At 42.6% G+C, this 230,686-nt stretch carries 207 protein-coding genes (2 of these 207 cut by a window edge); 74 read left to right on the top strand and 133 right to left on the bottom strand.

Going from position 1 to position 230,686, the window contains the following annotated elements; translation table 11 throughout:
- Positions 1-640, bottom strand: the 5' portion of a protein-coding gene (locus ACOOEY_RS03805) for a DUF3078 domain-containing protein (protein WP_420387348.1). The gene continues 272 nt to the left of window position 1, outside the view; the window shows 640 of its 912 coding nt (coding positions 1-640); the start codon lies at positions 638-640; its stop codon lies off the left edge, out of view.
- A gap of 125 nt (positions 641-765) precedes the next feature.
- On the opposite strand from ACOOEY_RS03805, the gene ACOOEY_RS03800 reads away from it, so the two are divergent.
- A complete protein-coding gene (locus ACOOEY_RS03800; protein ID WP_420387347.1) occupies positions 766-1,371 on the top strand; it encodes a tRNA-(ms[2]io[6]A)-hydroxylase in 606 nt (201 codons plus the stop codon).
- Here the strand turns inward: ACOOEY_RS03800 and ACOOEY_RS03795 are convergent.
- The 3 genes from ACOOEY_RS03795 to ACOOEY_RS03785 all read right to left on the bottom strand — a co-directional run bounded on the left by ACOOEY_RS03795 (position 1,368) and on the right by ACOOEY_RS03785 (position 6,067).
- The gene (locus tag ACOOEY_RS03795; RefSeq protein ID WP_420387346.1) at positions 1,368-2,276 is read right to left on the bottom strand and encodes an alpha/beta fold hydrolase; all 909 of its coding nucleotides are present in this window, start codon (positions 2,274-2,276) and stop codon (positions 1,368-1,370) included. The genes ACOOEY_RS03800 and ACOOEY_RS03795 overlap by 4 nt on opposite strands.
- Positions 2,277-2,328: 52 nt before the next feature.
- Positions 2,329-2,910, bottom strand: a complete 582-nt coding sequence (locus ACOOEY_RS03790) for a YdeI/OmpD-associated family protein (protein WP_420387345.1) — start codon at positions 2,908-2,910, stop codon at positions 2,329-2,331.
- 199 nt (positions 2,911-3,109) lie between these two features.
- A complete protein-coding gene (locus ACOOEY_RS03785) occupies positions 3,110-6,067 on the bottom strand; it encodes a leucine--tRNA ligase (RefSeq protein WP_420387344.1) in 2,958 nt (985 codons plus the stop codon).
- Positions 6,068-6,291: 224 nt separating this feature from the next.
- On the opposite strand from ACOOEY_RS03785, the gene ACOOEY_RS03780 reads away from it, so the two are divergent.
- Positions 6,292-6,555 (top strand): hypothetical protein, encoded by a 264-nt coding sequence (locus ACOOEY_RS03780; protein WP_420387343.1) that lies wholly within the window; start codon positions 6,292-6,294, stop codon positions 6,553-6,555.
- On the opposite strand, the gene ACOOEY_RS03775 is transcribed toward ACOOEY_RS03780, so the two are convergent.
- Genes ACOOEY_RS03775 through ACOOEY_RS03760 form a run of 4 tightly spaced genes read right to left on the bottom strand, consistent with a single transcriptional unit; the run spans position 6,556 to position 9,306 of the window.
- Positions 6,556-6,987 (bottom strand): hypothetical protein, encoded by a 432-nt coding sequence (locus ACOOEY_RS03775; protein ID WP_420387342.1) that lies wholly within the window; start codon positions 6,985-6,987, stop codon positions 6,556-6,558.
- A 43-nt stretch (positions 6,988-7,030) separates the two neighbouring features.
- Complete coding sequence (locus ACOOEY_RS03770) at positions 7,031-7,678, bottom strand: outer membrane beta-barrel protein (RefSeq protein ID WP_420387341.1); 648 nt, start codon at positions 7,676-7,678, stop codon at positions 7,031-7,033.
- Between the two features lie 54 nt (positions 7,679-7,732).
- Entirely contained in the window at positions 7,733-8,959 is a 1,227-nt protein-coding gene (locus ACOOEY_RS03765; RefSeq protein ID WP_420387340.1) for an RNA polymerase sigma factor, read from the bottom strand.
- 5 nt (positions 8,960-8,964) lie between these two features.
- Complete coding sequence (locus ACOOEY_RS03760; RefSeq protein ID WP_420387339.1) at positions 8,965-9,306, bottom strand: YciI family protein; 342 nt, start codon at positions 9,304-9,306, stop codon at positions 8,965-8,967.
- Positions 9,307-9,478: 172 nt separating this feature from the next.
- Between ACOOEY_RS03760 and ACOOEY_RS03755 the strand changes: the two genes are divergently transcribed.
- Complete coding sequence (locus ACOOEY_RS03755; RefSeq protein WP_420387338.1) at positions 9,479-10,183, top strand: DUF4197 domain-containing protein; 705 nt, start codon at positions 9,479-9,481, stop codon at positions 10,181-10,183.
- 3 nt (positions 10,184-10,186) lie between these two features.
- Here the strand turns inward: ACOOEY_RS03755 and ACOOEY_RS03750 are convergent, their stop codons facing one another.
- The 7 genes from ACOOEY_RS03750 to ACOOEY_RS03720 all read right to left on the bottom strand — a co-directional run bounded on the left by ACOOEY_RS03750 (position 10,187) and on the right by ACOOEY_RS03720 (position 15,606).
- A complete protein-coding gene (locus ACOOEY_RS03750) occupies positions 10,187-10,750 on the bottom strand; it encodes a hypothetical protein (protein ID WP_420387337.1) in 564 nt (187 codons plus the stop codon).
- The gene (locus ACOOEY_RS03745; protein ID WP_420387336.1) at positions 10,701-11,669 is read right to left on the bottom strand and encodes a hypothetical protein; all 969 of its coding nucleotides are present in this window, start codon (positions 11,667-11,669) and stop codon (positions 10,701-10,703) included. Before ACOOEY_RS03745 ends, ACOOEY_RS03750 begins: the two co-directional genes overlap by 50 nt.
- A 22-nt stretch (positions 11,670-11,691) precedes the next feature.
- Positions 11,692-12,207 carry a hypothetical protein gene (locus ACOOEY_RS03740; RefSeq protein ID WP_420387335.1) on the bottom strand — a complete coding sequence of 172 codons (516 nt, stop codon included), beginning with the start codon at positions 12,205-12,207 and terminating at the stop codon, positions 11,692-11,694.
- Between the two features lie 10 nt (positions 12,208-12,217).
- A complete protein-coding gene (locus tag ACOOEY_RS03735; RefSeq protein WP_420387334.1) occupies positions 12,218-13,867 on the bottom strand; it encodes a hypothetical protein in 1,650 nt (549 codons plus the stop codon).
- Positions 13,867-14,247 (bottom strand): hypothetical protein, encoded by a 381-nt coding sequence (locus ACOOEY_RS03730; RefSeq protein WP_420387333.1) that lies wholly within the window; start codon positions 14,245-14,247, stop codon positions 13,867-13,869. Before ACOOEY_RS03730 ends, ACOOEY_RS03735 begins: the two co-directional genes overlap by 1 nt.
- A 231-nt stretch (positions 14,248-14,478) precedes the next feature.
- On the bottom strand, positions 14,479-15,114 hold the full coding sequence (locus ACOOEY_RS03725) for a peroxiredoxin (protein ID WP_420387332.1): 636 nt from the start codon (positions 15,112-15,114) through the stop codon (positions 14,479-14,481).
- 96 nt (positions 15,115-15,210) lie between these two features.
- Positions 15,211-15,606 (bottom strand): GtrA family protein, encoded by a 396-nt coding sequence (locus ACOOEY_RS03720; RefSeq protein ID WP_420387331.1) that lies wholly within the window; start codon positions 15,604-15,606, stop codon positions 15,211-15,213.
- Between the two features lie 69 nt (positions 15,607-15,675).
- On the opposite strand from ACOOEY_RS03720, the gene ACOOEY_RS03715 reads away from it, so the two are divergent.
- The gene (locus ACOOEY_RS03715) at positions 15,676-17,385 is read left to right on the top strand and encodes an ArnT family glycosyltransferase (protein WP_420387330.1); all 1,710 of its coding nucleotides are present in this window, start codon (positions 15,676-15,678) and stop codon (positions 17,383-17,385) included.
- Here ACOOEY_RS03715 and ACOOEY_RS03710 read toward each other — a convergent pair.
- The 5 genes from ACOOEY_RS03710 to ACOOEY_RS03690 are packed head-to-tail and all read right to left on the bottom strand — an operon-like array spanning position 17,377 to position 19,124.
- The gene (locus ACOOEY_RS03710) at positions 17,377-17,751 is read right to left on the bottom strand and encodes an SdpI family protein (RefSeq protein WP_420387329.1); all 375 of its coding nucleotides are present in this window, start codon (positions 17,749-17,751) and stop codon (positions 17,377-17,379) included. The genes ACOOEY_RS03715 and ACOOEY_RS03710 overlap by 9 nt on opposite strands.
- A 3-nt stretch (positions 17,752-17,754) precedes the next feature.
- Positions 17,755-17,967 (bottom strand): zinc ribbon domain-containing protein, encoded by a 213-nt coding sequence (locus tag ACOOEY_RS03705; RefSeq protein WP_420387328.1) that lies wholly within the window; start codon positions 17,965-17,967, stop codon positions 17,755-17,757.
- Positions 17,967-18,128 carry an Arc family DNA-binding protein gene (locus ACOOEY_RS03700; RefSeq protein WP_420387327.1) on the bottom strand — a complete coding sequence of 54 codons (162 nt, stop codon included), beginning with the start codon at positions 18,126-18,128 and terminating at the stop codon, positions 17,967-17,969. The genes ACOOEY_RS03705 and ACOOEY_RS03700 overlap by 1 nt, the downstream gene beginning before the upstream one ends.
- Positions 18,129-18,130: 2 nt before the next feature.
- Positions 18,131-18,274 (bottom strand): hypothetical protein, encoded by a 144-nt coding sequence (locus ACOOEY_RS03695; RefSeq protein WP_420387326.1) that lies wholly within the window; start codon positions 18,272-18,274, stop codon positions 18,131-18,133.
- Positions 18,275-18,278: 4 nt separating this feature from the next.
- Positions 18,279-19,124 (bottom strand): SPFH domain-containing protein, encoded by an 846-nt coding sequence (locus ACOOEY_RS03690; protein ID WP_420388632.1) that lies wholly within the window; start codon positions 19,122-19,124, stop codon positions 18,279-18,281.
- Positions 19,125-19,191: 67 nt separating this feature from the next.
- Between ACOOEY_RS03690 and ACOOEY_RS03685 the strand changes: the two genes are divergently transcribed.
- The 7 genes from ACOOEY_RS03685 (at position 19,192) to ACOOEY_RS03655 (ending at position 29,772) form a co-directional block, all read left to right on the top strand.
- The gene (locus ACOOEY_RS03685) at positions 19,192-20,364 is read left to right on the top strand and encodes an alanine racemase (protein ID WP_420387325.1); all 1,173 of its coding nucleotides are present in this window, start codon (positions 19,192-19,194) and stop codon (positions 20,362-20,364) included.
- Between the two features lie 80 nt (positions 20,365-20,444).
- Positions 20,445-22,859 (top strand): ABC transporter permease, encoded by a 2,415-nt coding sequence (locus tag ACOOEY_RS03680; protein ID WP_420387324.1) that lies wholly within the window; start codon positions 20,445-20,447, stop codon positions 22,857-22,859.
- 139 nt (positions 22,860-22,998) lie between these two features.
- Positions 22,999-25,416 (top strand): ABC transporter permease, encoded by a 2,418-nt coding sequence (locus ACOOEY_RS03675; RefSeq protein ID WP_420387323.1) that lies wholly within the window; start codon positions 22,999-23,001, stop codon positions 25,414-25,416.
- Positions 25,417-25,545: 129 nt separating this feature from the next.
- On the top strand, positions 25,546-26,553 hold the full coding sequence (locus ACOOEY_RS03670; protein ID WP_420387322.1) for an endonuclease/exonuclease/phosphatase family protein: 1,008 nt from the start codon (positions 25,546-25,548) through the stop codon (positions 26,551-26,553).
- A gap of 22 nt (positions 26,554-26,575) precedes the next feature.
- Positions 26,576-26,770, top strand: coding sequence for a PspC domain-containing protein (locus ACOOEY_RS03665; protein ID WP_420387321.1), 195 nt, complete (start codon positions 26,576-26,578; stop codon positions 26,768-26,770).
- A 19-nt stretch (positions 26,771-26,789) separates the two neighbouring features.
- Positions 26,790-28,406 (top strand): hypothetical protein, encoded by a 1,617-nt coding sequence (locus ACOOEY_RS03660; protein ID WP_420387320.1) that lies wholly within the window; start codon positions 26,790-26,792, stop codon positions 28,404-28,406.
- A gap of 1 nt (position 28,407) precedes the next feature.
- The gene (locus ACOOEY_RS03655) at positions 28,408-29,772 is read left to right on the top strand and encodes a DUF5723 family protein (protein WP_420387319.1); all 1,365 of its coding nucleotides are present in this window, start codon (positions 28,408-28,410) and stop codon (positions 29,770-29,772) included.
- Here ACOOEY_RS03655 and ACOOEY_RS03650 read toward each other — a convergent pair.
- Complete coding sequence (locus ACOOEY_RS03650; RefSeq protein WP_420387318.1) at positions 29,769-32,072, bottom strand: efflux RND transporter permease subunit; 2,304 nt, start codon at positions 32,070-32,072, stop codon at positions 29,769-29,771. The genes ACOOEY_RS03655 and ACOOEY_RS03650 overlap by 4 nt on opposite strands.
- Positions 32,073-32,102: 30 nt before the next feature.
- Here ACOOEY_RS03650 and ACOOEY_RS03645 point away from each other — a divergent pair, with 30 nt between their 5' ends.
- Positions 32,103-32,897, top strand: coding sequence for a thymidylate synthase (locus tag ACOOEY_RS03645; protein WP_420387317.1), 795 nt, complete (start codon positions 32,103-32,105; stop codon positions 32,895-32,897).
- Here ACOOEY_RS03645 and ACOOEY_RS03640 read toward each other — a convergent pair.
- Complete coding sequence (locus ACOOEY_RS03640; protein WP_420387316.1) at positions 32,875-33,705, bottom strand: aminotransferase class IV; 831 nt, start codon at positions 33,703-33,705, stop codon at positions 32,875-32,877. The two genes, ACOOEY_RS03645 and ACOOEY_RS03640, sit on opposite strands and share 23 nt — an antisense overlap.
- Before the next feature lie 82 nt (positions 33,706-33,787).
- On the opposite strand from ACOOEY_RS03640, the gene sdaAB reads away from it, so the two are divergent.
- From sdaAB to ACOOEY_RS03625, 3 genes are read left to right on the top strand one after another with little or no spacing between them, the layout of a single operon-like run.
- A complete protein-coding gene (gene sdaAB, locus ACOOEY_RS03635) occupies positions 33,788-34,465 on the top strand; it encodes an L-serine ammonia-lyase, iron-sulfur-dependent subunit beta (protein WP_420387315.1) in 678 nt (225 codons plus the stop codon).
- 9 nt (positions 34,466-34,474) lie between these two features.
- Complete coding sequence (locus tag ACOOEY_RS03630; protein WP_420387314.1) at positions 34,475-35,929, top strand: TolC family protein; 1,455 nt, start codon at positions 34,475-34,477, stop codon at positions 35,927-35,929.
- Between the two features lie 8 nt (positions 35,930-35,937).
- Complete coding sequence (locus ACOOEY_RS03625; RefSeq protein ID WP_420387313.1) at positions 35,938-37,326, top strand: efflux RND transporter periplasmic adaptor subunit; 1,389 nt, start codon at positions 35,938-35,940, stop codon at positions 37,324-37,326.
- Between the two features lie 51 nt (positions 37,327-37,377).
- Here ACOOEY_RS03625 and ACOOEY_RS03620 read toward each other — a convergent pair whose 3' ends face one another.
- Genes ACOOEY_RS03620 through ACOOEY_RS03610 form a run of 3 tightly spaced genes read right to left on the bottom strand, consistent with a single transcriptional unit; the run spans position 37,378 to position 40,714 of the window.
- Positions 37,378-37,950 (bottom strand): Maf family nucleotide pyrophosphatase, encoded by a 573-nt coding sequence (locus tag ACOOEY_RS03620; RefSeq protein WP_420387312.1) that lies wholly within the window; start codon positions 37,948-37,950, stop codon positions 37,378-37,380.
- On the bottom strand, positions 37,916-39,220 hold the full coding sequence (locus ACOOEY_RS03615; RefSeq protein ID WP_420387311.1) for a DUF1015 domain-containing protein: 1,305 nt from the start codon (positions 39,218-39,220) through the stop codon (positions 37,916-37,918). Before ACOOEY_RS03615 ends, ACOOEY_RS03620 begins: the two co-directional genes overlap by 35 nt.
- A 6-nt stretch (positions 39,221-39,226) precedes the next feature.
- On the bottom strand, positions 39,227-40,714 hold the full coding sequence (locus ACOOEY_RS03610) for an acetyl-CoA carboxylase biotin carboxylase subunit (RefSeq protein ID WP_420387310.1): 1,488 nt from the start codon (positions 40,712-40,714) through the stop codon (positions 39,227-39,229).
- A gap of 158 nt (positions 40,715-40,872) precedes the next feature.
- Here ACOOEY_RS03610 and ACOOEY_RS03605 point away from each other — a divergent pair, with 158 nt between their 5' ends.
- Positions 40,873-42,123, top strand: coding sequence for an aminotransferase class I/II-fold pyridoxal phosphate-dependent enzyme (locus tag ACOOEY_RS03605; RefSeq protein ID WP_420387309.1), 1,251 nt, complete (start codon positions 40,873-40,875; stop codon positions 42,121-42,123).
- A gap of 99 nt (positions 42,124-42,222) precedes the next feature.
- A complete protein-coding gene (locus ACOOEY_RS03600) occupies positions 42,223-42,396 on the top strand; it encodes a histone H1 (RefSeq protein ID WP_420387308.1) in 174 nt (57 codons plus the stop codon).
- Positions 42,397-42,462: 66 nt separating this feature from the next.
- Here the strand turns inward: ACOOEY_RS03600 and dapA are convergent, their stop codons facing one another.
- From dapA to ACOOEY_RS03560, 8 genes are all read right to left on the bottom strand, one after another.
- A complete protein-coding gene (dapA, locus tag ACOOEY_RS03595) occupies positions 42,463-43,326 on the bottom strand; it encodes a 4-hydroxy-tetrahydrodipicolinate synthase (protein WP_420387307.1) in 864 nt (287 codons plus the stop codon).
- A complete protein-coding gene (locus tag ACOOEY_RS03590; protein ID WP_420387306.1) occupies positions 43,326-43,835 on the bottom strand; it encodes a DUF6913 domain-containing protein in 510 nt (169 codons plus the stop codon). The genes dapA and ACOOEY_RS03590 overlap by 1 nt, the downstream gene beginning before the upstream one ends.
- Complete coding sequence (gene ligA, locus ACOOEY_RS03585; protein WP_420387305.1) at positions 43,835-45,886, bottom strand: NAD-dependent DNA ligase LigA; 2,052 nt, start codon at positions 45,884-45,886, stop codon at positions 43,835-43,837. Before ligA ends, ACOOEY_RS03590 begins: the two co-directional genes overlap by 1 nt.
- A 1-nt stretch (position 45,887) precedes the next feature.
- Positions 45,888-46,082, bottom strand: a complete 195-nt coding sequence (xseB, locus tag ACOOEY_RS03580; protein ID WP_420387304.1) for an exodeoxyribonuclease VII small subunit — start codon at positions 46,080-46,082, stop codon at positions 45,888-45,890.
- Complete coding sequence (xseA, locus tag ACOOEY_RS03575) at positions 46,075-47,310, bottom strand: exodeoxyribonuclease VII large subunit (RefSeq protein ID WP_420387303.1); 1,236 nt, start codon at positions 47,308-47,310, stop codon at positions 46,075-46,077. Before xseA ends, xseB begins: the two co-directional genes overlap by 8 nt.
- A gap of 78 nt (positions 47,311-47,388) precedes the next feature.
- The gene (locus tag ACOOEY_RS03570) at positions 47,389-47,901 is read right to left on the bottom strand and encodes a hypothetical protein (RefSeq protein WP_420387302.1); all 513 of its coding nucleotides are present in this window, start codon (positions 47,899-47,901) and stop codon (positions 47,389-47,391) included.
- 1 nt (position 47,902) lies between these two features.
- Positions 47,903-48,457: a hypothetical protein gene (locus ACOOEY_RS03565; protein ID WP_420387301.1), complete on the bottom strand. Its 555-nt coding sequence runs from the start codon at positions 48,455-48,457 to the stop codon at positions 47,903-47,905.
- Positions 48,458-48,488: 31 nt separating this feature from the next.
- Positions 48,489-49,028, bottom strand: coding sequence for an RNA polymerase sigma factor (locus tag ACOOEY_RS03560; RefSeq protein ID WP_420388631.1), 540 nt, complete (start codon positions 49,026-49,028; stop codon positions 48,489-48,491).
- A 152-nt stretch (positions 49,029-49,180) separates the two neighbouring features.
- On the opposite strand from ACOOEY_RS03560, the gene ACOOEY_RS03555 reads away from it, so the two are divergent.
- Positions 49,181-49,642 (top strand): MarR family winged helix-turn-helix transcriptional regulator, encoded by a 462-nt coding sequence (locus ACOOEY_RS03555; protein ID WP_420387300.1) that lies wholly within the window; start codon positions 49,181-49,183, stop codon positions 49,640-49,642.
- Here the strand turns inward: ACOOEY_RS03555 and ACOOEY_RS03550 are convergent.
- Positions 49,632-50,747 carry a P1 family peptidase gene (locus tag ACOOEY_RS03550; protein WP_420387299.1) on the bottom strand — a complete coding sequence of 372 codons (1,116 nt, stop codon included), beginning with the start codon at positions 50,745-50,747 and terminating at the stop codon, positions 49,632-49,634. The genes ACOOEY_RS03555 and ACOOEY_RS03550 overlap by 11 nt on opposite strands.
- A 142-nt stretch (positions 50,748-50,889) precedes the next feature.
- Between ACOOEY_RS03550 and ACOOEY_RS03545 the strand changes: the two genes are divergently transcribed.
- From ACOOEY_RS03545 to ACOOEY_RS03535, 3 genes are all read left to right on the top strand, one after another.
- Positions 50,890-51,597, top strand: coding sequence for a hypothetical protein (locus ACOOEY_RS03545; RefSeq protein WP_420387298.1), 708 nt, complete (start codon positions 50,890-50,892; stop codon positions 51,595-51,597).
- A 195-nt stretch (positions 51,598-51,792) separates the two neighbouring features.
- Positions 51,793-53,025 carry an MFS transporter gene (locus ACOOEY_RS03540; RefSeq protein ID WP_420387297.1) on the top strand — a complete coding sequence of 411 codons (1,233 nt, stop codon included), beginning with the start codon at positions 51,793-51,795 and terminating at the stop codon, positions 53,023-53,025.
- Positions 53,026-53,086: 61 nt separating this feature from the next.
- Positions 53,087-53,491 (top strand): heme-binding domain-containing protein, encoded by a 405-nt coding sequence (locus ACOOEY_RS03535; protein WP_420387296.1) that lies wholly within the window; start codon positions 53,087-53,089, stop codon positions 53,489-53,491.
- A gap of 66 nt (positions 53,492-53,557) precedes the next feature.
- On the opposite strand, the gene ACOOEY_RS03530 is transcribed toward ACOOEY_RS03535, so the two are convergent.
- From ACOOEY_RS03530 to ACOOEY_RS03515, 4 genes are all read right to left on the bottom strand, one after another.
- Positions 53,558-54,472: a universal stress protein gene (locus tag ACOOEY_RS03530; RefSeq protein WP_420387295.1), complete on the bottom strand. Its 915-nt coding sequence runs from the start codon at positions 54,470-54,472 to the stop codon at positions 53,558-53,560.
- 101 nt (positions 54,473-54,573) lie between these two features.
- A complete protein-coding gene (locus ACOOEY_RS03525) occupies positions 54,574-55,653 on the bottom strand; it encodes an aminotransferase class V-fold PLP-dependent enzyme (protein ID WP_420387294.1) in 1,080 nt (359 codons plus the stop codon).
- Positions 55,646-56,839, bottom strand: coding sequence for an MFS transporter (locus ACOOEY_RS03520; protein ID WP_420387293.1), 1,194 nt, complete (start codon positions 56,837-56,839; stop codon positions 55,646-55,648). The genes ACOOEY_RS03525 and ACOOEY_RS03520 overlap by 8 nt, the downstream gene beginning before the upstream one ends.
- A gap of 425 nt (positions 56,840-57,264) precedes the next feature.
- Positions 57,265-58,986: an amidohydrolase gene (locus ACOOEY_RS03515; RefSeq protein ID WP_420387292.1), complete on the bottom strand. Its 1,722-nt coding sequence runs from the start codon at positions 58,984-58,986 to the stop codon at positions 57,265-57,267.
- A gap of 179 nt (positions 58,987-59,165) precedes the next feature.
- Here ACOOEY_RS03515 and ACOOEY_RS03510 point away from each other — a divergent pair, with 179 nt between their 5' ends.
- Positions 59,166-61,718, top strand: coding sequence for a M14 family zinc carboxypeptidase (locus tag ACOOEY_RS03510; protein WP_420387291.1), 2,553 nt, complete (start codon positions 59,166-59,168; stop codon positions 61,716-61,718).
- A 73-nt stretch (positions 61,719-61,791) separates the two neighbouring features.
- Here the strand turns inward: ACOOEY_RS03510 and ACOOEY_RS03505 are convergent, their stop codons facing one another.
- The 3 genes from ACOOEY_RS03505 to dnaE form a co-directional block, all read right to left on the bottom strand.
- The gene (locus ACOOEY_RS03505) at positions 61,792-63,105 is read right to left on the bottom strand and encodes a hypothetical protein (RefSeq protein ID WP_420387290.1); all 1,314 of its coding nucleotides are present in this window, start codon (positions 63,103-63,105) and stop codon (positions 61,792-61,794) included.
- A gap of 158 nt (positions 63,106-63,263) precedes the next feature.
- Positions 63,264-63,599: a thioredoxin gene (gene trxA, locus ACOOEY_RS03500; protein WP_420387289.1), complete on the bottom strand. Its 336-nt coding sequence runs from the start codon at positions 63,597-63,599 to the stop codon at positions 63,264-63,266.
- 94 nt (positions 63,600-63,693) lie between these two features.
- Entirely contained in the window at positions 63,694-67,986 is a 4,293-nt protein-coding gene (gene dnaE / locus ACOOEY_RS03495) for a DNA polymerase III subunit alpha (RefSeq protein ID WP_420387288.1), read from the bottom strand.
- 131 nt (positions 67,987-68,117) lie between these two features.
- Between dnaE and ACOOEY_RS03490 the strand changes: the two genes are divergently transcribed.
- The 3 genes from ACOOEY_RS03490 to ACOOEY_RS03480 all read left to right on the top strand — a co-directional run bounded on the left by ACOOEY_RS03490 (position 68,118) and on the right by ACOOEY_RS03480 (position 71,428).
- A complete protein-coding gene (locus ACOOEY_RS03490; protein ID WP_420387287.1) occupies positions 68,118-68,423 on the top strand; it encodes a DUF4160 domain-containing protein in 306 nt (101 codons plus the stop codon).
- Positions 68,420-68,701, top strand: a complete 282-nt coding sequence (locus ACOOEY_RS03485; protein WP_420387286.1) for a DUF2442 domain-containing protein — start codon at positions 68,420-68,422, stop codon at positions 68,699-68,701. Before ACOOEY_RS03490 ends, ACOOEY_RS03485 begins: the two co-directional genes overlap by 4 nt.
- A gap of 279 nt (positions 68,702-68,980) precedes the next feature.
- Positions 68,981-71,428 carry a P-loop NTPase fold protein gene (locus ACOOEY_RS03480; RefSeq protein WP_420387285.1) on the top strand — a complete coding sequence of 816 codons (2,448 nt, stop codon included), beginning with the start codon at positions 68,981-68,983 and terminating at the stop codon, positions 71,426-71,428.
- Here the strand turns inward: ACOOEY_RS03480 and ACOOEY_RS03475 are convergent.
- The 3 genes from ACOOEY_RS03475 to mtaB form a co-directional block, all read right to left on the bottom strand.
- A complete protein-coding gene (locus tag ACOOEY_RS03475) occupies positions 71,425-72,384 on the bottom strand; it encodes a hypothetical protein (protein ID WP_420387284.1) in 960 nt (319 codons plus the stop codon). The two genes, ACOOEY_RS03480 and ACOOEY_RS03475, sit on opposite strands and share 4 nt — an antisense overlap.
- Before the next feature lie 106 nt (positions 72,385-72,490).
- Complete coding sequence (locus tag ACOOEY_RS03470) at positions 72,491-72,724, bottom strand: hypothetical protein (RefSeq protein ID WP_420387283.1); 234 nt, start codon at positions 72,722-72,724, stop codon at positions 72,491-72,493.
- 114 nt (positions 72,725-72,838) lie between these two features.
- The gene (mtaB, locus tag ACOOEY_RS03465) at positions 72,839-74,158 is read right to left on the bottom strand and encodes a tRNA (N(6)-L-threonylcarbamoyladenosine(37)-C(2))-methylthiotransferase MtaB (RefSeq protein ID WP_420387282.1); all 1,320 of its coding nucleotides are present in this window, start codon (positions 74,156-74,158) and stop codon (positions 72,839-72,841) included.
- Positions 74,159-74,391: 233 nt separating this feature from the next.
- On the opposite strand from mtaB, the gene ACOOEY_RS03460 reads away from it, so the two are divergent.
- Positions 74,392-76,554: a glutamine synthetase III gene (locus ACOOEY_RS03460; RefSeq protein WP_420387281.1), complete on the top strand. Its 2,163-nt coding sequence runs from the start codon at positions 74,392-74,394 to the stop codon at positions 76,552-76,554.
- Between the two features lie 76 nt (positions 76,555-76,630).
- A complete protein-coding gene (locus ACOOEY_RS03455; protein ID WP_420387280.1) occupies positions 76,631-77,509 on the top strand; it encodes an alpha/beta fold hydrolase in 879 nt (292 codons plus the stop codon).
- Here ACOOEY_RS03455 and ACOOEY_RS03450 read toward each other — a convergent pair.
- From ACOOEY_RS03450 to ACOOEY_RS03435, 4 genes are read right to left on the bottom strand one after another with little or no spacing between them, the layout of a single operon-like run.
- Positions 77,506-77,667, bottom strand: coding sequence for a Lacal_2735 family protein (locus tag ACOOEY_RS03450; RefSeq protein WP_420387279.1), 162 nt, complete (start codon positions 77,665-77,667; stop codon positions 77,506-77,508). The genes ACOOEY_RS03455 and ACOOEY_RS03450 overlap by 4 nt on opposite strands.
- A gap of 41 nt (positions 77,668-77,708) precedes the next feature.
- Positions 77,709-79,235: a toxin-antitoxin system YwqK family antitoxin gene (locus tag ACOOEY_RS03445; RefSeq protein WP_420387278.1), complete on the bottom strand. Its 1,527-nt coding sequence runs from the start codon at positions 79,233-79,235 to the stop codon at positions 77,709-77,711.
- A gap of 49 nt (positions 79,236-79,284) precedes the next feature.
- Positions 79,285-79,860, bottom strand: coding sequence for a hypothetical protein (locus ACOOEY_RS03440; protein WP_420387277.1), 576 nt, complete (start codon positions 79,858-79,860; stop codon positions 79,285-79,287).
- Positions 79,860-80,855, bottom strand: coding sequence for a 3-oxoacyl-ACP synthase III family protein (locus ACOOEY_RS03435; protein WP_420387276.1), 996 nt, complete (start codon positions 80,853-80,855; stop codon positions 79,860-79,862). The genes ACOOEY_RS03440 and ACOOEY_RS03435 overlap by 1 nt, the downstream gene beginning before the upstream one ends.
- A 279-nt stretch (positions 80,856-81,134) precedes the next feature.
- Here ACOOEY_RS03435 and ACOOEY_RS03430 point away from each other — a divergent pair, with 279 nt between their 5' ends.
- Positions 81,135-81,899, top strand: coding sequence for a DUF6503 family protein (locus ACOOEY_RS03430; protein ID WP_420387275.1), 765 nt, complete (start codon positions 81,135-81,137; stop codon positions 81,897-81,899).
- Here the strand turns inward: ACOOEY_RS03430 and ACOOEY_RS03425 are convergent.
- Positions 81,896-82,594, bottom strand: a complete 699-nt coding sequence (locus ACOOEY_RS03425; protein WP_420387274.1) for an SOS response-associated peptidase — start codon at positions 82,592-82,594, stop codon at positions 81,896-81,898. The two genes, ACOOEY_RS03430 and ACOOEY_RS03425, sit on opposite strands and share 4 nt — an antisense overlap.
- A 188-nt stretch (positions 82,595-82,782) precedes the next feature.
- Here ACOOEY_RS03425 and ACOOEY_RS03420 point away from each other — a divergent pair, with 188 nt between their 5' ends.
- From ACOOEY_RS03420 to ACOOEY_RS03410, 3 genes are all read left to right on the top strand, one after another.
- The gene (locus ACOOEY_RS03420) at positions 82,783-84,426 is read left to right on the top strand and encodes a pyruvate dehydrogenase complex dihydrolipoamide acetyltransferase (RefSeq protein ID WP_420387273.1); all 1,644 of its coding nucleotides are present in this window, start codon (positions 82,783-82,785) and stop codon (positions 84,424-84,426) included.
- A gap of 54 nt (positions 84,427-84,480) precedes the next feature.
- Positions 84,481-85,020: an ATP-dependent protease subunit HslV gene (gene hslV / locus ACOOEY_RS03415; protein ID WP_420387272.1), complete on the top strand. Its 540-nt coding sequence runs from the start codon at positions 84,481-84,483 to the stop codon at positions 85,018-85,020.
- 116 nt (positions 85,021-85,136) lie between these two features.
- Entirely contained in the window at positions 85,137-85,655 is a 519-nt protein-coding gene (locus tag ACOOEY_RS03410; protein WP_420387271.1) for a hypothetical protein, read from the top strand.
- A gap of 61 nt (positions 85,656-85,716) precedes the next feature.
- On the opposite strand, the gene ACOOEY_RS03405 is transcribed toward ACOOEY_RS03410, so the two are convergent.
- Positions 85,717-86,901 (bottom strand): aspartate aminotransferase family protein, encoded by a 1,185-nt coding sequence (locus ACOOEY_RS03405; protein ID WP_420387270.1) that lies wholly within the window; start codon positions 86,899-86,901, stop codon positions 85,717-85,719.
- Between the two features lie 57 nt (positions 86,902-86,958).
- On the opposite strand from ACOOEY_RS03405, the gene ACOOEY_RS03400 reads away from it, so the two are divergent.
- Positions 86,959-88,530 (top strand): ArnT family glycosyltransferase, encoded by a 1,572-nt coding sequence (locus ACOOEY_RS03400; protein ID WP_420387269.1) that lies wholly within the window; start codon positions 86,959-86,961, stop codon positions 88,528-88,530.
- A gap of 3 nt (positions 88,531-88,533) precedes the next feature.
- Here the strand turns inward: ACOOEY_RS03400 and ACOOEY_RS03395 are convergent, their stop codons facing one another.
- The 6 genes from ACOOEY_RS03395 to ACOOEY_RS03370 all read right to left on the bottom strand — a co-directional run bounded on the left by ACOOEY_RS03395 (position 88,534) and on the right by ACOOEY_RS03370 (position 93,837).
- Positions 88,534-88,905 carry a response regulator gene (locus ACOOEY_RS03395; RefSeq protein WP_420387268.1) on the bottom strand — a complete coding sequence of 124 codons (372 nt, stop codon included), beginning with the start codon at positions 88,903-88,905 and terminating at the stop codon, positions 88,534-88,536.
- 139 nt (positions 88,906-89,044) lie between these two features.
- Positions 89,045-89,998: a transketolase family protein gene (locus tag ACOOEY_RS03390; protein WP_420387267.1), complete on the bottom strand. Its 954-nt coding sequence runs from the start codon at positions 89,996-89,998 to the stop codon at positions 89,045-89,047.
- A gap of 9 nt (positions 89,999-90,007) precedes the next feature.
- Positions 90,008-90,847 (bottom strand): transketolase, encoded by an 840-nt coding sequence (locus tag ACOOEY_RS03385; RefSeq protein WP_420388630.1) that lies wholly within the window; start codon positions 90,845-90,847, stop codon positions 90,008-90,010.
- Positions 90,848-90,882: 35 nt separating this feature from the next.
- Entirely contained in the window at positions 90,883-91,332 is a 450-nt protein-coding gene (bcp, locus tag ACOOEY_RS03380) for a thioredoxin-dependent thiol peroxidase (protein ID WP_420387266.1), read from the bottom strand.
- Between the two features lie 2 nt (positions 91,333-91,334).
- Complete coding sequence (locus ACOOEY_RS03375; RefSeq protein ID WP_420387265.1) at positions 91,335-93,242, bottom strand: M23 family metallopeptidase; 1,908 nt, start codon at positions 93,240-93,242, stop codon at positions 91,335-91,337.
- Positions 93,229-93,837 (bottom strand): fumarylacetoacetate hydrolase family protein, encoded by a 609-nt coding sequence (locus ACOOEY_RS03370; RefSeq protein WP_420387264.1) that lies wholly within the window; start codon positions 93,835-93,837, stop codon positions 93,229-93,231. Before ACOOEY_RS03370 ends, ACOOEY_RS03375 begins: the two co-directional genes overlap by 14 nt.
- Before the next feature lie 118 nt (positions 93,838-93,955).
- Between ACOOEY_RS03370 and ACOOEY_RS03365 the strand changes: the two genes are divergently transcribed.
- Complete coding sequence (locus tag ACOOEY_RS03365; protein WP_420387263.1) at positions 93,956-94,780, top strand: M48 family metallopeptidase; 825 nt, start codon at positions 93,956-93,958, stop codon at positions 94,778-94,780.
- Between the two features lie 45 nt (positions 94,781-94,825).
- On the opposite strand, the gene ACOOEY_RS03360 is transcribed toward ACOOEY_RS03365, so the two are convergent.
- From ACOOEY_RS03360 to ACOOEY_RS03340, 5 genes are all read right to left on the bottom strand, one after another.
- On the bottom strand, positions 94,826-95,767 hold the full coding sequence (locus ACOOEY_RS03360) for a hypothetical protein (RefSeq protein WP_420387262.1): 942 nt from the start codon (positions 95,765-95,767) through the stop codon (positions 94,826-94,828).
- A 228-nt stretch (positions 95,768-95,995) separates the two neighbouring features.
- Positions 95,996-96,940, bottom strand: a complete 945-nt coding sequence (locus ACOOEY_RS03355; protein WP_420387261.1) for a calcium/sodium antiporter — start codon at positions 96,938-96,940, stop codon at positions 95,996-95,998.
- A gap of 62 nt (positions 96,941-97,002) precedes the next feature.
- Positions 97,003-97,638 (bottom strand): hypothetical protein, encoded by a 636-nt coding sequence (locus ACOOEY_RS03350; RefSeq protein WP_420387260.1) that lies wholly within the window; start codon positions 97,636-97,638, stop codon positions 97,003-97,005.
- A gap of 36 nt (positions 97,639-97,674) precedes the next feature.
- Positions 97,675-98,478: an exonuclease domain-containing protein gene (locus ACOOEY_RS03345; RefSeq protein WP_420387259.1), complete on the bottom strand. Its 804-nt coding sequence runs from the start codon at positions 98,476-98,478 to the stop codon at positions 97,675-97,677.
- Positions 98,478-99,848 (bottom strand): UDP-N-acetylmuramate--L-alanine ligase, encoded by a 1,371-nt coding sequence (locus ACOOEY_RS03340; RefSeq protein ID WP_420387258.1) that lies wholly within the window; start codon positions 99,846-99,848, stop codon positions 98,478-98,480. Before ACOOEY_RS03340 ends, ACOOEY_RS03345 begins: the two co-directional genes overlap by 1 nt.
- A 208-nt stretch (positions 99,849-100,056) precedes the next feature.
- Between ACOOEY_RS03340 and dnaB the strand changes: the two genes are divergently transcribed.
- A complete protein-coding gene (gene dnaB, locus ACOOEY_RS03335) occupies positions 100,057-101,625 on the top strand; it encodes a replicative DNA helicase (RefSeq protein WP_420387257.1) in 1,569 nt (522 codons plus the stop codon).
- Here the strand turns inward: dnaB and ACOOEY_RS03330 are convergent.
- Positions 101,622-102,302 (bottom strand): FRG domain-containing protein, encoded by a 681-nt coding sequence (locus tag ACOOEY_RS03330; RefSeq protein ID WP_420387256.1) that lies wholly within the window; start codon positions 102,300-102,302, stop codon positions 101,622-101,624. The two genes, dnaB and ACOOEY_RS03330, sit on opposite strands and share 4 nt — an antisense overlap.
- Before the next feature lie 37 nt (positions 102,303-102,339).
- Here ACOOEY_RS03330 and ACOOEY_RS03325 point away from each other — a divergent pair, with 37 nt between their 5' ends.
- Positions 102,340-103,338 (top strand): zinc-binding dehydrogenase, encoded by a 999-nt coding sequence (locus ACOOEY_RS03325; RefSeq protein WP_420387255.1) that lies wholly within the window; start codon positions 102,340-102,342, stop codon positions 103,336-103,338.
- On the opposite strand, the gene ACOOEY_RS03320 is transcribed toward ACOOEY_RS03325, so the two are convergent.
- The gene (locus ACOOEY_RS03320) at positions 103,335-105,221 is read right to left on the bottom strand and encodes a sensor histidine kinase (protein ID WP_420387254.1); all 1,887 of its coding nucleotides are present in this window, start codon (positions 105,219-105,221) and stop codon (positions 103,335-103,337) included. The genes ACOOEY_RS03325 and ACOOEY_RS03320 overlap by 4 nt on opposite strands.
- Before the next feature lie 141 nt (positions 105,222-105,362).
- On the opposite strand from ACOOEY_RS03320, the gene ACOOEY_RS03315 reads away from it, so the two are divergent.
- From ACOOEY_RS03315 to ACOOEY_RS03305, 3 genes are all read left to right on the top strand, one after another.
- On the top strand, positions 105,363-105,941 hold the full coding sequence (locus ACOOEY_RS03315) for a DNA-binding response regulator (protein ID WP_420387253.1): 579 nt from the start codon (positions 105,363-105,365) through the stop codon (positions 105,939-105,941).
- Between the two features lie 145 nt (positions 105,942-106,086).
- On the top strand, positions 106,087-115,938 hold the full coding sequence (locus ACOOEY_RS03310) for a Calx-beta domain-containing protein (protein WP_420387252.1): 9,852 nt from the start codon (positions 106,087-106,089) through the stop codon (positions 115,936-115,938).
- Between the two features lie 60 nt (positions 115,939-115,998).
- Complete coding sequence (locus ACOOEY_RS03305) at positions 115,999-116,391, top strand: hypothetical protein (protein WP_420387251.1); 393 nt, start codon at positions 115,999-116,001, stop codon at positions 116,389-116,391.
- A 546-nt stretch (positions 116,392-116,937) separates the two neighbouring features.
- Here ACOOEY_RS03305 and ACOOEY_RS03300 read toward each other — a convergent pair.
- The 9 genes from ACOOEY_RS03300 to ACOOEY_RS03260 form a co-directional block, all read right to left on the bottom strand.
- The gene (locus ACOOEY_RS03300) at positions 116,938-117,921 is read right to left on the bottom strand and encodes a PorP/SprF family type IX secretion system membrane protein (protein ID WP_420387250.1); all 984 of its coding nucleotides are present in this window, start codon (positions 117,919-117,921) and stop codon (positions 116,938-116,940) included.
- Positions 117,918-119,009 (bottom strand): gliding motility-associated C-terminal domain-containing protein, encoded by a 1,092-nt coding sequence (locus ACOOEY_RS03295; protein WP_420387249.1) that lies wholly within the window; start codon positions 119,007-119,009, stop codon positions 117,918-117,920. Before ACOOEY_RS03295 ends, ACOOEY_RS03300 begins: the two co-directional genes overlap by 4 nt.
- Entirely contained in the window at positions 119,002-124,626 is a 5,625-nt protein-coding gene (locus ACOOEY_RS03290; RefSeq protein ID WP_420387248.1) for a tail fiber domain-containing protein, read from the bottom strand. The genes ACOOEY_RS03295 and ACOOEY_RS03290 overlap by 8 nt, the downstream gene beginning before the upstream one ends.
- A 7-nt stretch (positions 124,627-124,633) precedes the next feature.
- Positions 124,634-124,933 (bottom strand): hypothetical protein, encoded by a 300-nt coding sequence (locus ACOOEY_RS03285; protein WP_420387247.1) that lies wholly within the window; start codon positions 124,931-124,933, stop codon positions 124,634-124,636.
- 245 nt (positions 124,934-125,178) lie between these two features.
- Positions 125,179-126,519 (bottom strand): OmpA family protein, encoded by a 1,341-nt coding sequence (locus ACOOEY_RS03280; RefSeq protein ID WP_420387246.1) that lies wholly within the window; start codon positions 126,517-126,519, stop codon positions 125,179-125,181.
- Positions 126,516-127,505, bottom strand: a complete 990-nt coding sequence (locus ACOOEY_RS03275; protein WP_420387245.1) for a type IX secretion system membrane protein PorP/SprF — start codon at positions 127,503-127,505, stop codon at positions 126,516-126,518. The genes ACOOEY_RS03280 and ACOOEY_RS03275 overlap by 4 nt, the downstream gene beginning before the upstream one ends.
- Entirely contained in the window at positions 127,505-128,596 is a 1,092-nt protein-coding gene (locus tag ACOOEY_RS03270) for a gliding motility-associated C-terminal domain-containing protein (RefSeq protein ID WP_420387244.1), read from the bottom strand. The genes ACOOEY_RS03275 and ACOOEY_RS03270 overlap by 1 nt, the downstream gene beginning before the upstream one ends.
- A 6-nt stretch (positions 128,597-128,602) precedes the next feature.
- Positions 128,603-131,785, bottom strand: coding sequence for a tail fiber domain-containing protein (locus tag ACOOEY_RS03265; protein WP_420387243.1), 3,183 nt, complete (start codon positions 131,783-131,785; stop codon positions 128,603-128,605).
- Between the two features lie 24 nt (positions 131,786-131,809).
- Complete coding sequence (locus ACOOEY_RS03260; RefSeq protein WP_420387242.1) at positions 131,810-132,208, bottom strand: bactofilin family protein; 399 nt, start codon at positions 132,206-132,208, stop codon at positions 131,810-131,812.
- A 538-nt stretch (positions 132,209-132,746) separates the two neighbouring features.
- On the opposite strand from ACOOEY_RS03260, the gene ACOOEY_RS03255 reads away from it, so the two are divergent.
- Together ACOOEY_RS03255 and ACOOEY_RS03250 are read left to right on the top strand one after the other, a co-directional pair.
- Positions 132,747-134,369, top strand: coding sequence for a M14 family metallopeptidase (locus ACOOEY_RS03255; protein ID WP_420387241.1), 1,623 nt, complete (start codon positions 132,747-132,749; stop codon positions 134,367-134,369).
- Between the two features lie 6 nt (positions 134,370-134,375).
- Positions 134,376-136,115 (top strand): M14 family metallopeptidase, encoded by a 1,740-nt coding sequence (locus tag ACOOEY_RS03250; protein WP_420387240.1) that lies wholly within the window; start codon positions 134,376-134,378, stop codon positions 136,113-136,115.
- Between the two features lie 87 nt (positions 136,116-136,202).
- On the opposite strand, the gene ACOOEY_RS03245 is transcribed toward ACOOEY_RS03250, so the two are convergent.
- From ACOOEY_RS03245 to ACOOEY_RS03230, 4 genes are all read right to left on the bottom strand, one after another.
- Entirely contained in the window at positions 136,203-137,141 is a 939-nt protein-coding gene (locus ACOOEY_RS03245; RefSeq protein WP_420387239.1) for a TonB family protein, read from the bottom strand.
- A 59-nt stretch (positions 137,142-137,200) separates the two neighbouring features.
- Positions 137,201-138,028 carry a hypothetical protein gene (locus tag ACOOEY_RS03240; protein ID WP_420387238.1) on the bottom strand — a complete coding sequence of 276 codons (828 nt, stop codon included), beginning with the start codon at positions 138,026-138,028 and terminating at the stop codon, positions 137,201-137,203.
- A 121-nt stretch (positions 138,029-138,149) separates the two neighbouring features.
- Positions 138,150-139,010 carry a uracil-DNA glycosylase gene (locus tag ACOOEY_RS03235; protein WP_420387237.1) on the bottom strand — a complete coding sequence of 287 codons (861 nt, stop codon included), beginning with the start codon at positions 139,008-139,010 and terminating at the stop codon, positions 138,150-138,152.
- Positions 139,011-139,052: 42 nt separating this feature from the next.
- Positions 139,053-139,373, bottom strand: coding sequence for a tetratricopeptide repeat protein (locus ACOOEY_RS03230; protein WP_420387236.1), 321 nt, complete (start codon positions 139,371-139,373; stop codon positions 139,053-139,055).
- A gap of 155 nt (positions 139,374-139,528) precedes the next feature.
- On the opposite strand from ACOOEY_RS03230, the gene ACOOEY_RS03225 reads away from it, so the two are divergent.
- The 4 genes from ACOOEY_RS03225 to ACOOEY_RS03210 all read left to right on the top strand — a co-directional run bounded on the left by ACOOEY_RS03225 (position 139,529) and on the right by ACOOEY_RS03210 (position 143,204).
- Positions 139,529-140,266 carry an electron transfer flavoprotein subunit beta/FixA family protein gene (locus ACOOEY_RS03225; protein WP_420387235.1) on the top strand — a complete coding sequence of 246 codons (738 nt, stop codon included), beginning with the start codon at positions 139,529-139,531 and terminating at the stop codon, positions 140,264-140,266.
- 16 nt (positions 140,267-140,282) lie between these two features.
- The gene (locus ACOOEY_RS03220; RefSeq protein WP_420387234.1) at positions 140,283-141,236 is read left to right on the top strand and encodes an electron transfer flavoprotein subunit alpha/FixB family protein; all 954 of its coding nucleotides are present in this window, start codon (positions 140,283-140,285) and stop codon (positions 141,234-141,236) included.
- Between the two features lie 11 nt (positions 141,237-141,247).
- Entirely contained in the window at positions 141,248-141,832 is a 585-nt protein-coding gene (locus ACOOEY_RS03215) for a bifunctional nuclease domain-containing protein (protein WP_420387233.1), read from the top strand.
- 64 nt (positions 141,833-141,896) lie between these two features.
- The gene (locus ACOOEY_RS03210) at positions 141,897-143,204 is read left to right on the top strand and encodes a NupC/NupG family nucleoside CNT transporter (RefSeq protein ID WP_420387232.1); all 1,308 of its coding nucleotides are present in this window, start codon (positions 141,897-141,899) and stop codon (positions 143,202-143,204) included.
- 194 nt (positions 143,205-143,398) lie between these two features.
- Here the strand turns inward: ACOOEY_RS03210 and ACOOEY_RS03205 are convergent, their stop codons facing one another.
- Both ACOOEY_RS03205 and ACOOEY_RS03200 read right to left on the bottom strand, forming a co-directional pair.
- Positions 143,399-144,373, bottom strand: coding sequence for an AbiH family protein (locus ACOOEY_RS03205; RefSeq protein ID WP_420387231.1), 975 nt, complete (start codon positions 144,371-144,373; stop codon positions 143,399-143,401).
- A gap of 276 nt (positions 144,374-144,649) precedes the next feature.
- Positions 144,650-146,191 carry a beta-N-acetylhexosaminidase gene (locus ACOOEY_RS03200; protein WP_420387230.1) on the bottom strand — a complete coding sequence of 514 codons (1,542 nt, stop codon included), beginning with the start codon at positions 146,189-146,191 and terminating at the stop codon, positions 144,650-144,652.
- A gap of 309 nt (positions 146,192-146,500) precedes the next feature.
- On the opposite strand from ACOOEY_RS03200, the gene ACOOEY_RS03195 reads away from it, so the two are divergent.
- The gene (locus ACOOEY_RS03195; protein ID WP_420387229.1) at positions 146,501-147,109 is read left to right on the top strand and encodes a hypothetical protein; all 609 of its coding nucleotides are present in this window, start codon (positions 146,501-146,503) and stop codon (positions 147,107-147,109) included.
- A 99-nt stretch (positions 147,110-147,208) separates the two neighbouring features.
- Here ACOOEY_RS03195 and pckA read toward each other — a convergent pair whose 3' ends face one another.
- The gene (gene pckA / locus ACOOEY_RS03190; RefSeq protein ID WP_420387228.1) at positions 147,209-148,828 is read right to left on the bottom strand and encodes a phosphoenolpyruvate carboxykinase (ATP); all 1,620 of its coding nucleotides are present in this window, start codon (positions 148,826-148,828) and stop codon (positions 147,209-147,211) included.
- Positions 148,829-149,044: 216 nt separating this feature from the next.
- On the opposite strand from pckA, the gene ACOOEY_RS03185 reads away from it, so the two are divergent.
- The gene (locus tag ACOOEY_RS03185; RefSeq protein WP_420387227.1) at positions 149,045-150,580 is read left to right on the top strand and encodes a peptide MFS transporter; all 1,536 of its coding nucleotides are present in this window, start codon (positions 149,045-149,047) and stop codon (positions 150,578-150,580) included.
- 88 nt (positions 150,581-150,668) lie between these two features.
- A complete protein-coding gene (locus tag ACOOEY_RS03180) occupies positions 150,669-153,524 on the top strand; it encodes a M16 family metallopeptidase (RefSeq protein ID WP_420387226.1) in 2,856 nt (951 codons plus the stop codon).
- 69 nt (positions 153,525-153,593) lie between these two features.
- Here ACOOEY_RS03180 and ACOOEY_RS03175 read toward each other — a convergent pair whose 3' ends face one another.
- A complete protein-coding gene (locus ACOOEY_RS03175) occupies positions 153,594-154,166 on the bottom strand; it encodes a uracil-DNA glycosylase family protein (protein WP_420387225.1) in 573 nt (190 codons plus the stop codon).
- Between the two features lie 49 nt (positions 154,167-154,215).
- Positions 154,216-154,788 (bottom strand): GNAT family N-acetyltransferase, encoded by a 573-nt coding sequence (locus ACOOEY_RS03170; protein ID WP_420387224.1) that lies wholly within the window; start codon positions 154,786-154,788, stop codon positions 154,216-154,218.
- A 281-nt stretch (positions 154,789-155,069) separates the two neighbouring features.
- On the opposite strand from ACOOEY_RS03170, the gene ACOOEY_RS03165 reads away from it, so the two are divergent.
- Positions 155,070-155,681: a trimeric intracellular cation channel family protein gene (locus tag ACOOEY_RS03165; protein ID WP_420387223.1), complete on the top strand. Its 612-nt coding sequence runs from the start codon at positions 155,070-155,072 to the stop codon at positions 155,679-155,681.
- Here the strand turns inward: ACOOEY_RS03165 and ACOOEY_RS03160 are convergent, their stop codons facing one another.
- Positions 155,682-156,377 (bottom strand): GDSL-type esterase/lipase family protein, encoded by a 696-nt coding sequence (locus ACOOEY_RS03160; RefSeq protein WP_420387222.1) that lies wholly within the window; start codon positions 156,375-156,377, stop codon positions 155,682-155,684.
- Entirely contained in the window at positions 156,367-158,013 is a 1,647-nt protein-coding gene (locus ACOOEY_RS03155) for an AMP-binding protein (RefSeq protein WP_420387221.1), read from the bottom strand. Before ACOOEY_RS03155 ends, ACOOEY_RS03160 begins: the two co-directional genes overlap by 11 nt.
- Positions 158,014-158,222: 209 nt before the next feature.
- Between ACOOEY_RS03155 and ACOOEY_RS03150 the strand changes: the two genes are divergently transcribed.
- Both ACOOEY_RS03150 and ACOOEY_RS03145 read left to right on the top strand, forming a co-directional pair.
- Entirely contained in the window at positions 158,223-159,638 is a 1,416-nt protein-coding gene (locus tag ACOOEY_RS03150; protein WP_420387220.1) for a capsule assembly Wzi family protein, read from the top strand.
- A 94-nt stretch (positions 159,639-159,732) separates the two neighbouring features.
- The gene (locus ACOOEY_RS03145) at positions 159,733-161,031 is read left to right on the top strand and encodes a M28 family metallopeptidase (RefSeq protein WP_420387219.1); all 1,299 of its coding nucleotides are present in this window, start codon (positions 159,733-159,735) and stop codon (positions 161,029-161,031) included.
- Between the two features lie 57 nt (positions 161,032-161,088).
- Here ACOOEY_RS03145 and ACOOEY_RS03140 read toward each other — a convergent pair whose 3' ends face one another.
- The 4 genes from ACOOEY_RS03140 to ACOOEY_RS03125 all read right to left on the bottom strand — a co-directional run bounded on the left by ACOOEY_RS03140 (position 161,089) and on the right by ACOOEY_RS03125 (position 164,203).
- Entirely contained in the window at positions 161,089-161,466 is a 378-nt protein-coding gene (locus tag ACOOEY_RS03140) for an ester cyclase (RefSeq protein ID WP_420387218.1), read from the bottom strand.
- A 79-nt stretch (positions 161,467-161,545) separates the two neighbouring features.
- Positions 161,546-161,773: a putative signal transducing protein gene (locus ACOOEY_RS03135; RefSeq protein ID WP_420387217.1), complete on the bottom strand. Its 228-nt coding sequence runs from the start codon at positions 161,771-161,773 to the stop codon at positions 161,546-161,548.
- Between the two features lie 407 nt (positions 161,774-162,180).
- Complete coding sequence (locus ACOOEY_RS03130; protein ID WP_420387216.1) at positions 162,181-163,614, bottom strand: flotillin family protein; 1,434 nt, start codon at positions 163,612-163,614, stop codon at positions 162,181-162,183.
- Between the two features lie 10 nt (positions 163,615-163,624).
- Positions 163,625-164,203 carry a hypothetical protein gene (locus ACOOEY_RS03125; RefSeq protein WP_420387215.1) on the bottom strand — a complete coding sequence of 193 codons (579 nt, stop codon included), beginning with the start codon at positions 164,201-164,203 and terminating at the stop codon, positions 163,625-163,627.
- A gap of 259 nt (positions 164,204-164,462) precedes the next feature.
- On the opposite strand from ACOOEY_RS03125, the gene ACOOEY_RS03120 reads away from it, so the two are divergent.
- Entirely contained in the window at positions 164,463-164,918 is a 456-nt protein-coding gene (locus tag ACOOEY_RS03120; protein WP_420387214.1) for a (2Fe-2S)-binding protein, read from the top strand.
- A gap of 11 nt (positions 164,919-164,929) precedes the next feature.
- The gene (locus ACOOEY_RS03115; protein WP_420387213.1) at positions 164,930-167,134 is read left to right on the top strand and encodes a molybdopterin cofactor-binding domain-containing protein; all 2,205 of its coding nucleotides are present in this window, start codon (positions 164,930-164,932) and stop codon (positions 167,132-167,134) included.
- A gap of 119 nt (positions 167,135-167,253) precedes the next feature.
- On the opposite strand, the gene ACOOEY_RS03110 is transcribed toward ACOOEY_RS03115, so the two are convergent.
- From ACOOEY_RS03110 to ACOOEY_RS03030, 17 genes are all read right to left on the bottom strand, one after another.
- Positions 167,254-167,850, bottom strand: coding sequence for a YceI family protein (locus tag ACOOEY_RS03110; RefSeq protein WP_420387212.1), 597 nt, complete (start codon positions 167,848-167,850; stop codon positions 167,254-167,256).
- Between the two features lie 11 nt (positions 167,851-167,861).
- Positions 167,862-168,215, bottom strand: a complete 354-nt coding sequence (locus ACOOEY_RS03105; protein ID WP_420387211.1) for a SnoaL-like domain-containing protein — start codon at positions 168,213-168,215, stop codon at positions 167,862-167,864.
- Positions 168,216-168,310: 95 nt separating this feature from the next.
- Positions 168,311-168,895 carry a Crp/Fnr family transcriptional regulator gene (locus ACOOEY_RS03100; protein ID WP_420387210.1) on the bottom strand — a complete coding sequence of 195 codons (585 nt, stop codon included), beginning with the start codon at positions 168,893-168,895 and terminating at the stop codon, positions 168,311-168,313.
- Positions 168,896-168,983: 88 nt separating this feature from the next.
- The gene (locus ACOOEY_RS03095) at positions 168,984-169,370 is read right to left on the bottom strand and encodes a nuclear transport factor 2 family protein (RefSeq protein WP_420387209.1); all 387 of its coding nucleotides are present in this window, start codon (positions 169,368-169,370) and stop codon (positions 168,984-168,986) included.
- A 220-nt stretch (positions 169,371-169,590) separates the two neighbouring features.
- Complete coding sequence (locus tag ACOOEY_RS03090) at positions 169,591-170,223, bottom strand: NAD(P)H-dependent oxidoreductase (RefSeq protein WP_420387208.1); 633 nt, start codon at positions 170,221-170,223, stop codon at positions 169,591-169,593.
- Complete coding sequence (locus ACOOEY_RS03085; protein WP_420387207.1) at positions 170,224-170,952, bottom strand: GNAT family N-acetyltransferase; 729 nt, start codon at positions 170,950-170,952, stop codon at positions 170,224-170,226.
- A 1-nt stretch (position 170,953) separates the two neighbouring features.
- Positions 170,954-171,406 carry a DMT family transporter gene (locus ACOOEY_RS03080; protein WP_420387206.1) on the bottom strand — a complete coding sequence of 151 codons (453 nt, stop codon included), beginning with the start codon at positions 171,404-171,406 and terminating at the stop codon, positions 170,954-170,956.
- Positions 171,403-172,092, bottom strand: coding sequence for a DUF4386 domain-containing protein (locus tag ACOOEY_RS03075; protein WP_420387205.1), 690 nt, complete (start codon positions 172,090-172,092; stop codon positions 171,403-171,405). Before ACOOEY_RS03075 ends, ACOOEY_RS03080 begins: the two co-directional genes overlap by 4 nt.
- Positions 172,093-172,097: 5 nt before the next feature.
- Entirely contained in the window at positions 172,098-173,075 is a 978-nt protein-coding gene (locus ACOOEY_RS03070) for a cyclase family protein (RefSeq protein ID WP_420387204.1), read from the bottom strand.
- A gap of 61 nt (positions 173,076-173,136) precedes the next feature.
- On the bottom strand, positions 173,137-173,724 hold the full coding sequence (locus ACOOEY_RS03065; RefSeq protein WP_420387203.1) for a Crp/Fnr family transcriptional regulator: 588 nt from the start codon (positions 173,722-173,724) through the stop codon (positions 173,137-173,139).
- A 166-nt stretch (positions 173,725-173,890) separates the two neighbouring features.
- The gene (locus tag ACOOEY_RS03060) at positions 173,891-174,997 is read right to left on the bottom strand and encodes a DUF2911 domain-containing protein (RefSeq protein WP_420387202.1); all 1,107 of its coding nucleotides are present in this window, start codon (positions 174,995-174,997) and stop codon (positions 173,891-173,893) included.
- A gap of 45 nt (positions 174,998-175,042) precedes the next feature.
- On the bottom strand, positions 175,043-176,017 hold the full coding sequence (locus ACOOEY_RS03055; protein ID WP_420387201.1) for a hypothetical protein: 975 nt from the start codon (positions 176,015-176,017) through the stop codon (positions 175,043-175,045).
- Between the two features lie 87 nt (positions 176,018-176,104).
- A complete protein-coding gene (locus tag ACOOEY_RS03050) occupies positions 176,105-176,917 on the bottom strand; it encodes a helix-turn-helix domain-containing protein (RefSeq protein WP_420387200.1) in 813 nt (270 codons plus the stop codon).
- A gap of 86 nt (positions 176,918-177,003) precedes the next feature.
- Entirely contained in the window at positions 177,004-177,585 is a 582-nt protein-coding gene (locus ACOOEY_RS03045) for a hypothetical protein (protein WP_420387199.1), read from the bottom strand.
- 77 nt (positions 177,586-177,662) lie between these two features.
- Positions 177,663-178,277 carry a class I SAM-dependent methyltransferase gene (locus tag ACOOEY_RS03040; RefSeq protein ID WP_420387198.1) on the bottom strand — a complete coding sequence of 205 codons (615 nt, stop codon included), beginning with the start codon at positions 178,275-178,277 and terminating at the stop codon, positions 177,663-177,665.
- Positions 178,278-178,687: 410 nt separating this feature from the next.
- Entirely contained in the window at positions 178,688-180,319 is a 1,632-nt protein-coding gene (gene groL / locus ACOOEY_RS03035) for a chaperonin GroEL (RefSeq protein ID WP_420387197.1), read from the bottom strand.
- 33 nt (positions 180,320-180,352) lie between these two features.
- Positions 180,353-180,637, bottom strand: coding sequence for a co-chaperone GroES (locus ACOOEY_RS03030; protein ID WP_420387196.1), 285 nt, complete (start codon positions 180,635-180,637; stop codon positions 180,353-180,355).
- 416 nt (positions 180,638-181,053) lie between these two features.
- On the opposite strand from ACOOEY_RS03030, the gene ACOOEY_RS03025 reads away from it, so the two are divergent.
- The 4 genes from ACOOEY_RS03025 (at position 181,054) to ACOOEY_RS03010 (ending at position 184,807) form a co-directional block, all read left to right on the top strand.
- The gene (locus ACOOEY_RS03025) at positions 181,054-181,767 is read left to right on the top strand and encodes a hypothetical protein (protein ID WP_420387195.1); all 714 of its coding nucleotides are present in this window, start codon (positions 181,054-181,056) and stop codon (positions 181,765-181,767) included.
- Between the two features lie 139 nt (positions 181,768-181,906).
- Complete coding sequence (locus tag ACOOEY_RS03020) at positions 181,907-182,470, top strand: 3-keto-disaccharide hydrolase (protein WP_420388629.1); 564 nt, start codon at positions 181,907-181,909, stop codon at positions 182,468-182,470.
- Between the two features lie 145 nt (positions 182,471-182,615).
- Positions 182,616-183,362, top strand: coding sequence for a 3-keto-disaccharide hydrolase (locus ACOOEY_RS03015; RefSeq protein WP_420387194.1), 747 nt, complete (start codon positions 182,616-182,618; stop codon positions 183,360-183,362).
- Between the two features lie 116 nt (positions 183,363-183,478).
- Positions 183,479-184,807, top strand: coding sequence for a Gfo/Idh/MocA family protein (locus ACOOEY_RS03010; protein WP_420387193.1), 1,329 nt, complete (start codon positions 183,479-183,481; stop codon positions 184,805-184,807).
- Between the two features lie 72 nt (positions 184,808-184,879).
- On the opposite strand, the gene secG is transcribed toward ACOOEY_RS03010, so the two are convergent.
- The 7 genes from secG to ACOOEY_RS02975 form a co-directional block, all read right to left on the bottom strand.
- Positions 184,880-185,254 carry a preprotein translocase subunit SecG gene (gene secG, locus ACOOEY_RS03005; RefSeq protein WP_420387192.1) on the bottom strand — a complete coding sequence of 125 codons (375 nt, stop codon included), beginning with the start codon at positions 185,252-185,254 and terminating at the stop codon, positions 184,880-184,882.
- 7 nt (positions 185,255-185,261) lie between these two features.
- Positions 185,262-186,284: a hypothetical protein gene (locus ACOOEY_RS03000; protein WP_420387191.1), complete on the bottom strand. Its 1,023-nt coding sequence runs from the start codon at positions 186,282-186,284 to the stop codon at positions 185,262-185,264.
- A gap of 36 nt (positions 186,285-186,320) precedes the next feature.
- Complete coding sequence (gene lptE / locus ACOOEY_RS02995; RefSeq protein ID WP_420387190.1) at positions 186,321-186,848, bottom strand: LPS assembly lipoprotein LptE; 528 nt, start codon at positions 186,846-186,848, stop codon at positions 186,321-186,323.
- Positions 186,835-188,106 carry a sigma-54 interaction domain-containing protein gene (locus ACOOEY_RS02990; RefSeq protein WP_420387189.1) on the bottom strand — a complete coding sequence of 424 codons (1,272 nt, stop codon included), beginning with the start codon at positions 188,104-188,106 and terminating at the stop codon, positions 186,835-186,837. Before ACOOEY_RS02990 ends, lptE begins: the two co-directional genes overlap by 14 nt.
- Positions 188,107-188,118: 12 nt before the next feature.
- A complete protein-coding gene (gene miaB, locus ACOOEY_RS02985) occupies positions 188,119-189,588 on the bottom strand; it encodes a tRNA (N6-isopentenyl adenosine(37)-C2)-methylthiotransferase MiaB (RefSeq protein WP_420387188.1) in 1,470 nt (489 codons plus the stop codon).
- 100 nt (positions 189,589-189,688) lie between these two features.
- Positions 189,689-191,692, bottom strand: coding sequence for a transglutaminase domain-containing protein (locus ACOOEY_RS02980; protein ID WP_420387187.1), 2,004 nt, complete (start codon positions 191,690-191,692; stop codon positions 189,689-189,691).
- Position 191,693: 1 nt separating this feature from the next.
- Positions 191,694-193,529: a DUF3857 domain-containing protein gene (locus tag ACOOEY_RS02975; RefSeq protein WP_420387186.1), complete on the bottom strand. Its 1,836-nt coding sequence runs from the start codon at positions 193,527-193,529 to the stop codon at positions 191,694-191,696.
- 212 nt (positions 193,530-193,741) lie between these two features.
- Here ACOOEY_RS02975 and ACOOEY_RS02970 point away from each other — a divergent pair, with 212 nt between their 5' ends.
- A complete protein-coding gene (locus tag ACOOEY_RS02970; RefSeq protein WP_420387185.1) occupies positions 193,742-195,322 on the top strand; it encodes a hypothetical protein in 1,581 nt (526 codons plus the stop codon).
- A gap of 63 nt (positions 195,323-195,385) precedes the next feature.
- Here the strand turns inward: ACOOEY_RS02970 and ACOOEY_RS02965 are convergent, their stop codons facing one another.
- Both ACOOEY_RS02965 and ACOOEY_RS02960 read right to left on the bottom strand, forming a co-directional pair.
- Complete coding sequence (locus ACOOEY_RS02965; protein WP_420387184.1) at positions 195,386-196,651, bottom strand: anthranilate synthase component I family protein; 1,266 nt, start codon at positions 196,649-196,651, stop codon at positions 195,386-195,388.
- Positions 196,652-196,827: 176 nt separating this feature from the next.
- Complete coding sequence (locus tag ACOOEY_RS02960; RefSeq protein WP_420387183.1) at positions 196,828-197,571, bottom strand: YceI family protein; 744 nt, start codon at positions 197,569-197,571, stop codon at positions 196,828-196,830.
- A gap of 137 nt (positions 197,572-197,708) precedes the next feature.
- Here ACOOEY_RS02960 and ACOOEY_RS02955 point away from each other — a divergent pair, with 137 nt between their 5' ends.
- From ACOOEY_RS02955 to ACOOEY_RS02915, 9 genes are all read left to right on the top strand, one after another.
- Positions 197,709-198,221: a gamma carbonic anhydrase family protein gene (locus tag ACOOEY_RS02955; protein ID WP_420387182.1), complete on the top strand. Its 513-nt coding sequence runs from the start codon at positions 197,709-197,711 to the stop codon at positions 198,219-198,221.
- Between the two features lie 33 nt (positions 198,222-198,254).
- A complete protein-coding gene (locus ACOOEY_RS02950) occupies positions 198,255-198,767 on the top strand; it encodes a DinB family protein (RefSeq protein WP_420387181.1) in 513 nt (170 codons plus the stop codon).
- On the top strand, positions 198,767-199,288 hold the full coding sequence (locus tag ACOOEY_RS02945; RefSeq protein WP_420387180.1) for an acyl-CoA thioesterase: 522 nt from the start codon (positions 198,767-198,769) through the stop codon (positions 199,286-199,288). Before ACOOEY_RS02950 ends, ACOOEY_RS02945 begins: the two co-directional genes overlap by 1 nt.
- A 60-nt stretch (positions 199,289-199,348) precedes the next feature.
- Complete coding sequence (locus tag ACOOEY_RS02940; RefSeq protein ID WP_420387179.1) at positions 199,349-199,900, top strand: hypothetical protein; 552 nt, start codon at positions 199,349-199,351, stop codon at positions 199,898-199,900.
- A gap of 60 nt (positions 199,901-199,960) precedes the next feature.
- Positions 199,961-201,094, top strand: a complete 1,134-nt coding sequence (locus ACOOEY_RS02935) for a serine hydrolase domain-containing protein (protein WP_420387178.1) — start codon at positions 199,961-199,963, stop codon at positions 201,092-201,094.
- 37 nt (positions 201,095-201,131) lie between these two features.
- The gene (locus ACOOEY_RS02930; RefSeq protein ID WP_420387177.1) at positions 201,132-202,034 is read left to right on the top strand and encodes a histone deacetylase; all 903 of its coding nucleotides are present in this window, start codon (positions 201,132-201,134) and stop codon (positions 202,032-202,034) included.
- 1 nt (position 202,035) lies between these two features.
- Entirely contained in the window at positions 202,036-202,272 is a 237-nt protein-coding gene (locus ACOOEY_RS02925) for a hypothetical protein (RefSeq protein ID WP_420387176.1), read from the top strand.
- Positions 202,273-202,379: 107 nt separating this feature from the next.
- Positions 202,380-203,996: an OmpA family protein gene (locus ACOOEY_RS02920; RefSeq protein ID WP_420387175.1), complete on the top strand. Its 1,617-nt coding sequence runs from the start codon at positions 202,380-202,382 to the stop codon at positions 203,994-203,996.
- 2 nt (positions 203,997-203,998) lie between these two features.
- On the top strand, positions 203,999-204,499 hold the full coding sequence (locus tag ACOOEY_RS02915) for a hypothetical protein (RefSeq protein ID WP_420387174.1): 501 nt from the start codon (positions 203,999-204,001) through the stop codon (positions 204,497-204,499).
- Here ACOOEY_RS02915 and ACOOEY_RS02910 read toward each other — a convergent pair.
- The 4 genes from ACOOEY_RS02910 to ACOOEY_RS02895 are packed head-to-tail and all read right to left on the bottom strand — an operon-like array spanning position 204,483 to position 210,057.
- Positions 204,483-204,893 (bottom strand): acyl-CoA thioesterase, encoded by a 411-nt coding sequence (locus ACOOEY_RS02910; RefSeq protein WP_420387173.1) that lies wholly within the window; start codon positions 204,891-204,893, stop codon positions 204,483-204,485. The two genes, ACOOEY_RS02915 and ACOOEY_RS02910, sit on opposite strands and share 17 nt — an antisense overlap.
- A 10-nt stretch (positions 204,894-204,903) precedes the next feature.
- Positions 204,904-205,902, bottom strand: a complete 999-nt coding sequence (locus tag ACOOEY_RS02905) for a hypothetical protein (RefSeq protein WP_420387172.1) — start codon at positions 205,900-205,902, stop codon at positions 204,904-204,906.
- A 45-nt stretch (positions 205,903-205,947) separates the two neighbouring features.
- On the bottom strand, positions 205,948-207,651 hold the full coding sequence (gene ggt / locus ACOOEY_RS02900; protein ID WP_420387171.1) for a gamma-glutamyltransferase: 1,704 nt from the start codon (positions 207,649-207,651) through the stop codon (positions 205,948-205,950).
- Positions 207,652-207,654: 3 nt separating this feature from the next.
- Positions 207,655-210,057: a prolyl oligopeptidase family serine peptidase gene (locus ACOOEY_RS02895; RefSeq protein ID WP_420387170.1), complete on the bottom strand. Its 2,403-nt coding sequence runs from the start codon at positions 210,055-210,057 to the stop codon at positions 207,655-207,657.
- A 238-nt stretch (positions 210,058-210,295) separates the two neighbouring features.
- Here ACOOEY_RS02895 and ACOOEY_RS02890 point away from each other — a divergent pair, with 238 nt between their 5' ends.
- Entirely contained in the window at positions 210,296-210,676 is a 381-nt protein-coding gene (locus ACOOEY_RS02890; RefSeq protein ID WP_420387169.1) for a response regulator, read from the top strand.
- 2 nt (positions 210,677-210,678) lie between these two features.
- Here ACOOEY_RS02890 and ACOOEY_RS02885 read toward each other — a convergent pair whose 3' ends face one another.
- On the bottom strand, positions 210,679-212,034 hold the full coding sequence (locus tag ACOOEY_RS02885) for a sigma-54-dependent transcriptional regulator (RefSeq protein ID WP_420387168.1): 1,356 nt from the start codon (positions 212,032-212,034) through the stop codon (positions 210,679-210,681).
- A gap of 116 nt (positions 212,035-212,150) precedes the next feature.
- Here ACOOEY_RS02885 and ACOOEY_RS02880 point away from each other — a divergent pair, with 116 nt between their 5' ends.
- Both ACOOEY_RS02880 and ACOOEY_RS02875 read left to right on the top strand, forming a co-directional pair.
- A complete protein-coding gene (locus tag ACOOEY_RS02880; protein ID WP_420387167.1) occupies positions 212,151-213,158 on the top strand; it encodes an arginase family protein in 1,008 nt (335 codons plus the stop codon).
- A 97-nt stretch (positions 213,159-213,255) separates the two neighbouring features.
- A complete protein-coding gene (locus tag ACOOEY_RS02875) occupies positions 213,256-213,660 on the top strand; it encodes a hypothetical protein (protein ID WP_420387166.1) in 405 nt (134 codons plus the stop codon).
- 41 nt (positions 213,661-213,701) lie between these two features.
- On the opposite strand, the gene ACOOEY_RS02870 is transcribed toward ACOOEY_RS02875, so the two are convergent.
- Positions 213,702-214,136 (bottom strand): peptidylprolyl isomerase, encoded by a 435-nt coding sequence (locus ACOOEY_RS02870; protein WP_420387165.1) that lies wholly within the window; start codon positions 214,134-214,136, stop codon positions 213,702-213,704.
- Positions 214,137-214,213: 77 nt separating this feature from the next.
- Between ACOOEY_RS02870 and ACOOEY_RS02865 the strand changes: the two genes are divergently transcribed.
- Complete coding sequence (locus ACOOEY_RS02865) at positions 214,214-214,636, top strand: DUF4442 domain-containing protein (protein ID WP_420387164.1); 423 nt, start codon at positions 214,214-214,216, stop codon at positions 214,634-214,636.
- A gap of 147 nt (positions 214,637-214,783) precedes the next feature.
- Here the strand turns inward: ACOOEY_RS02865 and ACOOEY_RS02860 are convergent, their stop codons facing one another.
- From ACOOEY_RS02860 to dinB, 5 genes are all read right to left on the bottom strand, one after another.
- On the bottom strand, positions 214,784-215,320 hold the full coding sequence (locus ACOOEY_RS02860; protein ID WP_420387163.1) for an STM3941 family protein: 537 nt from the start codon (positions 215,318-215,320) through the stop codon (positions 214,784-214,786).
- Positions 215,321-215,487: 167 nt separating this feature from the next.
- Positions 215,488-215,979 carry an SRPBCC family protein gene (locus tag ACOOEY_RS02855; RefSeq protein ID WP_420387162.1) on the bottom strand — a complete coding sequence of 164 codons (492 nt, stop codon included), beginning with the start codon at positions 215,977-215,979 and terminating at the stop codon, positions 215,488-215,490.
- Between the two features lies 1 nt (position 215,980).
- The gene (locus tag ACOOEY_RS02850) at positions 215,981-216,301 is read right to left on the bottom strand and encodes an ArsR/SmtB family transcription factor (RefSeq protein ID WP_420387161.1); all 321 of its coding nucleotides are present in this window, start codon (positions 216,299-216,301) and stop codon (positions 215,981-215,983) included.
- A gap of 166 nt (positions 216,302-216,467) precedes the next feature.
- Complete coding sequence (locus ACOOEY_RS02845) at positions 216,468-216,935, bottom strand: MaoC family dehydratase (RefSeq protein WP_420387160.1); 468 nt, start codon at positions 216,933-216,935, stop codon at positions 216,468-216,470.
- Positions 216,936-216,993: 58 nt separating this feature from the next.
- Positions 216,994-218,049: a DNA polymerase IV gene (dinB, locus tag ACOOEY_RS02840; RefSeq protein WP_420388628.1), complete on the bottom strand. Its 1,056-nt coding sequence runs from the start codon at positions 218,047-218,049 to the stop codon at positions 216,994-216,996.
- A 111-nt stretch (positions 218,050-218,160) separates the two neighbouring features.
- On the opposite strand from dinB, the gene ACOOEY_RS02835 reads away from it, so the two are divergent.
- Both ACOOEY_RS02835 and ACOOEY_RS02830 read left to right on the top strand, forming a co-directional pair.
- Positions 218,161-218,358 (top strand): hypothetical protein, encoded by a 198-nt coding sequence (locus ACOOEY_RS02835; RefSeq protein ID WP_420387159.1) that lies wholly within the window; start codon positions 218,161-218,163, stop codon positions 218,356-218,358.
- Complete coding sequence (locus ACOOEY_RS02830) at positions 218,355-218,831, top strand: DUF2452 domain-containing protein (RefSeq protein WP_420387158.1); 477 nt, start codon at positions 218,355-218,357, stop codon at positions 218,829-218,831. The genes ACOOEY_RS02835 and ACOOEY_RS02830 overlap by 4 nt, the downstream gene beginning before the upstream one ends.
- Before the next feature lie 8 nt (positions 218,832-218,839).
- Here the strand turns inward: ACOOEY_RS02830 and ACOOEY_RS02825 are convergent, their stop codons facing one another.
- From ACOOEY_RS02825 to ACOOEY_RS02810, 4 genes are all read right to left on the bottom strand, one after another.
- Complete coding sequence (locus tag ACOOEY_RS02825; RefSeq protein WP_420387157.1) at positions 218,840-219,457, bottom strand: deoxynucleoside kinase; 618 nt, start codon at positions 219,455-219,457, stop codon at positions 218,840-218,842.
- A gap of 1,160 nt (positions 219,458-220,617) precedes the next feature.
- A complete protein-coding gene (locus tag ACOOEY_RS02820) occupies positions 220,618-221,541 on the bottom strand; it encodes an IS3 family transposase (RefSeq protein ID WP_420388627.1) in 924 nt (307 codons plus the stop codon).
- Positions 221,541-221,945: a hypothetical protein gene (locus tag ACOOEY_RS02815; RefSeq protein ID WP_420385706.1), complete on the bottom strand. Its 405-nt coding sequence runs from the start codon at positions 221,943-221,945 to the stop codon at positions 221,541-221,543. The genes ACOOEY_RS02820 and ACOOEY_RS02815 overlap by 1 nt, the downstream gene beginning before the upstream one ends.
- A gap of 175 nt (positions 221,946-222,120) precedes the next feature.
- On the bottom strand, positions 222,121-224,526 hold the full coding sequence (locus tag ACOOEY_RS02810; protein WP_420387156.1) for a TonB-dependent receptor: 2,406 nt from the start codon (positions 224,524-224,526) through the stop codon (positions 222,121-222,123).
- A gap of 82 nt (positions 224,527-224,608) precedes the next feature.
- On the opposite strand from ACOOEY_RS02810, the gene ACOOEY_RS02805 reads away from it, so the two are divergent.
- Positions 224,609-225,592, top strand: coding sequence for a YheT family hydrolase (locus tag ACOOEY_RS02805; protein WP_420387155.1), 984 nt, complete (start codon positions 224,609-224,611; stop codon positions 225,590-225,592).
- Here the strand turns inward: ACOOEY_RS02805 and ACOOEY_RS02800 are convergent.
- A complete protein-coding gene (locus ACOOEY_RS02800; RefSeq protein ID WP_420387154.1) occupies positions 225,569-225,931 on the bottom strand; it encodes a DUF779 domain-containing protein in 363 nt (120 codons plus the stop codon). The two genes, ACOOEY_RS02805 and ACOOEY_RS02800, sit on opposite strands and share 24 nt — an antisense overlap.
- Complete coding sequence (locus ACOOEY_RS02795; protein ID WP_420387153.1) at positions 225,931-227,454, bottom strand: aldehyde dehydrogenase family protein; 1,524 nt, start codon at positions 227,452-227,454, stop codon at positions 225,931-225,933. The genes ACOOEY_RS02800 and ACOOEY_RS02795 overlap by 1 nt, the downstream gene beginning before the upstream one ends.
- A gap of 200 nt (positions 227,455-227,654) precedes the next feature.
- Between ACOOEY_RS02795 and ACOOEY_RS02790 the strand changes: the two genes are divergently transcribed.
- Positions 227,655-228,572, top strand: a complete 918-nt coding sequence (locus tag ACOOEY_RS02790) for a helix-turn-helix domain-containing protein (RefSeq protein ID WP_420387152.1) — start codon at positions 227,655-227,657, stop codon at positions 228,570-228,572.
- On the opposite strand, the gene ACOOEY_RS02785 is transcribed toward ACOOEY_RS02790, so the two are convergent.
- The 3 genes in view from ACOOEY_RS02785 to ACOOEY_RS02775 are tightly spaced (at most 60 nt apart) and all read right to left on the bottom strand, a layout consistent with a single transcriptional unit that may run on beyond the window.
- Complete coding sequence (locus ACOOEY_RS02785) at positions 228,569-229,402, bottom strand: endonuclease/exonuclease/phosphatase family protein (protein ID WP_420387151.1); 834 nt, start codon at positions 229,400-229,402, stop codon at positions 228,569-228,571. The genes ACOOEY_RS02790 and ACOOEY_RS02785 overlap by 4 nt on opposite strands.
- 60 nt (positions 229,403-229,462) lie before the next feature.
- The gene (lhgO, locus tag ACOOEY_RS02780) at positions 229,463-230,656 is read right to left on the bottom strand and encodes an L-2-hydroxyglutarate oxidase (protein ID WP_420387150.1); all 1,194 of its coding nucleotides are present in this window, start codon (positions 230,654-230,656) and stop codon (positions 229,463-229,465) included.
- 2 nt (positions 230,657-230,658) lie between these two features.
- Positions 230,659-230,686, bottom strand: partial view of a DUF3127 domain-containing protein gene (locus tag ACOOEY_RS02775; protein WP_420387149.1) — the 3' end only. Its footprint extends 353 nt past the window's final position; the window shows 28 of its 381 coding nt (coding positions 354-381); its start codon lies off the right edge, out of view — the gene reads right to left on this strand; the stop codon is at positions 230,659-230,661.

Genomic DNA, 230,686 nt, shown 5'->3' with positions numbered 1-230,686 from the left:
GTACAGCGAGTACGTTAGAACCGAATTCAGCTCTGGCTTTTTCACCCGGCTCTACACCAAATGCCCCTGCTGCAGATAGCTCATCGTCAGAAACGAAGGTGAATTTACCCGCTGCGGGTGAGATAGAAAGGGTGAAGACTTCACTTGGATCATATTCTATACCCAGGTTGATGGTCAGGTATCCCGGAGCCATGAAGTTTGAAATCTTTTGAGAGGTTTCAGCTCCCGGATCAGTAGGGGTTGGGGCAGGAGTGAACTTCAAACCTTCCAGCAACTGTGTTCTGAATATTCCTGAAATGGCATAAGACCAGTTGTCATCAATTGTATGAGAATACTTGGAGAGGAGGATGATGTTATCGTCTGTCTTACGGAATCCCTGGTCGCCCACTTTGGCACCACCCAGTGCAAAGTCGAACTGGTTTACCCAGCGATTTTGTCCATGAGTTCTTTCAATTTTGGTGTTGAAGACTGTACCCAGGGCAATAGAGTTTTCACCCCCGGCAGCCCAATTGGAAAGTCCAACATTGGCAAAGTTTAATCCCCATGAACCGGTCTTTTTCACCACTACTGAATCGCCCTGAGCGAAGGTGGCTGCTGTAAAACCGGTAATCATAAATAAAGCAAGTATCAGTTTTCTCATTGTGTTTGGCTTTTGATGTTGGCAAAAATGCCTCAATCATTGAAATAAACCAAGGTGTAATAGAAATATAGACCAATTCACAAGTCTCACTTTCCTAAATGAGCTGGCCATTTTACCTTTGTCGCATGGCCGAAAACTATACCAACCACGTCCTTGGTTTGCAATTGCCAACAGACCCTCGCTGGGTCAATATTGCTCAGATGAATATTGAAGACATTTTGGTAGACCATGCCTACTGCGAGCAGAAGGCTGCCTCTTCATGTATTTCGCTCATTGTGCAGTATCCGGATAAGCGAGATCTGGTAGATATGATGACCCCTGTGGTAGCCGAGGAGTGGAGCCACTTCGAAAGAGTGATTGAACAGCTCAATAAACGTGGTATGAAGCTGGGTAAGCAGCGAAAGGATGAGTATGTGATTCGGCTGCAAGCTATTCTTAAAAAGGGTGGGGGAAGAGAGGAACAGCTGGCCGAAAAACTGCTGATGAACGCTTTGATTGAGGCCAGAAGCTGTGAGCGATTCAAAATGCTTCACCTGAATATTGAGGATGAAGAACTGAAGAAGTTCTACTATGAGCTGATGGTCTCAGAAGCCGGGCATTACAAGAACTTCCTTGGATTGGCTAAACAATACATGGGTGAAGAATATGTGATGAAACGGTGGAAAGAGTTTCTGGCCGAAGAAGCTAAAATCATTGAATCTCTTGAGGTAAGGGGAGATCGAATGCATTAACCTACCTGATCCAAAAACATACTTATCTCCGAAAAGTAAGTCTCCCGCTTTTCCAGCCATCCATAGTGGGCACATTCTTCCAGCCAGACCAATTTGGAATTGGGAAGAATTGCATGGGTATTTCTGGCAATTTCCAGGGGAAGAATATCTTCAGTGCCCTGCAGAATAAGAACAGGCTTTTGAAAGTTCCGAAGTGCTGGTTTACAATCGAATGGCATTGATCTCATGTTGTTATGAACCAGGCCGTTAACTTCCATATTGGCTTGGGTAAGTCTCAGACCAATGGCTTCTACGTGCTCTTTTTTATCGTGATAAAGGTAAGCTGTAGCTAAGCTCTTTGCCATTTCATGCAGGGCGTGAAAACTGGTGTCACCGTTATCAATTTGCCCTGTCCAATAGTCGTATTCCCGCCTTTGTTTAGTGGTTAGTTTGCCCAGGACGTTGACCTGGCTGAAATTTTCCAGGTCTATGCCACCTGAGGCCGAAAGAATCATTCCTTCAACCCTTTCCGGGTGCTTTGAGGTATAATAAGAACCCAGCATACCTCCAAAGGATTGCCCAAAGACAACCCAGTCTTTAATGCCCAATTCTTTCCTCAGGGTTTCGATGTCCTCAACCATCAGGTCCATGGTTATGGTTTCTGCATTGATATGCTTTGCGGTGGATTTACCGGTACCCCTTTGATCATAGATGATGCTGAAGGCATATTGGCCAAGGTTACCGGCCAATTCGGCAAATCCCTCGCTGTCCACTCCCGGTCCACCATTAATAATCAGTAGTGTATCAGGGCCACCACCAAAGGTTTGGTAATACAGATTACCATAATCCGTAGCAACATGGTGAGAAGTCTGGGCTGTGGCCGTCAGGCTAATAAAAAGCAGGCTGAGTAGAAAGGAAATTCGCATAGGGGCAATTAACGGGACATTTGGAATAGGGATGCTTGTGGAAATTGCTTTTTTAGCGATCATTCAGACCTTTTCCCTCCAGAATGTGTGGCGTGTACTTTTCGATTCTGGCTGTACGTGTTTTCGACTGTTTGGCCTGAGCAAAGTGAAGCAGATAGCCCCTTTGCCTGCCCGGAGTCAGTGCTTCGAAAGCTGATTCTAATGCTGGATTGTCATCAAGTGCTGATTGGAATTCCTCAGGCATTTCGAATTCATCCGTTTTCTTCATTTCCACCTGAAGTCCTGCCTTTTCTACTTCTATGGCTTCGTAGATATAGCTTTTGATAATGGCTTCCTGTTCAGTGATTTCATCGGTAGAGGTAAACCTGATCTGCCGGGCAGCTTGTACATTCTCTGTTTGTTGGATTAATATACCTTCACTGTCTTTGAGCAGAACTCCTTTGTGGAAGAGTAAGGCGCAATAGTCTTTAAAACCATGAATGAGGACTACATTCGCTCCTTTGTGGGTATAGCAGGGATGTCCCCATTTTAATTCTTCCGTCAGGCCTGTACTCAAAACGATAGTTCTGAGTTGATTAAAGGCCGTTTTCCACTGACTGTCTTTTTCGAAAAACCAATCGACTTTAGGATTCATATTTCTTTCGGTTGAGTTCGCTGACTCACTAATATCTGGTTTTCTGATTGAAAGGAAGAAAGAAACGGGATTAATCAAAAAGAAGAGGCTGCCCGGGAGAGTCGCTGTACCTTCAGAGATCCTGAATCAAGTTCAGGATGACGATACAATTGAATTCCCAGATAGCCTCTTGATAGAATTTAAAACTCAGTCCGTAGACCTAAACCACCAGGTTGACAATCTTATTGGGTACAACAATCACCTTTTTAGGGGCCTTGCCTTCCAGCCATTTTTGTACCGTCTCATCGGCTAATGCAGCAGCTTCGATATCTGCTTTACTCAGGTCTGAAGAAACCAGCAGCTTACTGCGCATCTTTCCATTGATCATGACCGGATACTCAATGTCATCTTCTTTCAGGTGCTCCTCATTGAATTGAGGGTAAGCGGCATGGATGATGCTGGTCTCGTGACCGATTTTCGCCCAAAGCTCTTCAGTAATATGTGGAGCGTAAGGAGAAATTACCACTAGCAGGTCTTCCAAAATCGCTCGCTTATTACAGTGGAGTGCTGAAAGCTCATTCACACAAATCATGAAAGTGGAAACGGAGGTATTGAAAGAATAACGCTCAATATCCTCTTCTGCCTTCTTGATGGTTTTGTGCAGTGACTTTAATTCCTCCTTGTTCGGAGCTTCATCGGATACGGCCAGGTTACCTTCCTTATCATGGAAAAGTCTCCAGAGTTTATTGAGGAATTTCTTAACTCCATCAATACCATTGGTGTTCCAGGGTTTGAACTGCTCCAAAGGCCCAAGGAACATTTCATAGAGACGAAGGGTATCGGCACCGTATTTCTCCACTATATCATCAGGGTTTACAACATTGCCATATCTCTTCGACATTTTTTCTACTTCCCAACCACAGATATATTTATCTTCTTCTTTTAAGAATATGGCATTCTTTAAATCAGGTCCAGAGTTCCGAAATGCTTCTTCATCTAAAATGTCATTCTTAACTATATTAACATTTACATGAAGTATCGAAAAGGTTAAATCTTGTTCTTCCTCATTGAAGTGAAGAGAATCTACATACTCTTTTCCATGTTGCTCAAGAATTAGTCGTTTAAACTCTTCAATTTTTTTCTTTCCTTGTCTTTTCAGTGTGTCATAAATCCCCTTTGATACGAAGAGATTGGATGGTTTAAATTCTCCCTTTAAACCTAGAGTGCCATCGGGCATATCAGTAGGGACTATGTTTCTAGATTGCTGATATCTATAAACTAGATTCGACCTCCCCTGAATCATTCCCTGGTTAATGAGCTTTTTGAAAGGCTCTTCCTGGTTAACATGACCAAGGTCGAAGAGTACCTTGTTCCAGAAGCGTGAGTAGAGTAAGTGACCTGTGGCATGCTCAGAACCTCCAATGTAGAGGTCTACATTTTCCCAGTAGGCCTGCACGTCTTTGTCAATGAATGCTTCTTCATTGTGAGCATCCATATAACGATACCAATACCAGCTGGAACCAGCCCATCCCGGCATAGTACTCAACTCTAGTGGGTACGCTTCGCTTTCACCAGCAGGAGTGTAGGTAAAGTTCTCAGCTCTGCCCAATGGTGGGTCTCCATCTTCTGTCGGCAAGTATTTGTCAATTTCCGGCAGAATAACCGGTAAGTCTTTTTCATCTACCAGATAAGGAATGTCATTCTTGAAATAAACAGGTACAGGTTCACCCCAATATCTCTGGCGGGCAAAGATTGCATCTCTGATACGGTAGTTAATTTTGCCTTTACCTACGCCTTTTTCTTCTGCAAAGGCAATGGCTTTGTCGATAGCTTCTTTGCAGGATAGCCCATCGAGGAAGCCCGAGTTAATCATGGTGCCTTCTTTGGTAGGATCTGCTTTCTCGCTGATGTCTGCATCTTTAATGACCGGTACAATCGGCAGGTCAAAATGCTTAGCGAAGTCATAATCCCTCTGGTCGCCACAAGGCACGGCCATTACGGCACCTGTTCCATAACCAGCCAATACATAATCGGCTACCCATACAGGTATTTTCTCCCCATTGAATGGGTTAATAGCGTAGCTGCCGGTAAAGACCCCTGAGATGGTTTTTACATCACTCATTCTGTCTCTTTCGGAACGGGTGGCGGCTTGTGCCACATAGGCTTCTACAGCTTCCTTCTGATCGGCAGTAGTCAGTTGGGCAGTGAGTTCGCTTTCCGGAGCAAGTGACAAGAAAGTCACTCCGAAAATAGTATCGATACGGGTGGTAAATACCTCAATTTCCAGTGATGAGTTTTCTACCTGGAAGCGTACTTCAGCACCTTTAGATTTACCAATCCAGTTGCGCTGCATTTCCTTCAATGGTTCCGGCCAGTCAATGCCTTCCAGTCCCTGAAGTAATCTTTCGGCATAGGCAGTGATGCGCATGCTCCACTGCTTCATTTTCTTCCTGATTACAGGATAACCTCCTCTTTCTGAGAAGCCGTCTTTCACTTCATCATTAGAAAGTACTGTTCCCAGCTCTGGGCACCAGTTAACGGCAGTTTCAGACAGATAAGTCAATCGGTATTTCAGGAGCATTTGCTGCTGTTGCTCTTCAGACATGCTGTTCCATGAATCAGCTGTGAACTCGGGGGTGTCATCATCGCAGGCTGCATTGATGTTGGCATTACCTTCCTGACTGAAAAGCCTGGTGAGTTCGTCAATGCTTCTGGCTTTAGCTGCATCGTAATCGTACCAGCTGTTGAAGATCTGCATGAAGATCCACTGCGTCCAGCGATAGTATTTAGGATCACAAGTTTGTACTTCCTTGTCCCAATCGAAGGCAAAGCCGATATTTTCTAACTGCTCTTTGTAGCGCTCAATGTTTTGTTTGGTGGTAATGGCCGGATGCTGACCTGTTTGGATCGCATACTGCTCGGCAGGCAAACCAAAAGCATCGAAGCCCATCGGGTGCATTACGTTAAAGCCTTTGTTTCTCTTGTGTCGAGTCACAATATCTGTAGCGATGTAACCCAGGGGGTGACCCACATGAAGCCCTGCGCCTGATGGATAAGGGAACATGTCGAGGGTGTAGAATTTGGGTTTACTCTTGTCTACAGAAGCTTTGAAGGTTTCATTTTGCTTCCAGTACTGTTGCCATTTAGGCTCTATTTCCTTGTGATTATATTCAGCCATTGCCGTTTAACCGATTGTCTTTCAATAAGCCTGCAAAATTAGTGTTTTTCAAGGCTTAGAAAACGGTTTTAGGGAATATTACATTTCCTTTTTACGGTCATTCGGGCTGAAGCTGAGAATCTCTGCCGGGAACAGGTAGATTCTCCATTAGGCAAGAGACCTTACGACTAAGGACGTGGTAGATTTCCAAAACACCTTCTATATTTGGCAATTAATTTTAAGATATGTTCGGACTATTCAAGAAGAAGCCTAAAGAACCCACAGCTCCAAAACTCCTCGATTTGAATAATAACCCTATTGTTGAGGGTTCGGTCGTTCGCTCATTGCGCTATGATTTGGGAGAATGCACAGTAGAATTGGATGGTCTTGAGTATTTCTATGTTTCCAAAAGCACAGGTCAGCGCATCAGCTATGTGAAAATGGTAGATGCCATCACCGAAAACCAAAAGGTGCTCCTGGTGGGAGGCGATGAGCCTAAAGAGGACTAATCAGGGAAAGGGCAATAGGTCCGGTTCCATAAATTTTACTTTAGCCTCTTCAGCCTGGAATATATGCTCACTGTAGTGCGATGCCATCAACTGCCTGAATTCTGTTTTCAGTCGTGGAGCATCCTGCATGAACTCCTCAAATGATTCAGCTTCGCTTTCTAACATAAAGGCATAAACTGCTTTCGTAGCAGCAATCGTCAGGGTTGTATTGTATTTTTCTTCAGCCCCCAGTGCCTTCACATAATGCTTAAGTATTTGTTGTACCTCTTCAATGGCTTGATGAATCCCTTTCTGTTTGATCAATAGCCAGGCTAATCTCAAATGAGCTTCATGGCTGAAGTAAGAAGGGGAGAGCTGTGCTGAGTTCAGCTGATCAATCAATGCCTGATCGGAGAGTTGACGATGTAGTTCCATGGCTAAGACTTGAACCATGGTTGTACGGAACTCTCTTTATCGGGTTCTGATTTTTCAGCTTCTAATTAAAACTGTACAGGACATTGACACTAAAGCCTTCAGTTTTCAATCGGTTGGGTTTGTATTCAGGGTCACTGGGGTCTTTGCCTACTCTACTATCGTAAATGGCCGATATGGCGGATCGGTTAAAATAGGATAGCTGTATGTCGAAGCTTTCACTGATAGCATAAGCCATTCCCAGGCTAAAACTCGCTTCGAGGAAATTGTCACGACTAAACTCAACACCTTCTGATAGTCCGAAGTTGCTGATGAACCCTGCGTCAAAAACAGGGCTTATTTTGTATTCTTTGGCTCTAAAACTAAGTTGAACTGGTACTGAAATAAACCTCTGTCTGATAAAATCCGGAATAGGAATTCCTATACTTAGGCAGTTTGGGCATGTTTCCAGGGCCTTATAATCCTTGTTGCTGTAGAGCAGTCCACTTTTAAAACTGAAGTTGGAATTGGTGAGCAGTGTGGTTGTGAAACCAATACTATAATTGTATTCGTCTCTGAATATTCTTTCGCCTACCAGATTGTCGTTGTCATAGACGATGTTTTCGCCACTGATATTGTCCTGAGTATACTGGAAGCCTACTTTAATCCTTTGGTTTTGAGCGATAGACTGAAGGCTGATAAGGCAGAGTAATAGAATAAATGCTTGTCTCATTGTTATTGGTGTTGCTTGTTCTTATGACACAGCAAGGTTGGTACAAGGTTGGAATCAGAGGCTGTACTTGAGAAGCTGTTTTTGCAGCCATTGTTTCTGGCGATTTGACTGGCTTAGCTCAATGGCACGGTTCAGATGGTGTAATGATGTTTTCGGATCGCAAACCTGAGTTAGATTTGACATTAGGATATGGTAGAATGGATTGTTGGTCAGAGCTAATTGTGAGCCTGAATTAATAGCGGCATCAATCCCTTCAACTTTTGACAGGGCATATATGCGATTCAGTTCGATAACAGGAGATGGTTCAAGTAACAGGAGGGCATCATAGAGACTTAGAATACTTCGCCATTTTTCGACCGAGTCTTCCTGAATGGTATGCCAATAGGCAATGCTTGCTTCCAGATAATATTTACCGGGTATTTCCTCAATAGATGCCTTGCGGAGGTAGTAGAATCCTTTTTCAATCAACTCATTACTCCATAGGCCGGTGTTTTGATCCTCGTATAGGATCAATTCTCCCTGCTCATTCTGACGGGCATCGAGCCTGGAGGCCTGGAAACACATCAGGGCCATTAAAGCATAGGTGTTGTGATCTTGAGTTATAGAGTTGCTGAGCAGCAGATAGTTGAGCCTCATAGCCTCGAGGCATAGGTCTTTCCTGATCAGATGCTCTGTGGATTCCGAGTAATACCCTTCATTAAAAAGTAGATAAAGGGTGAGTAAAACCGTATTTGTTCTTTGTTGTATTTCATGTTTTTCGGGAAGAACGAGCCTGATATCCGCATCCCTCAGTTTCTTCTTGGCGCGATATAGTCTTTTGTTGATGGTTTCTTTGGTACATAGAAAGGCTGAGGCAATTTCATCGACTCCAAATCCACAGAGTATTCTTAGAGCCATGGCAATTTGAGATTCCTGTGATATAGACGGATGTGCAATAGCATATAGCATCCTCAGTTGACTATCCTCAATAGTGTGCTCATTAAGATCAATGCTGATCGACATATCCTCTTCAGTTTCCAGGCTTTTACTCACTTTTTCAGTGAATGTCTGCTGCCTCTTAATCCAGGTAAAGGCCTGGTTTTTGGCTACGGTATATAGCCAGGCTTGCGGGTTATCAGGTACTCCATGATAAGGCCACGTTTCCAGTGCCTTCTGAAAAGTATTGCTGACTATATCTTCGGCAATTTCAATATGGCTGAGTCCAAAATATTTACAGAGTACGGAAACCAATTTCCCATACTCTGTTCTAAATAAATGAGGGATGAGTTCAGTCTTGCTCACGGGTACTAGCCCTTAAAAATCTGTCTGACCTCTACTGTATTTCCTTCTCCCTGAAGAATAGGAGTGCCTTTGGCCATCTCAGCAGCTTCTTCTGCTGATTCAGCTCTTACAATTACATAGCCACCGAGCGTTTCCTTTATGTCTCCGAATGGACCATTGGTCACTATCTTGTTATGATCTACTACCTTGGCATCATCGAATAAGAGACCAGTTCCACCAACAAATTTGTTTTGAGCTTCAATGCCTGCTACCCAATCCATTTGCTGTTTCATCCAGCTTTGCATTTGCTCTGGTGACACCTTGCCTGTGGCGTTCTCATGTCTGAAAATCAGAATAAACTCTTTCATGATTTGATTTTAGATTTTTAAAATACTTTTTCTTCATGACAATTGGAGAAAATAGAATTGGACATCATCTGCCTTTTTTCTTCCCTATTGAAATCACCCTTTAACATAAATTTTACAGACACATTCCAACTTTTCTATTCTCGTTCGTTACCTATACACAAAGCACATTGTTATGAGAAACCTAGCATTCATTATCATCAGTCTTTTCATGTTTAATTGTTCATCTCAGGCGCAGATCTTTAAGAAAGCCAAAGAGTTGATTGGGGGAGATGCTGCATTTACCAAAGAAGAGGCGGCTAATGCCCTGAAGCAAGCACTCGAACAAGGTACAGTTAAAGGAGTGGGTGTGGTTTCGCAGGTAGACGGCTACTTCAAAAACCCGGAAATCAAAATTCCTTTTCCTCCCGAAGCACAAAATGTAGAGGAAAAGCTGAGGGCTTTTGGCTTGGGTAATCAGGTAGATGAAGCCATTTTATCACTGAACCGCGCTGCCGAAGATGCTGCCTCAGAAGCTAAGGATATTTTTGTAGCGGCCATTAAAGCCTTAACTATTCAGGATGCCATTAACATTGTCAAGGGCGAGCAGGATGCTGCCACCCGCTTCCTGGAAAGAGAGACCACATCGCAACTCACTGCTAAGTTTAGCCCAATCATTGATGCCAGTTTGAAGAAGGTAAATGCTACCAAATATTGGTCAGATGTGATGGAGCGATACAATAAGATTCCATTAGTGAAGAAGGTAGAAACCGACCTGACAGCTTACGTCACAGAGAAAGCCATTGACGGCCTGTTTGTGATGATTGCTCAGGAAGAACTTAACATTAGAGAGAATCCGGGAGCCAGAACAACTGAACTGTTGAAGAAGGTTTTTAAGTAAGGTCTAAAGGTTGCTAAACCAGCGGTATATCTTCAGGAGAATAGCTCCCAGTTTAAAGATGAGTTTGGGTAGAAGGTATCGATTAAGGGTTGTTAAGGGGAGGAAAAGACAGTGGCCCAAGACTCCCAGAGCGTTCATGCTCAGGTCCTCCAGTGTCAGATTAATGAGGCAATAATAATCCTCTTTGAGGTAAGGGAAGGTAATAAGCAATAGTACCGTATTGATTATAAGACTAAAGGCCATGGGCAGAGTACGAATGCCCTTTAGTTTCTGTCGCAGGTTTCTCGATACATTCTTAAAATCTGTCAGAAGGGTTTCGTCTTCGCTCAACAGCTCCATTTGCTCATGGTAGTTGAGTTGACTGGTGCCTTTATAAACGATCATATTATTGAGGTCACCCAGCAAGGTGAGTTCTGATACCAAATTGAAATACTGGCCTTTTGAGGTCTCGCGGATGTAGCCTCTGTAAAACAACTGAAAGTAAACCCTGCAGGCATTTAAGCTGCCCCACAGGATGTTACTTCGTAAGTTTACCAACAATGTATTCACCAAACTTAGTAAGCGCATCGATTAGTTTTTCCCAGTAGTTAACAGAAAGCCTGATACCATCGTGGTGCAATTCATTCACCAGCGGAATCTGATTATCGGCAAATGATTTGGCAATTCGGGTAGTTACATCACCATCCAGTCCAATAATGGTTTGCAGGGCAACTCTGGAGGTACCTATGTCATAAGCTTTTTTCAGAATAGAGAATTGTCTGATATCCAGGTCGAGTTCAGAAATATCATGCCGTTGAGTAGTCTGACCTTCTCTCGAAATGAAAATGGCATCCGGAGTATCTCCAAAGGTAGCCCGGTTTTTCGGCTCACCTTTATCATTTTTGACTGAGAGCAGTTCGATTAGCTGATCCTTCTTTTCCTGATCATCGATAGTGACCGAAACAGTCACCTCTTTAATTTTAGCTTCTTTCTTAAACCAGTTGGTTTTGCTGCGCTGCTCAACGGTAACTGTCCTTTTACCAGTAAGTGCCCCGTTATTTAGCTGTATTCTGGTATCTGCCTGAAAGAGCACATCTTTAATACTTTCAGCATTTCGATCTATCCGATTGAGCATGCCCAGGTCTGCGTCAATATCATCGGCAGGCTTATCTATGCTGCCTTGAATCTCGCTGATCAGGCTGGAAGTAAGTCTGGCTCTGGTCTGGAACTCCTCAAAAGAAAGGAAACCACTCTGGCGCACAAGGCCATTCAACTGATTCGCTACCTGTTGATTATACCTTTTGTTTTCTTTCAGGTATTCTATCAGCTTATATTCAATGAGCAGATCAGTGAGCTTTTTATCATACTTAATGGCAATGCCATGCAGCAACTCCCTGGATCTGGAAGGTGTTTTGGCTGCGGTCATATCTGAAGCAATGATGGTATTGATTTCCAGGTGCGTCAGATCGTTCGCAGCCGATTGTATTTGAATCTGCCACTTCTTCATAGAGGAGCTAAAAAGCTATTGACTAGTTCTGTGTATCAGCGTTTTCTTCAGTACCAGGTGTAGCAGGAGTAGGATCCTGACCCTTGTTCTTAAAGATACCTTCATCTTTCACGAATTTGATCAACAGGTCACCAACCTTCTCCAATACTTTCACATTTCTGATTACAATTTCATGGGCCTGATTTTCTCTGATCGAATGATACTCTCTCAAGGTTTGATTTTGTTCGAAAGCCTGAGACATTACGGTAGTAATGTCACCTGAAACCATGTCAATCTTAGTCATCATGGCATCGTTCAGGTTCATTTGAGAAATGATCTCATCCTGACCTTGTCCATTTTGAAGATCTTCAACAGTTACAGAGCTGTTGTTCGGTAGTGTTCCGATAAGAGTACTGACACGTAAGAGTGCCAACTCCTTAAAGTCATTAATTACTCCATCAAAGAAGTTCTTTCTGCCCTGAACTGGAGTGGCCTCTGTTGAGTTAGCAGGGGCTTCGGTATTGTTGCCCTGTGGGTTTTCGTTGTCTTGATTTGGCATATGGGTAAGTTTATGTGTTTTGAATAAGTTTATACTGATCTGTTAGTTGCTTAAATGATTTCGCCAGTTTGAGCAGAAAAATGGGCCAGGCTACAATGGCTCCAACCAATAAGACTTTAATGGTCTTGAAGAGCAGAGCAATAAGCATCAGGCTAAATTTCAAGGACTGTACCTTCTCGTTTACTTTGGCTTTGTGTATGCTGAGAATGGCCTCATCCAATTGCTGAACAAGGTTAATAACATCCTTGTCGACATTGAATTGAGTAATAATATTTTGCTGTGGGGTACCACTCAATATGGTGGTTCGCCCCAGAAGGAATTTTACACCTTCAATAAAGTGGTGGGCTGCCTGTTTAATGACTTCATAAATCTTTTTCAGAAAGGAAGTAATAAAAGAGAGCGCCTTTCCCACCTTCCTGGCGATCCACCCGAAGATCTTACTGGCAAAGCGGAATATCTTCTTGAAAAAGCTTCTGATACCTCCGAAGATTCTTCCCAGAAAACCTTTGCCGCCATGGCTTGATGAAGGGTCTTTGCCATCACGAACGTCTTTTATACCTGTTGTGAAGTTATCTCTGAAGGCTTTTTGATCATCTGCCTTGGCATTTTGATAGCTATTGTTGATGGTCTCGAGCGTCTGTATTGTTTTATCAGACTGGCTGTGCTCTACTTTGTATTTGTTGAGAAAGAAGATGGTGTTAAAGGCAATGATTCCGTCTTTTTCAACGAGGACCACCAATGCTTTCTTTTCATCGATGTCTTCTCCCGAGTCATTGTATGAGCTGATGATTTCTCTCAGGCTATTAATAGTGACAGGTCCCAACTCACCATCGAGACGACCATGGTAGAATCCGGCCATCCACTGATGAATCTGAATGAGGCGGATAATGAATGCATTATCGTCATTCCGACTCATGGTCAGCGCGACTTGTTCATTCACAGCATCGTCATCTTTCTTAAAAAGACTGTCTCTCAGTTTTTTGAAAACATCAGGGTGGTTTTTTAATTCTCTTTTAACAGCCCGTTTGAATGCTCCGGTATAGTCAGGGAGTTTGCTTTTCTTGCCCTGATCATCTCTGAGGTTTTCCAGTACTGAAGGAGATACCTGAAAGATGGAAATGGGTTGTTCAAAACCCCGCTCTTTCAGATAGACCACTGTGAATTCCTGAAGGTCAGAAAGCAGGTTGAGTGTGGAAAGAAGAGTCTTGCCCGTATAGCGGGTCAATTGCTGCAAACCCGAATAACTGGACGAGCTGTAGTAAGCATCAATGGGCTGATGATAAACGCCCAAAATATGGAGACGATAATGAATGATTCTGACTTGTAGTCCCCGATCTCCAAATGTTGGCAGTGCTTTGAACTTCAGACCTTCATCCATATCCAGGCATAGCTCGAGTATTTTTTCATCGCTTTGCTCGCCATAGATTTGGTTGATCTGATTGATTTCGGCTTGAGGCAGAAGCCCGGATTCTTTCAACTCGGTCTTGAAGCGATTCATCGCTTGATCAAGATCACTGTTACTGTTCAGTGAACTTTGGCCATTGAATACCGGCAGATAGCCCAGGTCACTAAGCATCTGTTCCAGCGCTTCCGGATTTTGAGAATCAGTTGGAAGATATTCCTGGTCTAGTGTGTCTACTATGTCCAGAATGTCGGACATTAATCCAGTTTAAGACCAATCATATTGGTGATCATCTCGAAAGTAGCCTTTCTTGCCGCCATGGCAGATTCTACCATCGCCTGATGAGCCTGAATGAGGGTTTGATCCTGCTCAGTAAGGTTTGACTTGACAATATTGGATGCATCCGAGTCAATCTCGAACCTTGAATAGGCTACAAGATCAAGTTTAGAATCAAGGGTAGCAGCTGTACTTTCGAGCAAAGACTTCACCTTAAAGGGAGAATCGCCTTCTTCTTTTAAGTCACTGAAAGTAAGTGTGAAATTGCCTGAATATGTGGTTACTTCAAGCGAAGCGAGGTCATCTATTGCTCCACCGATTTTGTCTGCAAGGTTCTTGAGTCCTTCTCCTAATTTTGACATTGTGCTGTTGGGTTTTGGTTGATAAGCTTCAAAAGTTAAGGAAACGATTTCACATTAGAAAGACCTGAAACCTTAGATTGGCTTAAATAAAACGTGGCTGCCTGATACGACACCTGATTGACATGGCTTACTCTATTCCCGACTTGCTTACCTGAACTAATGCTGGTCGGTCTTTCAATAAGATTATCAATCAATTACGTGTCTTCAGACAGCCACAGTTGGGTGCTCTTGCTATTTATTCGGTTGAGGCGTAGTTCTCAGGTAAGGTTTAATCACCTGATGACCTTTTGGGAAACGCTCCGGAATATCTTCGGTAGGAATGGCAGGTGAAACCACTACATCTTCACCCTCTTTCCAGTCAGCCGGAGTGGCTACGCTGTAATTGGCAGTCAACTGAAGTGAATCTATCACCCTAAGTATTTCCAGGAAATTCCTTCCTGTAGAGGCAGGGTAGGTGAGCGTAAGTTTCACTTTCTTATCGGGCCCGATTACAAACACCGATCTCACAGTGAGCGTATCGTTGGCATTCGGGTGAATCATGTCATAGAGGTTGGCTACAGTTTTGTCTTCATCGGCAATGATGGGGAAGTTCACCTCAGTATTCTGGGTTTCGTTGATGTCATTGATCCAACCTCTATGTGACTCCAGTCCATCTACCGAAACGGCAATGGCTTTTACATTTCTTTTTTCGAATTCCGACTTAAGCTGTGCCGTTCTGCCCAGTTCAGTGGTACATACGGGGGTGTAGTCTGCCGGGTGTGAAAATAGCAGTCCCCAACTGTCTCCTAACCATTCATGAAATTGGATGGTGCCTTCAGTTGTTTCTGCTTTAAAATCAGGTGCAATATCTCCTAGTCTAATCGCCATAATTGTGTTTTTTTAGTTTGTAATCATCAAGAGAACGTTCTCAGGAATACAAAGTTCTAAAAGTCTATAGAAATAGTAGGAAATGTTTAAAAAAAATTATCTCACGAAGGTGAAATTATAGTTAGTGATGAAGTTCCAGAGCACTACCACACCTATAGCAATAAGCTTGGCCCAATAGAAATTCATGTTTCTTTTATTGATCAACAGATAAATGATGAGGGTATTGATACCCAAACCAACCACTGCAAAGCCGAGGTATTTTGAGTATTGGACTAATTCCTCAGGGTTGGAATCGTGGAATGTCCAGACTTTATTGAGAAAAAAGTTACAGGTAGCAGCTAACAGAAACCCGAAGCCATTGGCCAGGTACTTATTCGCTTTTAATTTTTCTTTGCCCAGATAAGTTATGCCATAGTCAATAGCCATTCCGGTGAGTCCAACAACACAGAAGCGGATAAATTTGAGGGCAAGGTCGGTCAATTCGGTTTCCACGAATTGCAAATATGCATAACATTTGAGTTTCTTGAAAAAGCTTATTTTTGTGATTCGCAATTCAACCAAATGACTACTAAACTAGACAGCGCCCATTCGGGCAATAAGGATGGTTTCTTCACCATTTTTCTCATCATCTGGGTCGTAGCTGGCCTGATTCAAAATACTTTCACCGAAGTGAGTGGAGAAGAGGCCTATTACTGGATATTCTCTCAATTTCTGGATTGGGGTTATCTGGATCACCCGCCTATGATTGGAGTGGTGACAGCACCTGGCTATTGGTTGTTGCCTAATGCACTGGGCCTTCGTCTGGGTATGCTCGTCTGTAATATACTGACCATCATTGTGATCAGGAAAACGCTGGATGTGCGGGACGATAAATTGTTGGTCTGGATTCTTGTGGGCTGTGCTCCTGTTCATGTGGGAGCGGCATTGGTTAAAACAGATGTGCCATTATTGCTCTCAGAAGCCCTGTTTTTCTATTTCTATAAGAACTACCTGAAGAAGGATGATCTCAAAACAGTGGCTTTGCTGGCCCTGTCAATTGCATTGATTATGCTCAGTAAGCACCATGGTTTTCTCGTGGTGATGTTTACAGTACTGTCTAACCCTAAACTGTTTTTAAAGCGCTCATTCTGGTTGACAGTAGGCTTTACTGTACTGTTTATGATTCCTCATACGATCTGGCAGTATCAGCATGATTTTGCCACAATCAAATTCCATCTCTACAATCGAATCGATATGGGATTCGGTCTTGATACATTAGCTTACTATGTGGGTATTCAACCAGTGGTTTTTGGTCCGTTCATAGGCCTGATGTTGTTTATTGCATCTTTCAGAAACCGTAAGTCTGATGACCTGAACAGAGCACTGAGATTTACTATCTACGGAGTATTGATTTTCTTCTTCATTTCCACCTTTAAAGTGGAATTCCATAAGCACTGGACTTCCATTTTGACAGTACCATTGATCTTATTGGGTTATGATTTTATGCTCAACAGACCTAAGTGGCAACTCTGGTTAAAAAGACTCTCAATAGCTACCATCGTTTTGATGGTTCCGGCCAGGATTTATCTAATGTATGATTTCTTCCCCAAGTCATGGACAGAGGGTTGGGACGTGTTGCATGGTTGGGATAGTTGGGCCGAAGAGGTAGAAGAGCTGAGTGGTGGTTTACCTATTATGTTCAATAATCATTATGAAAGGGCCTCAAGATATGCTTATCTGACTGGAGATATTGTGCATTGTTACAATACTTTCGATTACAGGGAAACACAACACGACCTGATGACCCTGGAAGAGAATCTACAAGGGAAGAGGGTTTTTCAAATCAACCGTTTTCAGGATACCACCCGCTACGATGATTACTATACCGAAATAGGGAAGGGGATACATTACCGAATAGTCGAAGACTTCAGAAGCTTCAGGAAAGTGGAGATTGAAGTAGTAGAAGAGGAACAGATAGAAGCCCTAGAGGCTAATAGTGTGAGGATGAAGCTCAGGTTGACTAATCACTATGATTATGCGGTAGACTTTAACGATGTTGGAGGAAGGTCTGTTTATCTAAATGCACACTTCCTGAAAGGATTAACTCCCGTGGGTAAAGAGCAGTTGCTTTTGCTGAATCGGTCAATGAATCCTGGTGAAGAAATGGAATTGGATGTGGTTGTTGCTCAACCCATGTTGGAGGAGGGAAAGTATCACCTGCGATTCTCCATACAGGTGGAGGGCATAGAGCCCCCCATTAATTCCAGAAAATACGAGTTGGAGCTAGAATAAATCCTCTTCAGGGTTTTTCAATTTCCCCTCATTATCAAAGCGATTGTTGAGCTTGATTTCAGTAATCGCCAGCACACCCATCACGCTAAGGGTCATTATTCCTGAAGTGATGAGTATTTGAGCCTCCAGATTATCCAGCGTGAAAATGAGTGTGAGTTGAGTCAGTATAGTGATTGCTCCTGCCCAAAGGCAGGCTTTTGCACTGTATTTATTGGCAAACTCCCAGGTTTCCTGACTCTTCAAAGACATGGGAGTTCTGTAACCCATCCATCGGCTCTGACTTTTAGGATTGACAAACTGCATCAGAATTCCAGGTAATAAAGCAGAAACTCCGATGATGATGTGAATCAACAAACCTTCTTCCATGGCTTAAGTAGTGAACAGGTCGAATATGTTGGTGAGTGTTCTGGATCGACCGATTTTATACATTTCGGTATAACCGCACTGACTACAACTCACTGTTGCGAATTTTCTGTTTTGCAAGTCGAAGATTTTGGTCCAGCCGCTACCCGTAGTAGCGATGGTATCCGTTTCGAATTGTCTGTTATTACATTTTGTGCATTTCCAGTTTCTGTGTTCCATTATTCTTTCTTTTTAGGTAATCTGCCGGCCTCTTTCAAAGCCTTGTTAACAATCCATTCCATTTGTCCATTGGTACTACGGAACTCATCGGCTGCCCATTTTTCGACAGCCGATAATATTTCGGGATCTAACCTCAGTACGAATGGTTTTTTCTTAGACATAACTAGTACTTCTCTTTTCCAAGTATCAGGTAGATATCACTCATTACGGTAACCACTCGCCAGCCTTCCATAGCCAGTTGATTGAGTCTGACCTGAAACTTCTCTACCTTTTCAAATGGTCCTTTTTGTATAATCTTATACTGCATAATCTTAATGGTTTAAAGTGCCTGCATTAACTACCGGTGATGCTGATTTGTCAGAACAAAGCACAACCATGAGGTTACTGACCATGGCGGCTTTCTTCTCCTCATCCAGATCAACGATCTGTTTCTTGTTCAGCTCTTCGAGAGCTGATTCAACCATGCCTACCGCACCTTCTACAATTTTATAGCGGGCAGCTACAATGGCAGTGGCTTGCTGTCTTTGTAACATGGCACTGGCTATTTCTTCGGCATAGGCCAGGTAGCCAATTCTTGCTTCAATTACCTTAATACCGGCAATGGCTAATCTTTCTGCCAGTTCTTCTTCCAGGTCATGATTCACTTCTTCCATTCCTGAACGAAGGGTGATTTCACTATCATCTTCGAAGTTATCATAGGCATAGGTATTGGCTAACTTTCTTACTGCAGCATCTGTCTGTACCCTTACAAAGTGAGTATAATCATTGACTTCAAAAGCCGCTTTATAGGTTTCTTCGACCTGCCACACGAGAATAACACTGATGAGAATGGGGTTACCCAGTTTGTCATTTACCTTGACCCTTTCACTGTCGAAGTTGTGGGCTCTAAGCGATATTTTCTTTTTTGAGTAGAAAGGGTTAACCCAGAAGAAACCATTCTTCTTCACTGTTCCGCGATATTCACCAAAGAATATTAAGACTCTCGATTGGTTGGGCTGCACCACAAAGAAACCGGGAAGCATAAATAAGAAGATAAGAAACAGGATCGCAAAGTATGGCATCCTGGTCATTATCAGACCGGCAATGCCAGCTATGAGTATCAGGAAGGCAAGTGCTAGCATGCCAAATCCAGAGCCGGGCTTAAAGGGTTTTTCGATTTTCATGGTGTTGAATTTAAAGTGATATTAAAATGATATCAAATAGTAATCAAAAAATACGAGGCTTTTGAAAAAAAGGTTGGCTTTTGTCAGAAAAACTTTTCAGCTCCGGTTCAATGCGCTTAATTCAGGCATGGAACTCAAAATTACCCGACCGACTCTTTTGCTGGATTTGCAAAAGATGGAAGCTAATCTGGATAGAATGTTGGATAAGGCCAGCAGAACCGGTACCGAGCTAATCCCGCACTTCAAAACGCATCAATCTAAAGAGGTTGCTGAACTGGTCAGGCAGAAAGGGGTAAGCAGAATCACTGTGTCTTCAGTGAAAATGGCTGAATATTTTGCCAGTGCAGGATGGAAGGATATTACCATCGCTTTTCCCTTCAATATTCTAGAGGCTGAAGTAATTAACAGGCTTTTGGCTGAAGGTGTGAAAATTACGATTCTGGTCTCCGATGCCGATTTACTGCCAATGCTGGATGGTGTTTTCCATGCTGAGGTTCAGGTATTGGTAGAAATAGATGCAGGTTATGGCAGGTCAGGCATTGCAGCTTCAGATAGAGAAACTTTGAAATCGATAGTCGAGGCAATCAATAAGAATGAGCAGCTGGTATTTTATGGCCTCTATTGCCATCCGGGTAATACCTATCATGCCGATAGCATTGAAGATATTCGCTTGATATGGTCCAGCTCTATTAAGAAGATGAATCTATTGAAGAACCTGATTGCTCCTATGGTAGATCAGGTGATTATTAGAATGGGAGATACTCCCGGCTGTACTGTGGTAGAAGACATGAGGGGTGTAGACGAAATTGGCCCGGGAAATTTCATCTTTTATGATTTGGTGATGAATTACCTGAATGTCTGTGATGAGACTGACATTGCCGTTGCTGTTGCCTGTCCCGTTGTAGCGAAGTATTCCAGCAGGAATCAGGTGGTTATCCATGGTGGAGCTGTTCACTTTTCTAAAGACCATTTGTTCGATGAACATGAACAGAAGTTCTTTGGTGAATTGGTCATAATTGCTGAAAATGACTGGTCGAGGATTATTCCGGACGCCAAACTGGTGTCACTTTCGCAAGAGCATGGCATCCTTCAATTGACCGAAGAGGTATTCGAAAAGGTACAAATAGGAGATGTGTTAGGGTTTTTGCCTATTCATTCGTGCCTAACCGCCAATCTGTTGAAGTCTTATGTGACTTTGAGCGGTGAAAGAATGGAACATTTAGAGAATATTTAGGGGGGCTGCAACTATCGGTTGGTTTGGTTCGTCCTTGGTGCAAAGGTGAAAGCCTTAAGGTCAAACTCAAACCAATTCTTATGTTACAGAACTACTTAAAAATTGCTCTGAGGAGCATTTGGAAGGATAAGTTTTTTTCCTTCCTCAACATCTCAGGTCTGGCTATTGGTATAGCCTGTTGTTTACTTATCGTTACCTATGTTGGCTATGAACTGAGCTTCGATAAGCACTTTAAAAATTCCGATAATATTTACCGTATTGTTATTGAAGGTTCATTCAATGGCCGTGACTTTACCGGTTCTCAGAGCCCATCGCCTACAGGAGGTGTGTTTAAAGAAAGAATTCCTGCGGTAGAAGAGCGTTTGAGGCTGCTCAATACGGGAAACTGGATAGTCAATTACGAGGACAAGGTTTTTAATGAAAGCAGGGTGGTTTATGCCGATGAGACATTCTTTGATGTCTTTCAGGTAAATATGATTTACGGAAACCCCAAAGAGGCTTTGCTCCGAAAGAATCATGTGGCCATGAGTCAGTCGGTAGCACGCAAGTATTTTGGAGATGAAGACCCGATAGGCAAAACCGTGAAGCTTGATAATGATGAGGATTGGATTGTCTCCGGGGTCTATGAAGATATTCCCGATAACAGCCATTTTCGTTTTAACCTCATTCTTTCTTTCATTACACGAGAAGATGAATACAATAGCCAGCAATGGCTTAACCAGAATTATGATACCTATCTGGTATTGAATGAGAATGCCTCATTTGATGATGTTCAGGCACAGATGAATCAGATAGCCATTGAGAAGATGGGTGCTGAATTCAAGCAATTTCTGGATATGACTTTTGAAGAGTTTGAAGCGGCTGGTAACAGCTTTAATTACTTCCTTCAACCCATTGAAGATATTCACCTCAGATCAGATAATTACGGAGGCTTTGAGCCGGAAAGCGATATTACTTATGTCTATATCTTCTCAGCCATTGCAGCTTTTATACTGATCCTGGCTTGTATCAATTTCATGAACCTAAGTACTGCCAGAAGTGCCAACAGAGCCAAAGAGGTAGGGTTGAGAAAGGTAATGGGCTCCTTCAGAAGTCAATTGATTATTCAGTTTATTTCTGAGTCAGTCATTATCACTTTCATTAGTGGAATGATAGGATTGGCATTGGCCATTGTGGTATTGCCATTCTTCAATCAGTTTGCAGATCGTGAGATGACCATTGGCTTTTTAACTCAGCTGCCTTATGTGTTAATCGGTTCATTGATCGTTGGATTTTTGGCTGGTATTTATCCTGCCTTCTTCCTTTCAGCTTTTGCTCCCGTAAAGGTCTTGAAAGGGAATCTGAGCATGGGTATGAAGAGTGGAGGCCTGAGAAAGGCCCTGGTTACGTTTCAGTTCTTTATTTCTATTCTACTCATCATCGGTACATTCAGTATTCTAAACCAGTTGCAATACATCCAGAGCAAGAAACTCGGTTTCGAAAAGAATCAGGTGCTGTTGGTACACAATACTTACCTGTTGGGAGATAATGTAGAGCCTTTCAGAAACCAGTTGCTTAATAATGCCAGCATTGAAAGTGGCACCTATACATGGTATTTACCAACTTCCAGCTCAAGATCATCCACTGTATTTTTTCCTGATGCTATAGTGGACCAGGAAAGAGGTCAGGTTTCACAGAACTGGTTTGTTGATGAAAACTATGCTGAGGTGTTTGGACTCAAGCTAAAGGAAGGAAGATTCTTCGATAGAGATATACCTACTGATACCATGGCCATGGTAATCAATGAGAAAGCAGCTCAGGTATATGGCATTGAGCATCTGGAAAATGCGGTCATCGGAGATTTTAATGATGACGGAACTGCTCTGGACAGATACAAAGTGATTGGCATCATAGAAGATTTTCACTTCGAGTCTTTAAGGACAGAGATTGGTCCGATGGTAATGCGAATGGGGTCACAAAGAGGTTACCTAGGGCTTAAACTCAACTCTGCTAATTATCAGCAGGTGATTGATGAGACCAGAATGGCCTGGGAAGAAATGGCGAGCGATCAACCTTTTGAGTATAGTTTTCTGGATGATCGTTTCGGCAACATGTATGAATCTGAAAATCAATTGGGTGATATCTTCTCCATTTTTGCCGGTCTTGCTATAGTCATTGCCTGCCTGGGACTTTTTGGTCTGGCCGCTTTTACAGCCCAGCAGAAGACTAAGGAAGTTGGTATCAGAAAGGTACTTGGAGCTTCTTTATATCAATTGATTTATCTGATGTCCAGAGAAGTCTCTATCCTCATTCTTATCTCATTTGTAGTAGCCTCTGCCGTAGGATGGTATGGAGTGAATGAATGGATGCAATCCTTCGCTTACCGTCCACCAATGAGTATTACAGTCTTTGTGTTGGCGGGGGCGAGTGCACTGTTTATTGCACTACTCACTATGAGTTACCAATCGATTAAGGTAGCCACAGGGAATCCTGCCAAAGCCTTAAGGAGCGAATAATGAAAAGAAAGCCCGTGAATTAATTCACGGGCTTTCTTTTTGTCTGTTTACCGATAAGTGCTGTTGATTCACCGATTCTGTTTATCAGTTTTTTGGATCATCAGCTTCTTTTACAGCGTCAAACTCAAACAACATTACTATGTATCGTAACTACTTCAAGATTGCTTTCCGCAATTTATTTCGAAACAAGTTCTATTCTCTACTCAATATTTCCGGTCTGGCTATTGGTATAGCCTGTTGTCTGCTCATCATGCTTTTTGTCACTGATGAGTTGAGCTATGATAAGCACTTTGAGAAGGCAGACAGAACCTACAGGCTCACCATGTCGGGGGCCTTGAATGGTTCTGCCTTTGACCTGGCAGTGGTTGGACCATCAGTCGGTAAAACGCTTTATGAAGATTTTCCTGAGGTAATTCAATATGGTCGATTCAGGGTAAATAGCTCTCCTTTTATTCGTTTTGGAGAAAATGTATTTAAAGAGGAGAATTTCGTTTGGGCCGACAATTCCATGCTCGATATTTTTGATATCGAACTTCTTTTAGGTGATCCCGAAACGGCACTGGTAAACCCTAAATCGCTCATTATGAGTGAATCTGCTGCCAAGAAGTATTTCGGAAGCACTGATCCAATCGGGAAGACTGTAGAATTTGGTTCAGCCAAGGACTATGTAGTGACAGGCGTGTATAAGGAGATACCCAGGAACACGCACTTCCAATTCGATGTAATGGGCTCCATGGAAACACTGGATGAGGCCAAGCGCCCGATTTGGTTGAGTATGAACTTTCAGACTTATGTGGTTTTAACTGAAGATGCAGATACGGAGGCTATGGCAGCTCGTTTTCCGGATATGTTGAAGCGCTATGTTGGCCCTGAAGTGAAACAGTTTATGAATATGGAATGGGAAGACATGGGTAATAGTGGTTCTGCTATGGCTTTTGGTATGCAAGCCCTTACCGACATCCATTTGCATTCTGATTTGGAAGGAGAGATCGATGCCAATGGCGACATCAAATATGTTTACATCTTCTCTGCTATTGCTTTATTTATTTTGCTCATTGCCTGTATCAACTTCATGAACCTGGCTACCGCCAGATCGGCTCACCGAGCTAAAGAGGTAGGAGTACGAAAGGTGTTAGGGTCACTGAAGGCACAACTGATCAATCAGTTCCTGGCCGAGTCATTAATCATCAGTTTGTTGTCTTTTGTTTTAGCCATAGGGTTGGCCTATGTGGCATTACCATTTTTCAATAACCTGGCCAATAAGAATCTGACGATTCCTTTTACTGATCCTGTATTTCTTGTTAGTGTGCTGGCCGGAGTCTTTATAGTGGGATTGTTGGCTGGTAGCTATCCTGCATTCTTCCTGTCTGCTTTTCAACCGGTAAAAGTCTTGAAAGGTAGTCTGAGTGGAGGTATGAAGAGTGGAGCCCTGAGGAATGTCCTGGTGGTTATTCAGTTCTGTGCTTCCATATTCCTGGTAATTGGAACTCTGGTGATTTTAAACCAATTGAAATTTATTCAGAATAAGAACCTGGGTTTCGATAGAGACAGAGTGGTAATTATTAATGATGCCTATTTGGCAAGAGGTAATGTACAGGCACTAAAGACTGAACTTGAATCATTCCCTGAAGTAAAATCCGTTTCGGTTTCAGGTTATTTGCCTACCCCATCCAATAGCAATATGAATGTATTCATCAAGGGTATCGTTCCTTCTCAGGACAATCAGGTGCTGATGAGCAGTTGGTATGTTGACTATGAGTATATAGAAACCATGGGAATGAGTATGACTGCTGGTCGTAACTTCTCCAGAGACTTTCCAACAGATTCGTTGGGTATAATCATCAATGAAGCAGCAGTGAAAGAGTTTGGATTCGAGAATCCAATTGGAGAAACCATTGGCAACTTCGTTGACCTGGAAGGTAATATTCAAGGCCTGAAAGTGGTAGGGGTAGTGAAAGATTTTCATTACAGAACACTCAAAGACAGAATTGCACCACTCTGTATGATGCTGGGCAACAATGCCGGCTTGATGAGTTTGAAAGTTAATACTCAGGACTATTCTGGTCTGATTTCCAGAATTGAAGAGGCCTGGACAAGATTAGCGCCTAATCAACCCTTTGAAACATCTTTTTTAGACGATCGCTTCAACAGAATGTATGATGCAGAACAGAGGCTGGGTAAGATTTTCGGAGTCTTTGCCGGTTTAGCTATATCTATTGCTTGTTTAGGGTTATTCGGCTTGGCATCATATACCGCTGAGAACAGGATTAAGGAAGTGGGCATTCGAAAAGTACTTGGTGCCAATGTAGCTCAGATTGTATTCCTGCTTTCTAAGGATATGGGTAAGCTGGTGCTGATCGCCTTCTTGTTTGGCGCTCCCTTGGCCTGGTACTCTATGAATTCCTGGCTGTCGGGTTTTGAATACAGAACATCCATTGGTTGGTACATATTTGCTTTTACCGCCCTGGGAGCTTTACTTATTGCTATGCTGACTATGAGTTATCAGTCATTAAAGGCGGCTACAGGGAACCCGGTGAAAGCCCTTAGAAACGAATAATATCTGAAAAATGTATGGTCAAGATATTCAGTCAGTTGAATCTGAATACTTGGCCTTACTATACTTTTTACAATTTCAATCACAAGATTTTAGCTATAAAATTGTTAGAATAGTGATTTGAATGGTTTCATGAGGTCATTACTGAAATTGCCGGTTACAATTTGGGCTATTTTTTCACTGCTGGTTTATAGCAGTGTGCTCATATCTCCTCTTTTCTTCAGGTTTTCCGGAGTAATTTCATTTGGCGTTCCAATTGTCATTTTACTTAATATCATATTGTTGCTACTGGCGGTTTTCTTTAAGTGGAAATCCGGGTTTGTCGCTTTTGTTCTGATTGTAATTGCCTATCCGTTCCTGAATGTCGCCATGAGTTTTCAAGGTAGAACTGAGCCAGGACAGAATTCCTTTAAGGTGCTTAATTACAATGTAATGAGGTACAATTATCCGGAGAGTGAAGAGGCCAGGCGAGAGCTCTCAGAGTGGATTGTGGCTTCTGATGCTGATATTATCTGCCTTCAGGAATTTGCCTTCGGTTCGAAATATACCAGGTCACTAAATGGAACTAAAGACTATTACGCCCACTTCGGAGGCTATGCCAAGAGCTTTGCCATTTTCTCTAAGTTTCCGATCATTGGTTCGGGCCAAATATTTCAGGATGATCATACCAACAACGTGACTTATGCAGACCTTAAGATTGGCAATGATACACTTAGGGTATATAATATTCATCTTCAATCTATGGGGATTAACCCTGATAAAATTCAATCCACCGAGGGGATCAAGAATGAGTATGAAGAGGTAACACAGAAATTTCTGACGGCCAGCAAAGAAAGAACCCGTCAGGTTAAGAAACTGATGGAGGTGACTGATACTATTGGTTATCGTCAGTTACTGGTAGGCGACTTTAATGATGTACCTTTCAGTTATAATTACTTTCAGTTCAAAAAGCAGTTCAAAAATGCCTTTGAAGAGGTAGGCAGAGGTTTTGGTATTACCTACAACGGCAAGATTCCTTTTCTGAGAATCGATAATCAGTTCTATTCTGAGGGACTGGTAGCTCATTCATTGGAGACTCTTAACAACGTTTCTTTTTCAGATCACTTTCCGCTAATCGGAATTTATGAGATAACTCCTTAAATTGTGGTTTAAATCATTTTTTATGGCAGGGAGCAACAGATTATTTCGTTCGAGTGAAAATAAAGTGATTGCAGGCGTTTGTGGAGGTCTTGCCGAGTTTCTGGGCTGGGATGTTTCTACGGTTCGGCTACTCTATGTAGTGATTTCCATATTTAGCGCTGCTTTTCCGGGTTTACTCGTCTACGTGATACTTTGGGCCGTGATGCCTGAAAAATAGCCCAACCCAATCCCCTATAATGAAAAAACTTCTAATTCTCTCCTGTTTGGGGCTATGTACAATACTAGTCGCCTGCAACGTCAAATACTTTGAGAATGCCGAATTTGACGATATCGTTTTCGATCCATCCATAGCGGTGGTCTTTGGCGAATTGAATTACACTGTCGATGAGCTTTTTGAGCAGTTAAATGATGCCAATGCCGGAGTTACCTCTAATGATGAAGGTGTGGTAACCATTGTTTACAGTGAAGAATTACAATCTCAAAGTGCTCAGGACTTTCTTCAGATTCAGGATCAGGGTTTTGAGTCTTCGCTTCCTTCAGGTGTTGACATCAATAATCCCGGAGTTTCAACAACTGTAACTGTTTCGGAGTCCTATGAGTTTGATCTGGTTCAGAGAAGAGGAGAACGATATGACAGTATCTTCTTTCAGTCAGGTTTGTTCGACTTTTCCGTAGAATCTGACTTTGATGCTCAAATCGATTTCACAGCAACATTTACATCTCTTCAGGAGGCAGGTGCCCCTTTGACTATGTCTGGTACTCTTACTCCGGGTAATAATACTTTTAATGACACAGAGAGTTTGAGTCAGTATGCTGGCTACTTCCATTTAGACAGCAACGGAGATGCTGCTTCCAACAAGTTCCTGGTAGAGTTAACTTATGATATCACAATTACTCCAACTACAACAGTTAGTTCTACAGACAGAATACAGTATAGCATAGGTATAAATAATACTAAGTTTGAAAGAGTGTATGGTTACCTGGACTCACAGGAACTGGAAGTGAGTTTTGAGATAGTAAACTTTGACTTCTTTAGCCAGTTCTTCACAGGAGACATAACCTTTACTGATCCACAGGTAAACTTTGTTTTCAACAATAGCTTTGGTTTCCCAATGTCAGTTGACTTTCAGCAGATACAAGCCAGTAATGAAGATGGTCAAACGCTTAGTCTTCAGGGCGATATTATTACTCAGTTGAATGAAATAGCAGGCCCAAGAGTAGCTAATGAAGGAGCCATAAGAGAGACCACCATTGAGATGAATAAAGACAACTCAAACATTGTGGATATGCTCAATATTCAGCCTGATCGTATTGTGGTCGATGTGATAGCAGAATCTAATCCTGATGGAGTTCCATTTCAATACAACTTTATCAATGATGCCAGTTTACTGACCGTTGGAGTTGGGATCGAAATCCCTTTCGATATGAATATCGATGGTCTGCAAGCAGAGGAGAGTATGTCCTTTACCCCTCCAGAAGATATTGATCAGGCTAAACGACTAATGATCAGACTGGCTTCTGAAAACTATATTCCGCTGAGTGGATTGGTTGAAATTCAATTCCTGAACTCCAATGGTGATATAGTTTATTCAGTGGATGAACAGGCGGCATTTGAAGCTGCTGAAGTAGGAACAGATGGCCGAACCTCATTACCTGCCAACGCGGTAAGCGATTTTGTTCTGGAAGAAGATGATATTAGGGCAATAACCAATGCCAGCTCAATCAACCTTGTGGTGACATTAACCACAACTGATGCAGATCAGGGTGCTAGTGTAAAACTGTTCGATGATTATGAACTGAAGTTCAAAGTCTCCGGTCAGTTAGATGTTGAATTTAACTCAAGCGGAAACTAAGATGAAAAAACTTATACTAACACTAACGATCTGTTTTGTTTCTGCTGTGGCATCAGCTCAGGGATTCATGTCTTTCTATCAGCTGCGCGATATAGTTCCGCAGACTTCGAATTTTCAACCAGCTTTCATCCCTGACAATAGCTTTACTCTCGGTCTTCCGACCAACGTTGGGCTGACCATTCAGGGCGATGTGAAGCTGGAGGAACTTCTATACAAAGAGCCGGGACAAAATAATTTCACGGTCAACTTTGATGTATTGAACGGTGTCGCTCTTGAGCGTAACCACCTCAATGTAGAAGCAGATGTCAACCTTCTGCACCTGGGCTTCAAAACCAAGAAAGGAGGCTTCTCTATTTTCGCCAATATCAGATCGAATATTGATTTTGTTTATAATAAGGACCTGGTAGAGTTTTTGGCCAATGGTAACTCTAATCGAATTGGAGGAACACTGGATTTCTCAGGTAGTACCATGAGAATGGATGCCTACCATGAAATAGGTTTTGGCTATGCACGTAAGTTTTTGGGAGACAAGCTGATAGTGGGAGCAAGGGTGAAGCTGGTAACAGGCATGTACCATGCCTCTGTTCAGGAAGATGCTTCATTCAGGTTAACCACGGATGCTAATGACTACAGCTGGCAGATTCAGGTAGAAAACGGAACGGTAAATACTGCTGGGTTGGATTATTTTACCAACTCGGATGACTACTCTTCTTCCGATATGACTTCGTTTATGCTGTCTAACGATAACCAAACTATTGCCTTTGATATTGGTGCGCGTTTTAAGCCTCTCAGATGGTTAGAGGTTGAAGCAGCAGTGAATGATATTGGTAAGATCGATTGGACTGAGCAGGTTAGAAACTACAATACAGAAGATACAGAGTTTACCTTTACAGGAATTAACCTGCGAAATCAGGATGATACTGAGCAGGCAATTCAGGATAGTATCGCTAATAAGTTTACTTCCAATGAAACTCAGAATCCATTCTCTACCACCATGGCCAGAAGAATGTATTTGTCTGCCTCTCTGTATGCCACACCTAATGACAGGTTCTCACTATTGTATTTCAAGAGAAATGCATTAGATCAAATGCCTGCCAATTATGCCGTGTCATATAATCACAGGTTCGAAAAGTTTGTGGTTGGTATTTTGGGAAGCTATCGTTCTGAGAACAGCGAAATGAATATTGGGGCCAATCTGGGTACTAATATTGGACCTGTTCAGCTCTATTTGGCTATGGACAATATGTTGGTGACTAATCGGCCGGAACAATACTCTAAGGCTGACTTCCGGTTTGGACTGAATTTAATGTTCGGTTACAAGAAATGGCTCAAGAAGCCAGACATTGTTGACCTCGATGAACTCTAGTTTTTATCAGGTCTCTTTTGTAATAAGATAGGCAAAAGGGTTAGATCGAAGGTAACGGCTATCAGTGCAGCCAACACAATAAAGAAACCTAAGTAGTAGGCAGCTGAGAAACCTGAAATCAGGAAAACAGAGAAGCCCAGAACGATTACCAAAGAAGTTACAATAATGCTTTTACCTGTTCCGGTAAAAGCATTTTTTATGGCTATGGAATTCTGATGGGTTTGCCTTTCCAATTGATATCTGGCCAGAAAATGAATGCTATCGTCAATGGCTATACCCAAGGCAACGGTAAAGATGATTGCTGTGGAGATATTCAGGTGAACGTTCAGTAAACCCATAAGTCCAAATAGAATGGCAATGGGTAGCAGGTTAGGAATTAAAGTGAGCAGGGCCAGTCTCCAACTTCTGAAAAATATAAAAATGAATAGTGAAACAGAGGCCAGCGCAAAGCCAATACCTTTCAAGAGCGATTGCACAACATATCCATCGGTTTTGTCTATGAGATAAGAGGCTCCGGTGAGTCTTGCATGGAAACCATCTCCGTTGATGTTGTCCAGAAAGGATTTTAATTCCTCGTTCTTAGGTCTGAAATGACCACTACCCAGGTCTTCGGTTCTTCCCAATAGTCTAATGACTTTACCCTCTTTTGCCTGAACATTACTACGTTCCGTTCTTAGCCTTCTTGATTGATAGACCCTTTCAATGGTATTGAGGTCTTTTGCTTCAGGAATGGAAAAGTACTTTCGAGCTCCTCCATGAATACCTGCATTAATTTCCCTGATCAGATTTAAAGGAGACTGTATATGATGAACACCATATTCATTGCTCAGGTAAGATTCTAAACTGTCGAGTTTGTGGATTACTTCTTGACTAAATAAGTCTTTGTCCTCATCCAGTTCAATACCCAGTTCAAATGGTTTATAGCCATCGTAGTACTTATCGAAATAAGCTACTTTTTGCAGTTCCGGCTCATTCTTTTGTAGCCCGACAATGAGGCTGGTTGAGCGTGTAAGTTTTGGAATAGCACCAATAATTAATAAAGTCCCTAATGCCAGTACTCCAAGAACAGGTTTCCTGTAAGTAATAATCTTTTCGAATAAACGGGTCAGAAGGGGAGTCCAGGAAAGTGGAGTATAGCCTTTACGCTCCACTCGTTTTGGAAAGAAAAAAAGTAGGGCCGGCAAAGCCAGAAAGGTAATCACGAAAGCCAGTATAACTCCGGTAGCCGTAAGTATTCCGAATTCCTGTATGGGTTTTATGGGAAGAAAGATTAATCCCAGAAAACCTATAGCTGTGGTAACGGAAGTAAGGAAAGTGGCTTTGCCTATACTTTTAATGGTCAGGTAGATGGATAGGTTAGGAGGGAAACCATTATCCAACTGATTATCATATTTATGAATAAAGTGGATAACATCCGAAAGTGCCACGATTAGCAATATGGCTGGGATCATCACTACCATTACGTCAATAGACTTGCCTGTCAGAGCCATAAGTCCCATAGTCCATACCAGTGTCAGTATCAGCACGAGAAGGGGGAGAACCAAACCCTTGATGCTTCTGAACAGAATGAGGAGTATCAGAAAAATGACAATGATACTGCCGATCAGGAGGTTGCCCAGTTCATTTTCAAGCTTCAAAGTGAAGTCATACTGCATTTGAATCTTGCCGGAAACTATACTGTCACTGAACCCCGAATCAGCAATAGTTTGCAGAATTTCCTGGTAATACAAATCCCCGGCTTTCTTTTCATTGAACTCAATATGTCTTAGGAAGAGCATGACAGACTCATTGTCTCTGCCAAAGAAATTGCCGTAGAGATTAAGGTCTTTCAGCTTTTGTTGATCAGGCGGTTCATTTCGGTTAATCAACGGATAGGTATTAACAGAAAGTGGAGTAATCTGTACACCCTTCAGGTCATAGGGGCTAATAACGCTCTCTGTTTGTAGTAAGCTTTCCAGACTGACTTTGAGCTGGTCGGTTTTTTGAATGAAGCTGGTGTCCAGCGGAGCTGAAGATTTGAGCACAATGAAGAGGAAGTCATTGTATTGGCCAAATTCTTTGATGAACTGTTCATAGTATTCAAGTTCATCATCACCTTCGGGAAAGAAGCTATTGAAGCTGTAGTTGAATTTGAGCTTATGCAGTTGGCTTGAGAAGAGAATGGTTAAACCGATTAACAGGCCAAGAGCAATCAGTGATTTAGCTCGTGAGACAACAAGTAAACCAGAGGGTACTCCGTTCTGCTCTTTTTCCTGAACTTCTGGCTTCTCTTTACCCACATTTTCTGTTAATTTGTTCACTGGTTCAAATCTATAAATACCCCGGAGAAAATGAGGCAATATCACGACTTGATGAGACATATTTTGGAGAATGGTGTGGAAAAGAGCGATCGGACGGGAACGGGCACCAAAAGTGTTTTTGGATATCAAATGCGTTTCGATTTGGCTGAAGGCTTTCCCGTGATTACTACTAAGAAGCTACATCTCCGATCAATCATTCATGAATTGCTTTGGTTTTTGCAGGGAGATACCAACATCAAATACCTGAAAGATAATGGTGTAAGAATCTGGGATGAATGGGCCGATGAAAACGGAGACTTAGGCCCTGTGTATGGCTACCAATGGAGAAACTGGCCTGATGGTCATGGCGGAACCATTGACCAGATTACCAAACTGGTAGAGAATATCAAAACCAAACCGGATTCCAGAAGGCATATTGTATCTGCCTGGAATGTGGCTGATGTGGACAACATGGCTTTGCCTCCGTGCCACACCATGTTTCAGTTCTATGTAGCCAATGGTAAACTCAGCTGTCAGTTATATCAAAGGTCTGCCGATGTATTTTTAGGTGTTCCTTTCAATATTGCTTCCTATTCATTACTGGTGTTGATGATTGCTCAGGTTTGTGATCTGAAACCAGGAGAGTTTGTACATACATTTGGTGATGCTCATTTGTACTCTAATCACTATGAGCAAGCCGAACTACAGTTGACAAGAGACTTCAGACCTTTGCCTACCATGAAGCTCAATCCTGAGGTAAAAGATCTGTTCAGTTTTAAATATGAAGATTTTGAACTGGTGGGTTACGATCCGCATCCTCACATTAAAGCTGAAGTAGCTGTTTAATCAGATCTGTCAGTTGATCGGTTGGTGGCAGGAATTCCTTATTTAAGCCTTCCAGCTTTTTGAAAAAGTTAACACCTGAAGCATTGGTACTAAAAATCAATTCAGCTTCCTGAAGAACTTCAGGACCAGACTCTACCTCAGATACCTGGACTCCCTGGTTTTGGAAGCCATTCTTAAGATAGTTTCTCATAATACCTTCTATACAACCCGTACTCAGGCTTGGGGTAAACAGCTGCCCATTCTTTAGCCAGAATAGGTTGCCAATATGGGTTTCCGATAAAAAGCCCCCTGAACTGGTGAGAATAATGTCATCCAATTCCTGTTCTTTTTTTTCAATACCGGCCAGTACATAGGTTAAAGCATTGGTGGTTTTAGCAAAGGAGATAGGGCTCAGCAAGGTATGACTTGATGATGATATTCCTATGCTTTCTTCATGTCTAATGATTGGTTTATCGGTGGCTTTGCATTCCACGTAGAATGAAGACGAATTTTCTAAAGGGGAATATAAGCCCCCCTCATTTCTCCAGACCACTAGCTTAGTTCGAATGCAGCCTTCCAGCTTATTCTCTTTCTTCAGTTGATCTATAAACTGATGCAGAGAATCCTCAGTCAAATCTTTCGGAAAGTCCATTTGGAGTACTTTACAGCCCCTGGCCAATCTGTCCAGATGAAGCCGGACTAAATCAATTCTGTCGGGCCCTGTAACAATCGTCTCGAATAGCCCGTCTCCATAACAAAATGCGCGATTACTTGTTAGAATGAGCGGTTTGGAGGTGTCAATTACTCGGGAGTTAAATATTGCTTTCATGGAAGGTATTCACCTTTTAAACATAATCGAAAATCAAGTAGGGCATATTTCTCTAATATTGAAAGCATAAGTTAGCGCAACTATGGCAGAGCAAAGTAGTGTATTTGATATGATAGGGCCAGTGATGATTGGTCCGTCAAGCTCACATACAGCAGGAGTAGTCAGAATTGGAAGAGTTGCCAGAAAGATTCTGGGGAAGCATCCTGATAAAGCTGAGATCACTTTTTACAACTCATTTGCCAGAACTTATGAGGGACACGGTAGCGACAGAGCTATTATTGCCGGTCTAATGGATTTTAAAACTGATGACGAGAGAATAAGAAATGCTTTTGATCATGCCAATGAAATGGGGTTTGAATTCAAGTTCAGATCTGTAGGAAACGCAAACACCATGCATCCCAATACAGTGAAAGTTGTAGCTAGTTGCGGTGAAAAGAAGGTAGAGGTCATTGGTGAAAGCCGCGGTGGAGGTGTGATTAAAATTAGCGGAGTTAATGGTTTTGGTGTAGGGTTCAATGCCAATCTTACAACCATGATACTTTTGGCCAACGACAAGAAGGGAGCTATTGCTTTTATTGCCACTATTCTGGCAAATGATGAGTGTAACATAGCTTCCATGTCAGTGAACAGAAAAGGTAAGAACGACCAGGCATGTCACGTCATTGAGATGGACTCTAAGCCACCTCAGATTACAATCGATTATTTGAAACACTTAACCTGGATAAATGAGGTCATATTTATTCCAGACATAGATTTTTAAAAAAGGAAGATGAAGTTGAAAAACACAGTAATTTTGGGGCTTAGCATGCTCTTATGCATCAATTTGGCCTGGGGTCAGGGAGCTCAGACAACATTTTCTCTCGAAGAATGCATCAATTATGCTTGGGAGAATAACCTCAATGTGAGGAGCAATCAACTCAATCAGTTGAATAATGAAATTGCCTTAAAGCAATCGAAGTTTGCACTTCTCCCCAGCTTAAGTGCTGGAGGTAGCGTTGGTAAGTCATTTGGTAGAAGTATTGACCCTGTGTCTAACTCCTTCGTAAGTAGGGATTTCACTACTGGTGGTTTTTCGGCTAACAGTTCAGTGACTCTCTATAGTGGTGGTATTTTACGCAACACGATTAAGAGAAATGAGATTAATCTGGAAGCCAGTGAATTCGATTTGGAAAAGGCCAAAAACGATATTGGTCTTCAGGTGGCTACCAATTTCTTGAACGTTCTGCTGAATAAAGAACAATTGGAGAATGCGAAATATCAGAAAGAAGTAACTGCAGCACAACTGGAAAGAACCCAGAAATTAGTTCAGGCTGGTTCTCTTCCAATCACCAATCAGCTGGACCTGGAATCACAACTGGCTTCGAACGAAGTACAGGTGGTCAATGCAGAGAATGCTTTGAATCTGGCGATGCTTAACCTGAAGCAAGCCATGCAGATGCCCGCAGAACAGTCGCTGGACATTGCAACACCTGAAATTGATATCCAGAGTGTACAATTGGCCATGGAAGATCCATCAAGAATTTATGAAGTAGCTCTGGATAATCAACCTGATGTGAAAAGTGCCGAACTCGGTATTGAAAGCAGTGATGTTGATGTTCAGATTTCAAAAGGAGCCTTCCTGCCATCACTATCATTGAGTGGAAGTATTTCTACCAACTATTCTGATCAGGCCAGGCAGCTATTGGGTTCGCAAACCGTAACGGTTCCTTCTCAGCCAATTGGCTTTGTTCAGGGGTCTAACGATCCGGTACTGTCTAACCCTCAGACTCAGACTGTTCCGGTCTTCTCTGATTCATACAGTGTTACTGACCAGTTTGGTGATAACCTGGGTCAATCCATTAGAGTAAGCCTTAGTGTTCCAGTTTTCAGTAAGTATAGTAACTCTGCCAATTTACAGAGGGCAGAAATCAACAAGCAAAGAGCTGAGATTCAGGCACAAACAGTTAAGAATACACTAAGACAAAATATTGAGTCGGCTTACAATACTGCTTTGGCTGCTCTTAAGTCTTACGAAGCCTCTGAAAAAAGAGTAGCCGCTCTGGAAGAGTCTTTCCGTGCCACAGAGCAACGATATAATGTTGGTGGAGCTAACTTTGTAGACTATCAGGTGGCCAACAACAACTTATTTGCAGCTCGAACTGACTTAGTGAGAGCGAAGTACGAATACATTTTCCGTGCTAAAATTTTAGATTTTTATTTAGGTAACCCTATCACTTTAGATTAACAAACAACATGGCTAATAAGAAAAAAGGATCAAATCGAATCATCTGGATATTGCTGATTGCAATTATCGCAATAGTGGTACTGGCCGTAGTAGCTAAGAATGCCGGTATTATTGGAGCGCCAAAGACGATTGCAGTAGAGATGGCTGAAGTGAGCAAGAAGACCATTGTAGAAAAGGTTACCGCTTCAGGTGTAGTACAACCAGTGACTGAAATTATTATCAGCCCGGATGTAGCAGGTGAAATTATTGAATTGAATGTAGAGGAAGGTGACTTTGTCAATGAAGGAATGATTCTGGTTAAGATCAGACCTGATAATTTGATCTCTGCTTTGGACAGAGCAAAAGCTAACCTGAATCAGCAACTGGCTAACCTGGCTTCGGCTAAGGCGAGCAAAGCAAGAAGTGAAGCTCAATTGACTCAGGCTGAGTTGGCATTCAACAGAGCGGAAGAATTGAAGAAGCAAAACGTTATTGCTGATGCTGACTATGAGACGGCACGTTCTAACTATTTGACTGCTAAATTCAACTTAGAGGCCGCTGTAGAAAGCGTTAAGGCTTCTGAATATATCGTAAAATCAAGTCAGGCCACTGTAGCAGAAGCAGAAGAGAACGTCCGCTTCACTATTATCCGTGCCCCTGCAAGTGGAACCATCTCACTCCTGAATGTAGAAAAAGGTGAGCGTGTTGTAGGTACACAACAAATGGCGGGTACTGAAATGATGCGTATTGCTGACCTGAACCAAATGCAGGTGGAGGTTGATGTGAATGAAAATGATATCATCCGTGTAACTGCAGGAGATACTGCAATTATCGATGTTGATTCATACTCTCAAATGGAGAAGAAGTTCAAGGGGATCGTAACACAGATCGCCAATACAGCTAATACCAAGACTTCTGCCGATGCAGTGACTGAATTCAAGGTTGAGATCAGAATTTTAAATGAAAGCTTTAATGAGTTGCTTTCTGAAATCAATGGCCCATCACCATTCCGTCCAGGTATGACTGCCAGTGTTGAAATCATAACCACTACTAAAGAAAATGTATTGTCAGTGCCATTGGCCGCGGTAACTACCAGAAACCCAAAATTGGATGGAAGAGTAGCCGGTGCCGGTTCTGGTGAAGAGGGTGGAGCACCTTCATCTGCTAACACCTCTTTGGCAAATGAAGATAATCTGAAAGAAGTGGTGTTTATCAGTGAAGAAGGAAAAGCGAAGATGGTAGAAGTGAAAACAGGTATTTCTGACTTCGATAATATTGAAATTGTTTCAGGACTTGAAGAAGGTCAGACAGTAATCTCAGGACCGTTCTTCGTGGTAAGCAAAAGATTGAAGAATGGTGATCTGGTAGAAAAAACTGAAAGTAAAAAACCAGGTACTCCGGTGGCTTCAACGAATTAATATTGACTCATAATACCAATGGAAGAAAGCACTTCGAAAGAAGTGCTTTTTTTATGTCATGAATGATTTGAGTGCCTTGTAAAGGCGGTGTAGTGGTAAGCCCATCACATTATAATAATCTCCCTCAATACCTTTGATGCCAATCATACCGATCCACTCCTGAATACCATAGGCTCCTGCTTTATCGAAAGGACTATATTGGTTAATGTAATAATCAATCTCTTCACGGCTTAAATCATCGAAATGAACCAGGGTGACCTCTGAGAAGGAAATAGTCTGCTCTTGAGTTTTAAGGCACACACCTGTGATTACCTGATGTGTTTTACCTGACAACAACTGTAGCATTTCTACAGCCTCACTGTAGTCAGACGCTTTGGCCAAAGCCTTTCCTTCGCACACAACCACGGTATCTGAGGTGATAACCAGTTCATTCTTGTCAAGTGTATCAAAAGCTTCGGCTTTCTTTTGGGCAATGAATTCAGCTAGCTCTTCAACCGGAAGATCATCAGGGAAACTTTCGTCTACCGGCCTAACCTGAACTTCAAAATCGACATCCAGACTTTTGAGCAGCTCCTGTCTTCTGGGGGATTTACTGCCAAGGATTAAACGGTATGGTAAATTCATCGTCTTTTATTGATCCGAAAAGATAGCCACAAATCACTTTAGGGTAGAAGTAGGTGGATTTTTGGGGAAGAGTGAAGCCTGAATGGCAGACTTTCTTCACTGTTTCCATGCTGATTTCCTTAGTGATAATGGCAAACTGTGCTTCTTGTTTCATAGTCTTTGTGAGACAGGTAGCAAAGTTTCTCTCGAAAGTGATGTTTCTTGAATCCCGCTGATCTTTGCCCGGAATACCCAATGCCTTTTCAATGATGAAATAGTGCATTACCGTCAGGTCCAGTTGCTTCACAACATCAGGAAACTTCCATTCAATCAGATCGATCGCCTCAGGTTTTAGCCTGACCTTAATGGTTTCATCCTCGAAGAGCAGACCGAAGGCCCATTGCTTGCCCAGGATTATTTCTTCTATATCGTATGGATTTTCGATCGGACGGAAGAAGAAATAAGGTTCAAGCTTCTTGAGAAATGCTGCCCGATCGAAATTTTCAATGCCTTGTATCAGACGGTGTGTAGGCAGAATCCTTAGATCATCAGATTCACCATTTGTCAGGTACATCAGATGATAATTGTAACCCTTGTCATCAGAGTGATCTTGTGTAGCCATCATTTCATGGCGATACTGAATAGAGCTCTCCAGTCGATGATGACCATCAGCCAGTATAACTTTCTGCTCCATAAGCTTATCCATGAACTTCTGGATGATATTTCGATCATGGATAACAGATAGAACATCTTTTACCCCCTGATAATCTTCAGTTTCATAGATTGGATTCTTTTGACTTTCATCCATATAATGCTCCAGTTCGAACTCGGGATCGAAATAGAGCCCATGCGTGGGGCTTACGTTGAGTTCGGTCGCGCGCAATACATCGACCCGGTCAGAAACAGAATGGGGGATGGTGTTTTCATGCCTTAGAATATCAGAGTCAGGTTTACCCCAGTCGGTCGCTTCTATAAAACTGACAAATCCCTTGCGTATGTATGCTTTTGTGCTTCCAGGGAGAGAGAAATGCTGATAATAAACATATATACCAGGAATAGCGTCTTGTTCAATAATTCCCCTTTTTTTCCAGTCATTAATCGTTTCTCTGGCTTTTTCAGGGCTTGCTGAACTCAATGGTACACTCAAATGAATGCTGTTGTACTCTGTTTCGTAGAGTGCATCTCGTTGCTTTTGAGATATTACATCGAACAGGGGAGAGGTCAGTTCGTCTATTGACTCAGACAACTGTGCATTGTATCTCCAGGCTCTGAAGGGTAATATTTTTGCCATTTATTCTCAGGCTCTAAGTTTCCATTTACTCAAAGAACCTTCTCCAACAGCATTGCTGGCTTTCTTCTGCTCTTCAAGTAAGAAAGCGGCCAGTGCAATGGCTATCTGCTCTTCTTCTTCAGAATGATTGTCGAGCATTTCAGGTTTAAAATGGGTTTGTACGAACTTGGTATCAAAATGTCCTGAAATGAATGCTTCATGCTTGAGAGCAAAAGAACAGAAGTCGAGTGTGGTGCTTAAGCCACTGATTTCATACTCGTCAATAGCCCTTAACATGCGCATTCTGGCTTGTTCTCTGTTGGCTCCATAAGTGATGAGTTTTGAAATCATCGGGTCATAATAGATGGGAATATCCATGCCCTCTTCAAAGCCATCATCAACTCTTACACCAGGTCCCTGTGGGAGCTTGTAAGTTTTAAGGTTACCTGTTTCCGGCAGGAAGTTTTCTTTCGGATTTTCGGCATAAACCCTGATTTCAATCGCATGACCATTAATTGTAAGATCATCTTGAGTGAAACTTAGAGGCTTTCCTTCAGCTACATAGATTTGTTCTTTCACCAGGTCTTTGCCGGTAATTTCTTCCGTAACAGGATGTTCAACCTGTAGTCTGGTATTCATTTCAAGGAAGAAGAAATCGATGTTTTCATCGACAATAAATTCTACGGTACCGGCACCATAATAATTACAGGCCTTGGCTACTCCGATAGCTGCTTCTCCCATGGCTTTTCGCTTTTCGGGAGTCAAAATGGCAGAAGGGGCTTCTTCAATTACTTTCTGATGTCTTCTTTGGATTGAACATTCTCTTTCGAACAGGTAGACAAGGTTGCCATGCTGGTCGCCCAGGATTTGAATTTCAATGTGGCGTGGAGAGCCGATAAACTTTTCAATAAATACAGATTTATCACTAAAGGCAGATTCAGCTTCACTCATGGCTCTTTGCATCTGCTCTTCAATTTCCTCAGCTTTTTCTACCACCCTCATTCCTTTTCCACCACCTCCGGCACTGGCTTTGATGAGCACAGGGTATCCAATTTCGTCAGCGATTTCTTTGGCTTCTTTCAGGTCACTGACTGCATGATTGACCCCGGGTACCATAGGTACATTATACTTGGAGACGGCATTCTTGGCTGCCAGTTTATCTCCCATTACTTCGATAGCTTCAGGAGAGGGGCCAATGAAAATGATGCCCTTTTCGGCTACTTTTTTAGCGAAAGTGGCATTCTCAGATAAGAAGCCATATCCAGGGTGGATAGCATCTACATTCAATTCCAGACATACCTCAATGATTTTATCCATGTTGAGATAAGACTTATTTGATGGTGCCGGACCTACATTCACCGCTTCATCGGCATATTTAACGTGTGGAGAGGCCACATCGGCATCACTATATATGGCCACAGTCTTAATGCCCATTTCACGGGCTGTGCGCATTACACGGATGGCAATCTCACCTCTGTTGGCTACTAGAATCTTCTTGATTTTCACTTCTGGCATAGGATAAAATTCTCGCCTACAATGCTAATTAATAATATTGGGAAAGGGAACCTCAAAGTCGTTTATATATGACTCTATTTTTGATAAATGGTTATTATAATATTACCTTTGCGTCTTCTTTGAATAAGTGAGAAAAGGTTATTAAAAGCACAAAGTCGTTGGATTTATTTGAAAAACTACTGTCTAATCAAGGCCCGCTAGGCAAGCATTCAGACGTTTCAGAAGGATATTTCATGTTCCCAAAACTCGAGGGTGAGATTGCTCCCCGCATGAAGTTTATGGGTAAAGAAGTACTTACATGGAGTTTAAATAACTATCTGGGTTTAGGCAACCACCCTGAAGTCAGAGAGGCAGATGCTCAGGCAGCAGCCGATTGGGGGTTAGCTTACCCAATGGGTGCCAGAATGATGTCTGGTAACACCAGTTATCATGAGCAGCTGGAGCAGGAGTTGGCTGACTTTGTTATGAAGGAGTCTGCTTATTTGCTGAACTTCGGGTACCAGGGTGTATTATCGATTATTGATGCACTGGTAGACCGAAAAGATGTAATCGTTTATGATGCTGAGTCGCATGCTTGTATTATTGACGGTGTTAGACTTCATATGGGTAAGCGATTTGTGTTCCCGCACAACGATATCCAAAACCTGGAGAAGCAACTCGAGAGAGCTTCTAAAATTGTAAAAGAAACAGGAGGTGGTATTCTGGTGATTACGGAAGGAGTTTTCGGAATGACCGGAAACCTGGGTAAGCTAAAGGAAATTGCAGACCTCAAATCGAAATTCAACTTCCGTCTTTTGGTGGACGATGCACATGGTTTCGGAACCATGGGTGAAACGGGCGCAGGCTCTGGTGAAGAATTACACTGTCAGAATGAGATCGACTTGTACTTCTCTACTTTTGCCAAGTCTATGGCCGCTATCGGTGCTTTCATAGCTGGTAATAAAGAGATTATCAAGTTTCTGAAGTATAACATGAGATCTCAGATTTTCGCTAAATCACTTCCAATGCCATTGGTGATTGGAGCATTGAAAAGATTGTCAATGTTGCGTGATGACCCTTCTCACAAGCAAAAACTCTGGACAATCGTCAATGCGCTTCAAAGTGGATTGAAAGAGAAAGGTTTCAGTATAGGAACTACTGAGTCACCTGTGACTCCGGTTGTATTGAATGGTACTGTAGGAGAGGCGGCTGCATTGAGCAAGGACCTTAGAGAAAACTTCAATATTTTCTGTTCAGTAGTGATCTATCCCGTGGTGCCTAAAGGAATGATCATTTTGAGACTTATTCCTACTGCAGCGCACTCGTTAGATGATGTAGCTGAGACAATTACAGCATTTGAGGCGATCAAAGGTAAGCTGACTTCTGGTGAATACAGAAAAGAAGAGTTGGCACTTGCTTTTGGGGAGTAAAAATCAAAAAAAAGGCCCTCAGTTGTTGTGAATAGAGTATTTTGCTTTATATTGCTCTGAATTAAACAATATTATCAACAACCTTAAAACACGATAAATATGAGTCAATTTAGCAAAGTGAAAGAATTAGTAGATTCATTAGAGGATGATTTCGCAAAGTTCTATGACAAAGGTAACCAAGCTGCTGGTACCAGAGTTAGAAAAGGAATGCAAGAGCTTAAGAACCTAGCTCAGGAAATCAGAATTGATGTACAAAACATCAAAAATAACTAATCGATCTAGATCGTATTTATATAAAAAAGCCAATCTGTGAAGATTGGCTTTTTTATGGTCTATACTTTATTGTAAGTATCTGGTTATTTGTGACTTAAGTTCTTCGCTTGCGGGAACCAGAGGTAGCCTTACCTGATTACCACAAACGCCTTTTTGACGTAATACTTCCTTCACCCCAACAGGATTACTCTCCGCGTACATCAGTGGATTGATGCTTTCAAAAGAGTCTGTTATTTGCTTTGCTTTATCGAAATTACCCTTGAATGCCTCGCGGGCGATCTCGCTGAATTCAACTGGAAATCCATTGGCGAGCACTGAAATTACACCTTTACCACCCATTTGAACGATGTCTTTGGTTAGCATATCTTCGCCTGAGAGCAATAGAAAGTCTGCTGGTTTTTCAGTAGCAATCTTTTGGCACTGATCTAAATTACCCGAAGCTTCTTTGATCCCGATAATGTTAGGGTGTTTTGCCAACTCCAATGTAGTTTCAGCGGTCATATTACTCATAGTTCTTCCCGGAACGTTATAAAGTACTACCGGTACCGGACAGGCATCTGCAATTTTCTGAAAGTGAGCTATGATACCAGGCTGACTTGGTTTGTTATAGTATGGACTGACAGAGAGCAGGGCATCTACGCCTGAAAAGTCTGTTTGTTGTATTTCTTCTACAACAGCGGCTGTATTGTTTCCCCCAATACCATAGACAATGGGTAGGTTTTTTGGGTTATTGGCTTTAACAAAAGACAGTATTGCTTTCTTTTCTTCCCTGTTAGTGGTTGCTACTTCTCCGGTCGTTCCTAATACTACATAGTAGTCAACTCCTTTGGCTGTAAAGTCCAATACGCTTTTCAGACCATCATAATCTACTAATCCTTCTTCTGTGAAAGGTGTTACCAAAGCCACACCTGTTCCATACAACTTTTCCATTATCTGATTGCTTTGATATATTTTATCGTTTGCTCTGCAAAATTAGAAGTCCCCGCGCTTTTATTCATACCAATCATCAATTCGTAGAATTCAAGCCCGTTTTCTGAGTGAAATCCCACGCGACATTTTGCCTTGGTATGTATCAACATATTCTTCATGATTTCGTTCAGGTCGAAATCCAAATGAATGAGGAAATCGAAAGGGGTGTTTATAAATTGTTCTGCCTCAGGGGAGTTTACCTTTCCCCAACTATTCAGGTGCTCAATACTGAAAGTTGGGTGATCAGTTTGTACAACTTCCTTTTTCTCGGAGAAGCAGAGTACCTCTGTTTTGATTCTATCATCAATTAACTCTCGAAGGAGCTGAATGGTCTCTTCCTTTTTTTCATCACCGTAGGTATATAGAATGCCTATTTTCTCGGCTTTGTCATAAGATGGAATTTCCTGACTCTTCTTTCTCTTTTTTGGATTGTTGAGGAGGCTGAGTAACTTCTTTCCTAGCAGTGACATTAGTTGTTGATCATGTTGATGAATTCCTGTTCGGAAATAATAGTGATTCCTAACTTATTGGCTTTTTCCAGTTTGGCTGGCCCCATGTTTTCACCTGCCACCAGATAATCGAGCTTACCACTGATAGATGATACTACTTTCCCTCCATTCAGCTTAATTTTCTCCTTCAGTTCATCTCTCGAGAATTGACTAAAAACACCACTGATGACAAATGACTTATCTGCCAGGTTGTTGCCTTCCTGAACAATTTCGATTTCCTCTATTTCGAATTGAAGGCCTGCCTCTTTTAGGCTATTAATCAGCTCCAGGTTTTTCTCCTGACTGAAAAACTCCACAACGCTTTCAGCAATTCTTTCACCAATTTCAGGTACCGCAATAAGTTCTTCGAGGCTTGCCTTCATGAGGTTGTCGATATGCTTGAAGTGCTTAGCCAGTTTATCGGCTACCGTTTGACCTACATAGCGAATGCCCAGCGCAAAAAGTACCCTTTCAAAAGGAGCTTTTTTGGAGACCTCTATGGCTTCGATAATATTGCTGGCAGACTTCTCTCTCAGGCTTCTGACACTATAGTCTCCTTTTTTCTCAGAATATGTTCTGAATTCCAACCCGTTAAGGTCTTCATAACTCAGCTGATAAAGCCCTGCATAGTCTTCAATTAAGCCATTATCGAGAAGGCCTCGAATGGTTTCTGAGCCCAGGCTATCGATGTCCATGGCTTTTCTCTGAATAAAATGCTCAATACGCCCCAGGATTTGAGGTGGGCATCCATCGGTGTTAGGGCAGTAGTGATTGGCCTCACCTTCCTTTCTGATTAATTCAGTATTACATTCAGGGCAATGGGTTATGTATTCTACAGGAGTACTGTTCTCTGCTCTTGCGGTTTCATCGACTCCGGTGATTTTAGGAATGATTTCTCCTCCTTTCTCTACAAAGACGGTATCTCCCAGGCAAAGCCCTAGCCTGGCAATTTCATTGGCATTGTGTAATGAGGCCCTCTTTACGGTAGTACCCGCTAATAGTACAGGCTTGAGGTTAGCTACCGGGGTTACAGATCCCGTTCTTCCCACCTGATAGGAAATACTTTCCAGTATGGTAGAGGCACTCTCAGCTTTGTATTTGTAGGCAATCGCCCATCGTGGGCTTTTCGCAGTAAACCCTAGCTCATTTTGCTGATCGAGGCTATCCACTTTGATGACTACGCCATCAGTTTCTGAAGGCAGGTCATGTCGTTTGGTTTCCCAGTCGGCAATATATTCCAGTACCTCTTCTATGCTATTACATTTCTTATAAGTAGGAGAGACATTGAACCCCCATTGTTCAAGCTGAGCCATAGACTGAGAATGTGTTCGAAATTCCAGCGTATCGCCCAGAAGATAATAGAGGTAGCAGTCTAGTTTGCGCGATGCAACAATGGAAGAGTCCTGCATCTTCAACGTGCCTGACCCTGCATTTCTGGGGTTAGCTAAGGGTTCTTCTCCGATATCTATTCGTTCGGCATTAACTCTTTCAAATTCAGTTTTTGGAAAGAACACTTCTCCGCGTACTTCGAAGCTTTCAGGAACTTCATGCCTGACCCGTAGGGGTATGGTCCTGATGGTTTTGGCGTTGGTGGTGATGTCATCGCCCTGTGTGCCATCGCCACGGGTGACAGCTCTTTTAAGGACGCCATTTTCATAGGTAAGACTTAGTGCCGTACCATCAAACTTAAGTTCACAGAAGTAGGTGTAATCATCTGTACCCAGGCCTCTCTTTACACGACCGTCCCATTCAATAAGCTCTTCTTTGGAGTAGGTGTTTCCCAAGGAAAGCATGGGGTATTTGTGCGTGACGGTTTCGAAATTCTTGGTAATGGTACCTCCAACCCGTTGACTTGGTGAGTCTTCGAAGCGGTATTGAGGAAACTCGTTTTCCAGTGCAATGAGCTTTTCGAGAAGTTTGTCGAATTCAAAATCAGAAATCTCCGGCTGGTCCTTTTGATAGTAAAGATCATTGTGACGGTTGATCTCTTCGGATAGTCTTTGAATTTCGCTGAGGGCCTGCTGTTCGGTCATGTCAGTTCAGTTTTTCAAGAGATGATTGAATTTCTGTTTCTGTGTTTTCAAGCTTTTCCTTGCACTGGGCAATGAGCGCAGTGGCTTCCTTCACCAGCTGGGAAAGCTCGTCAATGTCCGGATCTTCATTTTCGATTCTGTTCACGATTTGGTTGATCCTTGTTAAGGCTTCTTTATAGCTTAATTCTTTACTCATTTTCTATCCTTGTCACAGTGCTTTCTATACTGCTGTGTTGATTTTTTGTAGTCAGTTGATCTCCAATTTCAATCTCCTGATGGTTTATTGAGCGGCCATTTTTCAAGGTAATGGAATATCCTCGTTTGAAAATATTGACCGGATCAATCAGTTTGATTTTATCGCTTATGCCGTTGAGTTGAGACCTTTCTTTTTCCACTCTGGCGCGACTGGCGAATTTAAGCATATGTTGCTTATCGCGGAGTAAATTATCTGCCTGTTTCAAAGTGGCTGTACTGGATCTTTCCAGTCTGTGTCCAAGATGTACAAGTCCATCCCTCGCTCTAGAGAATTTATCCCGAATTCCTCGCTCCAGTCTGACATTGAGATCATAAATGGTATTGTAAAACCTATCCATACCGTTTATGATGAATTCTGCTACGGCAGTGGGTGTTTTTAGTGGAGTATTGGCTACCAGATCGGCAACAGTTTCATCTCTTTCATGTCCTATACCTGTCAGTACGGGTAGGGGAGCCGCTGCAATCAGCTTCGCTAAACCATAGGCATCGAAGCTGTCCAGGTCGGTTTGTGCCCCGCCTCCGCGAATGATAACGATGAGATCAAAATCACCCTGACGCTCTTTAATCTGCTCCAGCGCTTTGGCTATTGATTCTTCAGTTTCATTGCCTTGCATAGTGGCATGAAAGGTGTCAATATTGAAGGCGTAACCCTGACTGTTATTCGTTAATTGATCAAGAAAGTCTCCATAACCCGCAGCTGTTTTAGAGCTGATGATGGCAATGCGTTGAGGAACGGTGGGTAGTGGCAGGTTTTTATTCAGATCGAGGTATCCTTCTTCTCTCAGTTTCTTAATGGTCTCATCCCGCTGTCTCGACTTTTCACCTATGGTGAAATTGGGGTCAATATCATTGACGGTAAGGCTCATGCCATACACCTCATGGAAGTTGATGGAGACATTGAAAAGTACTTTGATGCCGGGTTTGAGCTCAGTTCCTGTGGCCTGTCTAAACTGTTGGCTCAGCGTTCTGTAGGTATAAGCCCAGATATTGGCTCTGATTTTGGCTTGAATGAAGTTGTTTTCTTTCTCAACTAACTCCATGTAGCAGTGACCTTTAACATTTTGTCTCAGTTCACTGATTTCAGCAATTACCCAATAGGAAGGGGAGAGGGAAGCTTCTAATTCAGCCTTGATCAGGCTGTTCAATTCATAGAGCGACAGGTGAGCCATAGTGCAAATTAAATGAAAGGCAGTTGGCTACAAATGCCAGAAACAAAAAATCCCGCACTCGGCAGGATTTATTCTTTTCTAGTTTCTTTCTTCAGGCAGTTCGCGATGACCTTCTCCTTTGTCATCTTTCGGTCGATCGTCCTTGTCGCTTATTCTTCTCATTAATGAGCGCCTGAAGTCGGAATCAATTCTGATTACCATCCAGATTTGACCTTTGTCCAGTACCTTATTGAATTTTGCCAGATATTCCTTCTCCAGGTCAAGTTCAGCCTGTTTTTGCTCCAGATAAATATCCAGCATTTTATCCGCATTCTCATCTGACATATTACGCCAGCCATTCTCACTTACCAGTGCTCTTTTTTGCTTGTTGTATTTGTCGCCCAGTGCTTCTTTCTTGCTCTCGTATTCATTGAATATCGGCCAGAATTTTTGGGCAGTAGCTACATCGAGCTGTAGACGATTCGATAGAAAGGCCACTCTTGCCGCCTTCAATCTTTCCCATTCAGCTTTTCTGTCTTCATCGCTTCTCTGTTGCTGGGCAAAAGAGAAACTACAGGCCAGAATTAATAAGCTTGTATATATCAGTTTCATTTTAGTAATCGAAATATTCAAAATCGTAATTCAATTCAGAGTTCGATGAGAGAATGTCTGCGTAAACATCCAGTTCATCTGCAATGAGTTCATCCAAAATTAAATCTATGGAGTCAACATCATTAAATAATTCATCGTTGCCATGTTGCTGAGCATTCAGGTACTCAATAATCGTTTCATCGGAAATGGCAGACAAACTTTCCTCGCTATTTATTACTGAGGAAGGTAGCAGGAAGTAGAAACTAACAGCCAGAATAAGAGAAGCGGCCACTGCTGTCCACCTGAACCAATTCTGTCTTGTCAGAGGAATTACCTTAGCTTCAGCGTTTACGGTTTTTGCCATAATTTGCTCGGTCAGCTCTTCGAAGTAATTCCCGGGTACTTCAAACGGATGTCTTTTTAATTGTTCTGACTGATTGAGCATGCTCTCCTCAGTCTCTACAGCATCCATGAGTTTATCATGCAAACTATTGAAATAACCATCAGGGACATGGAAGATATTCTCCGATAGTTTCGGATGATCTTCCAGTTTGATATGTTTGCTCTTTTTACTCATTGGTTCTTTGATTATCAAATGGTTAGAAGGTTTAATCTTCGCTTAAATCCTCCTCAATTTTTTTTACTGCCAGATGAAAACTTGCCTTGAGTGCGCCTACGCTGGTGCCGGTTATCTCAGAGATTTCATCGTATTTTAAGTCATCGAAGTATTTCATGTTGAAAACCAATCTCTGTTTTTCTGGAAGTTTGAGGAGTGCTTTCTGAAGCTTCATTTGAATTTCATCTCCGCTCACCAAAGCTCCCTGTGTCAGGTGGTTTTCGAGTTCTCCGTGTACATCGTCCATAGAAACAGCACTTCGTCTTTTCATTTTCTTCAAATGATTGAGTGCTTCGTTGGTAGCTATTCTGTATATCCAGGTAAAGAGTTGAGAGTCTTCTCGGAAATCGTCCAGGTTTTTGTAGATTTTGATAAATACCTCCTGGGTTACATCGTCTGCGTCATCATGAGCAATAACAATTTTTCGGACATGCCAGTAAATACGTTCCTGATAGGCTGCCACCAGTCCTCTGAAAGCCCTTTCTTTTGTAGAGGGCTGCTTAAACTCCTGAAGTAGTACTTTTTCTTCCAACGAATCGGGTTTCAAGCTTTAGACTGTTAGGGGAAACAATGGTTTAACAATAGCCTTAAGTTAATGAACTATAGTCAAGAATACTGAACTAAATGAATTATTGAAGAGTTGATTCAAAGTATTAAATTGTGATTCGATTTAACCTACCTACTATGGGAATTTTAGAAGATATTAAGCAGAGCAAGGACTTCAAAAGTCCTTATGAAAAGCTTGTTGTTAATATTCTCTATACGAATGGTTGGGTGCTTGACCAGCAGAATAAGTTGTTTAAGACCCATGGCATTACTTCACCTCAATATAATGTACTGAGAATACTAAGGGGCCAATATCCGGAGCCTTGTACAGTCAATACCATCATCGAAAGAATGCTCGACCGTATGTCCAATGCATCGAGAATTGTTGACCGCCTAGAGACCAAGGAACTGGTAGCCAGAACTGTTTGTAAGTCGGACAGAAGAGCCAAAGATGTAATTATCACTGAAAAGGGATTGGCCTTATTGGAAACTGTAGATAATGAGTTAAAGAACTGGATGGAGTCTCTTTCGGCAGTTGGTGAGAAGGAAATAGAACAGGCCAGTAGTACACTCGATGCCTTGCGCAAGGCTATTCAATAACTCCGTATTTCCTGAGTATAGGAAGCACCTTGTCTTTGGGTAAGGCTTCAATGGTTCTTCCATTTCCGGTGATGGTCTTTGCTGCGAACAATGAATTGATGATCGCTTCTTCGGTAGCCTCGATAGTAGCCAAAAACAAGGGACTCATTTCGTCATTTCTCAAAACATCTCCCTGATCTGTTTTTAGGCTGGTTTGATAGGGGATGCGCATACTTTCGGCCGTAGATACTGCTATTACATAATCTCCACTACCATTTGAGGCAATGCCTCCTGTTTTTGCTAAACCCATCATAGCCCTCTTTGCCAGCCTTTCCAGTTGCCGGGCATCCAGAGGGGCATTGGTCATTACCACAATCATACAGGAGCCATCACTCTTCTCAATGGCATTTCTAAAAGGGTACCTGTTGAGCTCTTCACCTACCGGGGCACCGTCTATGGTCAATACTCCTCCAAAGTTGGTTTGAACCAAAATGCCAACTGTGTAGCCGCCCAGGGTTTCTGGTAAAAGCCTGGAAGAAGTACCAATGCCACCTTTAAAACCAAAAGCTATGGTCCCGGTTCCAGCTCCGACATTTCCTTCCTTCACTACGCCAGATTGAGCATTGGTGATGGCCGCCAGCACATCAGATTCAGTGACATGCATTCCTCTGATGTCGTTGAGAGTGCCATCGTTGGTTTCCCCAACCACTGCATTAACAGAACGCACATTTTCATTACCCGGTAAGTTGAGCGTGTATTTGACGGTGGATTGAATACCCATAGAGACACTCAGCGTATTGGTGAGTATAATAGGAGTCTCCAGATTGCCCAACTCTTTCACCTGACTGATGCCTGCCAGCTTGCCGAAGCCATTTCCAATATAGATGGCTGCCGGTACTTTCTGTTGGAATATATTACCTGAATGGGCTAGGATGGCCGTAACTCCAGTCCTGATGTTATCACCTTCAATCAGCGTTTGATGTCCTACTTGCACCCCTGGAACATCTGTTATGGTATTCAATTCACCAGTGGGCATTACACCAATTTTGATTCCGTAATCCCGGGCTCTCTGAGCATAAGAATTCAGCGAACATAAAAGGAGAATCAGGCAGGCCAGTCTTTTCATGATTTCAAGATATAAATTTTCGAAAGTAAAGTCAGGCGTTGCTCAACTGGCAATGAAACAGTTCATCTTGGTTATATACCACCGACTCAAACCAGTGAGGCAGAGAATCAGGTAATTCCTAATTTCCCTGAAACAAAAGCTCATGAAAAAGATATTCGGAACCTTATTTTTAATGCTGTTGTCAATTGCCTTTGTTCAGGCCCAGACGGCAGATGAAATTGCTAGCAAGTATGTGGAGGCCATTGGAGGAGCATCTAATTGGCAGTCTATCAAAACCAGGAAAATGGATGTGACTATGTTCACCTCAGGTATTCAATTGGCTGGTGTGGTCTATGAGGATAGCAACAACAGACAAAAAGTGGAGTTCAGTTTCCAGGGAATGAAAATTATCCAGGCCTATGATGGAGAAACTGCCTGGGCTCAAAGTCCTCCCCAAGGAATGCCTCAGCCTACAAAACTGACAGGTCCAGAGGCAGAGGCCATGAAAGGAAACGAGTTCCTGAATGAATTTGTGAACTACAAGAAGCGTGGTATGCAGCTGGAATTGAAGGGGGAGGAAGATATCAATGGTAAAAGTCATTACAGAGTGGACTTAACTACTCCTGCTGGAAAAACTACTCAGTATTTCTTCGATAAGGATACTTATTTAGTTACTGCAACTAAAGAAACAAGTGCGGTAGGTCAGGAGGCAACTTCGTATCTGTCGGATTATAAGGAGTTTGGGGGAATCAATATTCCAACTAAGGTTAAAGTAATGATTGGTGGAATGGAGGTTCAGTCCCTTCAGATCAACAGTGTTGAGACCAACATAGATATTGCCGATGATACTTTTGCCTTCCCAGGCAATTAAAAAGAGTACTAAACGGACTGATACACGCTTAGAGGCTGTTTCGAGAGTTTGCTTCCCTGATGGTATTCACCCAAAAGGGTAAGCCGAAGAACTTTCGGAACAGCTTCTTTTATTTAAAGAGTACCACTCAGAGCTCTTAGGTCAGGCTTTTCGATTCAATTTACTATCTTCCGGTTAGGACCTTAACTAACCATCATGAATAATAAAGCCATTAAGCTCTCGCTTTACATCAACTACTTCGTTTTCGCTATTCTTCTTAATTCTGTGGGTATTGTTATACTCAAGTCGCAGAATGTTTATGGTGTAGATGAAGTGGATGCCAGTATTCTTGAGGCATTCAAAGACCTTTCCATCATGTTTACCTCATTCGTTATTGCCTCCTTTCTTCCCAGAATAGGTTATAAACGTGGTATGATGGGGGCCTTGCTATTGGTTACAGTGGGTTGCATACTGATGTACTTTGGTAATTCTTTCTGGACGGCCAAGCTCTTATTCCTCATAGTGGGTGTCAGCTTTGGGGTGATTAAAGTAGCTGTGTACTCGGCTATCGGTTTGGTTACCAACAGTCAGAGCGAGCATAATAGTCTGATGAGTAGTATTGAGGGGTTCTTTATGTTCGGAATAGCACTGGCCTACTTCCTTTTTCCGGCATTCAATTCGGAGGCTAATCCGGATGCCTGGCTCAATGTTTACTGGGTTTTGGCCGCTTTATCTATGGCTGCTTTCTTTCTTCTATCGAGAGCCAGGTTCGATCAGAGCTATGATGCTCCGGGAGCTGGCTTGAAGGAGGATTTTATGGAAATGATCAAGCTGGTAGCCCGATTATTAGTCATTGTCTTCGTGATCTCTGCCTTTCTGTTTGTGATGATGGAGCAGGGGATTATGACCTGGTTACCAACCTTCAACCAAAAGGTGATGAACCTGCCTGAGAATGTAGCCATTATGATGTCGAGTGTACTGATGATCTCTCTGGGAGTTGGTCGACTGGCTGCAGGGCAGCTTACCAAGAGGCTTTCCTGGGTGACAGTGCTGACCGTATGTATTATCTGTGCTATGGCTATTGTTGTTTTTGTCTTGCCTAAGGCTGTCAATGCCGACATTGGTCTGGTAGAAACTTTGGCAGATGTACCTGCCATTGGTTATGCTTTTCCATTGGTTGGATTATTTATTGCTCCGATTTACCCGCTACTGAATTCCGCTGTATTGAGTGCCTTGCCTAAGAAACTACACAGTCCAATGTCAGGATTGATTATTATCTTCTCTGCATTGGGTGGAACATTGGGCTCCAGAATTGTCGGTTACCTCTTTAAGAATCTTGGGGCCGACCAGGCATTCACTTATACGCTGGTGCCGATGTCGCTCCTGTTGGTCGTCCTTTTTGTGCTGAAAAGATTGACTTCCAAAGCGATAGCAGAAAAGGCAGCTTAAACCTTTACTATCAGATCTCGTCTAAGCATTATTTACAACCCAATTATATTAAAAACCAACCATGAAACGATTCACGCTAACGCTTTCACTTGTTGCACTAGCTGTATTAAGTGTCGCTTTTGTATCTAAGCCTGTAGAAGAAACTTCTACTCCTTTAGATCAGGATTCTAAGATTGAACTCCCAGACAATGTGAAGGAAATTGTCGAGGCTAAATGTATTAACTGTCACAAGCCTGATGCCCGAAACGAGAAGGCCAGAGAGAAACTGCAGTGGGTGAAAGTACCTGATATGAACAAAGAAGAACAAGAGCATTTTGTGGCCGAAATGTTCGAAGTGTTAGAAGAAGGTAAGATGCCTCCGTCAAGAATGGTAGAGCGATTCCCTAACATGAAACTTACTGAGGATGAAACCAAGACCTTATTAGCCTGGGTAGAAAAGGAAGAAAAGAGATTAAAAGGCGAGTAAGCCGATTCTAAAACAAAAGGCCCCTTTACTAGCAGTAAAGGGGCCTTTTTTATGAATAATGTTTTCTTAAATCTCTTTAATCAAATCCATAAATCCGGCATTTTGACCTTTGGGTCTTACTACCATCATTGGGATATCACTGTTGTATTGAATCAACTGCTCCGCACGGCTTCCAATGAAAAGAGCAGTTGTGGAGGTACGTCCTTTCACACCGATGAAGATAGCACTTGGCTTGTTCTCATGGGCGAAGTCAATAATATCAGTCACCGGGTTGTCATTGGTGTCCAATGAGTAAACGACCTCAAGGTCAACCCCTTCATGATCGATATCAGCCATAAATTTAGCGTAATCCTTTTCGGCATTGGCTTTCATCACCTCAGCGAACTCTTCATAGGTCTTGCCTGAGTAATGATATCCTCCAGGAACCGTGTAAACGTTCTGGCAGACTATCTTCACTCCATTATATTTTTTGGCAATCTTGATGGCCTCTTCCATGGCAATTTTAGAATGCTTGGAGAAGTCACAAGGAACATGGAGCATGTTTACTGTAGGCTGAGCATTTTCAGGAATGATGAAGAGATTACATGCGGCTCTTCTGGCCAGTCTGTTAGATAAAATACCTCCTCCGATAAAGCTCTTATGTCTGCCCATCATAATCAGGTCGATGTCGTTCTTTTCAACAAACCTGAGTATAGATTTAGAAGGAGCCCCTTCTTTTACATGGTAGTGCGAGATATTGATTAGCTTTTGTGACAGGGAATTCTTGACCAGGGTCTGAATTTTACTTTTTCTGTCTTCTACAGCTTTGTCTTTTATTTCAGGAAAATCCTTTAGCACATCATCAGGGATTTTCATCTCACTGATACTGTTGAAGAAATGGATCTCTTTTGTGTCGTTTGTGGTGGCAATAATCTCTAAGAACCTCAGCAGCGTCCTGTCAGCATCTGAAGTATCCATTAACACCATTATTTTATCTCTCACTGGCATAGTCTAGAAATTCGTTGCAAAATTAATATTTATGCAACACCCCATGTCAATAAAGATATAAATAAAATCAGCACCGATTTAAGAATCCGAAATGCTTAAAGCGCATTCAACTGATCTACCAGTAATTCAATCTGTTCTTTTGAGTGCGTAGGGAAGGAGGCAATTCTTATCTGTTTGCCTTTGTATGCTCCATAGCCATTTCCTATCACCAAACCTTTTGATTTCAATGCATCGATGATACCAGCAGAGCTTCCCTGCGTGTTGGCTACAGCTACTGTCTCAGATCTCAATGAGGCTTCTTCCACGAAAGGTGTCAAGAGTGGATGTTGCTCTATGGTATGGTAGAGCAAGGCCGACTTATATTTCGATTCTCTTCTTATGACATCCATGCCTTTTTCAAGCATATCGGCTGTTACCTTAGAGAGCAGATAAATGTTCAGGACATTGGCGGTGAAGGTGGTTTGTCCTTTGATCGCGTTTTTAATGAGGTTAGGTAGCGTCTGATATGAACCAATAGAGTACCCTTTGGACAGTTTTTCTTCAGCTTTGGCCATAGCCCTTGGACTAACAATCCAGACGCCCAGGCCTGCCGGAAGCCCAAAGCACTTCTGCACAGAGAAGTACGCGCTATCTATCTGACTGAAGTCAATATCGATAACCGGAAAAGCGGATACACCATCAACAGCAATGAGAGCTTCAGGTCTTGCCTTACGAATTTCATAGATTTCCTGAACGGGGAATGAAACCCCTGTAGAGGTTTCATTCAATGCCATGGTAATCAGTTCCGTGTCTTCTGGAATCAAAGCCGGATCCGTAGAGGGTAGTTTACCGAAGTCTGATTCCGCTTTTTCCGGTTTGTATTGCCAGTCTGAAGCGAAGTCGTAAAACCTGTTGGAGAAGGCTCCATAGCAGTAATGAAATGACTTCTCAATCAGTAGATTTTGTAATTGCCTTTCCCAGATTTCCGTGGCTGAGCTAAGGAAAACGATCTGATAGTCCTGTGGAATATTCATCAGGCTTTTCAGGTTTTCAACTGTGGTTCTGAAATAGTTTTCCGCCTGAGCACTTCTATGGTTGATTTCCATGACCTGCTCTTTTATGGCAGATTTAAGGTGCTCTTCAACAGTGAAATACAGGGCAGAAGGACCGGGGGTGAAGAATATTTTCTTAGGCATTGTTTTCCAGCGCTTTCATCAGTTCCAGGTGTTTGAAATAATGTTTTCTCACGAAGAGAAAATAGAACACCAATGGGAACAAAAGTATGATTCCGCAGATAAAAAACATCATGCTGATTCCATAATATTCAGCAACATAACCCAGGGCAATAGAGCCGGCACCAATGCCCAGGTCAACGGCTGAAAAGAAGGTGGCGTTGGCTGCTCCTCTTCTCTCAATCGGTACCATGTTGAGCGCCATGGTTTGTACGGTGGGCATGATGATGCCATTACCAAAACCAACGAGCACGCCCACGGCCATCAAGGGCCAGAAGCTATCGATATACCTGAGCCAGATCAGAGCGATTACCGTAACTGCCAGTCCGATGGTAACCAATACAGAAGGGCCTCTTTTATCCATAATCTTCCCCACTACAAGACGAACAATAGCTACTCCAATGGCCATGAAAATAAAGAAAAGGGCTCCTTGTTCAATCTTTAGCTCATCACTGTAAATGCGGATAAAGGAGATAATGGCAGCAAAAGGAAATGCCCCGGTGAACATCACCACTGCAATGCGATTTACTCTTTTATCAAACATTTTGGAGAGCTGTATCTTTGTTTCCCCTGTCTTTACTTTGGGCACTTTCACAAAGAAGACCAGTATAAGTGAGGCGAAGGCCACAATGGCTGATATGGTAAACAGGTTGAAGAAATTATTCTGACCCATGATCTGGTCGCCTCCATAAGGAGCCAGGGCGATGGCAAAGGTCATGGCCAGACCAAAGTAACCAATACCCTCTCCTCTGCGTGATTCGGGAATCAGATCGGCCGCAATGGTACTGCCCCCTGTTGTAATGGTTCCCCAGGTAAAGCCGTGCATTACACGAATGACGAGTAAAAGAAAGAAACTGGAAGCCAGATGGTAAGAGGCAGTGAGGATAGTAAAAAGAACCAGGGCCCAGATATAAACTGATCTTCGGCCATAGGCGTCTAATACATAACCACAGAAAGGCCTGATGATGAGGGCAGCTAATGCGTAGACACCTATGATATAACCTACCTGATTTTTATTGGCATCAAGTGCATTAACGGCATATATGGGTAAAGTGGGAAGTAAAAAGTAAAAGGCCGTAGCCATTAAAAAATAGGAGACAAAGTGAAGGAGGAAGTCCTTCGTGAGTATTGTGTCTTTTTGAGTCGTCAAGTGTATTGTCTTCAGTAAACTTGCAAGCTAAGAAAAAGCCATCGGAAAAGGCAAGACAAGCTTTGTGAATATCGTTAGGGGAGAAATATGGTCTTTTTCATTTTTATCGAAACTAAAGGCTTTCTATGTTTGTATCATACTAGGGTATAAAGAAATACCCATTTGAGCTTAGACCAGTTTTCGAACTTTACAATTCTAACTCAAATACCGGGTGAATCCCTCTCAAAACAAGGCCTCATCCCGAGCAATCGGGACCTCGTACTTAGTGCAGGATAACAGTGGACTGTTGCGAGTCTAAAGGATAGCCCAAATCTTGTCTTTAATAGAGGTTCGAAAAGACCTCTAGGTTCTTATGGGTTACATTAAAAAAGCCACTCAGCGAGTGGCTTTTTTAGTTGATATGAACTTTTCTGGTGAACTAATAATCAATCCATTTTATACACCACTTCGCCATTCACAATAGTCATAGTGGCTTTGGCTTGAAGGATTTCCTGCTCAGGAACAGTCATAATGTTCTTATCGAAGACGGTAAAATCAGCGGCCTTACCTACTTCAATAGAACCTTTGAAGTCTTCTTCGAACTCGGCATAGGCACCATCGAGGGTATAAGATTTCAAAGCCTGCGCTCTTGTCATGGCCTGGTCAGCTTCAAAGCCACCTTCAGGGAAACCCTCTAATGTCTTTCTCGACACAGAAGCATAGAATGATGGGAGAGGGTCTAATGGTTCTACAGGAGCATCAGTACCATTACATACTACAGCACCACTGTCCATTAGCTTCTGCCATACATAGGCCCCTTCTACAATTCTCTCTTCTCCCAGGCGGTCAATGGCCCAGGGACGGTCAGAACTCATGTGGATGGCCTGCATGGCTGCCACTATGTTCATCTCCCCAAAGCGGGCAATGTCTTCTTCGCTCAGGTGTTGAGCGTGCTCAATTCTAAAGCGCTGTGCTTTTCTGTCTACATCAGGATACTTATCGAAAGCGGCTTCATAACGATCAAGAATTTCGCGGTTGGCACGGTCGCCAATGGCATGAGAACATACCTGAAAACCGGAAGCCAGGGCTTTCTCTGAAACTTCTGTTACAGTTTCCATTGGAAGTGTTTCGTGACCGAAGTGACCTGGTCTGTCTGTATATTCCTCCAGCAACCAGGCTCCTCGCGGACCTAAGGCACCATCGCAGTTAAGTTTAATCGAGCGTACCGTTACGAAGTGATCAGGGTCGATCATCGGACCTTTTTCGTACCACTCTTCTAACAGTGAAGGCTGACGGCCTGTAAGCATGGTATAAGTTCTGATCTTCAACTTGCCCTGCTCTTTAAATCTAAGGAGCCTGTCGATATAGTCCTGCCCGGAGCCGGCATCATGAAAACTGGTAATGCCTAATCTCAGACATTCATCTATGGCCATTTGTAAAGCCTGTTCAGCTCTTTCTTCCGTTTCCTGAGGCACAAGACGGCCTACAATGGAAGAAGCTCTTTCTGTGAATACTCCTGTAGGGTTACCGAGTTCATCTTTAATGATTTCTCCTCCTTCAACTTCACCCTGAAGACTTTCTATACTGAGGTTGTTCACTCCGGCCAGTTCCATAGCTTTGGCATTGGCAAAGGCTGCATGCCCACTGGCATGTCTCAACCAAACCGGATTGTCGGGGCTTACTGCCGACAGCTGATCATGTGTTTGAAAGCCCTTAACCATATTGTCAGGTTTTTCAATCCACTTGTCCTGATGCCAGCCTCTTCCGGTAATCCATTCCCCCGGAGCAGCATTTTCAACGGCTTCTGCCACCTTTTCAACCAATTCGTCATAAGTCTTGACATACATCAGGTCGAGTTCCAGCTTGTTATATCCTACACCCATCATATGAGCATGTGATTCGATAAAGCCTGGGGTCATGGTCTGGCCATTCAGATCGATCATTTCAGTGTCATTGCCTTGAAACTTCATGATATCGGTCTGATTACCTACTGCCATGATTCTTCCGTCTTTCACAGCAACAGCTTCAACCTGAGGGGTATTTTCATCCACTGTATAAATGGAACCATTGAAGAAGATAGAATCTGCTTTCTCGCCTGAGGAACAAGCGGTAAAGACAAGAATCAGCCCGAGTAAAAGGCCTTTGAGTGTATTCTGTAGTCCGCGCATAGTTTTAGTTTGATTTCATTCAAAATCTACCACATTATTCATGACGGTGCAACGGGTTTTGCACAGATGGGAGCTGATTGGCCTTTGTTTCTCTCATACTGATGCCTCACTGACTTTCACTGGTGTAAAAAATCTATTGAGCTTGGCATGGTTTGCCATTGAACTGGTAACTTAAAAGCATGAAATTCAGAAACCTGTTAACGATATGCTGCGGATTAATGCTAACACTGACAGCTACCGCACAAACTGATTACTTCTTTCCCGAAGGCTCCCGATTTGATCCTTCCATACCCTCTCCTGAAAAATACCTGGGTTACCCCATTGGCACTATGCATACCCGACATGATGCCATAGTGGGTTATATGCGTGAGCTGGCCAGGGTGTCTGACCGAGCTAAGCTGGATACCATTGGGGAGACTTATGAACACAGGCAACTGGTTGTGTTGACTGTTACTTCGCCATCTAACCTGAATAACCTGGATGTGATTCGAAATGATCACCTGGAACTCGTTGATCCTTCAAAACATATTGAAGACTATGCAGATCATAAGTCGATCGTCCTGCTGGGCTATAATGTACATGGTAATGAGCCTTCCAGTTCCGAAGCCGCTATGCTTACGGCTTACTATTATGTAGCAGGACTGCATAATGAAGTGACCAATGCATTGGACGAGGCGGTGTTAATGATTGACCCGGCTTTCAATCCTGATGGCCGCGACAGACATACCACTTGGGCCAATGCTTATAAGGCTGATCCTTTAGTTTCAGACCCAAGCGATGCTGAGCACAATGAGGCCTGGCCGGGCGGCAGAACCAATCATTATTGGTATGATCTTAACCGTGACTGGTTGCCATTGGCTCATGTTGAAAGTCAGGCACGTATTGATTTCTATCACAAGTGGTATCCGAATGTGGTGACCGATTTTCACGAAATGGGTACTAACTCAACCTACTTCTTTGAGCCTACTAAACCGTATGGATCGGAGAACCCTGTGGTGCCAAGAGATAATTATGATGGACTGAATAACCTGTTTGCCGGCTATTTCCATGAGGCGCTGGATGAGATTGGCTCATTATACTTTACTAAAGAGAGCTACGATAATAGCTATCCGGGATACGGTTCAACCTACCCTGATATTCATGGTGCGCTGGGACTTGTTTTTGAACAGGCTTCTTCCAGAGGGCACCTGCAGGATTCCAGAATGGGTAAGGTAGCGTTTGCCTTTACCATTAAGAACCATTTGACTTCCAGCATGGCCACAGTCAGGGCCTCAGTGGCAGAGAAAAATACCCTATTGGCTCATATGGAAAATTACTTCGAGTCAGCCTATAAAGAAGGTCAGCAGGCCGGAGGAGGCTGGGTATTTGGAGACCCTTCTGATGATGGCAGAAATCAGGCTTTCATTGATCTCTTGTTGAGGCATCAGATCAAAACAGTGGCACTCAATGAAGACATTAGCCTGGGAGGCAAGACTTTCAAAAGAGGAAAAGCCTTTTATGTGCCGAATACTCAGAAGCAGTATCGTATGGTGAGAACCATGTTTGAAAAGGTGACCACTTTCTACGATAGTATTTTTTATGACGCTTCTTCCTGGACGGCTGCATTGAGTTATAACATGCCTTATAGCAGATACACCGGGAAAAATGATTTGACGGGCCCTGAACTTCAACGAGGAGATTTACTGGGTACTTATGAAAGTGTATTAAAATCGAATTATGCTTACCTGATTGAATGGGATGAATATTATGCTCCAAAGGCATTGTATTACCTGTTAGAAAAAGGCCTTTATGTGAACTCTGCCTTCAAGAAGTTTGGTATTGAAACAACAGAAGGGGTTAAAGATTTTGGTTATGGTACCTTAATGATTCCTGTTGGCAGGCAGGAGGTGAATGCTGATCTGGTTAAGGCCTATGTAGAAGAGGCTACAGAATTGGCGGGCATTAAAGCCTATTCAGTGGAAACTGGCTTCAGTACTTCCGGAATAGATTTAGGTAGTGGTAATTTTCAGACGATAGAGAAGCCAAGGGTCCTTATGCTTATTGGCCCCGGAACCAGTAGCTATGAGGCTGGTGAAGTCTGGCATTTGCTGGACTCCAAAGTTGGAATGCCTGTTACCAAGGTCTGGACAGATAATGCGAACAGAATTGACTGGAGTAAGTACAATACGCTGGTCTTAGTTTCGGGCAATTATTCATCTCTGGGTGAAAATACACTTGACCGTATGAAGCAATGGGTGAGAGAAGGTGGAACCGTTATAACCATCAGAAGTGCAACCAGTTGGGCTGTCTCTTCCAAGTTTGTGAATGAGAAATTCGGTGAAAGGCCTGAACGCGATACACCGGAAAGAATGGATTATGTGACTGCTGGTGACTTCAGAGGTTCAAATGCGATAGGAGGGTCCATGTATATGGCCGATGTAGATATTACTCACCCTCTTGCTTTTGGCTATACGAGTAGGGAGTTACCGGTTTACAGAAACCACTCTATTTTCCTTGCGCCAAGTTCCGATCCATTCAGCACGGTGGTGAAGTATACTGAAAGTCCATTGCTGGGAGGTTATGTTAACCAGGAGAATCTTGAAGCCTTAGGAGGTACTGCTTCATTAATAGTGAGTGGAATAGGCCGAGGCAATGTGATAATGTTTGCCGATAACCCTAATTTCCGAGGCATGTGGTATGGAACCAATAAGTTGTTCCTGAATGCTATTTTCCTGGGAAGAATGGCCCGATAGAGTGAAATAGGTTAATCAGAAAACAGAAAACGGTATTGACTGTTTTCTGTTTTCTGATGACTAACTACTATCCTTAGATAGAAACCTGCAACTGAATCACCGTCATTCCCTTTCTATCCGTGCTTACCAGTTCATTGGCTTGATTCTGATTGAAAACAGGTCGGCTTTGGTAGTTTAAAGAGACTTTGGTGGCGTGACCACTGATTAGCCAGTTCATTCCTACTTCATACATTACCATGGTATCATCCAGTAAATCAAGGGTAGCAGTTTGGGTGGCCACATAAGGTTGGAGTGTTCCCATACTACCCAACAGATCTTGCTTCATGAGGTAACCGAACTGCACATAGCTCAATGTTCCGGTACCATTGATCGGGAATGCATTTCCTGCTCCATTGAATGAAGCTCCCGCTCCAAGTCCGTTCACAGGGTTCATTACCCCCAGGTTTCTGACATAGTTTTTACCATAGTCATTTGAACTGATCGCGGCATAGGCCGTTATGGCTGTATGGAGTGACGGGTCCAGTACTTTATCATAGAAAATGTCTATTCCGAATAGTGCCAGATTCTCACGAATGATGGTGTTTCCATTGTCTTCTGAATGCCACATAGCATCTTTTTGAAAGAGAAAACCAGCACCAATGTTGAACACATTCTTTTTGCCCAGATAGGTCCCTGTATGGTAAGGGGTCAGGTTTGATTCCGAATCCAGAAATTCATACTTGAAATAACCTTGTGACTGAAGGTTGGAGGTGCCTGGAGCGAACAAAGAGTTGGCAGTAACTGTGGTTCCCTGAACAGGAGACTGTGAAATACTCAGAGGCTTAGACAGTCCAAATCGATAGTCTACTTTTCCCAATTTACCTTTAGCATAAACGCTATATTTCCTGACAAACTGGTCGCTGATATCGTTGGTGGATTGTTGGTATAATGGGGCGTCCATGGTTAGAATGCTGCCAATTGAAGGAGAGGAGTATCTTAGAAAACCAACCCAGCCGGTTAGTCCTGCTCCAACAGATAGTTTTTCTTTTGCCAGCTCGATTTCACCAATAGCATCATGGAAGAATAGCCCTTGCTTTCTCGGGCCGATATAGCTCAGGTTGTTCTGGCCAAACTGGGTATAGAAGAAGATGCGATCTGATATTTTACCGAAGATTTGAATTCTCGTTCTTCTGAGTCCTATGTCGAAAGTATTGTCTTCAGCAGCGCCATCTACAAAAGAACCCGGGTTGTTTTGATTCCATCGAACCCATGTTTGATTGAGGAAGGTGGCTTTGACATACTGGCTGCCATCATCATTGAGTTTAAATCGTAATTCTTTGTTTTGGGCATTGGCCTGAAAAGCCATTGTGCAGAGTGTAATCAGAAAAAGGGTGAAAATTCTTTTCATTAAATAGGAGGTTCTCTTTTTTAAACTTCCTCAATAATAACGGATTTCTGATAGACGCCCTTGGAAGGGTACGATAAGTGGCCGATGGACAAAAGAAAACCCTGACTCCTTAGAGGAATCAGGGTTAGTTTATAAATGATTTTATGATTAAAAGCCTATTAGGCTTCTGTACCAATATGATTTTCAAGTTTGTTAGTCAACACAGCTTTCGGAACAGCACCGATTTGCTGATCAACCACTTCACCATTTTTGAAGAACAACAAAGCAGGAATTGATCGGATACCATATTTAATAGACAGGTTTTGGTTGGCATCTACATCTATCTTACCAACTACTGCTTTATCAGCATATTCACCTGCAATTTCTTCTACTACTGGTCCAACCATACGACAAGGTCCACACCACTCTGCCCAAAAATCTACCAACACTGGCTTGTCTGAATTCAATACAACTTCCTCGAAGTTTGACTCATTTAGTTCTACTGCTTTTCCCATTTATATTCTGTTTGTTTTTATCAGTTGCTACACGGAACAGACATCAAAAGTAATTAAAAAGTTCCGAATGAAAATTGCTGAAGTCAGTTATACGTCAAGCGGTTATCAAATGCGCACCGTCAGTATGAGTCTTCAGAGATTTAATTAAATCCCTGTTAGCATCAATTTTAACTTTCCTCGAAATCAGCTCGACATTGATATTTTCATCTCTGTCGAATAGCTCTACTCTTAACATGGTATCGCCCTCATGTGTTTCGGTCAATTCCATTATGGTTTCAATTAAAGCCTGATCTACCATTCTGGCATTGATTTTTACATGAATGCCCTTACCCATTTTTTCACGCAGTTCACTGAGTAGTGAAATGCTGGCTACCTGCAGCTCCCAGTCTTCAGGAGTAGGGTTAATGGCAGGGTTTTCCTGTATTTCCTTCTTCTTTCTCCAGTTGAGTTCAACTCTCCCGCGGATGAAAAGAAACTCTCCTGGTCTTAGATAAGCGGCATTGTTAATGAATTTTTCACCCATCAGAAATAACTCTGTGGCGCCATTATAGTCTTCAATATGAACAATGCCGAAAGGCTTCCCTCTTTTGGTCTGACCGTTTCTTACCGAGTTCACAATTCCTCCAATGGCAATGTCCTGGTTAGGGTACTTATTGACATCAGAAATAGGTTTACAGAAAGAATCCAGCTCAATCTCAAACTGATCCAGTGGGTGCCCGGAAACATAGAATCCAATGACCTCTTTTTCCAGCTTGAGCTTTTCCATCTGGCTGAATGGCTCAATATCGGGTACTTTAGGCAGCGGGGTAGCCACATTACTTTCACCTCCAAAGAGCGATACCTGGGCGGCATTTTTCTCTGCCTGCATGGCATTGGCATAACGTACGACCTTTTCAATCAGGGTTTGCTCTCCCTCTTCAGCTACCAGATACTGGCGTCTGTGATAGGCCTCAAAGCAATCGAAACCTCCGGCCTGAGCCAGAGCTTCGAAGTTCTTTTTGTTCACGGCCCGAAGGTTTACCCTTTCTGCAAAGTCGAAGATGTTTTGGTAAGGCCCGTTTTCCTTACGCTCTTCCACAATGGATTCAATGGCCGATTCTCCCACACCTTTGATGGCACCCATACCAAAGCGGATTTCTCCTTTTTGGTTCACTGTGAACTTATAGTTCGATTCGTTGACATCCGGCCCAAGTACAGGTACGCCCATGCGCTTACATTCCTCCATAAAGAAGGTCACCTGCTTAATATCGTTCATGTTGTTGCTGAGTACGGAGGCCATATACTCGGCAGGATAATGCGCTTTCAGGTAGGCCGTTTGAAAGGCTACATAGGCATAACAGGTGGAGTGAGACTTGTTAAAGGCATAAGAGGCAAAGGCTTCCCAGTCGCGCCAGATTTTTTCCAGTTTATCTTCTGCATGGCCTTTCTCTTTGGCCTGTTCGACAAACTTGGGCTTCATCTTATCGAGTACCGCCCTTTGTTTCTTACCCATGGCTTTACGAAGCACATCGGCCTCACCTTTGGTAAAGCCTGCCAGCTTTTGAGATAAAAGCATTACCTGCTCCTGGTAGACCGTAATACCATAGGTTTCGGCCAGGTATTCCTCCATGTCAGGTAAGTCATAGGTGATGGGTTCATCACCATGTTTTCTGCGGATAAATGAAGGGATATATTCCAGCGGGCCGGGTCTGTAGAGGGCGTTCATAGCAATCAGGTCGGCAAACTCTGTGGGTTTGAGCTCCTTCATGTACTTCTGCATACCGGCAGATTCGTATTGGAAAATCCCTACCGTTTCACCGCGCTGGAAAAGCTCATAGGTTTTCTCATCGTCCAGAGGGAAATCGTCTGGTACCAGGTCTACATTGTGTCTTTCCTTCACATTTCGAACCGCATCCTTGATCAGGGTGAGGGTCTTAAGTCCGAGAAAGTCCATTTTCAGTAGACCTGCACTTTCTACCACCGAGTTATCGAACTGCGTACACCACATGTCCGAGTCTTTGGCCGTAGCTACCGGGGCAAATTTGGTGATATCGTCAGGCGTAATAATTACCCCACAGGCATGTATTCCCGTATTTCGAACCGAACCTTCAATTACCCGGGCCTGATTTACCGTTTTGGCTTCAAGGTTCTGGCCTTCGGCTATTTTTCTAAGTTCCTGAGCCAGTGGTACCTGTTCTGACCTGAGGTTGTCTCTAAGGTCTTTCTCAGTCCACTTGAATAGTTTCTGGAGCTTGGTGTCAGGCACCAGTTTGGCTACCCTGTCGGCATCAGGAAGGGGCAGCTCCAATACCCTGGCGGTGTCTCTGATGGAAGACTTAGCAGCCATGGTACCATAGGTAATGATCTGAGCTACCTGGTTCTTGCCATACTTGTCGATTACATAGTCAATAACCCGTTGGCGACCTTCATCATCAAAGTCAATATCAATATCGGGAAGTGATACACGGTCCGGATTCAGGAAACGCTCAAAAAGGAGATCGTACTTAATAGGATCTACATTGGTAATGCCTATACAGTAGGCCACTGCAGATCCTGCTGCCGATCCCCGTCCCGGACCTACAGAAACATCCAGCTCCTTGGCCTTATTGGTAAAGTCCTGAACAATTAGAAAGTAACCGGGGTATCCCGTTCTTTCAATGGTGGCTAACTCAAAGTCTAGCCGTTCGCGAATATCATCGGTGATTTCACCATATCGGGCTTCAGCTCCCTGATAAGTGAGATGTCTGAGGTATGCATTTTCTCCCCTTTTTCCACCGTCTTGTGCATCTTCTTCGTGCTGAAACTGCTCTGGTATTTCAAATTTGGGGAGGAGAACGTCTCTGGCCAGTTCGTAGGACTCGACTTTCTCTACAATTTCATTGGTATTGCTAATGGCATCAGGGATGTCGGAGAAGAGCTTCTTCATCTCATCCTGAGGTTTGATGTAGAATTCATCATTAGGGAAGCCATATCTGAATTCCCTGCCTCTTTTGCCTATATACTTCTTTGGTTTATTGACTGATTCAGCATCCTTGACACACAGCAGAACGTCATGAGCGGTTGACTGATCTTTAGTCGTGTAGTAGGTATTATTGGCGGCTACATATTTAACATCATGCTTTTTACAAAGCTGAAGGAGTATGTCGTTCACGTGGTCTTCTTCCGGAATTCCATGACGGTTAATTTCAGCATAGAAATCTTCACCAAAGTTTTCTTTCCACCAGACAAAAGCTTCCTCTGCCTGAGTTTCACCTACGTTCAGAATCTTATAAGGTACTTCTCCCCACAGACCACCTGTAAGAACAATCAGGTCGTCCTTGTATTGAAGTAAGTCATTTTTATCAATTCTGGGTACGTAATAGAAACCCTCGGTAAAGGCGATGGAAGAGAGTTTTACCAGATTGTGGTAGCCCTTTCTATTTTTGGCTAGTATGACGGTTTGAAAACCATTGTCTTGCACACTTTTATTGGTGCGATCTGCACAGATATTGAATTCACAACCTACAATGGGTTTGATCTCTGCTGCCAGGGCTGCGCTAACGAATTGAAAGGCGCCCATCATATTACCATGATCAGTCAGGGCTACTGAAGGCATACCCATCTCCTTCACAGCATTAACCAGGCTGTGAATGTCTGTTACGGCCTGAAGGATGGAGAATTGAGAGTGAACGTGTAAGTGGGAGAAAGGTACTTCCTCCAGTTCATTCAGTCCTTCCTTGTCGACTTTGGTATGGTCTATCTGAGGGCCCGAAGTGTCTTGCTTGGCAAAGTTAGCAGCGTCCAGCTCAGGAGCCTCGTAAATGACTTCGTGCAGCTTGATTCCTGGTGCAGGGGGAACAACCCCTTCTTTGATCAACCCAAAGAAACAGCGTGCAGTAGCGTCTACGTCATAGGCAGCATCGTGTGCATCGTCAAAGCCTTTCCCAAAAAGTTTTTGGTGTAATTCCGTTAGCGTTGGCCATTTGAACTGACCGCCACGGCCACCCGGAATAGCACAGAAATCGGTAGATACCAGCTTGGTATCGAGTGGTCCCAGTTTTTCAAGAGGGTTGCTTAAACCTGCCCTCAGGAATTCGGAGCCAACAATGTTATAATCAAACTCGATATTATGACCAATACCGAATTCGGCTTCCTGCATGTCTTTTTCAAACATGCCGAGGACTTCCTTAATATCAAGCCCTTCTTCCAGTGCTCTTTCAGTCGTGATACCGTGAATTTGCACTGAGTTGTAGGGAATGGTAAATCCTTCAGGTTTAACGATCAGGTTTCTATCTACCAGAAGGTTACCTCTCATATCGTGCAACTGCCAGGCAATTTGTACCAGGCGTGGCCAGTTGTCAAAGTCCGTTAACGGAGCATTATAGTTCTGAGGTAAACCTGTGGTTTCGGTATCAAATATCAGATACATAGAGACTTAGTTCGATGGGTTGTTGGTACACTGAAACTAGAAGTCTAAAGTAAGGAAAAATTGCCCTTTTTGCATTGTGCTATTCAACTGAATAGGAAGGATTTTCTATATTAGTTTATACCGGTAAAAGCATGCCTAAGATTTTTGAATATCTCGGAATCGTTCTTTTTTTCTATTCCAATGAGCATTACCCAATTCATGTTCATGCAAGAAAGGGAGAATTCGAAAGTAAAGCAGAGTTTAGAATAGAGAATGGCAAGGTGGTAGAGATAGTGATCTCAAATATTCCAGGTAGGGACCCACTAAAAGACTCTGATTTAAAGGATTTTAAGCTATTTTTGAATAAGTATGCTAATCAGGTTGTATCTAAATGGGTAGATTATTTTGTGTACAACAAATCAGTGGAGTGCGAGAAGATCACTAAAAAATTGAAATGAAGGTTTCGGAAAGATATGTGGAATATAATGTGAAATCACTCAAAGTGATGGACGCTGTGTATCTGGACAATTACATGCTCTCGATTTCATTTAGCGATGGCAAAGAGGTGGAGGTTGACTTTTCTTCTTTCCTTTCATCTTCACAGCATCCCGAGATAAAAAAGTATCTCGACATAGCTCTTTTTAAGTCATTTCAGGTAATGAATGGAAACCTGGTTTGGGGAGACCACGATATGCTTTTTCCCGTGAGTCAGTTGTATCAAGGTAGTATTGATTAGATTTCTTTTAATGAATAGGCTGTTTCCTGTAGCCTGTTTCAAGCTCTTAACAATTTGAAGCAACTGCGATCAAATGATTTCCCCACCTTCTGCTAGTTATCAAAGCCCTTTAGAGGAGTATCATGGCTCTGAGACAGGTATGTGTATTGGTACTAGCTATCAGTAAATAGAGATTGAGTCTGATAGGTTGTTAGGTTGCCTCAACATAAGGAAAAGTAGTCTTTTCTCAGAGTTATAATTAATTTGAATGACTAGAATCATAAATGAACCATCAATACCATGAAATCAAATCTGCTTACACCTCCTGAAGTAGCTCGCTTATTAGTCCAGATTGATGAAGGCGATGGGGTAGAAGCTCTGTTTAAACAGCCCTACGAAGATTATATGGAGTACTTACTAAGTCATGATTTTATTTCAATGGCCTATGACCTTTTTCAAGGTCGAAGTAGAAAGGAAGAGCCTGAAGTCTCTGAAGAAGATTCTGATCCAGTGGTTGTAACTCTAAAGAAAAAGGGCACTGTCTTAAAAAACATACTTAATGATAAACAAGCACTTGAAGAGGTTAATAGAAAATATGCCAAAGGTATGCCGCCCGAGGCACTTGGTGAGATTTATGAAGAGTTTTATGGCGCTTTTGGAAGTAAAGAAGAAAAGGGCGGTCAGGACAGTGATGTAGGAGTTGAAACCGAAAAGGAAGAGTCGTATGGAAATACGGGTGAATTAACAGCCAGGGATCTTCAGGTTAGAATTGCCTTGAGGAGGCCTAACCTCAATTTCTGGTGGTTAAATGCTCATCCGGGCTATTGGCGCATGTCTAGAATGAGGGTGGGTGATGTTGAGACCTATAGTTTCTATAATGAAAAGGGTAACAGACGACAGCAGCCAAAGAGTTTTGAAGCGGTGAAGCCGGGTGATTTGATGGTGGGTTATGAAACCAGAGATGCTAAAGCTGTACAGGCTTTGTTTGAGATTGTTCAGGGAAAGCATGGAGCAGAAGGTCAGGAGCAGATATCCTTTCGGTTGTTGCAATTTCTTCCAAAGCACCCGCCTCTGGCTGAGTTAAAGGAATTGTCAGCTTTTTCCGAAATGACTATTGCCAAACAACAGGTGGGCAGTCTGTATGACCTGAGTGAGGCTGCTTTCAAGGAAGTGTTAGAAGCAGCAGGAATCTCCTCGGCTGCATTAAACGAGGGACAGAGAATACATAAGAATTTTGTCTTCCGCGACCTGAATAGTATTGAACCTGCGATTGGTGCTCCTGAGTTGGCTACAGAAGTATCCGATTTAATCAGGAACCTGCATAGAGAGCCTGGTATGATGGTGGGTATTTTCGGCAGATGGGGAAGAGGAAAGACATTCCTTTTCAACCTGGTATGGGAGAAGCTTTGCCCTCCTGATAAAGCAGATGTCAACTACGTTTCGAATAAGTTTATTCGAGCCAATTTTCATGCATGGAAATATCAGGACACAGAGGCCAGTTGGGCTTATTTGTATGAAGTATTAGCTCAGGAATTCTATAATGAAGTACATGGCTGGTGGAAGAGGAAGTTTCGACTGATTCGATTGAATTGGGCCCGAGGCAATAACTGGGAGTTAATTATGTTTTTGACTTCCCTTTTGGTGGGTGTAGGAGGATTAATTCTGTTCAATCAGGAAATGGACTTAGCGGCTGCGGTAGCGGCAATGCTTAGTTTTCTCGGTTTATCAGCTTCAACTATTTCAGGCTATCAGAAATTCTATGATCAGAATATTACTAAGGCCAGGGAGCTTTTAAAGAAATACACTACCAAACATAGCTACAGAAACCTCATGGGGATTCAGGCTGAAATTCAAGGTGAGATCAAAACCCTATTTCAGGTTTGGTTCAGGAAAAGGCCTGAACGTAAAGTAATTCTGTTTGTAGATGATATTGACCGGTGTGACGAAGAGAGAATCATTGAGATTGTAGATGCACTCCGTGTAATGTTGGAAGATGATCAGATTTTCGAACACCTGATTATTGTAGCAGCCATTGATGAGAGAATTCTGCGTAGAGCCATTCGATTGAAATATCGAGACCTGATTGAGGGAGAATCGGAACAAAAGGAACGTAAACTGAATGACCTCACAGAGGAGTATATGGATAAGCTCTTTATTGCCGGTATCCGATTAGGAGAACTGATGCCTGCTGAGAAATCGGAGATTTTTGCGGCTTTGACCAAGGGGCAGGTGGAAAACCTGGTTTCGGAAAAGGAGACTGTAGAGAATACCGGGGTGGGCAATGGACCGAGCGATGAGGAAACTCCGGGAGATAAAGGTGAGAATAGACAGGGAAATAAGCCAGCTGAAACTCGTTTCGATACAAGAGTACACCCGCTTGAAGAACAGACTTTCGAGATTAACAGTCTGGAAGCAGCCGAAATCAACGCTGGAATTGCCTCGCTGAACAACTCCACTCCAAGACAGATCAGAATATTCTACTATCGCTATGTGCTGGCTCGTAATTTCCTGAGAACCCTAAAGGATTTTGGTGATTGGGGTAAGGAATCCATACATCATAAATCTTTGGTTCAGGTTATAGTTTATCTGACCAATGCGGATTTAATGGGCGAGGATGTGCTGGTTGTAATTCAGGAATTGCCAAAAGACAAAACGGTTACTAAAGAAGTGAAGGACTACCTCAATTCACTCGAAGATATACAAAGAACAGAGTTCTTTAAGGTATTGGAAATGGTTGTCGCCTATTAGAATGGAGCAGCATAAATGACATCCCGGGTATCAGTTAACTTTACCTGATCTACTTCTCCGGCCCCTTCGAAATGATACCGGAAGCCTACTACCTGACCGATACTGGAAAGGACAGGGACTGTTAGCTGTTGCTGATTATTCAGATAGAACTTAACAAGTCCACCGTTTACCTCCATTTTAAACTGTTGCCATTGACTGTAATCAGCCTGAAGTTTTTTGAGGTCTACCTGAGTAGCATAATATTCATGACCGGCAATCACGAGTGGACTGTTGGTAGAGCAGGCATTAATTGACAATGGAATCTGAAAACTGGAATTGGTGCCGACCACTTCGATCTGAATATTCCTGCAGGGGGCAGCATAGGAATTATAGGTATGCCTGAGCCTTGTTTCCAGGGTAAAGTCCAACCCCGATACCGGGTTAATCTGATCAAAGTAGTGAAAGGTTAGGGTGGGGGGAGTATCAGTTTTAAGTATACTATTGAGTTTTATTTCGGAAAGGCCAATCATGGCTTCACACTTCAGGTCTTTTTCACTCAGATATTCAACCTGCGTACCATGACTGAGTGTGCCTGCCCAGCCATAAGACTTGACAAAGACATCGTGCACCTTCACAAGTTTGTTGTCTACTATCAGTTGAGCTTTGTAATATCCCGGATACTGATAAACTGTTTTCCACTCTTTCTGTGTCTTACTTACTCTGAATCCGTCAAGGTCTTCTTTGGATTTCCTGATATAGATATTATCAGATTCAATATTACTGAGATCGAGATCGAAAGTTATTTCTGCGGGTATTTGCAGACTGACATTCTTGCCTACAAAAGTAATGTCGAGCCAGGCACTTAAAGCGAAAAGCGCAGGTAGTGTCAGTAGAACAGAGGCATAAACGACTCTTTTTACCGTATAAATACGTTTGATCCAGGATGTTAATATCCGGATGAGCTGGGTTAAATACATATGGTTGGGGTGTGTCTTATAAGATAGGCTGTAGCTAAGACACTGTGAATGTATTACTTATATAAAGAAAAAGCAATTTCAAATATATAAAACTGCTTTTTGAGGCTTAAATAAAGATTATTATCCCAAGTGTTACCGATAAGATCAGAATGACGATTCTTTTGGTTAACTCATTCCTGCGCTCAACAGAAAGCTGTGACTTTAATTTGTTGAGATACTGAGGAGTGGCTTGCCTGAATCGGTACTTCCTGAATTCGGATTTTGCTTTAGGCTTGAAAGTGTTTGCCTCTTTAATGTTGAAAGCATCCCTTCGCGATGTTAAGGCTCTGTTCGCTTTCATTCTGTTAATTGAATCCATTATGTGACCTGCACTAGACATAGTCTGTTTTACGTACAGAAATGAAGGATTAACAGCTCTGGAGGATAAACGGGCCTGGGAAAAACGTAGCGGATTCTAATGACTCTCAAAGACCAGTTCAGGTTCTTCAACTTCTACCACACCACGGTCATTGAGTTGGGTGAGTTGCACCGTTTTGAGTTCATTGATTAATAATGGATCATACTTGGCAGTAACTCTTACATAGTTCTCGGTAAAGCCATGCATCATGCCATCTTCAACATCATCTTCGAAAAGAACAGTTCTGGTGGTACCCAACTGGCTTTCATAGAATTTTCTCTTCTTCTTCTCCGAAAGGATACGTAACATTTTAGAGCGCCTGGTTCTTTCTTTCATAGGAACTGTACCTTCCATTTCTGGGGCTGCGGTATTTGCTCTTTCCGAGTAGGTAAATACATGGAGATAGGAGATGTCCAGTTCGTTTAGGAAATTATAAGTGTCGAGAAAGTCTTCCTCTGTTTCACCCGGAAAACCAACAATGACATCGACACCAATACAGCAGTCAGGAATAATGTTTTTAATCTTAGAGACACGGTCTTCGTAAAGTTCACGCAGGTATCTTCTGCGCATCTTCCTCAAGATTTTATTGCTTCCTGACTGTAATGGAATGTGAAAATGTGGTACAAATCTTTTAGAGTTCAAAGTGAACTCAATGATCTCATTGGTCAACAGGTTAGGTTCTATTGATGAGATTCTGATTCTTTCAATGCCTTCAACTTCATCAATGGCTTTTACCAGATCAACAAAACGTTCTTCCCGTTTACCGTCCTGAATACCGAAGTCCCCAATGTTTACCCCGGTTAGCACTACCTCTTTAGTATCCGTGGCAGCAATCTCTCTGGCTGAGCCGATGATGTTCTCTATGCTGTCACTTCGACTTTTACCCCTGGCCAAAGGAATGGTACAGAAGGCACAGTGATAATTACAACCATCCTGAACTTTGAGGAAAGTTCTTGTTCTGTCATTAATAGAGTAAGCATTATTGAAAGCTCTGGCTTCTTTAATTTCGGAAGCCAATACCTGAGCTTCTTCAGATTTCCTGAAAGTGGGGAGTAGATCGAGCAGTCTGAACTTCTCCGCAGCTCCTAAAACGGCATCAACTCCTTCAATTTCAGAAATCTCTTTAGGTTTTAGCTGCGCATAACAACCAATGATTGCTATGAAGCCATCAGGGTTGATTTTCTGGGCCTCCCTTACAATCTTTCTACATTTTTTATCTGCATTGTCTGTGACAGAGCAGGTATTAATGATGAAAACATCGGGAGATTCGGCAAAGTCCACCTTTTTGAATCCTCTGTCTTCGAACTGACGGGAAATCGTTGAAGTTTCAGAGAAATTCAGTTTACAACCGAGGGTATAAAAGGCGACTTTCTTCATTTTCTTAACCGGGCAGCAAAGGTAATCAATCTTTAAAACAAAAAGTTCGATCAATTTGAAGTCTTCAGGATGGGTTTTTCAAGCAAATCACTGATCATGTGGCTTTTTTAACCGGAATTAATTCATGCAAACGTTTTTCATCAGAAATTAGATAAAAAAACAACCAGATTTAAGGTCGATTTACGTTTTTGTACTAATTTCGATGTGAATTTAAAACACAAAAGTCAACAGATATGTCGAATCAGCGCCAACGTGCCCTAAACATTGTTCAGCAGAGAACAACTGATCGAGTTTTTGCTCCGGCAGACAAGATTTCAGATTTCTTTGCAGAAGAAGTCTTCACTATGGAGAAGATGAAAGCCACTCTTGCTCCAGATACCTTTAAAAAGGTTGAAAGTGCCATTAAGAAAGGTAAGAAAATCGATGTTGAAACTGCTAACGAAGTAGCATCTGCGGTTAAGACATGGGCTATTTCTAAAGGTACTACACACTACACTCACTGGTTCCAGCCACTCACTGGAGCAACAGCTGAGAAACATGACTCTTTCTTCGATGCACACAAGGGTATTGAGGTTTTTAAAGGAAGTGAGCTGATTCAGCAGGAGCCTGATGCCTCTTCATTCCCGAACGGAGGTATTCGTTCAACTTTCGAAGCCAGAGGCTATACTGCCTGGGATCCGAGTTCTCCAATCTTTATTTGGGGTAGAACGCTGTGTATCCCTACCATTTTCGTGTCATACACTGGTGAGGCATTAGATTATAAGGCACCGTTGTTAAAAGCGGTTGAAGCAGTAGATAAGTCTGCGACTAAAGTGTGTCAACTATTCGATAGAAATGTAAACAGAGTAAGTGCTTCATTAGGTTGTGAACAGGAGTACTTTGTAGTCGATAAAGCCATGTTCAATGCAAGACCTGACCTTGTTATGGCAGGACGTACCGTTTTCGGTCGTCACCCTGCAAGAGGTCAGCAGTTGGATGATCACTACTTCGGATCGATTCCAAGCCGTGTTTACAACTACATGAAAGATTTTGAGATTGAGTGTTTGAAACTGGGTATTCCGGTATCAACCAGACACAATGAGGTGGCTCCGGCTCAGTTCGAAGTGGCTCCAATCTTTGAAGATATCAACGTAGCTACTGATCACAACTCATTGATGATGGACGTGATGAATCGAGTAGCTGAAAGACATGATCTTAAAGTATTGTTCCACGAAAAACCATTTGCCGGATTAAACGGTAGTGGAAAACACAATAACTGGTCATTAATTGCCTCTAATGGTGTTAATGTATTCCAGCCAAGTTCAAGTGCAAGAGAGAACCTTCAGTTCCTTACCTTCCTGGTAAACACTGTTAAGGCTATTCATGAGAATGCTGGTTTGTTGAGAGCTAGTATTGCTTCTGCAGGAAACGACCACCGACTTGGTGCCAATGAGGCTCCTCCGGCTATCATGTCTGTTTTCCTTGGTTCTGATCTTACGGCGGTGCTTGATGAACTGGAGAACAACGGTAATATTAAAGTAGATAAAGGGGAGAACATGTATATGAAGTTGGGTATCGATAAAATCCCTCAGATTATACTTGACAATACTGATAGAAACAGAACATCTCCATTTGCCTTCACTGGTAATAAGTTTGAGTTCAGAGCGGTAGGTTCAAACCAAAACGTTGCAGAACCAATGACTGTACTTAACCTGATTATGGCTAAGCAGTTGAAAGAGTTCTACAAAGTGGTTACTGACAGAATTAATAAAGGCGAAGACAAGAAAATCGCTATTGTTAATGTGCTAAGAGAGTATATTAAAACCTCTAAGCCGGTAAGATTCGAAGGTGATGGATACTCTCAGGAGTGGGAAGATGAGGCAGCTAAGAGAGGTTTGCCGAATGTAAAAGACACTCCTCGTGCACTTGATGCTTATGTAACCAATGAGGCGAAAGGCATATTCGAAGAGTTTGGAGTTATGTCTTCAATTGAGTTGGAAGCCAGAAATGAAATTCAACTTGAGAACTATATCCTGAAAATTCAGATCGAAGCCCGTTTGATTTCTGAGATTGCTATGGCTCAGGTAGTGCCTGCTGCTGTTAGCTATCAGAATAAACTGATGCAGAATGCTAAAGGTCTGGCTGAGTTTGGTTTGGATATAGACCACATCAAGTCAATCCTTGAGAAGATTAATGCCCAAATTGTGACTATCCAGAAGAATGTTCAGGCGATGAACGATGTCAGAGGAGAGGTGAACAACATTGAGGAGTCAAGAGAAAGAGCAATTGCTTACTGCGATCAGATCAAGGGAGTTTACTTCGATGTTATCAGAGAAGCGGTAGACCGATTAGAAGGTATTCTTGATGATGAAGCATGGCCATTGCTGAAATACAGAGAAATGTTATTCTTAAGATAAGAAGCTGACAACATAGATTTAAAAAACCACTTTCGTTTGAAAGTGGTTTTTTATTTTACATCAAATCTGTCTTAGCATGAAAGCTGGAAAAAAGGTAAGGATAGGCTGCCTCAGCGTGTTCGTTTTATTTATTGTTTTCTCACAGGTAGTGAGCAGCTGTATCAGTTTCTCTATGTCTGACAAGGAGGTAGAAAAATACTTTGCTGACAAAGCAGTGAAGCCTGAAGAAGTATTTTATGATGTAGACGGGTATGAGATGCACTATGAGAAACTGGCGATAGGGGAAGAGGGGGCTTTTATCTTTATCCACGGTACACCAGGTTCCTGGGATGCTTTTATCGACTACTTTGCCGATAGCACACTCTATAATAGAGCCGAGATCATTTCGCCTGACCGACCGGGCTTTGGAAAATCAAGTTATGCCAGGCCAGTCCGCTCTTTGGAAGAACAGGCCCGATTGCTAAAGCCAATACTGGAAGCTGCCCAATCACCGAGAATTCTGATCGGACATTCTTTGGGAGGTCCTATTGCGGTTCGTCTGGCTATGGACTATCCGGAGTTAGTGGACGGTATGATTCTACTGGCACCTGCCTTAGATCCGGCTCTTGAACCTGATGAAGATTGGTTCAGAAAGCCCATGAGGTGGCCAGTCATTGGTGCCATCGCTCCTAAGATTTTCAGAATATCAAATGAAGAACTCGTGTTCCTGGAAGAAGAGCTGGAGTTTATGCTTCCTTTGTGGCAAGGAGTGGAAGCAAATACCATAACAATTCAGGGTACTTCCGATAGTTTGGTGGACCCGGGTAATGGTCCTTTTGCCGATAGTGCTCTAGTCAATGCTCCTCACAAACTCATTATGCTGGAAGGGCAGAACCATTTCCTGCCCTGGAATGAGTCTGTGTTGATTAAAAAAGAATTATTGAGCTTAATGGATGAACTGAAAGCCAAGGATTAATCCATTGATTCAATCTTTTGAAGCAATTCATTAGCTTCAGCCGCTTTGAGATCGCTGGCTTTTCTATCTGTATGGGAAAGCTTGTAAGACTCTTCAATAAGTTTGGAGTACTTTTCCTGAAGTTTCTCTTTTTCTGATTTTCTTTTGAACCAAGGCATATCTTTTTTTGAGCATAACAGGCTGTTGAAGGAATTGTTCTTTAATTCTGCTCAGCTGTGTTTTTCAATTCACCGTTTTCGTAGATTTCAACTTCTGTTACAGTGCCATATCTGGAATAAATTTGCCAGGGCCCTTCCTTTATTCCGTTTCTTAACTCACCACTGGTAAGCAGGCGGCCTTTGTTGTCATAGAATCTCCAGGTGCCGTTAGGTAAACCATTACTATAGTTTCCTTCAGAGTATTTCTCGCCATCAGCATAATAGTTGATCACTTTTCCATTGCCCTCTTTCAGTGTGCCCGAGGAATGGCTTCTGCCTCGTTCATCAGTGTAATCCGTCAGTGTGAGGAGCTTTCCGTTTTTCCATGTCTCTTCTTTCATGGTCGAGCCATTTTGGTGGAAGTATCCCCAGAGGCCATCTTTTTCACCTTTTTCGTAGCTTCCTATCGATTCAAGCTTACCATTTCCATAGTAGTAAAACCATTGACCCAATTCCTGATCGTCCTGATAGGCTCCTTCTGCAATCAGAGTACCTTCATTGCTGAAGGATTTCCAGTTTCCGATCCTTTTGTCTTTGGCATATCGGCCGAGGTCTGAGATCATGCCATTTTCATGGAAGAATTTCCATGGGCCCGTCTTGAGGCCAAGGCTGTAATTACCTTCTGTGCTCAATACTCCATTGTCATAGTATTGCTGGTATAGGCTATCGGCCAAACCATATTTGTAATAGGTAACAGATTCTACTTTTCTGTTGGCATGCCAGGTGGTTGCTTCACCCACTGGCTCATCGTTTTGGTATGTGATTTCAGAAGCCTTTCTTCCATTGAAATGATAGGTGATCCATGTACCGGTTCTTTTTCCCTCATTATAATATTCAATCGCTGCTTCAAAGTTAGGACCATAGAAATATTCCCAGGTACCATCTCTTTCTCCATTTACAAATTGTCCTTTTTCGATGACCATGCCATCATAATCGAACTTCTTCCAATCTCCATGTAAAAGGCCCTTTTTATAATAGGTCTCCACGGTCATGACACCAAACTCATCGTACGTGGTATATTGTCCATCTAACTGATCATTTTCATAATTGGAAATGAATTCCCTATTTCCATTTCTATGGAAGCCTGACCAAAGGCCTTCTTTCTTTCCATCTTTAAAGTCTCCTCTCTCCAAAAGAGAAGAGTCTTCTCTGAATGATTCCCATTGACCATTCAATTGACCATCAGCAAAATTGGCTTTGGCGGCTATTACACGACTTTCATAGAAAAGATAGTAAGCACCATTTAAGGTGTCATTTCTATAGCTAAGACGGGCTCTTTCCATCATATCAATGAAAATATTCCAGTAGCCGGTCCTTTGTCCGTTAATGTAGTTTCCGCGATGTATATAGCTGCTGTCTTCGTTGTAGGCCACCCAAAGTCCTTCCTTCAGGCCGTTCTTAGTCTCTCCTTTAAAGATGAGGTTCTGGTCTTCTGACGGGTATATCAGGTTGAAAGCATCTTGCCCTTTTAGGGAAAGTGCAGTAAGGAGTAGTATAAAAATTGTGAAAGTGCGTCTTACTTGCCACATAGGTTTTGGAGGTTGAGATTGGCCTATTTTTAACAAATATTAAGCCAATTCATTTTGAAAGCCATTCATTAAAACACTCAATGCTCAAACGATGGAGAGCCTTAATTTGGTTCATATTAAACTGTTTGAAGAGCCTTATTGATTTGTTTTTTGTGAAATAATCTTCTGCCAGGTAAAGATTATTAGAATTAAGCTCTAAGGTGTGTAGATGAGAAGTGTCTGTTTCCCAGATGTTTTCGTCAACGATAAGCCCCACTTTACTATTGGTCAACTCACTTAATTTGTCTCTGTAAAAAGGAATGAATTTTTCAGTCAGAATCAGATTGCATGAAAAGAAATTACCATACCAGACTATAACTCTGAAACTGAAAATACCTTCATCGCCAAAGGTAGAGGGAAAGTCGAATACCTGATAGGGAAAGCCTTTATAGTTGTAACCCCTGCTTACCTTCCCGGGTATGGGTGAGGCTTCTTCTGGGATGAACCAATCGGTTTTGTTCTTCCAATTGCTTAGCAATGACTGCTGAACATCGTAGAGCAATTTGTTTACCTGTTCATCTACCTTTCTTTTCAGAAGAAAGTAATCTTTGGCTTGAAGGAATTCGACTTCCTGATCATTAAGCATTACCAACGAATCAATGCTGATGCCCAGGTAAAGCCACTTCCAAAAGCGGCAAGACAGATTAGGTCGCCCTCTTTGATTTTACCTGCTTCCCATGCCTCACTCATGGCAATAGGAATAGAAGCTGCGGTAGTATTACCAAGCTTCATTATGTTGTTAAATACCTTTTCATCAGGCAGATTAAACTGTTTCTGGACAAAGTTGCTGATCCTCAGGTTAGCCTGATGCGGCACCAATAGATCTATGTCTTCCGGTACATGACCATTTTGCTCCAGAGCCTCTTTAATCACTTCACTGAACCGGACTACCGCATGCTTGAATACGGCATTGCCATTCATGGTAAGGTTAAATGTTTTTCCATCCAGCAGCTCTTTCGAAAGCCTTACCTGTCTGCTCGATCCCGGATCTTTTACATAAAGCTCTTCCGCATAATCGCCATCAGCATGAAGATGAGTGGAAAGTATGCCCTTTTTCTCATCGGTTGCCTGAAGAATGGCAGCACCGGCACCATCCGCAAAAATGACAGAGCTGGAACGACCCTCTGTAGACTTGTCCAGAGCAGAAGATTGTATTTCGGCACCAACCACTAATACGTTTTTATACATGCCTGTTTTTATAAACTGATCGGCAATGGATAAGGCATAGATGAAACCAGAACAGGCGTTTCTGATGTCAAGGGCTCCAATACCTTGAAGGCCTAGTTCTCTTTGGAGTAAGACACCTGATCCGGGAAAGAAATAATCCGGAGTAATGGTGGCAAAGACAATAAAGTCTATTTCTTTAACATCCATTTGAGCTCGTTCCAAAGCCATATGAGTGGCCCGGGTAGCCATATTGGATACAGTGTCCTTTTCCGGGTTAAACCATCTTCTCTCCTCAATACCGGTACGTTCAACAATCCATTCATTGTTCGTATCCATGATTTTTTCCAGGTCACTGTTTTTGACCACATTCTCAGGAACATAGTGTCCCAATCCGACAATCTTCGAGTTTTTCACAGGTGATGAATTTTATGTTTGAGCATTTGCCGAAACCCTCCATTTCGGTGTATTCTTGCTATTTGGTGGCGACCAATTTACAAATATTAGTTAAACCGCTATTGTCAGTGCCACTTCACAACCATTAGTTTTTTTATGTCGCCATTAAAATATGTAATCCCTAACATTTACAATGAATAGCTAGTTGCACATTAAATTTTAGTGTAAGATTGGGGTTTGTAAAAACGGAAACATCCAGGAGGCATATTCGTATCAGTGTTCGGAAGTTGTTTGAGTGAAATGAAAAAGAGCGGTATCCATTATTTACTGGCCATTACCTTACTGTCTATTTATAGTTGTGGACAGAAGTCAGAAGAACTGACTGTAGATCAGGTGATTGAAAAGGCAGTTGACGCTCATGGGGGAGATCGGTATGACAATATGGAGGTGCAATTCGATTTCAGAAACAGGCATTACCGAGCCAAGATTACCAATGGTGAATATGTTTATGAAAGAACCTTTCAGTCAGAAAACGGCTGGGTAACTGACATTTGGTCAAATAAGAAGTTCAAGAGAATGATCGATGAAAAAGAGATTCATCTCGATCGTGAGTCCATGCAGACTTATAGAACTGCCACAAATTCCGTGATCTATTTTGCTCTGTTGCCTTTTAACCTGGATGACCCTGTTGTAAACCGTCAATTGATGCGTTCGGTAGAAATTAAAGGGGAGCCCTACTATAAAGTGGAAATCACCTATGGAGAAATGGGGGGCGAAAAAGAAGACTTTGAAAACGTGTATGTCTATTGGATACATAAAGAACGGTTCACTATGGATTACCTGGCTTATTCCTTCAATATCAATGGAGGAGGAGTAAGGTTCAGAGAAGCATATAATGCCCGGGAAGTAGAAGGAATCCGTTTTCAGGACTATAGAAACTACACTATTGACGAAGATTATCCGGCTCAGGAGCTTGATTATGCCTATACCACTGACAAGCTTCGTCTGGTTTCAGATATCAAGCTGGAGAATGTAAAAGTCGAGCTGAATAATCAGGTCGACTAATTGAATAAGGTCAGGTTTCCGAATTGATTGGCCGGTGGTACCTTCTGCCACAAATCAGCATTGTTAAATTGTGGATCAGCCAGTTTAGGGTTAATGGTATAGCTCTTAATGGCTTCATCATTGAAAGGTACTACGTACTCCAGAATGCTTTCAGCCGTATTAGAATCATTTAGCCATTCCACCAACAAGTCATCGTTCAGAAGAGCCGGCATTCTCTCAGATACATCATTGATATCTGAATTAGCCTTTGTGGTCAGCATCATAAAAGTATTAACCTGCTCGCCTTCCTCATTCTCGAAAGAATCCCAAATGCCTGCAATGCTGAAAAGAGAATTGTTTGACAGATAAAACCTGTAAGGTACCTGCTCTTTTTTACCCAGGTCTTTCCAGTAATAAAAACTATCAGCAGGAATAATACAACGCTGCTGCTTAAGACTTTTCCTTTGAGAAGCCTTATTTAAAATGTCTTCCACTGGAGCAAACAACAACTTATGACTTACGCCTTTACTTTTGGTAAATGAAGGGGTAATGCCCCAATGGTAATAATTCAGCATGTCCGGGTCAGCACTTGTAATAACAGGCAAAAGATCAGTAGGTTGCGCATTATAGGTGCCCTTGTGTCCTTCAGGAATTTCTACGCTAAAATGTTCTTTAATGAGTTGAGCCTCGGAAGCAATTGAGTAGTTCGGGAGCATTTAATAGACTAATAAGTTGAACCAAGTTCGGTAAAATTGGCTTTTGAATCAAATACTCAACAAGTTGTTTGTAAATAATTAGGAAGACAGCCTAATAGAGTACATCAGGCTTGTTTATTCTGGTTGGTTTAATTTGAATATAGATTGTTTTAAACCTATTTTTGGAGCTCAAATTTTGATAAAGCAATATGGCTGAAATTGTAAAGATGCCGAAGATGAGTGACACCATGGAAGAGGGTGTTATTGCTGTTTGGCATAAAAAAGTTGGTGATAAAGTAGAATCAGGAGAATTGATGGCTGAGATCGAGACAGATAAGGCCACCATGGACTATGAATCATTCAATGAGGGTACCGTACTTTATCTCGGTGCAGAAGAAGGAGAAGCTGTTCCGGTGAATGGTGTTCTTGCTATTGTAGGTGAAGAAGGTGAAGATTATAAGTCCCTTTTGAATGGTAGTGAGTCTTCAACTGAAGAGAAGGAGGCTGATGTCCCGGCTGAAAAGACTGAATCTGCGCCAGCAGAAAAAATAGATACCAGTAATATCAACGCAGAGATTGTAAGAATGCCAAAGATGAGTGACACCATGGAAGAAGGTGTTATTGCAGCATGGCATAAGAAAGTAGGAGATAGCGTTGAATCAGGAGAATTAATGGCTGAGATCGAAACCGATAAGGCCACTATGGAATATGAGTCTTACAATGATGGAACCGTACTTTATCTGGGAGCCGAAGAAGGTAACTCAGTGAAAGTTAATGGTATCCTGGCGATTGTGGGAGAAGAAGGTGCTGATTATGAAGCACTCATTAAAGCTGATGCACAAGGCGGAAGCAATGATGCTGAGCCAGAGGAGGATGCACCTAAAGAAACAGCTTCTTCTGCCGCGCCAGCTGCTACTTCTGAATCTGGTTCAGCGGCTACTACTGACTCTAATGTGTCATCAAATGGCAGAATTAAGGCTTCACCCTTAGCTAAGAAATTAGCTGAAGAAAAAGGGATCAATCTGAATCAGGTTCAGGGTTCCGGTGATGGTGGAAGAATCGTTAAGAGAGACATAGAAAACTTTGTTCCAACACAACAGGCTGCTTCGGCTGCTGCTCCTGAGGCAGAGCAATCGGCTCCTGCCATCGAGCTGCCTAAAGTAGTTGGCGAAGAAAGCTTCGAAGAAATGAGAGTCAGCCAGATGCGTAAGACGATTGCGAAAAGACTGGCGCAGAGCAAGTTTACGGCTCCACATTTCTACCTGACCATGGAGATTAACATGGACAAAGCCATTGAAGCCAGAAAGAGCATGAATGAGATTTCTCCTGTGAAGATTTCATTCAATGACATGGTGATTAAGGCGGCCTCAGTTGCATTGAGAAAGCACCCAATGGTCAATGCTTCTTGGCTGGAAGATAAAATCAGAATCAACCACCACGTACATATCGGAGTGGCTGTAGCTGTAGATGAGGGACTATTGGTACCTGTAGTAAGATTCGCTGATAGCAAGCCCCTTTCTCACATTTCTGCAGAAGTGAAAGAATTAGGAGGTAAGGCCAAGAATAAAAAACTACAGCCTGAGGAAATGCAGGGGAATACCTTCACCATTTCAAATCTGGGTATGTTTGGTATCGATGAGTTTACCGCTATTATTAATCCACCAGATTCATGTATCATGGCTGTCGGTGGAATTAAAGAGACCGCTGTGGTGAAAGATGGTCAATTGACAATAGGTAACATTATGAAAGTAACCTTGTCTTGCGATCACCGTGTAGTAGATGGAGCGGTTGGTTCGGCATTCTTGCAGACCTTTAAGAGTTTGCTGGAAGACCCGGTGAGAATTCTAGTTTAAATTGAATATAACGTCCCGCTTCTAGCGGGACGATTTGTTTATAAGCATATCGAAATGACAAAAATAAAATCAACGACTGTCCTGGCTGTAAAACACAATGGTTCAATCTCCATTGGTGCAGATGGTCAGGCTACCATGGGGAATACCGTAGCCAAGAGTAATGTAAAGAAGATCAGGAAGCTGCAAGAGGGTAAAATCGTTACCGGTTTTGCAGGCTCTACTGCTGATGCTTTTACACTCCTGGAAAGGTTTGATGAGAAACTGAATGCCTATGGAGGCAATATGAAACGTGCTGCTATTGAATTGGCGAAGGACTGGCGAATGGATAGATACCTGCGCAAACTGGAGTCAATGCTCATAGTGGTAGATAAAGACGATATTCTGATCCTCTCCGGAACCGGTGATGTTTTGGAACCTGATAATGGTATTGCAGCCATAGGTTCCGGAAGCATGTATGCACAGGCAGCGGCTCAGGCATTGGTCAAACACGCACCTCAACTTGACAGTAAAGAAATTGTAGAAGAAAGCCTGAAAATCGCGGCTGACATCTGTATTTACACCAATAGTAATTTGATTATTGAGAGAATTGGTTAATTTTGTTGTTAGGAAAAAGTACAACTTTTTCTTCTGACACCAACAACACCTATCATTTTCTAACTCCTCTGGGCTTTACTCAGCGTAAGAGCTATTGCTCTTTAAAATGATAGAAAATGAAACTCTTAGGTAAATTATCTCTGGTTATTCTAACAATTGTTATGGCGGTTTCCTGTGCAGAATCACCAATGGTGAATTATCAGGAAGCAACAGAAGGCCGCTTGTTGCTAGGTGCTAATGTACACTTAGGCAATGGTGAAATTGTAGAGAATGCAGCATTGGGTGTTAAAGATGGTTATGTAACCCTTCTTGCTGAAGATGCTCTCAACCAATTGGATCTGAGAAAATTTCAGGTAGATAGATTAGGACCTTCTTATCATATTTACCCATTTAAAAAGATAGACCAGGGTAATGCTGGCATTGTTTTAGCAAGAGCTGATGCCGAGCCTATTAACATTGCCATTAGGGATAGAGAAGTTGAAAAGTGTATAACTATCGGTTGTGAGGCTCAGTTGTTAGTCTGCTACGGTAGTATTGAAGACATGTCTAAGTTTAGAGTAGACTATGTGGTGATGGGAGCAGAGAAGGTGAAAATCTTAAGGCAAAGCGACTACGGAGTCGAGATGCCCCGTTAAATTTGTAACAGTCTGATCATATACATAAAAGGCCGTTGTGTTTTCACAGCGGTTTTTTGTTTTACATACTCTCCTCTATTGCTTCCTTTATCAGCTGTGCTGCTTCCTTAAGTTCCCGGTCGGAAATATTAATAGGAGGAGCCAGTCTGAAGCTCTCGGGACAAGAGAGGAACCAGAAGGTGATAACCCCTTTTTGCAGACATCCCGTAACAATTTTCTGAACAAGGTCAGCCGACTCGAATTCAACAGCCAACATCAAGCCCTTTCTTCTGATTTCTTTGATTCCTGTGGTTTGAATAGCTTGTTCTAAGAGTTGTCCCTTTACTTCTACCCCGGCTAACATGTGCTCTTCCTGAATAGCTCTAAGATTGGCCCATGCCGCAGCGCAATTCACGGGGTGTCCTCCGAACGTGGTGATATGGCCCAAAATTGGGTCATGAGTGAATAGCTGCATTTTCTCATAGGAAGAAATAAAGGATCCAATCGGCATTCCACCTCCCAGACCTTTGGCCAGTGCCAGTATATCTGGCACTACCTGGTAATGTTCAAAGGCAAACATTTTACCTGTTCTACCAATACCTGTCTGTATTTCATCGAAAATCAATTGAGTACCCGTTTCATCGCAACGCTTACGTAAACCCTCCAGAAATTCCTGTGATCCGATTCTAACGCCTGCATCACCCTGAACCGGTTCAACCAGTACAGCAGCGGTTTTCTCAGTAATCATGGAAATATCTTCCATTGAATTGAAGTGCATGAACTTGACGTCAGGCAGAAGGGGCCTGTATCTATACTTCTTGGTTTCGTTGCCGGAAACGCTCAAAGCACCATGTGTACTGCCATGATAAGATTTATGACAAGAGATGATTTCAGTTCTTCCTGTCACACGCTTGGCCAGTTTAAGAGCCCCCTCAATGGCTTCTGCACCACTATTGACAAAGTATGAACAAGACAAAGTTTCTGGTAATAATTGAGCCAGCTCTTTAGCCAGGCCACTTTGGGCATCCTGAGCAAATTCACCATATGCCATCACGTGCATATACCTGTCTAACTGATCTTTGATAGCCTGAACAACTTTAGGGTGTCTGTGGCCAATATTGGTTACTGCAATGCCTGAGATCAGGTCGAAATATCTATTGCCGCTTTTATCGAAAATATATGATCCCTCAGCATGACTCACATCGATGACCAATGGGAAAGGAGAAGTCTGAGCAACATGTTTGAGGAATATTTCCTTAGTGTCCATGCACGAAATTAATCAAGTTCTGCTTATCCAATTGTGCTTATCTATTAGTTTTGATACATGTTGCTGAATGAAGGATTCTCCAGGTTTGAAAAGAGCTACCTCTGGTGCTTACTTGGCCTTCTTGTATTTGCCTTTTTCTACCAACTGGGAATATATCCTCTCTTTCTGGAAGAACCGAGAAGAGGGTTGATTGCCCTGGAAATGATGCAACGTGATAATTATTGGGTGCCTACTCAGACAGGCGACCTTTATTTTCGCAAACCACCCTTTTACAACTGGGTGCTTATAGCTTCTTATAAACTGTTTGGTGAAACAGAGTTTGCCACGCGCTTCTTTTCGGTACTGAGCCATTTGCTTCTAGGTTTGCTTACCTATGTTTTCAGTAAGAAGTATTTGGGGAACATGCTGGCTGTGCTTATATCATTGAGCTATTTGATCAGCTTAGATATTCTGGTGTATTTCAGTACGCTGGGAGAAATTGACCTGTTCTATGCTTTAATTACCGGTTGCTCCCTATTCTTAATCTTTCACTACGGTGAAAGCAGAAAGTATTATAAGCTGTTTGTATTTGTCTATGTTCTGACAGCCATCGGGTTTCTTACCAAGGGACTGAGTGCATTGCCTTATACCGCCATCAGTCTGCTGGTCTACTTTATCGCTAATAAGGATTTCAAAAGGCTGATCTCATTACCTCATATAACCGGGATTGCCACCTTTGCTGTATTACTGGTAGTGTACTTCTTCATGTTCAGTCAATATGAAGACGTTAGTGGCTGGTGGACTACCCTTTATGCTGAATCAGCAGATAAGGCTGCAGGAGGAGGGTTCGTCAAGTGGTTAAAGCATATTGCCTCATTTCCTTTAGATACAGCCAAGAACCTGTTACCTGCCGCTTTTATTATTCCATTGATGTTTTCTAAAAAGCAGTGGAAACAAGTTCGTCAGAATAAGTATGTGTGGTATGCGCTGTTAATCTTCGTGTTCAATTTTTTGATTTACTGGATGTCAACCGAAGGTAGGTCACGCTACATCTATCCACTTTTCCCAATGGCTTGTATCGTGCTTCTGGCTATGTATCAGCAGTCTGAGGTCAGGTGGAAAACGACTTACCTCAAGGGTGTCGTCTGGTTTAATTTAGTGGTTTTATTACTGGCTTTCGGTGCTCTTCCCTTTGTTCCGGGCCTTGAAGTGGTAGAGGGTGTTTGGATAATCAGTGTCGTTTGTCTGGCTCTCATAGCTTTGTTAGTAAGCATACATATCAGGAAAAGAGTAAGACCCTATTTGGTTATTCTTGGAGTATTGGTTGTACTCAGACTGGGCTTTTCCGCTGTTATCCCTCAAACCAGAGAGAAATCGACTGGTGCTGCTAAAGATAAAGTCGCGGGTATTGAGATGGCAGAGATTACTGAAGGAAGGAGTCTGTTCAGGTATGGTGATGTAAGGATGTCCTTAACCATTGTCTTCTATCTGGAACGTGATAGGGAGCAGCCGTTATATCAAACCAATGAGACCACGGGTGATTACTACTTTGTTTACCCGAAAGATCTTTCTGATTTTAAAGAGTCTGTGGAAGTTATTCGTCAGTTCAATTACGGAGAGCAGGAGATATTACTAATCAAGAATTTCTAGCAATTAGGCAGTTTTCAAATATTGAACCTCATCTAGTTTTAATTCCAACTGATGTTTCAGATAGCTGGGCATCACAGGTTTTTGCAATACAGTAAGTGCATTGGCCGTATCCTGACTGATGTCATCTCCTGTAACCATAATCACTTTGGTGTTATGATAAGTAGATTCTACTCTTTTGGCCAGTTCGATACCGCTTAGAAATGGGAGTTGGTTATCGGTAAGTAATAAATCATAATGCTTCTCTTCCATCATTTGTAAGGCCAGGAATCCATCATTGGCATAATGTACTTCGTAACCCCAGCTATTCAATAGTTTAGAATAGATCTTTAATGAAATTGCATCATCCTCTACCAGTAAAACTCTTAATTTCTTCATCTGCTTAGTTGTTAACCTTTACACAAAGATGTACCTAAGCGATTTGCCTATCAGAATTCTTCGATGAGTTGCAGGATTTTGTCGATGAATGAAAAAGCCCTGACTTTTGGGCCAGGGCTTCCTATTCGTTTGTTAAATCTTATTTCCTTTTAATGGCCTTTTTAGCTGCTTTAACGATGTTTTCAGCATCTATTCCATACTTCTTCATTAAGTCGGCAGGAACACCGCTTTCGCCAAATGAATCATTAACGGCCACCATTTCAATAGGTGCCGGCAGGTTCAGCGCTAAAGTTTGAGCAACGCTGTCACCCAATCCACCATTCATTTGATGTTCTTCAGCCGTTACAGCACAGCCAGTCTTAGACACGGATTTGATAATGGCCTCAACATCCAGTGGCTTGATCGTATGGATATTAATTACCTCAGCACTAATGCCTTCTTTTTCTAAAGCTTCTTCTGCCAGAATAGCTTCCCAAACTAAGTGTCCGGTGGCGAAAATGGTAACATCAGAACCTTCGATCAGGTGTAGTGCCTTGCCTATTTCAAACTTCTGATCTTCAGGAGTAAAGATTGGCACCTTCGGACGCCCAAAGCGAAGGTAAACAGGGCCGTCATGCTCTGCTATGGCCATGGTAGCGGCCTTCGTCTGGTTATAGTCGCATGGGTTGATCACCGTCATGTGAGGAAGCATTTTCATCATACCGATATCCTCCAGAATCTGGTGAGTTGCACCATCTTCCCCCAGAGTTAATCCGGCATGTGAAGCACAGATTTTAACATTCTTGCCAGAGTAGGCAATAGACTGTCTGATCTGGTCATACACTCTTCCGGTAGAAAAATTGGCGAAAGTTCCGGTAAAAGGAATCTTGCCTCCAATGGTCATACCTGCTGCCAGGCCCATCATGTTAGCCTCGGCAATTCCAACCTGGAAAAATCTGTCAGGATTTTCATCAATGAAGTCCTGCATTTTAAGTGACCCCACCAGGTCGGCACAAAGTGCCACCACATTGGGGTTTGTTCTACCGAGTTCAGCCAGGCCTGCACCAAATCCCGATCTAGTGTCTTGTGTTTTAGTATAAGTGAATTTTGCCATGATGCTGAATTAGTAATCGCCTAAAGTTTCTTCCAATTGAGATAGGGCAGAGGCTAGTTGCTCATCGTTAGGAGCAATGCCATGCCATTTGTGTGTTCCAACCATGAAGTCTACGCCATAGCCCATTTCGGTATGCATAAGGTTCATAATTGGCTTACCATTGCCAGTGAGTTTTTTGGCTTCTTCCAAAACAGATACAATAGATGCCATGTCGTTGCCTTCACTTTCGATGACATGCCAGCCGAAAGCTTCCCACTTAGCTCTTAGGTTGCCAAGTGACATTACTTCTTCGGTAGGGCCATCAATTTGCTGACCGTTCACATCTATGGTGGCAATCAGGTTGTCTATTTTATGGTGTGCAGCATACATGGCTGCTTCCCATACCTGTCCTTCTTCAATTTCACCATCACCCATCAGTATATAAACCAAATCACTTTCGCTATTCAGTTTTTTGGTTTGTGCTGCTCCACAGGCTACAGAAAGGCCCTGACCAAGAGAACCAGATGCTACTCTGATGCCTGGCAGGCCTTCTTCTGTAGCAGGGTGTCCCTGAAGTCTGGAATCAATTTTTCTGAAGGTAGATAGCTCATGAACATCGAAGTAACCGGCACGGGCAAGAATGCTATACCAAACAGGAGAGATATGTCCGTTAGACAAGAAGAAGATGTCTTCGTTTCTTCCGTCTGCATCGAACGAATCTTTTCTGTTCATGATGTTGAAATAGAGGGCCACCAAAAAATCGGTACAGCCTAATGAGCCTCCGGGGTGACCTGAGCTTGCTCCGTGAACCATTCTGACAATGTCTCTTCTCACTTGAGAGGTGACACGTTCAAGCTCTTCAATGTTCATTTTACTCACCTTAGTAAATGTTTATGGTTGTGAAATTATTTTAGAATTTGGGCAGCGTGTTCTTTGGTCTTCACTTTTTCGATGATCTCTTCAATCACGCCATTCTCATCGATGATGAATGTTGTACGAGCAGTTCCCATGTATTTTCTGCCATACATCTGTTTTTCTACCCAGGTACCAAACTGCTCATGGATGCTTTTGTCTTCATCAGCAATCAGGGGGAAGGGAAGTTCAAACTTATTGATAAAGTTGGTGTGCTTTTTAGCTGAATCGGAACTGATCCCTACTACTGCATAACCGGCATCGAGCAAAGCCTGATAGTTATCTCTCAAGTTACATGCCTGAGCAGTACAGCCAGGAGTGTTGTCTTTTGGATAAAAATAAAGGGCTAGCTTTTTGCCTTGAAAGTCTGAAAGTTTGATAGGGTTTCCATCCTGATCGATTCCTTCGAAAGCTGGTGCTTTGTCGCCTGGTTTTAAACTCATAATTATTCAATGTTTAGTTTTAGAATTGATTCATTACCGGCATTGTCGGTTACTTTCAATTCAAACTCTCCAGTGAGTGGTTTGTTTTTGTCTAATTGCTCAGACCACAGAAGGTTGAGTTTAGGCTCGTAATTCATTAAAAGCCACTCACCGTTCAACCTAGCTTCAAAGTTATTAATACCTGAAAGTTCATCACTAATGATGACACTAATAATGTCGTTTTGTATACTTCTTTTTTTCACCACCGGAGGTTCCAGGTCTTTCAACAAAGTGTACTTGCCAAAGCCGTAAATGGTGAAGTTTAGTTTACCGTCTTCTATATTTCCGCCTGCAAAAGAGGGGTAACGTGGGTTTTCAACAGAGTAGAGCTGGTATTGCTCCAGGGAATCATATTCACCCAATAATTCAAGCTGAGCAATGATTCCACCTTTTAATGGGTAGATGTCATCACTGATCTCGAAGACATCATGTTTGGTTTCTTCATCTACATAATGTCTTGCTCTAAAGTAAATCGTGTCGAATAGGGTGTTTTTTGAAAACTTAAGGGAATAAGTCTCTGCAAGAAATGAATGTTCACTGGCCGCAGGCACTCGGTCCGAATAGTGCATTTCATGCTTGCTACCATCTTCGAATACGGCCTCCAGGGGTAGGGTTTTTCTAAGGTCGATGAGGTAAACATTATGTTCATCATTGTAATAGGCTGGTTCATGTACCACTGAGCCCTGCTTATTGTAAACCGTGATTTTATTGTTTAGGGAATCCCTTTTTCTGAATAACATCAAGGTGTTGTCCAGCGTGTATTCTTCGTTTTGGGCATTGATTTTATCTGAAATACAGTTGATCAGGTCGGTGCCTTTTAATACGAACTGAGTGGTACTGTGATTACCATAGGCATCTTCTGCCTCAATCCGGATATGCTTGATTTCTCCAGGCTTGATGTTCAGAAAGCCTTTATTCTGACGTTCTACATAGAAGTTCAAAGGATTGCCATCATCAATGTAGAGTTTGTTAAACCTTCTTCTTGTCTCTCGTGCTGCCTGATAGTTGGTGTGAATTAGTATGTTCTTCTGCAGGGAGAAATCGATGCTATCGATATTCTGGCTGAAGTAAAGCTGATCATTCACAAACATATCAATGATAGGTACTCCGTTTCTGTTAGATGCACCATTGAGTTGGTCATAAGCATACAGCTCTAGTCCAACTTTGCCATTGACCAGAATGGTATCTGTATCTAAGGTTTCACCATTATTGTGATTAAGACCAAACTCAAACCGACCGAACTGGTCATTAACTCTGGCATTGATGTCCATGGTCTTAACGGCAATTCTCTCAAGAGCAGGAGGGATGTTATCCTTCACCTGATTAAAACCAATTCTCAATGGGTCTAATACTTTTTGATCAGGGGTTCTGATTTCGAAGTGCAAATGAGGACCAGTAGACGATCCGGAGTTGCCGGAATAACCAATGATTTCGCCCTTCTTTACGATAAGCTCACCTCTTTTGGGGAAGAGGTTGACGGAGAAAGATTTGCGTTTGTATTGCTCTTCGAGTGTATACTGAGCCAGGACATCATTGAAGTTCCTCAGGTGGGCATAGACTGTGGATGTACCGTTGGGGTGTTGAATATAGATGCAATTGCCATATCCACCTGTTCCTACTCTGATTCGGCTCACATATCCTTCAGCTGCTGACAGGACTTCCAGGCCCTGTTTGCCTTCAGTTTTAATGTCAAGTCCGGCATGGAAATGACTGGACCTGAGTTCTCCCATATTTCCGCTGAGGTAGCTGTCTTTCTCAGGTTGGAGTGGGAATTCAAAATAGTCCTTATCAATACCCTCATATTGGGCATGTAGCGGGGCCACGCCCAGAAATAGTAAAAGGAGTAAATAGGTTTTCTTACTTAATTTCAACTTCCAATAGTTTCTCTTCTTCAATGTACGCCTCTAATTTATCACCAATCGCTATCGGACCAACTCCGGATGGAGTACCTGTGAATATAATATCGCCTTTCTTCAAAGTAAAGTACTGAGAGACATAGGCTACTATTTCATCGAACGGGAAAAGCATCAAACTCGTATTTCCATTTTGCTTCAACTCTCCATTTTGACGAAGAGAGAAGTTTAGGTCAGCCAGGTTGAAGTTTTCTTTTGATATAAATTCAGAGACCGGGGCTGAACCATTAAATCCTTTGGCAATTTCCCAGGGCAGGCCCTTTTCTTTACATTGGCTTTGCAGGTCTCTTGCAGTAAAATCTATGCCAATTCCAATTTCATCGTAATACTTGTGCGCAAATTTTTGGTCGATGTACTTGCCTTCCCGATTGATCTTGAGCAGGATTTCCACCTCGAAATGAATGTCTTTGGAGAACTCCGGATAATAGAATGGAGCATTCTTTCGTAATAAGGCCGTATCGGGCTTCATAAAGACAACTGGCTGAGCAGGTTTCTCATTATTGAGCTCTGCTATATGAGCAGCGTAGTTTCTGCCAATGGCAATTATTTTCATAAAGTAGTTTTAGTATCGGAACTTTGTTGTTCGCTAAATTGATAACAAATTTAAAATACACTTGTCATTTGACAACCGATATCATTTGTTCAATTTTGACTATCTAAAGATACAAACAATGAAAGCATCTCAAATCGTTCGCCTATCTGCTTTGATTATTATTTCAGTAGCCACTATCTGGGCGTGTACTACCGTACCTATTACCGGAAGATCTCAATTGACAGGTCTCATTGGTGATCAACAAGTGATAAGCATGAGTGCCGATGCCTATAAGCAGGTGATAGATTCGGTGAAGATATCGAATGATGCTGAGCAAACAGCTATGGTACGTAAGGTAGGTAACCGCATCAAAAATGCAATTGAGAAATACCTGAGCGATAATGGCCAAAGCGAACTTCTTGAGGGATTCGACTGGGAATTTAACCTGATTGACAATGATACTACGGTGAACGCCTGGGCCATGCCGGGAGGAAAAGTAGCCTTCTATACCGGTATACTTCCTATCTGTCAGGATGAATTAGGTGTGGCAGTGGTGATGGGGCATGAAGTGGCCCATGCAGTGGCTAAGCACGGACAGGAAAGAATGAATACTGCATATGCACAACAGGTAGGACTTTCATTGGGAGCCGTGGCCTTAGGACAGGATCCTACTATGGCTCAGCGACTGGTCTTTCAGGCTGTAGGTATGGGCTCTCAATTGGGAATGCTGGCTTTTTCAAGGAAGCATGAATCAGAAGCCGATGAACTGGGTTTAATCTTTATGGCTATTGCCGGTTATAATCCTTCTGAAGCCCCCAAGTTCTGGGAGCGTATGTCCGCCAATGGGGGAGGTGCTCCTCCTGAGTTTTTATCTACTCACCCTTCACACGATACTCGCATTGAAAGGCTCAACGCCAAACTGCCAGAGGCCATGGAGTATTATGAGAATAGTACTATGAGATAGGAGGAGAGAATATTGGGCTCCAAAGTGGATGTTAACTCAATGGTTTTATTGATTGATCCACTTGATTGAACTTTCAGACATCTTTCGATAATCATGACCAACATTTTTTACGGTATCGATTGTCCAGTTGAATGACCAGTCGTTCTGCTCGCTCAAGCTCTGATTTGCAAGGAAGAAGTTAGATCCACGTTCGAGCCTGTGTTTTCCTTGTTCCATGGCCGGCTCGGTTGTTCTAAAAGTTCCTAAACTCGGATCATTATCCAACTCACCCAATAGAACGATCAGTCTTTTATTGTAAGCTTTTTTTATGTCAGGGTTGAGCCTGACGTTCGTGTTCTTGATACCATATGGGAATTGGAGCGTCTCGTCTGGAAAACTGTAAAAACCAGCATTTGCCGCTATGGCTGTTTCAATCCGTGATTCAGGCATCAACATTACCATTCTATGTACAAATTGTCCACCGGCTGAATGACCAAACATATCGTACTGCTCATTTGTGATATTATTAACCGATTTAATGTGGTCGAATATGTTTTCAATAACTGAATAGGCCCATTCGCTTTTTGGGTTTTCAGTTCCGAAAAAGGTAAATAAGTTTCCTTCTTGGTAGTCGTTGGTTGTGTATTTTGAAAACTTGTTTTCGAACTCTGGTGCTACTATAAGTAAGTTATTGTTATTGGCTAACTCAACCCAGGCATCGAGATAATCATCCGCATTGCGGCCTCCACCGTGCATCACAAACACGATTTTATCTTGGTCTTTCCAATTGGCAGGCCGGTAGGTCCACACTTTAATTGATTTTCGTTTACTCTCCTGATAGGCATACATGACAAAAGAGTCCTTTCCAATACTCAATTGAGCTGGCTCGGTGACTTCAGGTCCTTTGGGGAGAACGTAGAGGTAGATATAACCGGTAATGGTGAGTAAAAGAAAGAAAGCGAAAGTCCATAAAAACGATTTCTTTAAAATTCTGAATGTTCGATTCATTATGATTAAGGGACTATTTTAAGTGAGGTAATATTTAAAAAAGTGCAGGATGTAAATTGTATGATTAACTATTATGCGGGTGAGTTATACAAAACCATTTATTGTAAGTTTTTGAGTTTTAAGACCCAGTAAGTCTAAGGTTTTCTAATCTTAAAGAGTTCCAACCGGCTTACTTTTAGCCAGGGCTTCATTGAGACTGATACAGTTCTTAAGAATTAAGAACTCCGTTTATCTAATCAACCAAACATTATAGCCCACATAAGCTGTAAGCATTAAGGCTGCTTCCCAACGGTCTAGCTTCTTTTTCTGCCCGGTAAACATAGCGATGAAAAGGAATAGTGTTCCACCCAACAGAATATATACTTCCCGATTAAAGGTGGTTTCGTAGGGGATGGGTTGAACAAGTCCACTAATTGAAAGGATGAAGAGCAGGTTAAAAATGTTTGAACCTATTACGTTACCAATGGCTATGTCGCTATTCTTTTTTGTGGCAGCCACTACTGATGTAACCAGTTCTGGCAAAGAAGTGCCAGCGGCTACAATAGTCAGGCCAATGATACGCTCACTTACACCCAGTGCCTGAGCCAATTCAACCGACTGATCCACTACCAGTTTGCCACCAATCATTAATCCGGCAAGTCCGGCAATAATCAACAAGCCAATTTTCTTTTCTGATGAAGTTGTGATTTCTACTGAAGCCGGCTTTTCTGATTTCATTTGTTTGAAAACATAGTAAAGAAAGCCAGCGAAAAGGCTGATTAGAATCAACGAGTCTACTCGACTGATTACCTCATTGGGTGTTAATAAAGTAATGTTGGCGAGGGCGAACATAAGGACTGCTGCCACGAAGGAGAGGGGAATTTCTTTCCACACGGTGCTGGACTGAACGACAATGGGTGAAATTAAACCAACGATGCCGAGGATAATGAAAAGGTTGAAGTTATTGCTACCAATAACATTTCCGAAGACAATCTCCGGATGACCTTGATAAGAGGCCACTGAATTAACGATCAGCTCAGGAGCAGAGGTTCCGAAGGCAACAATGGTCAGGCCAATAGCCAGGTCTGAGACACCATACTTTTTCGCTAAAGCCGAAGCCCCTGAAATCATCCAGTCTGCTCCTTTAATTAGCAGCCCAAAACCGAGGAGAATGAGTAATATTTGTGAAAGCATATTGAAATGAGACGAAAGATATACTGGGGGTCACTTACTTGTATTAAGAATAAATTCTTGTTCTAATCTACAGGCTTTTCAAACCCGAATCTTTCTATCTCTTCTGCGTATTTGTTCTTTAATTTATTCACGGTTTCTTTTTTCCAGACCATGGTACAGTCGGGGTTTCTATGGTGACCACTATCAACTGGTATTTGTGCTGCCTGTCGATTTAAACGACTCAGTATACGACCTACCCCTAACTGAAGCTCTAAGTTCCTTTTTTCAACATCAAAACTATGTAGTACAATTACTTGATTTACATCATGCGCATATCTTTGCTGACAAAGCACATCGTCAAATCTGCCTTCTCTGTGCATTGGTCCCCTCAGGTGATCTTCTCTGGGCGGAGGACAGTCTGCTGCCACCCATTCATCAAAACTTAACGACTTGTAACTCTCGGATTGGGCAATGTTCCGGTAAAAATTAAAAAAGGAATATGCTCTGTCCCAAGTGTTTCTGATGACAACAAATGAGAGATAGTCTCTCCATTTTTCAGGGTGTTTGTTTCTTATTTTTTCCGGCACCTCATGATTGAAAGTAGCAACTCTTGGATCCAACGGATTATGAATGTTTTCACCTAAAAGAGCCTTTCTAATTGAATAAGTACCTGTTTTAGGGTTCTCTACAAAAATAAGCTTTAAGTGATCGTCAATCATTTAACTACAAGGGACTAAATCGATAGCAATGATTAATTACATCTGAAAACCTCTCAACTTAATCTTGGTCAACTTGCGTTTAGTGTCCAATGGAAAGTCTCCCTGCATCATCCAGTCATAGTAGCCTGGTTCTCTTTTGAGCACATCAGCAACAGGACGTCCCTTATGCTTGCCAAAGTTGAAAACTTCTTCCCCCTTGTCATTGAAGACCATTCTTCCTGCCAGGTCGACCATATTGCTGGCCACCAGGTGGTGAATGGCTGACATATCGTTTTCGATAACTCCCAGGTCTCTTCCTGAGGCGTCAGTTACTGCCTGGCCACTGTACCGCTCAATCTGAGCTTTGAAGACCTCATAGGTGGCATCGTTATCCGCTTCAGCACCATGAGCTCCTTCCAGTTCTTTGCCACAATAGAATTTGTAGGCTGCGGTAAGGGTTCGTTGCTCCATTAGAAAAAATACTTTTTGAGCATCAATTAACTTGCGCTGACTTACTTCGAAATCTACTCCTGCTCTTAGGAACTCTTCTACCAGCAGGGGGACATCGAATCTTACAATGTTGAATCCTCCTAAATCGCAACCCTCCAGCCATTTGGCAAGGTTCTTAGCTAGTTCCTTAAAGGTAGGCTTGTCGGCCACGTCTTCATCTCTAATGCCATGAATCATAGATGATTCTTCAGGAATTGGAATGGTTGGATTGACCAATTCCACCTTCTTTTCTGTTTCCCCATTGGGCATTACTTTCAGGAAGGCCAGTTCCACAATTCGATCTTGTGAAATATTAATTCCTGTAGTTTCAAGGTCGAAAAATACCAGTGGGTTCTTGAGGTTGAGTTGCATTAGTTGAGGATTGTGTTCTTGATTTTTTCTATGTCCAAACCTCCGAAATTTCCCGAGCTCATCAAAAGTAAGTTGCGATTAATCCATGTCTGGTTCAGTAGAAAATTTTCCAGTGCTTCTACTTCTGTGAAAAGCTGAAGGTCTGTTCTGCCAAAGGCTTCTATAAGTTCTTCCTGACTTATCATTTCCAGTTTCTTGGCCTTCACCGCTTCAGGGTTGATAAAAACCAAAGCCTGATCGGGTAGATTATAGCAACCTTTATACTGATGAATAAACTGCTTGTTCAGACTGCTAAATGTGTGTAGTTCCAGACAGGCAGTGAGTTTCCTGTCTTTAAACTGTTTGGTCACAGCTTCAGAAGTGGCTTTGAGCTTGGAAGGAGCATGCGCAAAGTCTTTGTAAATGGTTGAATGCTCGTTTTCGCCCATCAATTCAAGTCTCTTGGAGGCACCAGTGAAAGACTGAATATGCTCGAAAAATTCATTATTGCTGATACCAGCGTGGTTCAACAATAGTCTGGCTACATTAAGGTTTTGCAGATTATGATCTCCAAATACCTTTAGCGGTATTTCTTGACCTTCCCAGAGTACAAAGGTCTGATTATTCTTTATAACTGAGTCTAAAGGCCCATAAGGGATGAGTGATGACTTTTCAGGTTGAGCATTCTCTATAATCCGACATAAGGCCTGATCAGATTCAGCATAATAGAGTTTGCCATCAGGCGGAGTTTGATTGATGAATTTCAAGAACTGTTCTTCATAAATATCCAGGGTGGGGAAGACGTTAAAATGATCCCAGGCTATCCCTGTAATACAGGCAAAGTGGTGATTGTAATGCAGGAATTTTGGAGTAAGGTCTAGTGGACTGGTAGTATATTCATCGCCTTCTATTACCATAACAGGTGCGTCAGATATCTTTACCATAGTTTCGAATCCATCGAGTTGGGCACCCACTAAATAGTCGAAGGAATGGCCGGCCTGATTGAGGACATGAAGGATCATAGAGGTAATGGAAGTCTTACCATGAGAGCCTGCCACAACAATCCGTTTTTTCTCTTTGGAAACTTCGTGGATAAACTCCGGAAAAGAGTAAATCTTGAGCCCTAAGTCTCTGGCCTTTAGTAATTCAGGGTTGTCTTTTTTAGCATGCATACCCAGGATGACGAAGTCTAGTTCTGCATGGATTCTATCGGCATTCCACCCTTCTTTCTCAGGAAGTAGCCCGTGTTTTGATAGGTTGGACCGGGAGGGATCGAAGAACATGTCGTCTGATCCAGTTACCTGATTATCAAGTAGTTTTAGGCAAATGGCCAGGTTGTGCATGACACTTCCTCCAATAGCAATGAAGTGAATTTTCTGATTTTTGATCATGAAGCTAGTTCTGAAGAATGGTTCAAAAATAAAGGAAAACCGATGGCGTTCAAATGTTAACGACCAGTTCTGTGACAAAGTGGATAATGGTGTGGACAACTGCAAAAAACTTGTTTTCAAGTGTCTAATAGTTGTGTGTTTAATGGTTGAAAAATAAAGGTGCCCATGTGCTTGAATTTTTCGGTGAGATAGGGATAGTTTTGTACTTATGGAAAAGGGACGATCAGCAGCACTTCGACTCGGTTATAAGTCTAAAAACCTGACAGCGGAAGGAGCCCAATTGGGTAAGTTACCGCCTCAGGCAGTAGACTTGGAAGAGGCCGTATTGGGTGCTTTGATGTTGGAGAAGGATGCCTTAACCAACGTGATTGATATCCTGAGTCCTAATTCTTTCTACAAAGACAGCCACAAGGAAATCTATCAGGCCATTTATGACCTGTTTCAGGCTTCGGAGCCTATCGATATCCTTACCGTAACCAGTCAGCTGCGAAAAACAGGAAAACTGGAAATGGTTGGTGGCCCTTACTACATTACCCAACTTACCAATAGAGTTTCTTCTGCAGCCAACATTGAGTACCATGCAAGAATCATTGTTGAGCAGTCTATCAAAAGGGAGCTGATCAGGATTTCATCTGAGATTCAGAAAGATGCCTATGAAGATACTACTGATGTCTTTCATCTCCTGGATAGAATGGAGCAGTCACTTTTCGAAGTGTCTGAAGCCAATATCCGTAAGGAGTACGACAGCATGAAGAATATCATGGCTACTGCTCTGGAAGAGATTCAGGCCAGAAAGGATCATCAGGATGGTTTAACAGGGATTGCCTCTGGTTTCACTGCGCTGGATAGAGTAACTTCTGGTTGGCAGAAGTCAGACCTTGTAATTATTGCCGCCAGACCGGGTATGGGTAAAACAGCCTTTGTGGTTTCAGCTTTAAGAAATGCTGCAGTAGACCATGGACATGGCTGTGCTATTTTCTCTTTGGAGATGTCTTCCGTTCAGTTAGTGAACAGATTGATCTCTGCTGAAGCTGAATTGGGTAGTGAGAAAATTAAGAAAGGTACGCTGGCTGAGCATGAATGGGCTCAGTTAGTGCACAAGACTGCAAACTTGACCAAAGCCCCCATTTTTATAGATGATACCCCAGGACTTTCAATCCTTGAATTAAGAGCGAAATGCCGAAGGTTGAAACAACAACATGACATTCAGTTGGTCGTAATTGATTACCTCCAATTGATGTCTGGTGACTCTTCAAAGAGCGGGGGAGGATCCGGTAACCGTGAACAGGAAATCGCGTCTATATCCCGTGCTTTGAAGAATTTGGCGAAGGAACTTAATGTTCCGGTAATTGCGCTTTCGCAGTTGAGCCGTGCCGTGGAAACCCGAGGCGGAGATAAGCGTCCCCAGCTTTCCGACCTCAGGGAATCCGGTTCAATTGAGCAGGATGCCGATATGGTAATGTTCCTCTACAGACCTGAATATTATGGTATTACCGAAGACGAAAACGGTATGCCAACACAAGGTACCGGAGAGGTAATTATTGCCAAGCATAGAAATGGTTCTTTGGAGAATGTTCAATTGAAGTTTATTGGTCAGTTCACCAAGTTCTGTGATTTAGATGTGAACTTCGGAGGTACTGCCACCTATGGTAATACTTTCCCTTCCGGGGCTTCCAGCAACTTCGAGTCTGGAGGAGGTACCATGACTTTCCAGAGTAAGGCGAATAAAGGAGATGTGCCTGATTTGCCAAATACTACTGAAGATCCCCCATTTTAAATAAAATCATTATTGGTCCAATACTCATAGTTAGTATAGAACCAATTAAGATGTTGAGTTAATCCCTCTATGTCAGGAAAGATTGATAGGTTATTGATCCCAAATTGATTTAGCATAAATATCATTTCTCGTTTCAATTGATAGGGGATAATAATGTCATAAACCAATTCACTGTTTAGACCAAAATTCGGAGGGTTGTGCAATGTGAAATACCCCATTTGGTTGTTGAGTCTTGAGTTAGTTCCAACGGGTTGAATCATTATTATAGTCTCTCTTTCAGTTTTAAATGGGTTTTTAATTTGATCGCTACTTGTTACGGAAGATTTATAGATAAATAATTGACCGTTTGATTCAAATTTGTCACAACAAGCAAAATAAGTAGCAATTAGTGGGTTCAGAGACCAGTCAAGGAGTCTTGTAGCTAATCCATAATGTTGGGCAATTGTCATTAAATCCATGTCTGAAGAGTATCTGTTTTCAATCAACCCATCTGCTCTTCTCTTCCAGTTTCTAAAAATTTCTTGGTCACTTCTTTTTTTAAACGGATCACGACCGGCTTTAGGCACTAGGTCCCAGTTTTCAACCGAGTGTCCTCTAAACCTGAATGAAGTAGAATTTCTCAGGCTTTTAAAATGATCTAGTAGTTCTTGTGTTGTGTTAATTGTAAAGCTTTTCATTACTTGTTTTTTTAAACTAAAAAGTACTGAATTATTTATGAAATCTTTGACAATTTCTGATCATCAAATATCAGAACCACTACAGTTTATAGACAAACCCGTACCACAAGCCAAGTCTGGTCAGGTAGTTGTTCAAGTGAAGGCAGCGGCATTGAATCACCGCGATCAGTGGATCAGAGAAGGTAAGTATCCCAATATTCAGATGGGTACAACATTGGGTTCTGATGGAGCCGGAGTGGTTTCAGCACTGGGTGAAGGTGTCGATTCAATATGGCTGGGAAAGGAAGTGATCATTAACCCTAACAGAGATTGGGGAACAAACTCCAATGTACAATCTGCACAATACAATATTCTTGGAATGCCCACAGATGGTACGCTGGCTGAATATGTTTTGGTGAATGCAGATCGTTTGGTTGAAAAACCTGTTCACCTGAACTTTGAAGAGGCAGCGGCCCTCCCCTTAGGTGGATTGACAGCATTCAGAGCTGTTTTTCATCACGGGCAATGTGTTAAAGACCAGCATGTACTTATATCCGGTGTTGGTGGAGGTGTAGCTCAGTTTGCTTTCTTGTTTGCCAAATATACAGGGGCTCAGGTTTGGGTTACTTCTGGCAGTCAGGAGAAAATTACAGAGTGTATTCGCTTGGGGGCACAAGGTGGTTTTAACTATAAAGAGGAAGACTGGACCAATGAAGCAAAAAAGGCAGGTGGGTTTGACCTGGTAATAGATAGTGCAGGAGGAGACCAGATCAATACGTTCATTAAGCTCATGAGACCGGCAGGACGAATTGTCTTTTATGGAGCAACTACCGGTATTCCATCTCAGCTTGACCTGCATCGCATGTTTTGGAACCAGATTACATTGCAGGGAAGTACCATGGGTAATGATACTGAATTCGTAAAAATGGTTGATTTTGTTCGAATGCATGAGGTACGTCCTATTATAGATTCTGTGCGGTCATTTGATGAGGCTATTTCAGCTTTCGATGAGATGAAATCAGGAAGCCAATTCGGGAAGCTGGTCCTTAGTCTTTAGACATTGTTAATTGAATTGGAGTAAGGTATTTGTATTTTGAAGTGAACACCGGTTTTAGGAGAAAGGTCTTTCAAGGTAGCATCTAATTGCTCTAATAGAAGAGACACAAGTTTAAGACCCAAGTTAGTGCTTTCAGTGCCTGTATTAGGGATGCCACAGCCATTATCACTATACTCAATTGTCGAGATGTCATTTTCGAAATAGCCTTTTATTACTATGTGACCAGTATGCGTTCCTTTAAATCCATGTTTGATAGAATTGGTAAATAACTCATTGATAATCATCGCCACTGGAATGGCTTGTTGTAAACCAAACTCAAAATCCTGACATTGGATTGTAGTTTTGATTTTCTGTGCATCTACTAAGGCATTTTGAAGCTCATTGAATAGTTCTTCTAGGTATAATTGAAAGTCTATTTTGCTATGAGATTCTATGTTGTACAAATTTTCATGGGCTAATGCCATGGATTTAATCCGGCTACGTAGCGTTCCAAGGGTTTGCTTAAAATCATCTCTTTCTTCTGCTATTTCTTGCATGTAAATGAGTCCCGTCAGTACAGATAAATTATTCTTCACTCTGTGGTTCAACTCTTGATAAAGAAGTTTTTGATGTGATAATGAGTCTTCCAGTTCCAGGTTACTTTGTTGAATTTGATCTCTCTGCAGGTTCAGTTGCCTGTTTTTCTTGCTTATTTTTCTGTTAAACCGATAAATTATTAATGTGATAATGCTAAGCGAAATAGCGACTAATGCAGCGACCTCAAAGGCACGCTGGTTGTTTTTAGCCTTGGCTTCCGCTAATTGGGTTTTTTGTTCTTGAATTTCAAGTTCTTGTTCAGTGAGCTGGTTAGTGTAAGTGAGTGCCAGATCATTAACCTTAATCTCATTTAAGCTTACGATTTCATCAATTCTGGCCTGATATATTCTGAACAGACTTTGGGTAAATTCTTCATTCATGCCTAGATAGTCGTACTGATCTCTTATAAGACTTAAACTAGTGATTAAAGGTGAGTACCAGTTGTTTTCTTCTTCGAGGCTAATAATTGTTTCTAATAATTGAAGTGCTAACTCTCTTTCAGACCTGGTAATGGCCCTTGCAAAATTGTTGGCAACGTCTACATAATCGCGATACCGCTCAAGTTGGTACATGATGTCCATGGACTTCTTTAAGTTGGTAAGATAAAGTGAGTCCTCTTTCCTGAGGTGAAGGTCATTAAAACCCAGTTCATTTAGGGCAAGGGCCTGGGTGTAAAGTTCTCCGGATTCAATAGCCAACGCAAGACTTCTTTTCGCATAGAAATCGACACTATCCGGGTAACCACCATACTCTGTAAACCATGAGGCCATTCGGCTATTCCAATAGGCCTGAGTACTTTTACTAACATTATTTTCTTTTATGATATCATGGGCTAATAATAAATGTCTGTACATGAGCTCATAATCACTAAGTGCTCTATAGTATTCTGCCAGAAGACTGTAGGTATTAGCCAGAGCATCCTGATTTTCCGCTTGTTGATAATAGTCTTTAAGCCAAAGGTAATCTTCAAGCGACTTGGGAAACCTTCGCTGAACTTTGTACATAAAAGCACGATGCTCATATAAGTCAGCTAGTAAAGCAGAATCCCCAAGAGTAATGAAGTCCTGTATTGACCTCTCCAGAATAGAATCAGCTTTGCTATAATTTCCTCTTTTGATCAACCTTTTAATAAAGTGAATATATACCTGAACCGTATCTTGGCTCGGTCTGCTGCTTTCTAATTCACTTTTGAATTCATTGATTACATCGGAGGGTGGAATAAAACCCTGTGCGCTCATTTCAAATCCAGAAAAGAGGAGAGTCAGACCAAACAGGAGGCTGGAGATATACAATATAGAAGATCTCACGGGTCTCAATGTTACTGTAAAAAAAGACTTATTCAAATAGGTGCTCATTTTCAATACAGGTTACATTTTCCTTTATGGTTTTTTCTTTCTTAAAATCAGTGATTTTGTTTTTCTTAGAGGCTAGTGGGGGCAATTAAAATTTTGATCGTTGAAGATGAGGTGATTGTTGCCGAAATGCTTCAAAAAATGCTGTATGAGTTAGGTTACGTTGACTCTCAACGATGCAGAAAACCGAAAGAAGCTGAGAAGTTGATACAGACAGGGAAGTTTTCATTGGCCATTTTGGATATCAATTTATCAGGAGGCTTTGAAGGAATTGAGTTAGGTAAACTATGTTCAAGGAAGCAGCTGCCATATTTTTTTCTTACCTCTTATTCTGATAGAAACACAATACAAAAGGCCACCTCTGTAAAACCTGGGAATTATGTGGTTAAGCCTTTTTCTGCTCAAGATATCTTGGTAGCGGTTGAGTTAACCTTAATGCATGCAAGACCGGAGATAGCGATAAAAGGAGAAACGGCAAAGCTCAAGTTTGGATTGACTGATAGGGAGTCTGAGATACTGGTACTCATGCTAAAGCGACTCTCCAATAATGAGATTGCCGATCAACTGTTTATCTCAATCAATACCGTTAAGTCTCACATGCGAGGTATATATAATAAGACAGGCACCTCAACTAAGAAGGAATTGGCTGCATTGATTGATGACTTTTCAATTTAAAAAGTAAATAATTGCATTTAAATAACTCAATATTTAATACCACCCGTTTCGGGTGATGGGTGACATAGAGGCTTTTCTGATTTTTAAGGTGGTGAATAATAATGTTTAACCGCAATAACCTCAGATCAAACTTAATCAGTCTCTAATGAAAAAAGCTTGCTTTTTTATCAGCCTTAGCTTCCTATTTACCCTGTCTCATATTGCTCTTGCACAGATTAGTAATCCTGAGACTATCAATTTCAGTACAACCGATAATACCAATTTAGGACCTGTGGCCAATGATGGTGAAGGAGGTTCCACGGATATCACTGGTGTACAGATTGATATTTTCTCGATCGATGCTTCGGGAGCCGCAACTGGCGAGGATTTGTTTTATAACGCAAACAGCATAGGCTTTGGGGCTGTAATAGAGGAAGGAATCTCGATAACCACGGACCCTTCGCTGACAGCCTGGCGAGGGGTTTCAATTAAATCTAACGATGGCTCTGAGTTTGATTTTAATGGTTTCGAATCCTGGGAGTTTTCGTTTGCAATGACAGTCACTTTTACTGTGGAAGGCTTTAAAAATGGTGCTTCAACAGGCTCAATAACTACCACAAGTGCTTTGGGTGATAGAAAAGAACATGCTGTTTCTGAGTTTTCGGACGCTATCTTTGGTGATGTAGATGAAGTAAGAATTATTTCTGATGTTGATTTTTACGGTACATTTGATGTCTTCTTACTTGGAGCTGTTACTCAACCTAATTCAGTTCCAACTTTCACATCATTTTCTGGTCCAGTAGAGACCACGACTCAAGATACAGGTGTAGAGATTACATTTGCCGATTTAGCCGCGGTAGGTGATGAAGCTGATGCTGACGGCTTTGTTGAGCAGTTTGCCGTCCAATCAGTGAGCTCAGGAACTTTAACAATCATTGGAGCCCCTTATGATCCAATCTTTAATTTCCTGATTAATGCCGATTTTACTGCTATATGGACACCTCCGGCAGGTCAAACAGGTACTTTAAACGCGTTTACTGTGAAAGCAGTAGATAATCAAGGAGCAGAAAGTAGTACAGCGATTCAAGCCTCAGTTTTGGTCAATTCTGCATCGGCAGCGCCTTCTATTACTACCAGTACAGCGACAAGCTTAACGACTACAACGGCCACGTTGAATGGAGATGTTACTTCAGATGGTAACGATGCGGTAACGGAAAGGGGGTTTGTCTATGCCAAAACATCAGATGATGCTACTCCGACTTTGGCAGAGGTTAATGGGAGTACCATTTTCAAAGTGACTGTTACGGGAACCACGGGTGTTTATAACAGCAGTGTAACAGGTCTACTGGCAGGCACCAACTATTCCTATATTGCTTATGCTACGAATAGTCAGGGTACGACTGAAGGCTCTGTTCAGACTTTCAGTACGTCAGATCCAACTATTGCATTTGCTAGTACGAGTAGCAGTGCCGCTGAGTCGGTTTCTAGTGCCGACCTTCAAGTGAATCTAAGTTCAGCAAGTTCAAAGACTATAACTGTTGATTACACTGTTTCCGGTACTGCTACAGGAAGTGGAACTGATTTTACTTTAGCTGATGGAACGCTGACTTTTACAGCGTCCGAAACCAGTAAAAACATTACAATTGCCAGTATTGTAGACGATGCAATACTTGAGGCAAATGAGACCGTAATTGTTACTTTGTCGAACCCAACCAACTCAAGCCTCGGTACTAATACTGTTCATACTTATACCATCACTAACAATGATGCCGCAGCTGTGACCATAGCTGATATAAGTGGCAACGAAGATGATGGGCCAATCACAGTAACCGCGACTTTAGATAATGCGGTAGCTGGAGGGTTTACGGTAGATGTTAGCTCTGCTGATGGTACAGCCACAACGGCCGATGGAGATTATACAGCATTGTCGGGCACAACCTTAACTTTTTCTGGAACGGCAAGTGAAACACAGACATTTACAATTACTCCAACATCCGATGCTGATATTGAATCTAATGAAATACTGACGCTTGCTATGTCTAACCTCAGCACAAATCTGGCGGTAGATGTGAGCGATGTAGCCACAGTGACAATAACCAACGATGATTTTCTTAGTGTAAGTTTTGCCGCTTCCTCAAGTGCTGGAGATGAAGCCACGGCCAGTGCAGATATTCAGGTGTCACTTTCAGGAGCAAGCCAGTCTGTAATTACAGTAGACTATACCATCGCAGGAACAGCATCAGGGAGTGGTACAGATTATACTCTAGCCAACGGAACGCTCACTTTCAATGCATCGGAAACCAATAAGAACCTGACTATTTCCAATATTGTCGATGATGCTTTGGATGAAGAAGATGAAACCGTAGTCATCACCCTTTCTAATCCAACCAATGCTATACTTGGAGTCAATACCACGCACACCTACACCATAAGTGACAATGATCCGGCACCAACCGTATCCTTTACAAATACCAGTAGTAGCGGATCTGAAAGTACTGCCAGTGCCAATATTGAAGTGAGCCTTAGCGCTCCAAGCGGTAAAGATGTCAATGTAGATTTCACAGTTTCGGGAACTGCCACGGGTAATGGTACGGATTATACGCTGGCCGATGGAACGCTTACTTTTGGTGCTTCGGAAACAAGCAAGAACATAACCATTGCGAGTATTGTAGATGATGCTCTACTAGAGATAGACGAAACGGTAGTGGTTACTTTATCCAACCCCTCCAATGCATCACTTGGTGCGAATACAATATATACCTATACCGTTTTAGATAATGATAATACTGTTCCTGAATTTACCAGCAGTCCAGTCACAGAGATTAGAGCAGGTGAGGAATACAACTATGAGATTACCACGACCGATGTGGATGGCGATGTAGTGACCGTTACAGCACCGACTTTGCCATCATGGCTTACCCTTAATGCGGCCAATTCAGGTATTCATACAGTTTCGACTTTTGCTGGTTCAGGGAGTCAAGGGAGTGCTGATGGTAATGGTACCTCAGCTAGTTTTAATAGACCATATGGAGTGACCGTTGATGCTTCTGGTAATATTTATGTGGCTGATCAGTATAACCGGATGGTTAGAAAGATTACACCAAATGGAGAAGTATCCAGAGTGGCTGGAAGCGGTGCCAATTCGAGTGTAGATGGTAATGGGACTTCTGCGAGTTTTGGTTTAATAAGTGGGATTGCAGCGGATGCATCAGGCAACCTGTATGTGGCTGACGGTAGAAGGGTCAGGAAGATCGCCCCTAATGCTGATGTAACTACTATTGCAGGTTCCGGTACAGGAGGGAATACTGATGGCAATGGTACATCGGCTACATTCGGTAGCCTGAATGGAATTGCAGTGGATGCCTCCGGCAATATTTATGTAACCGATGGAAACAATCACAATATCCGCAAGATTGCGCCTAATGGTGATGTGACCACAGTAGCTGGTTCAGGGAGTCAAGGGAGTGCCGATGGAAATGGTACTTCAGCCACTTTCTATTCTCCAAACGGAATAGCCGTAGATGCTTCAGGAAATTTATATGTAGTTGACGCAGGGAGTCATTTAGTTCGTAAAATCACTTCAAATGGAGATGTCACTACAATCGCTGGTTCAGGACAAGGAGGAAGTGTAGATGGTAATGGAACATCCGCTAGTTTTACCAATCCGACAGGGATAGCCGTGGATGCTTCTGGTAATTTGTATGTTGCAGATTACCTGTTTCATAAAATTCGTAAGATTAATCCGAATGGAGATGTAACTACAATTGCAGGCAGTGGTTCCTCTTTCAGTGAAGATGGTGATGGTCTTTCTGCAGGCATTAGTCTTCCGCTTGGTATAGCAATCGATGCCTCAGGAGTTCTTTACGTGACTGAAGAGCTTGAGCACAAAGTGCGCAAAATCACTCCACCGATAGACAACTACAGTTTAACGGGTAACACCACCGGAAATACAGGAGATCATTCTGTAGTCTTAAGAGCTGAAGATGGTAGAGGTGGATTTGATGAACAAAGCTTTACCATAACTGTACAGAATACAGCTCCGGAATTTACCAGCAGTCCAGTCACAGAGATTAGAGCGGGTGAGGAATACAACTATGAGATTACCACGACCGATGTGGATGGCGATGTGGTTACGGTTACAGCACCGACTTTGCCATCATGGCTTACCCTTAATGCGGCCAATTCAGGTATTCATACAGTTTCGACTTTTGCTGGTTCAGGGAGTCAAGGGAGTGCTGATGGTAATGGTACCTCAGCTAGTTTTAATAGACCATATGGAGTGACCGTTGATGCTTCTGGTAATATTTATGTGGCTGATCAGTATAACCGGATGGTTAGAAAGATTACACCAAATGGAGAAGTATCCAGAGTGGCTGGAAGCGGTGCCAATTCGAGTGTAGATGGTAATGGAACTTCTGCAAGTTTTGGTTTAATAAGTGGGATTGCAGCGGATGCATCAGGCAACCTGTATGTGGCTGATGGTAGAAGGGTCAGGAAGATCGCCCCTAATGCTGATGTAACTACTATTGCAGGTTCCGGTACAGGAGGGAATACTGATGGCAATGGTACATCGGCTACATTCGGTAGCCTGAATGGAATTGCAGTGGATGCCTCCGGCAATATTTATGTAACTGATGGAAACAATCACAATATCCGCAAGATTGCGCCTAATGGTGATGTGACCACAGTAGCTGGTTCAGGGAGTCAAGGGAGTGCCGATGGAAATGGTACTTCAGCCACTTTCTATTCTCCAAACGGAATAGCCGTAGATGCTTCAGGAAATTTATATGTAGTTGACGCAGGGAGTCATTTAGTTCGTAAAATCACTTCAAATGGAGATGTCACTACAATCGCTGGTTCAGGACAAGGAGGAAGTGTAGATGGTAATGGAACATCCGCTAGTTTTACCAATCCGACAGGGATAGCCGTAGATGCTTCTGGTAATTTGTATGTTGCTGATTACCTGTTTCATAAAATCCGTAAGATTAATCCGAATGGAGATGTAACTACAATTGCAGGCAGTGGTTCCTCTTTCAGTGAAGATGGTGATGGTCTTTCTGCAGGCATTAGTCTTCCGCTTGGTATAGCAATCGATGCCTCAGGAGTTCTTTACGTGACTGAAGAGCTTGAGCACAAAGTGCGCAAAATCACTCCACCGATAGACAACTACAGTTTAACGGGTAACACCACCGGAAATACAGGAGATCATTCTGTAGTCTTAAGAGCTGAAGATGGTAGAGGTGGATTTGATGAACAAAGCTTTACCATCAGTGTACAGAATACCGCCCCTGAATTTACCAGTACACCAGTTACAGAGATTAGAGCGGGTGAGGAATACAACTATGAGATTACCACGACCGATGTGGATGGCGATGTGGTTACGGTCACTGCACCAACATTGCCAGAGTGGTTGACACTTAAAGGCGTTACTTCAAGAATTGTTTCAACGATTAACACTTCACCCATAGGTGATACCAATATAAATGACATTGCCTTCGATGCGCTGGGCAATTTCTATGTATCTAGTGCTGACCACAGAATATATAAGGTAAGTAGCGAAGGAGATGTAAGTGTGTTTGCGGGATCTGGAGACTTTTTTGGAAGACAAGACGGTAACGGAACTGCAGCTAGCTTTTTCTCCCCGCGAGGGTTAGTATTCGATGCCTCCGGTAATCTTTTTGTGGCTGATGGCGGAGGTGACAGAATAAGGAAGATTACACCTAATGGTGATGTTACCACCTATGCAGGTCGTGGCATGGGAGGTCAGCAAGATGGAACAGGTACAGATGCTGATTTCGATGGGCCTTATGGCATGGATATCGATGCTTCTGGAACCCTTTATGTAGCAGATAAGCTTAATCATAAAATTCGCAAGATTGTACCAACCTCTGATGGCTCTTTGGGTATTGTGACTACGGTTTCGGGTGATTTCTTGAGAAGTGGGTATGAAGATGGGGATGTTTCAACTGCGCGTTTTGACGATCCTCTAGATATTGCTGTAGATGCCAATGGTGACCTCTATTTGATAGAGGATGGCAAAACTTGGATACGGAAAATTTCAAATGGTCAGGTAAGCTTATTTGTAGAATTAGAATTCAGTCCAGATGCTATCGAAATAGATGCTTCTGGAGATATTTATGTAACACATATTAGTGGTGGTTATAGAGTGGCGAGAGTCACTCCAAATGGAGAAGTATCAACTGTAGCGGGTTCGGGAGTAAGAGAAAGTAGAGATGGAGAAGCATTGTCTGCTAGTTTCACAGCTCCAAGAGAATTAAAGGTAGATGCTTCCGGAAACATATTTGTTGTGGATGCTTCCTATATCCGCAAAGTAACCCCGGCTGTAACCAATTATAGCATTACTGGTAACACAATTGGTAATGCAGGAGACCATTCTGTTGTCTTAAGAGCTGATGACGGACGTGGTGGAGTTGATGAACAAAGCTTTACCATCAGCATACAAAATACTGACCCTGAGTTCTCTAGTACACCGATTACAGAGATTAGAGCAGGTGAAGTATACAACTATGAGATTTCTACATCTGATGCTGATGGTGATGAATTGACTGTTACAGCACCTACTCTTCCAGATTGGTTGACTCTTGAAAATAAGGTAACAAGAACTGTTTCAACAATTAATAATTCTCCAATCAGTTCCGAGAACATTAATGATCTGACATTCGATGCTTCTGGTAACTTCTATGTGTCCAGCAATGATCACAGAATTTACAAAGTAGATGCAGAAGGTAATATAACCGTGTTTGCTGGCTCAGGTGACTTTGGACGAGATGAGGGTAATGGTACTTCTGCTAGCTTTATCCGTCCACGTGGACTAGTTACAGATGCTTCAGGCAATATATATGTGGCTGATAGTGGTGGCGACAGAATAAGAAAGATTACTCCCAATGGTGATGTAACTACTTATGCAGGAGCAGGCTTTGGACGTCAGCAGGATGGAACAGGTGCAGGTGCCGATTTTGATGGGCCTTCGGGCATGGCTATTGATGCCACAGGGACAATCTACGTGACAGATAAGCTGAACCATAAAATCCGTAAAATAGTCCCCACTTCTGATGGAAAGGAAGGTATTGTGACCACGGTTTCCGGGGAGTTTACGAATAGTGGTTACCTGGATGGAGATGTTTCAACAGCCATGTTTGAAAGACCATTGGATATTGTAGTAGATAATTCTGGAGACCTTTATTTGATTGAAGAAACACATAAATCAATCAGGAAAATTTCAAACGGTCAGGTAAGTACTTTTATCACGTTGGATTTTTATCCAAATGGGATAGAGATAGATGACTCAGGTAATCTTTATGTAACGGACCGTTCAGGTTATAAATTGGTAAAGGTGACTTCAAATGGAGAAACATCTATCCTGGCGGGCTCTGGTCGAAGCCAATATTTAGATGGAGATGTGTCTACTGCTGCTTTTGAGTACCCTGCAGAACTGAAGATAGATGCTTCTGGAAATATTTACGTTTTAGAACTGTCTAGAATCCGCAAAATCTCAGCACCTTTTAGAAAATACAGCATTTCAGGAAATACACTAGGTAATACTGGTGATCATAATGTAGTCTTGAAGGTGGATGATAGCAAAGGTGGTGTAAATGAACAATCTTTCACCATTAAGGTAGTGAACTCAGCTCCGGTGTTTACCAGTACTCCTGTAACAGAGATCAATGGTTCCGAATCCTATACTTATGAAATCACCACAACTGATGCAGACGGTGAAGCTGTAACTCTAACGGCTCCAACACTTCCTGATTGGCTGACTTTTGAAAGAGAGGCGAAATCTTATACGGTAACCACTTTGGCAGGTACTGGTGTAGCAGGAAAAGTGGATGGAAATGGCGGTTCCGCTAGTTTTTCAAAACCTACAGGTGTAACGGTTGATGCAGATGGTAATATCTATGTTGCTGATAGGAGTAATCATTTGATTAGAAAAATCTCGCCACAAGGAGTAGTAACTACAGTAGCAGGTTCGGGTTTCAAAGGAGATCGGGAAGGTAACGGTACAAGAGCAAGTTTTAACTCTCCTACAGGAATCACTATTGATGATGCTGGTAATTTATACGTGGCTGATCAGGGCAATTACAAAGTAAGAAAGATCACTCCAAATGGAGACGTAACCACTTTTGCAGGTTCAGGTGCCTATGGAAGTGATGATGCCAATGGTGAATCGGCAAGCTTTGGTCCAATATCAGATTTAGTCTTTGATAAGGCAGGTAATCTATATGTAACTGATCAAGGCAACTATAAAATCAGAAAAATTACGCCTAACAGAGATGTGACGACTTTAGCAGGCTCTGGTGGACAAGGTAGCAGAGATGGAGATGGAACTATAGCTAGATTTGAAGGACCCGCTGGAATTTCTATAGATGAATTAGGGAATTTATATGTAGGTGATTTTTACGATAAGAGTGCTATTCGTAAAATAACCCCTGATGGAGTTGTTTCCACATTTGAAATTTCTGGTTATGAAGTAGTATATCCTACAGGGATAGCATTCGACAGTTTTGGGAATATGTACTTTACCGATGTGTCATTAGATGATATTGTAAGAGTATTCCCTGAGGGAGAAGCCGTGGATATTACAGATGGCCTGGCCAATTTTAATGGAGCATATAACTTAGTAATAGACGCCTCAGATATCATCTATGCGGTTGATGACGATAATCATAAAGTATTAAAAATAGAACCTTCATATAGCTACAAATTAACCAGTAAAGAGGTAGGTGCTGTAGGTAATTACTCGGTGGTGTTAAAGGCTGACGATGGAAGAGGAGGTATTACCGAGCAAAGCTTTACCATAACTGTTTTAAACGAAGCACCAACCGATATCATTTTGGATGTAACCCAAATTGAGGAGAACAATACTGCTGGTCAGAAAATAGGGGACTTCAGCAGTACAGATCCAAATACAGGCGATGCTCATACTTATACTTTAGTGAGCGGCACTGGTGATACGGATAATGCCCGATTTAAAATTGAATCTGGTGCGCTTGTCGCCAATGCAGTATTCAATTTCGAAGAGAAGTCAGCTTATTCCATCCGAGTACTGACTACGGATGCTGGAAATCTGACCTTCGAAAAGTCACTTACCATTACTATAGCAGATGCTAATGATGTACCTACTGCTATTGGAACAAGTAGTGAAACCAGCATCATTGAGAATCGTCCGGTGGGAACAAGCATCACTACTTTGACAACAACTGATGAGGATGCCAACGATTTGCATACCTATACTTTGGTGGCTGGTACAGGCGATACTGATAATGCAAGCTTTACCATTGAAGAAGGTGCTTTGAAGGTGGCAGAAGTATTCGACTTTGAAACCAAGTCTGGCTATAGCATAAGGGTCAGGTCTACTGATTTAGAAGGTTCTTATACTGAAAGTATCTTCTCTATCGAAATAACCAATGAGGCCGAGGCCAATATTACCACAGATTCTGATGGTTCTTTTGAATTGACAACTCTTGGTTTTACAACTTCTAAAAAATGGACTTTGACGAATACGGGAGACAGAAATACCGAAATTATCGTAACGAGTTCCAGTCAAGCATTTAGAATTACTCCGGGGTCTGTTATAGTTCCGGCAGGAGAGAGTAAGGAAGTAATCGCTTCTTTTTCTCCTTCAGAAGCACAAGTTTATGAAGGGGTCATAACCTTTACCTATTTGATAGCTGGCGAGAGAGAATCTAAGATATTGATCAATGTTTCTGGAGAAGGAACTATTGTAACAGAGATCGAAGACCCTTCAATTTTGGAGAGAAAGGTTGAAGTCTTTCCTAATCCTGCCACAGAACAATTAACCATAGATTTGAGCAATCTAGGTATTGAAAGGCCAAATCTAAGTATCATCAGCTCAGATGGTCGGGGGCTTTGGAATCGTCAGGAAGTAATAGAAAAGCGGGTTGCTGTAGATATCTCAAATTATGCCAATGGACTTTACATAGTGCTGGTTACCGATGGACAAACTGTTATTAGGAAAAAAGTTATCATCAAACATTAATGAATTAGAATAATGAGAGGCGTTTTATATAAATCTTTCGGAATCCTATTGATAAGTCTAATGTTGCTTCAAAGTTGCGGACCAGATGAACCACAAACTCCTGAAGCAATAGACTTAGCTTTTCAGAAATTATCAGGTGAGTGGACATTTGGGCAGACCGGGAAAATACTTTTGGACGGAATAGATGTATCTGCCAACTATCCGGGTTTTAGTGTATCTTTTACCAACGGAACCTATAACACCACTAATGCAGCCGATTTACTACCATCTACAGGTACTTGGGAATGGGCCGATCAAGAGGCTAGAAGTGTATTGCTAGACGGTACCTTAGAGGTGAATCTTACTGTTTTAACGGAGACTCGTTTTACTTTTACATTCGAACATACTACTGGTATCAACAGACCCGTAAGAGCCGGTTATAATGGGACTTATGTTGTGACGGTTAACAAGTAAGAATGGGGATTTGTTAGTTAGAAGTTTTAAACGCCATTGTATTCAATATGATGGCGTTTTTTGCTTAGCTAGCTACAGATAACTTCCTATAATAACCTCTACTCAGATGGAAAAGATCTTGTTGAACTAATCGGGTTTTGTAGATGAAAATGAAGGTTCCGCAACTTCTGTAATTGCAAAATTCAGACTTGAAAATAATTGGACTTTTATGCAGTTCCCCTATGGTTTTTACAGCTTGATGAAAGGAATCGATAGTCCAGGATTTCCAATGTACACACTCCAGATCGTTCACGATAAGACATTGCACATGCGCTAACGAGTCTCCACAGGTAACCCCGATTTTCCAAATATAATTAGAGTTAGGACTTAGGCTGTTTGTATTGATCCAAGTCCTTATTTTAGCCTGAATTTCATTGCAATTAGGCGTGTCTATTGCCCCGTTTATAGTTATCATTTTGGATGAGTCATTAAATATAAAACTAAATTTATAATGTCCTCAAAACCTTTTTCTAAGCGTATTACTTATTGATAAGCGCAGAAAATCCCTTAATTAGTTAGACTTATTTTCAATGCTAGCTCGTTAGCCGACAGACTTTGCATTCCCTCGTTGAAAGCACCATGATCATAGGCGTAGATAATAGTCAGTTGAGGCGTGACTTTTACACCTAAATTGAATACCAGAATCGTTTTGTTTCTCATCGAGATGGTTGACCATAGACTTTCGCGATAATTAATGCGTATGGAATAGTCAGTTCGGGAGCCGTAAATACCATTTTGACTGATCAATACTTGTGGAGTTAACGACCAGTCTTTATTTAATTGAAGCTTATACCCGAGTGACAAGTTGAATTGGTTTTTAATCCTGAATGATTCTTCATGGTTGACATCAGTCGAATTGCCGGCAAAGACTCTGACCATCCCAATACCTAACTGAACTTTATCTGAGTAGAGGTAGAGTCCCATTCCAAGGTCCAGAAAATTTCTTCTTGAAAAGGCATTGATGAATTGATGAAAGGGAACGTCACTATCTTCCAATACAAAGTAATTGTCGCTGACATTTAACTGGACTCTTCCCATACTGGCAGCAGCACTAATAGTGTATTGTGCATTCAAGGGCAGGTGAAGACCGGTAGTCAGATGAAAAGTATTTCTTTGAACAAGGTCGAAATTGTCTTTGGCTGTCGATATCCCAATGACCGGGATGGGTTTGGGGTTGTAATATTTGACGGTACTAAAATCTACTCGCTCCCTTTCCCTGAATCCATTGGAGGTTTTTTGCCTTGGATTGACAAACCCTAAAGCTCCATAGACAGAGAAATAATAAGAGTTAATATTTCGAATGGTCTGAGACTTTTGTGTTCTGATACTTAGATCAGCTTCCAGTTGATTACTGATATTGGTAGCAGCAGGATTAATCAGGTATTGATTGTTAAGGTATTGGCTAAAAAGTGTGATTTGTTGCGATTTCAATTCTTTTGAAAAGAGAATGCTCAAAATACCTAGGGCCATATATGTAAAGACCTTTCTCATTTGATGATGGAGATTAAGCCTTCGAGAAATTCCAATGGATTTTTTGGATCTACAATCTGATATTGATAAGTATCATAGGGCAGGGTTTTGCCATTGAAGACTCCATCCCATGGGTTGAGTCCATAGTCTTTGGTGCTGTAGACCTGTCGACCAAATTTGTCATATATACTGACTTCCGCATTCGGTAATTTTTCAATTCCGGGAATGATGAATTTATCGTTGAAGCCATCATTGTTTGGCGTAAATGCAGTCGGGATAATATCCTGATCTACAAGCCTTCTGTACAAGCCAACCGTAATGATCGATTCATAAATTTTGACCTCAGCTTCAATCAGAAATTCATTGCCTTTGTTGTAGCCCGGTCTTGTGGGTTTGATTGAACTCCATTCTCCATCGTTAAGCACCCAGATTGACTCTTCCAGGCCCGGATCTTTTACTACCACTTCATCTTCAAAATAAGTGAGCCCCAGGTCTACTTTGTCTTCCGGGTTCTTCCGGGTTCTCACTTTGTAGTAGCGGGTTATGCTTTCTCCAAAGGGAATCGGTAGGGTAGTGTGGCCTCTTCTGATGGTTAGGGTGTCCCGATATTCAAAGCTGGAAAACAGCAAACCAAGATTCCCGATATTCTGATTTGGACTAATTTCGGAGGTGTAATATTTGATGATTTCTCCATCTCCTGAGCTTAATATCCGTTTTTCAGCGTTCTCCCCGATGAGACTACTCTCATTGTTGAGGAGGGTCAGAAAGTGATTAGTTAAATCCACTGAGCCATTGGTCAAAGAGAAGTTGCCGTGGACAATCAAATCCGACTTGAGTACCAGTTCTGCATCGGTATCTAGCTCAAAATGAAAAACCTCCGGGGTTTGTGTGCCTTCCAGATAGATATCACCTTGTGTAGATCGAACCTTGATTTGACTACTTTTCAGGTTCATTTGGCCATTGTTAACCAGGTGAATATTATTCAATGATATTTTGGCCTCTCCGGCTGAAGTGATAAGTGACTTTTCACCGGAAATGAATACCTGTGCATGAACTGTCAGACTATTAATGAGGAAGTATGTGAAAAGAACAGGTAATAGTTTATTCATTTTTACCTCCCTCTTTTATAGCCTCAAGAATTGAGTTGAGTTGTTTTTTGATTTCGCTTAACTCCTTATTCAGTTGATCTATTTGAGTTTGTTGTTCTTTAAGTGCTTCAACCAGGACTGGCGTTAGCTGACTGTAATTGAGGCTTAAGTAACCATCAGCATCTTCTTTGACGAGTTCAGGGAAGATTTTCCTGACTTCCTGTGCCAGGAATCCTATCTGACGTTCCTCATCAAACTTTCTGTCAGGAAATTGTTCGGTTTTCCAATAATAGGTCTTGCCGTTGAGTTTGAGAATATCAGTGAGGGCATTGTTGATCGGTTCAACTGATTCTTTGAACCTGGCATCTGAAATAAAGCTGTACCAGTTAGCGATAACATTACCATTTACATAAAGCTCATAAGAGAGCGAAGAGGGGTTGGCTAAACCTATACTTACTTTGCCATTGAAATTGACAATGTTGTTACTAAAATCACCATAAATGAGGGGTGAAGATGAAGATGAATTTTCGATGTAAAGTTTATTACTACCGGTGTAGGTAGATCCTGCCTGGTAGCCAAGCATTACATTGCCAGAACCTGTTAAGTTGCTGCTCAAGGCCTGGTATCCCAAAGCTAAATTGTTCGATCCAGTGGTAATGCTGGATAAGGCCGATTCTCCAATACCCACATTGTTGTTGCCTGTATTATTTAGTCCGGCATCTTCACCGATAAGAACTGAGTTAGTGAGGTTGGTGAATTCAAGTGTTTCATCCTTAATTCTCATGACTTCAGTTCCCGCGGTCTGAAATCTAATGATATCATCGTCTGTTCCACTTAGATCAGTTGTAACCCGGGTATCATTATCGGCATCAATGATTTGTATGTTCTCCACAATAAGCGAAGTGCCGCTTCCCCATGCACCGGCAGTTTTAGGTCCGAAGAGCTGGTAAGAGGAGGTGTTGAGGAAGAAGTCTCCATCTACACCATCAGAAGCAGTTGGATCAGCCGAACCGTTGAGAATTGTTTTACCATCAATGCCGTCAGCACCATCAGCGCCATCTGTTCCGTTAATGCCGTCTACTCCATCCACACCATCTGCACCGGCCACACCCTGAATACCTTGTGGCCCAATCAATGAGGTTCCACTTCCCCAGGCACCGGCAGTTTTAGGACCGAAGAGTTGGTAGGAGGCAGTGTTGAGGAAGAAGTCTCCGTCTACACCATCAGAAGCAGTTGGATCAGCCGAACCGTTGAGAATTGTTTTACCATCAATGCCGTCAGCACCATCAGCGCCATCTGTTCCGTTAATGCCGTCTACTCCATCCACACCATCTGCACCGGCCACACCCTGAATACCTTGTGGCCCAATCAATGAGGTTCCACTTCCCCAGGCACCGGCAGTCTTAGGTCCGAAGAGCTGGTAAGAGGCAGTGTTGAGGAAGAAGTCTCCGTCTACACCATCAGAAGCAGTAGGGTCGGTAGTTCCATTGAGGATGGTTTTACCATCGATTCCATCGATACCGTCAGCACCATCGGCTCCATCTGTTCCGTTAATTCCATCAGCTCCGTCCGCACCATCTGCACCAGCCACTCCTTGAATCCCTTGTGGCCCAACCAGAGAAGTACCGCTCCCCCAGGCTCCTGCAGTCTTAGGTCCGAAGAGTTGGTAGGAGGAGGTGTTGAGGAAGAAATCTCCATTTACACCATCAGAGGCAGTTGGATCAGTAGTTCCATTGAGAATGGTTTTACCATCAATTCCATCGATACCGTCCGCACCATCCGCACCATCCACACCCTGAATTCCTTGTGGCCCAACCAGAGAAGTACCGCCTCCCCATGCACCTGCCGTTTTAGGACCGAAGAATTGGTAAGAGGAGGTGTTGAGGAAGAAATCTCCATTTACACCATCAGAGGCAGTTGGATCAGTAGTTCCATTGAGAATGGTTTTACCATCAATTCCATCAATTCCATCGATACCGTCAGCACCATCGGCTCCGTCTGTTCCGTTAATTCCATCAGCTCCGTCCGCACCATCTGCACCAGCCACACCCTGAATTCCTTGCGGTCCAACCAGTGAAGTTCCACTTCCCCATGCACCGGCAGTCTTAGGTCCGAAGAGTTGGTAGGAGGCAGTGTTGAGGAAGAAATCTCCATCTACACCATCAGAGGCGGTTGGATCAGCAGTTCCGTTGAGGATAGTTTTACCATCGATTCCATCGATACCGTCAGTACCATCAGCTCCGTCCGCACCATCGGCACCGGCCACTCCCTGAATACCTTGTGGTCCAATCAGTGAGGTCCCACTTCCCCATGCACCGGCAGTTTTAGGACCGAAGAGCTGATAAGAGGCAGTGTTGAGGAAGAAGTCTCCATCTACACCATCAGAGGCAGTAGGGTCAGTAGTTCCATTGAGGATGGTTTTACCATCGATTCCATCGATACCGTCAGCACCATCGGCTCCATCTGTTCCGTTAATTCCATCAGCTCCGTCCGCACCATCTGCACCAGCCATACCCTGAATCCCTTGTGGCCCAACCAGAGAAGTACCGCTCCCCCAGGCTCCTGCAGTCTTAGGACCGAAGAGCTGGTAGGAGGCAGTGTTAAGGAAGAAATCTCCATCTACACCATCAGAGGCGGTTGGATCAGCAGTTCCATTGAGGATGGTTTTACCATCGATTCCATCGATACCATCAGCACCATCGGCTCCGTCTGTTCCGTTAATTCCATCAACTCCGTCCGTACCGGCCACTCCCTGAATCCCTTGGGGCCCAACCAGAGAAGTACTGCTTCCCCATGCACCGGCAGTTTTAGGTCCGAAGAGCTGGTAAGAAGAAGTGTTGAGGAAGAAGTCTCCATCTACACCATCAGAGGCGGTTGGATCAACAGTTCCGTTGAGGATGGTTTTACCATCGATCCCGTCAAGACCATCAGCACCATCGGTACCGGCCACACCCTGAATTCCTTGCGGTCCAACTAGTGAAGTTCCACTTCCCCAGGCACCGGCAGTTTTAGGACCGAAGAGCTGGTAGGAGGCAGTGTTAAGGAAGAAGTCTCCGTCTACACCATCAGAAGAAGTAGGGTCAGTAGTTCCATTGAGAATGGTTTTACCATCAATTCCATCAGTGCCATCGGCTCCGTCTGTTCCGTTAATTCCATCAGCTCCATCCGCACCATCTGCACCATCTGCACCAGCTACTCCCTGAATCCCTTGGGGTCCAACCAATGAAGTCCCACTTCCCCAGGCACCGGCAGTTTTAGGGCCGAAGAGCTGGTAAGAGGAGGTGTTGAGGAAGAAATCTCCATCTACACCATCGGAAGCAGTAGGGTCAGCAGTTCCGTTGAGGATGGTTTTACCATCAATTCCATCGATACCATCGGCTCCATCTGTTCCGTTAATTCCATCAGCTCCATCCGAACCATCTGCACCAGCTACTCCCTGAATCCCTTGGGGTCCAACCAATGAAGTCCCACTTCCCCAGGCTCCGGCAGTTTTAGGACCGAAGAGTTGATAGGAGGCAGTGTTGAGGAAGAAATCTCCGTCTACACCATCAGAAGCTGTTGGATCAGTCGAACCGTTGAGAATGGTTTTACCATCAATTCCATCGATACCGTTAGCACCATCGGCTCCATCTGCACCGTTAATTCCATCCGCACCATCCGCACCGGTCACTCCCTGAATTCCTTGCGGTCCAACCAGAGAAGTACCGCTCCCCCAGGCTCCTGCAGTTTTAGGTCCGAAGAGCTGATAAGAGGTAGTGTTGAGGAAGAAGTCTCCATCTACACCATCAGAGGCGGTTGGATCAGTAGTTCCATTGAGAATGGTTTTACCATCAATTCCATCGATACCGTCAGTACCATCGGCTCCGTCTGTCCCGTTAATGCCGTCTACTCCATCCGCACCATCTGCTCCGGCCACTCCCTGAATCCCTTGCGGTCCAACCAGTGAAGTTCCACTTCCCCATGCACCGGCAGTTTTAGGACCGAAGAGCTGGTAGGAGGCAGTGTTGAGGAAGAAGTCTCCATCTACACCATCAGAAGCTGTTGGATCAGCAGTTCCGTTGAGGATAGTTTTACCATCGATTCCATCGATACCGTCAGTACCATCGGCTCCATCTGTTCCGTTAATTCCGTCTACTCCATCTGCACCATCGGCTCCGGCCACCCCCTGAATCCCTTGCGGTCCAACCAGTGAAGTTCCACTTCCCCAGGCACCGGCAGTTTTAGGTCCGAAGAGTTGGTGGGAGGCAGTGTTGAGGAAGAAGTCTCCATCTACACCATCAGAGGCGGTTGGATCAGCAGTTCCGTTGAGGATAGTTTTACCATCGATCCCGTCAAGACCATCGGCACCGTCAGTTCCGTCTACTCCATCAGCACCGGCCACACCCTGAATTCCTTGCGGTCCAATCAGTGAGGTTCCGCTTCCCCATGCACCGGCAGTTTTAGGACCGAAGAGCTGGTAGGAGGCAGTGTTAAGGAAGAAATCTCCATCTACACCATCAGAGGCGGTTGGATCAGCAGTTCCATTGAGGATGGTTTTACCATCGATTCCATCGATACCGTCAGCACCATCGGCTCCATCTGTTCCGTTAATGCCGTCTACTCCATCTGCACCATCGGCTCCGGCCACCCCCTGAATCCCTTGCGGTCCAACCAGTGAAGTTCCACTTCCCCATGCACCGGCAGTTTTAGGTCCGAAGAGCTGGTAAGAGGCAGTGTTAAGGAAGAAATCTCCATCTACACCATCAGAGGCAGTAGGGTCAGTAGTTCCATTGAGGATAGTTTTACCATCAATGCCATCGACTCCATTTGTCCCGTTAATTCCGTCTGCTCCATCTGCACCGGCCACTCCCTGAATACCTTGTGGCCCAATCAGTGAAGTTCCACTTCCCCATGCTCCTGCAGTTTTAGGACCGAAGAGTTGGTAAGAGGAGGTGTTGAGGAAGAAGTCTCCATCTACGCCATCAGAAGCAGTTGGATCAGTCGAACCGTTGAGAATGGTTTTACCATCTAGACCATCGATACCATCAGCACCATCGGCTCCGTCTGTCCCATTAATTCCATCAGCTCCATCCACACCATCGGCACCGGCCACACCCTGAATACCTTGCGGCCCGATGAGTGAGGTTCCATTTCCCCATGCACCGGCAGTTTTAGGACCATAAAGTCGATAGTTGGAAAGGTCAAGAAACAAATCTCCATTTTGCCCATCTGTGGGGGAAGGAGCTTTGTTATCTGTCAAAAGGCCTGCTTTTCCTAAATATTGGCTCAGATTTACCTGGCCGCCATTGTCTAAAGAGAGCAAACCTGAAGCCGGGTCGAAGCGAAGCTGTTGATACGTTGGTCCAGACTGACCGTCTTGTCCAAGCAGCATCCACCCATGAGTGCCATAATAATGAAAACCTATTTCCTCGTCTATCTGGAAAATTAGCAATCCAAGTGGTGGAGATGCTATAGCCAGTTTTTGATCATGAGTTAACCTGGGAACGAGAAAGCCCTGGGTATCTGACTTGAGTTCAAGTATGGCTGCACTATCTGGGACGAAGTCGTTTTTGCCTATGCCAACAGATTGTCCGAACGAAAGAAATCCTGACACGCAGATCAGACAAAAAACAATAAGAAGTCTATTGAGTCTCATCATCTGCGGGTTAAAAGGCTTGTTGAAATAAATTTAAATAGGTGTAGGCAGCCTTGGCAGCCCGTCTATTTGACAGGAGAAGGTTGCTGTACCCTGACTTTATAGGTATTATAAAAGCCTGATATTTTAATTCAGCAGTGTATCTCGTGTTTGCATGTTCGGATACCACCGAATTACCGGTCGATTCATTGTCAATGAGGAGTTTATTCCACTCAAAACCTACTTTTGCATTGGCGATTATTATGCTAGCTGTTGTAAGGCCACAGATAACCTTTCTGTCAATACCACCTTCATTTCTCTTGAGTCTCATGAGTCGTCTAAATCTTTCTGCGTTAAACAAAGTACATAGGGTTGAAAGAGAAGGTCCTTCGGTAAACACTCAAATCAGATTTAGGTGATTTGCGTATTTTCAGAAGTAGAACTTTTCTACTTTCAATTATTAATAAAGTAGCATTGTGTCGGGTCGGGCAGTTTGGGCCTTGAGGCCCGGTCGGAAGGGCCTCTTTTTTTATCCGAAGAGAAGTTTTAAATAATCTGAAATGAGCTTTAAGCCCACTACTGGGCTTCAGATCGTATAGATATTTCTACTCTTCTGTTAAGTCTTCTTCCTATCTCAGAATCGTTGTTTGAGATAGGTAGCAATTCACCGTAGCCAAAGGTCCGAATCCTATCAGCAGATATTCCCTGGCTGATTAAGTATTCGGCAGCATTTAATGCTCTTTTTTCCGAAAGAGCCTGATTAAAATCCTCTGTATCAATATAATCGGCATGACCACTGATTTCTACTTTAAGGGTAGGATCATTCTTGAGTTGGATAATGATTTCGTCCAGTTTTTTCTTTGATGTATTACTGAGATTGGCACGGTTAAAATCAAAAAAGATATAGCCATCAGCCGGGTCACTGATTCTTTTCTGCTCTGGTTTTTTAATTTCAATTACAGGTTCAGCAATTTCTTCGGTTCTAACCATGGCTATAGTTTCAAAATCGTTCAAAGCTACTTCCTGAGGGAGGATGGGCTTGATTCTCATTTTCGATTGATAGATGTCGTTTGAGCCCATTCTATCGCTGGAAAACAGAACGGTGCTGTCACTGTTGATTGAAAAATAGGCATCGAACATATCTGAATTGATGGGTTCAGGAAGCCTTTCAGGCTCACTCCAGTTTTTCCATGTGTTGTCTAATCTCTGAGATATGTAGATGTCTGCATCTTTGGTTAAAGTGCCACGACTAAAGAACAAGTATTGAGAGTCATCCGATAGGAAAGGGGCAATTTCATAACCAGCGCTGTTGATTGTCGATCCCAGATTGATCAATTCAGACCATTCTCCTTTATTGTTTTTAAGCGTAACAAATAAGTCTTCATTCCCCTCTTCTCCTTTCGAAATCAGGAGTATATTCTCAGACTGGTGCATACTCAATCCATAAAAGCCACTTTTGATTTTGAGGTCGGGAATGGATAGAGAAGCAGGGTTAGTCCACGCACCATTCTCAATATGACTTTCCGAAGCTCCATTCTTGTTACCCAGTATCTTATTGTAAATACCGAACAAATAGAGCCCATCCTTTTTGAAACCAATAACTGCCGTGTTTTGATCATCATTTAAGGGGTGAAAGGCCTTTACGGCTTTAGCCCATCCACCTTCCAGATAATCTGAAAACCAGATTTCATGAATTTCCACGGTTTTATCGAACTGTACGGTAGTCGTAGTTCTGGTGAAATACATTCTGTCTTTCTCAGGAGTAATAAGTGGAGCGGCTTCTTCCTCTTGTTCAGTGTTTACCGCATCAACATGCATAGGCGGATCAAAGCTGAACTGATCGAATTTCTGTCCAAAGCATATTGAAGTATACATGAACAGACTAATAGTTAAGAGTTGTGTAATTAGACTTTTCATTTTTTATAGAGGTTTTGGAAAGCACTGATTTTCAACGAGATTTCGTGTGCGTTAAGTCCATCTCTACCTCCCGATGCCATACCATGGTCGTAAGTGTAGTTGAACTTGATATTTGAATTAACATACAGGCCGAGCATTCCGACCAGCGCGTTTTCTTTTCTTAGAGACATACCCAGCCAAACCCGGTTCTTATACTCTAGTCTTATGCTGTAGTCTATGTTCAATGGGCTCGTAGAGAGGTATCGAACCATGGCTCCTGGTACCAGTCTGAAATATGGGTTAATCTGAAAGGCATAGCCTAAGGAGAAGAAGTGATGAGGTATGAACTCATATCCGGATACCTGATCCAACTGTTCCAGATTATTGCTGGATAGTTGTTCAAGTGAATAGCCAAGGAAGAACCGATCGGAATACAGCCAAATGCCAAAGCCAATATCAAACATGGTTTCTGAACTGTATGAGCCTAAAAAGCTCTGAAAAGGAGTGTCTTCATCTTCCAGCACCCAGAGCCCATTATTGAGGTTCAGGTTGACGAGTCCTATCTTGGGAGCAGCAGAAATGCTCAAATTGCTGGCTAATGGTAAGTGAATTCCATAGCTGAAATGAACAGTGGTTTTATTGAAGAGTCCGAAGTCATCATTGGTAATGATAGTGCCCACTATATGACTGATTCCGGGTTTGGTATTGGTGTTGAAATCTGAGCTTCGAACACGTCCATTCAATCGCATGGAAGCCCTCATGTATTGTGATTCACTGGGCTTGGAAAGTGGTGCATAGGCAGTGAGATACAATGTCTTAGGGTTACCGGGGACATCTCCCCATTGTTGTCTGTAGCCAAGTCCGATTTTCACGCTGTTCTGTATATCGGTGGCTGCGGGATTGATCAGGTACTGGTTATCCAGATACTGGCTGAACTGTGATAACTGCTGTCCATAACCTGGTAGGGCTGATAGAAGGAAAGTAATTAATAGGGCTAACTTCTTCATTATCTGACAATTGAAATGTTACCCTTGATTTCCTTGTGTTGATCATTGCTGAAAGTCAACACATAATAGTAAGTAGCCACAGGCATGGCTTTTCCCTTATATTTTCCGCCCCATGGGGCAGCATAGTAGTTATCGGTTGAGTAGAGTATATCTCCCCATCGACTTATGATAGTTACCTTGCCAATAAAGTCTTCATCGATAAAAGGAATAATGAAAGTATCGTTAATTCCATCGTCATTAGGCGTGAATGCAGTTGGGATTGAAGAGATATCAACAGGGTAGATTTTTTCAGGCCCCACTGTATAGACAAGGCTTGGGTTTTTATCTGTACCCCATGCGGTATTAACTCGGTCTGTATTATTGTAGTTGAGAGAAGTTCTGATGTTTTTCCAGTCTCCGTCTGCTGTGAGTTTCCATATTTCAGGTTCTTCTGACTCAGCTATGACATCAATGTCAAAATAGGAGATGCCTATATCAAGAGGGCTAATGGGCTGGTTTTCACTGAATATTTCGAAGGATTTTCGAATGCTGGTTCCTGTGGGCAGGGCTGATGACTCATGGATTCTGTGAATTTCAGTCAGTCCAAGGTTGTCATTGCTGGTTATGCTAATACCCAGATTACCTGGATTAACTTTATTCGCCTGATTTAATGTGAGGGTTTTTATAATACGTCCCCCGGATAGACTGTAAATGTATTGGTTATTTGATTCACCTTCTATGGTGCTTTCGGTAGAGGTAAGAATCAGGTTATTTCCTTGTAGGTTGAGATTACCTTCATTTAAAGCAATAAGTGAATTGATTTGCATAGAGCTTTCCAGGAGAAATTCTCCATTTGGCGCACTCAGGTATAGTTTTCCTAATTGAGTGGTGCCTGTTCCTCCCAGAGTAGTTTGTAATTGACTGGAAGTGAGGTTAAACTCAGCGTCTTTTCCGTTGAGATTGCCCTCAGTAGATAATTCAGTGTCAATAATGTGTATGGCCGTATTGGCCGAAGTACTGAAATGGGTGTTTTCAGTAATCAGTAAATTGCCCTGTGCCGCCAGTGATACAGGCAGACTAAAAAGTAGTCCATATAGTAATCTAAGACACATGATTGGCTATTGCTTTTTACTGTTCTTTTCAAGTTCTAATACCCTTTTTAGAAGGTCTTCATAATTGTTATTGGCTTTTTCCAAAGCTTGCTCCAGATCCGAAATTTGTTGTTGCTGTTCCTTAATGGCTTCTATTAAGACCGGGGCAAAACCTGAGTAGGAGACGCTTAAGAAACCTTCTCTGTTGGTCGATACGAGTTCTGGAAATATGGCCTGAACCTCCTGAGCAATTAAGCCAAGGTTATTGCCCGGATTAAAACGTCTGTCCGGAAACTCATCTATTCTCCATTCATAACTAACCCCTCTCAGAGATAATAGCTTATCGAGACTGCTTTCAAGTTGGTTGATGTTTTTCTTGAATCGCCTGTCTGATGTTTCTGTCAGGCTAATCACTGTGGCATTTCCATTCACTTCAAACTCATCGGTAATGGTGGCAGGATTAGCAATACCTACGCCCAGTTTACCATTGATATTAACGAGGTCTGAACTAAAGTCACCCCAAACAAGAGGGGAGTTGGTGTTGGAATTGTCAATGTAGAGTTTGTTGTTTCCCGTTTCATTAAAGCCTGCATTATAGCCTATGGCCACATTTCCTTGACCTGTTGTATTCTGGCGAAGTGCTCTGTAACCGATTGCTACATTGAATCTACCTGAGGTATTGTTTTTCATAGCTTCACTGCCCAAAGCCAGATTACCGGCACCTGTGCTGCTAAGTCCGGTTCCTTCACCGATAAAGACAGAACCATTGTTAGATAAAAACTCAAGCGTTCGGTTGTTGAGCCGCAAGACTTCATTACCCTGAACCTTAAATCTTATGATATCATCATTGGCATTTCCCTCATTGACGGTAATTGATGTATTGTTATCGGGATCAACAATAGAGGAGGAGGTGCTTATGGAAGATAGGTCAACTGACTTGTTAGATCCTCCTTCTGTTATTTGCAAACTACTACCGATCAGGCTTAAGGAAGTAATCAATTCATTGGCATCACTGAAATCACCATCGGGTTGAGAGGTAAAGCTGGTGCCATCTGTGAAATTAAAGGTGAGCGATCCGTCAGGATTGTCTGAAGTTGAGAGAATGCCAGTTCCCTTCAAAACTACTCCTGATGGCCATCCAATAGCCGTTTTAGGGCCGAAGAAAGTGAAAGTGTTGTAGTTGTAGTAGAAGTCACCTTCGGTACCGATAGCGTTTGTAGGGTTAGCGCTGCCATTAAGCACGGTCTTGCCATCGGCTCCGTCAGCCCCATCGACCCCGTCAACTCCGTCCGCACCGGCTGGTCCTACAAGAGAAGTACCTGCACCCCATGCGCCTGCTGTTTTTGGCCCAAAGAATGCATTAGAAGCAGTGTTGATATAGATGTCCCCGTCATTTCCTAAAGTATTGTTTGGATCAGTATTACCACTGAGGATGGTTTTGCCATCAATTCCATCCGCTCCATCGGCTCCGTCAGCCCCATCAACTCCGTCATTTCCATCCGCACCGGCCGGTCCAACGAGAGAAGTGCCAGCACCCCATGCACCTGTTGTTTTTGGCCCAAAGAATGTATTAGAAGCAGTGTTGATATAGATGTCCCCATCATTTCCTAAAGCATTGTTTGGGTCTGTATTACCACTGAGGATGGTTTTGCCGTCAATTCCATCGGCTCCGTCAGCCCCATCGACCCCGTCAACTCCATCAGTTCCATTCGCACCGGCCGGTCCTACAAGAGAAGTACCTGCACCCCATGCACCTGCGGTTTTTGGCCCAAAGAATGTATTAGAAGCAGTGTTGATATAGATGTCCCCGTCATTTCCTAAAGTATTGTTTGGGTCTGTATTGCCACTGAGGATGGTTTTGCCGTCAATTCCATCGGCTCCGTCAGCCCCATCGACCCCGTCAACTCCGTCAGTTCCATCCGCACCGGCCGGTCCAACTAGAGAAGTGCTCGCTCCCCATGCACCTGCGGTTTTCGGCCCAAAGAATGTATTAGAAGCAGTGTTGATATAGATGTCTCCGTCATTTCCTAAAGCATTGTTTGGGTCAGTATTGCCACTGAGGATGGTTTTGCCATCAATTCCATCGGCTCCGTCAGCCCCATCGACCCCGTCAACTCCATCAGTTCCGTTCGCACCGGCTGGTCCTACAAGAGAAGTACCTGCACCCCATGCGCCTGCGGTTTTTGGCCCAAAGAAGGAATTAGAAGCAATATTGATATAGATGTCTCCGTCATTTCCTAAGGCATTGTTTGGGTCTGCATTACCACTGAGGATGGTTTTGCCATCAATTCCATCGGCTCCATCGGCTCCGTCAGCCCCATCAACCCCGTCAGTTCCATCCGCACCAGCTGGTCCTACAAGAGAAGTACCTGCACCCCATGCACCAGCCGCTTTAGGCCCAAAGAATGTGTTGGAAGCAGTATTGATATAGATATCGCCATCATTTCCTAAGGCATTGTTTGGGTCAGTATTGCCACTGAGAATGGTTTTGCCATCAATTCCATCAGTTCCGTTCGTGCCATCAATGCCATCTTTACCTGCAGGACCTACTAAGGGTATTCCTGAACCCCAGTTTCCTGAAGTCTTTGGCCCAAAAAGAGTATTTGAGTTAGTATTGATAAAAAGGTCGCCATTCTTTCCCTGGCCATTGTTTGGATTGCTATTGCCATTGAGTATTGTTCTGCCATCTGCTCCGTCAATTCCTTTTTCTCCCTTATTTCCCCTTGGACCTTGAAGGTTACGGGTGGTAAATGATGTACCATCATTGTATTTGAAGGTAAATGTGCCGTCACCGTTATCAATGGTTTCTGTGAGACTTCTGCCATTTCGGAGTATGGACAAATCCACTACTCCTCCATTCTCGAGTGTTAGGGTATAGTTAACCATATCAAACGACAATTGCTGATTGTCATCTTCAGGCAATGTTAACTGAGTTAAAACCTGGGTCCATTGACTATCAGTGTAGAGGTAAAAGCCCTTTTCATTATCAGTTTGATAAATCAACAGGCCTTCAGCAGGAGAACTGATCCCTTGCTTTTCTACTTCTGTCAGTCTGGGAATTAACAAACCTTTGGCATTAGTTCTTAACTCCAGGACAGCAGAAGGGTGGGGAGTGAATTTTTCACTTCCAATTCCTACTGCTTGTGGGTAGGCGTATGAGCCTGTGATCAAACTCAACGCAATACAAAGACGATATACGAAGGTTCTCATGGGATTAAATTTGGGTGAAGCTGGTTATGCCTGCTTTTCGAGAAGTTGAGGGCCCATTTCAATGACCTCTGTTTCTTCCTGATGCATTCTGCAGTCACCTTCAAACATGCCACCTTTTTCAATGACAATGGTGTCTGATATAATGGAACCTTCAATGCTGCCTGTCGGCTGTATGGTAATGGAGGTTAGTCCTGAAATTTCGCCTTTAATAGATCCTCCGGCTATAATTTCATCGGCAGTGATATTGCCGTGAACTCTGGATTCTGAACAGGTAATTACTTTAGACTTGGAGTGAATGTCGCCAGTAAAATTTCCTTCAATCCGAACTGTCTGATTCGATTCGATTGTGCCTGTAAACGTTGTGCCTGCAGCGATTACAGTAACTTCCTCCGTTTCCGGATTCTTGTTTCTGCTGATTTTCATGAGTCTAATGGTTTAGGTTACTGAAAGAGGTCTGAGTTAAGACTCAAACCTTACATGAAGCTACGGTTAAAATGAAAATAATACAATAATTGTTCGCTGCGTTACGTTGCTGTAAAATTGATTTTTAGTCACTTTTGTGAGTTATCGACATTTTTTTTGTGGCCAATCGTAAGACAGATGGTATGAAAAAAAATCATTTTTGATAAAATAAGATGTGTTTTTGATTCACTGGGTTCTTGATTCGACCATTCAAAATTCTATTCGAGTCTTACTTATTGTTATGGTAATGTATTATTGGAATAGTACAATTAGTGAATTATTGAAAAGTGTGTTCAATGTCGGATATATTAAGGTGTCTGTGCGATTTTCTTATGTGACCTTCATTTAATTGAATATTGATCAATTACCAGTCAGCGATGAATGTTAAAGGCATTCTCCATCCATAACCATTCACAACCGTTTAGAAATCCAACTATTTAAGACCATCCCTGCTTTTGGTTATTTAAAGGTTGAACACTTTTATCAAACAGAGAACTCTATGAAACACAACTTACAGAAGCTTAGCCTTTTGGGATTGATGTTTTGCATGGTTTTTTCAGTTTGGGGACAAGATTACCCAACGCTGAATGAGCAGGCACAACGCCTGCGCAACCTTGCTAACTCTTCCAACCTGGCTTCATTAAAGTCTCTTACCAAAACAGAGGGCGGCAAGGATGTATGGATGCTGACCCTGGGAAAGGGAGATATGGAAAACAAACCAGCCATAGCAGTGGTGGGTGGCGTTGAAGGAAGTCACCTTCTTGGTGTAGAAATGACCATTCGATTTGCTGAAGGTCTGTTAAGCGATCATGCTGCCACATTAGACCACACCACATTCTATGTATTTCCGAATATGAGCCCTGATGCCTATGAGCAATACTTTGCGGCCCTGAAGTGGGAGAGAAGTGGAAACGCCCGTGCAACAGATGACGATCGTGATGGACAGGTGAACGAAGATCCATTCAATGATCTGGACAATAATGGAAAGATCACCATGATGAGAGTGGCTGATGCTACAGGGGATTGGATTATGCACCCAGCTGATGACAGAATCATGATCAAGGCAGATAAGTCAAAAGGAGAGAAGGGTATGTATAAACTTCTTACTGAAGGCAGAGATGATGATAAAGATGGTAGCTTCAATGAAGATAATGTTGGAGGGATTCATTTCAATCGAAGTCTGACTTATCAATATGACTTCTTCAAACCGGGCACTGGTGAACATCCGGTTTCGGAACCTGAAAACCGAGCCTTGCTTGACGAGCTTTACACCAAGTGGAATGTCTATGCTATTTTTACTTTCGGTCCTGGAAATAACCTTTCAAGCCCCTGGAGATACAATGCGAGAGGCGCGTCTCAAAGAATTGTGACCAGCATCCAACAAGAAGATGCAGACCTGAATAAATTGCTGTCTGATGAATACAACAAGACTGTTGGACTTAAAGATGCTCCTGCATCTGTAGACCAGGGAGGTGATTTTTATCAATGGGCCTATTTCCACTTTGGCAGACTCAGTTTGAGTACACCAGGTTGGTGGGCACCCATGGTAAAGGGTGACTCTACTATGAAACCCAATGCCGACAAAAACAGAGAAGTGAACTTCCTGAGATGGGCTCAGCAAGAGGGGCTTAATGATTACTTCCAGCCTTGGCAGAAGATATCCCATCCTGACTTCCCTGGTAAAGAAGTAGAAGTTGGAGGAATCAGCCCATTCGCAATGATGAACCCGCCAATCTCAATGATTGATGAGGTTTCTGATAAACACAATCAGTTCATTGTTGAACTGGCCGGTATGCAGGCGAGTGTTGAAGTCAATAATCTCAAAGTTGAAGAAGTTGGTAGAGGAATGACGAGGATTACGATGGACTTGTATAACCCGGGAACACTTCCTACTCACACCCAAATGGGTTCCAGGTCAAGATGGTTGAGGAATATTAAGGTTGAACTTAAACTAGGCAATGGTCAGGAAGTCATTTCCGGTAGAAGAGTTCAAATGATCAGTAATATTGCTGGTGACGGTTCTCAGCAGTTAACCTGGCTCGTTAAAGGTTCAGGAAGCCTGGTGCTTGAAGCGGGTGCCCCTCATGTTGGAATTGTGTCAACTAACATCAACCTTAAATAAGAAGCCATGAAAAGAATAACAGCAATTATAATGTTAGTACTTGCTTGTGTCGGCTTCAACAGCCAGATTCAGGCGCAGGGAGTAGAGGATATTTTCAGAGCAGCAGGCTCACCTCATAACCCGAAAGTTCAGATATCTTTTAACAGGTATTATACAACCGAAGGACTAGATGCCTTGGGTAAGAAGATTGCAGAAGCATATCCAAATCTTGTTAAGCGGGTTTCTATAGGCAAGTCATATGAAGGACGTGATATGTGGATGTTGCAGGTAACCAATTATCAGCAAGGTGATGCAGATAGAAAGCCGGCCTTCTATGTAGATGGTAATATTCACTCCAATGAGATTCAAGGTGGTGAAATCTGTATTTATACCGCATGGTACCTGACGGAGAATTTCGGCCATGTTGACTTTATTACCGAACTATTGAATGATAAGGTATTCTACATTCTACCAACTATTAACCCGGATGCCAGAAATAACTACATGAAAGAACCCAATACAGGTAGTTCACCAAGAGCGGGTATGATGCCGTTGGATGATGACCAGGATGGTTTGTTTGATGAAGATCTTCCGGACGATCTGGATGGCAATGGTTCTATCACTCAGATGAGAAGAAAAAGCTCTACAGGAGATTTCATCATTGATCCTCAGGATCCTAGAAAAATGATTCGAATCGGTATTGATGATCAGGTGCCTGCTAATGTGCAGCGCTATGAATACCTGGGTCAGGAAGGTATTGATAATGATGGTGACGGAAGAGTAAATGAGGATCCACACGGATACTATGACCCTAACCGTGATTGGGCCTGGGGATGGCACCCGGATTATATTCAGCGTGGCGCTTATAAGTATCCGTTTAGTGTTCCAGAAAACAGAAATGTGGCTGACTTTGTATTGTCACATCCAAATATTGCCGGAGCACAAAGCTTTCATAACTCGGGAGGTATGATTCTCAGAGGCCCGGGTGGTCAGGAAGATGTGGGAACTTATAATAGACAAGATCTTCAGGTATATGATGCTATCGGTAACAAAGGAGAAAAAATGTTGCCGGGTTACAGATACCTGGTGGTTTATAAAGATCTCTATTCAGCATATGGTGGTGAACTGGATTGGTTCTATGGAGGAAGAGGTGTGTTTACCTATTCCAATGAGATATTCAACCGATTCGCCTATTATAAGACAGAAAGAGGTAGTCAGAATGAGAGCTATGATTTCGATGCAGAACTACTTTTTGGTGATGCCTTTGAGCCTTGGAAAACATATAACCATCCAACTTATGGCGAGATTGAAATTGGTGGATTCAAAAAGAATTTTGGCAGAGCAACTCCTGGCTTCTTACTAGAAGAGGAATGTCATAGAAATATGGCCTTCACCATTTACCATGCTTACCAAATGCCTAAGCTCAACATCTCTGAAGTAAAAGAGAAGGATTTAGGTGGAGGACTTCGTGAAATCACTGTCACAGTTAAAAATGACAGGTTAATACCGACTCATGCTTCTCATGATGTAAGAAATAAGATTGAGCGTCCTGACTATATTAGTATTTCAGGGGTTAATGTTCAGGCAGGTATGATCGTGGAGAATGAAGACTTCAATGTGACGACTGAACAAAAAGTTAATCCATCGAAACTGGAAGTAGCTAATATTCCCGGTAACGGATATGTAAAAGTGCGCTGGATTGTAAGTGGTCGTGGTACCCCTCAAATCACTGTAGATAGTGCTAAGGGTGGTTTGGTGACTAAATAATTTAAATAAATGCTATGTAACAAGAAAGCCGACTTCATCAGAGGTCGGCTTTCTTTATTTTCAGGTCTTGGATCATTGTGGAAAGGTCTATCTAAGTCTAAAAGCAACTCTGAAACGCATTCTTGATTTAACAGGCTGCCCTTTTTGTTTTCCAGGATTCCATTTTGACTTAGACACTACTCTGATAGCTTCTTCATCACACCCATAACCAATGCCATTAAGTACTTCGATATTTTCCAGGTCTCCATTCTTATTAACTATAAAGGTTACATCTACATCCCCTTCAATATCATTTCTGATCGCCTTCGCTGGATAGCGAAAGGTTTTCTTTAAATGCTTGATCCAACCTTCCATTCCACCTTTGTGTTTCGCTTGCTCTTCAATTACCGTGTAATGGTACTCTTTTCCATCTTTGTCCCAACTGGTTCCGGAAATCAAGTCTCCTAATGCTGTATAATGCTCAATATCAAGAGTGCGATCTTCCTTTTTACTGGTCCATTCACCAACCTTAAGACCTGACCGGAATTCTCCCTCGATAGTTATCTCACGGTTAAGCGGATTAGGCCCACTGTATTTGCCCGATCCATTACTTACCAACAGAGTTCCCAAGGAATCCATGATATTAATGACTACAGCATGATTCAGGCTCTTTTCCTGATCATATTTTACTGATGCAAAGGACTGCCCATTTTCGAAGCCCAATGTCCATATTCCACTTCTTGATCCGTTTTCATAGTTTCCTTCCTGATATAAATTGCCATTCTTGAATAGCTGCTTGGTGTGACCTTCCGGTCTGTTTTCAGCGTAAAAGGCAAAGCCATAGGATTCATGAGTAGGGTAGAACCTTTCTACCTTTCCTTCTCTGCTCATACCATTGTTTAATTCATAATATGCCGCATATTCTTTCGATTCTTTTTTAAGTTTCACGTCATAAGCTGAAAAGTAGGTAGTGTCAGACTGTCCATGACTGGCTCGATGAAGAATCAATAGAAAAATTACCGGGAGAATAGTTTTAAAGAAGTTCATAATTGTTCGTGTTTCAGAAAAATAGGCTGAAATGGAATTGGTTTTGCGTCTGGTATCGATTATTTCTTTCTAAACAAAGGAAAGTATCCGCCTAAAGAGATGTTGGTTTGGGAAAAGAAGAAGTCTTGACTGGCGATATCTCCTTCGAAAGAGGTGAGCACTTTAGGCATGTTTATATAACCACCTTTAAGCTCTGACTGAACAAAGTATTTGCCGAAGAAAGTGAGGTTGATGGCACCAACTAGATTCAGACCATAACCAGACAAATGATAACGGTCAGATCGGTCTTTACCGAGCAAGGTCACATCAGAGCGGGGCATGATAATGCCAGACTCCAGGCCTGCAATGAGGTTCAGATCAAAATTACCTTTGTTAATGATGTTGATGGTTCTTCTGAGGCCCAGGTTGATGTAGTTCAGTCCATCGGTGTGTTCATACTGTAGAAAACTGTAGAGAAGCCTGATGTCATCATAATCGTATTCGGTAGTAATGCCGTCTTCTTCAATCCATCCCGTTATGGTGGTGTTTTGAAGTTGTTTGGCCACATATTTCATGTGATCCATTCCCAATGAGAGCTCCCAGTTATCTTTAATGAAGTAGCCAAAGCGAGTGCTAAACTGGGGTGCTGAAAAGTTGAAAATATTAAAGTAGGTCTCCAAAGTAAACTTGCTAGGTCTGTCATGAGCAACCACATCATACAGAGTGAAGTCGTGGTCTGAGCCTTTAAAGTGGATGTCAGAGTCTGTATAAGAAGACCAATTGTAACCCCAGTAAAAGTAGAACTGTCCCTTTTTAGTGTAGGGAAGTGATTTCTTTTCTTGTGAGTAAGCTTTAGAAAAACTGAAAAGCAAAAAGAAGATAACAATATACCTGATCAGTTTCAGCATGTGATGCGAAGATAATGAATGCTCACTTTTCAAATGTTTCTTGAGTGTTAAGTATGGCAGACGTTTTTTATTGGTTTATAACTTACTCTAGTTAATTACTGATAAAAGCAGGTGTTCGGATTTACCTCTTCCAAATCAATTCAGGAATGTGCTCATCTTCACTGATAATATTAGCCGATTTTAGGTAATAGATGACGCTCTTCAGCATCTTATCGCTTACCCAGCTGTTGGTAGCCCACTCAGTGCTATGGTACCAGCGTTCAACATCAGGTAGTTGTTGATCATATCGTTCGGCAACAACCGGAATCACAGAATCATTGTGCATAAACAGCTGGCAGCTTTCCTGAATTAGGTCGAGTAGTAGGTCAATTTGCTCAGGGTAATTTGCTAGAACCCTGTCCGTTGCAGCAATGACAAAACAAGGCCAGGGAGTAAGATACTCGTCAATTCTGCGGATAATACCGGCATCAACATAGGGTTTGGTGGTGTATTTTTCCCAGTAAAATACATCTGTTTCTAAAGAATTGAGAGACTCTATCGCTTCATTAATATCATTGATTACGGTAAACTGATCTTCTGCAATCTGTTGGTTCTTACTGTTTGCATTAATGATAGAGATCAAGTGCGAACCAGATCCAAAACGACTGATAGCATGTTTCTTATCGAAAATGAAATCCTTCTTTTGTAATGTGTTTTCAAGTCCCGTGTGAATTCCCCAGGTAAGTGGAGTGATTACATATTCGCTAATGATTTTACTTGGGTTTCCCTTGATAATGTCCTTAATAATTCCCTCGGTTAAAAGAATACAAATATCAACTTCATCTTCTCTCAAAGCTTTAGTCATCTGACCAGTACCTCCATAAAAGTCTGTCCACTCTAAAGAGATACCATGTTTGTCCAATGTGCCATTCTCTTTGATCTGATGAATTGGAAAGTTGAAATGTTCAGGCACTCCGCCAATGCGGATGTGGGTTTTTGTCATGAGAATTAATTAAGTCTTAAAGGAATGCTGGTCAATAGGTTTTTACAGCTCAAAAAGTAAATTCTGATAGGCCGAATTAAGTTCATTTAGAGTCTTATGATTGCCCTGAATTTTAGCCAGTTCAATACCAGAAGAGTAAACCTCTAACGCTTTTTCTTCCTCTTCCAAATCTTCGAGCAACTTGGCGGCCTGGTAATAACTTGGTAAATAGTCGGGTTGTTGCTCAATAAGCGTAAGCAGAATATCTAAGGCCTTTGATGGGTTTTCGGCCATATATTCATTGGCTAAAGCATAGTGGTTAAAAGGTTCGTTCGGCTCTTCATCAATGTACTTTTGAAGTAGCTCTATCCGGCTCTCATTCATCCTTCAGTCTCGTTTTTATTTACTTCATTATTGACTATCTTCGGGGCAAATTTAAGGATTACCTTGGGTTTTGAATCTTCCCGTTAGATACCATTTTTCTGAACACTTGTGCATCAACGGGGTTGAAATAGAAATCATTAAACTATAAAGCAAGCATGAACATACTAGTTTGTATTACACATGTTCCAGATACAACTTCCCGCATTGCTTTTACCAACGACAATACTGAATTCGATAAAAATGGTGTCCAGTTTATTATTGGACCATACGATGACTATGCGTTGGCGAGAGCTGTGGAGCTAAAGGAGCAGCATGGAGGAAAAATTACTGTAATCAATGTTGGTGAAGCAGAAACAGAGCCTACTATCCGTAAGGCTTTGGCCATTGGTGCCGATGAAGCGGTACGTGTAAACGCTTTCCCTTCTGATTCATATTTTGTGGCCAATCAGATAGCGGCAGTTGCCAGACAGGGAGAATATGACCTGATTCTGATGGGAAGAGAGTCAATCGACTTTAACGGAGGTATGGTGCATGGTATGGTTGGAGAAATGCTGGGGTTACCTTCATTCTCTCCAGTAATGCAGTTAGACATTGAAGGTACTACCGCCAATATTACTCGTGAAATTGAAGGTGGAAAAGAGAAGCTACAAGTAAGTCTGCCTTTTGTAGCGGGTTGTCAGGAACCTATTGCTGAATGGAAGATTCCAAACATGAGGGGTATCATGTCTGCCAGAACCAAGCCTCTGAATGTAGTGGAGCCAACAGACGCCACTGTGCACAGTGAGCTATCTTCTTATGAGTTGCCACCAGCCAAAGGAGAAGTGAAGATGATAGATGCCGACAATGTAGAAGAGTTGGTGAATCTGTTGAAGAACGAAGCGAAAGTGATATAACCTTAATTAGAAAGACATGTCAGTACTAGTATTTATTGAATTAGAAGAAGGTAAGATAAAGAAGTCGTCTAGAGAGGCTATATCATTTGCTGCAGCGATGGGTGAAACCACAGCAATTGCTTTGGGTAGTGCCGATAATGATGAATTGGCTACTGCCGGAAATAACGGTGCAGCTAAGGTACTTCACGTTTCAGATGACAGGTTAAATGCAGGGCTCATTCAGCCATATGCAGAGGTAATTACAGCTGCGGCCAATGAAACAGGAGCAGAGATCATTGTAACGGCTAAGTCATCTTTGGCTGATGCCGTGGTTGGACGTGTTGCCGCCAAATTAGGTGCGGGTTTAGTGTCTAACGTGGTGGGATTACCAGATACATCTAATGGCTTTGTGGTCAGGAGAAGTATTTACACAGGTAAGGCCTTTGCCAATAGCACAATCACAACAGACAAAAAGATTCTGGCGATTAAAAAGAATGCGATTGATTTGAAAACGGATGGCGCAGCTGCTGCTGTTGAAGCTTTCTCAGTATCTCTCGATGATGCATTGTTTGGAGCAAAGATCACTTCTACCGATAAAGCAGAAGGCGATGTGCTATTGCCGGAAGCAGATGTAGTGGTTTCCGGAGGTCGTGGATTGAAGGGGCCTGAAAACTGGGGTATGATTGAAGACCTGGCCAAAACTCTAGGTGCAGCTACAGGTTGTTCAAAACCAGTATCAGATATGGACTGGAGACCTCACCACGAACACGTAGGTCAGACCGGTGTGAAAGTGAGCCCTACACTCTACATTGCCATAGGTATTTCAGGTGCTATTCAGCACTTGGCAGGAGTCAATTCTTCTAAGTATATTGTAGTTATTAACAAAGACGAGGAAGCACCATTCTTCAAAGCCGCAGATTATGGTATTGTAGGTGATGCTTTTGAAGTTGTTCCAAAACTGAATGAGGCCTTGAAAAAAGCCTTAGCTTAGATTTTTTAATCTTGGAGAAAGTAAGAATTGAAATTTTAGGATTGTCATCGAGCCAGTCGCAATCGACTGGCTCCTTTGCCCTTGTTCTGGGTGAAGTAGAAGGGGAGAGAAGACTGCCGATCATCATTGGCATGTTCGAAGCGCAGGCCATTGCGCTGGAGATAGAGAAAATCACTCCTAACCGTCCAATGACGCACGACCTGTTCAAGTCCTTTGCTCATGCCTTCAACTATGAAATAGTGGAGGTCATCATTTCCGATCTAAAAGAGGGAATCTTCTTTGCTAAGATCGTATGTACCGATGGCGAAAAGACTATTGAAATAGATTCCAGGCCGTCAGACGCCATCGCTATTGGAATCAGGTTTAGTGTGCCTTTCTATACTTATGAATCAGTGCTCTCCGAAGCCGGAATCATTCTTACCGATGAAGAAGAAATTGTCGATGAAGAAGATGAGCCGGTAGTAGTGGAGAAAAAAGGAGACAGACTTCAGGATTTCACAGTAGATAAGCTGAATGAGATGCTGGATGAAGCCTTAAAAGCAGAAGATTACGAAAAAGCCGCAAAAATTAGGGACGAAATCAACAGAAGAAGTTAATTTGTTGGTCATGCAGTTGGCAAAAGTCTTTCGACTTGGCCTGCTGATGGATGAGTAACACAAAATGGACATTTTAAGAGCAGTATTAGGTCTGGCTATTCTTATCGGAATAGCCTATTTGTTGTCTGGCAATAAGAAAGCAATCAGTTGGCGATTAGTTGGAGTGGGAGTTGTGCTTCAGGTGATTATCGCCATTCTCATTTCCAGAGTCGGTATTATTCAACAGGGTTTCGATGCAATGAGCAGAGGCTTTGTTACCTTTCTTAATTTTGCTCTTGATGGTGCAGAATTCCTTTATGGGGACCTGTCTAAGAACAGTGATAATGTTGAAGGCGCAAGGCATAGCCTGGGCTTTCTTTTCGTGTTTCAGGCCCTGCCCACAGTCATTTTCTTCTCATCAATTACCGCAGGATTATACTACCTGGGGATACTTCAGAAAATTGTATATGGGTTTGCCTGGGTAATGGCTAAAACCATGAGACTTTCCGGAGCTGAATCAATGTCAGCTGCCGGAAATATCTTCCTCGGGCAGACAGAAGCCCCGTTATTAGTTAAGCCCTTCATTGGTAAGATGACCAAGTCTGAACTACTCTGTCTGATGACAGGGGGGATGGCAACCATTGCCGGTTCAGTGCTTGGGGCTTATGTGTCTTTTCTGGGTGGGGGTGATCCTGAGCAGCAGGCGCAATTCGCTACGTATCTGTTAAGTGCATCCATTATGAATGCACCAGCGGCCATTTTAATGGCAAAAATATTCCTTCCTGAAACTGAGGAAGTAGATACAGAACTTAAAGTAAGTAAAGACCAGATCGGAGCCAATGTGATTGATGCATTGGCCGGTGGTGCCAGTGACGGTTTGAAGCTGGCGGCTAACATAGGTGCTATGCTTCTGGCTTTTATCGCGGTTATTTACACGCTCAACTGGATTCTGGTGGACGGTATTGGTGCGGTGACAGGCCTCAATGACTTTGTGGTCAGAACTACCGATGGTGTGTTCGATGGCTTTAGTTTACAATACATCCTTGGTCAGGTATTCAGGCTCTTAGCCTTTGCTATGGGTGTTGATTGGAGCGAAACCCTGCAGGTGGGTAGCTTGATTGGGCAGAAGACCGTAATCAATGAATTTGTGGCTTATCTGGCTTTGGCCGACATGAAAGCTGATGGCATGTTGAGCCAAAAGGCTATCGTTATCTCTACCTATGCCCTCTGTGGCTTTGCCAACTTCTCATCCATTGCTATCCAGATTGGAGGAATCGGAGGAATGGCTCCGGAACGACAAGGAGACCTTTCAAGACTTGGTATGCGAGCACTGATGGCTGCCACTTTGGCCACTATGATGACCGCTACTATTGCCGGGGCACTATTTGGATAAAACGTATTTGAAACATAGATTTGTTGGATCTAAAGATTTGATAGGCTAAGGGTAGTTTCAAACAACGCTTAGATATGGTAAGAAAATCTTCGAAATCCTTTAATCTCTGAATTCAGTGATGCAGACAAATGGAGGAAGTTGATTGAATAAAGTCTTTAATCGGAGTTTAATAATAACTCGAAGCATAGTGTTGTCTATTGGATTTTAAACATATCCGTATTTAAACCCATTAATATTTTATTGCTTACATTTTCCCTCAAAGCCCCTTTTAATATTGGGTCTGTCAAGAATCGCTTTTTTATTTTTCTGGCAAGTCTTGAGTATTTGTATGCTCTATTGTCATTGAAATCTTGGGTTCTAGAAAATACAAGAAGTATGCAGTCTTTGGTAGAAATTTGATGAGAAATGGCATCCCACCAAAGTTTGTCAGTTTCACCCATTGAAGATCCAAAGACACAAATTAAATTCGCATTATAGATTAGCTCACGACAAGTTCCTTCGATTGTCGATCTATATGCACTATTGCAATGACTTTTGATTATTGTTTCCATAATGTCATCATTGCTGTGTAAAGAATCATTCAATACTTGGCTATTATCATTTACTCCCATAATCATTCTCCTATCTAGAAAGCCATGGATGTGATGAATTCCGTTAATAATAAGGGAGGGCTTATTTTCTCTTTCCAATTCTAAGCCCTGAATGTTTGGCCCTATAATGTCTTCAATAGTTTTGGTATAATTAAAGGTCATTATGTCAAGGCTCCACTTAGACTTGGCTTTACTTTGTATGTATTTAATAAACCTAATTCGGTCTGCAATTGGCAGCGACATTTCAGGGAATCCCAGATACTTTAAAAAGGATTCTTTTGAAGCTTCACTTTTGTTGAACTTGGTATATTCAATTTCGAGGTATTCTGCTAATCGGTCTCCAAGATCTTCGAATATTTCATCAAACTCCTCTGTCGTTTTGATGTTTTTAGTGTACTTTCCAAGGGCTAACTCTAAATCTGACCAATTCTCAATATTGCTGTCTATTGATTTCTTTAACTCCTTTATTATCCGAGACTCGTTTTCAACATCTTTATAGAATGGATAAAAATCACTGTATCTGGTTTTTAACCCGAGATTTAGATCAAACCCATTTCCAATAATATAGACAACGTTCACTTGTGGTAATATTTATCGTGCAATTCTTCGAATATAGAAAATCGAGTGGAATTGTGCTTTTTCATGTATTCAGTAAGTCTTGGTACTTTCTGTATAATTATCAGTGAAATCCCGAAAATCAGCAGACAAATGGCGTATGTCATTTCGACCATAGGGAGAAATTCTCTCCTTGATGTATGAGATTTTTCAGTCGTACCTCCTTCAAAATGACTTAAAGAAGCCAGTCGCAGTACTCAATACTGCACATCGCAATACACTCTACCCACTACCCATATCTCAATACTCCATTTCAATCACCGGACTCTTATAGTAATTCACCCCGTTGGCGTCTAAGAACAAACGATGATAAGTCAGTCGCCTTTTATAGTCTTCCCAGTCACGATTTTCCTGAGTTGACCAACCCAGCTCCGCATAACCAATCACGCGTGGAAAGGCCAGGTACTCCATTTCGTCAATCTTGCGGATGGTTTCTGACCAAAGTGGGGCCTCAACGCCTAGCACATGTTCCATTGGAAAGAGTGTTTCAGGGTTCCAGATATAGGCAGTATCGACAGGAATCAGTCCAGCCCATCTGAGACCGAATTCTGAATTATTGTCATACTTCATATCCAGATAGGCCTTATTAGCAGGAGAGAGGATAATCTTCATGTTCTGATTTATTGCGGCCTGGGCGTTGTCTTTATCGTTCCACCATTGAGCAACGGCCGGACCTTCCAGGTTGGCAGTGGCCACTTCATCCCATCCAATCATTTGTTTACCGTACTTCTTGACGATCTTTTCTACGCGCTCCACGAAATAGACATAATCATCCTTTTCTGTGACATGGCTTTCATCTCCACCGATATGGAAATAAGGACCGGGAGTTAGCGCACTGATCTCTCTAATCACATCGTCTATAAAGGCATAAACTGTATCTTTTCTGGTATCCAGAGTACTGTAGCCCACTGCCATGCTGGTGACCAACTCAATCTCTTTTCCATTACCATTTAGGAATGGATAGGCAAGAGAAGCGGAATTGGTATGTCCCGGCATATCTACTTCAGGGATCACCGTGATATGTCTTTCGGCTGCATAGGCTACAATTTCCTGATAGTCTTCCTGGGTGTAAAAGCCACCAGGTCCACCGCCAACACCTGTTGTACTTCCTAACTCAGTGAGCTTTGGCCATGACTTAATTTCGATTCGCCAACCCTGGTCGTCCGTCAGGTGTATATGAAAGGTGTTGAATTTGTAGTAGGCCAGAATGTCTATGTACTTTTTTACATCCTCAACCGAGAAGAAGTGTCTGGCAACATCAAGCATCGTACTTCTAAAGGCAAACTGAGGTTGATCTTTAATAGTGCCTGTAGGAATGACCCAAATAGGGTATTTAGCCAAATCCGTAATTGCCTCTTCAGGGATAAGTTGCCTGATGGTCTGTATTCCACGAAAAGCTCCTTCAGCTGTACCCGCCCTTAAAACCAGAGAATCTTCCTTAACGTCAATTTCATATGCCTCATCATTTGCAAAACCTTCCACCTGTTGAATAATCAATTGAGTGTAGCTTCTGGATGTAGCCTTAAGGTCAACTCCGGTTCTGTTCTTAATTTTATTACTCAGGTAATCTGCCACTCCTTCAAAGGCCTCATCGTCAGCAAGGACACTAAGTGCTGTATACTTGTCCAGGGCAAAGCCACTTCCAGAGGCTGTTGTTTCCAATGGTTTCGGGATTATATATGCTTCTTCCAAATTAGTCGCTGGAAAGTCAATTTCCCTTTTCGGCTGACATGAAAGGATCAGCAGAGCAAAGAGAAGCAAGTACAGTTGAGTGAGTTTCATAGGCTGTTAAGATTGTTTGAATCTAATACAACTTTGAAAGAGTATGAAATCATTATTCCTCTTACCCAAACAGAAGGGGACAGCTCTGAATCTCTTCTGAACTATAAGTTTTGGGGCTGTTAGGTAATGATGTCCAGTCTTATAAGATGTGCCTCTATTAACGTTATTTGAGGATAATGCGCTATGTATCAGTCGTTTTAAGACTAAATTTTGGAGGACGTCAATAGAAAAATGCTTTGTACAACAGAATGTAGATGGTTCTTTTTCCATTCATTAATTTGGCATTGTTAATCACCTAAAACCAGTACTATGGCGCGACTGAAACTACCTACACTAAGTGTATTTTTATTGATTGTTATTTTTTCGCTTCCGGTACACGCACAAGACCAAAAATCGCTGGACAGAACCTTTACCGAGATTCTCGATGAAGCAGAATCTTATGAGGAGTATAAGGTGATAAGAACCAGCAAGCTCCGAAACTTCAGAGAAGCAATGTATGACAGTCTCACCGCATACAAAAGCACCATTGCTACCTTACAGTCAGACCTATCTGAAGTTCAGCAAGAAATGGAAGAGCTGAAGTCGCAGTTCACCACAGTGCAGCAATCATTACAACAATCGCAGGCCAGCTCAGATCTTATTGGCTTTCTGTGGTTCGATATGAATAAAATGACCTACACCATATTTGTCTGGTCACTAGTGGCCTTGCTTAGTCTTTGCCTGCTCATCATGTATGGAAGAATCAAACATGTATGTGGAGTGGTAAAGAGGGTTAAAACAGCCTACTCAAAAATTGTGGATGATTATAGAAATCAGAGATTCCAGGCCACAGAAAAACAAATGAAATTAAAACGTGAGCTCCAGACTGCATTAAACCGATTGGAAAATATGCAGGCAATGGAGAACGGACAGCATTAAAAATAAATAGTAGTGTCGGATTGGTCGAGAGGCCATTAAAAAACCCCAGCGTACGGCCGGGGTTTTTTTGTTGAGGTTGAAGTGAAGTTTTGTATTGAATTATGCGTAATCCGTTCTTGGTTTTGGACCACCAGCAAGGATTTCATCATTGGCATAAGATTCAAACTTCTTGAAGTTCTCCTGGAACATTCTGGCCAGTTTGTTGGCCTTTTCATAGAATCCCTGATCGTTCTTCCATGTCTCACGTGCACTTAGCAACTCGCTAGGCACATCAGGACAAGTCATTGGGATTTCGGCACCAAAGATTGAGTGCTTCCTGTATCCAACATTGTCGAGTACACCAGAAAGCGCAGCAGAGATCATTGCTCTGGTGTATCTCAATTTAATTCTTGAACCAATACCGTAAGGGCCACCTGTCCATCCTGTGTTGATTAACCATACATTAACACCATGCTCATCCATTTTCTTACCAAGCATTTCAGCATACTCAGTTGGGTGAAGAGGCATGAATGGAGCTCCAAAACAAGCAGAGAATACAGGGGTAGGCTCAGTAACACCAGCTTCCGTTCCCGCTACTTTTGAAGTATAACCAGAGATGAAGTGGTACATAGCCTGACCTTTGTTCAGTCTCAAAATCGGAGGCATTACTCCATAGGCATCACAGGTTAGGAAGAATATGTTTTTAGGAATACCACCAATTGATGGTTCGGCAATATTGTTAATGTGGTGAATAGGGTAAGATACTCTTGTGTTTTCAGTCACTGAAGTATCTTCATAATTCACGGTTCTTGTACCTTTTATGAATCGGGTGTTTTCTACAATTGCACCGTATTTAATGGCTCTGAAGATATCGGGCTCATTTTCCTCAGTGAGGTCAATGGCCTTGGCATAGCATCCACCTTCAAAGTTAAATACGTTCTTGGCAGTCCATCCATGCTCATCATCACCGATTAAAAGTCTGTTAGGATCTGCAGAGAGGGTGGTTTTTCCTGTACCAGAAAGACCGAAGAAGATAGCAGTATCTCTGTCTTTGATACCCATGTTAGCCGAGCAGTGCATAGGCAGCACACCGTCAACAGTTGGAAGAAGGAAGTTCAATACAGAGAAAATTCCTTTTTTCATTTCACCGGAATACTGTGTTCCACCAATCAGAATCATTCTTTTGGTGAAATTGACTATAGCAAAGTTGCTTTGTCTTGTACCATCGGTTTCTGGATCGGCCTCAAACTCAGGGCAACAGATGATGGTGAAATTAGGATCGAAATCAGAGAGTTTGTATGTCTCAGGCCTGATGAACATGTTGTAGCAAAACAGGTTGTGCCATGCATAGGTGTTGATTACTCTCAGTTTAAGACGGTGCGTTTTATCGGCACCGGCATAGGCATCGCGTACATATACTTTTCTTTCTTCCAGATAACCCAGCATTTTGGTGTAGATTCTGTCGAAAGACTCAGGAGAGATACCAATGTTGATATCGCCCCACCATACTTTATCCTCAGTCAGCTCATCTTTAACAATGTATCTGTCTTTAGGAGATCTACCGGTAAATTTTCCGGTATCACACATTAAGGCACCGGTATCTGTCAAGTGGCCTTCACCATTTATAATTGACTCCTCTATCAATTCGGTTGGGCTAAGATTCCAATGTGCTTCTTTAACTTTTTTAATACCTGCTGCTTCCAGGCCTGCTTTGTTGGATTTCGTTCCTGTTTCTAACATGATTATTATAGGTAATTTCCTTGTTTATGAAATCGTTTGCAAAAGTAACTATCGTATCGGAATTTAGCGCATGAAAGCTGAACAAATACTACCCTATGCCATTTTGGGTAAATGGCTGATTTAAAAGCCCTATTTTTCCTGTTTGTGGTAAATCAGCTTGTAATATCTTCGATACGGTCGTAGATTGGAAACTTTGCTAAAAACTATTTAACAACTATGTCAGATCAGAAAATGATTTTCGGTCACCCGCGCGGACTAGCTACCCTGTTCTTTACAGAAATGTGGGAACGTTTTAGTTATTATGGCATGCGGGCCTTGCTCATACTCTTCATGAGTGCGGCTGTAGCCGATGGTGGACTCGGTTTTGATGACCAAACCTCCGGAGCAATTTATGGACTTTACACCATGGGAGTTTACCTGTTGGCTTTGCCAGGAGGTTGGTTAGCAGATCGACTTTTTGGCTTGAAGAAATCCGTTTGGTATGGAGGAATCATCATTGCTTTAGGACACTTTACCATGGGAATTCCAGGTATTGCAGAGCTTTTAGGAGTTCATTCAGAAGGAGTAACAGCTCTGGATACCAATTCATTTTTCCTCGGTCTGATTTTCGTGGTAATTGGTACTGGTTTACTCAAGCCAAATGTAAGTGCTTTGGTTGGTGGACTTTATGCTCCGGGAGATGTGAAGCGAGATGCCGGTTTCTCCATTTTCTATATGGGTATCAATATTGGAGGGTTTCTCGCCCCAATTCTTACAGGAACATTGGCTGAATCTAATTGGCATCTGGGCTTTGGATTGGCAGGTTTTGGCATGGTGCTGGGATTGATTCAATATAAACTCACTTCCGGATATCTAGGTGAAATTGGTGATTTGGAACCTGCCAGAGATAATACCGAAGAAGAGGAAAGAAAAAAACTAAAAAAGGGTACAACCTTCGTAGTGATTGCCCTGGCTGTACTTGTCCTGTTGATGTTCATGGGAATAATACCGATTGATGCCTTTTCCATTGCCAGCTATTCCAAATACATCATTGCCATTGTCGCCTTCAGTTATCTTGGATATGTAATCTTCTTTGGTGGCCTTACGGCTTCTGAACAGAAGAAGGTAATTGCCATTGGTATCGTCTTCGTATTCTCAGCCCTGTTTTGGTCTGGATTCGAACAAGCCGGTTCAACGCTAAACCTGTTTGCTGAACGATTTACTGACCGCTCTATCTTCGGTTGGGAAATGCCTGCCAGTTACTTTCAATCAGTAAACTCATTGTTTATTATTCTTTTTGCACCATTATTCGGTGCCCTCTGGGTTTGGTTGGCGAAAAGAAATTTAGAACCATCTTCACCTTTGAAATTCAGTTTTGGACTTATTCTTCTGGGGCTTGGTTTTTTGACCATGTACTTCGCAGCTAAAATTGCGGCTTCAGGCGACTTAGCCGCCCCTTCATGGCTGTTAATTACTTATTTACTCCATACCTGGGGTGAATTGAGTTTGAGCCCTGTTGGCCTGAGTTTGACTACCAAATTGGCTCCTAAGAAATTCTATTCTCAAATGATGGGTATTTGGTTTATCTCTGTAGCACTTGGAAATCTAATCGCTGGCCTGATTGCCGGGGAGGCCAGTGGAGGTGATGCAGAAGGTGTGCAGCAAATGCCGGATCAGTACATGCTCATTGTAATGACTACTATTGGTGGCGGGCTTCTTCTGTTAATGATTAGTAAATTAATACAGAAGAGATTAATGGGGGAAATTCACTAGATAACCATCCGTTTATATAATAAAAGAGCCGCTACGTAACTGTAGGCGGCTTTTTTGTTAGATTGATGTATAATTCAATCATGTGATTATGAAAAACTCAAACAACTATTTTATCGGGCTGTGTCTGCTATGTATCATGGCATTCTTCACAGCCTGTCAGACTTCTTCTGAATCACCCTCAGAAGAATTCTCACTCGATTTTGAAAAATATACCCTGGACAATGGACTGGAAGTGGTCCTTCATCAGGATAAGTCAGATCCTAAGGTAGCAGTAGCAGTACTATACCATGTAGGATCCAACAGGGAGAAACCCGGCAAAACCGGTTTTGCTCACTTCTTTGAACATATGCTTTTTCAGAACTCTGAAAATGTAGGTGCAGGAAACTTCATCAAGTATGTTAATGAACTGGGAGGCTCTTTTAACGGAGGAACTTCAACCGATCAGACCATCTACTTCGAGACGGTACCAAGCGATGCTTTGGAAAAAGTGCTTTGGATGGAGTCAGACAGAATGGGCTTTTTCATTAATACAGTTTCAGAATGGGGGCTGGAGAATGAAAAACAGGTAGTTAAGAATGAAAAGAGACAAGGGGTAGACAATCAGCCTTATGGACATAAAGACTATGTTCAGCTTAAGAATCTTTATCCTGCCGGACACCCTTACAGCTGGGATGTGATTGGTAGTCTGGAAGACTTACAGAATGCCACTGTGGCCGATGTAAAAGAATTCTACTCAAAGTACTATGGTGCTGGCAATGCCACATTGGCTATTGCAGGTGATATAGATTTAGCAGAAACCAAGGAACTGGTTAATAAATATTTTTCTGAGATCAATTCAGGTCCTGAGGTGGAGACCATAGAGCCCAGGCCAGCTGTGCTGGATGAAACCAAGCTGCTTTACCATGAAGATAAGTTCGCCAACCTGCCTGACCTGGAAATGATATGGCCAAGCGTAGAAGAATATCATCAGGATATGTGGGCTTTGAATATGCTGGGTCAATTACTGACCGATGGTAAGAAATCGCCTCTGTACAAAGTGGTTGTAGAAGAGAAGAAGCTTGCTCCTAATGTTTATGCCTATAACAGCTCAAATGAGATTGCGGGTACTTTTAATATCGGAGCGCGAGCCTTTGATGGTACTAATCTCAATACCCTGAGAGCTGCCATTTTTGAGGCCCTGGAAAAATTTGAATCAGAAGGTTTTTCAGATGATGACCTTGCCCGCATCAAAGTAGGTGCTGAGACGGGAGTGTACAATTCGGTATCAAGTGTGTTTAGCAAGGCTTTTCAACTGGCGAGTTACAATACGTTTACAGGCGATCCGGGCTACATTACTAAAAACCTGGAAAATACGCTCAATGTCACTCGTGAGGATATCATGAGGGTGTATGATAAATACATTAAAGGAAAGAACTACCTCGCTACCAGCTTTGTACCGGTAGGACAAAAGGAGCTGATTCTGGAAGGATCGGTTAAGGCTGAAGTTGTAGAGGAGCCAATTGTTCAGGGAGCAGAAGGTAATCTGGATAAGTATGAGAGAAATGTGTCCTTTGAGAAGACTCCATCAGCCATTGATCGTTCGGTTATTCCAGATTTGAATGGTGACCTGAGTTTCTCGCCACCAGCCATAGAAACAGGAGAGTTGGCCAATGGAATGAAAGTGTTCCACATTTATCAGGATGAGTTACCTATGGCTCAGTTCAGCATAAGACTTAAGGGAGGAATGTTCCTCGATAATCCGGAAAAAGTGGGGACAGCTGCTCTGCTCGATAATATGCTCATGGAAGGTACGGCCAATAAAACACCTGAAGAACTGGAAGAGGCTATTGGGCAGTTAGGTGCCAATGTCAATGTTTTTGCATCGAGAGAATACATAACCATTTCAGGTAATTGCCTGGCTAAAAACTACCCCAAGGTATTGTCCCTTGTGAAAGAGATATTGCTGGAGCCGCGTTGGGATGAGGCTGAATTTGAGCGTATCAAAAGTTCAGCTTTGAACTCAATTCAACAATCGAATGCCAATCCAAATGCCATCGCCTCAAGAGTTTTCAATGAGGTGCTTTATGGCAAAGATCATATCTTCTCTAACCCTACTTCAGGAACAACTGCCTCAGTATCTTCCATCACCTTAGATGATCTGAAGGCCTACTATAATGAAAACTTCTCGCCATCGGTGGCTTCCTTCCATTTTGTAGGCGCATTGGACAAAAGCGAAGTAATGGAGTCACTGGAATCTCTGGAAAGCTGGAAAGCTAAACCTGTAGACTTCCCTGAGTATGAAGTGAAAACAAACGTAGATGATTCCAGAATCTATTTTGTGGATTACCCCGATGCGAAACAATCTGTTATTAATATTGGTAGAATAGCGATGGACGGAGAAAATGATGATTATGCCGCTGCGTCAGTATCTAATTACCGATTAGGTTCCGGGTCTGGCTCGATTCTGTTTAAGGAGCTAAGATTAGAGAAGGGCTACACTTATGGAGCTTATTCAGGTTACAGTCGTACAATGAATGGGTCTGTATTCAATGCCTCTTCCAGTGTAAGGAGTAATGTGACCAGAGAATCAGTTGATCTGTTTAAGGAGTTGCTTGAGAATTACAGTGATAATTTTTCTGATGAGGATATGGACGTAACCAAAAACTCCATCCTGAGAAGCAATACACAGTCTTGTGAGACTTATGGAAGCCTTTTAGGTATTCTGCAGAATATTTCGACTTATGATCTACCACTGAACTATATAGCACAGGATGAAGCGAAACTGAAGGCTATGGACAAGTCTGAGGTAAAGAAGCTGATCGATGAATATATGAATCCGGATGACCTGGTTTATGTCATTGTGGGTGATGGTCAGACACAATTGCCGAGGTTAAATAATACAGGTCTTGGTGAGCCAGTGTTGGTAAACAAGGACAAAGAATCTTTGAAGATAGAAAAGCAGTAATCTATTACTGAATAAAGCAGGGGAGGCTGCGTGGATGGGCTATTGTAAGGCTTTTCACGATAGCCTCCCTTATTTTTTGAGTATTTCCTTCACTTTTGACTTTAGCTCAGGGAGCACTTCCTCTTCAAACCAAGGGTTCTTCCTCATCCATATGCCATTTCTTGGAGAGGGGTGAACCAAAGGGAAATAATCGGGAAGATAAAGCTTGAACGATCTGACTGTCTCGGTTAAGGTATTCTTTTTCCCTGGCAGATAGTGGGCCTGAGCATATTGTCCAATTAACAGCATCAATTGAATATTGGGCATTTGATCTAAGAGTTGCTGATGCCAGGCAGGTGCACATTCAGGCCGGGGTGGTAAATCTCCCGACTTACCCTTTCCAGGGTAGCAAAAGCCCATGGGCATAATAGCAAACAGTTCAGGATTGTAGAAATCATCGTCACCAACACCAAGCCACTTTCTGAGGTTTCTGCCAGAAGGATCATCCCAGGGGACTCCGCTTTCATGTACCCTTGTACCTGGAGCCTGGCCAATTACCAAGATTCTGGAATTGCTACTTACACTTACAACAGGCCTGGGTCCCAGGGGTAATGATGAGGCACATATTTCGCATTGTCTGATTTCCCGTAATAAATCTTCCACACTTAAAGATGTCGAAAATCTGATCAAATTATTGTCAGGCAGAAGATAGTCACATGTTGAGTTTAAAGCTTTCAGTCACTTCAATGAGAGATTTAAGGGGTTGAGGAGGGGAATTGTTAGGTTGAAGCTTATAGTCCCACCAACTGGTATTGTACCATTGACCATGTTTGAAGCCTATATTGCTCATGTCTCCAATGTGTTGAAAACCCAGGTTTTGATGGAATGCAACACTGGCTTCATTAGGGAGAGTAATTACAGCAATGGCCTTCTCATAATTCATACTGCGTAGCATGTTCAATAACAGCAAGTAAAGCTTTTTGGCCACTCCGAATCTTCGATACTCCTGATGAACATAGACGGTTACTTCCTGATTCCATTGATAGGCTTGTCTGCTTCTGTGAGCTGTGGCATATGCATAGCCTATGATTCGGTTATTCAACTCAGCGACCAGCCAGGGAGCCGTAGCACTGTAAGCTCTTATTCTTTCTTGAAACTCCTCCTCAGAAGGAACTTCGATTTCAAATGAGATGGCAGTATTTATAACAATAGGGCCGTAAATCTCGAGTATTTGTGCTGCATCTGAGAGTCTCACGAGCCTGATATCGAATAGAGCTTCTTGCATGGAGGAAATCTAGTCAAAAAAATAAGGCTGTAATAAAAAAATCACAGCCACTAATGTAACTGTGATTTTCATGTTTAGGTGAAAGTCTGGCTTGTCGCCAGTTAAATGAATTAATCATTTATTGGAAGGTAGGTACGAAGTTTCAGTTTGACCGGATTGTGGCTTGGTTAAACCTTTTTTTATTGATTTTGTAAGTATCTGACAGTCAATATGTATGTTGAGAAATTATTTTTCTCTTTTATGACCAATAGTTATTGCACTACCTTTGGTTCATGGAATGGATGTCCAGCGCGGACTTGATTTACTATGTCGATTTAGCCGGAACTTTTGTATTCGCGGTGAGTGGATGGTTATTGGCTTCCAAAAAGGAGTTGGACTTCTTTGGTGCGGCTGTTATCTCTTTTATCACTGCTGTAGGAGGTGGCACTTTGAGGGACGTGCTGATTGGGAGTACTCCGGTTGGTTGGATGCAGGATGCCAACTACTTGCTGATCATTGCTCTGGGTATGGTATGCACTGTTTTCTTCAAACGTATCTTCGAAAAGCTGAGAAAGACCATGTTCTTGTTTGACTCCATTGGAATCGGCTTGTTTACCATATTAGGAGTTCAAAAGACCATAGATTTGGGTTTGTCTCCTGTGATTGCAGTCATGATGGGTACTATCTCTGCTGTGTTTGGAGGTGTATTGAGAGACACTCTTGTGAATGAGATTCCACTGATTTTCAGAAGAGAGGTCTATGCAACTGTATGTCTTGCAGGAGGAGTAGTTTATCTTCTATTGGGAGAAACGGCATTGAATGACGATCTACGTATTATAGCCACTATCTCCATCATCATCACCATTCGCATATTAGCAGTAGTGAATAACTGGTCTTTCAGAGCAGTGAAATAACTACATCAAACCTTCCTTTTTAAGTATGTCTACCCATAGTTTATAACCTTCAGCATTGAGGTGTAAACCATCATATGTGAGTTCTGACTGTAGCCTCTGTCGATCATCGAGGAAATAGGGAAACAGGTTCAGAAATTGAACATTTGTTTCAGCACATACTTTAAAAATAAGCTGATTGGACATCAATACTCTAAATTGTTTGTCATAGTGCTGAGGGAAGCCATTGTATTCAGGGTTAACCGGAAGAATGCTCTGAACTATGATTTGAGTATTGGGGCTTTCCTGCTGAATCCTTTCAATGATTTTCCTGATGTTATCAGCAATCACGGGTTCAGGGATGTCCATGCCGATATCATTAATGCCAATAAGGAGAAATAGTTTAGATGGCGACCGCTCGATGATTTCATCCAGCCTTTTTAAAATGCCAAAGGCAATATCTCCGCCAATACCACGGTTGATCACATCAGTATTAGGGAAGTAAGATTGCCATTGACCTCCTTCGGTTATACTATTTCCCAGAAATATGATTTGACCTTGTTTCATTGGTTCTTTAGCAAAAATACTGAGTCGATTGTTATGATGCTCCATAATGTAAGGCACCGTATCGAACACACGTTTGTGAGTTACCTGAGCCTGACTAAATACAGGGGTAATAAAAAGGACCGTGAGACCGAATAGCAGCGTTTTAAGATTCATAAACAACCTGATTTTTTTGTTCAAACCACTGAGGGTACATAGGCAGATGCAATGCCTCAACTCGATTTCTTTTCACTTTTAGTGAGGGTGTCATCAATCCATTCTCAACAGACCAGACTTCTTTCATAATCACAGCACGGGCTATTTTCTCATAGCTCTCCAGGTGAGGATTGATTTCTTCAATGGTTTGCCAGATGGATTTGTTGAAATCATCTTTCGACTTTTTCTGTCCACTTTCAGAAGGCACAATCAGGGCAATTGGTTGAGGTATACCTGTGCCTACTACACAAACCTGATCAACGTCATTGTTCTTCAATATTTCCAGTTCAATCGGGGCAGGAGAGATGTATTTTCCTTTATCCGTTTTAAACTGGTCTTTCACTCTGCCGGTAATTGAAAGGTAGCCATCGTGATCAAACTCTCCAATATCTCCGGTTTTCAGATACCCATCTTCGGTGAACATCTCCTTTGTTTTTTCAGGCTCTTTAAAGTAACCTTTCATAAGGCAGTTACTTTTAATGAGTATTTCTCCCTCTGGTGAAAGCTTAGAACTTACTCCGGGTAAGGGTCTGCCCACCGTACCAAATTTGTTATGTCCCGGAAGATTAAAATGACTCAGAATACAATCTTCCGTCATGCCATAGGCCTGGTTGATTTCAATGCCGAGTTTCTGATACCATTGCTGAAGACTTACCGCAATTGGAGCGGCACCGGAGAAATTGGCTACTGAAGCCGAGAGGCCTAATTTCTTTTTAATCTTCTTTTTTACAATGCCACCGATTAATGGAAGTCCTAAGAGTTTATCCAGTTTCTTTTGGGGCATTTTCTCCAGAATTTTCTCCTGAAACTTCTGCCAGATTCTGGGCACTCCAAAAAACGTCTCCGGTTGAACAGAGGCAAGGTCTTCGGCAAAGGTTTCCAATGATTCAGGAAAGCTCACGGTACCACCCCGGAAAATAGCCGAAAGCTCAATACCCGCTCTTTCAGCTATATGTGTCATAGGCAGGTAGGAGAAGTACCTCGGTTGATCAGGAAGTTTTATGCTTTCAATGGCTGTGTTGATCAACTGGTCGAAAGCACCAACTGAATGCATTACGCCCTTGGGAGCTCCTGTGGTACCTGAGGTATACATGATGGTCATTAATTCATCTGCCTGTTGTTGATGGATTTGTTCAGCAGGAGAATGGGCAGCTATTAGCTTTTCCCAGGTGTATTCCTCCATCACCCCATACATTTCTACTCCAATCTTTTTAATAGCAGGTATGCCGGAACTCTGGGCGTTATAATCATCCAGCTTACCGATGATTATGGCTTTAGATTCACTATGAACGAGAATTTCATGAATGGACTCGGCCCCCAAGGTTGGATAAATAGGTACTGAAACACAACCGGCCGCCATAATCGCCAGATCGGCCATGAGCCAGTGGGCACAGTTTTTTGAAAGTAAAGCTACATGATCGCCCTTGCGGATGCCCATATTGTGTAGAGCTGTGACCATAGTTTTGACCTGTTGGTCAGTCTCTTCAAAAGTAAATTCAACAAAGTTGCGGTTAATGGGCTGTCGTAAAAACACCCGGTCAGGTGTTTTATTCACCCAATAGTGAAAGGCCTCTAAAGGCGAGGTGAATCGTTCCATAATGAGATAAAGTTTGGCTGAAGGAATATACAGAATATGGCTCAATTTCTGCATGGCGCAATGACATAATCGCTTTACATACTTAAAGCTTTAGTTTCTCATAGACTTTTAAGACCTTTGTAAGAGGTTAAGTCAAATATTTTCATGGTTTTGAAATATTAGGGTCATCTATTTCACAACCCATTTGGAGAAACCTGTGTCACTTAATTATGGTCAGAAACTTCAACATAACCCTTTTTCTATTTCTGATCCTTGGAGCTTCTTCTTTTGCTCAGGATGAGAAACAAGATTCTTCCTCTGTTAATCAGGAGTTGCAGGTTGAGTATGGTGCGTTTGCTAGTGATCCGTCTGGTTTGCCTTTTTGGATGACGAGTAATAATAGTGGCAGATTTACCAATGAGCAGACAGGAACATTCTACTCCCTGATTCACTACAATGTTAACAAGCCTATAACAGATTGGTTGAAAACGGGACTTGAAGTAGAAGGAATCGCTTCCGTTTCAAATTACCGTCTTTATGGTTCTGTTATTCAGGCCAACTACACGATAACCACACCGATTGTAAAAGTCACCGTAGGTCTAGACGAGGAATTTATGGGACTCAGAGATAATTTACTGTCTTTGGGAAGCCTGGTTTATGGCAACAATGCCAGACCTATTCCAAAGATCAGGATTGAATCCAATGGATGGCTTGAATCACCCATACTATCAAAGCATTTTTCTTTTAAGGCGTATCTGGCACATGGTTGGTTCGATAAGAACAGAACCTTCTCCGGAGTATTCCTTCACCAGAAGTATTTTTATGGCAGAGCCCAGTTTTTCAAAAAGAAGTTTGAAGTAGTTGCAGGATTGAATCACAATGCCATGTGGGGAGGTACTAACATTAACACCGAGAGTATACAGCCGGGTGGATTGGGCAATTATGCACGCATTTTCTTTGGGGCAAGTGGTGGCAAAGACGCTTTACAGACAGATCAGAAAAATGCATTGGGTAATCATTTGGGAAGTTATGATATCAATACGAGCTATCGTTTTAAACATTTCAAGGTAACCAACTACTGGCAGTTTCTTTGGGAAGATACTTCCGGTTTAACCCCATGGAATTGGCGAGATGGTATGGCAGGTCTTTCGGTAGAATTGAATGAGAAAGGTATTATAGACCAGTTTGTATTGGAGGTGGTAAGAACCAACGATCAGGATGCATACAAGCTTCCCGATAATGGTATACCTATTATTGAACCGGATGATTTTTTCAATAATAGTGTATATACCAGTGGCTGGACTTACAATGACAGAGTTATAGGAACCCCAATGTTTCTGTCATTTAATGATCCGGTGACTGCCAGAAACTACATCCAAAATAAAGTGAATGCGGTGAATGTAGGAGTAGGGGGGCATTATAAGTCGGCTTCTTACACTTTGAGATATACTGAGTTCGAAAACCATGGCCGGGTTAAGACCCCAATTGTACCAAGCTTATTTGTTAAGTCTGTTGATCTAACCATAAACTATCAACTCAAGAACCAATCTTCTGTAGGATTCAGAGCGGTGTACCAGGATTCGAACTTTGGAACAAGGTCAAATCTGGGTATACACTTAAGTTACAGAAGGAGCTTTGGTCTTTAGCATATCTAAATCTTCCAGTCGTTTTTCCTGATCAGCGGTTATCTGTGGCTGAAAATTAATCTTAACTTCGCTTCTCATTCAAACCCTAATTTTTATGAAGAAGCCAGTGCAGCTTTTGCTCCTTTTTGTCGGTATTATTGCTTCGATTGTTAGCTGTCAGCCTACAGCTCAAATTGATGAGTCTGATGTCACCAGAATAATCACCACCCTGGCATCTGATGAGATGGAGGGAAGAAGAATGTTTACTCCTGGTATTGAAAAGGCCTCACAGTTTATTCAGGAAGAGTTTGAAAAGATTGGTCTTGACTATGTAGATGGTCTTTCAAGCTATGAGCAGCAATTCAATATGTATTCCATTACCAATGAGAGTGCTAAAGTATCTATCAATGGTCAGCAAATAGATCCATCGCTTGTAGCAGTGGCTGTAAACCAGGAAAGTATGAGTATTTCAGATGCTTCTGAAGCCACCTTTTTGGTAGTAGGCCCAAATGATAACCTTCAGAATACTTATGCACAAGCCAGAAGTGAAGAGGGTAATGTTATTATTCTTGTCAATAACAGCCATGAGTCACTATTCAATAGGTTTAAATCTTTTTTATCGAGAGGTAACCGGGTAATGGAAATGAATGAAGGTGGTATGCTGATGGTGCTCACTAATATCACAGATGTGAAGAGTCTGGATGTGGAGGTGATTAACAATGTGAAAGCCGAAAGCCTGTCTAATGTCGTAGGTAAAATAGAAGGAAAACGGACTGACGAGGTTGTTCTGTTCAGTGCTCATTACGACCATCTGGGTATCAGGGGCACAGAAGGAGATACTATCTACAATGGAGCCAATGATGATGCATCTGGAACAACGGCAGTTATTACCCTGGCTAAGTACTTTAAAGATATGGGTAAGAAGCCTGAACGCACTATCATGTTTGCAGCTTTCACTGCAGAAGAGGGTGGAGGGTATGGATCGACCTATTTCTCTCAGCAACTGAACCCTGATGAAATAGTGGCCATGTTTAATATTGAAATGATAGGTAAGCCTGCTGTAAGCGGACCTAATACAGCCTGGATAACCGGCTTTGATAAATCTAACTTTGGAGAGCTATTGCAAAAGGCGGTCGAGGGCACAGAGTATGAGTTCTATGCTGATCCTTATCCAACTCAAAACCTGTTTTACAGATCTGACAATGCTACTCTGGCCAGGTTAGGTGTACCTGCCCACTCCATAAGTACAACTCCAATAGATGTAGATGAAGACTATCATCAGGCCTCCGATGAAGTCAGTACTTTGGATTTGCAGCATATGACCAATACTATCAAGGCCATTGCAGCAGCAGCTACCAGAATGATTTCAGGGGAAGACACTCCTACCAGGGTTGATAAAGCCAATGTGAGATAGTAGAGTCGTTAAAATAATCTTGGTTACTATTATCAGTCTGTAGAATGAGGGTATGAATTAAATCATGCCATTGTTATGGGCAGCCTGTTGAGGAACTTGTTGAATAGCATCCCAATGCTCGACTATTTTACCTGAATCATCAAAACGGAAGAAATCCATGGTGACATATTGGTCATTGCCCGGCCAGGTTTGATGTGTATGTAAAGCGACTAGGTTTCCTTCAGCAATGGCGCGAAGAAATTTGATAGACTTGTCAGGGTATTCCCTTTGCATTTTTTCGAAGTACTCTATAAATCCTTCGGTACCGTCCTTTACATCTGGGTTGTGCTGAATATAGTTTGATCCAACATACGTTTCAACTGCTTTCCGAGGGTTACCTTCATAGGCCATTTGATAAAAGGCAATGGCGCTGTTCTTATTGGCTTCGATGTTCATTCTGTAAGCTGTTTGATACTGAGTACAACCTGTAGCCTTAGAAATGAGTTCAGCAGGTTATTACACCTGGATATTATGACTAACTCTCTGCTTGTCTGGAAGCTCTAAATTGATTGGCAATAATGACAGCTGCCTCCAGGTCTTCTTCCATCACCAGTACTTTTACCGAGTCGGTAGGCATCCAGGCATGACCTCTTGAGCCAATTACCTCGTCTTTGAGCACGGCTTTTATCTCTTCGTTTTCCAGCATGTTTTTAACCATCTGACACTCGAAAACAGTACCCTCATAGATTTGTATAAGTTTCATTGTATCATTTATTAAGTAGGTTGATCTAAAAACTCATCAATACTTTTTGAAAGAAGTATGACTAGTAAGGCCATTAAATAGGTCAGTGCGAATAAAACCATCCAGATATTCTCTAGAAAATTGGGTTTCATTCCAATACTTAAAATACTAAAAGTAAAGTATCCCAGGAGTATCCATTTGGCTAGCCTAAACCTGGAGTAAGTTAAAAGTGCGAAGAATGATACAAGAAAAAGCCGTAAGAATTGACCTACTAGTTTGTCAGGTCCTATTCTATAATTGTAGATTATGATTACTACAAGCTCAACTACTATGATCAAAGACAGAGTACCAATTAATAGTCGCTTTCCAGAATGCGCTCTTTCCATTGAGAAAAATGCCTGGCATATTTGCCAGGCATTCTTTAATAGTTACTCTATTTCTTCACCATCATCGGTATTTTTCTCTTTTACATCATCGGCCATCTCCCGGATTTCTTCAGATGACTTGCCTTTCAGGTAGCTGGGTAATTCCATCCCTGCCATGTTGAACATTTCCTGAAGGGGAGGAACCGATTTGTAAAGGCCTGAAATGAAGTTGGCAGTAGAGGTTTTATCCTCCGGGCCATTACCTCCATTATCCCAAACAGTCACCTTATCAATCTTAATGTTTTTGATGGCTTCCGTCTGTAGTTTAACCAGTTCTGGCAATTTATCAGCAACAAGGAGCAGAACCGCATCTTTGGAGTTATCTCCGGCAGCCTTCACAATTTGTTCAAGACCCTGGGCCTGCTTGGTCAATACCTCATAAATACCTTTTGCCTCTGCTTGCTTCATGTACAGGATTGCATCTGCCTCACCTTTGGCTCTTCTTCTTATCATTTCAGCTTCGGCTTCAGCGGCAATTTCAACTCTTTGTTTGTCGATTTCTGCTGGTACTACGATGTCAGCTGTTTGGCTGGATTTATCTCTTTGAGCACGGGCAATTTCGGCTTCTCTCTCAGCTGCATAAGCTTCCTCTAAGGCCTTCGCAGACTGAACCTTTTCTGCGGCAGTTGAAATTCTTTTGGCTTCTGACTCTTTTTCAATTCTGGAAGCATCGGATTGTGCAACCTTAACCTTGGCAAGGTTTTCACCTTCTACCGCTTTAGCATTTGCTGCAGCTACCTGGGTTCTTTGGTCTTGCAAGGCATTAGCCTGACCAATCTGACCATCTCTGTCTTTTTCAGCCACACTTTTAATCGCGTCATTAATGGCTTTAGCAGCGGCTTCTTTACCAAGGGCTTCAATGTAGCCTGACTCATCTTTAATATCGGTTACGTTCACGTTGATCAGCTTTAGACCAATCTTCTTTAATTCGGCTTCAACATTAGACGCCACATTGGCCAGGAACTTATCACGGTTACTGTTGATTTCCTCAATGTCCATAGTAGCCACAACAAGACGCAACTGACCGAAAATAATATCCTTAGCCAGGTCATGAATATTTTGCTGAGAAAGCCCGAGTAGCCTTTCAGCAGCATTATTCATGATACCTTCTTCAGTGGAAATACCTACCGTAAATCTGGAAGGAACATCTACCCTAATATTCTGACGGCTAAGTGCATTGGTCAGATTAACTTCAATAGAAATAGGGGTTAGGTCAAGAAAGGAATAATCCTGAATGATTGGCCAGATAAAGGCGGCACCACCATGAATACATTTGGCTGATCGGCCAACATCTGTTCCTTTATGTGATCCAACTTTACCATAGACCACCAGGATTCTATCGGATGGACACCTTTTGTATCTTCTGAAGATACCTATCAGCATCACGAAGATGAATACTACCGCAACGGCAATAATGATTATAAAATTCTCGCTCATTTATGTAAGGTTATTTTTTCGAAACTAAGAGTATGTTGTCGTTGATGACATCCTTCACATTCACCACTGAACCTGTTGGTAGATCATCTTCATCATCTGTTATGGCTTCAAGTTCTCTAAGTGAGCCTTGCACTTTTACCAGTACCTTTCCAATATTAGCCCGGCCACCGTGAATTCTCATATAAACTTCGGCAATGGCACCTTTGGCATTGTTAATATTCATAGTACCACTATCCGTTAGTTTGCTGAATAGATAGAATAGGCTTGCCATCACGGTCATCATGACCAGACCCGAGATGGTTGAAATGATCAGCGTTGTAGCGGTACTGTAGTCCGAATCCAATGAGGCTATTCCTGACCAGGCAAAAATGGTAAAGAAGCCTATGAAGTTTTTCAGGGTAAAGAATTGAAATCCTGCACCTGAATCGCTTTCTACGTCAAAGTCAGCATCACCATCAACCTCTACTTCACCACCTATAAAGGTTAATACCATCTGAATTAGAAAAATTAAGGTAAATGGAATAGCCAGACCCCAATATATTTTATGGATGCTGTCAAGGGTATCCCACCATTCTGAAAGGTTAGACATGTACTTGAATTTTAGTTAGATGAAAATATGTCTTTTTATCAAAACCTTACCAATAAAATCACTCATGGGTTAAAAAAGCAGGGCGAATGGATGAAGGGTAAGTTGTTAACCCGTTGAGCATTCATGTGAGTCGGAGCGATGGCTATCGGGTGAATGCTTCATTTCGTCTAAAAAAACGACAGCTCATCGCATCATAATTCTTTACATCACTCATTTATTATTAAATTGAAGGTATAACCCGAATTTTAAACCCTAGAATATGGCAAGTTTTACTTTAAACATAAACGGAGCTCAGAAGGAGGTAGATGTCGACCCGGCAACACCACTCCTTTGGGTGCTGAGAGATCACCTCGATATGGTGGGAACGAAGTTTGGCTGTGGTATCGCTCAATGTGGTGCTTGCACAGTACATCTTAATGGAACCGCTGTAAGGGCTTGTTCACTACCGGTGTCGGCAGCTGCAAGTCAGCAAATTACTACTATTGAAGGCTTATCTGAAAACGGAGATCATCCGGTTCAGAAGGCATGGCTGGAAATTGATGTTCCGCAATGTGGCTATTGTCAGGCAGGGCAGATGATGAGTGCTGCTGCTTTGCTCAATAGTAATCCAAATCCGACAGATCAGGATATTGATGCGGCCATGAGTGGTAACATTTGCCGTTGCGGTACTTACGTGCGTATCAAGCAAGCCATCAAAAAAGCCTCTCAACTCTAAAAGACTGAATCATGACTTTAATAAAAACGAAAGTAGGAAGAAGATCATTTCTAAAGACCTCTGCTGCTGCGGGGGGAGGAATGCTGATAGGCTTTAACTGGCTAACGAGTTGTTCTTCACTTACCAAAGAGGCAGAAGGTGTGGCCATTCCTAACGAATGGTTTGAGATTAATGGTTATATCAAAATTGGTGATACAGGTATGGTGACCATTTATTCACCGAACCCTGAAATTGGTCAGAATGTGATGACCTCTATGCCAATGATTGTGGCCGAAGAGCTGGATGTGCCATGGGAAAACGTGGTAGTAGAGCAAGGAGCGTTGGATGAAGATTCATTCAAGAATCCTCAGTTTGCCGGAGGTAGTTTGTCTATCATGATGGCCTGGGATGCTCTGAGAATGGCAGGTGCTGCTGGTAAACGCATGCTGATGGAAGCAGCCGCTAAAGAGTGGGGAGTACCTGTTGCAGATTTAACTGCCAGCGAAGGAGTGATCAGTGAAAAGAACGGCAGCAGAACTGTTGATTATGGTAAAATAGCATCAAAAGCAGCAGGCATTGAAGTGCCTGAAGAACTGGACCTAAAAGATCCTAAGGACTATAAATTGATAGGTAGCTGGCAGAAAAATGTTGAGGGACCTAAGATCGTTACCGGTAAACCATTGTTTGGTTTAGACTTCAAGAAGGAAGGGATGAAGCTGGCTATGATTCAGCATCCGCCTGCCTTTGGTATGAAAGTGAAAGGCTTCAACGAAGATGAGATCAAGTCTATGTCTGGAGTCAGTGATGCTTTCATAGTTGATACCTCCATAGAAAAACCGGCCTGGTCAGATGTTAATGCTTTTAACCAGTTGATTGCCATAGTGGGTAACTCAACCTGGGAGTTAATGCAGGCCAAAAAGGCACTGAAGGTTGATTGGGAAAAAGTTAGTGAGCCTGAAAGCTCTGAAATGCATGAGCAACGCATGATTCGCGACCTGGAAAGAGGTAGAGTACAGGATAGCAGAAGCGATGGTAATGTTGAGGCTGCCTTTGCAAGAGCCGCGAAAGTGGTTGAGAGAACTTATTCTTCACCATTCATGGCTCACAATACCCTGGAGCCGATGAACTTCTATGCCAATGTTATGGCAGACAAAGCTGAACTGATTGGTCCAACACAAACTCCTCAGGCTTTGAGAGATTCGGCAGTCCAGTTATTGGGAATTCCTGCGGATAATATTTCGGTAGAAATGACCAGAATCGGTGGAGGATTCGGACGAAGACTGTACAATCATACAGGTTTGGAAGCTGCAGCTATATCGCAAAAGGCCGGAGTACCAATCAAACTGATTTATACCAGAGAAGATGACATGACTCAGGGTACTTACAGACCTCCTTACAGATCGGTATACAAAGCCGCACTGGATAAGGATAATAACCTAATTGCCTTCTCCGTCAAGGGGGTAGGTTTACCTGAAGGTCCGGTGTTCCCTAATCGTTTCCCTGCCGGTGCGGTAGATAACTACCTGGCAGAGAAGAAAATGTCTAGTACCAATATTTCTACCGGTGCATGGAGAGCACCACGCTCTCACTTTACCGCGGGAGCAGAACAGTGTTTCCTCGATGAAGTAGCTGAAGCAGCCGGTAAGGATCCGATCGATTTCAGGCTGGAATTGTTCGATAAGGCTAAGAATAGCCCGGTAGGAGCCAAGTACGAATACGATGCTGACCGATATGCGGGTGTATTAAGACTGGTGAAGGAAAAAGCTAACTGGGGAGCAGAAACCCCTGGTATACACAGAGGTGTTGCCGCTTACTTCTGCCATAACTCCTATGTGGCTCAGGTGATGGACGTTGCCATCGAGAATAATCAGCCTAAGGTGAAAAAGGTTTGGTGTGCTGTAGATTGCGGAATTGTGATCAACAAGGAAGGAGCAGCCAATATTATTCAGGGTGGAGTGGTAGATGGTATAGGTCACGCCCTGTACAGTCAACTGACTTTCGATAATGGTTCACCTGTTCAGAATAACTTCGATAAGTATAAGCTGATCAGACATAATCAGGCTCCTGAATCAATAGAAGTATTCTTCGTTGATAATGATATCAGACCAACAGGTTTGGGAGAGCCGGGTTTGCCTCCTGCTGTTGGCGCCCTGGCGAATGCTTTGTATAAAGCAACCGGAACAAGGTTATATCATCAACCATTTAGCAACAGTTCAGTATCACTGAATTTGGGGTAAGAGTAGATTTAATTATAAATACTAAGGCCGGGAAATTTGACGTTTCCCGGCCTTTTTTATTCATGGCTCTTCAGACCACCTTCTGCGGTCCGAAGAGCGTCAACCAAATAGACTGATAGCTATTGTTTCTTGATTAGTTCTACCCGGCACTCGATTCTGACCTCCCGGCCAATGGCCAGCCCTCCGGCTTCCAGAAAGGAATTGTATTTAAGGTCATAATCATAGCGGTCCAGAGTACCAGACAGTTTTAGTCCTGCTCTGGTTCCACCCCAGGGGTCTGCTACAATACCTCCAAATTCAGCATCGAACTCTACCTTTTTGGTAATGCCATGCATGGTTAGGTTTCCGGTAACCTTGTACTTTCCTTCACCAACCTTTCGAAATGACTCTCCTTTGAATCTGATTTCAGGGTACTTGGAGGCATGAAAGAAGTCTTCACTTTTCAGGTGCGTATCTCTTTCATCGTCTTTCGTATCGATGCTTTCTACCTTAATCCGCATTTCGAAGCTGGCGTCAGTAAAGTCTTTCTTATCTGCCTTAATGTCGGCCGAATAGCTATTGAAATGACCTACTGTTTCAGACACTACCAGGTGATCGATAGAAAAGCCGATAGAAGAGTGAACCGGATCGACTTCCCATTGAGTAGACTGAGCTCGGGCTCCCTGAACCAGAAAAACAGTCAATATCATGATTAATACGCTGCGTAAACTGTTCATAGTGAGCTTCATTAATTGGCGTAGTAGAATTTCTCTTTGATGATCTGTCCATCTTTCCACTCCTGAACAGATATTTGAGTGTAATTACGGATGCCCCATTCCCTGTGGGTATAATCATAGTGCCACTCCACCATTGTCACTCCTTCACCAATAGCCACTTTAAGTGGTTTAGCCCCTCTGAATTCTGTGATATTACCAAAGAATTCTTCCTCACGTTTTCTGTTTGCTTCCTTGCCTATGGTTGCAGGCATATCGTTTTCCTGCATGATGACATCTTCGTGATAGTATTTCTCGAAAGCTTCCATTGCCTTCCCTTGTAAAATCAGATCGTTGAGATCGCTGATGTTTTCTAATAATGTTGCCATAAAACTGGTTTTTGTTTCATGACAAAGTTGCGGAGTCCTAAAAGGCTTTCTGTTGAACCAGATTAGAAAAGGAGGTTAACCTAGTTTAATAAAAGCTATTGATCCTGGATGAGCTTATTCCTGATTTTACTGAGAAACTCTTTGGTAATTCCAAGATATGAGGCCACCATGTACTGTGGTACTCTTTGTTCAATTTGAGGGTAATCACTTCTAAAGATCAGGTATCGTTCTTTGGCTGAAAGGCTGAAGTTTCTAACAATTCGTTTTTCAGAGGCGACATATGCTCTTTGGAGTATAATACGGAAGAATCTTTCTAGCTGAGGGATTTGGATATATAACTCTTCAAGCGCTTCAAATGAGAACTGTATTAATTCAGTAGGCTCCAGACACTGTACATTGTAACTGGCTTCAGTTTGTGTTAAAAAGCTGCCAAGGTCTGCTGTCCACCAGTTTTCTATGGCGAACATAACATTGTGTTCCTGACCCTTATCGTCCACATAGAAGGTTCTCAGACAACCTTTAATGACAAAGCTTTCATACTTACAGATGTCGCCCTGTTGAACCACATACTGGTTTTTCAGGTACTTTCTGTGCGTAGTGTATGAGGAGATCAGCTCTTTATCAGCCGGGGAGAGCTCTACAATTTCTTCTATGTAGTTGAACAGTGTAGTCAGTGACATGGAAATGGATAATTACTCTCTCATAATTCCACTTCCATGCACTTTAGTTCAAATGATTAGAAAACAATCGGCTCTTAACTCATTTGGTTTACCAATACTCAAATATTCTGGAGATTTTACCATCTCGAAACTCGAATAAGGTCATTTGCTCTTCTCCCTCAGTTATCGTGTCGTTTTCCTTGAGCAGGAATTTTCTACTGACCACTATGGCATTCAGACCTACAATTTTATTGGTGATTTTAAAACCTGCTACACTGCCATCGTAACCGCCATTGGCCTGATTGTTAAGGTAGCCATTGTATAAGTCGGTGCGTGAATATACCCCACCATATTTTGGATGCACATAAGTGAAGTCATCGGTGAAATGGGTAAAGAGCTCATCAATATCTTCGGGCTTGGAGTTGGCTTGAAATATGGTCTTGTTCAATTCATAATAAACCGTCAAAGTATGGTTTATGGAATCTTCGTGGCTCATCAATGTGTTTTGAGCCCTGGCATTAAAGCATAAAATGACGTGCAATAAGATAGAGAGGTATAAGGGTTTGAGTTTTGTTATCATTGGTACTTATGTTGTTTAAATGTCAGAATTCTCATATTGTTTACTGTTATTGATCAGCCTAAGTTGTTAGACATTACCTTTAACTCTGACAACTGCTTCAAATAGCGTAGTCTTAGAATGCCGATTTAACCTGACTTCACTCAATCTCCTGAAAAAGAGTTTCCTTACTTTTTCTTACTTTTTTCCTGAACTGGGTCACATCATTTGGTGACCTGTAGCCCACCGGAGCAATTACTGCGGCATTCAACCCCATTTCATTCAGGCCGAGTATACGGTTGTATTCGGAAGGAATAAAGCCTTCCATGGGACAGGCATCGATTCTCAGCTCAGCGCAGGCTGAGAGTAAGTTGCCCAATGCCAGATAGGTCTGTCGTTGTGACCAGGCGGCTCTCTCTTCTGCTGTCTTCTGATTGATTTGTGTTTTGATAGAATCTCCATAGCTCCTCAGCTCTTCCGAGTCATTTTCCTGTATTTCAACGATTCGTTTCAGGTACTCATCTACATGCAGCTCATAATTTCTGGTATAGTTACAGAAGACAAACAGGTGAGAGGCATCCGTAATCTGTGATTGATTCCATGAGGCTGTTTTGAGTGCGTTCCTGACCTCTTCATTTTTAATGACCAGAACTTTGTAGAGTTGCAACCCATAGGATGAAACGGATAATCTGATGGCTTCCATCAGGTAGTTGAGATCTTCAGTTGATACTTTGCGTTCTGCATCGAAGATTTTGGTGGCATATCGCCAATTGAGATGATCTATATATGTCATTTATTTCTTGTTATGGGTGAATGTTTTCAGGGTAAACTGTTCTGTGAACCCTGTTTTCAGGTAGAGCCCAAGTCCCATCGCAGAGGCCTGTAATGTTACCAGGTTGCAGTGACGGCCTGAAGCCAAGTCCAGTACTTTGTTCAGTATTGCTTCGGCCAGGCCTTTTCTTCTCATTTTGGGTATTACGCCCATGGAGTGAATTCCTGCCGTGGTATTTCCGTCTACAAAGAGTACAACTGTCCCTGCTGGTTGATCATGGTGAAGGGCGATATAGTATTCTACCTGATTCATTGTTCTGGTAATGGTGAAATGATCGATCTGATAACCAAAAGCCTCTTGGAATAGAATGGACCACTGTCCGGCCAGGGTAGGATTATCCACTCTGATCAGTTGCAGGTCATTCTCCTGCCTGATCACCTGATTAATGTTTAGTGACATGCCTGACAGTAATGACTTCTGCTCAAAACCAGCGGCTATGATACATTCTTCATGTTGACTGGAAAGGTTCTGCCATAGGGTGATATCCAGCTTGAGTAGTTGTGCCTGTTGAACAGCCCTGTCCAGCGTATAATCATTCGGAGCGTCATATATCCAGAGCCGGTTAGGCCACTGCGAACCCGGCACCCAACTGCTGCTGAATACTTCATAGTCGCTGTAAATGCCTGCCTTTTCTCCGGCCAACTGCCAGAGACTTATGAGGTTAGCAATGTTCTTGTTTTTCAGGTCCATGCTAGTTGGGTTTGTTGATGAGTATGATGCCTATGACCATAGCACCCAGGCCAATGATTCTTCTGGCGGAAATCGGTTCAGGATTAAGCCCAAACCAGCCATAATGTCCGGCAATGACTGATATAGCCATTTGTCCTGTAAGACCTAAGGATATCATGGTGCTGATTCCCAGTCGGGGAATGGTGTAATAGTACAGGCTGATGCCAATGAAGCTGAACAGTGCTCCTGAAAACCAGAGGTAAACCGGTATGGCTTTGATATGCTCCCAGTTCGGAACCTTGCGGCTCCCCAGGGCTATGACAGTAGCTGCCAGTAGGGTGCTGATGAAGAAACTGATTAAGGAAGCCTGAAAGGGGCTTTTAAGCTGACTGCTGAGTTGTGAGTTGAAACCTCCCTGAATGGCGAGTAAGACACCACCCAGTAGGGCGAGTACAGTTATGTTGATGTTGTTCATGATAATTTGAGTTTAGATGAGCTTTGAGCTCCGAATTTGGTTGACTTGATAATTAGATAGATGCTGAGACTTATTTCACCTATAGCGGCTCCCAGACCGACAATCCAGGAAAGTGTGACTTTCAGGTGAGGCCAATAGATCAGTCCGAAACTTTCGATCCAGTAGGTTAACCCCGCCATGATCATCAGTATACCTAACCATTGCGGTAGCCCTTTTGAGTAATAGATAAGCCATCCTAACAGCACACAATGTACTCCGAAGAATACCCCAGCCATGAGGTATCCCAACTGATGGGCTTCCAGATAGCTGAAAATCAGGTCTGACGACTCTGGCTGATTGCTGATAAATACGGCTGCCATCCACTGATTTAACAGGTTAATACTGCCTATTGCAGGGTGGGCAATAAGTCTGAAAGACAACATCAGCTTACTGGCCAGGGGATATTGCTTTCTGAAGAAATCAAAGAGTAATACTGCAACGATAACGTCAATCATAAAGGCCAGCAGATCCAAGGTGATGGCACTTTTAAAGAGCATCAGGTGACTGCTTAATTGCTGCAGGCTCATCACGGGGTTATTAAAATCGATCAGCGATTCTCGTATATACCCCTGACTAATGCCTGCACAAAGAATAATGAGCAGGTAGCATACCCCGGTGAGGAGATATCGTCTTGATGGATTTTCCATGAATGCTATTTTACCGGAATGGCTATGGGACGCATAGGAGCGGCACTGGCACCTCTTAATTTTAATGAGGAGGCTATAAAAGCAAACTGATATATTTTGTCTGCAGCCAGCTCTTCAAGGTTCATTTGTTCGATGAACATAACTCCTCGTTGTGCCAGCAGGTAAGTGTGAACGGGAACCCAATTATCTTCTTTCTCCGGAGGAAACGCCTCAAAGCTGAGGTTATCGGCTCCCAGGAGCATAATCTGCTGCTCTTCTACCAACCACTTGGCTGCACTAAGACTGATACCGGGATATTGATCGAGATAGTCCTCTGCATTATCGTAATAACGTGCCTGACCTGTTCTGATCAGTACTACATCTCCGGCTTGAAGTTGTGTATTTTGTAATTGTAATGCCTGTTTCAGGTCTTCAGCACTGATGCGATAGTTTTCTGGTAACTGACCTCCTTTGGCACTGGCTACATCAATCAGTACTCCACGAGCGATAATGGAAGGGATAGTTTCCGCTCCGGTTTTCTTCCAGCCTTTATCACCCAGGTATTCCTCCGGGGTAAAGCCGTTCCAAATCTTGCCATTCAATCCAAAGTGATTGAGTGCGTCAATATGAGTTCCCATGTGAGTATACATAGATATGGCATCACCCGTGTAGCTTACTTTTTGATTCATGGGCTTACCTAAGCCATTAGGATTATCGATTACAGTTCCATGGGGCGTATGGGTCATCCAGAATTGATAGGAAGGGTCACCCAGCGCATGAAAGCTGGGCATACCAACAAAGTATTCTACACTGAGGTCATAAGTCTTGCCGGAAGTAATTGCTGACAGTACCTTCAGTCTTGATGCCTCGGTCATCATATTCAGGGTTCCGATTTGATCATCTGGCCCCCATGGACTTACACCTACTGTTTCTTCTTCCTGTGCCAGGCTGATACCGGAGATGAACAGTAGCAGGCTGGCCAGGGAATAAAATTGTTTTCTCATGATTTTGAAGTTTGATGGGTACAAACTTCATTCTCAGTGACTTGATAAAAATTAAGGTATCTTAAGAAAGGTGATTCCGGCTCATTTTTTTCCTGATTGCACTGAGATGTTGAGGAGTGACTCCCAGGTAGGAGGCTATCATATATTGTGGAATATGCTGCTCCATGCTCCGGTAATCCTGTATGAATCGCAGATATCTTTCTTCTGCCGTTTCGCTCATCAGTTTCATGGTTCGCTCCTGTAGGGCGATGTAGGCGTTTTGAAATTTAATACGCCAGAACCTGTCAAGGCCGGGAATTTCATCGAATAGCTCGTTCAGGCGATCGCGGTGAATTTGCAATACACTGCTATTGGTAATGGCCTGAATAAAGTAGGAGGAGGACTGCTCTGTGAGGTAACCATAAAGATCATTCACCCACCAGCCAGACATGCCGAATTGGAGAATCCGTTCTGTACCATCTTCACTCACGGTAAATACCTTGAGACAACCTGCTGTAATGAAGCGCATGTGATGTGATGGATCTCCCTTTTTAAGTAAAAACTCCTTGCGATTCAGGTCTTTGAGATGAAAAGCGGCTACGATCTTTTCCGCTTCTTCATCATTAATGTTGGCTAGTTGCCTGATATGATCAATGAGTTGTTGATGCATGAGGTGATAAAGATAGGGAAGGCCCTAAAAAAATCCAGGTGTAGAAATATTTCTACACCTGTTGGTATAACCTTAACACTCATCGGTCATACTCGACTCCAAAAAACAGGTCTTAAACTCAAACAGTCATCACAACTATAGACCCGCTTTGGTAATCTTCAATCTTCTAGAATCCCGGAATGGTATAGGTGCCGTCTTTAAAGCTGGCTTCTATAGTCGTGAGTCGGTCCTGGAAATTTGCAGGAGCCATGCTCTTCACCTTTTCCATTGTACTCAGTGCCCTCTTCTCTTTTCCCTGAAAGTAATATCCTACGGCCTGATTGAGCATGAGAAACCAGCTTTCGGGATTGGCTGCTATTGATTTATCCAATAGTTCCATAGCCAAATCGGTCTTTTTAACACCAAGGAGATAAATGCTGAAGAAGTTGGCATCATAAGGGGATTCTATAAAGGCAATGGCGTCACTGAGGGTTTGCTCCAGTTCAGCCGTTTTGCCCAGTCGCTGCTCTAGTTCCGCTTTCGTTCGAAGGTTCTCTGCATTCTTGTTGGCTGCGAAACCATTATATCCACCATTGACTGAACGGTTGGCCCACTCCAGAGCTTCCTCCAGATTAGTGTTATGAACAAGACACCAGCGTGCCGCATCATTCCAGGCTTGCCAGTGATAGGTGTTGATGCCTCTTAGTTCTGACCTGAAACTTTCTACCACTGTTTTATTCAGGTCTACGCTTACCTTGAATGGTATTCTTCGATTGGCCCATTCCAGCGCAACGGTTACTTCTTCCGGTGTCCAGTTGAGGAATTCATAGTCCAGTTTCTCAGAGAAAGGAGTTTCTTCTACAGCGCTAACCTCTACCTTCAGGGTTACATCCTTTTCAAGGTCCAGATAATAACTACCCCACTGATGGTTATTGTGGGCAAAGTTAAGCTCATAGGTATCTCCTCTGGGAACTATGTGGAAACCATACTTACCTGCGGGAAGGAACTGGCCTTCTATCATGACATCGGTAGAAAAGGAGATGGTTGTATTCATATTGGCTCCTGCCCGCCAGGCAACCGGATTGGCATTTTGAGGAATGATGTCCGTGTTGTTCCAGACATCTCTTTCTCTCACGGCAGGACTATGATAGTCAATGGTGATATCGGTTACTCCCAGGGTCTGAGTTTCAGTAACATGATTACTGGCCTGAGGAATTTTCATGGTATGGAACTGAGCTCTGATTTGAGCCGAGCACGCGATAATTAAAAGGATGCTTAAGCTTAGTTTTTTCATTCGGTTTGGTTTGAGTTTTTATTCTGTTGTTTAATGATTGATGTCTTATTTCTGCGCTACCATGTTTCTATAGTATTGCAGATCCAGACTTACTATATAAAAATTGAGTGATCCGTTATTACTTGATTCAATGGTTTCCTGAAAGTGCCTGAAGCTGGTCATGGCCTCTTCCTTAATACCTTCTTTCATTCTGCTGGTGGTGAAGATGAGGTACTTATTGTCAGGTGTGATGTAGGGGCTACCGTCAATACCCTGACTATTGATGTCTGGTCCCATATTGATCGGGTCAGTCCAGGTATTGTTTCCCAGGTTAAAGCTGATGTATAGATCACTGTTCCCAAAACCATCGGGTTCATCTACACGCACGAAAATCATTACTGATTCATCGGCCGAAATAAATGCATCTGCTTCTCGGCCCTGACTGTTGATATTGGCAGGCAAAGCAATTGGCGACTGGAATTCCCCATTGATGAATGGACTATAATAAATGTCGGAATTTCCTCCTTTGTCTGAGTTGAAATAGAGCGTTCCGCTCCGGGTCAATACCGGATAGAATTCGTTTCCGGTTGATGCCATCATTCCTCCCAGCGGTACCGGATCCTGCCATTGGCCACTTTGGAATTGCGATGTCCATAGATTGAAGTTGAAGCCTTCCGGCTTGCCCTCATAATCCTTGAACGTACTGAAGAACATGGTCTGACCATCGGGAGAGATTTGCACATCGGCAACAGGTATATCAGCAGAAACGAATGGTACAAATTCGGGAGACTGGAATGTCCCATTAATAAACTTCTGATAGGCTATACCGGTAAGCCCAAGCTTCTGATGGGTAGCAGTAAAGTAGATGGTTTGACCATCTGGGCTGAAACTGGTATTGAATTTATCGATATCATCAGATACAGTTTCAGGATAAAATATGACGGGTTTAGAAATGATACTATCACCCAAGGATAGGCTAAAGCCCTGACTATACGCCAGACTTATTTGAACCATGAGTGTGAGTAAAACCAGTTTTTTCATTCAGTTAATACCTGCTGAGTTGAATCTGGCACAATCTTACACTGTAATGATGAAGGAAAATTGTAAAAAAGGGACTCGGAAGAAGAATCAGAAAGTGGGGGACTGAATTCCCTTGTTTGCCCTATGAAAATAAGAGGGTGTACAGTTGATGACGGATTTCACATCTTTGACAAAATGAGATTGATCAAAATACTCAGCGTTAAGCGCGAGTTGGGTGAGTTGTTTGGACTGAATCCCTGATACTTGCTTCAGACTATAAATCACCCGGCACAGGCGGCAATACCTTTTGGGTGTGATGCCCAGGTGCTCAATGAAACGTCTCCTGATGGTTTTGGGGGAAGTTTTAAACTGGTTGCTCAATTGCTCAATACTGATGAGCCCCTTGTGACTCTCAATGGTATTCATCAATTGTTCAAAAAGCGGGTCTCTTCTGTAAGCATTCCTGGTATATAGTTCTTCAAAGAATTCGTTGAGTATTATATGCCTTTCTGAATAAGAGGATGCATTGAACAAACCTTCTTCTACCTGGAGGAAGTCTTCACCCAGGCATTGATCAGGCAAGAGACAATTGTCGATGCTGAGTTTCGGAGCAACCTCGCTGAACAAGTAAAAGGCCTTAGGTTTAAATCGAACACAGATTAGAGGACTTTGAGTAACAATACACTGTTGGCTTCTGGTTTTTAGTCCGCTAAGATGGCTCTTGACAGTCCATGCCGTCTTTAGCGCGGGGCTGTATCTTTGAAATGCTTTGTTGGTGATAATCAGCTCAATAGTGTTGTCCGGAACCACATGGATTTCCTGTTGATCGGGGGTGCTGTCGCAGTAGTCTTCATTCCAGTAACAGTCAATGAAGTCAGACAGAGCCTCGCTGGGTTTCACCTCAAAGTAGTTCCATTCCATATTCAGGCATACGGATATCTCTCAGTGTGATATATTGAAGGAGTGAGAAATAAGATTCAATACCGGAAAACAGCAAGAATGGCAGGTTAGTCTTCTGTATGGATACTAATGTTCTTCACTTGCGCAGTAACAGGAATAGCCTCAATCTTCGAGTCGATTTTCAGAAAAATAACATCCAGTGTTTTACCAATCATGATACCCGATTTGGTTTGATTATCGGCAAAGGTTACCTCAACAGGAGGCTCTGCGAGGACATGTTTTTTCGTGTGTCTTCCATAAATATCAGCTGAGGCAAAAAGATAAATGATAAAGCAGAAAGCGAATGACCCATATCTGAAAGTCTTAAACCAGCTTTTCTTGTCCCAGCCGAAGTTAGCTCTGGAGTAGGAGCGGGGAGATAGCTTTTTCCATTCACTATCGAACTTTAATAAGAGCAAGGAGATCAATAGTGACAGGACCGAGAAAAGCAGAATCCGATAATCTGCAAAAGGAGCGAGCAGAAAGTCAAATACATCTGAATAATCAAAGATGTTAATATCGAACTCCGCGTAGAATTTATAATTGAAGAGCATCCCTATACCTACTGTCAGTATATAGGCTATAGAAATGACGGTTTGCAATTCTTTGATAATCAGTTCGTATGCATCTTTAATTAGCCCTTCTTTCATAGGTATTGGCTGGTTGAAGGGGTTAAAATAGTGAAATCCTTACAGATGGTCTGAGTTGATAATTGAAATAGCGAGTATTAGTGCTTTTTACCTACAAAGCGAATGACTGATGCCTGCCCTCTATGGTATTTACCTTCGTTTAACGTTACGATTTCTTCCGCTCTGTAGAGAACCTCGTAATCGTGAAAGTCAGTATCAAGCTCTTCCAGCGAAAAGAGCGTGTCCAAATCTTTCGGACCACCCACAGCAGGATTGGCCTGTACGATAGGGAGGTGGTTCTTACTAAAGGCTTCAAAGATGACTATGCCGCCAGGTTTAACCAGTGTACTGAGCTTTTGATGGAAATCGGATTTAACAGGGCCCGGGAAGTGAGCATAGATCAGGGCCATAACATCGAAGGATAGGGGCTGAAAGCCCATGGTTTGAAAATCTCCGACCTGATAATCGATTGTGGTGCCCAGGTCAGCTGCTAATTGTAGTGCCTTTTTCTGACCTTCAATGCTAATATCGAAAGAAGTAGACTGCCATCCCTGCAATGCAGCATATACGCCATTTCGGCCTTCACCATCAGCGGGTAACAGAATTTTACCGGGACTAAGTTGATCTAGTCGATATTTAAAGAAAGCATTCGGTTCAGCGCCATAAGCATAGCCATTTTCTGCATATCGGTCATCCCACTTCTTTGATTCCATAGAGTTTAGTTTTAAGTCTTATGTAATGAAGCACAATGAGGTGAAGAAAGTTCTTGATAGTGCCCCTTTTGACCAATGAAAAACCCGCTAACCATGAATTGTTGTTTTATGATCCTTAGTATACGTTGACTGAGTCAGGCAGTTTTTAATTCCTTTACGCTCTCAGCGCCCATTGCGGTTAAAACCAATAGAATGAAAAAGCCCCGGCAAACTGCCGAAGCTCTTATCTATATTCTATATACTAATATCTAAGCCTAAGAGGGGGAGCTTACTTAGAAAGAGATTCGTCCTTTATTCTTTGCGCCCTCTGCGCCCATTGCGTTTAAAACCAATAGAATGAAAAAGCCCCGGCAAACTGCCGAGGCTCTTATCTATATTCTATGTACTAATATCTAAGTACTAGAGAGCGATTACATCATGCCGCCCATACCGCCACCCATTGGAGGCATTGGAGCTGCACCTTCTTTTTCCGGCTCTTCAGCTACTACACATTCGGTAGTCAGTAGAAGAGAAGCGATAGAAGCAGCATTTTCAAGCGCTAAACGAGTTACTTTGGTTGGGTCAATTACACCAGCAGCAATCAGGTTTTCGTACTTGTCTTCTCTGGCATTGTAGCCATAATCAGCTTTTCCGTTTTTCACCTCATTCACTACTACTGAACCTTCACCACCAGCGTTTGCCACGATAGTTCTCAAAGGAGCTTCTACAGCAGTTCTGATAATGTTTACACCAGTAGCCTGATCTTCATTGTCAACAGCTACTTTGTCCAAAGCAGCAGCAGCTCTGATCAAGGCTACACCACCACCGGCAACTACACCTTCCTGTACAGCAGCTCTGGTAGCATGCAATGCATCGTCTACTCTGTCTTTCTTCTCTTTCATTTCTACTTCAGTAGCCGCACCAATGTAAAGGATAGCTACACCACCAGAGAGTTTAGCAAGTCTTTCCTGCAATTTCTCTTTGTCGTAGTCAGAAGTAGTATTTTCAATCTGAGTCTGGATTTCTTTTACTCTGGCCTCAATGTGAGCCGCTTCACCAGCACCATTAACAATAGTAGTATTGTCTTTGTCGATGTTGATTTTCTCAGCAGTACCAAGGTATTCGATAGTTGCATTTTCCAGTTTGTAACCTCTTTCTTCAGAAATTACAGTACCACCAGTCAATACAGCGATATCTTCCAACATGGCTTTTCTTCTGTCACCAAAGCCAGGAGCTTTTACAGCAGCAATTTTCAGAGAACCTCTGATTTTGTTTACTACCAAAGTAGCAAGGGCTTCACCGTCTACATCTTCAGCAATGATAACCAATGGCTTACCTGACTGAGCTACTGGCTCAAGTACCGGAAGCAATTCTTTCATTGAAGAGATTTTCTTGTCGTAGATCAGGATGTATGGGTTATCCAGTTCAGCTTCCATTTTCTCTGTGTTAGTCACAAAGTATGGAGAAAGGTAACCTCTGTCGAACTGCATACCTTCTACAGTCTTCACTTCGGTTTCAGTACCTCTTGCTTCTTCAACAGTGATGACACCGTCCTTACCCACTTTGTCCATCGCATCAGCAATCATCTGACCGATTTCCTCATCGTTGTTAGCAGAGATAGTACCTACTTGCTTAATCTCGTTAGAGTCTTTGATAGATTTAGACTGAGAGTGAAGGTCAGCAACAACAGCAGTAACTGCTTTGTCGATACCTCTTTTCAAGTCCATTGGGTTAGCACCGGCAGCTACGTTTTTGATACCTGCACCGAAGATGGCCTGAGCCAAAACAGTAGCAGTAGTAGTACCATCACCAGCACTGTCAGCGGTTTTAGAAGCAACTTCTTTCACCAACTGAGCACCCATATTTTCGATTGGCTCAGAAAGCTCAATCTCTTTTGCTACAGAAACACCATCCTTAGTTACAGTTGGTGCACCGAATTTCTTGTCGATAATTACGTTTCTACCTTTAGGACCAAGGGTTACTTTCACAGCATCTGCCAAAGTATCAACACCTTTTTTCAACTGGTCTCTGGCATCATTACGAAAGAATAGATCTTTTGCCATGTCTTATTCGTGTTTTAAGTTTTCAGATTAAGATTAAGAATTGATGATTGCGAAAATGTCAGACTCCTTCATGATGAGGTAGTCTTTACCTTCAACAGTGATTTCAGTACCGGCATATTTACCATACAATACAGTATCACCAGCTTTCACTGTCATTGGCTCATCTTTCTTGCCACCACCAGCAGCTACGATTACACCTCTCTGAGGCTTTTCTTTGGCAGTGTCAGGAATAATGATACCTGAAGCAGTTTTTTCTTCAGCAGCCGCAGGCTCTACCAGAACTCTGTCAGCTAATGGAGTAATGTTAACTTTAGACATTTTTCTTATTGGTTTAAGAGTTTGTTTCAATTTTACAGTGCGGCATATATCAGTTTGTGTGCCAAACACAGATTGTGAACTTTTGGCAGGGTCAATTCCGTCATGTGTCAGGTTCCAATGGGAATTCTCAATCGATTGTCATAAAAATCTGACAGAATTTCACCTCAGCTCGCTTTCTGGCTTTGATCAATTGTCAGAACTGGTTATCTTCTGTGTCAAATGATCTGTGCTCAACTGACAGATCAGCGGTTTAAGAACATTCAATAATTTGTATGGTTGGCCATGCTGAGCTTGCCTGCCTGCGGCAAAGGCTGGTTTCAGCATTTAATTGACTTAGAGATCCTGAAATAAATTCAGGGTGACGAATCAACATTGTTGAGGTGTTCTTTTTGAGGAATGTTTAAAAAATTTCATCTATGACACAATTAAGGAAAGACTGGATTACCGATGGGCTAATTGATTTTGAGTATAAGAAGTATGTGCTGCTGGCCTACTTGAAACATGTAGAGAAGAACTTCGATCAGGCCAGACTTTTTCCATTTCTGACTGAGCTGATAGATCATTATCAGGATGCTAAGGTACTTAAGGATAAGAAGCAATCTATCCAGTCCAAAATGCCCAGAGAGATTTCACGATTAGACTTGAGTAAACTGGAAATCATCTATAAAGACCTGAACGAAAGTGATGAAACTCTGAAAGACATAGAGGAGATTGTTGATTATGCTCTGCCAACTATGCAAAAGACATTGGGCAAGGGGAAGGAGATTCACGAATGGGTTGAGTCTGAACTGAAGATTGATCCCGTAGGTATTATTCCAATGTACAAAGATGAAGGTTATGTGATGCTGGAAGTAGGCAACTCCAAACTTACTGATGTATTTCAATACCAGATCAAGAAGTTTATCATGTTCAATGAGCAAATGAGGGGCATTTACTTTCGCTGGATCGATCGGTTCTCCAGAGGTATAGGAGATACTTTTGAGCAGCTTAAGCTTCAATTGATCAGGACTTATCAGGTATTGCCCAACCCGGCTACCTTTCTGATTCATGGTGAATTACCACTACCCATGGAAGAAACCTTGATTCCTATGAGCAAGAAGATGGTTTTGAAAACCGTGCAGCAACTTTAGCATAGTGTTGTGCGGTAGGGAAAATGTGCGGTTAATTTTTTAGATTGAGAGGTAAACTTTTCAACCAAACTACTTTTTCATCATGCTACTTAAAGCTTCAGGAAAGACTCTGCTCACTGGTTTTTTGACCCTTTTTCTTATGGCTTCTTGCCAATCATCTGACACTATTTCCCTCTTCAATGGAGAGAATCTGGATGGCTGGACGAATAACGGGGAAGAGAAGTGGTATGTCGAAAACGGAGAACTGATTTGTGAGAGTGGCCCCAAAGCTCAGTATGGTTATCTCACCACCAATGAATATTACGATGACTTCGAATTAACACTGGACTTCAAACAGGAAGCCAATGGCAATAGTGGTGTTTTCATTCGGTCTACAGTAGATGGCACTAAGGTGAGTGGCTGGCAGGTGGAAGTAGCACCTCCCGGTAGCCATACTGGAGGAATCTACGAATCTTATGGAAGAGGATGGCTCATTCAACCCGAACCAGAAAAAGACAGTGCTTTGAAGATGGGAGAGTGGAACACTATGAAGATCAGGGTAGTAGGCAATGAGGTTACCTCATGGCTTAATGGTACTGAGATGGTGCACCTGGTTGATGAGAAGATCGGTGCAGGAAAAGGCTCCATTGCATTGCAGATCCACGATGGTGGAGGAATCAAGGTCAGATGGAAGAATATTCAACTGAAGAAGCTAAGTGAGTAAGACTAAATCCTTAAAGAGACTTTTTAAAGAGTAAAAATAGAATTGAACCTTGCACCCTTTAGGACTGGGTAAAATTTAAATCTTATATAACAGGCACTAAATCCTAATAAACTATTAACCTCTAACTAATAACCCTTACCCAAATATGAAAAGAAACTATCTGCTCGCACTATTTTCCATTGCTCTCTTCTCCTGTGGCTCCGGAGATAAGAAGGAGGAAACTCAAACTGCTACAGCTGAGGATGAAGGCTGGATTTACCTGTTTGACGGAACAAGTACCGATGGCTGGCGTGCCTATAATGGTGAAGAACTTCCATCGCAATGGACTATTGATGAAGAAGGAGCATTGACCTTCGATACTGAAAAACGCCTGGAGTCAGAAATGCAGGGTGGAAAGGATATTATCTATGGAGCTGAAGAGTTCGACAACTTTGAGCTTTATCTCGAATGGAAGTTGCCGGAAGGTGGAAATAGCGGAATATTCTATCACCTGAAAGAAAACGAGCCAGGAGGGCCACCAGAAATATCACCTGAATACCAACTGCTGGACGACCTGAAATGGGAGGAGATCAATAATGCGAAACTAGAAGAATGGCAAAAGACAGGAGCAGACTACGCTATGTATGTACCTGACCCTGCTCAGAAAATTGCCAAACCTGCCGGAGAGTGGAATACTTCTAGAATCATATTCACTCCTGAAAAAGTTGAGCATTGGTTGAATGGAAAGAAAATCGTGGAATTTGTGCCCTGGTCAGACGACTGGTACGAGAGGAAGGCAGCAGGTAAGTGGAAGGACTCACCGAAATATGGCTCCTTTAAAACGGGTTACATAGGTCTACAGGATCATGATAGCCCGCTTTGGTTCAAGAATATCAAGATTAGAAAATTGTAAGACCTTGTTTTAGGACTTTTATCCTGAGGCAACGAAGGTTAGTCAACAAACTGGCAGATTCTTCGACAACTCTCGGAATAGAAAGGCTTTGTATCCTAAGACTGAAAGAATGAATTATGAACAAACGAGATTTTTTAAAAAGTGCAGCACTGCTCACCACTGCCTCTGTCTTGCCAACCTCACTCTGGTCTATGGGAAGGGCCGATAAGTTAAGAACTGCCCATATTGGTGTTGGAGGAATGGGGATGGAAGACCTTAAGGCGATTGCTTCACACCCTGCTGTTGAAGTCGTTGGCCTGTGCGATGTTGATGCGTCTAACCTGTCGGCAGCGCACCAAATGCATCCTAATGCGAAGGTTTACAGCGATTACCGGGCCATGCTCAGGGAGATGTCTGGCAGTATTGACGCAGTAGTGGTTTCTACTCCCGATCATACTCATGCTCCCGCTTCTATGATGGCTATGGAGATGAATAAGCCAGTCTATTGCCAGAAGCCTCTGACACACCATGTCACTGAGGCCAGGGCCATGAATCAACTGGCCGCGGATAAAGGGCTGGTTACACAGATGGGCATTCAGGTGCACTCATTCTATGATTATCAATTGGCTACTGAACTGATTCAATCCGGTATTATCGGTAAGGTGAAGCGTGTCAGGGCCTGGTCTCCCAAAAACTGGGGTTATGATGGCCCTGTTCCTCAGGGTAGCGACCCGGTTCCAGAGAGCCTGGATTGGAATCTTTGGTTGGGTACATCGGCAGAGCGACCATACAAAAAGGGTGTCTATCACCCGGGTAACTGGAGAAAGCTGGTAGACTATGGCTGCGGCACCTTGGGAGATATGGGGGTACATATTTTCGATACCCCATACAATGCGCTGGCCTTGGATATTCCTAAGACCATTAAAAATGAGTGCCGTGAGCCTAATGGTTTTGGCTTTCCCGAGCATAACATAGTGACTTACGAGTTCCCGGGTACTGCCTATACTACCAAGAAATTCAAGTGGATTTGGTACGATGGAGAAGGTGCACCTAAAGATCACAAGGACTTACGCTTGCCTGATGGAGAATCGCTACCCGATCAGGGGGCTATGTTCATTGGGGAAAAGGGCAGGTTATTGCTTCCACATTTTATGCAGTTGCCGAGACATATTGTTAAGGATGAATATCAGGAACTGGATCTCACCAATTTTGCATATTTGGGTGAGCCTGTCAGAAATTACGAGCAGGAGGGTAAGAAACACTATCATCAGTTTGTAGATGCTTGTCTTGGGAATGTTAAGACCAGTGCCCCATTCTCCTATGCAGCCAGGTTAACTGAAACCATTCTCCTGGGAGTAATAGCAGGCAGATTCCCCAATAAGAAACTGCATTGGGACAGCCAGAATGCAAAGTTCAGGGAAGAAGAGGCGAATGCTTACCTGGACTCTGAATACAGAAAATTCTAGAAAGAAGGTAAGCGGGAATAAAAAAGCCCTGATGTTATCATCAGGGCTTTCTTAATATGTTTTCAGTTCAAATTATTGCTGACCAGTGGTATCTTCTGGCGTAGTGCCTAAACCTGTGCTGGTAGTATCAGCTTCAGTTGGGGTGAATGGCAATGCATTGTTTTGAGGTTGACTTTGCTGAGCAGCATCAACGTTTGGATTAGCAAAGTTGGCCGGTCCTTTTTCCAGCATCAGACTTGATGTAAGGCTGAAAACAATCAGGGCAACGATAAAAACCCAGGTAGCTTTTTCCAGAATATCACTGGTCTTTTTCACACCAATGATCTGCTGTGCTCCTCCGCCACCAAACTGGCTTGACAATCCGCCTCCTTTAGAGTTCTGCATCAATACGATTAAGATTAACAAAATCGCTACGATGATTGCCAAGATGATGAATAACTTAAACATTCTGTTTCTACTTTAATTTTTCAATTTGGGATGCAAAGTAAGCGCTTTTTTCAGGAAACTTCAAGCTCAGCTTTTTATAAATCTCTTCTGCTCTTTTGAGCTTGCCCTGCTTCACCATCAACCTCGCTAAAGTCTCTGTTTCAAAATCTTCATTTTGCTTAATGGATTTGTCCGCCAGGTTTACCTGTCCAGAAGAACTTTCTGATTCTGCCAGCTTTTGACGGTCTATTTGAGGCTCATTTTGGATGAACTTTTCAATCAGTTCAATCTGGTTTTTCTTCTTGCCTTTCTTTTGAGTTATTTTCGATTTACCAGAAGCTTGTGGAGTAGAAGAGACTTCTTCTAATGTTCCTGAGAGTAGTGCTTCAATCCGCCTTTTTGCTGCTTCTATTTCGGCCAGATCGTTATCAAATTTCTTCGGTACTGGAGTAGGCATGCTCTCTGTTGCCTGGCGGTTTTTAGGTTCGACCTTAATCTCTTCTTTGGATGCCTGAGGTTTTTTGTCAGGTGCCTCTTGCCCTTGTTTGGCTGCTGGGCTGGCTATTTCTGCCGGCTTTGGCTTTTCTTCTTTTTGTTCAGCTTTTGGTTCCTTAACAGGAGTTACCTGCTTTTCCTTTTCAACTTCACCCGTCCTGTCTTTTTCTTCCGTCTTTGTCACTGCCTTTTCCTTCTCTTCTATGGGCTTCTCTGGAACCTCAGGTTTTTGGTTGGCTTGTTCTTTTTGAGGTTCGTCCTTGTTAATAACAGGAATAGCCGGTGATTCTTGTGTCTGAGATGTGGGCTTTTGACCAAATTGAAAATCGCCTTCGATAATCTCTTTCAGGTGAGACCTGTTGGCCGAGTAGATAGCGGCTTTCTTAATAAAGGCCTCTGTCTTTGGGTGTTGACGATCTTTAAGCGCTTTAGCCACTACCACATAAAGGCTCTGAAAATAAGGGTATTTCTTCCTGTATTCATTCAGCGCCTTAATATCAGGATTGGTGACCTCAGACGGATCTTTCAGTAAAGTACTAAAGCGTTCTTTGTCCACACGTGTTAGGGTTGAATAACGAAAATAGAATGAAAATTACCATTGGGCAACAGCTGCCTGGAAAATGTCAAAGTAAAGCGCATCGAATATCTCCTGAACCAGGTCTTCTTCCACTGCATTCAGAGTGGTGGTGGAAGGGTCGTAATCGGCATAGAAAGTAAATGGTCTTTGGAAGCTTGCTTCTTCTTCTACTGAATTAGTAAAGACCACCTGAACAACAATGGTAAGTCTCATAAGCCCGGTTCCATCGGCTCTGGTAGAACTTCCTGAGGCACTAATGGCCTGAGGATTCACCCGGTAATCAGAGATACTTCCTTCAAACTGGAGGTCGCCCTGACGCTGAATAAGCTCAAGTTTGGTTCTTCGCTGAAAGTAGTCTTTCAACCCCTCAGTAAAGTTTTGGGCCATGTTGGGAGGTCCACTACCGATTTCATTGAGGAAGTTGGCAATACTAAGGGTTTTGATCTGATTGTAGTCAATGGAAGTACCGCTAAAAGAGTATACGCCACATCCTGAAAGGGAAATCAGCAGAGCTAAAAGAACCAGCGCTTTAGTCGATTTCATATTGTTTGATCTTACGGTAAAGAGTACGCTCCGAGATGCCCAAATCTTGTGCCGCATATTTACGCTTGTTGTTATTTTTTCTTAACGCCTTGATGATTAGCTCTTTTTCTTTCTCTTCAATGCTTAGTGACTCATCTTCCTCATGAGTAATGTCATGAACATTTTCATAATCATAACTGTCGTCATTATCTGATTCGGCAGAATTGATATAGATGGGTTCGCTGAAGTCTTTTGGACTGGATTCCTGAGGCAGGGCAGGGGTCTTATCCATGTTTCTGAAGAGGTTTGGGTTATCTTCAATCACGCTGGTGTCTACATCACCATCCTGAATCAGGTCATGAACTAACTTTTTTAAGTCGTTCATGTCTTTTTTCATATCAAACAGCACCTTGTAGAGCAAGTCTCTTTCGCTCAGGCTATCACCGCCTTCAGAACTTCCTCCCTTATAAATTGCAGGTAAATTAGATCCCTGTTGTGGAAGATACTTCATCAAAGTATCGGCAGTAATCGTTCTCTCCATCTCCAGTGCAGACATCTGCTCCACCAGGTTCTTCAGTTGACGAATGTTACCGGGGAACCTGTATCTTAATATCATGTGTCGCGCATCGTCTGTAAGCTTGATACTTTCAACACGATACTTTTCGGCAAAATCAGAAGCAAACTTTCTGAACAACAAGTCAACATCATTACCTCTTTCTCTGAGAGGAGGGACAAAGATGGGCACTGTACTCAGTCGGTAGTAAAGGTCTTCTCTGAACTTACCCTTTTCTACTGCATCCAACAGGTTGACATTGGTGGCTGCTACTACACGTACATCTGTTTTCTGAACTTTGGAAGAACCTACTTTAATAAACTCTCCATTTTCCAAAACCCTGAGTAAACGTGCCTGGGTTTGTAACGGCATTTCGCCAATCTCATCGAGGAAAATAGTGCCTCCATTGGTTACCTCAAAGTATCCCTTTCTGGCTTCATAAGCCCCTGTAAATGAGCCTTTTTCGTGACCAAAAAGCTCCGAGTCAATAGTGCCTTCCGGAATAGCTCCGCAGTTGATGGCAATAAACTTACCATGTTTTCTGGCGCTGAGTTGATGTATGATTTTGGAGAAGGATTCTTTACCACTACCACTTTCACCAGTGATGAGCACAGTCATATCGGTGGGAGCTACCTGAGCAGCCACCTGAATGGCATGGTTCAGTTTGGGGCTATTGCCAATAATACCAAACCGCTGTTTTATGCTTAAAAATTCGTTGCTACTCAATTGATTTTTCTTTTATGCGACTACTTCGCCAAATAGAGTGGCTGCAGTACAGTCGTTCACCAATACATTAACATAATCACCTTTCTGGTGATTCCCTCTGGGGAAAATAACGACCTTATTGGCTGTGTTTCTACCCTGAAGTTGTTCTTCAGAACGCTTTGAAGTGCCTTCAATAAGCACCTTGTGTACCTTGCCAACATCGAGCTTGTTGCGTTCCAATGATATCTCCTGTTGTTTGGCGATGATCTCCTGAAGTCTTCTTTTCTTAACCTCCAGAGGTATGTCATCTTCAAACTTCTTAGCCGCTAATGTACCAGGACGTTCAGAATAGAAGAACATATAGGAGAAGTCATACTTTACATAATCCATCAGGGTGATTGTGTCTTGATGCTCCTCTTCAGTTTCGGTACAGAAACCTGCAATCATATCTGAAGAAATACCACATTCCTCCCCAAGGATGTCTCTAATGGCATCTACCCGGTTAATGTACCATTCTCTGGTATAAGTTCGATTCATCAGGTCGAGCACTCTGGAATTACCACTCTGTGCCGGTAGGTGAATGTATTTGCAGATGTTTTCGTACTTCTTCATGGTATGAAGTACCTCATCTGTAATGTCTTTCGGATGAGAAGTTGAGAACCTGACACGAAGTTCAGGCGATACCAAGGCTACCATTTCGAGCAAGCGGGCGAAATTGACGACTTCAACTTCTTCTCCGGTTTTCTCCTTCTTTTCTAACCAGGCTTTATTGTTCTCTGCTTCTGACCATTTATAGCTGTCAACATTCTGACCGAGTAAAGTCACCTCTTTATATCCCTGATTAAACAAATCCTGGGCTTCTCGAACGATCGAATGTGGATCACGGCTTCTTTCTCTTCCTCTGGTGAATGGTACAACACAGAAAGAACACATGTTATCGCAGCCTCGCATAATAGAGATGAATGCAGTAACTCCATTTGAATTTAACCTGACAGGGGAGATATCGGCATAAGTCTCTTCACGGGAAAGGAAGGTATTAACCGCTTTGAGACCATCTTCTGCAGACTCAACGAGTTTAGGAAGGTCACGATAAGCATCTGGCCCCACCACAACATCTACAATTTTCTCCTCTTCGAGCAATTTATCTTTGAGGCGTTCGGCCATGCAGCCTAATACTCCAATAGTCATTTCAGGCTTGTTCTTTTTGACAGCATTGAAATGATTGAGTCTGTTTCTAACTGTTTGTTCTGCTTTCTCCCGGATGGAGCAGGTATTCAGGAAAACGACATCGGCACTTTCGAAATCAGATGTAGTGTCATATCCGTTTTCCTTCATAATGGAAGTAACGATTTCACTATCTGCAAAATTCATCTGACAGCCATAGCTTTCAATGTAAAGCTTCTTGGCTTTACCGGTGTTTTCCTCCTTAGAGGTTTTTACCGTTTCCATTGCCTCCTGGCTGTTTCTGTCTATGATATCAATGTCTTGAATGATATTGCTCATGCCTTTCCCTACTCGAATTTAAGGCGCAAATATAAGCCTTTTCAAGAGAAAATGTGACAGATTGGCAGCGAAGTCTATAGTACAACTTTATGTCTGATTCCTATTGCTCTTTTTTCTCAAGAACCACTTCCTGATTGAATTTCTCTATTATCAGGTTAATCTGATTTTTGAGGGCACTGTATTCATTAGGTTCATAGATGGCTTTCTTAAAAGTGTACTCTCCTGTAATCTTTAGCATATTTCCTTCTATTTCTGATTTTACATCAATAGATATCAGAGGTGTGCTTAGGTCATAGCTCTCTACATTTTGAATCAGCTCATAGCCTTCAGGGATTAGTATAGAAGCTTCATAACTATTACTTATAGGATAAATGAGGTCTATAGGGTAGGTACGTTCCTTCTGAGTCAGATTGTTCTCACTAATTGGGAAGTGTAGAAACGGAGAGAAGAATAGCTTGCCATCCAGTTGACCTAAGTCAAAGTCAATATTGGTTTGAATAAGATAAGGTGCTCTTGACCTGTTGTAATTAGCGGTTTTAATTTCATCTGTCACTTCAAAGCCTCTTTTTTCATAGTATTCTTTGATCTTATCTGTATCATCATCATAGGTGATTTTGCTTCTATAGGCTTCAAACTCGGTGAGCTGATTATTGAGTACCACACTGGCTTTACTACTTTCAGGGTTGAGCTTGATTTCGAACTGTCTGATGTTCTGAGATAGAGGGTTAACTCTTAAATCAATCCAGGGAGCTGTTTCCTCCAGTATAAGTCCATTGTCATTAATCGCTCTGATTGGAATTCTATCGAATGATAAAAGCGGTTCTGTGACATCTGCCAGAAATGCTTTTCCGTCAGCTTCAACCATTACTATGACATAGTTGAAGGCAGGGTCATAGGGAAACTCTTTCTTAATTTTTCCATTATTTCGGGTGCTGAGGATCACTGGCTTAGCCGTAATACCTGCTGCTCTGAGGGTACCAATCAAAAGCAAGTTTAACTCTCCAACATTTCCGGTTTTCGATTCAATAACGTCTTTTGCCTTGTTGGAAGTCCCTTTTCCGGCAAGCTCATTCCATCTGTAATTGTCCTTGAAATGATTAACTATAGAGATAGATTTCTCAAGGTTCGATCCATTACCCAAATCAATCTCTTTTAGAATTTCCTTCTTGGCCGCCTTTTCACTATCGTCCATATATTTTCCGATATACCTACTATCCAGGAGGGTAGCAATCATGGTATTCCAGTCTGTCATTAATTCCTCTGAGCTTCCGGTTGGTCTGTGAACTACGGCTAGTTGAAAGTCTAGCTTTTGGATATAGTCCTCCACGGAGGTAATGTATTCTTCGTCTCTAAAGGCTGGTAAATCCTTCATTACAAAGGTGTGAATGACGTCATTGAACTTTACTCCACTACCAATATTACGGCCATAGCTCTCTACTACCGAACCAAAAGTTCTGTCTACAGATGAGGTTTTTGAATTACGATAATCAAATCTTCTGATGCCTTGTGCTGCGAAAGTATATTCATAGAAAGGAATGGCATTGAGTACATATTCACTGTATACTGTAGGAATTCTGTTCTGAAATTTCCAATCGGGAGGATTACTCAGGAAAGGAGTTTCCAATACATACTCGTATTCAATGATTGTTCCCGGTTTTACATTAGGAATAGCAACTTTGAATAGGCTCCAATAAGCATTGATTTCTTCTTCATAAATGTCATCCAGGCCAACTTCCCTTTTCTCAACACTTCCAAGACTCAGATTGTGGCTGAAAGCTTTAAATGAGGTAATTCTTTCACGACTGTCAGCACTGTTTTTATAGGCTTGAATCTCAATGTTGCCGTAATCTTTTCCTGCTTCGGTGAGGATCTTAATGCGTTTGGTTCTGGTAAATTGAATAACATAACCTCTTTCCTGATCAAAGTGGAAGTAAGAACTGCCCTTATCATATAGCACTACTGCTTCAGCTTCTGGATCTTTATCGAAAGAGGTCATTTGCAGTTCTTCCTGACTAGGAGCTCCTAATTGAATCTTTTGAGTTTGTGCCTTAAGAGTAAATAGGGAGGCCCATAAAAGGACAATAAGAATTAAGGTTCTTTTCATATTAGTTAGATAGTACTATTACATTTTTTGACATCAGGCCTTCAATCTCTTTGAAGAAATTATAAAAGAGATGATAGTCTTGTTTGCTGATATGAGCTCTGCTTAGCTCAAATTCTTCAATGACCTGAACAGAACCGTTTTGCTGAGAAGACTGTATTTTATAAATCCCAAATTCAGTTTTGACTTCAAAGTCAATATTGCTCCTTATCTCATATGAATCACCAATATCGAAGGTATAGGTATTGCGCTGAGCAATGGGTATATCAATGCGAATAGGTGAAGTCCTTTCATCAATGTTTTCTAATTTAGGTAGAGAAAGATCTGGAACAGAAACAAGTATATCGTTGCCAATTTTTCTGTGAAATGCCGAAGGTTTTAGCTGACCATTAACTTTGACGTTTAATGAGTCTCTGTTATAGTTTATCTCTTTTGAGAGAATTTCTGTTGAATTGAATGCAAAACGATTCATTAAAAAGTCATTTACCCAATTGGTTTTTCCGTCTCTGATATAATAGGAGAGGGTCTCAAATTCTCTGCCTCTGTAGGTTTGATTGAAATTCACTTTAACATTACCAAGGTCTGTCATATCAATGGAATAGGATGCCTCATTTCTTACATCATCAATGTTTAAAGGAGGGGTGTCTACCAACTGGCTCTTCTCATTATTAACAACAAGTGTCTTTCTACCCTGGGTGAATGTTCCGAGGTAGCCTGTGGGTAAGTAAGAGGCTGTGTTTTCTAACCACAGGGTGTCCTGTTTCAATGGAACAGCCAGGATCACGTGATTAAATTGTGAGGCTACAATGTCAGGGTTTACTTTTCTCCTTTCTTCTCCACCATAAACCGGTGCATAGAATGATTCAATGCCTTTGTACTTCAGTAGCGCCTTCATGTAGATTGTCAGGGCTTTACAATCACCGAACTGATTTTCGCATACATAGGAGGCCGGATAAGGCTTTAATCCACCAATACCATAACTGACATTGACGTAGCGAGTGTTTTCCTGCATATGGTAATACAGCGCACGGATAATTTCTTTTTCATCGGTCAGGTCGGTCGTAAGCTGATCAATTTTAATTTTTTCAGTAGCGGTTAATTCCTCCAGGTCGGTATTCATCTTTGTTAACCATTTGCCGAAATCCTGCCAGGTTTGAGTGCTACCCTTAAAGGCATAATGAAACTGATCTGGAACTACCCAGACTTTGGGAATCAGGTCACTTATCGGTGGTCCGAAAACCTCTCTCTGGTAAACAGGGATATTTTGGGCTGTCCAACTGTATGTGGTTTGATTGTCACTAGTTGTGCTCTGAAATTCAAAAATGTCACTATCGTAATCCGTCTTTATATTTAAGTCCTCGGGTACAGTGACCTCCAATGAAGCTTCCCTAACGGGCATGGCATAATAATAGACAGGGGACCATTGAGCTAATGAGATATAGTCAGCCTGTTCTAGACTATAGTCTATTTCAAAGATGTAAGGAAAATCTCTGGTTGGTAGTTTAATGTTTTTCAGTTTTTGGTCACTCATAAATGTACTACCATCAACATAGCTGCTTTCTGTAAAGTCCCGATTCTTGAAGGTGGCAATCTTTTTACCCGTTAAGCTTCTCACCCCGGCAGAATTGATCTCCAGCTTATCACCTTCCTGGAAGAGAATTGAAAAAGTTTCAATTCTGTCTTCATAGCTGCCAATAAGGATCTCCAGCTTTTTTTGAGTTACAAGCTTTCCTTTGACTAACTCAACAGTCTCTCTGTGTAAAAGCATCTCAGATTTATTTTGGGCAAAGCAAACAGAGCATAGCAGAATGAGTAAAATCTGGGTGGTAGCTAATTTCATGGAGGTAAAAACTGGGAGAAATAAAGATACTTCTGTGTTTAAAATTTTAAGTATCAATAAAAATAGAGACTTAATCCGAAAATCTTCATATGGATTAGATCAAAATGGATTTTTTAAATCAACACGTATTTCTACGTAAAAATCAGGTGTTTTTCGAGCATCAATAGCGGGTCATTCTTTTTACCTTCGTATTAATCATCTTTAACCAAATCATGAAAACTAAAATCTTTGTAAGTGCATGGGCTGCACTTCTTCTACTGACAATTGCTTCCTGCACCAGTGTAGGTAGTGATGTTGAGACTGCTAATTATGAATATGACCTGGAAATCACTCTGGCTTCTAACCAGAACGCTCCGGCATTACAATCTTATGTTCACGGAGTAAGTGGTTCACAATGGCTGCTTTTTGCCGGTCGTACCAATCAGGACCTGGACGATGGTGGCTTACATGACCTGAATGGAAATTACACTTCTTCTTCCTTTGTGCCTTGGTCTTACAATGAAAACATCATGGTATATGATGTGAGCAATGACCAGATTCAGGGCATGCCATTCGATGACATGGTAAACAAGATTAAGGGATATAAGAAAGGAACATCTCTTTTGGCTGACTTGAAAACCAATGAAACTATTTTCAGAAGCTCTAACCCTTTGGTAACGCAAGAAGGAGACTATCTCTATGTGATTGGTGGTTACGGAACACCTCTGGATGCAACGGAAAGCTCGAGTGCCTACCAAACCTTTAATCAGTTGGCAAGAATTCATGTGCCTTCTGTTATTAGTCTGATCACTGAATCGACAGACGATAATGTTAAGTGGGACGAAATCTTTGCTTTTGGAACTCCTGATACACTTAGAACCACAGGTGGAGAAATGGTAATGATCGGTGACTCTCTGTATGTAGCTGCCGGACATAATTTTGGTAGCAAGGCACCTAACTTCCAGAAATACCTTGATGCTGTTTTTCCATTGCACATTTCCAAAACAGACTCCTTTAAACTGTCAGTTGCTGCTGGCGCACCAATTTCTGATTTACCTGCTGCATCTATCGGCAAGGGTTTTTCTGACAATTACTCAACTTTCAGAAGGAGAGACGGGCCAATAGTGCCGGCTTTATTCGACAATGGCGGAAGCTTGAGCGAGGGACTGACTTTCTACGGAGGTGTTTTTCAGCCGGATAGTGTAGTAATCACAACTAAGGATGGAAAAAATGATACGACCAGCTATTTGAGAGCGTGGAATGATGCCATCTATGTACACCCGGGAATAAAGGCAACGAATGCCGATACTTCCAGTCAGTACTATACAAAGGATGCCAGTTATTATCAGGCGAATCTCAATGTTTACTCGTGTTCAGATATTGAGCTATATGATGTAACCACAGGTAATGTAATTACTTTCCTTATTGGAGGTATTGGTGACGGTAACTATCAGGGAGCCGAAACACTATCTCAGTTTACTAATTCATTGTTAAGAGTGAAATACAACCTCAGTTCAGGAACCAGTACGAAAAAACTGATGACTTCGAATGTATTCGGTACCACAGATTTCTATGGTGCTGAATCTGCTTTCTTCTTTAATGAAAGTGCGAATATCCCGTTTGTTACGGCAACGCAGGGTGAAACTGAGATCATAGATTTAGGTAAACTTCAATTTGGTTCAGACAATACTGTAGACCTTGGATATGTCTACGGTGGAATCGAAGCGTATACTGGCGGTCCCGGAACATTTGGACCAGGTAAGTCAGCGGCTTCCAATAAAATATGGAAGATTACACTAACAAGAAGTAATTAAGAAATCGACTTAGGTCGAGTTATAGGGTTGAAAGGAAGGGGCAGGTCTGGAAGAGATCTGCCTCTATTTTTTGTTCAAAACTTCGAAGATGGCTTTTGCCTTAATCAGGCATTCATCATATTCCTGTTCCGCAATGGCATCATAAGTTATAGCACTGCCTACCTGAAAAGAGTATCGCATGGTTTTAGCATTGAGGAAAAGACTTCTGATCAATACGTTAAAATCAAATGCTCCTGAAGGGGTAAAGTAGCCTGCCGCTCCTGAAAAGGCTCCTCTTTTGGTGTTTTCATAGTGCTCAATAAGCTCCATTACTTTCACTTTAGGAGCACCCGTCATGCTACCCATTGGGAAGGCATGCTGAATAACATCAACAGGGTGTATCTCCGGTTTCATTTCCGAGATAACTGTAGATATCATTTGATGAACCTGTTGAAATGAATAGATGCCAAACATCTCTTCCACTTTCACACTACCTGTTTTTGCTGTTCTGGCCAGATCGTTTCTCACCAGGTCAACAATCATCATGTTTTCTGCCAGTTCTTTTTCACTGCTTCTTAATTCCTGTTTTAAGGCTTCGTCTTCGGCCTTATTAGTTCCCCTCGGACGTGTGCCTTTAATGGGCTGGGAGATGACTTTTGTTCCTTCTGTTTTAATAAACCGTTCCGGAGAAGCACATAAGATGTAGTGTTCATGGAATTTCTGCAGGCAGGCAAAAGGTTTGGGTGAGACTCTATTCAACTGCAGAAAGGTTTCTACCGGATTCGACTCGATGATCTCACCATGGAACTCCTGGCAATAGTTAATCTCATAACAATCACCCTCCTCTATATGATTTCTCAGCGCTTCAACCGTATCGATGTAAACCTTATGATCTACAGAGGCTATAGGCCGAGTATATCTGGCTTCGGGACTTACATGCTCAAATAACCAGATCGTGTCTATCAGGCTTTCGATTTCGGATTCAATCGTAAAACCTTCACCTTGAAAAGTGATGAGATGTTCTGGTTCAAAGAAATTCAAGGCGGGAAAGCCAAGATAGTCGGCATTGTCGCTTGATAACTTCTCTAATTCATTTTTCAGGTCATAGCCCAGGTAGCCGAAGAGCCACTTATCCTTCTGAAAGTTTTTTAATCCTTCAAAAGCAAAACCGGGTTCAGCCATCAATGCTCTTTTCATGCCTACGGCAAGCATTTCTTCAAACCCCTTGTGCGGGTAGGGAATGTTGTTGTTTAAATGGAGGGAGTAATGAGTATGAGTTTCAGCCCAATGCAGGGCCCTGGATAGGAATTCAGCTTTCGGATAATCCTGATATGAATAGAATGTAGCCAAGAATTAAATTTTGGCAAAAATGATGAAAGCTTTGGGTATAAAAAAGAAGCTGTCTCAAAAGCATCTGCTTCGTCATCCTGAATCTGCTGGTTAGACTATTCAGAGACCCTGAAACAAATTCAGGTTGACGTTCAGTTAGCTTTTGAAACAGCTCCTTAAATTTCTATTTCTTTTGCTTATTCGGCTGAGCTGTCATTAGCCGCTTCCAAAACAAAACCAACGTTGACTGTATCATAAACAAAGCTGTCTTTGGCTTTATCAGCAATGCTGGCCTCATTACCATACATTAGTCCCCATTCTGTTCTGTCAATATTGAAGTTAGCCTTAGCCATGATCTTTCCATTATTCATAGATACGTGAGCAGGGAAAGTAATATTCTTGGTAGTACCTCTCATCGTCAGGTTACCTGAGATAAAGTGAGTAGGGTTTTCTACCATAATCTCGCTAAGTCCGGCTGGCTTGTTTTCTGTGTCGTACTGCTCTTTATCAGCTTCCAGTCCTGAAGCGGTATAAGGCTTCACGCTGGTTACTTCAAAGCTGGCAGTTGGGTGATTGGCTGCATCGAAGAAATCGGCAGACATCAGGTGTCCCTTCAATTTACCGTTGTATTCAGACTCAGCAGGCAAATCAAGCACCACCAAAGAGTTGATATCAATGGTAAAAGATCCACCAACGATTTCAGAACCGCTCTTCATGATTTCACCATTAGTAATGGCAATGGTACCATTGTGTTTACCGGCAGGCTTGCTACCAATCCAGGTAATCTGACTGTTCGCGGTATTTACCGGAATAGCTACTGCATCAGCTACTGAAGCTACTTCCTTCGCTTCAGAAGTTTCTACGGTTTCGCCTTTTGGGCCACAGGCTACTGCCAACAGGGCCAGCATCGCTATACCGAGAGTTGATTTTAAAATTTTCATTTTGACTTGATTATAGGTTTAACTTTGTTTCCTTTCAATGAACATTCACAACAGAAAGTCTGCGTATTTGTTCGATACAAGTGCAAAACTGTGAAGAAAGTAAGAAAGTTCAATGTATGTACATATAAATTTTTAAAATGGCTTTAATAAAAGGTGTAAAGGGTAAGAAACCACAGATTCATGAGTCTTGCTGGCTGGCAGATAATGCCACAGTCGTGGGTGATGTCACTATGGCTGCCAATTCCAATGTGTGGTTCAATGCGGTAGTTCGTGGCGATGTTTGTTCAATTGAAATGGGGGAGAACTGCAATGTTCAGGATGGTGCAGTGATCCATGGTACCCTGAACCTCAGCAAAACCGTATTGGGTAATAATGTATCTATCGGTCATAATGCAATTGTGCATGGCTGCATTATTGAAGACAATGTGCTCATTGGCATGGGGGCGATAGTGATGGATAATGCCGTGATTAAATCAGGCTCTATGGTTGCTGCCGGGGCCGTAGTATTAGCCAATACTGTAGTGGAGCCTAACTCACTTTATGCAGGAACACCAGCCAAAAAGGTGAAAGAAATAGATGCCAGGTTGCGCCAGGTTATTGACAAGACCCCCGAGCATTATATTATGTATGCCAGTTGGATAGAAGATTGAGGTGTTTAAATAAAAATTCCTCTATCTTGAAACATGATCAGGAAACCCCAGGCTGGTGAGTATAATGAGTTTTATGCCACCTATATCGATAAGGTAGAAGGAGATAACATCATTAAGGCACTTAGAGAACAATTAAGCTCTTTTACAGCCTTTATGTCGGGTATTTCTGAGGAAGCCTCAGAGTATGCCTACGCTTCAGGGAAGTGGAGTATTAAAGAGTTGCTGAATCATATCAACGATACGGAACGCATTTTTGCTTACAGAGCTCTGTGTATTGCCAGGGGAGATAAAACACCTTTGCCAGGTATGGATCAGGATACTTATCAGTCGGCCAGTCCAACCAAGACCAGGACCTTTTCGAGCCTTCTTGAAGAATTTGTAGCGATCAGAACGGCTACACTTTTTCTCTTTGAAGATATGCCGGAATCAGACAGTCTTCAGGTAGGAACTGCATCCGGATTTCCTGTAAGCGTAAGAGCTTTGGCTGCCATGATTTATGGACACTGTGCTCATCATACCGATGTTATCAAACAACGCTATTTGTAATGTTTATCGTTGACCCTCATAAAGAATATAAGAAGCAGACCGAGTCGAGAATGATCATTCGTTTTCAGGACTGTGATCCGCTTCGACACCTGAACAATGCCAAATACTTCGATTACTTCTTTAATGCCCGGGAAGATCAGGTACCTAAGCTTTATGGGGTCGAAATCATGGACTTGATTAAATCGTATGAGGCCTTTTGGGTAGTGTACAATCACCATATTGCCTATCTTAAGCCAGCGAATCTGGGTGAGTGGGTAAGAATCATTACCAGACTCATACATTTTGATGACAATACAATCGTAGTAGAGTATCTAATGACCGATGACTACAAGAGCCACCTGAAAACACTCATGTGGACTACTTTTAAATATGTAGGGATGAATACCAGCCGAACCACCACTCACTCAGATGAGGTGAAGGCTTATCTGAATGCCATGTTATTTCCTGAAGTAAATTATGACCCGACATTATTCGACAACCGGGTCAAGGAGGTAAAAGCGGCAATTCAGACAAATATTTGAGACCTCGGAAAAATCAATTATATTCAATTTATATCAACAAATAATCCAGAAGATTCTGTTATGCAATCCAATCAAGGCTTTGACCCTCAGGAAATTGAAGATCTGAAAAAGGAAATCGCTGAAGGCGGAAAATCATTCGTAGTCATTGAGTCTGAAGACAATTCTGATGACTTTATGAACTTCTATTTCATAGGTATTTATGAAGGAAGAGAAGTGATCTATGATGCTGCTATTTATACTTTAAAACTGCAACATAGTAGTGAGATCTACGAATTGGCCGAGCACAAGGTAGCTCAGAAATATCCTAACTATAAGAGCATTGTTTATGAAGAAGACGAAAATGGAGACATTGAGCCTTTGAATGACGAAGAAGAAGAAATTGGGCTATACATGACAGAAGTAATGGATGAGCTTGAAGAAGACGAAGCCGTGAAGGTAAAAGAGCATGTCGATGTAGACCCTAATATTGACTACGGCATCGGTCTTGATGTTGGCCTGCATGTGGATAAGATTACCGATCAGGTGATTGAGAAATTTATCAAAGACTACAACGAAGAAACACTGAAGCTAGACCCTACCCATTATTCCTTTCAGTTTGATGATGAGGCCTAATCTGTAATAAGCAATATTCACAAGGTTGAGGAATCTTATCTTTGGACTAAATCCAATACTATGAAAAGGCTATTTCTCAACCTTCTTTTCCTATTCACTCTTGGTATATCCGCTCAGGCGCAAAGTGTCAGTGAGCTGAAGATCCGACTCCAGGAGGAGCTGGATCAGATCAAAGCGTCCTACGCCACGCCTGGAGTGACTTTCGCTGCCGTTTTGCCTGATAATGAGTTGATTGCCATAGCCGCAGGAAAGGCAAATATCGAAAAGGACATAGAGATGACTCCTGAACACCAGATGTTAGGAGGCAGTACCGGAAAGGTGTTCTATTCTGTGGTCATTATGCAACTGGTAGAAGAAGGTAAAATAGACCTGGATGAGCCCATTTCAACCTACCTGGGCTCTTACAACTGGTTCAGGCGACTACCCAATGCTGAACAACTGACCATGAGGGCTTTGCTCAGACATGAAAGTGGAATTCCCCGCTATGTATTCAAAGAAAGCTTTGAACAAGACTTGCTGAAGGATGTCAATAAAGTCTGGAAGCCAGAAGATTTGCTTTCATATGTCTTCGATGATGAGCCACTCTTTGAGGTAGGTGCTCAGTTTGAGTATTCAGATACCAATTATATCATCGCTTGCATGGTGGTGGAAAAAGTAACCGGTAACGATCTCTATGATGAAGTGAAAGAAAGAGTGATCAAAAAGGCAGGCTTGAAATATGTGGAAGCTCAGAACAAAAGGAGTTACAGCAACCTGGCCCAGGGCTATAATGACGATGGGCTGCTTTTCAAGGGAGAAATACTGGATGAAAACAATGTAAGCCGTTATAATCTTCAATTCGAGTGGGCTGGTGGAGGTCTGGTCATTACATCGCAAGACCTGGCCATATTAGCGAAGAAGATTTACGAGGGAGAAATGTTCGACAAGGCTTTGTTAGTCGAATACTTTAATGGAAGAAGTGCCGGTCAGATGGGAGGAAACTGGGGCCTTGGTGTACATATTATTGATTCACCTAATGGTAAAATTTATAGCCATACCGGCTTTATGCCCGGCTATATTACCATCATGATGTACTTTGTAGATCATGGGTTTTCTATTTGTTATCAAATCAATGGTTCTGTTCCTAAGTATCAGGCCATTGCCAGAGATTTACCCAAATTGACTGCAATAATCAGAGAAAGTCTTCAGAAGTAAAACATCTCATCTTAGTTTTGGCTTTTGAGTATTACTTATGCTTAAAATAGCCTGGACTGAAATTTACGCTCACCCTCTCCCCAGGAATCATCGGTTCCCAATGGAGAAGTATAATTTACTTCCTGAACAGCTTTTGTATGAGGGAACTGTAAAGGAGGATAACTTCTTTGAGCCCGAACCACTCCCTGAAGAAAAGGTCATCAGAACCCATGATGCTGACTATTGGGCTAAGCTCAAAAACCTCCAACTCGACAGAAAAGAAGAGAGAAGAACAGGCTTTCCATTGTCTCAGCAACTGGTAGAAAGAGAAATTACCATCATGAATGGCACCCTGCAGGCGGCACTCTTTGCCCTGCAAAATGGTATAGCCATGAATATTGCAGGAGGTACACACCATGCCTTTACCAATAGAGGAGAGGGTTTTTGCCTGCTTAATGATATTGCCATTGCCGCCAATCATTTGCTCGATGAGTCACTGGTAAAACAGGTACTGGTAGTTGACCTTGATGTACATCAGGGGAATGGTACTGCAGAGATATTTCAGAACGAACCCCGGGCCTTTACCTTCAGTATGCATGGGGCATCTAACTATCCTATGCATAAAGAGAAATCTGACCTGGATGTGCCTTTACCTGATGGTACAACGGATGATGTGTATCTGGGCCTGTTGGACCAATACCTGAAAAGCTTGCTGGACAATGTAGAACCTGACTTTATCTTTTTCCAGTCGGGAGTCGATGTTTTGGCCACTGACAAGCTAGGTCGACTGGGAATGACTATTGAGGGGTGTAAAGAACGCGACAGAATGGTTTTAGACTTGTGTAAGCGGAACGGTATTCCTCTGGTCGCCAGCATGGGTGGAGGCTACTCTCAAAGAATAGCACATATTGTTGAGGCCCATGCGAATACATACAGACTCGCACAGGAAATCTATTTTTAATATGGAAAAGAAGAAGTTAAAACAGCAGTGGCTCCTGTTCGCAGCCACAGGCCTCGCATTGGTTGGTTTGGGGTTAAGTCTTATGGGTGAGGCACTCATCAGGAAATATGAAGCGGCTGCCTTCTCCCAATGGTTTTGGCTGGGTACCCTGGCCTTGATTGTGGTAAATAGCGGATTGGCTCTCTTTGGAAAGGCAGTTACCTTACGTGTAAGACTAGATCGATGGAATAATCCATAGTCTATTCCAATCAATTCTTTTAATTTGCGTTAACAAAGTTTAAAACAGCCTGTCTTGAACTAGCATGCGCTTTACGCGTAATTCGTATTGATCATTAACAAATTTCCATGTTGAATCGCTTCGGCATTTTCCTTATCGGATTCCTGTCTGTTTTTTATACTCAGGCTCAGGTTGAAAGTCATATTAAAATTGATGGATTGAACTCTTCTTACGATGAGCATAGTCCGGCCCTAAGTCCTGATGGTAATACTCTTTATTTCACCCGCTCAGGCCATGCGGCTAATGTCGGTGGAGTAATCGACAGAGGAGATATCTGGTATAGTGTCAAGACAGATTCTGGTTGGACTCAGCCGGCCCATGCCGGCCACCTGATCAATCACCCAGGCTTGAATGGGGTAGTAGGCTTCAGTGCTGATGGTCAGCGCATGTATCTTCTGAATTACTTTGATCCGGATGGACAAGGCGGTGGGAATATGAGAAATGGGATAGCCGTTTCAAACCTTGAGAATGGAGAATGGACAAGGCCGGAAAGATTAAGAATTCAATATTTCTCCAACGATTCACCCTACATAGGGGCCACTATTAACAGAGAAGAGAATACACTCATACTGGCTATCAGGTCTTATGAATCAGAGGGAAATGAAGACTTGTATGTCTCTTTCAAACAGGGAGACGATCAGTGGAGTCAACCAAAGAACCTGGGATCAGTAGTGAATACCTATGGTGAAGAATGGTCGCCCTTCCTCGCTGCAGATAATGAAACGCTTTATTTTACATCTAATGCTCATGATGGTTTTGGCGGTCGGGACATTTTTGTGACTAAGCGCCTGAATGGTTCATGGCAGGATTGGTCAGCACCGGTAAATCTGGGTGAAGCCATCAATACCAAAGGCACCGAGCGAGATTACTTCATTCCGGCAGAAGGTGATATGGCTTTCTTTTCATCTACCCAGAACAGTGAAGGCTTTGGCGATATATTCAACTTTCCGTTGAGTCAGACAGAAAAGGCTTTGCAGCAGTCAGCCGAGACTGTGATCACAGCCAATACTGCCTCGGAAACGGATCAACCGGAGAAGGAGTCGGTCATTGTAATGACCTTTCAGGTGCTTGACAAAAGAACAGAGCAACCGGTAGATGCAGCCATAGAATTTACTTATGGACAAAAGAAGATCGACCTGAATACAGCAGATATAGATTCTGAAAACAAACACTTTGTGCTCTCACTTGAAGAAGGGGCAGAGGTAGCGGTGAATATCAAAGCGAAAGGATATCTGGCTTATGAAGAGATATTCACTGCAGATGCTTCCGTGCAGGGAGTAGATAGTGAATTCGGTGGAAGTGGAGTTGAGACTTTTTACCTGACTCCTGAGGAGGTGGGTACCAAGATGAAAATTGAGAATGTGCTTTTCAATCGTGCTGCAGCTACTTTCTCGAATCCACAAGTGGCTACCAGACAACTGGATGAAATTGTTCAGATGATGAAGTCAAACCCAGGCATGGCCATTCGGTTGGAAGGACATACCGACAATCGAGGTGATGCCCGCCTCTTAAAGGAACTGTCCGTTGAAAGAGTTAAAACGGTCCGCGACTATCTCCTTAGTAAGGGAGTTGAGGCCGATAGGGTGGAGTTTGTAGGCTTTGGCGGAGAGCAGCCATTGACTGACAATGATAGTGCTTCAGGCAGAGAGATTAACCGAAGAGTTGAATTTGTGATTATCCGCTAACATTGGCCAGATACCTCACCATATTCATTACCCTAGTGCTCTTATGGTCTTGCTCATCAGAAAAGAATGATAAGGATAACATCTACCCGTTAGCAAAGCATTTCTTTGATACTTACAGTGATCGTTCAGATTGGGAGCATTTCAAGCAGCTTTATGCTGACGATTTGGTTTTTGAAGATGTCATTTTCAGATATCGCTTTGATCGGACCGGATTTGAAAACTTCTATAACTGGCCGGATACCTTATTTCAAAAGCATCCCGAATATCCAGAAACCCTGATACTGGAAAACTTAACGATAAATGATTCTACGGCTATAGGCTCAGGTTACTTTACACCTTTCTATTATGGCGAAAAACTATTTGGTATTGACCATCAATGGAGGTTTGTGATAGAGCTGACCTTTGACAAGCAGGGGTTGGTAAAACATCAAAAGGACTTTATTGAGTATCCACCTGAGTATTTAAAGTCTGCTGCTGAAGCTTTACTTAAGGTTGAGAATTAAAGAAGGGTTCAACAATTTCAGAAGGCACCCTGACAGGTCTCAGATTATCTCTTCTTATCATACACCACTCTGTTTTGGCTTGCACAAGCAACTCCTCGGTTTCCTTCTTGAATATTCTGACCAGACGAATGGATTTCACTCCATTAAACTCGTGCACATGAGTTCTGAGTATCAGTCGCTCACCAAGAAAAGCAGGCTTTTTATATTCAATGAAGTGGTTCAGTGCCACCCAGGCGTAAGTTTCCAGCCAGTTCGTCATGGCAAGGTGTTCCCAATGCGCTTTGGCTACATCTTGTACCCATTGCAGATACTGCACATTATTGACATGATTCATTTCATCCAGGTGCTGTTGCTCCACCTGAATTTCCATTTCAAATACTTTTGGATTCTCCATTAATACTTGGCTAGTACCTGATTCTTCTTTCTTCTACTTTAATGGTAATGCCGTTCGAGTAAGTAGTCTTCTTGATCCAATTACCCCGATAATCATATTCATAGAATGTGGCATACCTGTCTACAAAAGTACCTCTTAAAGTTCGGCTTTCGTATTCTACCAGATCACCATCTACATAGATTTCCTTAAACCTGGAGCGATAGGAGGTTGTATCTCCTGTATTGAAATAGCCCTTTACCAATACCCGGGCTGAATCATGTCTGATTTCTACCTGCCGCTCAACGGGCAATTCTCTGGACTGGTAGACCAGGGTTTCCTGAATAAGAGAGTCCGGGAAATACCTGAATTCTGTGGTAGATTCTAATGCCTCATCCTTTCGGGTTTTGATCTCAATGATTCTAGCCTCCGAATCGTAAGTGTATTGTTTTTCCAGTTGATTGGTAGGTTCATCGCTGCGACTGCTTAGGTCAAAGTAGGTTTCATGGATCAGGTCCATTTGTTCATTGTATTCGTAGAGCCAATAACGATTCAGTTGATCTCTTCCTCTGTATTCTTCTTTGGCAATAACCAATCCCTGGTCATTATAGCGTAAAACAATTCTTGAGTGAACTGTGCCTGTGATTCGATAAACTATTTCTTCCGAAGTCAATGTCTCTTCATTGTAGGAATAGGTGATTCTGGGAATGCTTTCAAAATCATCTGTTCGCAACTGTTCCTGAATTCTACCTAAGCTGTCGAAGAGATAGGTCTTAATGGCTTTTCCAGCCTTCTGAAATTCTACCCGGATCAAACTTGTATTTTGAAAATAGTAATGACTGCTGATCTCAGATTTAAAGAGTCTTGCCGAATCTCTATTGTAATTGAAGACTTCAATACTGTAGGCCTTAGGCTGGCCAATCAGTAGCTGATCTACATTGACTTCAGTGAGGTAGGAAGATTCAAATGAGGGTAAAACAGATTGTCCCAGACAAGTGGTTGAAAGGAAAATCAATAATACCCATAACCTCATGTTATCAATATAGGCAATGGGGGATGAAAGTGAAAGCAGCCGGGCTTAGAAACCCATGGCAGTATCATCGCCTCTTGGGTCGGCTCCACCTTCGAGCCTGCCATCAGGCAGCACAAGGATGGCATCTACACGGCCACTGGCACCACCGGCACTCATAGTATGTCCCATTTGCTCCAGCTTTACTACAGTGAGGCTGTCGAGGCCACCTCGCTCATAGCGAATTCTGTCTGGCAGCCACTGATGGTGGAATCGGGGAGCGGCAACAGCCTCCTGCATGGTCATGTCAAAGTCGATGACATTCACTATGGTCTGGAAAACGGAAGTGATAATCGTTGAACCTCCAGGAGTGCCTACTACCATAAAGAGCTCTCCGTCTTTGGTGACAATGGTAGGTGTCATGGAACTGAGCATGCGTTTTTCAGGCGCTATAGAATTAGCTTCGCCACCAACAAGGCCATACATGTTAGGCTCCCCCGGTTTAATGCTGAAATCATCCATTTCATTGTTGAGCAGAAATCCGGCTCCTCCAACAAAGACTTTTGAACCCATTCCTCCATTTAAGGTAGTGGTTACCGAAACGGCATTGCCTTCGGCATCTATGACCGAAAGGTGAGTAGTTTCCTCGCTTTCATATCCTGCAGGTTGACCCGCCTGAATACTTGCGCTCGGAGTGGCTTTGGCAGGATCGAAGTTGCTCATGCGTTCAGTAGCATAGTCTCTTTCTAACAAGCCTTGCCTGGGGACCTTGTAGAAATCAGGGTCGCCCAGGTGTTTGGCCCGGTCAGCATAAACTCTTCTTTCAGCTTCTGCCATAGCATGAACAGCAGCCACGGAATGAAATCCTTTATCACTCAGGTTGAGCGCTTCTACTGAATTGAACAATTGAGCCAGGGCAATTCCCCCACTGGATGGTGGAGGCATGGAGATGAATTGATAATCTTTATAGGTGCCGGTAATAGGCTCTCTCCAAACGGCTTCGTATTGTTCAAGGTCTTTGAGACTGATAAGTCCATTGCCGCGTTGCATTTCTTCCACAATCAATTGTGCGGTTTCTCCTCTGTAGAAACCATCACGACCATTGTCTCTGATTCTGGTGAGTGTAGCGGCCAGGTCTGGAATACTCACTATATCGCCAGCTTTCCATTCTTCTCCTTCTTTGGACAGGAAGAAGTCAGGTTGAATGGTATTGTATTGAATAAAAGCTTCTCTGTTACCATTTAGCCCTCTGGCCTCGCGCTCTGTCAACTCCCAGCCATTAGCGGCCAGGTCGATAGCAGGCTGAACCAGTTCGGCCCAATCCAGTTTACCATACTTTTGATGGGCAGCGGCTAATCCGGCAACGGTGCCAGGAACTCCTGCAGCCAAATGTCCTCTGAGGCTTGAGTTAGGAATAACCTCACCGTTTTCATCGAGGTACATGTCTCTGCCTCCGGCCAGGGGAGCTTTTTCTCTATAGTCCAGTGAGGCAATTTCATCATTAGCCATTCGACTAACCATAAAACCACCGCCACCAATATTACCCGCTCCCGGATAGACTACCGCGAGAGCGAATTGAGTAGCAATAGCAGCATCCACGGCATTTCCACCTTTAGCCATGATATTCTTACCCACTTCAGAGGCTAAAGGATGTGCAGAAACCACCATGGCTTTCTGCACAATAAGACCTCTGTTCTCCTGGGTTTGATTTTCCTGCGGCTGGCAGGAAAATAGGGTGACAAATAGAATTGCCAGGAATGCTGCTCTCTTCATTTTTTAATCCTTTTGTCCGATTGTGTTTTCGAACAGTTTGAAAATCCTCTTGTACTCATCTGTCCAGCTCGATGGCTCTGTGAAACCGTGGTTTTCAACAGGATAAAGTGCCATTTCCCAATTATCCTTTCCTAACTCAATCAGTCTTTGAGCCAGTCTTACAACATCCTGGAAATGAACATTGGTATCTACCATACCATGAGCAATCAACAGATCACCCTTAAGGCCTTCTGCAAAGTAGATAGGAGAGCTACGCTTGTAGGCAATTGGATCTTCAACAGGCGTATTCAAAATATTTGAGGTATAACCATGGTTATAGTGTGCCCAGTCAGTTACAGATCTTAGGGCCGCACCGGCATTGATTACATCAGGATATTTGAACATGGCAAACAGGGTAATGAATCCACCATAAGAACCACCGTACATACCGATTCTTCCGGCTTCAACACCGTGCTCATTCATAAGGTATTTAGCGCCATCAATCTGGTCAGAAAGGTCTTTTCCACCCATATATCTATAGATGCCTGTTCTCCAGTCTCTACCATAACCTGAACTGGCTCTGTAGTCGATATCCAATACGGTGTAGCCTTTCGCCATCAACATGTTGTTGAACATATACTCACGGAAGTAGGTACTCCACCAGTAGTGCACGTTTTGAAGGTATCCTGCACCGTGAACGAAGATCACACCTGCACCATTTGGATTCTCAGGCTTATAAAGTCTGGCATGTACATCGGCACCATCTTCTGCCTTGAAAGTGATGATCTCAGCTTCGTGCCAGTCATATTGCTTAAAGCCATCTCTTAGACTTTCGGTCAGCTTTTCTGCTTTTGCACCTGGTTTGTTAGCCTGTACATAAAGTTCAGTTGGCTGATCGATGTAAGAGTACTCAATCGCCAAAGTCTTCTCATCAGGAGAAAGGGTTACGTTGTTACCACCGTCTACTGAAGTGATCTGAGTAGGAGTACCACCACCAACAGGTATGGAGTAGAAGTGTCTGATACCCGGGTGCTTCATATTAGCAGTGAAATACCATTTGCTACCATCCTCAGAAAGGAATGGGCTGTACACTTCGTAGTTTCCGTTGGTTAGCTGCTTGGTAACACCTGTTGAAAGGTCATGGGTATAAAGGTGCGAGTAACCAGACTTTTCAGACTGGAAGTAGATTGTCTTGTTGTCAGGAAGGAAACCGAAAGTTCCGCCACCAAAGCTACTGATGCCAGGACCTGCAATCCATGCCTCGTCTCTCTGACGATCGATAGTGATCAGATCACCTGATTCAGGAATAAGACGCATGATCCATCTGTCTTTGTTGTCTTCTGAAGAGAACTGAACAACGGCATATTTGCCATCACCAGACCAGATGGTTGTAGTAGCCGATACCTTTCTTGGCTCTTCTTTCCACTCCTTATCAGGATAATCTTTTACATAATCAGGAAGATCAGTAATACCTGGCAGTTGCATTTTGTCGAGGTAATAAACACTATCGCCTTCTACATTGTAGATGCCGATTTCGCTGTAACCCTGTTCACCACCTACTTTTTCACGGGTATTCAGGTCAGTGGTATAACCAGAGTCTGTTACGTAGTTAGGAACAATAGTACGCTTGGCACCATTTTCCGGAGCATGATAAACTGTGAAGCTTACGAATTTACCATCTGCAGAGAGTTGCAGTCCTCTGATGTTTTCCAATTCAACGGCACTTCTGTTGTCGTTATCGCCACCGAATCCGCCAAAAGAACCAAAGCCTCTGAAGCTTCTTCTAGGTCTGTTTCTTCTTTCAGCAAGGATTTCAGAGGTAGTAGCCTGATCTTCTCTCAGCCAGGCATCCTGGATTCTATTGCCCGAATTTCCATTGTTCACGTTTCTTCTACCACCGCGGTCTTCGTCATTATTATTGGTAATGATGAAGTTGGTGAGTTGAGTCATTAAACCGGTCTCTGTGTCGATAGAGAACAGGTTATCATCAGCAATAAAAGTGATGACATTTTCCTTGTGGAAGGAAGGACTCACTTCTCTGCTGTTGGTCGAGGTAAGGCGTGTTACCTTGCCTGACTTTAGTTCTTTCATGTAGATGTCTCCACCTTCAGAATAGACAATTTTGGTTTTGGCTTTATTGTATTCATAGCTGGAAGGCCATCCTTCTGAAGTATCTTCCACCTTTTCAGCCTGACCACCGTTTTTGCTGATTTTGTAAGATGAAACTTCACCGTTGCCATCCGGGTCCCAGTAAAAAAATATGCTTTTGCTGTCTTTAGACCAGCTTACTCTGGAAGGAGAGGTGCCAATGAACTTCTCCGGAGCCTGCATGATTTCCTCCACAGTGAGCTGCGAGAGGGGTTTGGTTTGAGCATAGGATACTACCGCCCAAAAAAGTAGTAAACCGAATATTCCTATCTTTCTCATGTCTCTTTTTAGATTTTAAGGTAATGATCAAACATACTTAAAATGACCAAAAAGAAGATGCGAAATATGTCGAGAGGTAGAATACGGTGAAATCCCGTTTTGAGACTCTTTGTCTTGTTATGGACCTGCACGAATAAAAGCTGTTTTGCAAATCGGGATTTTTAGCTATTTATGGGCTGATTTTTAAGGCCTTATAAATTGGCACGATAAAGGCTGTGGCCTGATTGATTTGAAAGCATTGAGAAAGAGAATACTGGTGGTTGAAGATGACATTAGTGTTCAGAAGATGGTGGGCTACCATCTGAAAGATAATTACGAGGTGACTTTGGTTTCAGATGGCTGGGAAGCGGTGTATAAGCTGTACAATGAAGACCCGGCAATTGACCTGATTCTAACCGATATTGAGATGCCTGAACTGAATGGTTTGGAGCTGATGGAGATTTTGGATGAAACTTCAGGCTTGAACCAGATTCCGGTAATCGTGATGAGTTCTCTGATTGGTGAACAAGCAAGTCTGGATCTGGATTTCCAGAATTACTATGGGGCAATTCCCAAACCGATAGTGCCTACTGAATTGTTTTTGAAGATCGAAGAGGCTTTTGTATCTAAAATGGGTTGAGCCTACTCTTCCATTTCTTTCAGGTAGCGATATATACTCGATTTACCGATATCCAGTTTCTTAGCCACCAGGAGCACATTATTATCGTATTTGTCCAGAAAATGGCGGATGATTTTAAAAGTGTAGTCACGCAGCGACATTTCTTCAAATAGAAACTGGTCTTCTTTCTGCAGGCTGTTAAAGGTAATGTCATCTGCCTGAATTTCATTCTCATCACACATCACGGCTGCCAGCTCTACCACCGATTTCAATTCTCTTACGTTCCCAGGAAAGGCATAGGCCAGTAACTTATTCTTAGCCCCCTGGCTTAGTTTAACAGCACCAAGTTTATTCTCTTTGGCAAAGGTGTTGAGTAAGTGCTTGGCAATGAGGATCACATCCTGACCTCTTTCACGAAGAGGAGGAAGCTCGATTGGAATACCCAGGAGTCTGTAATAGAGGTCTTCTCTGAAATTGCCTGACTTTACTTCTTCTGCCAGATTTCTATGCGTAGCCACAATGACCCGCAGATCGAATTTCACCAGCTCATTGCCACCCACACGGGTCAGTTCACGTTCCTGCAAAACCCGAAGTAACTTAGCCTGTAGGTTAATATCCATTTCTCCGATTTCATCGAGGAACAGAGTGCCTCCATTGGCCTCTTCGAATTTCCCTTTTCTTCTGGCCACAGCTCCGGTAAAGGCACCTTTCTCATGACCGAAAAGCTCACTTTCAATCAGGTTTTCCGGAATAGCCGCAATGTTGACGGCTACGAATGGCTTAGATTTCTTCTCGGAATTATAATGTATGGCTTTGGCTACTACTTCCTTACCTGTTCCGGTTTCCCCCGTAATGGAGACCGTAATATTGGTCTTCACGGCTTTTTGCATCATTTTGAAGACCTTCTGAATAGCAGGGCTTTCCCCAATGATACTATTACCAAACTCATATTTCTGATTGAGTTCTTCCTTTAGAACGGTAATCTCATGTTTCAGAGAGCTAACCTTCTTGGCATTGTTGATCGCATGTAGCAGCCTGTCTTTGGTCTCATTGTCTTTGGTGATGTAATCATTGGCACCATGTTTCAGCAGGGAGACAGCGGTATTGATGCTTTCCTGAGAAGAGACTACAATTACCTGAATTTCAGGGTCGTACTTTTTAATCTCCTCCAGTATTTCCTTTCCGGTCATATCAGGAAGGGAGTAGTCAAGTAAAACGATCTTGGGGTTTTCGTGAAGGTTTTCCAGGCAGGCTCTGCCGGTATCAAAAGTATGGACTACATGATCCGGATTAAGTTCGGCTATGTAACGCTCCAGCTTAATGTAAAGTGGATCGTCTTCCACTACGAATATCCGAACAGTCTCCGGTGTGTAATGCATTGCTTTTGAATTGGTTGTGTTAAAAAGTAACTATAATTTAATAATCTAGCTAGCGAATATAAGGACTGACCAACTGCTTTTTAACTATTTTAGCTGAAAAGTAGAACCAGCACAGGATGATAGTTGAGGTAAACCCCGAACACTTTTTAAAGACCAGGAAGGGAGAAACCCATGTAGGGGAGAAGACGCAGTATTGCTCGGCTAAGGCATGGAAGACTGAGCTTAAGAAGCTGAAGAAAGAAGTTAAATTCTGCATTATCGGTATTCCTGAATGTGTGGGGATACTGGGGAATTCGGGCCGTTCCGGAGCGCAGAATGCCTGGGAAGCCTTTCTCTTTGAGTTCCTCAATATTCAGAGTAATCGTTTTTTGTCAGGAAAGGAGTTTGTGGTATTGGGTTCTGTAGATATTGACCTGATCCAGGAAAAGGCCGAATTACTTTCTGCCGGCTCTGAATACTATACCCAGAAGCTACACTTGTTGTGCGAGGAGATTGATGATCTGGTAGAACCAGTGATCGAGACGGTGAAACAGCAGGGACTTATTCCCATTATCATCGGGGGAGGGCAGAACAATGCCTATCCTATTATTAAGGCTGTGGCAGCCACAGCTAGAAAGAAGAAGGTAAATGTGATCAATCTGGATGCACATTGCGATTTCAGGGCGCTGGAGGGCAGGCATAGCGGTAATGCATTCTCATATGCCAGACAAAAGATGGCACTTAATCGCTATTTCGTATTTGGTTTGCATCAGTCCTACAATAATGAAAACATGCTCAAGTCGATGGATGCTGATGAGCAGGTGAAGTACTCTTTTCTGGAGCGGATTACCTATCTGGAAGAAACTTTGGCTGATGCACTGTCTTTTGTGATTGATGATCAGATTGAGTGTGGAATTGAGTTGGATATGGATTCTATTCGCATGATGCCGAGTTCTGCCATTTCTCCCACCGGCTTTTCTTTGGAGCAGGCCCGTTTGTATATCCGTAAATCTGCCAATAGTGTAAATCCGGCTTATCTGCATTTATCAGAGGCTGCACCTAATGATGAAGACCAACGCATTCTGGTTGGTAAATCGCTGGCCTACCTGGTAAGTGATTTTGCCAAGGCTGTTTTGAGTAAATAGGTGCTCATTGGTCGATTGTTTTGGGGAATATGTCTATAAGCTGTATTGGTACCCCGGTTGATCGTGCTTTGAGTTGTCCTCTTTAAAACTCAGATGTATGAAATATTTAATCTCACTGCTATTTACTCTGCTGGTCTCCTCTGATCTGCACAAAGAGTCTGTATCAACCGTGGATATGGTGGAAGTCATCAACGAGAATATAGCCGAAGCCAGGCACTACTATTTGCACAACTGGAAGATATTAAGGGAACAGGCGATAGAGAAGGGGTATATCGAAAGTTATCAGTTCATTGAAATGGAGCCGACCGAGACCGTTCCATTAAGTTTTATGCTGATTACCACCTATAAGGACATTGATCAGTACAACCAGGCCGAAGGGCATTTTATTGAATTGATAGAGGCGAAAGGATCTTTAGATCTGTTGAATGATAAAAAGCCTAATGAGTTCAGAAGGACGATTTACTCCAAAGGACCTTTAAAATCCATAGCCCACAAGCAGTAGCCATTAGCTAAACCTGTGGACTATGGTTTATTCAGCATCGATTAGTCTTCGATGATTACAATCTTCTCGATTTTATCTCCCTGACGGATATCGTCAACGATATCGACTCCCTCATAGACCTTACCAAAGCATGTGTGGTTTCTGTCGAGGTGAGCAGTATTCTCACGGCTGTGGCAAATAAAGAATTGAGAGCCACCAGTGTTTCTTCCGGCATGTGCCATAGAAAGTACACCTCTGTCGTGGTATTGGTTATCACCATCCAGTTCACAGTCAATGCTGTAGCCAGGTCCGCCATTACCAATGCCATTAGGACATCCGCCCTGAATCACAAAGTTTGGGATTACACGGTGGAAAGTCAGGCCATCGTAAAAGCCTTTTTTGGAGAGGTCAACAAAGTTCTTTACGGTATTGGGAGCGTCTTTCTCATAAAACTCCACTTTCATCAAACCTTTCTCGGTATGGATTTCTGCTGTCATTCGTAATTCGTTTTATTTACGGGCAAAAGTAACCATCACATCCCATGTTTAGAATATCTAATCGCACTAAAATCAAAATGATCAACTTTTACCCTCCTTATGTGGGGGCTGGGATCAGGTTGGCACATTTATCCAGAGACTTCAAAAAGGCGGTGGTGACGATGAAGCTTCGCTGGTGGAACAAGAATATGGTGGGTACCCACTTTGGTGGATCGCTAATGGCAATGTCTGACCCCTTTTATATGTTGCTGATTATGGAGAATCTGGGTAGGGGCTATATTGTTTGGGATAAGGCTTCAACTATCCGGTTTAAAAAACCCGGCAAGGGAAAGGTGACCTGCGTTTTCGAAATTACTGATGCTATCTTAGATCAGCTGAAGACAGAAGCAGATACCCATGGTAAAACAGAGATGGTACTTCCACTGCAAATTACCGATGAAAAAGGAGAGGTGGTCTCTGAACTGGAAAAGACAATTTATGTGAGGAGGAAAGGGGCTTAGTGGTTGATACTCAATTATTAGTAAGGTCTCAGCGAGATGCTAAGACCAGAGACAGTGTTTTATGTAACTACTTCTATCTAGTCTTAGCATCTCGTTAAGAGATTAAATTTGGTAGCAGAATGTGTGAAGTTGAATTAAAGATGCTTTTTATTTTGTCCTCTGTGTGAACTCATTTCTTATGAGTTCCTCTAATTCAGCATGCCTAATTTTCAGAGAACTGGCACTAATTGATAAGGGGGAACCATATAACTTATAATTGGTTTTCATGGCACCTTTAGCGATACTGTTTTTTGCCCGATCAATGTATTTTTGAGGATTATCTGTCTCTAGCATTAAGACCTTGGTTGAAGCAATTTGAAGGGTCTTAATGTTTGTGATATCTGTCCAGGCAATTAATCCTACACTAGTTGCATTTGAGTTGTCAGTTATTCCATTTTTGTCGATTGTCAGGCCAATTCTTCCGTCAAAGAGTTTTTTAACAATAAAAACCAAACACAGACCAAAAAACAGCACTGAAGCAATTCCGACTGTTCTTATTACGACCGGATTGTCGAAGCGACTGTTTTCGAATTGAGCCGGATTGAGGATAAATAGAATTCCAAGAACTACAAAGGAGATGGCACCCATCAATAGAAGAGTCATTTTAGACTTACTCAATTCTATATCAATTTTATCTTCGGTCATTCTGATTGGTTTGTTAGCTTCCTAATTAGGAATTCACTATTTCTTAAAAATACTTTGATAACCACTTATGTAACCCCAAATTGCTTCCGTCTGCATCATCAGACTTATTTGTCTTGGAGATGGAACAATAGCCAATTGAAGTTCGGGCAAGGATTGCCCTGTGCTTCTTATTTCATCGAAGTTAACAGCTTTTCCAGATTCTCTACTGATGCTGCGTATCCTTCTTTGAAGCCCATTTCTATCATTTTCTCCATTCTATCCAGCGACTCATTATAGATGGTAATGTGTACAGTGGTAATGCCGTCTTTCTCGCTGAAAGTATAATCCCAGTCAGAACCCGTTGGAGCAGGGTTTTCATCCTTATCGGCAAATACATTATATAGTTTGAAGTTGGTCTTTGGTGAAATGGATTTGTATTGCTGAAGAATCCAGCCTTCCTGACCTTCGGGGCTCACCATGGCATAGAATCTTTTACCACCTACTTCAAAATTCATGTATTTGGTTTTGGCTTTAAATGGGGCAGGGGCCACCCATTGGTCCAGCAATTCAGCTTTGGTAAAAGCATCCCAAACCAGATCCAGACCCGCATCGAATTCCCGGGTGATGTATACCGTTTTGGCTGCTTTGTCTACTGTAAAGTCGAATTTTAAGGTGCTCATTTTATTTGTTCTTAATGGTGGCTAATAAAGTGTCCAGTTGGTTGAATTTAGTTTCCCAGATTTTGCGGAATTGCTCTATCCATGCGTCCACTTCCTTCATTTTGTCTATTTCGAGGGAATAGTAGATCTCCCGTCCCTTTTGCTCCGGTTTCACCAGGTCGCATTCGGTAAGAATTTGCAGGTGTTTCGATACAGCCTGCCGGCTGCTGTTGAAGTTATCGGCAATGGCTTTGGGTGTCATGGCGTTTACCGCAATCAGGACAAGAATGGCTCGTCTGGTCGGATCTGCTATGGCTTGAAATATATCTCGTCTTGTTTCCAAAGCGCAACTATATGATTGCGAATATATGAGCAATCATATAGTTGCGCAAATATTTAATGAGAAATTTCAGGTGAGCCTGATTCAAAACAAACCAGCCCACAGATTCATCTGTGGGCTGGTTTGAAATATATCATTCACTGGGTATGGTTTAAGCCATTTCCGGTTCTTAGCTATTAAAATGATACAGGAAAATAAACTCCCCTGTAAAGGCGGGTTTAGGATTGTCTTTAATCTCTAAGGCCACATTCAGCTGACATTTGGTAATACCTCTTAGGTCGGCCAGGCTGCTCAGTTTTACTCTGAGTCTTACTTCAGAGCCAACCAAAACCGGTTGATTGAATTTCAACTTCTCAATGCCATAGTTGATCATCATTTTGATATTGTTGATCTCGGCAATTTGCTCCCACAAATAGGGTAGCAAAGAAACAGTCAAATAGCCATGGGCAATGGTGCCGCCAAAGGCGCCTTCGTTTTTAGCTCGCTCAGCATCAATGTGAATCCACTGGTGGTCTATGGTAGCATCAGCAAAGGCATTTACCCTCTCCTGGTCTACCTTCAGGTAATCAGAAACTCCCAATTCCTTACCAATGTATGCTTCAAATTCTTTGTGGCTATTGATTACGACTTTCGACATAAATTATACTGATTGAGAAACGAAACTAAATCAATTTAACTTCAATTCAAGCAAGAAATTAAAATTCTAAAGTCAGCTGTTGACCCGGTTTCATGATTTCCTCCTGTTCATCATCGAAATTGCTGAGGGTGATGCCTAATAATCTTACGCCCTGATTGTACACTTCCCAGTCAATATTTTCCATGATCTGATCAGTGATCTCCAGTATTTCACTCAGACTGTCGATCGAATGATCGGTGGTCTGACTTCTGGTGATTTGGGTGAAGTCTGCGAATTTGACTTTCACGGTCAGTGTTTTACCCCACCTATCGGCATTTTCCAATCTTCTGTAAACGGTTCTGGCAATGGGGTCAAGGGCCATCTTCATATCGGCCAGATCGTGAAAGTCGTGATCGAAGGTGTTTTCAGCACCCAGTGACTTTCTGATCCGGTTGGGATTAACAGGGCGATGATCATTGCCTCTCACAATTTCATAATAAAAGCCACCACTTTTGCCAAAGGTGCCAATCAGGTCTTCCTTCTTCCAGCTCTTCAGAGTTCGGCCATCGACAATACCCAGGTTTTTCATTTTGCCGGCAGTTACCTTTCCTACGCCAAAGAACTTTTCAATAGGCAGTTGTTCCAGAAAGATTTCGATTTTCTCAGGACCTACCAGGGTAATACCATCAGGCTTATTATAATCACTGGCAATTTTAGCCACGAACTTATTGGTAGAAATACCGGCAGAAGCAGTGAGTCCGGTGATTTCCTTGATACGCTTCTTGATGTCTTTGGCAATCAGGGTGGCGGAGGGGATACCTTTTTTGTTATGGGTCACATCCAGATAAGCTTCATCCAGAGAGAGGGGTTCTATCAGGTCGGTGTATTCCTGAAAGATAGCTCTGATCTGATGAGAAACTTCTTTGTAACGTTCAAAGCGCGGCTTGACGAAAATAATATCAGGACAACGACTGTAGGCCTGAGAGGACGGCATGGCCGAACGTACACCAAACTTTCGGGCTTCGTAACTGGCGGCAGCGACAACACCTCTTTCACGGCTTCCACCCACGGCTACCGGTTTCCCTTTGAGCTCGGGATTATCCCTCTGCTCAACAGAAGCATAAAAGGCATCCATGTCGACATGAATGATTTTACGGTATGTTTCCGAGGCTTTTTCCACGTAGTTGACGAATTTAGCATTGTAATACCAAACTTTGTTGATTAGTTCAGGTTCTGATAGGATAAGATGAAAAAGTCGAAGAAGATATTTCTATTGATTGGGGTGTTGTTTGTCGTTGCCACCTTAATTGTGGGCTATGATATTTCCCGAAAGACATCCTTTCCCGGATCTAAGAAATACCTGAAAGAGTCGATTGCGCCATCTGACGATGAAGCCGATACGACTAAGACGAATAAAGAAAACGAAAAAATAGCTGATCAGTGAGTAAGAAGGATTCAGGAAAGAAGATAGATGTAGATAAGATTGACCTGGAAAGAATGGGTGAAATGACAACGCCCAATCCCGGAGTGATTCCTTTTCCGCATACCGTAGGTGCTGCCATGATTAAGCCGGAGGATAAAGGCAAGATCAAAGGCCGTTCGCTCTCGGCTATGTATGATCAGACGGAAATGGATATGCAGCAAATCTATGAACAGATGCAGCTGCTGGCCGAACAGGCTAAGAATATTCAGAATCGGGTAACGGTCTCCGAAAGAATCTACCAGGCTAAAATGAGTTTCGATCCCATTATTGGTCGTATCTATCATCTTTATCAGAAGAAAGATGGTACCGATACCCTGTCGCTGGTTGCCCCGGAAGAATGGGGCAAGAGTTGTCCTTATGAGTTTATTGCCACTATTAAATTATTGGCAGATCATACCTGGGATGTTATCAAAGAAGGGGAGATGGGCTTGTAAGAAAAGGGCTATGCAAAAAGTCCGTTCACTTCAAGATCTACCTTTTCCAGCACATAAGAGTAATCTTCCACCTTATTGACAAAGTCGAGGTTGTTGACATCAATGACCAGTAATTTGCCCAGGTCATAGTTGCCGATCCATTCCTCATAATGTGAGTTCAGGTTTTTGAGATACTCTAGTCGAATCAACTCTTCATAGTCTCTGCCTCGCTTTTGAATATTGGCCACCAGTTTAGGAATATCCGCTTTGAGGTAGATCAATAAATCGGGCGGTTGCACATGCTTAATCATGGAGTTAAAAAGCTCCAGGTAGTTCTTGTAGTCACGCTCTGAGATATAGCCTGATTTAAAGAGATTGGCTGCGAAAATATAGCAGTCCTCATAAATAGTTCGGTCCTGAATAGTACCACCTTGCGACTCACGGATTCGTGCCACCTGATTGAAGCGACTGTTCAGGAAATAGACCTGAAGGTGAAAAGACCATCGCGTCATGTCTTCATAGAAATCCTTGAGATAGGGGTTGTCTTCCACTGATTCCAGTTGAACATCCCATCTGTAATTCTTGCCCAACATTTTGGCTAATGTTGTTTTTCCGGACCCTATGTTTCCTGCTATCGCTACGTGCATTGACTCTCAAAATTTTTCGGCTTGCAATTTATCAAGAGTGACCATGAAACAGGAAGTTTCTAAAAGAAAAAAAGCCTGCGGAAACAGACCTTTTTTACGAACACCCAATAAATATGAAGAGATATGATATTGATTCGAAGGTACTCTTGTCTTTTATCTAAATCGTAAACTGAAGATTAATAAAGTGTTATGATCTAAGGGGGTGAAGTTTTTACTACCCTTTTAGGTGCCAGGATAAAAGAACCAGATGGATCAACTGACTTGATACAGTACTGCCCCTTTATGGGGAAGGGGAGAAAATCTGCCGCCACAATCGGTGTCCCCACCGATTGATTGACCATGTTGGAGGTTTTGTACTTTAAATCCGTCATGGTGAGACACCATGACTGGCCGAGTGCTACTCTCTAATCCTCGTATTTAACGAAGACTATTCTGTGGACCTTTCGTTTCATACAAGATAGAAAACCAAATGAATCAACAGATGTGATAAAGTGATACCTCTTTACGGGACAGGGGCATTTGCACCCACTGTCGCCCCAATCGGTGGGGATACCGATTGGCTGATAATGTCCCGTTCTGCTTAGGTGAGGCTTACTGTTATAATTAAGTGAGTGGGATTTAATGTGATGATATTCTTCTCTTTTCTATCCCGAGTGAAGAGAGGGACCTACCTGTTCTTTCAGGCTTGGGCAGGTCTTTCGTTTCACTCAAGATGAAAAAGGGCTACCTGATCAGAAATAGTCATACCCCTTTAGGGATCAGGGGAAAAAACAGCACCGTGTCTGTAGGTAGATTGCTTCGTCATAAAACCTTGTTGTCACAGGTTTTATTTCTCGCAAAGACGGTACCGGGGCGGTCATGCGCATGCCATTCATGGCAAACAGCAGTCTGGTTACAGACCATTAGGTAGATTATGCTTTTTTTGGTTGAAGGTTAAGGGACTTAAGAATCCATCTCTAAACATAGGATGACGAGTTATAGGGGAGGTTTTCGGTGGCTCTTTCATTTTACCCAAGATAGAAAGCCAGATGAGTCAACAGAACTGATACAGTACTGCCCCTTTAGGGGCCAGGGGAGAAACGTAGATTGCTTCGTCTGACTCGTCCTAAAATAAGTTTACAGATTTGACTTATAGTTTTCTAATGATAATACAATAATAGTTAATCCTGATATTGGTTTACAGTTGGTTTGTTATTTGGGTAATAGTTCTTCCACTTTCTTAATACTTCTATGTTCTTTGACTGGTGTATCTCTGAAGGGATCCTATTGTTAATACTCATATGAGGCCTTTCACTGTTATAAAGCCTTATGGTTTGCCTAAGTAGTTTTCTTGCTTGTTTAAGGCTGTTGACTTGGTAGTTTTCTAAGTATTCCCCTTTTATGATTCCGTTAATCCTCTCAGCTACAGCATTCTGTTTTGGGTCTCCGTTTTCTGTCATGCTGATTTTAACCTTGTGTCTTTTCAGAACCTTGACATACTCACCGCTGCAATATTGCAACCCTCTATCTGAGTGATGTATGAGGCCATTTAGAGAACCTGTTGCTTCCCGAATTGCCATCTTCAGTGCTTTGACCGATGCTGCTGCTTCCAGAGTTTTATCTACCCTAAAGCCTACTATCTTATGTGAGTATGCATCGGTAATAAAACTGATATACAGATATCCTATGGAGGTTTTCCAGTAGGTGATGTCGCTTACCCAAAGTTGGTTTACCGATAATGGGGCGAACTCCTTAATCAGGTTTGGATACTTGCGAAGCCAGTGAAAAGAGTTGGTAGTACGCATTCTGTTTTTCCTTCTTCTCACCAATAGGCTATTGGCCGCTAATAGATCGAAAAGGGCATCTCTACCCATTTTAATCTGATGATCAAGCATAAATGGTTCTAGGAGTTGGTATAACTTTCTGGTTCCTATACATGGGTGCCGTTTTCGGATCTGCATTACCTGCTTGACAACAAGCTCCTGTTCAAAGGTCTTCTCTTCCCAAAACCAGTAGTGCTGATAGTATGATTGCCTGGTCACACCAAATAACAAGCATAAACGCCCCAGAGCAATGCGTTGATGCCTTTCCTTTAAGGTGGTAATTACTTGGTGCCTGACTTTTTTCTAATCGGTATTTTTAGCTCCTTTTCTGCAATGTCGATCATCAACTCATAGCCTTCGGCCTTGAGTTTGGCCATTTCTAGCTGCTTTTCAAGTTCCTTGATCTTACGCTGAAGTTCTGCTGGGTCTTTATCGTCTGTAGGTTTGTTCAATGTGCCCATAGGTTGTCCAAATGAAGGTAACAGTATTTGTTGTCTTGACACAGCATCTTCAACATAACCTAACTTTCGCATCCAGTTCAATAACTGACCGTGTTCTTCATCTTGGCCGGTGTACTTCTTCCATATCTCTGCTTTACTCAAATCTCCTGAAAGGTACTCCTTAATCATTTCCTCACGCTCTATCCATGAAATTGAGCCTCCATGCCTAATCTTGTTTTTGTCCATTTTCTCTTAATAGGTTGGTGTAAACCTATTTCAGGACAAGACACTCCAGTGAGATTGCTTCGTCATAAAACCTTGTTATCACAGGTTTTATTTCTCGCAAAGACGGTACCCGGACAGCCATTGATCCTTACACTCCGCCAGCAATAACACTCTTACTGAAATAATCCCAGTTACTTCAAAAGTCAGCTCTGAAGGAAATAACGGCATTAAAACCCGGGGCACTAATACCGGAAGAATAAGGTCGATAATGCGTGTCAAGAAGATTTTCGAGGTTCAGGTGAATGCTGTAGTAGTCATCGAGTTGGTATGAATTATAGATGTTGATGGTATACCAGGGCAGCGCTCCATCTGTAGTGTACAGGTGTGTTTTAGCCTGTTCGGAAGGCGCCAGGTCTTCAAAAGCAATTCCTCCGCTGAATTTCACCTTGAAAGTAGAGGTGAGCTTGCTTTGCGTCATGCTCATGCCCAGTTCACCGAATAAAGGAGTCACATGCCTTAGAGGAAGATGCTCAATAGTGTCTTCCCCTTGTGTATAGTTAATGTTGCCTGTTACCTGAATGCCATTGGCCATTGACCATCGGGTGGAAAGACTGAGCCCCCAGATAAAGGCTTCACCAACATTCTGCTCCGCAAATACTGCACTCAGCGTGCCGTCATAGTCAATCTCACTTTGTCCATTGAATGTGAATGGTCTTCTGACCAGAGCATCCCTAAGGAAGGAAAAGTAATTCACAAAGTTGAAACTGAATTTATCCTGAATGTTGCGACCAATGCTGTATTCGAGATTATAGCTGTATTCGGGTTTGGCATTGGCATTAGGAACTATGACAGTACCTGGTTCTGAATCGAAAACTTTCCCTACATCATCTACATTTGGGGCTCTGAATCCTGATGAAAATAAGGTGCTTAACTTCCAGCCTTTGCCCGCCTGCATCACTAGCCCGAAGTTACCTGTCAGCGCACCTTGATTCAGTTTTATTTCATCAAAAGGGAAGTCATAGAAGGTCTTGTCATCGAATTGGGAATTCAGTTTGGTGAAGGTGTAACGAATGCCTGAATTCCAGATCAACCGTTGACTGATTTTCTTTTTGATGCTGAGGTAGATGGCTGCTGAGTTGTAATCGCTGCCACCATCCGGATAGCGGGTGCTGAGTGCTCCGGTTTCACCTGTCACAATGTTCTCTGTATATGCGCTTGATTCGACCTGGTTGGTGACCAGTTCCAGTCCGTAGTATAATTCATCACCAAATCCCAGAGACTTGTAAGCATCGGCATTGACAGAAATGATGTTCACTTTCTCCTTACGATTAGCCAATTGGTCGCTTTGAAATCTTCGGCTATGTCGGCTCTCTTCTACTTTTTGTAGCGCTGTTGTCAGCTTAAGTCGGTCGAAAAAGGTATGGGGGTAAGTGTAGTTGGACTGAAATGAATGCATTTGCCAATTCTGAGGGCCATAGTACCATTCAGCATAACGCAAGAGGTCACTATCGTCTCTTTCAATCAGGCGATCATAACGATGAATGTCAGAAGAGGAAGAATAGTGAAAGCTGTAAGAGAAATCGGCAAAGCTGCCCAGCTTCCACCTGAACTTTTGCAGGGCGTTGTATTGATCATAACCGGAAGGCCTTTGCAGGTTTTCGTTATCGTTGGCTACAATCACATCGATACCGTTAACCCGCTCTACGTAATCAGGTCTTTTGCCGAAATCCGGAAAGTCGTCTGTTCTTTTCGATCCGGTTCTCAAATCTCCAAACTTACTATAGGTAAGACTGGTAAAGCTGGTGAATTTGGGCATGGTGAATTCCAGATGATAGTTGCCTGTTAACCCGGTGTTGGCTGAGGCTACACGCATAAAACCTCCTGAGGCCAGGCCCATCTGTCCTGATTCCGAGAAGGAACTGACTCGGGTGTGAAAATCCATGACACCACCCAGTGCATCGCTACCATAAACGACAGAGGAAGGACCAAAGACCACCTCAGCTTTTTCAATACTGGCAGGGTCGAGGGTGATAATGTTCTGGAGGTTCCCACTCCTATAGATTGCATTGTTCATCCTAACCCCATCAATAACCAGTAAGACACCATTGGCAGCGAAACCTCTGATCATGGGACTGCCGCCTCCTAATTGACTCTTCTGAACAAACACCTCGCTATTAATGCTTAGTAAATCGGCTGCGGTCGCTGGTTCTGCCCGTGCAATTTCCTTCTTGTTCATTTCGGCTATCTGCTGAGGTACTTCTTCAGGATATTGCTCCCAGCGATTGGCCGAAACCACCACATCATCCATTTGGGAGATGTCCTCCATCAGGGTTACCTGAAAACCAGACTTTTGTATTTCCTTGTAGCTGATCATCAGAGAACGGTAGGAGGGATGTCTGAAAATCAGTGTTCCTTTTGCTGAAAAGCCTTTGAGTACGGCCATGCCATTTTCATCAGTGACAGCTCCACGATCCGTTCCTTTTTCCTGTATAGTCACCAGAGCGATAGGCTTTCCGGTCAGTTGATTTCTGACGGTTAGTGTTTGCCCCTGGATATTCAGTATCAGGAGGAAGAAAGTACAACTGGTGATGAATCGAATCATATTCTGTACTGCGAATAAACGAAAAATGGTTTTGCATTTGTGGAATTAAGGTATTGCTTGCAACAAAAAGTATCAGTAGCACATGCCTATTGTTGAATCCCGTTATAAAGGGCCTCCATTTTACTATTTCAATCAGCATATTGAAACCATTGTCCCCAGCCTGCTGCGTAAAATCGATGGTGTTGAATATCAGCGTGAGCAGATTGATACTCCCGATGGCGATTTTTTGAATGTGGACAGAATTACCAAAGGCCATCCTCGACTATTGGTAATTTCTCATGGATTGGAGGGTGGATCGGACAGACATTATGTAACAGCCCTGGCCAAAATGTTTAGCAAGGCTGGTTGGGATATTGCTGCCTGGAATAACCGCACCTGTAACGGGGAAATGAACAGAACCATTAAGCTCTATCACCATGCCGCCAGCTATGACCTCAGAGCGGTAGTTGATCATGCTTTGTCTGATGGTAATTATGAAGAGGTGTGTCTGGTGGGTATCAGTATGGGGGGAGGTCAGACCTTGCGTTACCTGGGACAACATCCTGAGTTTCCTTTGCCCGAACAGATCAAAAAGGCCGTGGCTATTTCTGCCCCCTGTTCACTACCCGAGAGTGCGGAGACCTTGTATGAAAAGTCTAACCGGCTTTATGAGCAGCGCTTTCTTAAAAAACTGGTGGTTAAGATTAAGGCCAAAGCCGCACAGTTTCCAGAAATTGACGTGGAAGGTATTGACGATATCACATCTCTCAGAGACTTTGATAACCGATATTCCGGTCCACTTAATGGATTCGATGATGCGGCAGGATTCTATGAATTCTGTAATCCCTATCCCTTTATGTCGAAGATTGACAGACCAACGCTGGTCATTAATGCGCTCAACGATCCTTTGTTGAAAGGACAATGCTATCCGACAGAAATGGCTGAACAGAATAAGCATATTTACCTGGAGATGCCTAAGCGGGGAGGGCATGTGGGTTTCACACTCAGAGGATCAGAATTTACCTACAGTGAAAAGCGAACTTTCGAATTCCTGAATAACTCCTTAGAGGAGTTTAAGCGCCTTTAGTTCTTCTTCTGTGTAAAGTCTGGATTTAATAATAAAACGTATTCCAAGAGGAATTTCTAAGGAGAAACTAGACCCTCTGCCTTTGGTAATATCCACAGTAACCTGTGTGTGTTTCCAATATTCAAATTGATCTTTTGACATGTAGAAAGGGCATCCACTTACTTCTCCCAACAGAATGTCAGATTCATTCAGAAAGAGTTCATCTTCTCCGAAACACATGGGGGAAGAGCCATCGCAACATCCGCCACTTTGGTGGAAGATTAAAGGGCCGTGCTGTTGTCGAAGTTGATCGACAACAGCTTCGGCTTCTTTGGTAATTAGCACGCGATTGACACTCATTAGAAAAAGCCTAATGCCTTCTTGTCGTATGAAATCAGCATATTCTTGGTTTGTCTGTAGTGAGAGAGCATCATTTTATGGGTCTCTCTACCGATACCTGATTTCTTATATCCACCAAATGGAGCATGCGCTGGGTAGGCGTGATAGCAATTCACCCATACACGTCCGGCTTTGATTCCTCTGGAAATCTGATAGGCCTGATGCATATCTCGGGTCCATACGCCTGCCCCAAGTCCGTAAAGCGTATCATTGGCAATTTCCAGTGCTTCAGCTTCATCTTTGAAGGTGGTGACGCAGACAACAGGCCCGAAGATTTCTTCCTGGAATACCCTCATTTTGTTGTTGCCCTTCAGTATGGTGGGTTGAATGTAGTATCCACCTTCCAGACCTTCATTGTAGGCTGCAGCACCTCCTGCCAGCACTTCACAACCTTCCTCTTTACCGAGGTTGATGTAGTTCAGGATTTTCTCATACTGATCGTTTGAAGCCTGTGCACCCATCATGGTATTCGGATCGAGTGGATGTCCTAATTTGATGGCTTTTGTTCTTTCTACTACGCGTTCAATGAAGGCATCGAAGATGTTCTCCTGTACCAATATTCGGGAAGGACAGGTACATACTTCGCCCTGATTCAAAGCGAACATGACGGCACCTTCCAGACATTTATCGAAGAAATCATCATCAGCATCCATAACGCTCTCGAAGAAGATGTTAGGCGATTTTCCACCCAGCTCTAGCGTTACGGGCTTAATATTCTTGGCGGCATATTGCATAATCAATTGACCGGTGGTGGTTTCCCCTGTAAAGGCTACTTTTTCCACTCTCGGGCTTGAAGCCAATGGTTTACCGGCTTCTACACCAAAACCGTTCACTACATTGATTACTCCGGCTGGTAGAATATCTTCAATCATTTCCATCAATACCATAATACCTACCGGGGTTTGCTCGGCCGGTTTTAAGACCACGCAATTACCCGCTGCGAGGGCAGGGGCCAGCTTCCAGGTAGCCATGAGCAAAGGGAAGTTCCATGGAATGATCTGTGCTACAACACCCAGTGGTTCCTGAATGTTCATGGAGACGGTGTTGGCGTCTAGTTCTGAAACAGTGCCTTCTTCCGCTCTGATGACTCCGGCAAAGTAGCGGAAATGGTCAACTGCGAGGGGAAGGTCAGCTGCTCTGGTTTCGCGAATGGCTTTACCATTGTCCCAGGTTTCTGCTCTGGCCAGCGCTTCCAGGTTCTGTTCCATTCTGTCGGCAATTTTAAGGAGCATATTACTTCTCTCTGTGGCCGAAGAATTATTCCAGGTTTTAGCAGCATCCCAGGCAGCGTCAAGGGCCAGTTCAACATCTTCGGCAGTAGATCTGGCTACCTTGGTAAAGGCATTGCCATCTACTGGTGAAATGCTTTCGAAATACTCCCCTTTAACAGGAGCTACCCATTTTCCTCCAATGAAATTATCGTATTGATTCTTGAATTTGGGTTTTTCAACCACCGTAGCGGTTGTGGTTATTGCTTCACTCATAAAAGTTTATTTTTAGGTTAAAAATCATTTGATTGTTTTGCTTGTAGTGCTCTTGGTAAAATTATGTACTGTAGAAATCGATTGCCTGACCGATTCTTTCAAAAAGATGAACAATCCTTGCATTGTCTGTAGGCTAGGCCTAACTTCTCATGATAATTCCTTTGGACTGAGTATTTTAGACTGAATCGAATTCACGGCATATGCAGCTTTCAGATAAATTCTATAAGGAGAGGAAACTTCAGACGCTGGTAGAAAATCAGACTACCTATACCGTCAATAGTGCTGAGTTGCATGTGTTTGAGACACATCAGGAGGCCGACAGGGTGTTGCTTCAGTTTGATCAACCTGTTCTGGCCAGTATGCTCACAGGCAAAAAGGTGATGCATTTGAGAGATTATAGTGCATTCGATTTTCTGCCGGGAGAATCACTCATCCTACCTTCCAGTGAAGTCATGTGTATCGACTTTCCCGAAGCGCACATGAACAACCCCACTCGTTGTCTGGCCATGACCATTGATGAGGACAGGATCAGAAATGTGATCAATGACATGAATGAGCATATGCCAAAGGCAGACGATGCGCTTTGGCGATTCACTGACTACAATTTCCACTTTACTAATGAAGTGGCTATTAATCAGATCATTCAGAAACTGATGTTTCTGTTTACTGAAAATCATCCCGCCAAAGACCTGTTCGTGAATATGTCTTTAAAGGAACTGATTGTGAGGTTGCTACAAACAGAGACCAGGAAAATCTATTCTGAAAAGGCCATTTCCATGAGCTCCAGCAATCGACTGGCTTTTGTCATTGCCTACATCAGGGAGAATCTGCACGAACCTTTGACTATTGAAGAACTGAGCGAGAAGGTCTGTATGAGTCCCTCACATTTTCACAGGGTCTTTAAGAATGAAATGGGTATTTCGCCCGTGAACTTCATCAACAATGAGCGCATCAAGCTGGCTGAAAGTATGCTGAAGGACCCTGCTGTGAGAATCAAGGAAGTCTATATGGCCTGCGGATTCAATTCGCTGTCTTACTTCAACCGCATGTTTAAAAGACAGCACAACCTTTCTCCGAAAGCCTACAAGAACCAATCTAACAGTATTAGATTGAACTAGTCTTTCAGACTAAACCTGATGACTACCGGCAGGTGGTCTGACACCCATAGCCCCTTGTCGGTTTTGTCATCCAGATGTAGATACTTCAGTGCCTGAATATTTCTGCTGAAGATATAGTCAATTCTTCTGTCGAGAGGGGCGTCCAGATTGAATCCACTGAAAGTACCAATTGGTCCTTCAATGCCTGCAGATGTTTTCTGTGCCGCATCGTCCATGTATTGAGTGATGTTCGCATAAGGAGCCTTGTCTGGAGTGGTATTGAAGTCTCCGGTAAGGATCACTTTATCCTTTCCATTGGTGAACTCCTTAATTTTCCTGACAATGAGTGCGGCAGATTCGGCTCTTGCTTTTTCACCAACATGATCGAAATGAGTATTGAAATGCCAGAATACCGAGCCATCCTCCATTTCGAATTGAGCATAGGTACAGACTCTGGGAAGGGCAGCATCCCAGCCCTTGCTTACTTTATCGGGCGTGGTGGAAAGCCAGAAAGTACCGCTTTTTAATACCTTCAGATTGTTTTTGTAGAAGATGGCACTGAATTCGCCACCCGTTTTTCCATCATCTCTTCCCACACCCACATAGCTGTAGCCAGGCATGTGTTCATCGATGTACTCCATCTGACTCAGTACGGCTTCCTGCACTCCGAATGAAACAGGCTCATTCTCCTCCAATAGCTGCACTACAGCTTCTTTCCTGTGTTCCCACCAGTTCTCCTTGTCGTTAGGATTGTTGAATCGAATGTTATAGCTGATTACATTATACTCTTGAGCAAGTGTACTGAAAGTTGTCATCAGCACTAAAAGTAGGATGAGGTGGAATCGTTTCATAGTCCTAAGTAGGTATTAATTGGAGACTTTAAAAAGTAATTGGTATTAGGGAATTATGATTCAAATGCGTTTCAGTGCCAGATCGCTCACGGTATCTCCAATAGAAAGTGATGACGTAGCCGCGGGGCTGGGAGCATTACAAACATTAATGGCCTGATCTGATTCATAAATAGCGAAGTCATCCAGTAAGCCTCCGGTACGGTCGCAAGCCTGGGCGCGCACACCGGCACCACCATCTACCAAATCATTCTCCTGAATCTCAGGAATCAGTTTTTGAAGCGCCTTGGTGAAGGCAGCCTTAGAAAAGGAGCGATACATTTCTCCAAAACCGGTTTTCCAGTATTTCCAGGCTACTTTTTGGAAGCCCGGCCAGAATAGCGATTCCATGAGTTCTCCTAAATGAATCTGTGACTTTTTGTACCCTTCTCTTCGGAAAGCCAATACTGCATTGGGACCGGCTTCAATACCGCCATCAATCATGCGGGTAAAGTGGACGCCCAGAAAAGGGAAGTTAGGGTCGGGAACAGGGTAGATCAGGTGTTTTACCAGATACTCCTTTTCCGGTTTCAGCTTAAAATACTCTCCGCGAAATGGAATGATCTTCAAGTCTACATCGTTCGAGGTTTTTCTGGCCAGTTTGTCGGAATACAAACCACCGCAGTTAATCACCAGATCAGTATCAAGTGTCTGCTTAGAGGTGATAACAGTGGAGGTGCTACCCTGAATTATGTTTTCCACCTTTTCACCCAGGAAGATTTCTCCTCCCATTTCCCTGATCTTGTCAGCGTACTTTTCTGCTACAGCGGTATAGTCTATAATGCCGGTATAGGGTACTTTGATGGCTGCAATGCCATTGACATGGGGTTCAATTTCCTTGAGCTCATCAATGTTCAGTCGGGAGATTTTATCCAGACCATTTTCAAGGCCTCTCTGATAAAGGTTCTCGAGGAGTGGTTTTTGGAATTCATCTGTAGCCACTACTACTTTACCACAAAGTTCGTAAGGAATGTTCTCTTCATTACAGAAGTCCAGGAGCATTTGATAACCATTGATACAGTTTCTGGCCTTGAGGCTTCCAGGCTTATAATAAAGACCTGAGTGAATTACTCCACTATTATTGCCTGTCTGATGTCGACAGAGCTTTGATTCTTTTTCAACCAGGGCCAAAGTTAGCCCTGGCTTCTTTTTGAGCAATTGATAAGCGGTTGCCAATCCCACTATGCCACCGCCAATAACTACTACATTATACTTCATCTTTAGAATGGTAGGTCGTCTGAATCTTCA

It is taken from the genome of Roseivirga sp. (assembly GCF_965216855.1).
Lineage (GTDB): Bacteria > Bacteroidota > Bacteroidia > Cytophagales > Cyclobacteriaceae > Roseivirga.
The sequence above is the reverse complement of the archived record's forward strand: the minus strand, read 5'-3'. Positions and strand labels throughout refer to the sequence as shown.

What these genes read in the sequence shown, in the direction of transcription:
- ACOOEY_RS02790 (WP_420387152.1), top strand. Translation starts at nt 227,655, where the DNA reads ATGCAGCTTTCAGATAAATTCTATAAGGAGAGGAAACTTCAGACGCTG.
- ACOOEY_RS02845 (WP_420387160.1), bottom strand. Translation starts at nt 216,935, where the DNA reads ATGTCGAAAGTCGTAATCAATAGCCACAAAGAATTTGAAGCATACATT.
- ACOOEY_RS02835 (WP_420387159.1), top strand. Translation starts at nt 218,161, where the DNA reads ATGAAAAAGTCGAAGAAGATATTTCTATTGATTGGGGTGTTGTTTGTC.
- ACOOEY_RS03310 (WP_420387252.1), top strand. Translation starts at nt 106,087, where the DNA reads ATGAAAAAAGCTTGCTTTTTTATCAGCCTTAGCTTCCTATTTACCCTG.
- ACOOEY_RS03430 (WP_420387275.1), top strand. Translation starts at nt 81,135, where the DNA reads ATGAAAAAGAGCGGTATCCATTATTTACTGGCCATTACCTTACTGTCT.
- ACOOEY_RS02980 (WP_420387187.1), bottom strand. Translation starts at nt 191,692, where the DNA reads ATGAAAAGAACCTTAATTCTTATTGTCCTTTTATGGGCCTCCCTATTT.
- ACOOEY_RS03200 (WP_420387230.1), bottom strand. Translation starts at nt 146,191, where the DNA reads ATGAAACTCACTCAACTGTACTTGCTTCTCTTTGCTCTGCTGATCCTT.
- ACOOEY_RS02910 (WP_420387173.1), bottom strand. Translation starts at nt 204,893, where the DNA reads ATGGAGAATCCAAAAGTATTTGAAATGGAAATTCAGGTGGAGCAACAG.
- ACOOEY_RS02795 (WP_420387153.1), bottom strand. Translation starts at nt 227,454, where the DNA reads ATGAGTGAAGCAATAACCACAACCGCTACGGTGGTTGAAAAACCCAAA.
- ACOOEY_RS03240 (WP_420387238.1), bottom strand. Translation starts at nt 138,028, where the DNA reads ATGCTGAAACTGATCAGGTATATTGTTATCTTCTTTTTGCTTTTCAGT.
- ACOOEY_RS03180 (WP_420387226.1), top strand. Translation starts at nt 150,669, where the DNA reads ATGAAAAACTCAAACAACTATTTTATCGGGCTGTGTCTGCTATGTATC.
- ACOOEY_RS03305 (WP_420387251.1), top strand. Translation starts at nt 115,999, where the DNA reads ATGTTGCTTCAAAGTTGCGGACCAGATGAACCACAAACTCCTGAAGCA.
- ACOOEY_RS03550 (WP_420387299.1), bottom strand. Translation starts at nt 50,747, where the DNA reads ATGAAAAGACTGGCCTGCCTGATTCTCCTTTTATGTTCGCTGAATTCT.
- ACOOEY_RS03110 (WP_420387212.1), bottom strand. Translation starts at nt 167,850, where the DNA reads ATGAACAGTTTACGCAGCGTATTAATCATGATATTGACTGTTTTTCTG.
- ACOOEY_RS03545 (WP_420387298.1), top strand. Translation starts at nt 50,890, where the DNA reads ATGAAAAAGATATTCGGAACCTTATTTTTAATGCTGTTGTCAATTGCC.
- ACOOEY_RS03030 (WP_420387196.1), bottom strand. Translation starts at nt 180,637, where the DNA reads ATGTCTAAAGTTAACATTACTCCATTAGCTGACAGAGTTCTGGTAGAG.
- ACOOEY_RS03485 (WP_420387286.1), top strand. Translation starts at nt 68,420, where the DNA reads ATGAAGGTTTCGGAAAGATATGTGGAATATAATGTGAAATCACTCAAA.
- ACOOEY_RS03185 (WP_420387227.1), top strand. Translation starts at nt 149,045, where the DNA reads ATGTCAGATCAGAAAATGATTTTCGGTCACCCGCGCGGACTAGCTACC.
- ACOOEY_RS03700 (WP_420387327.1), bottom strand. Translation starts at nt 18,128, where the DNA reads ATGTCTAAGAAAAAACCATTCGTACTGAGGTTAGATCCCGAAATATTA.
- ACOOEY_RS03745 (WP_420387336.1), bottom strand. Translation starts at nt 11,669, where the DNA reads ATGAAGAAGTGGCAGATTCAAATACAATCGGCTGCGAACGATCTGACG.
- ACOOEY_RS03345 (WP_420387259.1), bottom strand. Translation starts at nt 98,478, where the DNA reads ATGCAACTCAACCTCAAGAACCCACTGGTATTTTTCGACCTTGAAACT.
- ACOOEY_RS03060 (WP_420387202.1), bottom strand. Translation starts at nt 174,997, where the DNA reads ATGAAAAAACTAAGCTTAAGCATCCTTTTAATTATCGCGTGCTCGGCT.
- ACOOEY_RS03460 (WP_420387281.1), top strand. Translation starts at nt 74,392, where the DNA reads ATGTCGAATCAGCGCCAACGTGCCCTAAACATTGTTCAGCAGAGAACA.
- ACOOEY_RS02800 (WP_420387154.1), bottom strand. Translation starts at nt 225,931, where the DNA reads ATGAGTGTCAATCGCGTGCTAATTACCAAAGAAGCCGAAGCTGTTGTC.
- ggt (WP_420387171.1), bottom strand. Translation starts at nt 207,651, where the DNA reads ATGAAGAGAGCAGCATTCCTGGCAATTCTATTTGTCACCCTATTTTCC.
- ACOOEY_RS03480 (WP_420387285.1), top strand. Translation starts at nt 68,981, where the DNA reads ATGAAATCAAATCTGCTTACACCTCCTGAAGTAGCTCGCTTATTAGTC.
- xseA (WP_420387303.1), bottom strand. Translation starts at nt 47,310, where the DNA reads ATGGCTCACCTGTCGCTCTATGAATTGAACAGCCTGATCAAGGCTGAA.
- ACOOEY_RS03425 (WP_420387274.1), bottom strand. Translation starts at nt 82,594, where the DNA reads ATGCTCCCGAACTACTCAATTGCTTCCGAGGCTCAACTCATTAAAGAA.
- ACOOEY_RS03145 (WP_420387219.1), top strand. Translation starts at nt 159,733, where the DNA reads ATGAAGAAGCCAGTGCAGCTTTTGCTCCTTTTTGTCGGTATTATTGCT.
- ACOOEY_RS03790 (WP_420387345.1), bottom strand. Translation starts at nt 2,910, where the DNA reads ATGAATCCTAAAGTCGATTGGTTTTTCGAAAAAGACAGTCAGTGGAAA.
- secG (WP_420387192.1), bottom strand. Translation starts at nt 185,254, where the DNA reads ATGTTTAAGTTATTCATCATCTTGGCAATCATCGTAGCGATTTTGTTA.
- ACOOEY_RS03165 (WP_420387223.1), top strand. Translation starts at nt 155,070, where the DNA reads ATGTCCAGCGCGGACTTGATTTACTATGTCGATTTAGCCGGAACTTTT.
- ACOOEY_RS03080 (WP_420387206.1), bottom strand. Translation starts at nt 171,406, where the DNA reads ATGAACAACATCAACATAACTGTACTCGCCCTACTGGGTGGTGTCTTA.
- ACOOEY_RS03640 (WP_420387316.1), bottom strand. Translation starts at nt 33,705, where the DNA reads ATGAAAGCAATATTTAACTCCCGAGTAATTGACACCTCCAAACCGCTC.
- ACOOEY_RS02950 (WP_420387181.1), top strand. Translation starts at nt 198,255, where the DNA reads ATGATCAGGAAACCCCAGGCTGGTGAGTATAATGAGTTTTATGCCACC.
- ACOOEY_RS03625 (WP_420387313.1), top strand. Translation starts at nt 35,938, where the DNA reads ATGGCTAATAAGAAAAAAGGATCAAATCGAATCATCTGGATATTGCTG.
- ACOOEY_RS03645 (WP_420387317.1), top strand. Translation starts at nt 32,103, where the DNA reads ATGAGGCAATATCACGACTTGATGAGACATATTTTGGAGAATGGTGTG.
- ACOOEY_RS03770 (WP_420387341.1), bottom strand. Translation starts at nt 7,678, where the DNA reads ATGAGACAAGCATTTATTCTATTACTCTGCCTTATCAGCCTTCAGTCT.
- ACOOEY_RS03235 (WP_420387237.1), bottom strand. Translation starts at nt 139,010, where the DNA reads ATGACAAAAACCCACATCCGCATTGGCGGAGTGCCTGAACATTTCAAC.
- ACOOEY_RS03490 (WP_420387287.1), top strand. Translation starts at nt 68,118, where the DNA reads ATGCCTAAGATTTTTGAATATCTCGGAATCGTTCTTTTTTTCTATTCC.
- ACOOEY_RS03555 (WP_420387300.1), top strand. Translation starts at nt 49,181, where the DNA reads ATGGGAATTTTAGAAGATATTAAGCAGAGCAAGGACTTCAAAAGTCCT.
- dapA (WP_420387307.1), bottom strand. Translation starts at nt 43,326, where the DNA reads ATGGAAAAGTTGTATGGAACAGGTGTGGCTTTGGTAACACCTTTCACA.
- ACOOEY_RS03420 (WP_420387273.1), top strand. Translation starts at nt 82,783, where the DNA reads ATGGCTGAAATTGTAAAGATGCCGAAGATGAGTGACACCATGGAAGAG.
- ACOOEY_RS03085 (WP_420387207.1), bottom strand. Translation starts at nt 170,952, where the DNA reads ATGGACCTGAAAAACAAGAACATTGCTAACCTCATAAGTCTCTGGCAG.
- ACOOEY_RS03785 (WP_420387344.1), bottom strand. Translation starts at nt 6,067, where the DNA reads ATGGCTGAATATAATCACAAGGAAATAGAGCCTAAATGGCAACAGTAC.
- ACOOEY_RS03350 (WP_420387260.1), bottom strand. Translation starts at nt 97,638, where the DNA reads ATGATTGACGATCACTTAAAGCTTATTTTTGTAGAGAACCCTAAAACA.
- ACOOEY_RS03135 (WP_420387217.1), bottom strand. Translation starts at nt 161,773, where the DNA reads ATGAAACTTATACAAATCTATGAGGGTACTGTTTTCGAGTGTCAGATG.
- ACOOEY_RS03390 (WP_420387267.1), bottom strand. Translation starts at nt 89,998, where the DNA reads ATGGCAAAATTCACTTATACTAAAACACAAGACACTAGATCGGGATTT.
- ACOOEY_RS02885 (WP_420387168.1), bottom strand. Translation starts at nt 212,034, where the DNA reads ATGCATTACACACCGGAGACTGTTCGGATATTCGTAGTGGAAGACGAT.
- ACOOEY_RS03705 (WP_420387328.1), bottom strand. Translation starts at nt 17,967, where the DNA reads ATGGAACACAGAAACTGGAAATGCACAAAATGTAATAACAGACAATTC.
- ACOOEY_RS03660 (WP_420387320.1), top strand. Translation starts at nt 26,790, where the DNA reads ATGAAAAAACTTCTAATTCTCTCCTGTTTGGGGCTATGTACAATACTA.
- ACOOEY_RS02865 (WP_420387164.1), top strand. Translation starts at nt 214,214, where the DNA reads ATGATCAACTTTTACCCTCCTTATGTGGGGGCTGGGATCAGGTTGGCA.
- ACOOEY_RS03410 (WP_420387271.1), top strand. Translation starts at nt 85,137, where the DNA reads ATGAAACTCTTAGGTAAATTATCTCTGGTTATTCTAACAATTGTTATG.
- ACOOEY_RS03325 (WP_420387255.1), top strand. Translation starts at nt 102,340, where the DNA reads ATGAAATCTTTGACAATTTCTGATCATCAAATATCAGAACCACTACAG.
- ACOOEY_RS03260 (WP_420387242.1), bottom strand. Translation starts at nt 132,208, where the DNA reads ATGAAAATCAGCAGAAACAAGAATCCGGAAACGGAGGAAGTTACTGTA.
- ACOOEY_RS03125 (WP_420387215.1), bottom strand. Translation starts at nt 164,203, where the DNA reads ATGTCTAACCTTTCAGAATGGTGGGATACCCTTGACAGCATCCATAAA.
- ACOOEY_RS03440 (WP_420387277.1), bottom strand. Translation starts at nt 79,860, where the DNA reads ATGCTTAATGATCAGGAAGTCGAATTCCTTCAAGCCAAAGATTACTTT.
- ACOOEY_RS03675 (WP_420387323.1), top strand. Translation starts at nt 22,999, where the DNA reads ATGTATCGTAACTACTTCAAGATTGCTTTCCGCAATTTATTTCGAAAC.
- ACOOEY_RS03015 (WP_420387194.1), top strand. Translation starts at nt 182,616, where the DNA reads ATGAAAAGAAACTATCTGCTCGCACTATTTTCCATTGCTCTCTTCTCC.
- ACOOEY_RS03615 (WP_420387311.1), bottom strand. Translation starts at nt 39,220, where the DNA reads ATGGCAAAAATATTACCCTTCAGAGCCTGGAGATACAATGCACAGTTG.
- ACOOEY_RS03795 (WP_420387346.1), bottom strand. Translation starts at nt 2,276, where the DNA reads ATGCGAATTTCCTTTCTACTCAGCCTGCTTTTTATTAGCCTGACGGCC.
- ACOOEY_RS03565 (WP_420387301.1), bottom strand. Translation starts at nt 48,457, where the DNA reads ATGAGTAAAAAGAGCAAACATATCAAACTGGAAGATCATCCGAAACTA.
- ACOOEY_RS03150 (WP_420387220.1), top strand. Translation starts at nt 158,223, where the DNA reads ATGGTCAGAAACTTCAACATAACCCTTTTTCTATTTCTGATCCTTGGA.
- ACOOEY_RS03570 (WP_420387302.1), bottom strand. Translation starts at nt 47,901, where the DNA reads ATGAAACTGATATATACAAGCTTATTAATTCTGGCCTGTAGTTTCTCT.
- ACOOEY_RS03040 (WP_420387198.1), bottom strand. Translation starts at nt 178,277, where the DNA reads ATGGAATCAAAGAAGTGGGATGACCGATATGCAGAAAATGGCTATGCT.
- ACOOEY_RS03515 (WP_420387292.1), bottom strand. Translation starts at nt 58,986, where the DNA reads ATGCGCGGACTACAGAATACACTCAAAGGCCTTTTACTCGGGCTGATT.
- ACOOEY_RS03045 (WP_420387199.1), bottom strand. Translation starts at nt 177,585, where the DNA reads ATGAAAGAAGGGCTAATTAAAGATGCATACGAACTGATTATCAAAGAA.
- ACOOEY_RS03245 (WP_420387239.1), bottom strand. Translation starts at nt 137,141, where the DNA reads ATGAACTTCTTTAAAACTATTCTCCCGGTAATTTTTCTATTGATTCTT.
- ACOOEY_RS03510 (WP_420387291.1), top strand. Translation starts at nt 59,166, where the DNA reads ATGAAATTCAGAAACCTGTTAACGATATGCTGCGGATTAATGCTAACA.
- ACOOEY_RS02815 (WP_420385706.1), bottom strand. Translation starts at nt 221,945, where the DNA reads ATGGACAAAAACAAGATTAGGCATGGAGGCTCAATTTCATGGATAGAG.
- ACOOEY_RS03540 (WP_420387297.1), top strand. Translation starts at nt 51,793, where the DNA reads ATGAATAATAAAGCCATTAAGCTCTCGCTTTACATCAACTACTTCGTT.
- ACOOEY_RS02785 (WP_420387151.1), bottom strand. Translation starts at nt 229,402, where the DNA reads ATGAAACGATTCCACCTCATCCTACTTTTAGTGCTGATGACAACTTTC.
- ACOOEY_RS03025 (WP_420387195.1), top strand. Translation starts at nt 181,054, where the DNA reads ATGACACAATTAAGGAAAGACTGGATTACCGATGGGCTAATTGATTTT.
- ACOOEY_RS03220 (WP_420387234.1), top strand. Translation starts at nt 140,283, where the DNA reads ATGTCAGTACTAGTATTTATTGAATTAGAAGAAGGTAAGATAAAGAAG.
- lhgO (WP_420387150.1), bottom strand. Translation starts at nt 230,656, where the DNA reads ATGAAGTATAATGTAGTAGTTATTGGCGGTGGCATAGTGGGATTGGCA.
- ACOOEY_RS03405 (WP_420387270.1), bottom strand. Translation starts at nt 86,901, where the DNA reads ATGGACACTAAGGAAATATTCCTCAAACATGTTGCTCAGACTTCTCCT.
- hslV (WP_420387272.1), top strand. Translation starts at nt 84,481, where the DNA reads ATGACAAAAATAAAATCAACGACTGTCCTGGCTGTAAAACACAATGGT.
- ACOOEY_RS03470 (WP_420387283.1), bottom strand. Translation starts at nt 72,724, where the DNA reads ATGAAAGCGAACAGAGCCTTAACATCGCGAAGGGATGCTTTCAACATT.
- ACOOEY_RS03760 (WP_420387339.1), bottom strand. Translation starts at nt 9,306, where the DNA reads ATGAAAGAGTTTATTCTGATTTTCAGACATGAGAACGCCACAGGCAAG.
- ACOOEY_RS03020 (WP_420388629.1), top strand. Translation starts at nt 181,907, where the DNA reads ATGGCTTCTTGCCAATCATCTGACACTATTTCCCTCTTCAATGGAGAG.
- ACOOEY_RS03725 (WP_420387332.1), bottom strand. Translation starts at nt 15,114, where the DNA reads ATGGCGATTAGACTAGGAGATATTGCACCTGATTTTAAAGCAGAAACA.
- ACOOEY_RS03265 (WP_420387243.1), bottom strand. Translation starts at nt 131,785, where the DNA reads ATGAGAACCTTCGTATATCGTCTTTGTATTGCGTTGAGTTTGATCACA.
- ACOOEY_RS03055 (WP_420387201.1), bottom strand. Translation starts at nt 176,017, where the DNA reads ATGAAAAAACTGGTTTTACTCACACTCATGGTTCAAATAAGTCTGGCG.
- pckA (WP_420387228.1), bottom strand. Translation starts at nt 148,828, where the DNA reads ATGTTAGAAACAGGAACGAAATCCAACAAAGCAGGCCTGGAAGCAGCA.
- ACOOEY_RS03285 (WP_420387247.1), bottom strand. Translation starts at nt 124,933, where the DNA reads ATGAGACTCAAGAGAAATGAAGGTGGTATTGACAGAAAGGTTATCTGT.
- ACOOEY_RS02870 (WP_420387165.1), bottom strand. Translation starts at nt 214,136, where the DNA reads ATGACAGCAGAAATCCATACCGAGAAAGGTTTGATGAAAGTGGAGTTT.
- miaB (WP_420387188.1), bottom strand. Translation starts at nt 189,588, where the DNA reads ATGAGCAATATCATTCAAGACATTGATATCATAGACAGAAACAGCCAG.
- ACOOEY_RS03385 (WP_420388630.1), bottom strand. Translation starts at nt 90,847, where the DNA reads ATGAACATTGAAGAGCTTGAACGTGTCACCTCTCAAGTGAGAAGAGAC.
- ACOOEY_RS03100 (WP_420387210.1), bottom strand. Translation starts at nt 168,895, where the DNA reads ATGTCACTGACTACACTGTTCAACTACATAGAAGAAATTGTAGAGCTC.
- ACOOEY_RS03340 (WP_420387258.1), bottom strand. Translation starts at nt 99,848, where the DNA reads ATGATCAAAAATCAGAAAATTCACTTCATTGCTATTGGAGGAAGTGTC.
- sdaAB (WP_420387315.1), top strand. Translation starts at nt 33,788, where the DNA reads ATGGCAGAGCAAAGTAGTGTATTTGATATGATAGGGCCAGTGATGATT.
- ACOOEY_RS03255 (WP_420387241.1), top strand. Translation starts at nt 132,747, where the DNA reads ATGAAACACAACTTACAGAAGCTTAGCCTTTTGGGATTGATGTTTTGC.
- ACOOEY_RS03370 (WP_420387264.1), bottom strand. Translation starts at nt 93,837, where the DNA reads ATGAAAATAATTGCCATTGGCAGAAACTACGCTGCTCATATAGCAGAG.
- ACOOEY_RS03715 (WP_420387330.1), top strand. Translation starts at nt 15,676, where the DNA reads ATGACTACTAAACTAGACAGCGCCCATTCGGGCAATAAGGATGGTTTC.
- ACOOEY_RS03170 (WP_420387224.1), bottom strand. Translation starts at nt 154,788, where the DNA reads ATGCAAGAAGCTCTATTCGATATCAGGCTCGTGAGACTCTCAGATGCA.
- ACOOEY_RS03195 (WP_420387229.1), top strand. Translation starts at nt 146,501, where the DNA reads ATGGCGCGACTGAAACTACCTACACTAAGTGTATTTTTATTGATTGTT.
- ACOOEY_RS03295 (WP_420387249.1), bottom strand. Translation starts at nt 119,009, where the DNA reads ATGAATAAACTATTACCTGTTCTTTTCACATACTTCCTCATTAATAGT.
- ACOOEY_RS03160 (WP_420387222.1), bottom strand. Translation starts at nt 156,377, where the DNA reads ATGAATCTTAAAACGCTGCTATTCGGTCTCACGGTCCTTTTTATTACC.
- ACOOEY_RS03680 (WP_420387324.1), top strand. Translation starts at nt 20,445, where the DNA reads ATGTTACAGAACTACTTAAAAATTGCTCTGAGGAGCATTTGGAAGGAT.
- ACOOEY_RS02925 (WP_420387176.1), top strand. Translation starts at nt 202,036, where the DNA reads ATGGAAAAGAAGAAGTTAAAACAGCAGTGGCTCCTGTTCGCAGCCACA.
- groL (WP_420387197.1), bottom strand. Translation starts at nt 180,319, where the DNA reads ATGGCAAAAGATCTATTCTTTCGTAATGATGCCAGAGACCAGTTGAAA.
- ACOOEY_RS03275 (WP_420387245.1), bottom strand. Translation starts at nt 127,505, where the DNA reads ATGAAGAAGTTAGCCCTATTAATTACTTTCCTTCTATCAGCCCTACCA.
- ACOOEY_RS02810 (WP_420387156.1), bottom strand. Translation starts at nt 224,526, where the DNA reads ATGATTCGATTCATCACCAGTTGTACTTTCTTCCTCCTGATACTGAAT.
- ACOOEY_RS03300 (WP_420387250.1), bottom strand. Translation starts at nt 117,921, where the DNA reads ATGAGAAAGGTCTTTACATATATGGCCCTAGGTATTTTGAGCATTCTC.
- ACOOEY_RS03230 (WP_420387236.1), bottom strand. Translation starts at nt 139,373, where the DNA reads ATGAATGAGAGCCGGATAGAGCTACTTCAAAAGTACATTGATGAAGAG.
- ACOOEY_RS02955 (WP_420387182.1), top strand. Translation starts at nt 197,709, where the DNA reads ATGGCTTTAATAAAAGGTGTAAAGGGTAAGAAACCACAGATTCATGAG.
- ACOOEY_RS03210 (WP_420387232.1), top strand. Translation starts at nt 141,897, where the DNA reads ATGGACATTTTAAGAGCAGTATTAGGTCTGGCTATTCTTATCGGAATA.
- ACOOEY_RS03250 (WP_420387240.1), top strand. Translation starts at nt 134,376, where the DNA reads ATGAAAAGAATAACAGCAATTATAATGTTAGTACTTGCTTGTGTCGGC.
- ACOOEY_RS03130 (WP_420387216.1), bottom strand. Translation starts at nt 163,614, where the DNA reads ATGAGCGAGAATTTTATAATCATTATTGCCGTTGCGGTAGTATTCATC.
- ACOOEY_RS02930 (WP_420387177.1), top strand. Translation starts at nt 201,132, where the DNA reads ATGCTTAAAATAGCCTGGACTGAAATTTACGCTCACCCTCTCCCCAGG.
- ACOOEY_RS03330 (WP_420387256.1), bottom strand. Translation starts at nt 102,302, where the DNA reads ATGAAAAGCTTTACAATTAACACAACACAAGAACTACTAGATCATTTT.
- ACOOEY_RS03620 (WP_420387312.1), bottom strand. Translation starts at nt 37,950, where the DNA reads ATGAATTTACCATACCGTTTAATCCTTGGCAGTAAATCCCCCAGAAGA.
- ACOOEY_RS03695 (WP_420387326.1), bottom strand. Translation starts at nt 18,274, where the DNA reads ATGCAGTATAAGATTATACAAAAAGGACCATTTGAAAAGGTAGAGAAG.
- ACOOEY_RS03710 (WP_420387329.1), bottom strand. Translation starts at nt 17,751, where the DNA reads ATGGAAGAAGGTTTGTTGATTCACATCATCATCGGAGTTTCTGCTTTA.
- ACOOEY_RS03155 (WP_420387221.1), bottom strand. Translation starts at nt 158,013, where the DNA reads ATGGAACGATTCACCTCGCCTTTAGAGGCCTTTCACTATTGGGTGAAT.
- ACOOEY_RS03600 (WP_420387308.1), top strand. Translation starts at nt 42,223, where the DNA reads ATGAGTCAATTTAGCAAAGTGAAAGAATTAGTAGATTCATTAGAGGAT.
- mtaB (WP_420387282.1), bottom strand. Translation starts at nt 74,158, where the DNA reads ATGAAGAAAGTCGCCTTTTATACCCTCGGTTGTAAACTGAATTTCTCT.
- ACOOEY_RS02940 (WP_420387179.1), top strand. Translation starts at nt 199,349, where the DNA reads ATGCAATCCAATCAAGGCTTTGACCCTCAGGAAATTGAAGATCTGAAA.
- ACOOEY_RS03535 (WP_420387296.1), top strand. Translation starts at nt 53,087, where the DNA reads ATGAAACGATTCACGCTAACGCTTTCACTTGTTGCACTAGCTGTATTA.
- ACOOEY_RS02875 (WP_420387166.1), top strand. Translation starts at nt 213,256, where the DNA reads ATGAAATATTTAATCTCACTGCTATTTACTCTGCTGGTCTCCTCTGAT.
- ACOOEY_RS02970 (WP_420387185.1), top strand. Translation starts at nt 193,742, where the DNA reads ATGAAAACTAAAATCTTTGTAAGTGCATGGGCTGCACTTCTTCTACTG.
- ACOOEY_RS03120 (WP_420387214.1), top strand. Translation starts at nt 164,463, where the DNA reads ATGGCAAGTTTTACTTTAAACATAAACGGAGCTCAGAAGGAGGTAGAT.
- ACOOEY_RS03400 (WP_420387269.1), top strand. Translation starts at nt 86,959, where the DNA reads ATGTTGCTGAATGAAGGATTCTCCAGGTTTGAAAAGAGCTACCTCTGG.
- ACOOEY_RS03630 (WP_420387314.1), top strand. Translation starts at nt 34,475, where the DNA reads ATGAAGTTGAAAAACACAGTAATTTTGGGGCTTAGCATGCTCTTATGC.
- dnaB (WP_420387257.1), top strand. Translation starts at nt 100,057, where the DNA reads ATGGAAAAGGGACGATCAGCAGCACTTCGACTCGGTTATAAGTCTAAA.
- ACOOEY_RS03655 (WP_420387319.1), top strand. Translation starts at nt 28,408, where the DNA reads ATGAAAAAACTTATACTAACACTAACGATCTGTTTTGTTTCTGCTGTG.
- ACOOEY_RS03360 (WP_420387262.1), bottom strand. Translation starts at nt 95,767, where the DNA reads ATGAATCGAACATTCAGAATTTTAAAGAAATCGTTTTTATGGACTTTC.
- ACOOEY_RS02880 (WP_420387167.1), top strand. Translation starts at nt 212,151, where the DNA reads ATGATAGTTGAGGTAAACCCCGAACACTTTTTAAAGACCAGGAAGGGA.
- ACOOEY_RS03590 (WP_420387306.1), bottom strand. Translation starts at nt 43,835, where the DNA reads ATGTCACTGCTAGGAAAGAAGTTACTCAGCCTCCTCAACAATCCAAAA.
- ACOOEY_RS02805 (WP_420387155.1), top strand. Translation starts at nt 224,609, where the DNA reads ATGCCTATTGTTGAATCCCGTTATAAAGGGCCTCCATTTTACTATTTC.
- ACOOEY_RS03525 (WP_420387294.1), bottom strand. Translation starts at nt 55,653, where the DNA reads ATGCCTAAGAAAATATTCTTCACCCCCGGTCCTTCTGCCCTGTATTTC.
- ACOOEY_RS02895 (WP_420387170.1), bottom strand. Translation starts at nt 210,057, where the DNA reads ATGAGAAAGATAGGAATATTCGGTTTACTACTTTTTTGGGCGGTAGTA.
- ACOOEY_RS03730 (WP_420387333.1), bottom strand. Translation starts at nt 14,247, where the DNA reads ATGTCAAAATTAGGAGAAGGACTCAAGAACCTTGCAGACAAAATCGGT.
- dinB (WP_420388628.1), bottom strand. Translation starts at nt 218,049, where the DNA reads ATGGATGCCTTTTATGCTTCTGTTGAGCAGAGGGATAATCCCGAGCTC.
- ACOOEY_RS03735 (WP_420387334.1), bottom strand. Translation starts at nt 13,867, where the DNA reads ATGTCCGACATTCTGGACATAGTAGACACACTAGACCAGGAATATCTT.
- ACOOEY_RS03355 (WP_420387261.1), bottom strand. Translation starts at nt 96,940, where the DNA reads ATGCTTTCACAAATATTACTCATTCTCCTCGGTTTTGGGCTGCTAATT.
- ACOOEY_RS02945 (WP_420387180.1), top strand. Translation starts at nt 198,767, where the DNA reads ATGTTTATCGTTGACCCTCATAAAGAATATAAGAAGCAGACCGAGTCG.
- ACOOEY_RS03750 (WP_420387337.1), bottom strand. Translation starts at nt 10,750, where the DNA reads ATGCGCTTACTAAGTTTGGTGAATACATTGTTGGTAAACTTACGAAGT.
- ACOOEY_RS02975 (WP_420387186.1), bottom strand. Translation starts at nt 193,529, where the DNA reads ATGAAATTAGCTACCACCCAGATTTTACTCATTCTGCTATGCTCTGTT.
- ACOOEY_RS03665 (WP_420387321.1), top strand. Translation starts at nt 26,576, where the DNA reads ATGGCAGGGAGCAACAGATTATTTCGTTCGAGTGAAAATAAAGTGATT.
- ACOOEY_RS03800 (WP_420387347.1), top strand. Translation starts at nt 766, where the DNA reads ATGGCCGAAAACTATACCAACCACGTCCTTGGTTTGCAATTGCCAACA.
- ACOOEY_RS03755 (WP_420387338.1), top strand. Translation starts at nt 9,479, where the DNA reads ATGAGAAACCTAGCATTCATTATCATCAGTCTTTTCATGTTTAATTGT.
- ACOOEY_RS03445 (WP_420387278.1), bottom strand. Translation starts at nt 79,235, where the DNA reads ATGTGGCAAGTAAGACGCACTTTCACAATTTTTATACTACTCCTTACT.
- ACOOEY_RS02825 (WP_420387157.1), bottom strand. Translation starts at nt 219,457, where the DNA reads ATGCACGTAGCGATAGCAGGAAACATAGGGTCCGGAAAAACAACATTA.
- ACOOEY_RS03290 (WP_420387248.1), bottom strand. Translation starts at nt 124,626, where the DNA reads ATGATGAGACTCAATAGACTTCTTATTGTTTTTTGTCTGATCTGCGTG.
- ACOOEY_RS03740 (WP_420387335.1), bottom strand. Translation starts at nt 12,207, where the DNA reads ATGCCAAATCAAGACAACGAAAACCCACAGGGCAACAATACCGAAGCC.
- ACOOEY_RS03090 (WP_420387208.1), bottom strand. Translation starts at nt 170,223, where the DNA reads ATGACATATATAGATCATCTCAATTGGCGATATGCCACCAAAATCTTC.
- ACOOEY_RS03010 (WP_420387193.1), top strand. Translation starts at nt 183,479, where the DNA reads ATGAACAAACGAGATTTTTTAAAAAGTGCAGCACTGCTCACCACTGCC.
- ACOOEY_RS03070 (WP_420387204.1), bottom strand. Translation starts at nt 173,075, where the DNA reads ATGAGAAAACAATTTTATTCCCTGGCCAGCCTGCTACTGTTCATCTCC.
- ACOOEY_RS02960 (WP_420387183.1), bottom strand. Translation starts at nt 197,571, where the DNA reads ATGAAAATTTTAAAATCAACTCTCGGTATAGCGATGCTGGCCCTGTTG.
- ACOOEY_RS03140 (WP_420387218.1), bottom strand. Translation starts at nt 161,466, where the DNA reads ATGAACATCGAAGCCAATAAGAACAGCGCCATTGCCTTTTATCAAATG.
- ACOOEY_RS03365 (WP_420387263.1), top strand. Translation starts at nt 93,956, where the DNA reads ATGAAAGCATCTCAAATCGTTCGCCTATCTGCTTTGATTATTATTTCA.
- dnaE (WP_420387288.1), bottom strand. Translation starts at nt 67,986, where the DNA reads ATGTATCTGATATTTGATACCGAAACCACAGGTTTACCTCAGAACTAT.
- ACOOEY_RS03780 (WP_420387343.1), top strand. Translation starts at nt 6,292, where the DNA reads ATGTTCGGACTATTCAAGAAGAAGCCTAAAGAACCCACAGCTCCAAAA.
- ACOOEY_RS03450 (WP_420387279.1), bottom strand. Translation starts at nt 77,667, where the DNA reads ATGCCTTGGTTCAAAAGAAAATCAGAAAAAGAGAAACTTCAGGAAAAG.
- ACOOEY_RS03610 (WP_420387310.1), bottom strand. Translation starts at nt 40,714, where the DNA reads ATGCCAGAAGTGAAAATCAAGAAGATTCTAGTAGCCAACAGAGGTGAG.
- xseB (WP_420387304.1), bottom strand. Translation starts at nt 46,082, where the DNA reads ATGAGTAAAGAATTAAGCTATAAAGAAGCCTTAACAAGGATCAACCAA.
- ACOOEY_RS03095 (WP_420387209.1), bottom strand. Translation starts at nt 169,370, where the DNA reads ATGAGCCACGAAGATTCCATAAACCATACTTTGACGGTTTATTATGAA.
- ACOOEY_RS03670 (WP_420387322.1), top strand. Translation starts at nt 25,546, where the DNA reads ATGAGGTCATTACTGAAATTGCCGGTTACAATTTGGGCTATTTTTTCA.
- ACOOEY_RS03505 (WP_420387290.1), bottom strand. Translation starts at nt 63,105, where the DNA reads ATGAAAAGAATTTTCACCCTTTTTCTGATTACACTCTGCACAATGGCT.
- ACOOEY_RS03395 (WP_420387268.1), bottom strand. Translation starts at nt 88,905, where the DNA reads ATGAAGAAATTAAGAGTTTTACTGGTAGAGGATGATGCAATTTCATTA.
- ACOOEY_RS02905 (WP_420387172.1), bottom strand. Translation starts at nt 205,902, where the DNA reads ATGAGGTTATGGGTATTATTGATTTTCCTTTCAACCACTTGTCTGGGA.
- ACOOEY_RS02855 (WP_420387162.1), bottom strand. Translation starts at nt 215,979, where the DNA reads ATGAGCACCTTAAAATTCGACTTTACAGTAGACAAAGCAGCCAAAACG.
- ACOOEY_RS03225 (WP_420387235.1), top strand. Translation starts at nt 139,529, where the DNA reads ATGAACATACTAGTTTGTATTACACATGTTCCAGATACAACTTCCCGC.
- lptE (WP_420387190.1), bottom strand. Translation starts at nt 186,848, where the DNA reads ATGAAATCGACTAAAGCGCTGGTTCTTTTAGCTCTGCTGATTTCCCTT.
- ACOOEY_RS03455 (WP_420387280.1), top strand. Translation starts at nt 76,631, where the DNA reads ATGAAAGCTGGAAAAAAGGTAAGGATAGGCTGCCTCAGCGTGTTCGTT.
- ACOOEY_RS03050 (WP_420387200.1), bottom strand. Translation starts at nt 176,917, where the DNA reads ATGGAATGGAACTACTTTGAGGTGAAACCCAGCGAGGCTCTGTCTGAC.
- ACOOEY_RS03280 (WP_420387246.1), bottom strand. Translation starts at nt 126,519, where the DNA reads ATGAAAAGTCTAATTACACAACTCTTAACTATTAGTCTGTTCATGTAT.
- ACOOEY_RS02935 (WP_420387178.1), top strand. Translation starts at nt 199,961, where the DNA reads ATGAAAAGGCTATTTCTCAACCTTCTTTTCCTATTCACTCTTGGTATA.
- ACOOEY_RS03270 (WP_420387244.1), bottom strand. Translation starts at nt 128,596, where the DNA reads ATGTGTCTTAGATTACTATATGGACTACTTTTTAGTCTGCCTGTATCA.
- trxA (WP_420387289.1), bottom strand. Translation starts at nt 63,599, where the DNA reads ATGGGAAAAGCAGTAGAACTAAATGAGTCAAACTTCGAGGAAGTTGTA.
- ACOOEY_RS03105 (WP_420387211.1), bottom strand. Translation starts at nt 168,215, where the DNA reads ATGGCAACATTATTAGAAAACATCAGCGATCTCAACGATCTGATTTTA.
- ACOOEY_RS03075 (WP_420387205.1), bottom strand. Translation starts at nt 172,092, where the DNA reads ATGGAAAATCCATCAAGACGATATCTCCTCACCGGGGTATGCTACCTG.
- ligA (WP_420387305.1), bottom strand. Translation starts at nt 45,886, where the DNA reads ATGACCGAACAGCAGGCCCTCAGCGAAATTCAAAGACTATCCGAAGAG.
- ACOOEY_RS02920 (WP_420387175.1), top strand. Translation starts at nt 202,380, where the DNA reads ATGTTGAATCGCTTCGGCATTTTCCTTATCGGATTCCTGTCTGTTTTT.
- bcp (WP_420387266.1), bottom strand. Translation starts at nt 91,332, where the DNA reads ATGAGTTTAAAACCAGGCGACAAAGCACCAGCTTTCGAAGGAATCGAT.
- ACOOEY_RS02860 (WP_420387163.1), bottom strand. Translation starts at nt 215,320, where the DNA reads ATGACCGAAGATAAAATTGATATAGAATTGAGTAAGTCTAAAATGACT.
- ACOOEY_RS03065 (WP_420387203.1), bottom strand. Translation starts at nt 173,724, where the DNA reads ATGCATCAACAACTCATTGATCATATCAGGCAACTAGCCAACATTAAT.
- ACOOEY_RS03775 (WP_420387342.1), bottom strand. Translation starts at nt 6,987, where the DNA reads ATGGTTCAAGTCTTAGCCATGGAACTACATCGTCAACTCTCCGATCAG.
- ACOOEY_RS03115 (WP_420387213.1), top strand. Translation starts at nt 164,930, where the DNA reads ATGACTTTAATAAAAACGAAAGTAGGAAGAAGATCATTTCTAAAGACC.
- ACOOEY_RS03475 (WP_420387284.1), bottom strand. Translation starts at nt 72,384, where the DNA reads ATGTATTTAACCCAGCTCATCCGGATATTAACATCCTGGATCAAACGT.